The following is a 229,308-nucleotide window of genomic DNA, read 5'->3' on the forward strand; positions in this document are numbered from 1 at the left end:
AGACGATGGGCCACGCGGGGGCGATCGTGTCCGGCTCGTCCGGGACCGCGCAGGCGAAGAAGGAGGCCCTGGAGGCGGCCGGGGTCAAGGTCGGCAAGACCCCGTCGGAGACCGCCGAACTCGCGCGCCAGCTGGTGGCCGCCAAGGCAGGTTGAGAACGGCCAGCGAGTCAACGCGTTGTGGGGCCGGGCGCTGGTGTAGCGTCCGGCCCCACAACGGTCTGTGGCTCGGGGGGAACCATCCGGGACCCGCGGTCGTCGGAGGGTCGCGTGGAGCTGGCTCTGTCGCCGGCTCGACCGTGTCCACATCTATCGCGTCGAGTGAGTCGAGGAGAGCAACGCGATGACGTTCCCAGGCGGTCAGCCGGGTGGTTACCCGGGTCAGGGCCCGCAGCAGCCGCTACAAGGTCCCGGCGGCTACGGCCCCCCGCCGGGGCCCGGGATGAAGCTCGGCCTCCCGCAGATCGCGCACCTGATCGTCGCCGGCCTGGGCGTGCTGATCCTCTTCCTCGCGTTCGCGAGCGTCGGGGACGGGCTGGACGCGTCCTTCTACGAGTACCGGATCGGCTGGGTGCCGGCGCTGCTCCTGGTCGGCGGCCTGCTCAGTCTGAAGGTCATCCTTCCCGGTGAGGACAAGAAGCCGGGCCTGATCCCGCCGGTCATCGTCTTCTCGACGGTCTGGGCGTACCTGTTCACGGTCTTCACCGCCGACGGCGACCTCGGCACCGGCGGCATCATGGTGATGATCTTCGGCATCCTGCAGATGCTCGCCGCGATCGCCGCGCTCCTGCTCGACCTCGGCATCATCAAGCCGCCCGCGCCGAACCCGTACGGCCAGCAGCCCGGCATGTACCCGCCGTCCGGCGCGTTCCCGCAGCAGCAGCAGCCCGGCCAGCCGCAGCCCGGCCAGTACGGCCAGCAGCCGCCGGCGCCGCCCCCGCAGCCGGGGCAGCAGACGACGTTCGCCCCGCAGCAGGGCCAGTTCGGCCAGCAGCCGACGCAGCAGCAGCCCCCGGGCACGCCGCCCGGCGGCTACCCGCAGCAGTAGCGGACATCCGGCGGGGGTGGCATCGGATTTTCTCCGGTGCCACCCCCGCCGTCGTTATCACCTGATCGGGTGGGTGGCGGCGTGCCCCGCCCGGTCCGGCGCTGTCCACATGTGACAGTGGAGCGCATGCTCGACCTCGATGCCGTCGAACGTTCGCAGCGTGACGTCGACGAGTCGGCCGTGTCGCGGCTGACCAGGTTCCGGGTACTCGCCCTCGCCGCGACCGCCCCGCTGGTCACCGGCTACGCGGCGGTGGCCGCGGTGCTCGCGCTGGTGACCGCCGTCGCGCCGCTCACGCACTTCTCCACCGCCGGTGTGCTCGGCGCGGCGCTGCCGGGCTGGCTCGCCGCGCATCAGGTGCCGGTGGGCATCGGCGGGTTCGAGTTCGGCGCGCTGCCGCTGCTGCCGACCCTGCTCGTGCTGTTCCTCGCCGCGCGGGCCGCGGCAGGCGCCGCCGACCGGCTCGGGTACACGAGCCCGCGCGAAGCCGGCCACCTGATCGGCGCGATCGCGCTCACGCACGGCGTGTGCGCCCTGGTGGTCGCGCTGGTGTACACCGGCCGGAACGTGGACGTGGACCCGCTGGCGGCGTTCTACTACCCGGCACTGCTCGCCGTGATCGGCGCTACCGCGGGGGTGCCGTGGCGCTGCGGCCTGGTCGACGCGCTGGCCCGGCGGGCGGACGCGGTCGCCGTCCGCGGCCTGGCGGCCGGGGCGGTCGCGGTCGCGCTGCTGCTGGTCGCGGGGGCGGCGGTGTTCACGTTCGGGCTGCTGACCTCGACCGGGACCGCGCGTGACCTGTTCGCCACGGCCGCGCCAGGGGCCGGTAGCGGGCTCGGCATGCTGCTGCTGTGCCTCGGTTACCTGCCGAACGCGGTGATCGCCGGCACGTCGTTCGTCGCCGGTCCGGGGTTCGCCCTGGGTGAGGTGGCGTTCTCCCCGGTGGAACTCGAGGCGGGCCCGGTGCCCGCGCTGCCGCTGCTCGCCGCGCTGCCGGAGGAACAGGCGTCGTGGTGGCCCGCGCTGTGCCTGCTGCCCCTCGCCGTCGGCGTACTGGTCGGCCGGCGACTGCGGTACGTGGCTGACGACCCGGTGACCAGGATGCGCGCGGTCGCGGTGGCGGCCGGCGCGGTGGCACTCACGTTCGCCGTGCTGGCGGGCAGCGCGGGCGGCCGCCTCGGCGTGGGCCCGTTCGACCCGGTCACCATGCGCGCGGCGGCGGTGTCGGTCGCCCTGGTCCTGTGGATCGGCGTCCCGGCCGCCGCGGTCGCCTGGTTCACCGGCCCCCGCCCCCTCCACGACCCGATCCCCGGCCTCATCCCCGCCGACGAGGACGACGAGGGAGAGGAGGACGAGGAGAGCGAGGGAGAGACGCGCGCGGGGGAGCGCGCGGACGGAGGAGAGACGAGCGAGGACGCGAGCGCGGTCACGGGCACGGAAGAACGCGTGGACGGGGGTGACGGCGAGGGCATGGTCACGGGCGCGGGGGAGCGCGCGGACGTGGGCATGGGTGCGGGCGAGGGCAGGGCCGACGGCGTGGATGCGGGCGTGGCCGAGAGAGCCGGCGAGGGTACGGACGTGCGTGGTGGGGCCGGCACTGGCGAGGGCCAGGGCAGGGACGAGAACGCGGGCGAGGGCGTGGACGTGCGCAAGGACCCCGGTATGGGCGAGAAGCCGGCCCCGGACGAACCCGGCCCCACCCGGAACGAGGCCGCCGGCCCCGAGGGCGGTTGAGTGCGATGAAGGGCGCCTCCGTTGCGTCCAGTGCGACGAAGGTGCCCTTCATCGCATCGCATAGGGTGCGGGTATGGGTTGTTGGAGTTTGCGCTGAGTGTGGGGGGCTCGGTGCGGCCGGGCGTGCCCGCGCGGGTCGTCGTGTTGGTTTCCGGGTCGGGGACGCTGTTGCAGGCCGTTCTCGACGCTGGGGCGGAGCCTGGCTTTCCCGTGCGGGTGGTCGCGGTCGGTGCTGATCGGGGCGGGATCGAGGGGCTCGCGCGCGCGGAGCGGGCGGGGGTACCGCGGTTCACCGTGCGGCTCCGGGATCACGTCGATCGGGAGGCTTGGGACCTGGCGCTCGCGGACGCGGTGGCCGAGTACGAACCCGACCTCGTGGTCTCGGCCGGGTTCATGAAGATCCTGGGGCCCGCGTTCCTGGAACGGTTCGCCGGCCGGGTGCTCAACACCCATCCCGCGTTGCTGCCCGCCTTCCCCGGCGCGCACGCGGTCGACGACGCCATCGCGCACGGCGTTCAGGTCACCGGGTGCACCGTGCACCTGGTCGACGCGGGCGTCGACACCGGGCCGATCGTGGCCCAGGAAGCCGTGCGGGTGGAACCTGGCGACGACGCCGGCACGCTGCACGAGCGGATCAAGGTCGTGGAACGTCGCCTGCTGGTCGACGTGATCGCGCTGATGGCCCGGAAGGGCTACACGGTGCACGGACGAAAGGTGAGCATCGCAAGTGACTGACGAGCGGCGCCCGGTTCGCCGGGCCCTCATCGGTGTATCGGACAAGGCCGGTCTGCTCGAACTCGCCACCGGCCTGCACGCCAACGGCGTGGAGATCGTCTCCACCGGCGGCACCGCCCGCACGATCGCCGACGCGGGCGTGCCGGTCACGCCGGTCGAGCAGGTCACCGGCTTCCCCGAGTCCCTGGACGGCCGGGTCAAGACCCTCCACCCCCGCGTGCACGCCGGCCTACTGGCCGACCTGCGCAAACCCGAGCACGTCGCCCAGCTCGACTCGCTCGGCATCGCGCCGTTCGACCTGCTCGTGGTGAACCTGTACCCGTTCGAGCAGACCGTGGCCTCCGGCGCGGCCCCGGACGAGTGCGTCGAGCAGATCGACATCGGGGGCCCGGCGATGGTGCGCGCCGCCGCGAAGAACCACGCCTCCGTCGCCGTGGTCGTCGACCCGAGCCGGTACGACTGGGTGCTCGAACGGGTCCGCGACGGCGGGTTCGGCCTCGACGACCGGCGGCGGCTCGCGGTCGACGCGTACCGGCACACCGCCTCCTACGACATCGCGGTCGCCTCCTGGATGGGCAACGTGCTCGCGCCGGAGGAGGACGCCTTCCCGAGCTGGGTCGGCGCGAGCTGGCGGCGGCGCAGCGTCCTGCGGTACGGGGAGAACCCGCACCAGCACGCCGCCCTCTACGTCTCCGGCGCCGCCGGCCTCGCCACGGCCGAGCAACTGCACGGCAAGTCGATGTCGTACAACAACTACACCGACGCCGACGCCGCCTGGCGGGCCGCGTACGACCACACCGAACCCTGCGTGGCGATCATCAAGCACGCCAACCCGTGCGGTATCGCGGTGTCCCATGTAGACATCGCGGACGCGCATCGCAAGGCGCACGCCTGTGACCCGCTGTCGGCGTTCGGCGGGGTGATCGCGGCCAACCGCGAGGTCACCGTCGCCATGGCCGAGCAGGTCGCCGAGGTGTTCACCGAGGTCGTCGTCGCTCCCTCCTATGCGGACGGTGCGGTGGACGTGTTGGCACGCAAGAAGAACGTGCGCATCCTGGTCGCGCCCCCGCCCGCTCGCGGCGGCGCCGAGCTGCGGCCGGTGTCCGGCGGCCTGCTGATGCAGTCGGTCGACCTCGTCGACGCCGACGGCGACGACCCGGCCGCCTGGACGCTCGCCACCGGCAAGCCGGTCGACGACGCCACGCTCGCCGACCTGGCGTTCGCCTGGCGCACCTGCCGCGCGGTCAAGTCCAACGCGATCGTGCTCGCCGCGGGTGGCGCCACGGTCGGGGTCGGCATGGGCCAGGTCAACCGGGTCGACGCGGCGAAGCTGGCCATCGAACGCGCCGGTGACCGGGTCGCCGGCGCGGTGGCGGCCTCGGACGCGTTCTTCCCGTTCCCGGACGGCCCGCGGCTGCTGCTCGACGCCGGCGTGCGCGCCATCGTGCAGCCGGGCGGCTCGGTGCGGGACGCCGAGGTGATCGCCACCGCGGAGGCCGCGGGCGCGTCCCTGTACCTGACCGGGACACGCCACTTCGCCCACTGATGAAAACGGTTGCCAACTACTGTCGCGACGACGTACTGTCGCGCAGGTGACCACACCTGACCTCGGCGCCGTGTTCGACGCCGCCCACGCGGAGTTCGCCGTCCTGTCCCCGCTGCTGTGGGAGCCGATCGGCGCGGAGACGACCGCCCGATCGGCCCCGCGGCCGGGCGACCGCGTCCTCGACGTCTGCTGCGGTGCCGGCTCCTCGGCGTTCCCGGCCGCCCGCGCGGTCGGTCCCACCGGCCGGGTCGACGGCATCGACCTGGCCGACCGCCTGCTCGACCAGGGTCGCGCCCGCGCCGTCGCCGAGGGTCTGGACCAGCTGCGCTTCACCGCCGCCGACGCCACCACCTGGCCGGGCGTCGACGGCGGCTACGACGTGGTGCAGTGCGTGTTCGGCGTCTTCTTCTTCCCGGACATGAACATCGGCGGCGCGCACCTGGTGGGCCTGCTGCGTCCCGGCGGCCGGTTCACCGCGACCACCTGGGACCGCACCGCGATCGCCCCCGTCCCGGAGATCCTGATGGACGCCATCCGCGACGTCACCGGCGAGACGCCCCGGCGCGACGGGCCCGCGCCGACGGAGCGGATCAACACCCCCGAACTGCTCACCGAGTGGCTCACCTCCCTCGGCCTGCGCGACGTCGAGGTGACCACCTACCCGCACCGCATGCGGCTGGACGACGACGCCGCCTGGGCGCTGGTGATGGGTGCCGCCATGCGGGCCATGCTGATGAAGCTGGACGCCGAGACGGTCGAGCGGGTCCGCGCCCGGTTCACCGCACTGCTCGCCGACCGAGGGGTGGACGAGCTGAACGCCACCACCCTCATCGGCACCGGCCGCACGTGATTCTTGCGCATCGATGACAACTCCCCGGGTGGGAATTGTCAGCGTGGATCAATAATTCGAGCGTTGTCGTCTCGTTCTTGCCACCCTGAATGAGACGTAGCTAACCTACTCCGCGGTAATAAACGCCGGCGTTTGTTCGATGTGGCGTAATTTCTCCGCCATATCGCGTTGACGCCTGCGTTAACACCGTGGAGGTGCGGATTTTGGGCGTCGAGGTCGCCGTCGAAGGACTGGGCAAGTCCTTCGGGCGCCAGCGAATCTGGCAGGACGTCACGTTGACGCTGCCAGCCGGCGAGGTCAGCGTGCTGCTCGGCCCGTCCGGCACCGGGAAGTCGGTGTTCCTGAAATGTCTCATCGGGCTCCTGAAGCCCGATGCGGGACGAATCCTCATCAATGACACCGACCTCGTCCGCTGTTCGGAGCACACACTCTACGGCATTCGGAAGCTGTTCGGTGTGCTGTTCCAGGACGGCGCCCTGTTCGGCTCGATGAACCTCTACGACAACGTCGCGTTCCCGCTGCGTGAGCACACGCGCAAGTCCGAGACCGAGATCCGCTCGATCGTGTCCGAGAAGATGGGCATGGTCGGCCTGTCCGGCGCCGAGCGCAAGCTCCCCGGCGAGATCTCCGGCGGCATGCGCAAACGCGCCGGCCTGGCCCGCGCCCTGGTCCTCGACCCGCAGATCATCCTGGTCGACGAGCCGGACTCCGGCCTGGACCCGGTCCGCACCGCCTACATCTCCCAGCTCCTGCTGGACCTGAACGCACAGCTCGACGCCACCATCCTGATCGTCACGCACAACATCAACGTCGCCCGCACGGTCCCGGACAACATCGGCATGCTGTTCCGCCGCGAACTGGTCATGTTCGGCCCCCGCGAGGTGCTCCTGACCAGCGAGGAACCGGCCGTCAAGCAGTTCCTCAACGGCAGCCGGATCGGCCCGATCGGCATGTCCGAGGAGAAGGACGAGGCCACGATGGCCGCCGAGCTGGCCGCCGGCGCCACCATGGTCGACGAGATCCGCGGCGTCCCGCCCCAGCTCGAACCCACTCCCGGCCTACCGGACCGCCAGGCCGTGCACCGGCGCCGCGCCAGGGTCATGCGGATCCTGCACACCCTCCCGCCCGCCGCCCGGCACAGCATCCTGGCCAGCCTGGACAGCACGGACAGGTTCGCGCGATGACGGTCAAACAGGCGTTCCCCGGCCAGGCGGCACTGCGGCAGACCGGCCGGCTCTACGCGCTCGGGCTCGACGTCATCCGCTGCACGTTCAAGCGGCCGTTCCAGTTCCGCGAGTTCATCGGCCAGTTCTGGTTCATCGCCAGCGTCTCGCTGCTGCCCGCCGCCCTGGTCGCGATCCCGTTCGGCGCGGTGATCGCGCTGCACCTCGGATCGCTCACCGAGCAGATCGGCGCTCAGTCGTTCACCGGCGCGGCCAGCGTGCTGGCGATCATCCAGCAGGCCAGCCCGGTGGTGACCGCGCTGCTGATCGCCGGCGCCGGCGGCTCCGCGATGTGCGCGGACCTCGGCTCCCGCACCATCCGCGAGGAGATCGACGCGATGGAGGTGCTGGGGGTCAACCCGGTGCAGCGCCTGATCGTGCCGCGGGTGCTGGCCGCGATGGGCGTCGCCGCGTTCCTCAACGGGCTGGTGTCGGTGGTCGGCGTGCTCGGCGGGTACTTCTTCAACGTCGTCATGCAGAACGGCACGCCCGGCGCCTACCTGGCCAGCTTCTCCGCGCTCGCGCAGCTGCCGGACCTGTGGATCAGCGAGATCAAGGCGGTGATCTTCGGGTTCGTCGCGGGGGTCGTCGCCGCCTACCGCGGGCTCAACCCCGGCCGAGGACCGAAGGGCGTCGGCGACGCGGTGAACCAGTCGGTGGTGATCACCTTCCTGTTGCTTTTCCTGCTGAACCTGATCCTCACCACGCTGTACGTGCAAGTCGTGCCGCCGAAGGGGGCATGACATGGCCGTCATCGACAACAGAGCGGAGGAGAAGCCGAAGCTCCAGCGCCGCGTCGTCGAGTCCGTCGACCGCCGGTTCACGTTCCTGGACGTCCTCGGCGACCAGATCTTCTTCTTCGTCCGCGCCCTGCTCTGGGTGCCGCGCGCGATCGCCCGGTACGGCCGGGAGATCGTCCGCCTGCTCGCCGAGGTCAGCTTCGGTTCCGGCGCGCTCGCCGTCATCGGCGGCACGATCGGCGTGATGGTCGGCATGACCGCGTTCACCGGCACGGTCGTCGGCATCCAGGGCTACTCGGCGCTGAACCAGGTCGGCACGTCCGCGCTCGCCGGGTTCATCTCCGCGTACTTCAACACCCGCGAGATCGCGCCGCTGGTCGCCGGGATCGCGCTGTCGGCCACGGTCGGCTGCGGGTTCACCGCGCAGCTCGGCGCGATGCGGATCTCCGAGGAGATCGACGCGCTAGAGGTGATGGGCGTGCCGAGCATCCCGTACCTGGTGACCACCAGGATCATCGCCGGGTTCGTGGCGATCATCCCGCTGTACGCGATCGGCCTGCTCACCTCCTACATCGCGTCCAGACAGGTCACGGTCTGGTTCTTCGGCCAGTCCGCCGGCACCTACGACCACTACTTCCACCTGTTCCTACCGCCGATCGACGTCCTGTACTCGTTCGGCAAGGTGCTGGTGTTCAGCGTGGTCGTGGTGCTCGCGCACTGCTACTACGGCTACCGCGCCTCGGGCGGCCCGGCCGGGGTTGGCGTCGCGGTGGGCCGGTCGGTGCGCACCTCGATCGTCGCCATCAACGTCATCGACCTGTTCCTCAGCCTCGCGATCTGGGGCACCACGACGACGGTGCAGGTGGCGGGATGATCGGCAGCAAGCTGCTCCGGCGCGGCGCGGGCGTGGTGTTCCTGGTGGTGCTGGCACTGCTGGCGACGCTGGCGATCCAGGTGTACCGGCAGGCGTTCACCGACGCGGTGCTGGTGACCCTGCGCGCCGACCGGATCGGCAACCAGCTCACCGAGGCCAGCGAGGTCAAGGCACGCGGCGTGGTCGTCGGGGAGGTGCGCTCGATCGGCCGCACCCAGCGGGGCGCCGCGATCGAGCTGGCGCTGGAACCGGACAAGGTCGAGCGGATCCCCAAGGACGTCAGCGCGCTGCTGGTGCCCAAGACCCTGTTCGGCGAGCGGTACGTCCAACTGTCCATCCCGGACTCCACGGCGTTCGGCCCGATCGAGGCGGGCGACGTGATCCGGCAGGACCGCTCGGCCAACGCGATCGAGCTGGAGCGGGTGTTCGACGACCTGCTCCCGGTGCTCAAGGCCGTGCAGCCGCACAAGCTCTCCGCCACCCTCACCGCGATCGCGACCGCGCTGGACGACCGGGGCGAGCGGATCGGCGAGGCCATGGTCACCACGGCCGCGTACCTGGAGGAGCTGAACCCGAACCTGCCGACGCTCACCGCCGACCTGCGTGACCTGGCCGACGTCAGCGAGCTGTACGGGGACATCGCGCCGGACCTGCTGGACGCGCTGACCGAGTCCACCACGACCCTCAACACCGTCGTCGACCAGCGCACCGAGCTGACCGACCTGTACTCGACGGTCACCGACTCGGCCCGGGACGTGACCATCTTCCTGCGCAACAACAAGGAGAACCTCATCCGCCTCGCCGCCGCGAGCCGCGAGCCGCTGGAGGTCGCGGCCCGCTACTCGCCGAGCTTCCCCTGCACCCTCAAGGCGATGACCGACCTCAAGCCGGCGATGGACCGGGCGCTCGGCGCCGGCACCGACGAGCCGGGCCTGCACATCGAGGCGACCGTGACGAAGTCCCGAGGCAAGTACGTCCCCGGCGTGAACGACCCGGTGTACGACCAGGACACCGGCCCGCGCTGCTATCCGAGCGGGCTCACGCCCACCACCGGCACCGTCGCCGCACCGCTCGGCGACCCCGGCCACCCGCTGCTCCCGGGCGGTAACGGTGACCTCGGCCTGCCGAACTCCGCGCAGGAGCAGGAACTCATCGCCACCCTCCTCGGCCCGGGCACGCCCGACTGGGGCAGCGTGCTGGTCGGCCCGCTCTACCGGGGCACGGAGGTGACCCTCAGGTGAGCGAGAGCGTAGCCGCGTGCTTCGAGGACAGTTCGAGCCCTCGCCGACGAGGGCTTCACGAGCTGAGGCGGTTCGCAGCCGGCTCGTCTCGAACTGTCCTCGCCGACTGGACTGACGAGCAGCGCAGCCGTGAGGGACGAACGGCGAGCAGCGCAGGAGGGAAGACGGCGTGCTAGCGGCGGAGCGAAGCGAACGATCGGCAGGGCGGAAGCTCGCGGGTCCGCTGATCAAGGCGCTGGTGTTCGTCGTCGTCACCGGGGTGGCGACGGCCGTGCTGGCGATGTCGATCAGCAACACCGGGCTCGGCGACGCCGTCGGCTACGCGGCCCGCTTCACCGACGTCACCTCGCTCAACCCCGGGGACGACGTGCGGATCTCCGGCGTCCGGGTCGGCCAGGTCGACGAGCTGTCCATCGTGGACGGGAACCTGGCGCGGGTGACGTTCTCGGTGGACCGCTCGATGCCGCTGCCGTCCGACGTCCGGGCCGTCATCAAGTACCGCAACATGGTCGGCCAGCGCTACATCGCCCTCGAACGCGGCGACACCTCCACCGCCGAACGCCTGCCGGCCGGCGCCGAGATCCCGCTCGACCGCACCAGCCCGGCACTCGACCTCACCGACCTGTTCAACGGGTTCAAGCCGCTGTTCCAGGCACTGTCCCCGGACGAGGTGAACAAGCTCTCCGGCGAGATCGTCCAGGTGCTGCAGGGGGAGGGCGGCACGGTCGACAGCCTGCTCGCGCACACCGGCTCGCTCACCGCGACCCTCGCCGACCGGGACCGGGTGATCGGCCAGGTGATCGACAATCTCAATCACGTGCTCGACACCATCAACGGCCAGGGCGACGCACTGTCCACTCTGGTCGGCACGCTCCAACGGCTGGTGACCGGCCTCGCCGGCGACCGCACCGCGATCGGCGAGTCCATCGAGGGCATCGCCGCGCTCACCGACGCCACCGCCGGCCTGCTCACCCAGGCCCGCCAGCCGCTCAAGGACAGCATCGCCGGCCTGGGCCGGGTGTCGGCGAACCTGGCCACCGGGCAGGAGGACCTGAGCCGGTTCCTCACCGTGCTGCCGGACAAGTTCGAGGCGGTCGGCGCCACCGCGAGCTACGGCTCCTGGCTCAACTTCTACCTGTGCGAGGCAATCGTGCTGACCGACCCGCCACAGGGCATCGAGTCCGATGCCGCGAGGTGTGACCGATGAAGTCCTTCCGTGAACGCAACCCGGTGCCGATCGGTGTCATCGGCACGATCGTGCTCGCCCTGGTCACCGCGGGTGTGTACTTCTACCAGGACCTCCCGCTGATCGGCGGCGGCACCACCTACCAGGCCGAGTTCAGCGAGGCCGCCGGCATCCGCCCGGACGACGAGGTGCGGGTGGCCGGCATCAAGGTCGGCGAGGTCACCGACGTCGAGCTGGAACAGGACGGGGCGAGCGGCCGGGTCGTGGTCAGCTTCCGGGTCGAGGACGCCTGGGTCGGCGACGCCACCACCGCCGCGATCAAGCTGAAGACGTTGCTGGGCCGCAAGTTCCTCGCTCTGCACCCCACCGGCGGGTCCGACCTGGACCCGGACACGCCGATCCCGCTGGACCGCACGGTCACCCCCTACGACGTCACCGAGGCCTTCGAGGACCTCGCCAGCACCGCGGGCGCGATCGACACCGACCAGCTCGCGGCGAGCTTCCGCACGATCTCCGACACCTTCGCCGACTCGCCCCGGCACGTGCGCACCGCGCTCGACGGCCTCACCGACCTGTCCAGGACGATCCACTCCCGGGACGCCCAGCTCGCGAAGCTGCTCGCGAACACCAGGGACGTCACCAGCACGCTGTCCGGCTCCAACGACGAGTTCGACAAGCTCATCGAGGACGGCGACCTGCTGCTCACCGAGCTGGCGAACCGCCGCGACGCCATCCACGACCTGCTCGTCGGCACCAACGACCTCGCCGCGCAGCTCTCCGGCGTGGTCGCCGACAACCAGCGCCAGCTCGCCCCCGCACTGGCCAGGCTGGACACCGTGACCGACGTGCTCACCCGGCACGCGGACAACCTCGACCGGAGCCTGGAGCTGGCCGGCCCGTACTTCCGGCTGGTCAACAACGCCACCGGCAGCGGCCGCTGGATCGACAACTACCTGTGCGGCCTGATCAAGCCGGAACCCGACCCCGGCTACTGCCGGCCGCCGCCGGGAGGAAGCAAGTGAGACACCTCCTGTCGACCTCCAAAACCGTCACCTCAGGGGAACGTGACGCAACCCAGCCACAAGTACGTGACCAGGCCGAACATGCCTCCCCCAACGTGACCAACAGGCAAAAATCCGGGGAGGCGGAATGAGACGACTGGCCGCCGTCGGAGCGGTGCTCGCGCTGGTCACCGTGGGCGCGCTGTGGTGGATCTTCTCCGGGACCGGGGTCATCCGGGTCACCGCGTTCTTCGGCCGCACCGTCGGCGTCTACGCCGGCTCGGACGTCCAGGTGCTCGGGGTGCGGGTCGGCGCGGTCGAGTCGGTGACCCCGCGCGGCGAACGCGTCGAGGTGGTGTTCACCGTGGACACCGACGAGGTGCGGGTGGCCGAGGACACCGCGGCCGTGGTGATCGCGCCCAGCGTCGTCTCCGACCGGTACGTGCAGCTCACCGATCTCACCGGTGGCGAGAACGCGCTGCGCGACGGCGCGGTGATCCCTCGGGAGCGCACCGCCACCCCGATCGAGCTGGACGAGCTGTACGCGAGCCTGGACACGCTGGTCAGCGCGCTCGGCCCGGACGGCGCCAACTCCGACGGCGCGCTGTCCGAGCTGCTCGACACCGGAGCGGAGAACCTGCGCGGCAACGGGGAGGCGTTCAACGAGAGCGTGCGCAACTTCGCCGACGCGGCCAGGACGCTCTCCGGCTCCGCGGACGACCTGTTCGCCACCGTCGACGAGCTGGGCAGGTTCACCGCCATGCTGGCCGGCAACGACCGGCAGGTCGCCAGCGTGAACCGCCAGCTCGACCTGGTGTGGCGCACCCTCGCCGCCGACCGCGACGAGCTGTCCACCGCCCTGGACGCCCTGGGTGGCGCGCTCGCCGACGTGCAGGCGTTCGTCCGGGACAACCGGGCCGCCATCAAGTCCAACGTGGACAAACTGGCCCGCACCACGCAGCTGCTGGTGGACAACCGGGCGTCGCTCGCCGAGGCCCTCGACGTCGCCCCGCTCGCGGTCACCAACGTGGTCAACTCGTTCGACCCGGCGTCGGGATCCCTGCAGGGCCGCACGAATCTCCTCGAGTACGTGTCCGGCGGAACCGACGCCGAGGACGCGCCGCCGCTGCCGTTGCCGTTGGTCGGGGGTGCGGGGTGATCCGCCGGCTCGCGGCCGCCGCCGCGCTCGTGCTCGCCACCGGCTGCTCGACGGTCGGTGCGGACGGCATCTACGACCTGCCGCTGCCCGGCGGCGCCGACCTCGGCGACCACCCGTACCGGGTCACCGTGCACTTCGCCGACGTACTCGACCTGGTGCCGCAGGCCGCGGTGAAGGTCAACGACGTGGTGGTCGGGGAGGTCGACTCGATCGGCCTGGCCGGCCCGGACGACTGGACCGCCGAGGTCGTGCTGGCGATCAACGGCGACGTCCGGCTGCCCGCCGACGCGACCGCCAGCCTGCGCCAGTCGAGTCTGCTCGGCGAGAAGTTCGTCGAGCTGGCCGAGCCGTCCCGGCCGTCGGACGAGCCGGAGCCGACCGACCGGCTCGCCGACGGCGCGCTGATCACCGCCGACCGGACCAACCGGCACACCGAGGTCGAGGAGGTCTTCGGCGCCCTGTCGCTGCTGCTCAACGGCGGCGGCATCGGCCAGCTGCAGACGATCAACCGGGAGCTGTCGAACGTGCTCGGCGGCAACGAGACCGAGATCAAGGCGTTCCTGGCCAACGTCGACCAGCTGGTGACCAACCTGGACGACCACCGCGCCGACATCACCGCCGCGCTCGACGGGCTCAACCACCTGTCCACCACGCTCGCCGCCCGCGACGACCAGATCGAGGGCGCGCTCACCGACCTCACCCCCGGCCTGCGCGCGCTCAGCCAGCAACGCGGCTCCCTGGTCGCCATGCTCCAGTCGCTCGACCAGCTCTCCGACGTCGCGGTGGAGACCATCGACCGCAGCCGCGCGGACATGGTCGCCGACCTCACCGCGCTCGCGCCGATCCTCGACCGGCTCGCCGACGCCGGCCAGAACCTGCCGCGCGCGCTGGAGATCCTGCCGACGTTCCCGTTCACCGACGAGGTGCTGGCGGGCTCGCAGGGCGACTACCTCAACGTGTTCGTCACCCTCGACCCGCCGCCGGACTTCACCCAGCCACTGCCGCCGCTGCCGCTGGCCGAGAACGGAGGCAGCTGATGCTCACCCGTGCCGTGCGGATCCAGGTCGTCGCGTTCGTCGTGCTGGCGCTGGCGGCGGTCGCGTTCGTCGGCGCCAGGTACGCGGGCCTGGACCGGCTGTTCGGCACCGACTCCTACGTGGTGAGCCTGCGGCTCGAGGACGGCGGCGGCGTGTTCACCAACGGCGAGGTGACCTACCGGGGGGTCGCCGTCGGCCGGGTCGGCGAGTTGCGGCTGACCGACGACGGCATGGAGGCCGACCTGCACATCGACGACGGCGCGCCGCCGATCCCGGCCGACACGAAGGCCGTGGTGGCCAACCGGTCGGCGATCGGGGAGCAGTACGTCGACCTGCGGCCGCGCACCGACGCCGCCCCGTTCCTGGCCGAGGGCTCGGTGATCCAGCGCTCGGACACGAAGGTTCCGCCGCCGGTGACCGACCTGCTCGGCAACCTGTCCGACTTCAGCTCGTCGGTGCCGACCGAGTCGCTGCGCACGGTCGTCGACGAGCTGTACACCGCGATGCGCGGCACCGGCCCGCACCTGCAGGTGCTGATCGACTCGTCGATCTCGTTCACCGAGACCGCGGCCGAGCACCTGCCGCAGACGGTGTCGCTGATCGACGACGGCGCGGTGGTGCTGCGCACCCAGTTGGACTCGTCCGGCGCGTGGCGCTCGTTCTCCAGCAATGCCAAGGCGTTCGCCGCCGAGCTGGCCGACGCGGACGGCGACCTGCGGGAGCTGATCGGCACCGCGCCGAAGGCCGCGACCCAGCTCTCCGAACTGCTGAGCGACACCAACCCCGGCCTGTCCGTGCTGGTCGCGAACCTGCTGACCACGGCGGAGGTCTTCGAGGTGCGCACCGACGGGATGGCGCAGTTGTTCGTGATGATGCCCAAGGCCGTCGCGGCCACGGCGACCGCGATCACCCCGACGTCGAGCAACCTGTCGCTCGCGTTGACGTTCTTCGACCCGCCGCCGTGCGAGTACGAGTCCACCGTGCGCCGGGCGGGCGAGGACACCACCGAGCGCCCGTTCAACACGAAGGCCCGGTGCACGGCGCCGGCCGGGGATCCCCGCCTGGTGCGCGGGTCCCAGCACGCACCGAGCGGCGGGGTGCCCGACCCGGCGGTTCCGGGCGGCGGCACCCGGCTGCCCGGACCGCTCGGCGCACCCGACCTGCCCGGCACCGACGGCCTGGAGGAGCTGCTGTGGCTGACAAGGTGAGGTTCCGCGCGGCGCTCGCGCTGGCGGTGGCGGCGCTCGCGTTCGCGGTGTGGGGCGGCTGGACCTGGTGGCAGGCGAGCACCGACGAGTCCGTCGAGTTCGCGCGGACCCGCGACGAGGTGCTCGCCACCGGCCGCTCGCACGTGACCCTGCTGACCACCCTGGACTCGTCCGATGTGGACGCCGGGATCGACCGATGGTTGGACGTGTCCACCGGCGCGCTGCGCGACGAGCTGGAGTCCACCGACCGGAAGACGCGCGAGACGCTCGCCAAGGGCGGCACGGTCGCCACCGGCCGGGTGCTCGACGCGGCGGTCAGCGAGCTGAACACGCGGGCCGGTACCGCGCAGCTGCTGGTGTCGGTGGAGATCGCCACCAGCACGGCGGGCGGGCCGGAGACGACCAAGCGCAACCGGTTCGTCGCCGGGCTCACCCGCACCGACCACGGCTGGCTGCTGTCCGCCCTCGACCAGGTGCCGCTGGGCACCCGCTGAAGGAGCGTGCGATGACCGCCCAGATCGAGGATGTGGATCTCGACGAGGACGTGGATCTCGACGAGGTCGACGAGGATCCGCCGCCGGGCCGGCGCCGGTGGGGCTGGCTGGTGCTGCTCGTGGTGGCCGCGCTGCTCGCCGGGCTCGGCGGCTGGTTCCTGCTGCGCGCCGACGAGCTGCGGTCCTCGCCGGCCGCGGCCAACGCGGCGCTGGTGGACACCGGCCGCACCGCCGAGGTGAGCGCGGCGGTGAGCACCGCGCTGAACCGGATCTTCTCCTACTCCTACGACCGCACCGGGGAGACCGAGCGCGCCGCGGCCGAGGTGCTGCGCGGCGAGGCGCTGGACACCTACGACCGGCTGTTCGCCCAGGTCCGCGCGCACGCGCCGGAGCAGAAGCTGGTGCTCACCACCCGGGTGGTCAGCTCCGCGGTGCAGGAGCTGACCGACGACACCGCGCGGCTGCTGGTCTTCCTCGACCAGTCGGCCACCCGGGCCGACAAGGGCACCAGCAACGCGGCCGCCGCGCAGCTGTCGGTCACCGCACGGCTCGAGGGCGACCGCTGGGTCGTCACCGGACTGGAACCGCGATGAAAGGCTGTGCCGGAATGACAAATTCGGCAATCGCGACTGTATGCGGGAGCAGAATTATGAATAGGTGATTGTGAAAGGGGTTACTGGTAGGTAACGTCTATTTTGCGTCAGAAATTGATCGACATTTCCAAATCGGGGAAAGGAAAGATCGAAAATGCGCAGAAGTGTGATGGGAAGCCTGGTAGCCGGTCTCGCACTGGCCGCGTCGGCCACCCTGGCCGGCACCGCGTCGGCCCAGCAGGCCACCTGGACGATCACGCCGGGCGGCGACTTCGACGGCCTCGCCGGCGAGACGATCCTGACCATCCAGGAGACGGGGATCCAGCTGTTCTGCTCGTCGTCGACCGCGGGCGGCACCGCCAAGTCCGGCTCCGGGCAGACCAACCCGCTGGCCACGATCCCGGAGACCGGTGGCATCGACTTCATCGACTGCCAGGGCCCGTTCGGCCTGACCTTCGAGGTCGAGCAGGTCGGTGACTGGACGCTGAACGGCTCCGGCTACGACGCCGGCACCGGCGTCACCACCGGCACGATCGACGGCATCACCGCGAACATCGTCGGCCCGTCCTGCAACGCGACGGTCACCGGGTTCGTCGACGCCACCTACACCAACGGCAGCGCCGAGCTCGCGGTCACCCCGAACCCCACGCTGGACATCAGCTACGTGGACCCGAACAACACGTGCCTCGGGCTCATCAGTGAGGGCCAGCACGCCACGTTCGACGGCACCTACGAGATCGACCCGGCGCTGACCGTCACCTCGCCCTGACCCCTGTCGGCCCGCCCGGCCGGAGCGTCCGGCCGGGCGGGCCACCCGAACGAAAGGCGTCCGCGCGGATGGACGGGATCCGACCGGTCAGGCGGCTCGGTGCGGCCTGCGCCGCCGCCGTGCTGGCCTGCCTCGCCACCCCGGTGCCGGCGGGTGCCCAGGACGAGCCGGCCGGGGTCACGGCCGAACTCGCCTACACCTGCCTGTTCCCGTCCGGCGAGCAGCCGGTCGCGCTCGACGTCACCGCGTCGTACCCGGAGGGTGTCGTCGGCGAGCCGGTCCGGCCGGTGGACCCGGTGCTGCTGGTGACCCTGCCGCCCACCGCGCTCGCCGACCTCACCGCCGCCGGTGCCGCCGCGGTGACGGCCGTGGTCCGCCTGGACACCACCGTCACCCGGCCGGGTGGCGAGGTGCCGGGGGCCTGGGCCGGCGCGCACCTCACGCCCGCGCCGCTGCCGGCCGAGGGTGACCTGGTGCTCTCGGCGCCGGCCGAGGTGGAGCGGATCATGCCGGCGGCCGAGGGGGAGGTCACCTACACGGCGGGCGCGCTGTCGGTGGAGTTCACCGGCTACCGGGCCGACGGCACCGCGACCGAGCCCCCGGTGATCGGCGTGGACTGCACGGCCGACCCGTCGCAGGACACCGTGCTGGCGACCGTGCCGGTGTCCGCGGCCCCCTCGGACACCCCCGGTTCGTCGTCGGCGGCGCCACCGCCGGTGCCCGAACTTCCCGGCGGGATCCCGAGCCGGGAGCCCCGGGTGGCCCAGGAGGACGGCGACGTGCCGCCGGAGTGTCACCTGATCGAGGGCGTGGAGTCGACGTACAAGAACCCGTTCTGCGCCTACCTCACCGGCTTCACCACGGTCAAGAAGCTGAACGCGTCTGCGTTCCAGCCGGCCGGGATCCAGAACATCGCGGTCTCCGACTTCGTCGTTCCCTGCGACGCGGGCGAAGGCGGCCTCGTCATCTGCCAGTACGCGCGGACCCAGCCGGACTTCGGTGGCGAGCCGAAGCTGCCGCCCGCGCCGAACTGGTTCCTGAACTTCGGCTTCGTCCCGGTCCACGCCACCATGCAGCTGACCCAGGACGGCCTCGCCGAGGTGGACCAGTGGTCGACGTTCGTCCCCGGGTCCCCGCCACGCTACGACGGGCTCACCACCGTGGAGGTCGACCTGTGGGCGCGCATCTACGACGTCGAGGTCAACGGCGTCCCGCTCGACGTCGGGCCCAACTGCCGCACCGAGGCGGCGATCGACGCCACGCTGACCGCCACCTACGACAGCTACTCGATCAATGAGGGCGGTCTGCTGGAGGGCGAGGTGACCATTCCGGCGTTCGACGGCTGCGGGGTGACCGAGGATCTCGACCCGTTGTTCACCGGCGCCATTTCCGGTCCCAACAACTATGTGCGCATGACGCAGGGTGTGGTCTGCGCGTTCGCCACGAACAAGCGGGGCTGCCCGCCGCAGATTCCGGAACCGCTCTGACTTTTCTTTCTCGGTCCAATTGTCGAAACCGCCCGAGGAGACAAGCATGTCCATTTTCAGAAAGTCCGCGTTGCTCACCGCCGCGCTGGCCACCGCTCTGCTCGGCGTCACCGCACCCGTCGCCGCGGCGACCGACCCGCCGACGCTGGCCGGCGCGTGGGCCCCGCTGAACCGCTGCGCGGTCGACGACCCGGCGATGCTCGCCGCGGACGGCGTCGCGGTGGTCGCGGCCTGCCTGTCGTCCAGCTCGGCCGGCGGCTCGATCACCATCGGCGAGACCACGCTCACCACCGGCGCCAACGACCTGCAGGCCGGCGTGCTCAACCGCGGTGGCGACTACACCCTCGTCGCGCCGGACGGCGGCGCGGTGGTCGGCGATCCGGTCCAGGTCCCCGGTGGTCTGCTGGGCCTGATGTGCCCCAGCGACATCCCGTTCATCTCCGACATCTGCGAGCGGGTGGTCGGCAGTCCGCTCAACCGGGTGACCGCCACCATCGAGGCCGCCGGCACGCCGACGGACTTCAACCTCGGCGCCGGCCTCGGCGTCGGCGAGCCGATCGTGACGCTGCCGGTGAAGATCCGCCTGGACAACCCGTTCCTCGGCTCGAACTGCCACATCGGCTCCGACGACGACCCGATCCTGCTGCGTCCCGCGAACCTGACCCGCCCCACCGGCGGCATGGTCCGCTTCGACGCCGACGGCACTCCGAACCCCACCGGCGAGATGGGCTACATCTCCCTGTCCGGCGCCGACCAGGGCGACAGCACGTTCGCCGTCCCCGGCGCCGACGGCTGCGGATTCCTCGGCCTGCTCAACGGCGCCGTCAACCTCCAACAAGGGCTCCCGTCCCCCGCCGGCGAGAACAGCCTCACCCTCACCAACGCCACCACCAACCTCGGCGGCTTCCAGATCCCCCGCAACTTCGCCCCCACCCAGGGCGAACAACTCTCCACCCGCTGGCACGCCGCCATCACCAACTGACCCCGCGAGTCGTACCTTCCCGGAACGTACGACTCACCGCCCCGGAACGTACGACTCGCGACCTCCGCGAGTCGTACGTTCCCGTCGCGCGAGTCGTACGTTCCGGCGGGTCTTACCGGCGTTCCCTCGGCGTTGGCAGCACCACGTCGGCGGTCGGTGTGCGGGGCAGTGGGCGGCCGGGTGGGGCCGCCCGCAGCACCAGTTCGAGTTCGAACCGCTGGTCCGGGTCGTGCAGCAGGTCGCCGAACGACAGGTCCAGCTGTCGCATTCGGTACCGCACCGTCTGCGGGTGCACCCCGAGCTGCCCGGCCATGTCCTGCACGCTGCCCCGGGTGTCGAGCCACGCGCGCAGCGTCTCCAGCGTGCGTTCCCGCTGCTTGACCGTCAGCCCGCGCAGCGGCGCCATCAGCCGGTCCCGCAACGTTTCCAGCAGCCGGTCGTCGGAGTGCACCAGCACCGTCGACAGGTGCTGCTCGCACCGGACGACCTGCCGGTCGGCGATCACCCCGTGCTGCGCGAGCGACAGCGCCTTGCGTGCCCAGCGCAGCGCGTGCGCCACCGCGTCGAGCCGCACGCACGGGCCGACGGACAGCCGGCAGGCGGGCAGCGCGGCGCGGATGCGGGCGAGCCGGGCCTCGGTGACCACGCCGGGTACCAGCAGGCGCGGCTCGATCCCGTCCAGGTCGGCCAGCACGTCGCCGTCGAGGGTGGGTTTGCGCTGGTTGTGCCCGGTGCCGGGGAGGGTCTGCACCGCGATCGGGGAGGCGTGCTCCGGCACGGTCCACCCGATCAGCTGCGCCAGCTCCGCGATCGCGACGGTCGGGGCTGGCGGGGTCTGCAGGATCATCCCGAGCAGGCGGCGGCGCCAGGTCTCCAACGCGCCGGCCGAGGTGGCCTTGGCCTCCAGGTACCCGTCGAGGGCGACCGAGGCGAGCTTGTCCATGTACGCGAACACCGCGTCGGCCAGCTGCGACATGACGGACGAGGAAAGCCCGTTCCGCTTGCCGACTCGCATCATCCTGCGCCAGGAGACGCGGGCGCCGACCCGGTAGGCGGCCTGGAGGTCGTCGAGGGAACGGCCCTCGCGCATCTCGTTCTGGCCCAGCTTGTGGTGCACCTCGTAGCACTTCTGCGCGGAGGTGTCCGGGTTGGCGATCTGCTCGATGAACAGGTTGAGGGCGTGCTGCACGCCGGCGCGGATGGACTTGCCGTACGGGCCGTCCAGCGGGCGCGCGTAGGCGGGGATCTTGGCCCGGATCTCGTCGACGATCTCGGTGGCGAGGCTCGCCAGCTCCGGCCGGAGGACGTCGGCGAGCCTCCGGGGTAAGACGCCTCCATCGACCCGGTACTCGACCGTCATACGCAGTCTCCTCGCCGCCACCGCGCGTCGTTGAGGGGTGGCACCGTACGTATCGGTCCGATGACGCGATCTGTGACATCTGGATGGAACAAACCGACTGATTCTCAGTCTGGTGACAAAACCACGGCGGAAAACTGTGCGTCCATGACAACTGGCCGCAGTGTATATTCACGCCGGGAAATATTGCTGATTGGAGATGCGGGATGCTGGAGACGATGGAGTCGCTACCGGACGGCCGGGTCGCGCTGCGGTTCACGCGCCGGCTCGCCCACCCGCGCGAGCTGGTGTGGCGTGCGCTGACCGAGCGTGAACACCTGCGCGCCTGGTTCGTCGACATCCTCGACTACGAGCGCTCTCGGCTGGACTTCGCACCCGGTGCCGACCTGGCGTTCGTGGTCGGCGACCTGCCGACGGGTCGAGGCCGGGTCACCGCCCACGACCCGCCCGTGCTGCTCGAGTACACCTGGGACGCCGAGGTCCTGCGCTTCGAACTCGCCGAGGACGGCGACGGCTGCCTGCTCACGTTCACCAACATCGTCGACGGGCCCGAGACCGCGACCGCGGTGGCCACCGGCTGGGACACCGGTCTCGACCGACTGGTCACGTACCTGGGTGGACTGGATGCGGTCGGGTAGCCCGTCGGTGTTCGACCTGCTGGCGGAGCCGAACCGCAGGCGGATCCTCGACCTCCTGTGCGCCGGCGAGCGCAGTGCCGGCGAGTTCGTCGACCACCTGCCGCTCGCTCAGCCCACGGTGTCCAAGCACCTCAAGCTCCTGCGTGACGCCGGCCTGGTCGAGGTCCGGCAGGATGCCCAGCGCCGCGTCTACCGGCTGCGTCCGGCCCCGCTGGCCGAGGTCGACGCCTGGCTGGAGCCGTACCGCGCGCACTGGCGCGCTCGTATCGACGCCCTTGAGCGACACCTCGACACGGTGGTGGAAGCCGATCGGGGTCCGAGGTCGTGAATCCAGCGGGCCCGTGCTAGTATCGAACAGGCGTTCGAGTTGTGTGCTGCCTTCCCCGCGGCGCGTGCGGAGTCGTAGGGGAGGCAGGTATGCGGATGCCGGCGTTGGGTGCGTCGCTGGCCACTTCCGGTGCGGTCGGGGTGGCCAGCGACCTGACGACGGCGCCGTCCGGTCGGGTGCGGATGCTACCCGTGCATCCCGACCTGGCGGCTCTGTTCCCGTGGGGCGGTCTGCGCCGGGGGAGCACGGTGTCCGTGCGCGGCTCCACGTCGTTGCTGCTGGCTCTGCTGGCCGAGGCCACCGCGGGTGACTCCTGGGCCGCCGTGGTCGGCCTGCCCGACGTGGGCATGGTCGCCGCGGCGGAGCTGGGGGTGGCGGTCGACCGGGTGGCCCTGGTGCGTAATCCCGGCGCCGAACATCCCAGGGTGGTGGCGGCGCTCCTGGACGGCATGGACCTGGTGGTCACCGCCCGCGGCCGCCTGACGGATGCGCAGGCGCGTCGCCTGTCGGCCCGTGCCCGCCACAGAGGTGCCGTCCTCCTGACCACCGACCCCTGGCCCACCACCGACGTGGACCTGTACCGCACCACCACCCACTGGTCCGGCCTGGGCGAAGGTCACGGCCACCTCACCCACCGCGAGACCACGATCCGATCCCAGGGTCGAGGCGCCGCCACCCGCCCGGTCCACGTCGCTCTGCAACTTCCCGGCCGTGCCGGTGCCGTCGCTCCCGTCCCGGCGCCCCACCTCCACCGAGTCCGCGCCGCGAGTCCCCGCGTGATCCCCCGCACGGCGCCCGTTCCCAACCCGCGAGTCCCCCGCTCGCAACGCCGAACCCGCCGAACCGGAACATCGGAATCACCGGACGGCAGCGCGTCTCTCGTCGGACGGCAGTGTGGGGCTCGCGGAGTTCGCGAGCCCGTACACGTGCGAGTCCCACGTCGCGTCGCGCGAGTGTCCACGTCGTGCGTTCCCGGTGCGCGAGTTCGGCGTTCGTGGGTCGTGTCGGGGCGTGTGCGGGTGCTGTCGCAAGGGCTCCGCGCCTCTCCGGTGAAGGCGTTTGACACCCTCCCTGATCGAACGTAAGTTCGAAACATGAACAGCAACCGGGCACCGCATCGCATGCTCGTCGTGTGGTGTCCGGACTGGCCGGTGACCGCCGCGAGCGCGGCGGCCGCGGCACTCCCACAGCGGCCTGTCGCAGTGGTCACCGGCACCCTCGTCGTCGCGGCGAACGCGTTGGCCAGGTTCGAGGGCGTCCGCCGCGGGATGCGGCGGCGTGAGGCGCAGGGCCGTTGTCCCGAACTCACCGTCCTCCCCGACGACCCCGACCGCGACGCCCGGCTGTTCGAACCCGTCGCCGCCGCGGTGGAGGAACTCGCGGTCGGCGTCGAGATCGTCCGGCCCGGCATCGTCGCCGTGCCGGCGCGTGGTCCGGCCGGTTACTTCGGCGGTGAGGAGGTCGCCGCCGAGCGCATCATCGACCAGGTCGCCACCCGCACCGGCGCGGAGTGCCAGGTCGGCGTGGCCGACGGCCTGTTCGCCGCCGTCCTCGCCGCCCGGCGCGGCCTGGTCATCGCCCCCGGCGCGACCCCGGAGTTCCTCGCCCCGCTGAGCATCCGCGAGCTGCACCGCCCCGCCGAGGCCCAGGACCGCGCCGAACTGGTCGACCTGCTCCGCCGCCTCGGCCTGCGCACGCTGGGCGCGTTCGCCGAGATCCCCGAACGCGACATCTCCGCCCGCTTCGGCGCCGACGCCGTCCAGGCGCACCGACTGGCCGCCGGCCGCGAGGAACGCCCACCCGCCCGTCGCGCCCCACCGCCCGAGCTGACCGTCACCGAACCCCTCGACCCCCCGGTCGAACGGGTCGACGCCGCCGCGTTCGTCGCCCGCCACCTGGCCGAACGCCTGCACACCGTCCTCGCCCGGCACGGCCTGGCCTGCACCCGCCTCGCCATCCACGCCGCCACCCCCGCCGGCGAGGAACGCGAACGCGTCTGGCGCTGCGCCGAGCCCCTGACCCCGAACGGCATCGCCGACCGGGTGCGCTGGCAACTCGACGGCTGGCTCCGCGACACCAGGCTCTCCGCCGGCATCACCAAGCTGACCCTCACCCCCGTCGAGGTCATCGAGGGCACCACCCTCCAACTGGACCTGTGGCGCGGCGAAGGCCGAGCCGAGGCCGACGAACGCGCCGCCCGAGCGATGGTCCACGTCCAGGGCCTGCTGGGCCCCGAATCCGTGGTCACCCCCGTCCTCGGCGGCGGCCGCACCCCCGCCGAACGGGTCCACCACGTCCCCTGGGGCGACGAACGCGTCCCCGCCGCCACCCCGAACGCGCCCTGGCCAGGTCGCGTACCCCCGCCAACCCCCGCCACGGTTCCTCCGGTTCCGTTACCCGCCACCCTCACCGACCCAGGCGGGCGCCCCGTCTCCGTCACCGCTCGCGCCGAGCTGACCGCGCCCCCCGCGCACCTGTCCTGGAACGGCCGTCGACGCCCGGTGGTCGCCTGGTCCACCCCCTGGCCCGCGGACGAACGCTGGTGGACCGAGCCCATTCACCGCACGCGCCTCCAACTGGTGGTAGCCGAGTCCGAAAAGGACAGCCAAACCGCGCTCCTCCTCACCCTCACCGGCGAAAAGTGGACAGTAGAAGGGATGTACGACTGATGCCAAGGGACCCCCGATCCTGCCGCGAATGCCGAACCCTGGACGGAAGCTGCAGACAGTTCGTCATCGGCCACCCCGACCCGGTGTGCGTCGCCGGCTACCCCAGCCACCGGCGGCAACCGGTCAACCCCGACCTGTTCGGCCTCGACCTGCTGATCCCAGCCCCACGCCGTTCCCCGGAGAACGCCCGCACCCACTGAAGGCGCCCATGAACCATCCCCCCGCCGAGACGGTCCACAACGGACAAAGCGACGTACCGTTCCCGCACCTCCCCACACCGCGCTCCGCGCCACCCACACCGCGAGCAGCGCCACCGCCGCGAGCAGCGCCACCCACACCGCGAGCAGCGCCACCACCCGCACGCCCGCCCGCACCGCGATCCGCCTCATCACAACCCGCGCGCCCGCCCGCGTTGCGACCCGTGCCACCACCGCCGCGACCCACGCGACCACTCACACCGCGACCCACATCGCGAGCTGAGCGGCCGTCCGTCCCGCCACCACCCGCTCCGCACCCACCCGCGCCACCGCCGCGAGCTGTGCCGCCGCTCGCGCCGTCCTCCGCGCACCATTCCGCATCGCGGTCCGTGCCGTCCCCTTCCGTGTCGGAAACGGCGCCATCGTCGCGACCTGTGCCGTCCTCCCCGTCCGCGCGCCCTTCCGCGTCCCGACCCGCAGCGCCGCGATCCGTGCCACCGTCCGCACCTTCTACCGCGCCTCCTTCCGCGTCGCTGCCCGTGCCGCCGTTCGCGCCCGCGCCCGTGCGTCCTCCCGCGTCGCGATCCGCGCCGCCGCCTGTGCCGTCCTCCGCGCCTCCGCTCCCGCCCGCGTCGCCTTCCGCGGTCCCAGCCAGGCCGGAACCAGCCCCGGGCTCCTGGCCCCGCTCCGCCATCACCACCCACCGGGCCATGATCCAGGCCGCCATCTGCGCCGCCATCCGCCCGCCGACCGGAACCCCCTGATGGGCTGGAACAACCCCCCGGTCACCTGGTCCGAACTGGAACGCATCCTCTCCGGCCGCCCACCCGACCCGCCCGGCGACGGCGGCGACAGCCCCGCATGGACCAGACGCCGCGAGCGCTACACCGCCCCCGCCGGCGGCGGCGCCCCCGAACCCACCGACCTCGCCGGCGCCGACACCCGCGTCCCCTACGCCGAACTCCACTGCCACTCCAACTTCAGCTTCCTCGACGGCGCCAGCCACCCCGAGGAACTCGTCGAGTCCGCCGCCCTGCTCGGTCTCGACGCGCTCGCCATCACCGACCACGACGGCATGTACGGCGTCGTCCGCTTCGCCGAGGCCGCCCGGGAGCTCGGCGTGCGCACGGTCTTCGGCACCGAACTCTCCCTCGGGCTCAGCCAACCCCAGAACGGCGTCGCCGACCCGGAAGGCGAGCACCTCCTCCTGCTCGCCACCGGCACCACCGGGTACGGCCGCCTCTGCCGCGCCATCACCTCCGGCCAGCTCGCCGACCACAGCGAGAAAGGCCGCCCGGTGTACGACCTCGCCGAGGTCGCCGAGGAGACCCGGGGCGAGTGCGTCGTCCTGACCGGGTGTCGCAAGGGCGCGGTCCGAACAGCACTGACCCAGGGACCACAGGCGGCCTTCGAGGAACTCAACAAGCTCGTCGACCTCTTCGGCCACGACCACGTCTTCGTCGAGCTGATCGACCACAACCTCCCGCTCGACACCGCGCACAACGACCTGCTCGCCGAGCTGGCCCTCGAACTCCACCTCCCGCTCGTCGCCTCCAACGCCGTGCACTACGCCCAGCCCAACCGGGGCGACCTGGCCGCCGCGGTGGCCGCCGTGCGTGCCCGCCGGTCGCTCGACGAGCTGGACGGGTGGCTCCCGCCCGCTCCCACCGCCTACCTGCGCTCCGGCGCCGAGATGGGCCGCCGCTTCGCCCGCTACCCGGGCGCGGTGCACCGGGCCGCCATGCTCGGCCTCGAACTGGCCTTCGACCTCAAGCTCGTCGCGCCCGAGCTACCGCTGTTCGAACGACCCGGCCACACCGAGATCAGCTACCTGCGCGAACAGACCTACGCCGGCGCCCGCCTGCGCTACGGCACCGAGGACCAGAACCCGAAGGCCTACGCCCAACTCGCGCACGAGCTGAAGGTCATCGAGGAGCTCAACTTCCCCGGCTACTTCCTGATCGTCGCCGACATCGTCGACTTCTGCCGCCGCAACGGGATCTACTGCCAGGGTCGCGGCTCGGCCGCCAACTCCGCGGTCTGTTACGCGCTGGGCATCACCAAGGTCGACGCGGTCCGCTGGGAGCTGCTGTTCGAACGCTTCCTCGCCCCCGCCCGCGACGGCCCGCCCGACATCGACATCGACATCGAGTCCGACCGCCGTGAGGAGGTCATCCAGTACGTCTACGACCGCTACGACCGCCGGCACGCCGCCCAGGTCGCCAACGTCATCACCTACCGTGCCAAGTCCGCGGTGCGCGACATGGCCCGCGCGCTCGGCTACTCGCCCGGCCAGCAGGACGCGTGGAGCAAGCAGATCGACCGCTGGGGCCCGCTGAAGTCCACAGTGGACGACAATGACCACGACGTGCCGGTGCAGGTGCTGGAACTCGCCGGGCAGCTGGAGCAGTTCCCCCGGCACCTCGGCATCCACTCCGGCGGCATGGTCATCTGCGACCGCCCGGTCAGCGAGGTCTGCCCGGTCGAACGGGCCAAGATGGACAACCGCACGGTCCTGCAGTGGGACAAGGACGACTGCGCCGCCGCCGGCCTGGTCAAGTTCGACCTGCTCGGCCTCGGCATGCTCTCCGCGCTGCGGTACATGGTCGAGCTCGTCGCCGCGCACCACCGCACCGACGTGCGCATCGACGATCTCGACCTCGGTGACCCGCGCGTCTACGAGATGCTCGCCCGCGCCGACGCGATCGGGGTGTTCCAGGTGGAGAGCCGGGCGCAGCTGGCCACCCTGCCCCGGATGAGGCCGAAGGAGTTCTACGACCTCGTGGTCGAGGTCGCGCTGATCCGCCCCGGCCCGATCCAGGGCGGCTCGGTGCACCCCTACATCCGCCGCCGCAACGGGCAGGAGCCGGTCACCTACGACCACCCGCTGCTGGAACGGGCGCTGGCCAAGACCCTCGGCGTGCCGCTGTTCCAGGAACAGCTGATGCAGATGGCCGTCGACGTCGCCGACTTCACCCCGGGCGAGGCCGACGAGCTGCGCCGCGCGATGGGCGCAAAACGGTCCACCTTCCGGATGGAGCGGCTGCGCGAGCGGTTCTACGACGGCGCGGCCGCGCACGGCATCGACGCCGAACTGGCCGAGCGGATCTACGAGAAGCTGATGGCGTTCGCCAACTTCGGCTTCCCGGAGAGCCACGCGCTGAGCTTCGCCTACCTGGTGTTCGCCAGCGCCTGGTTCAAGCTCTACTACCCGGCCGCCTTCTGCGCCGCACTGCTGCGCGCCCAGCCGATGGGCTTCTACTCGCCGCAGTCGCTGGTCGCCGACGCTCGCCGGCACGGGGTCACCGTGCTCGGCCCGGACATCAACGCGAGCCTGCCGCACGCCACCCTCGAGGGGTCGGGGCCAGCGGTGCGCCTCGGTCTCGGCTCGGTCCGCACCCTCGGCGACGACCTCGCCGAGCGCCTGGTCGCCGAACGCGACACGCACGGCCCGTACCGGGACATGGTCGACCTGACCCGGCGAATCACCCTGACCAGGCCGCAGGTGGAGGCCCTGTCGACGGCCGGCGCGTTCGACTGCTTCGGCATCGGGCGCCGCGCGGCGCTGTGGTCCGCCGGCGCGGTCGCCGCCGAACGCCCCGGCCGGCTGCCCGGCACGACGGTCGGCGCGAGCGCGCCCGCGCTGCCCGGCATGAGCCCGCTGGAGCTGGCGGTCGCCGACGTGTGGGCGACCGGCCTGTCGCCGAACACGTTCCCCACCGAGTTCGTCCGCGAGCGCCTGGACGAGCTCGGCGCCGTCCCGATCGTCAAGTTGTCCGAAGTGGACGGCGGCACCCGGGTCCTGGTCGGCGGCGCGGTGACCCACCGCCAGCGCCCGGCGACCGCCGGCGGCGTGACGTTCCTGAACCTGGAGGACGAGACCGGGATGGTGAACGTGGTCTGCTCGCGCGGCCTGTGGTCGCGCTACAGCCGGATCGCGCGGAACTCCTCGGCGCTGCTGGTCCGCGGCCTGCTGGAACGCGCGGAAGGGGTGACGAGCCTGCTCGCCGACCACCTTGAGCCGCTGAACCTGAGCATCGCCGCCAAGTCCCGCGACTTCCGCTGATCGACTTTCGTCGACGCGAAAGCCCGGTGAAAGCACGGCGGAGAACCTGGTGGAGTCGGTTCTGGGGACCGACGAAAAACCGAAAAACTCAAGAGGGTGGGTACGAAATGATCAAGAAGGCAGCGATCACGCTCGGCGCGTCGCTCGCGCTCGCCGCCGGCGGTGCCATGTTCACCGCACCGGTCGCGCACGCGGACAGCAGCGCCAGTACAACCGGCGCCAGGGCGACCTTCACCTCGTACGGTGAGGTCTTCCGGCTGTACGACACCAAGTGCGACGGCAACCCCGTGTACCTCGTCTACTCGGTCAACAACGGCACCGAGAACCGGCACAACTTCAGTGGCGGGTGCGGCGAGAGCGCGAAGTACAACAAGTCGTTCGCCGAGGGTGCCTACGTCGAGTACAAGGCATGCGTGGACATCCGGCCCGGCATCGACAAGTGCTCGGGCTGGTCGGACGACAACGCCTGACGCGGGTCGACCGAGGACGGCCTACCGGGAACCTTCCTGCTGGGCCGTCCTTCGGGCGTAAGATCCTGGAATGCCCGGTTTCGAGATCGGCAAGGACGGGCTTGCCGTCATCGTGGTCGGTGTCGACGGCGGCGAGCGCGCGCAGAACGCCGCCGCCTGGGCGACCGGGCTCGCTCGGCGGGAGCGCGCCCGGCTGGTGCTCGTCTACGTCGAGCCGCTGACCAGCCCCGCCTACTGGTCGCCGATCGGCATGGCCACGGCGGCCGAGGCCGCGTCGGAGTTCGTCCAGGAGCTGCGGGAGTCCGCCGAGCGCTACCTCGACGCGGTCGGCGTCCGCTGGGAGCTGGTGCACTACCGGGGGGATCCGGCGCACGGGCTGGAGGCCGTCGCCGAGGACCGGCGGGCCGACTGCATCGTGGTCGGCCGGGGTGGCGGCGTGCCGAAGACCCTCGTCACCGAGGCTCGCCGGCCCGTCGTGATCGTTCCCTGACGCCGTGCGGCCGGGGGCGGTCGGGTAGTCCTTGAGCACCTCCAGGCGCTCGCCGACCTCACCGCCGCCGGTGCCGCCGCGGTGGGGCACTGTGTCCCTGGTGGCGCCTAGGGTGCGACGCATGACCGAACGCGACGAGGACTACCGGGACGCCGTGCTGCCCGGCATGGTGTGGACCGACCGGCACTTCGAGCGGTGCACGTTCGTGGAGGCCGACCTGCGCGGGATGGTCACCAAGGGCTGCACGTTCACCGACTGCGACTTCACCCGCACCGACCTCGGCGAGTCGAAGCACAGCTCGACCGCGTTCCGCAACTGCACGTTCCGCCGCACCACGCTGACCGAGAGCGAGTTCGCGGCGTGCAGTCTGATCGGGTCCACGTTCGTGGAGTGCCGGTTCCGGCCGTGGAAGATCGCCGACACCGACCTGACGTTGGCCAGCCTCACCGAGGCCGCCCTGCGGAAGACCACGCTCGCCGGCCTGCGCCTGCGCGAGACCAACCTCATCGGCGCCGACCTGCGGGACGCCGACCTGCGCGGCACCGACCTGCGCGGTGCCCGCCTGCACGAGACCAAGCTCGACGGCGCCGACCTGCGTGGCGCCAAGCTCGACGCCACCGGCCTGACCCACGCCAAGCTCGCCGGCGCCCTGGTCGACCTGGACACCGCCGTCGCGTTCGCCGCCGCCCACGGGCTCCGCATAGAGCCGTGAGGGTGACCTTCGGGACTCGAAGGTCACCCTCACGGCATCAGGCCGGGCGCTCCCGGCCGGGGAGCTCGACGATGTGGCCGGCGGAGACGAGCTCGCCGATGGCTTCGGGGAGCAGGTAGGCGGTGCCGCCGCCGGGCTGGTCGAACCACGGGATCGCGGAGCCGGTCAGCACCTGCACCGGCTGACGGACCCGGTACGCGTGGTACGGCCGGTCGATCCACTCCGGCGGCAGCGAGCGCTCGGCGAACGGAGTGCTCAGCACGTAGACCAGGTTCCCGTCGTCGTCGCCGAAGCGGTCGAACTCCATGCCCGGTTCGAGCTCCACCAGACGCTTGCCGCGGAACAGGGTCAGCGGCGGCTCACCGGGCAGCGGGCCGATCGGCCACTCCTGGTTGCCGCCGGCGGACGCCGCGCCGCCGCCCGAACCCGAGCCCGAACCCGCTGCCGAAGCCGGCCGGGCGATCGTGGTCGCGGGCTCCGGCAGCCGCTCGCCCCGGGGCGGGGAGTCGGTGTGGAACTCCGGCCGGGACGGGACGAACGGCGAGTCCACCCGCGTGGCGTCGGCACCCACCGGCTCCCGGTCGACCCGGGTCGGCTCGGAGCGCATGGGGTCACGCTGGATCTGGGTGGCCTCGGCGTGCATGGGGTCACGCGGGGCGTCCTGGCGCATCGGGTCGCGGTGCGGTGCGCCGAACGGGGAGTCCGGCCGCGGGTCGAAGCCCAGGTCGGGGCGTTCCGAGCGCGGGTCGAGCCCCGGTTCCGGGCGTTCCGAGCGCGGGTCGAACCCCGATCCCGGACGTTCCATGCGCGGGTCGAACCCTGGAGCTGAACGGTCCATGTGGGGGTCGAGCCCTGGTCGTTCCGAGCGTTGGTCGGGTCCTGGTTCTGGACGGTCCATGCGTGGGTCGAATCCCGGGCGTTCTGACCGCGGGTCGAACCCTGGTTCGGGACGGTCCATGTGGGGGTCGAGCCCTGGGCGTTCCGACCGTGGGTCGAACCCTGGTTCGGGACGGTCCATGTGGGGGTCGAATCCTGGTCGTTCCGAGCGTTGGTCGGGTCCTGGTTCTGGACGGTCCATGCGTGGGTCGAACCCCGGGCGTTCCGAACGTGGATCAAGCCCTGGTTCCGGGCGTTCCATGCGGGGGTCGAGTCCCGCATCGGGGCGTTCCATGCGTGGATCGAGTCCCGGTTCGGGACGCTCCATGCGCGGGTCGAATCCCGGTTCCGGGCGTTCCATGCGCGGGTCGAAGCCCGGTTCGGGACGCTCCATGCGCGGGTCGAAACCAGGTTCGGAGCGGTCGCCGAACGGGTCGAAGCCCGGTTCCGGGCGGTCCGACCGGGTGGGGTCGTACGCGCCGTTCTGCCGGTCGGGGAGTGGGGGCTCGAAGCCGCCGTCCCGGTTCGGGCGGTCGAAGTCGTCCTGGTGGGGGTCGAACCGGCCGCCGCCGTCGAACGCGGGGTCGAACTGGTTGGCACCGGAGCCGAACGGCGAGTCCGGGCGCTCCATCATCGTCGGCGGGTCGAAACCGCGGTCGACCGGCGGGCTGAGCTGCGTCTCCGCCAGGTCCGGCGTCGGCTCGGGACGGTCGAAGCCGCGCGGAGAGTCGGGTCTGCGCGGTGGCTCGGGCGCCCGGCGGTCGGGCGGTGTGAACCCCGGCGCCATCCCGTTCGACAGGGCGAAGTCGCCCGGGTCGTCACTCGGCGGCGGCACCGGGCCGGGCATCGCGGGCGGCGGGGGCGGCGCGCCGGCGGACTGCCACCGGTCGGCGTCCAGCAGCAGCTTGCCCAGCAGGAACGCCGACGCGTCCGCGACGTCCTCGAACATCGCGGGCGCCACGAACTCGCGGTCGAACCAGCCGACCCGCCAGCCGTCCTCGGTCTGGTCCATCGTCCACGCCCGGCCGGTCGGCGGACCGATCCGGTACGCCGTCCCCGGGATCCCCAGCTCGTCCAGCCGCGTCCGCAACGCGTCCACGGTCCGCCCGGGCGGACCCTGCGACGGCAACGCCGCCGGCGGCGGTCCACCAGGCCCACCAGGCCCACCCGGTCCGCCAGGAACCGGCAGCGCCCGCGTCGGCGCGGGCGGCGGTGGCGGTGCCGGCGGCGGCTGCTGCACCCGTGGCCCGCCAGGTCCCGGCCCGGCCCCCAGGAACGCCGCGGCCGCCGAGCGCGTCGCGTCGTCCACCATCGGCACCTGGAAGTGCCCGCGCACGATGTGCTCCACCAGCTCCGGCTCCGGTGCCACGTCGTGCTCACGCAAGTAGTAGTTCACCGCCGCCGGCCAGATCCACGTGCCGTCGGTGTGGAACGCCACCGGCACGGCCGGCCGTCCGTCCGGGTCGAACCGGTCGATGTCGTACCCGCGCGCCGGCCCGACGACCGGCGCCGAGTCCAGGTACCGCAGCACGTCGCCCAGGTCGTCGTGGTCCACCGGCGGCCGGTTCACCGAGGGCCGCCCGTCCTCACCCGGCGGACCGTCGAAGATCCGCGCCACCCGGAACCTCGGCGCGGGCGCCGACGAGAGCCGCCGACGCAGCCACGCCGGCACGTTGTCCTCCGTACGGGGGAACAGCCGCATGTCGTCCGGGTAGGCCTGCGGCGGGGGCGGGTTGTCCCACGCCGGCTCCTCCCGGTCGTACTCCAGGTTGTAGCTGGACGGGTGGTCGAGCCGGTACCTGGCGTTGAACCAGGTCCCGCGCCCCTCGCGGTACATGCCCCCGCGCAGGCGGGCGAACAGGCCCTGCAGGTCGGCGGGCATCGTCCACGGCTCGGTGCCGCCGTCGGAGAAGACGACCTGCCCGGTCGCCTCCGAGTAGCGGCCGACCGCCCGGTAGTCGATGGTCAGCCGCTCCCAGTCGTCGGGGGCGACCCGCAGCATGGCCAGCCCGATCTGCTTGACCAGGGCGTCCTGCTCAGTGGGGGTTAGCTGGGTCGGTTGTGCCACGCTCACATCTTCCCTTGTCGCTCCGCCAGCGGCTCGGTACGCACCTGAGCCGCTGTCCACCTTCGCAGAACCGTGGGCGAGGATGTCGACACGTGATCTCCTCACCGCACCATCCGCCCGCACGTGCACGGGTCGCGGGCGCCGCCCTCGCCGCGCTCGGCGGGGTGGCACTCGCTGTTCAGGGCCGCGTCAACGGCCAACTCGGACAGCTCATGGACGACGGGGTCTTCGCCGCTCTCATCTCCTTCGGCGTCGGCGCCGTGCTGCTGGCGGTGGCCGTCTCCTTGACCCCGTCAGCCCGCGCCGGTCTGCTCCGGCTCCGAAACAGCGTACGTGGTGGACGGCTCCGTGTCTGGCAGTGCCTTGGCGGCGCCTGCGGTGCGTGGTTGGTCACCACCCAGGGCCTCACGGTCTCGATCCTGGGTGTGGCGGTGTTCACGGTGGCCGTCGTCGCGGGGCAGACGGTGGCGGGGCTGGTGGTGGACCGCCGGGGCGTCGGCCCGGGGGAGGCCCGGCCGATCACCCTCTCGAGAGCGGCCGGGGCCGGGATCGCGGTGGTCGCCGTGGTCGTCGCGGTGTCCGACCGGATCGCGCTCGGCGGTAGCGGCCTCTGGTGGGCGGTGCTGCCCGCGGTGGCCGGAGTGGGCCTGGCCTGGCAGCTCGCCGTGAACGGGCTGGTGCGGGTCGAGTCGGCGAACGTCGTGGTGCCGACCCTGGTCAACTTCGGCGTCGGCACCGTGGTGCTGGTCCTCGCCGCCGCCGTCGACCTGGCCGTTCGCGGCCTGCCGCGGCCTCCGCCGGATGACTGGTGGCTCTACATCGGCGGCGTGCTCGGCATCGTCACGGTGCTCACGGCGGTGGTGGCGGTGCGCTTCACCGGGGTGCTGCTGCTCGGCCTCGGCTCGGTCGCCGGGCAGCTCGCCGGGGCCGTGGTGCTCGACCTGGTGGCGCCCACGGCTGGTGGCCTGTCGACGACCAGCGTCGTCGGCGCCGCGCTCACCATGGTGGCGGTGGCCGTGGCCGCCGTCCGCCGGTGATTCAATGGCAGCGTGAGCGCGACGATCCTGGACGGCAAGGCCACCCGCGAGAAGATCTTCGACGACCTGCGGCTGCGCGTGCGCGCGCTGGCCGAGCGGGGCGTCGTCCCCGGCCTCGGCACGGTCCTCGTGGGTGACGACCCGGGTTCGCACTCCTACGTCCGGGGCAAGCACCGCGCGTGCGAGAAGGTCGGCATCACCTCGATCCGCCGCGACCTGCCCGCCGACACCACCCAGGCCCAGCTGCACGCCGTGATCGACGAGCTGAACGCCGACCCGGCCTGCACCGGCTACCTGATCCAGCTGCCGCTACCCGGTCACCTCGACGCAGGCGCCGCCCTGGAACGAGTCGACCCGGCCAAGGACTCCGACGGCCTGCACCCCACGAACCTCGGCAAGCTCGTCCTCGGCGAGACGGGTCCGCTCCCGTGCACGCCGAGGGGCATCGTCGAGCTGCTCACCCGCTACGACGTGCCGATCGCCGGCGCCCGCGCGACGGTCGTCGGCCGAGGCGTGACGGTGGGTCGCCCCCTGGGCCTCCTGCTCACGCGTCGTAGCGAGAACGCCACGGTGACCCTGTGCCACACCGGTACGAAGGACCTGGCCGCCGAGGTCGGCCGAGCCGACATCGTGGTAGCGGCGGCCGGCAACCCGGCGCTGATCACCCCCGAGATGGTCAAGCCCGGCGCCGCCGTGCTGGATGTGGGCATCACCCGAACGGACCAGGGCCTGGTCGGCGATGTTCACCCGGACGTGCGAAATGTGGCCGCGTACCTGGCCCCGATCCCCGGCGGAGTGGGCCCGATGACCGTGGCGATGCTGTTGGAGAACACGGTGAGCGCGGCGGAGCGGAGCCTGGCATGACGACCCCGCAGCGCAGGCGCCACCCGGTGCTGGCGCACCTGCCGTTCGGCCTGGTGATGGGGGTCGTCGCGCTCGGGTTGGTGCGGATCATCATGTACCACTGGCGCGAGGGCACCGTGTTGATGGGCGGCGCGCTGATCCTGGCGGCGGGCCTGCGGGTGCTGCTGTCGGACGAGCAGGCGGGACTGATCGCGATCCGCAGCCGAGCCGTGGACGTGCTGACCTACACCGGCTTCGGCGTCTGCATGATGGCCGTCGCCCTCACCATCGAGAACTGATCGACGACGAGCATCGGCCCATCGGGGTTCTTGGAGTCCCGCACCGCGAGCTTGCCTGGAAGATGGGCGAGTTCGACGCAGACTCGACGCGGTTTTCGTCCATTCCACCGCTGAAACTGCTCTTACGCCAGACCGGTGAGGTCATGCGGTCACTCCCAGGATTGCCGCCGGCAGCGAACGGCACCACCCGCAGCGTCACGTTGACGCGCTCGGCCACCTCAGCCAGGTACCGCAGCTGATCGCGGATGACCTCCCGCCCACCCACGTGATAGCGCAGAACCGGCTCGGCAACGATCGCGATGAGCTTCGGCCCACCGAACTTCCGAAGCACCCGCTGACGCTGGACCCCTGCCGACCCCCCGCTCGTCGATCGCCCTTCGGTCCGCCAGCATCCCGACCTCGGCGAAGAGAGCTTCCATGTACGGCACGGTCTGCAGCAGTCCCGGGATCAGCAGCGGCTGGTACTCGACGATCGCGGTCGCCCGAGATTCGAGGATCCGCACCGCGGCGATTCGGGACTCGTATGTCCCCTGGCGTTGCCACAGGCCGGGTTGGCCCGCCCTCCTCGCCAGCGCCAGCAACTCGTGGCGCTCCTCACCCCGCACCCCGTAGCGTGACCAGCGACGCCACGTCCTCCACGCCCTGCGCCCGCTTCCCCGTCCCCATCTTCGACAGGTGCCCCTGGCCCACCCCGACCCGGTCCGCCACCTGCGCCAGCGTCAGCCCACACGCCTCCCGCAACCGCCGCAGCTCCTCGCCCAGTACCTCTGATCCCGTCTCCCATGTCGCGCACATGATTCCGCGCGAAACCGCAGGATTTCGGCATCGGCGCCGGAGACCACCCGAAGGGCGGCGACCCTAGTCACCCGCGCAAGCACTTCGGGCCACCTGGTTGCTAGCCTCCGAAGCACCGCTGTTCCTTTTGGGAGGGATCTCCGTGGCAAGCAAGCCTGCCGTCAAGGTCACCGTCACCGGCGCCGCCGGTCAGATCGGGTACGCGCTGCTGTTCCGCATCGCCTCCGGGCAACTGCTCGGCCCGGACGTGCCGGTGCGCCTGTCGCTGCTGGAGATCCCGCCGGCCCTCAAGGCCGCCGAGGGCACCGCCATGGAACTCGACGACTGCGCCTTCCCGCTGCTCGCCGGCATCGACATCACCGACGACGCCAAGCGCGCCTTCGACGGCGTGAACGTCGCCATGCTCGTCGGCGCCCGCCCGCGCACCAAGGGCATGGAGCGCGGCGACCTGCTCGAGGCCAACGGCGGCATCTTCAAGCCCCAGGGCGAGGCCATCAACGCCGGCGCGGCCGACGACGTCCGGGTCCTCGTCGTGGGCAACCCGGCGAACACCAACGCCCTGATCGCCAAGGCCCACGCCCCCGACGTGCCCGGCGAGCGGTTCACCGCCATGACCAGGCTCGACCACAACCGCGCGCTGTCCCAGCTCGCCGCCAAGCTCGGCGTCGCGGTCACCGACATCGCCAAGATGACGATCTGGGGCAACCACTCCGCCACCCAGTACCCCGACCTCTTCCACGCCGAGGTCGGCGGCCAGAGCGCGGCCGCCGCCGTGAACGACGACGCCTGGCTGCGCGACACCTTCATCCCGACCGTCGCCAAGCGCGGCGCGGCGATCATCGAGGCCAGGGGCGCGTCCTCGGCCGCGTCGGCCGCCAACGCCGCCGTCGACCACGTCCACGACTGGGTGAACGGCACCGACTGGACCTCGATGGCGGTCGTGTCCGACGGCTCCTACGGCGTCCCGGAGGGCCTGATCTCGTCGTTCCCGGTGCGCTGCGCCGACGGGAAGTGGGAGATCGTCCAGGGACTGGAGATCGACGACTTCTCCCGGGAGAAGATCGACGCCTCGGTGGCCGAGCTGACCGAGGAGCGCGACGCCGTACGGGGTCTCGGGCTCATCTGATCCCGCGGGTCCGGCGTTACGGGTGTGGCGCCGGTGACACCGGATCGCGTGAACCTCGGTTCAGCTCACGTCACGAGGGAAATCCCTGGTCATCTCACTTCCGACCGAACCGCGAGGAGCGGATCGAAGGAGGAGGGCCAGGAAATGACTACCGATGCCATTCACGCCGAGTTCGTGGCGCTGTACGACGGCGCCACCCCGGTTCGTTCGCGCTGGTCCTACCGTGCCGACCAGCCGTTCACGGTGACCGCCGCGTTCCAGACCGAGCGCGACCGCTGGGTCGAGTGGGTGTTCTCCCGCGAGCTGCTCGTCGCGGGCCTCGCCGCCGCCGCCGGCATGGGCGACGTGCGGCTGCGGCCCGAGTCGGAGCGCGGGCTGAACATGCTGGTCGTGGAGATCGAGTCGCCGGAGGGCTACGCCAAGCTGGAACTCGACCACGAGAGCGTCTCGGGCTTCCTGGCCGCGACCGAGGAGGCCGTGCCGCTCGGCGAGGAGTCGGCGCACTTCGACGTCGACGCGCTGATCGACGAGCTGACCCGGGTCTGACCGGGTCAGCCTCTCTCGACGACCGCGTCCGGGCCGGGGAACACCAGGGTTTCCCGGCCGTCGGGGAAGCGGACCACGTAGGGCGGAGCGCCGTCCTGGCCTCTGACCTCGACGATCTCCGCGAGCTGGTCGGGGTTGCCGACGTTGCGACCGTGGACGTGGAGCCGGTCGCCGACCTGCGCGTGCATGAAAACCACCTCCGCTCGCTCAGCGTAGCGCCATAGGCTGGTCGGCGATGAGCGAAGAAAGTCCGGTCGTGCTCGACCGGGTGAACGGCGAGTGCGGTGAACTGGTGTTGCGCCGCGTCGGCGAGCACCACGAGATCATCGCGAACGGCGTGTTCCTGATGGACACCCGCAACGGCGAGTCCGAGCGCCTGATGGTCGACGCGGCCGCCGCGCGGATGCCCGTGGGCGGCACCCTGCTGGTCGGCGGGCTCGGTGTCGGCTTCTCCCTGCGCGCCGCACTGGACCACCCGCGCGTGGGCGAGGTCGTGGTGGTCGAGCGCGAGCGCGCGGTGATCGACTGGAACCGAGGGCCCCTGCGCGAGGTCCACGGTGACGCCCTCGCCGACCCGCGGGTGGCCTGCGCCGAGGCCGACCTGCTCACCTGGCTGCCCGGGCGCCGGTTCGCCGCGCTCTGCCTGGACGTCGACAACGGTCCGGATTGGACGGTCACCGAGGGGAACGCGGTGCTGTACCAGGAATCCGGGCTCGACCTGCTGGCCGCCGCGCTGGTGCCCGACGGGGTCCTCGCGGTCTGGAGCGCCGCCGCCAGCCCGGCGTTCGAGGCCCGGCTGGCCGAGCGGTTCGGCCCGGTCGAGACGCTGCCGGTGCCCGTACCACGCGGCGAGCCGGACGTGGTCTACATCACCCGAAACGGTGCTCTCTGATCGGGTGATCGGATCGATATCCCTTGGCGGTAACTCGTTTCCGGCGTGTCGCGACACCACTTCGGTAACGAACGTGATGACGGGGGTCGTCGAAGGGGAGGTGCGATCGATGTTGCGACACCGACCGCACCGGCGCGGGCGTGGGGTGGTGCTGCACCCGGCCGCGGGTTGGCTGGCGCTGTCCGTGCTGTACCTCGCCGCGGTCGTGCTCAACGTGCTGCTCGCGGCGAGCACCGAGGAGTTCTGGCCACTCGCCCTCGCCGTGGTCCTCGGCGCCGGCGCGCTCGCCTGCGCCGCCGTCGCCGGCCGCAACCTCCACCGCTGACGTGACATGCCACGAACGCGCTCCCCGCAGGGATGCTCCACCGGGTTCAGTCGTGGCAGTGCAGGTGGAGTTGGCCGTCCTTGCCGATGCACGGGGTGAACCCGCTGGTCCGCAGTTCGGCCCGGGCCGTGCTGCTGCGCAGGAAGTCCAGGTACGCGTCGAGCAGTGAGCCCTCGGTCGGGTCGCGCTTGGTGTACAGGTACTCGACAGTCCACAGTGGATACCCAGCCGAGATGCCGCTCACCCCGGGCTCGCGGTCGTCGAGCCGGAGCACGGTCACCGCGCGCCCGGCCTCCTCCGCCTCGCGCGCGGTCGGCAGGTCCGCGTAGCCGATCGCGCCCGGCGTGACCGCGATCTCGTCGAGCAGCTGCGCCTCCGTACTGCGCTCGCAACGGATCGTCGGCGCGTCCGGGATCCGGTCCGTCCGCTCGCACGAGTCCGACGTGAGCGCGCCCTCCGCCGCGCCGAGCACGGTCTGCTCGAACGTGCGCCGCGAGCCGGACTCCTGACCCCGCCCGACGATCCGGATCGGCAGTGACGGGCCGGGCCGCAGCTCGTTCCAGTCGCGGTACCGGCCCTGGTAGATGTCGCGGAGCTGCGCGCGGGTGAGGCCCTCGACGTTGACCGAGTCGTTGACCACCACGGTGTAGACGATCACCGCGACGGGGTGCCGTTCCAGCTCGCTGGTCGCCTCGCCGACCACGCCGTCGGACAGCGCGGCGACCGTCTCGCGCTCGGCCGGTTCGAGCGAGTTGAGCTGGCGCACCCCGCTGATGCTCCCGGTCGGGGTCACCGTGATCCTGGCCTCGTCACAGGCCGCGCGGTACTGGTCGGCGATGCCGCTCATGGTCGGCGTGAACGCGCTGGAGCCGACGATGGTGAGCTCGCCGGTCGCGCACTCGACGTTCGGGTCGGTCGCCACGGCGTTGTCCGGGATCAGCAGGTTGATCGCGACCAGCGCGCCGGCCAGCAGCACGCCGAAGCCCGCGGTGACCAGTGGCCACGCGGTGCGGCGCACGGTGCGTTCGTCCTTGATCCGGCGTCCGCTCGGTCCGTCGACGCCCTTGGTGAGCGCGCCCTTCATGTTGGTCACCGGCTCGCGCAGGACCACGACCAGCTTGAACTTCTCCTTCGGCGCCAGGGTCAGGTCGCGCTTGAGGCGGACGCCGTGCCACTCCGGCGGCGCGGACTGGGGTGGCGGCGGGGGCGCGTCGCTGACCGGCGTGGGGCGGAGGATCTCCAACATCCTCGGGAGCATGGCGCGGCGGACCTTGGGCAGCTCGGCGGGCGGGGCGGGCCGGTCCGACTCGGGTGCGGTGGAGAAGAACTCGAGGTGCTTGACCAGGTCCTCGCGGTGTGTGCGCTCGCTGGGGTCGGAGATGCGGGCGTTCCAGATCACCCGGTCCCGGAAGGTGAACTCGACCGGTTCGTCCAGATCGCGCAGGGCGACCTCGCCGCCGGTGTTGCGGATCCGGATGACCACGAAGCTCAGCCGGCCGACCAGTTCGGCGACGGCGATCAGCCGGCCGTCGGCGTGCTCCTCGCCGTCGTCGCCGTCGTGCAGGTCGACGTCCAGGCCGATCTTGGAGTCGCTCTGCACGCGGAAGTACACCCGCTTCCGGGTGGCCAGGTAGCGCTGGGCGAACGGGGACAGGATGCCGATGGCCGCCGCGATGCCCAGAACGAGAGAGCCTTCACCCGAAAGCAGCAATTCCGAGATGGTCTGCAGAAGCTGCCCGATGCCCACCTGATCAACGGTATGCCGGTCGGTTCGGTGACCGGCCGGAATGGCCAGCTGTTTACCACAGGTTCAGCAACTGGTTGACACTAGACCGTTCGGGTGACTTTGCCAGATCCGTCGAGTAGTGGCCACAAGCGCGCTACCAGCGCATGTGCAGATGCATGGGCATTCGAGGGTCCACCGACCCGCTAATGGGTGCGTTTACCAGCTCACTCGCCGTCGCTAGGCTTGGCCGGTCCCTCGGAAGCTCGACCGGTTGTGAGGTTCGCTATGTCCGATTCCGCGACGAAGTACGAGGCACCGAGCTCGGTGCCGGTCGGGGTCGACCCGAGCCGGGCGAGCATCGCCCGGGTGTACGACGCGGCGTTGGGCGGCAAGGACAACTACGAGATCGACCGCGAGGTCCTCGACCAGGTGCGGCGGGTCGCGCCGGAGGTGAACGACCTCGCGTGGTCCAACCGGAACTTCCTGACCAGGGCGGTGCGGTTCCTGTCCGACCAGGGCGGGATCCGGCAGTTCCTCGACTGCGGCTCCGGGTTGCCGACCGCGGAGAACACCCACCAGATCGCGCAGCGGATCGACCCGGAAACCCGGGTCGTGTACGTCGACAACGACCCGGTCGTGATCGCCCACGGGCAGGCACTGCTGACCGACAACGACTACACGCATTTCGTCTCCGCCGACATTTTCCGCCCGGACGAGGTGCTCAACTCCGAACTCGTGCGCAAGCACATCGACCTGACCCAGCCGGTCGGTTTACTGCACGTCGGAACGTTGCACCACTACACGAAGGACAACGGCCGCGACCTGATGAAGGAGTACGTCGACGCATTGCCGTCGGGCAGTTTCGTCGCCATCTCGCATTTCTTCGACCCGGAGACGCCGGAGCACAGCGCGCTCGCCAGGAAGATGGAGGACATCTTCGTGCACAGCCCGATGGGCTCCGGCATGTTCCGCACCCGCGCGCAGCTGATGGAGTTCATGCCCGGCCTCGAGCTGATCCCCCCGGGCCCCAACAAGCCCGCCGACTGGGAGCTGTCCGACATGTGGTGGCCGGACGGCCCGAAGCTGCGCCCCCTCAGCCAGGTCGAGCAGTGCAGCGCCGCCGCCGTGGGCCGAAAGCCCTGACCTGGGTGAGCCCGATACGGTCATCCGCATGACCGGACTCGTCGCACTTCTCCAGCAACGTCTCGGTGCCGCGTTCGCCGCGGTCGCCGGCGGCCACGCGGAGCCCGCGGTGCGGCGATCCCAGCGCGCCGACTTCCAGGCCGACGGTGCCCTCGCGCTCGCCCGCAAGCTCGGCCGCCCCCCGCGCGACGTCGCCGCCGACGTGCTGGCGCAGGACCCGCTCGACGACCTCTGCGCGACCACCGAGATCGCCGGGCCTGGCTTCGTCAACCTCACCCTGCGCGCCGACGTCCTGGGCGACCTGGTCACCACCATGGCCGCCGACCAGCGCCTCGGCGTCCCACCCGCCGACGCCCCGGACACCGTCGTCATCGACTACTCCGCGCCCAACGCGGCGAAGGAGATGCACGTCGGCCACCTGCGCTCGACGATCATCGGGGACGCCGCCGCCCGCGTGCTCGGCTGGCTCGGGCACCGGGTGATCCGGCAGAACCACGTCGGCGACTGGGGCACCCCGTTCGGCATGCTCGTGGAGCAACTGCTCGACCAGGACGACGCGGAACACTCGATCGGCGACCTCAACGCGTTCTACCGCCAGGCCCGCGAGAAGTTCGACACCGACGACGGCTTCCGCGAGCGCTCCCGCGCCCGGGTGGTCGCCCTCCAACGCGGCGACGAGCCGACCCTGCGGCTGTGGCGGACCATCGTCGACCTGTCCGCGCGCCACTACGCCGAGGTCTACACCCGCCTCGGCGTCCTGCTGACCGACGCCGACCTGGCCGGCGAGAGCCGCTACCAGCCGATGCTCGACGACGTCGCCAAGGAGCTGGACCGCCTCGGGCTCCTGCGCGAGAGCGACGGCGCCAGCTGTGTGTTCCCCGCCGGCTTCACCAACCGCGACGGCGACCCGCTGCCGCTGATCGTCCGCAAGGCCGACGGCGGCTACGGCTACGACACCACCGACCTCGCCGCCATCCGGTACCGCATCGCCGACCTGGGCGCGACCCGCCTGCTGTACGTCGTCGGCAGCCCGCAGCGCGAGCACTTCCAGCTGATCTTCCAGGCCGCCCGCGAGGCCGGCTGGCTCACCGAGGGCGTCCGCGCCGAGCACATCGCCTTCGGCTCGGTACTCGGCACCGACGGCCGCATGCTCCGCACCCGCGCCGGCCACACCATCCGCCTCACCGACCTGCTCGACGAGGCGGTGACCAGGGCCGCCGACAAGATCCGCGACCGCGACGTGGACACCGACACGGTCGCCCGCGCGGTCGGCATCGGCGCGGTGAAGTACGCGGACCTGTCCACCGACCGCACGAAGGACTACACGTTCGACTACGACCGGATGCTCGCCTTCGACGGCAACACCGGCCCGTACCTGCAGTACGCGCACGCCCGCGTCCAGTCGATCCTGCGCCGCGCCGACGAGCCCCCAGGGCAGGTCACCGTGGCCGAACCGGCCGAACGCGACCTGGCCATCGCCCTGCTCGGCTTCCCCGACACCATCGCCGACCTGGCCGAGACCCTCGAACCGCATCGGCTGTGCGCCTACCTGTACGCGCTCGCCACCACGTTCACCACGTTCTACGAGAGCTGCCCGGTCCTCCGCGCCGACCCCACGACGCGGGCGAGCCGCCTCGCCCTGTGCGCGCTGACCGCCCGCGTCCTCGCGCACGGCCTCGACCTGCTCGGCATCGAGGCACCGGACCGGATGTGATCAGTCGGCCTGGATGACCGACAGGACGTTGCCGGCGGGGTCGCGGAACCAGGCGATGGTCGGGCCGACCTCGCGGAAGATGCCCTTGTCGTCGGTGCCGTCGTAGTGTTCGAACTCGACGCCGGCCGCGGTCAGGGCGTCGACGGCGGCCTCGACGTCCTCGACGGCGAAGTTCAGGGTCGTGTACGCGGCCGGGGTGTGGTCGGGCTTCGGGTAGATCAGGGTGTCGCGGCCGCCCGGCAGGTGCAGGGTCAGCATGCCGTTCTCCTCGGACACCCGGACGCCGAGCGTCTCGCCGTAGAAGCGTTTCGCGGCGTCCGTGTCGTCGACGGAGAAGCCGCTGAACGCCGAGGTGAAGGTGAACATGGCCGCCATTCTGGCCGCGCTCAGTGTGCTCCCGCCATACGCGCCTGTGCCATCACGTGCCCCATCAGGGTGACCAGCACGGTCTTCGTCGATTCCCGGTCCCGCGCGTCGCACAGCAGCAGCGGCACGTGCGGGTCCAGGTCCAGCGCGCCACGCACCTCGTCGTCGGTGTAGTGGTAGGCGTCGTCGAAGCAGTTCACCGCCACCACGAACGGCAGGCCGCGGCGCTCGAAGAAGTCGACCGCCGGGAAACACGAGTCCAGGCGGCGGGTGTCGGCCAGCACCACCGCGCCCAGCGCGCCCCGGGCCAGCTCGTCCCACATGAACCAGAACCGGTTCTGGCCCGGCGTGCCGAACAGGTACAGGATCAGCTCGGGGTTGATCGTGATGCGGCCGAAGTCCAGCGCGACCGTCGTCGTGTGCTTGGCCTCCACGCCGGACAGGTCGTCCACGCCCGCCGACGCCTCGGTGATCAGCTCCTCGGTGCGCAACGGCGGCACCTCGCTGACCGAGCCGACCATCGTGGTCTTGCCGACGCCGAAACCGCCGGCGACCACGATCTTCACCGCCGAGGCGAGGCGTTCAGAGTTTCCGGATGCCATCGAGAACCGCCTGGAGTACGTGTTGGCTCGGTGCGTCGGTGACCTGCACGGCCGACCGGTGGATCATCAGGTTCTGCGTGATCAGGTCGCTGAGCAGCACCTTCACCACCTGCAGCGGCAGGTCCACCTGCGCGGCCGCCTCGACGACCGAGATCGGCTGCTGGCACACCCGCAGCAGCTGGAGCGACTCGGGCTCCAGGTGGTCGGCGTGCTCCCGCAGCGCGACGACCAGCGTGATCAGGTCGAGGCCGATCGTGTCCGACTTCGTGCGCCCGCCGGTCACCGCGTACGGCCGGACCAGCGGGCCGGCGGCCTCGTCGAACCACGCCTCGTGGTCCACGCTCATGGCACCGGACGGCCCATGGTCTCGCGTGGCTTCGCCGACAGCGCCGCCCCGACCCGCTTGACCATCAGGTTCATCTCGTACGCGACCATCCCGACGTCGGCCGACTCCTCGGCCAGCAGCGCCAGGCACGCGCCCTGGCCGGCGGCGGTCACGAACAGGAACGCGTGATCCATCTCGACCAGGGTCTGGCGCACCCGGCCGCCGCCGAAGTGCCGGCCGGTGCCGCGGGCCAGGCTCTGGAAGGCCGACGCCACCGCCGACAGGTGTTCGGCGTCGGCCTCGTCGAGGTTGTCCGACTTGCCGATGAGCAGCCCGTCGGCGGAGAGCACGACCGCTCTCTCCACCCCGGCCACCCGCTTGACCAGGTCGTTGAGCAACCAGTCCAGCTCATTCAGCGCGGTGTTGGCCATTGCGCACGCTCCCCACGGTGTTCTCGCCGTTCCCGTTACCCATGTCCGGCTCCTCCCGGCCCCGCCTCGTGCCCTGCACGAACGCCGACAGCCTGCTGCGCGCCGCGTCCGGGCTGTTCTCGACCTCCTCGGTGTCCGCCGGGGGCCACGCCGTCGCCGACGGGTCCTCCCGCAGCTGCGGAGCCAGGTTCTGCTGGCGCCTGCGCTGGGGCAGCGGCGGTCGGCCCGCCGGTCGCTCGGGTCCCGTCGGGGATGTCGGCCGCTCGGGGGCCGGCGTTTCCGCGAAGGTCTCCTCGAACGTCTCCTCGACCGGGAGCTGCGGGCGGAACAGGTCCTCGCCCGGCTTGGCCGCCACCACCGGGAACTCCGGCAGCGGCTGCAGGAACGACGCGGGCAGCGGCAACACGGTCGGCTGCTCGACCGGGGGCGTCTTCACCGTCGGCGTGACGTCCTCGGCCGACGGCACCTCGGTGAGCAGCTCCGCGCGCAGCAGCACGATCGCGCGGGTGCCGCCGTAGGCCGACTCGCGCAGCGTCACGGAGATCCCGTGCCGGGCGGCGAGCCTGGCCACCACGAACAGGCCGAGGCGGGGCTCGGTGGACAGCGCCATGATGCCGAAGTCCGGCGGCCGGTGGAGCATCCCGTTGAGCCGCTCCACCAGGTCGGCCTCGATGCCGAGGCCCTGGTCCTCGATCTCCAGCGCGACCCCGCGCCCGACGACGTTGCCCCGGACCTCCACCCGCGACTCCGGCGGCGAGAACGAGGTGGCGTTGTCGATCAGCTCGGCGAGCAGGTGCACCAGGTCGCCGACGACCGGCCCGTTCACCGCGACCGCAGGCAGCTTGGCGATCTTGACCCGGGCGAAGTCCTCGGTCTCGGCCGCGGCGCCGCGGGCCAGCTCGGTGAGGCTGACCGGGTTCCGCCAGCGCCGGCCCGGCTGGCCGCCGCCGAGGATGATCAGGTTCTCCGCGTTGCGCCTGGCCCGGGTGGACAGGTGGTCGAGCTGGAACAGCATCTCCAGCTGCTCGGGGTCCTCCTGCTTGCGCTCGGCCTCGTCGAGCACCTTGAGCTGGCGGTGCACGATGACCTGGCTGCGGTGGGCGATGTTGAGGAACACCGTCTTGGTGCCCTCCCTGGTCTTCGCCTCCTGCACGGCGGCGGCCACCGCGGTCCGCTGGGCCGAGTTGAACGCGTCCGCGACCTCGCCGATCTCGTCGGTGCCGTGCCCGGCTAGGCGCACGTCGTCGACGGTGACGTCCGCGCCGGTCCGGACGCTCTCCACCAGCGCCGGCAGCTTCTGCTCGGCCAGCTCCAGGGTCTCCGCGCGCAGCCGGGTGAGGCGTTCGATGAGCCGCCGGGACAGCCGGATGGCGAACACGAACACGGCGGCGGCGAGCAGCAGCACCACCACGCCGGCGACGATCGCCTGGGTGAGCGTGGTGTCGATCCGGTCCACCGCGTCCGCGATCGTCGCGCGGGCCTGGGTCTGCAGCAGGGCCACCAGTGCGATGGATACCTCCTGGGTGGCGCCGCGCCACAGGTCCTCGCTGAGCGGGATGTTCCGGCCGCCGTCGAGCAGGGCCTGCTCGACCGACAGCAGCCGCTCCCAGCCGGTGGTGTCCTTGAGCGCCTCGTACCGTTGCTGCACCTCGGGCACGGCTACTCGCATGCTCTGCTCGAGCTGCAGGTGGTACGCGCTGACCAGGCCCTGGTACAGCCGGAAGTCGGCCGGGTCGAGGCCGCCCGCGGTGTTGGCCGAGGCGAGCGCGTCCGCGCGGAGCATCTGGTCGACGGCGGTGAGCAGCGGGCCTACGCCGACCCCGAGCGCGTACACCGACTCGGCGTCCGGGCCGAACTGCGCGAGGCCCTGGGTGCCCTCGATGAACTGGTCGATGATCCGGTTGTAGAAGGTGAACGAGTCGTTGACGGTGACCTGGGCGCCGTCGACGCGGATGCGGGTCGACGGCAGCTCGCCCATCAGCGTGGTGAACTCGCCGACGTCGCGCTGGACCGACGCGGGGGCGACGTCGGCCAGCTCACCCAGCTTCGTGGTGACGTCGTCGACCAGGGCGTCGGTCTGCTCGCGCTGCCGGAGCAGGTCGGACTCGAAGGAGCCCAGGCTGGCCAGCCGGCGCAGGGTGAGGCGGCGTTCCTCCTGGAGCGCGACGATCAGCGGGAGCGCGGCACGCTGGGCGTCGCTGGCCAGGGAGAAGTAGTTCCGCGTCGAGGCGGCGTCGTAGATCAGGTACCCGGTGCCGCCCGCGCCGGCGAGCAGGAACACGATGCACGGCACGAGCGCGATCGCGAGCACCCGGGTACGGATGGACAACCTTCGGGTAGGCAGAGCCCGGTCACGCCGGATGGAGGTCTTCTTCACCGCGTTCCGCTTTCGTTCTGGCTGGGTTTTCCGCACCCGGACTCGTCGCCGAACGGTAAACACCGTCGGTCACCTAGTCAAACGCCAGTTTCGGTGAATTACTGGCCGAATATCGGCCGAGTTGGAAAACGCACCATCCATGCCCAGGAATTCGGTGAACCCTGGGTGTCCGCGCCCACGCCCAACGTAGCAGCTGCTCAGGCCTTCTTGGCCTTTGCCGCGGCCTTCATTTCCTTCTTGTAGGCGCGGACCTCGAGCAGCGACGCCTCGTCCACGATGTCGGCGACGGACAGGAACGAGCCCTTCTTCGCGTAGTCGCCGGCGGCCTTTCGCCAACCCGTCGCGGTGAGCCCGCGCTGTTTGCCGAGCAGCGCGAGAAAGATCTTGGCCTTCCCCTCGCCGAAACCGGGCAGGGCCTTGAGCCGCTTGAGCACCTCGGCGCCGTTCGGGTTCCCGGCGGTCCAGACCCCCTCGGCGCGGCCGTCGTAGGTGTCGACGAGCTCCTGGCACATCGCCTGGATGCGCTTGGCCATCGAGCCGGGGAAGCGGTGGATGGCCGGCGGCGTCGAGCACAGCTCGGCGAACCGCTGCGGGTCGTACTCGGCGATCACGCGAGCGTCCAGCGAGCCGACGCGCTCGAGGATCTTCTTCGGCCCGGCGAACGCGGTCTCGATGGTCACCTGCTGGTCCAGCAGCATGCCGGTGAGCAGCGCCAACGGCTCGCGGTCGAGCAGCTCGTTCGCCTCGGAGTCCGTGGTCAGCCAGGTCGCCATGAGCCTCATCATGGCACGGCGGCTACCACGGGGAGAGTAGCCGGGCCGCGGCCGGTACGCCGGTCGGCGCAGCGCGGTTGTCGCGCTCGGTTTGACGACTTCGTCAGCGCCCGTGCTCATCCTGAGGTGTATGAAACTGGTGCTGTCCCTGCTGCTCGGTTCGCTGTCGATCCGCGTCACCCGCAACGTCCTGCGCCGCAACCGCCGGCTGCGCCGCCTGCTCTACCTGCCGCGCTAGCGTGGTGGGGTGCTGCGACCCGAGTACCCGATCGAGACCGCCCGCCTGACCCTGCGCCCCTTCGCCGAGACCGACTTCGACGCCCTGCACGCGTACCAGAAGCTGCCCGAGGTGGCCCGCTACCTGTACGAAGGTCCCCGCGAGCCGGCGGAGACGGCCGAGGCGCTCGAGCGCCGGATCGCGAGGACGTCGCTGGAGAAGGCCGGGGACGTGCTGGTGCTGGCGGTCGTGCTGCGGGAGACCGGGGAGCTGCTCGGGGAGGTCAACCTGTGCTGGCTGTCCGAGTCGAACCGGCAGGGCGAGTTCGGGTTCGTGTTCAACCCCGCGTTCCACGGCAACGGCTATGCCGGCGAGGCCGCGGTGGAGATGCTGCGCCTCGGGTTCGACGGTCTCGGCCTGCACCGGATCATCGGCCGCTGCGAGGCCCGCAACACCGCGTCGGCCAGGCTGATGGCCCGGCTCGGCCTGCGCCGCGAGGCCCACTTCGTGCAGAACGAGTTCGTCAAGGGCGAGTGGAACGACGAGGTCGTGTTCGCCATGCTCGCCACCGAGTGGGCCGACGCCCGGCCCTGACGCTCACTCCGGCTCCCAGCGCAGCAGGTCGCCCGGCTGGCACTCCAGCGCCTCGCAGAGCGCGGCGAGCGTCGCGAACCGCACCGCCTTGGCGCGGCCGTTCTTGAGCACCGCCAGGTTGGCCGGCGTGATCCCGACCCGCTCGGCGAGCTCGCCGACGGACATCTTCCGCCTGGCCAGCATGACGTCGATGTCGACCACGATCGGCATCAGATGACCTCGTCCAGCTCGGCCCGCATCCGCGTGGCCTGGCCGAGCAGCATCCGCAGCACGAGCACGACGAGCGCGACCCCCAGGATCGCCACCACCACCCCGCAGATCAGCAGGACGATCCCCGGCGCGACCGCCTCGCCCGGCGCCAGGACGACCGCGAGCGCGAACGTCACCAGCGCGGCCGCCACGAACGCGCCGATCACGACGTCCACGTAGCGGAACGCGGCCGGGGAGAACACCGTGCCGCGGCCGACCATCGTCACCAGCCGCCACACGCAGACCAGGACGACCTGCATCGCCACGAAGCCCAGGATCACGATCACGACGATCGGGACGCGCCGGGACGTGAGGCCGAAGTCCTCCTCCAGGTCGACGGCCAGCAGCGGCACCATCACCGCCTGCACGAACAGCGAGCCCGCGAGCAACGCCACGAGCACGGCCCGCAGCGCGAGCAGCGTCAGCTTTCCCATGATCTCTCCCTCGATTGCCTAACGATAGAAAGCTATCGAAAGTCGATAGGTAGAGCAAGTGTCCGGGGTGACCCGGAACGCATCGTTAGCAGTACGCGTGTACCGTTTGGCGCGAGACCACGCGCGCGACGGAGACGTGAGAGGAGCATCCCGGCACATGGCCAAGATCAAGGTCCAGGGGACGGTCGTCGAGCTTGACGGCGACGAGATGACCCGCATCATCTGGCAGTTCATCAAGGACAAGCTGATCCACCCGTACCTGGACGTCAACCTGGACTACTACGACCTGGGTATCGAGCACCGGGACGCCACCGACGACCAGGTCACCGTCGACGCGGCGAACGCGATCGCCAAGCACGGGGTCGGCGTCAAGTGCGCCACCATCACCCCGGACGAGGCGCGGGTCGAGGAGTTCGGCCTGAAGAAGATGTGGCGCAGCCCCAACGGCACCATCCGCAACATCCTCGGCGGCGTGATCTTCCGCGAGCCGATCGTCATCTCCAACATCCCGCGGCTGGTGCCCGGCTGGACCAAGCCGATCATCATCGGCCGTCACGCGCACGGCGACCAGTACAAGGCCACCGACTTCAAGGTCCCCGGCCCCGGCACCCTGACCGTCAGCTACACCCCGGCCGACGGCGGCGAGCCGATGGAGTTCGAGGTCGCGAACTTCCCGGAGGGCGGCGGCGTCGCGGTCGGGATGTACAACTACCGCAAGTCCATCGAGGACTTCGCGCGCGCGTCCTTCCGGTACGGACTCGAGCGCGGCTACCCGGTCTACATGTCGACCAAGAACACGATCCTCAAGGCCTACGACGGCATGTTCAAGGACGTGTTCGCGGAGATCTTCGAGGCCGAGTTCAAGTCCGACTTCGACGCCAAGGGCATCACCTACGAGCACCGGCTCATCGACGACATGGTCGCCGCGGCGCTCAAGTGGGAGGGCGGCTACGTCTGGGCCTGCAAGAACTACGACGGTGACGTGCAGTCCGACACCGTCGCGCAGGGCTTCGGCTCGCTGGGCCTGATGACCTCGGTGCTGATGACCCCGGACGGCAAGGTCGAGGCCGAGGCCGCGCACGGCACGGTGACCAGGCACTACCGCCAGCACCAGGCCGGCAAGCCGACGTCGACGAACCCGATCGCGTCGATCTTCGCCTGGACCCGCGGCCTGGACGCGCGCGGCAAGCAGGACTCGACGCCCGAGGTGTCCGGCTTCGCGCACACCCTGGAGCAGGTGATCATCGAGACCGTCGAGAGCGGCAGGATGACCAAGGACCTGGCGCTGCTGGTCGGCAAGGACCAGGAGTTCCAGACCACCGAGGAGTTCCTCGCCACCCTGGACGAGAACCTGCGCGAGAAGATGGCCTGATCGTCTCCTCGGACGGCGCCCGCCACCCGGTGGGCGCCGTCCGTGCGTCTGCACGTGCGGTGACGGAACGTGGTGTCCCGTTGGGACGTGCGAGTGGTTCCCGGCCCGGCTCGTTTCCAACTCGAGCCGGCTGGGTTATATCTGAGAGGCAGGCGCTGACGGCACCCCGTTGGGAGCGATTTCGATGAAGCTGCTGAACGTGAAGTGGAGCCTCAAGCGCACGGTGATCGCCCTGGGTGTCGCCGTCGGGATCTACGTCATCTACGTCCAGGGCTCCGCCCAGCGCGGGACCGAGAGCGGCGGCGACGCCGAGCCGGCGTCGAGCACCCCGCAGTGCCAGGTGGAGTCCACCGTGGACGGGCTGAACGTGCGCTCGGCGCCCGAGATCGACCCGGCCAACATCGTCGACCAACTGTCCCAGGGCGAACAGTCCGACGCGGACACCGAGGTGCGCAACGGCTTCCGCAAGCTCGCCGAGGGCCGCTGGGTCTCGACCGAGTACCTCCAGCCGAGCGAGGGCTGTTAGAGCTCGACCACGAGCCCTTCGTCGGCGACCAGGATCTCCCCGTCGAACGTCTCCCCGGCCTCTTCGCGGGAGACCGCCCGGTCCGCCCCCGGCCAGAAGTGGGTGAGCATCAGCCGCCGCGCGCGGGCTCTGGTAGCCCACCGGCCGGCCTCCCGCGCGCACAGCAGGTGCTCACTGGTCTGCTCGCCCTGGTGCGTGGCCTCGACCACGAACAGATCCGCCCGGTCCCCGAGCACCGCCAGGTTCTCGTGCGGCCCCGTGTCACCCGTGTAGGCGACGGTCAACCCCGGCGCGAGGAGCCGAACCCCGACGGCCGGCACGTGGTGCGGCAACGTCAACGCGTGGACCAGGAACGGCCCCACCCGGTACTCGCCGGGCAGGGCGCGGACGTCGAACAGGTCGGCCAGCCGCGGCTCCGGCTCCATCGAGTCGACGAGCCGCGCGACGTCGTCCGGGCAGAGCAGCGGAACGGGTTCGAACGCGGCGTCCCCGTAGTGCCTGACGCGGAGCAGCCCGTTGAGGTCGACGCAGTGGTCGCTGTGCGCGTGCGTGACCACGACGGCGTCCACGTCCCCGCTGGGGCGGAGTTCGAGCAGCCGGGGCAACGTCCCGAACCCGAGATCGAGCACGACCCGGAACCCGTCGTACTCCACCAGGAACCCGCTGCACGCCCGGCCGGGCTCCGGCCACGCCGCGCAGCTCCCGAGCACCGTCACCCGCCGCATGCCGGGCGAGGGTAATCACCTTGCTCCGGCGGTGGTGCCGCTGAGAGGGTCCGGGCGTGGACGACGTGCTGCTGACCGACAAGAACCCGCTGCCCGACGTGCTTCCCGAGCGGCTCGCCGCGCAGCTTCGGTTCGTGGTCGAGGTGGATCGGCTCAAGACGGTGGTGCGGCAGTCGCCGTTGGTGGCGGCGGAGCGGCGGGAGAACGACGCCGAGCACTCCTGGCACCTCGCGCTCATGGTGATCCTGCTCGCCGAGTACGCCGACGAGCCGATCGACGTGGGGCGGACCGTCCAGCTCGTCGTCGTGCACGATCTGATCGAGATCCATGCCGGGGACACGCCGCTCTACGACACCGTCGGCGCGGAGACCCAGGTCGAGCGGGAGCAGGCCGCCGCCGATCGGCTGTTCGGGCTGCTGCCCGCGGACCAGGCGAAACGGTTCCGCGACCTGTGGGACGAGTTCGAGGCCCGGCAGACCCCCGAAGCGCGCTTCGCCAAGGCCATGGACCGGCTCGAGCCGCTGCTGCTCAACTGGATGAGCCGCGGCGGCACCTGGCACACCCCGGGCGTCACGGCCGACGTCGTGCGGGCCAGGAAGTCGGTCATCGCGGACGCGTCGGCGGCGCTCGGCGAGGCGGCGCGGGCGGTCATCGACGAGGGGGAGCGGCGCGGGTGGCTCCGCCCGTCCCCCTGACCAGCGGTTGTGTCACAGCCGTCCGGCGATTGGATCAAACCTGCGCCCCCGGGTGATGGTCGGCACACGAAGGGGATACGCTCGCTCGCGCAGTACCGATCGGACTAACGGAGTCTTCACGGGCCACCACGGTCGGTAGGTATTTCGGTCCTACCGCCCCCTATCGGGGGTACCACGACGGTGATGAGCGCAGGAGGCGCACCAGTGCGCGACCGAGTTGCCCTGACGGCCGCCCGCACGGCGGCGGTGGCGAGCAGGCTGGTTGTGGTCATGGTTCTGGTTCCGGTCGCGTTGGCGGTCACGGCCCAGGGGGCGTCCGCCACGGCGCTCGCGGACGACGGAGTCGCGCAGCAGACGGTGTCCTTCGGCTTCTTCGGCCCGGTCGGCATCGCCGCCGTGGCCATCGGTGCCGGCGGCATGGTCGTCGGCCTGCTGCGGCACCGCCGCCGGGTGGTCACCACCGTGCCGGTCGCCGACACCCGGACGGATGTCACTCAGCCGGTGGAACCGGCCGCCGGCGAGCGCGTGGCCTGACGCCGCTGCCCAGCACGCCCTCTGGGAGAATTCCCGGCGTGTCGCCGCAACCAGAGACGCAAGAGCAGCGCCCCAGGGTCCTGTCCGGGATCCAGCCGACCGCGGACTCGTTCCACCTCGGCAACTACCTCGGCGCCATTCGCCAGTGGGTCGCCATGCAGGACACCCACGACACGTTCTACTGCGTCGTCGACCTGCACGCGATCACCGTCGAGCACGACCCCAAGCTGCTGCGCAGGCGCACCCGGGTGTCCGCGGCGCAGCTGCTCGCGCTGGGCATCGACCCGGAGCGCGCGACCCTGTTCGTGCAGAGCCACGTGCCCGAGCACGCGCAGCTCGGCTGGGTGATGCAGTGCCTCACCGGGTTCGGCGAGGCCAGCCGGATGACCCAGTTCAAGGACAAGTCGGCCAAGCAGCAGACCGACCGGGTCAGCCTCGGCCTGTTCGGCTACCCGGCACTGCAGGCCGCCGACATCCTGGCCTACCAGGCCGCCTACGTCCCGGTCGGCGAGGACCAGCGCCAGCACCTCGAGCTGACCCGCGACCTCGCGCAGCGGTTCAACTCCCGGTTCGGCCGCACGTTCCGCCTGCCCGAGCCGTACATCGTCAAGGACGCGGCCAAGATCTACGACCTGCAGGACCCGAGCGCGAAGATGAGCAAGTCCTCGTCCGCGCCCGGCGGGATCGTCGACCTGCTGGACGACCCGAAGGTGTCCGCGAAGAAGGTGCGCTCCGCGGTCACCGACACCGGCCGGGAGATCGTCTACGACCCGGAGGCCAAGCCGGGCGTGTCGAACCTGCTGGCGATCTACTCCGCGCTGGCCGGCCGGCCGCTGGCGGCGCTGGAGGCCGAGTTCGACGGCAAGGGCTACGGCGACCTCAAGAAGGCCGTCGCCGAGGTGCTGGTCGAGTTCGTGACGCCGATCCAGGAGCGGGTGCGGGGCTACCTGGACGACCCGGCGGAGCTGGACAAGGTTCTGGCCCGGGGCGCGGAACGGGCGCGCGAGGTGGCGTCCAGGACGCTGGCGCGGGCCTACGACCGGCTCGGATTCGTCGCGCCGGCGCTCGGTTGATCATGCGGGTGTAGATCATCCGGGCTAGCGTTTGGCTGTGGGAGACAACGAGTCGTTCCTGACCAGACAGCGGGCGAAGCGGCCGTGGCTCGACCACCTGGTGCGCGCGAAGGACGCGTTCACCGAGCGTTATGGCAACCACTACGCCGCGGCCATCACGTACTTCAGCGTGCTGTCGCTGTTTCCCCTGCTGATGATCGCGTTCGCGGTCGCCGGTTTCGTGCTGGCCGGCAACGCGGCCCTGCTCGACGAGATGAAGACCGGCATCACCGAGGCCGCGCCGTCCGGCCTCGGCTCGACGATCAACGAGGTCGTCGACACCTCCATCGAGGAACGCAACACGATCGGGGTACTGGGCCTGCTGGCGGCCCTGTACTCCGGGTTGGGCTGGATGAGCAACCTGCGCGACGCGCTGACCGCGCAGTGGGGGCAGGAGTACCAGCAGCGGCCGTTCCTGAAGAAGACGGTGTCGGACCTGCTGTCCCTGCTCGGCCTGGGGCTCGCGCTGGCGGTGTCGTTCGGCCTGACGGCCGCGGGGACCGGGCTCGGCGACCTGCTGCTCGGCTGGGTCGGCCTGAACGACGACGCCTGGGCGCAGTTCCTGCTGACGGTGGCGACGATCGTGCTGTCCCTGGTGGCGAACTGGGTGGTGTTCCTGTGGGTGATCTCCCGGCTGCCGAGGGAGCGGGTGAGCGTCCGCTCGGCCGTGCGCGGCGCGGCGGCCGCGGCGGTCGGGTTCGAGATCCTCAAGCAGGTGTTCACCATCTACCTGGGGTCGGTGATGGACTCGCCCGCGGGATCGGTGTTCGGCCCGATCATCGGTCTGCTGGTGTTCGCGAACCTGGTGTCGAGGTTCCTCCTGTTCATCACCGCCTGGACGGCGACGGCCAGGGAGAACGTGCGGCCCACGGTCCCGCCACCCCCACCGCCGGCGGTGATCCGCCCGGTGACCGTCGTACGCAAGGGCCCAAGCGCCCGCGACGCGGCAACCCTCGTCGGCGCCGGCACCGTCCTCGGCCTTCTCTGGCGCCGCTCCCGCCGCCCCGCACCGCCGCCCTGACCAGCCACGCCGGAACTGTCGGTGCCCACTGCTAGCGTGAAAACAGGGGTCCCCCAGGGCGATGGCGCATCCGCGCACCGGTGGGGATTTGCTATCGCACCCGCCGTGTCGAGGGGGCCGTGAGGTGCTAGGCCGAGGTGCGGTTCGCGCGGGCGATGCGGGCTCGGCGGCGGCGCAGCCACATGCCGACGGTCACCAGCACGGCCACGGCGGCCAGGGCGACCAGCGGCAGACCCACGTTCCCGAACGCCGAGCGTTCCGTGTCCGCCTGGGCGGTCGACGACGACGCCTCGTCCACCGGCTTGCGGACGCCCTCGACGTCGCCGGCGTCCTGCTTGGGCTGGGCCTCCGGCGCCTTGTCGACGAGCTGGCCCACCGGGCGGTAGTCGTCCGCCGCCAGTTCGAAGCCGTAGTCCAGCAGCTTCCTGCCCTGCTCGGACAGTGGGTCCGGGTTCCGCTCGCCCCGGAGCAGCACCACCGACAGCCGACGATCGTCCTGCTCGGCCGCCCCGACGTAGGTGTGTCGCGAGTCGTCGGTGAAGCCCGTCTTGCCGCCGAGGAAACCCTCGTAGTCCTCCAGCAGCCCGTTGTCGTTGTAGATCTGGAAGGTCCCGCTGCCGTCGTGCCCGGGGAACTCCATCGAGTCCCTGGCGGCCGCGTCGGCGAACTCCTCGTACCGCATGGCCGCGCGGAAGATCAGGCTCTGGTCGTACGCCGACGTCGTCATCCCCGGACCGTCCAGGCCGGACGGGGTCGCGGCCCGCGTGTCCAGCGCGCCGATCTCCTTCGCCAACGCGTTCATCTTGTCCAGCGCCACGTCCACGCCGCCGAGCGCGCGCGCCAGCGCCCACGCGGCGTCGTTCCCGGACTCCATCACCAGCGCGTGCAGCAGCTGGTCGACGGTGTACTCGCCGCCCGGCCCGATGCCGACCTTCGTGCCCTCCTGGTTGGCGTCCTCCTGCGTCCCGCGCACGACCTTGTCCGGGCTCAGTTCGCGGATCACCACGATGGCCAGCAGGTTCTTGATCAGCGACGCGGGGCGCTCGCGGGCGTGCGGGTCCTTCGCGGCCAGCACCTCGCCGGAGTCGAGGTCGGAGACGACCCACGTGGCCGCGTTGATGCCACCGGGCGGGGCCGGCGCGTCGTCCGGCTTCACGATGCCGCAGTCACCCATCCGTGGTCCCCCGACCGGGTCGTCGGGGATCGGCAGCGGCTCGGGGCTCGGGCTGCCGGGAGGGGGCTCCTCGGAGGTGTCGATGGGCGGAGGCGGAAGCTGTCGGGCCTGGCAGGCTCCCTGCTCCTCGGTCTCCGACTGGGCCTTGCGGGCCTGCTTCGGCCCGGCCGATGCCCCCGGAGCGGACACCAGCGCCGCGACGACCAGGGCCAGCAGCGACACGACGAAAGCGGGGACGAACCTGGCGGTTGCGTGACGCACGGAAGTCAGCCTAGAGCCAGACGTCACTCTTCTCGCGCCGACCCTCCACCCGGGTACCGATCCCGCCATCGCCCCCGGTCCCATGGCCGGAGGGGATAAATTGGACGGGATAACACACTTCACGGGAGACGGCATGAGTGCGCAGACAGCCGGTCAGCAGCAGGGAGCGCGCTCCCGCCAACAGTCCCGGCTGCTGGCGTTGCTCCGCGACGAGGGTCCGATGTCGCGGGTCGCGCTCGGTGAGCGGCTGGACCTGCCGCGCGCCAAGCTCGCGGGCGAGCTCACCCGACTGGTCGACACCGGATTGGTGGAGATCGGCGGCCCGGCCGCGAGCCGGGGCGGGCGCCGGTCGACCCTCGTGCACCTGGCCGACGACCTGCGGTTCGTCGCCGCCGACGTCGGGGCGACGTCGATCAACGTCGCGGTCACCGACGGGCGGTGCGAGGTGCTGGCGAGCCAGAGCGAGGAGTGCGAGGTGCGGCTCGGGCCCACCCCGGTGCTCGGGCTGGTGGTCGAGCTGGCCGCGCGCGTGTTGGACAAGGTGCCGGGCCGGCTCGTCGGCGCCGGGATCGGGCTGCCCGGCCCGGTCAGCTTCCGCGACGGCATGCCGGTGGCGCCGCCGATCATGCCGGGCTGGGACCGCTACCCGGTGCGCGACGAGCTCGCCGGGAAGTGGGGTTGCCCGGTCACCGTCGACAACGACGTGAACGTGATGGCGCTCGGCGAGCGGCACGCCGGCGTCGCCCGGTCGCTCGACGACCTGATCTTCGTCAAGGTCGGCACCGGCATCGGCTGCGGGATCGTGCTCGGCGGCAAGGTCTACCGGGGCGTCGCCGGCACCGCGGGCGACATCGGGCACATCCGGCTCGACGACTACGGCCCCGCCTGCGCGTGCGGGGAGGTCGGCTGCCTCGAGGCGTACTTCGGCGGCGGCGCGCTGGCCCGCGACGCGCTGACCCTCGCCCGCTCCGGGCGGTCGACGATGCTGGCCGAGGCGCTGGAGCAGCGCGGGCGGCTGACCGCGCAGGACGTCGGCGACGCGGCCGTGGCAGGCGACTTCGCCGCGGCGAACCTGGTCCGCGAGGGCGGCCGGCGGCTCGGGCACGTGGTGGCCTCGCTGGTGAGCTTCCTCAACCCCGGGATGGTCGTGATCGGCGGCGGGGTGTCGCGGCTGGGGCACCCGCTGCTGGCCGAGGTGCGCAGCTCGGTGTACCGGCGCTCGCTGCCGCTGGCCACCGGGAACCTGCCGATCGTGCTCTCCGAGCTGGGCGAGTTCGCCGGCGTGACCGGCGCCGCGTGGTCGGCGACCGACCGGGCCTTCGCCGGTAGCTGAGCCGGTAGCTGAGCAGGCGGTAGACCCTTCGGTGTCAGCGTGTGACGACGCTTTCACGCAGACGGTTCTAGGCCTTCACTTCGTCTCGAATCAGCAACACTTTTGACGGTTTGATTCAAAAGATCGATCCAGATGTTGCGCCGAACGGGGTATTGCGTCTCTTATGGGCCCTAGGAGACGCTCTCCTGTGAGTTGGAGCACCGACTTTCGATCGGGCCCTCAACGAAGTGGAGCACCGGTGGGCCATAGCCGCCCCGTCGATCAGGCGGGTCTGCGTCGAGGGAACCTCGCGCTGCTCGTGCACACCCTCCGGGAGCGCGGGGCGCTCTCGCGTGCCCAGCTCGCGGTGCGCTCCGGACTGTCCAAGGCCACCGTCTCCAGCCTGGTCACCGACCTCGAACTACGCGGCCTCGTGCACTCCGCCGGCGTCTCCGCTGGCGGGCAGGGCCGGCCGGGTCAGCTGGTCGACCTGCGGCCGACGAGCGTGTGCGGGATCGGGCTGGACATCCACGTCGGGCACGTCGGCGTCGTGGTCACCGACCTCGCCGGCGAGCTGATCCACACCCGCCGGGTGGCCTGCGACGTGCCGGGCATCGGGCCGGAGCGCGCCATCGACCAACTGGCCGAGCTCGCCGTCACCGCGCTCCGCGAGGTCGCGGGCACCGTCGGTCCGCCGGTCGGCGTCACCGTCTCCGTGCCGGGGCTCGTCGACACCGCCGCCGGCACCGTCACCCTCGCGCCCCGGCTGCGCTGGCGCGACGTCGCGATCGCCGACGGCCTGGCCGCCCGCACCGGCCTGCCGCTGGACCGGATCGCCGTCGACAACGACGCCAACCTCGGCGCGATGGCCGAGCTGGCCGCGATGAACACCGGCTCGGTACCCGTGTCCGACCTGGTCTACCTCACCGGCGACTTCGGCATCGGCGGCGGCGTGATCTCCGGCGGGCGACTGGTGCGCGGGTCGATCGGGTTCGCCGGCGAGATCGGGCACATGGCGATGGACCCGCTCGGGCCGTACTGCTCGTGCGGCCGGCGCGGCTGCTGGGAGACCCAGGTCGGGCTCGGCGCGCTGCTGCACGCCTGCGCCGACACCGACGACCCGGTCCGCGACCCCACCCTCGACCTGGACCAGCGGATGCGGATCGTGCGCGCCAGGGCGGCGCGGGACGACCAGCGGACCCTGGACGCGCTGCACCAGATCGGCTCTGCGCTCGGGGTGGGCGTGTCGATCCTGGTGAACCTGCTGAACCCGGCCGTCGTGGTGCTCGGCGGCTACTTCGCGGCACTGCCCGAGTGGCTCGTGGAGCCGATCCGCAACCAGGTCGTCGCCGGGGTCCTGGCCCCCGGCGCGGGCGGAGCGAAGGTCGTCGGCTCCCGCCTCGGCTTCACCGCGGCCACCACCGGCGGGGCGCTCGCAGCCCTCCGGCGCGTCCTCGACGACCCGACCGTCGTACCGCCGATGGCGCAGCAGGACGAGGAGGCACCGGCGTGAGCGGCAGCGGAGGAGCGTGCGCCGTCTGGACTGACGAGCAGCGCAGGAGGGAAGACGGCGTGCTAGCGAGGGAGCGAAGCGAACCATGAGCACTGAGACCGAACCTGGCGACGTGTTGTTGACCATGTCGGGGATCGTGAAGACGTTCCCCGGGGTGCGGGCGCTCGACGGCGTGGACCTGGAGGTGCGCGCCGGGGAGGTGCACTGCCTGCTCGGCCAGAACGGCGCGGGCAAGTCGACGCTGATCAAGGTGCTCGCCGGTGCGCACCAGCCGGACGGCGGGGAGATCGTCTGGCAGGGCAAGCCGACCACGCTCGGCTCGCCGGTCGCCGCGTTGCGGATCGGGGTCGCCACGATGTACCAGGAGCTCGACCTGGTCGACGGGCTCTCGGTCGCCGAGAACATCTTCCTCGGGCACGAGCCGAACGCGTTCGGGTTCACCCGCCGAGGGCACATGCGGGCCGAGGCGCGCAAGCTCATGCGGCGGCTCGGCCACCCGGAGATCCCGGTCGGCCGCGAGGTCGGGCTGCTGTCCGCCGCCGGCCAGCAGCTGGTCTCGATGGCCCGCGCGCTCGCCCACGACGCCCGCCTGATCGTCATGGACGAGCCCACCGCCGCGCTCGCCGCCGACGAGGTGGACAACCTGTTCCGCGTGGTCGCCGACCTCACCGCCGAGGGCGTCGCGATCGTCTACATCTCCCACCGGCTCGAGGAGATCCGCCGCATCGGCAACCGGGTGACGGTGATCAAGGACGGGCGCACGGTCGCGTCCAACCTGGACTCGCACACCCCCACCGCCGAGCTGGTCAACCTGATGTCCGGGCGCAACGTCGAGACCGTGTTCCCGCACCGCGAGGCGAACACGACCGACAGCTCGCACGAGGTGCTGGTCGTCGAGGGGTTGACCAGGGCAAGCGAGTTCGCCGACGTCAGCTTCACGGTCAACGCCGGCGAGATCGTCGGCATCGCCGGGCTGGTCGGCGCCGGGCGCAGTGAGGTGCTGGAGACCGTCTACGGCGCGCGCAAGGCCGACTCCGGCACGGTCGTCGTCGACGGCAAGCGCTTGCGGCCGGGCAACGTCCCCGCCGCGGTCGCCGCCGGGGTCGGGCTCGCGCCGGAGGAGCGCAAGAGCCAGGCGCTGCTGCTGGACCAGTCGGTGGCCAACAACGTGGTCCTGGCCAGCCTGCCCGAGTACAGCCGGGCCGGGTTCAGCGACATCCGCCGGGAGCTGCGGGACGCGCGGGCCACGCTGGAGCGGCTGGACCTGCGGCCGGCCGATCCGCGCCGGGAGGTGCGCACGCTGTCCGGCGGCAACCAGCAGAAGGCCGTGGTCGCCCGCTGGCTGGTCCGCGACTGCAAGGTGCTGCTGCTGGACGAGCCGACCCGCGGCGTCGACGTCGGCGCGCGGGCCGAGCTGTACCGGCTGATCCACGAGCTGGCCGCGAGCGGGGTTGCCGTGCTGCTGGTGTCCAGCGAGGTTCCGGAGGTGCTCGGTCTGTCCGACCGGGTGCTCGTGATGCGTGAGGGCCGCCTGCTCACCGAGGCGCCGGCGAGTGAACTCACCGAGGCGGCCGTGCTCGACATGGTCATGGAAGGTAGCGAGGTGATGGCGTGAGTGACTGGGTGCGGAGCGAACGGGAGGGAGGCACACGGTGAGTGACGTGGGCGAGAAGTCCTCTGTGGACAAGCCGGGCGCCGCGCCCGGCGGTCCGCTGGCGGGCGAGGAGCCGGTGCGCACCGGTCCGACCACCGGCGTGCGCACGCCGAGCGGACTGCGGCTGGACCTGCGGCTGACGATCCTGACCGGCGTGCTGGTCGCGCTCTGCGTGACCGGCTACGTGCTGCAGCCGGACAGCTTCCTCTCCGAGAGCAACGTCTCCACGATGCTCCGCCTCGCCGCGGCGATCGGCGTGGTCAGCGTCGGCATGACGTTCGTGATCATCTCCGGCGGCATCGACCTGTCCGTCGGGTCGATGGTCGCGCTGTCCAGCGTGTGGATGACCACGCTGGCGACCCAGTCCTACGGGCCGTGGGTGATGGTCCTGTGCGCGCTCGTGGTCGGCCTCGGTGCGGGGTTGATCAACGGTGTGCTGATCGCCTACGGGCGGCTGGTGCCGTTCATCGCGACGCTCGCCATGTACGCGTCGGCGCGCGGCCTGGCCGAGCGGCTGTCCGACGGCCGCACCCAGGTGGTCGAGCAGCAGGGCTACCTGGACTTCTTCCGTGGTGACCTGTTCGGCATCCCGACCCTGATCTGGATGCTCGCCGTGGTGTACGTCGTCGGCTGGGTCCTGCTCAACCGGACCACGTTCGGCCGCCGCACGTTCGCCATCGGCGGCAACGAGGAGGCGGCCCGGCTGGCGGGCATCAACGTCAAGCGGCACACCGCGATGGTGTACGGCATCGCGGGCCTGTGCTGCGGCATCGCCGCCCTCATGGTGGTCGCCCGCACGACATCGGGCTCGTCCACCAACGGCATGTACTACGAGCTGGACGCGATCGCCGCGGTCGTCATCGGCGGCACGCTGCTCTCCGGTGGCCGGGGCACGCTCATCGGCACCCTGATCGGCGGGCTGATCTTCACCGTGGTGAACAGCATCTTCACCCAGAACAACCTGGAGTCCGACATCCAGAACATCGCCAAGGGCGTGATCATCGTCGTGGCGGTGCTCCTGCAGTACGGAACCGCGCGCAACCGCAAGACATAGCACCGACTCTCAACCCACCCCGACCCATGTACAAGGGAGTACCCCAATGACCGACCCGTCCCTGGCCCGCCGCCGGTTCCTCTTCGGTGCCTCCGCCATCGGCGCGAGCGCCCTCGTCGTCGGCTGCACGTCCAACGAGCCGGCAGGCGGCAGCGAGAACAACGCCCAGCAGGTCGCCGCCGGCGGCGACAACGCCGAGCCCGGCAAGGAGGTCACGATCGGCTTCTCCGCGCCGGCCGCCGACCACGGCTGGATGGCCGCGATGACCAGCAACGCCCAGGCGCAGGCGGATGCGTTCGAGGACGTCACGCTGAACGCCACCGAGGGCACCAACGACGTCAGCCAGCAGATCGCGCAGGTCGAGACGCTGATCAACAGCGGCCCCGACGTGCTGGTGATCCTGCCGTTCGACGGCAAGGCGCTGACCTCGGCCGGGCAGAAGGCGATGGACGCCGGCATCCCGGTGATCAACGTGGACCGCATCTTCAACAGCCCGCTCGCGTACCGCACCTGGATCGGCGGCGACAACTACCGGATGGGCGTCAACGCCGGCAACTACATCGCCGAGCAGATGAAGGCGAAGAACATCGCCAACCCGATCATCGGTGAGGTCGCCGGGATCGACGCGCTCCCGCTGACCCAGGAGCGCAGCCAGGGCTTCAAGGACGCGCTGGCCCGCAACGGCTTCCAGGTCGGCCCGCGGGTCTCGGCCGAGTTCACCGTGGAGTCCGGCGAGGAGCAGACGGCGAACCTGCTGCAGGGCGCGGCCAAGCTGGACGCCCTGTGGAACCACGACGACGACCAGGGCATCGGCGTGATGGCCGCGATCGACGCGGCCGGCCGCGACGAGTTCATCATGGTCGGCGGCGCCGGCTCGCGGGACATGATGGACCGGATCAAGGCCGACAACACGGTCATCAAGGCGACCGTGCTCTACAGCCCGTCGATGGCGTCCAGCGCGATCGCGCTGGCCCGCCTGCTCGGCCAGGCCAAGGGCCTCGGGGACCTCGCCGAGCACGAGATCCCGGCCTCCATCACCACCTACTCGGCCGTGGTGACCAAGGAGAACGTCGACTCCTACATGGACATCGGCTTCGCTTCCTGATCCACGGGCAGCGGGGTTTCGGCGAGGGTAGCGCGATTGACAACGGAGGGTGTGCGATGACAGAGGGCAGCGGGGGAACCATCGGGGTCGGCATGGTCGGCCACTCGTTCATGGGTGCGGTGCACTCACACGCGTGGCGGTCGGCGCATCGATTCTTCGACCTGCCGATGGTTCCCCACCTTGCCGTCCTCGGCGGCCGTGACCTCGGCCGAACGAAGGCAGCAGCAGCCAAGTTCGGCTGGGCGAGCGTGCAGACCGACTGGCGTGAGCTGGTCAACTCCCCGGACGTGCAGGTGGTCGACATCTGCACGCCGGGGGACTCGCACTGCGAGATCGCCCTCGCCGCGCTGGCAGCCGGCAAGCACGTGCTGTGCGAGAAGCCGCTGGCCAACAACGTGGCCGAGGCCGAGCAGATGGCCGCGGCCGCGAAGGAGGCCGCCGGGCGCGGCGTGCGCTCGATGGTGGCGTTCAACTACCGCCGGGTGCCCGCGATCGCCTACGCCCGCAAGCTGATCGAGGACGGGCGGATCGGCACCGTCCGGCACGTCCGCGCGGTCTACCTGCAGGACTGGCTGTCCGACGAGCAGGCGCCGATGACCTGGCGGCTGCGCAAGGACAAGGCCGGCTCCGGTGCGCTCGGCGACCTCGGCGCGCACATCGTGGACGCCACCCAGTTCCTGGTCGGCGACCTGCTGACCGGGGTCACCGCGGTCACCAACACCTTCGTCAACCAGCGACCGGCCGAGGACGGCGGCGTCGACGACGTGACCGTCGACGACGCCGCGCTGTTCCTCGGCCGGTTCGCCAACGGCGCCGTGGCCAGCTACGAGGCCACCCGGTTCGCGCTCGGCCGCAAGAACGGCATGCGGGTGGAGATCAACGGCTCCCGCGGCAGCCTGGCGTTCGACTTCGAGTCGATGAACGAGCTGTCGTTCTTCGACGGCGCCGACGGCGACGCGAGCGGGTTCCGCCGCATCCTGGTCACCGAGCCGACCCACCCGTACGTGGGCGCCTGGTGGCCGCCGGGGCACCTGCTCGGCTACGAGCACACCTTCACCCACGAGGTGGTCGACTTCGTCCGCGCCATCGCCGACGGCGTCGACCCGGCACCGTCCTTCGCGGACGGTCTCCAGGTGCAGCGCGTGCTCGAGGCCGTGGAGCACAGCGCGACCGAGGGTTCCAAGTGGACGGATGTTCCGGGAGGCCAGGCATGACCGACTACACCCCGCGCAAGGAGCACAGGTTCAGCTTCGGGCTGTGGACCGTGGGCTGGCAGGGCGTCGACCCGTTCGGCGTGGCCACCCGCGAGCCGATGGACCCCGCGTACGCGGTGGAGAAGCTCGCCGAGCTGGGCGCGTACGGCGTCACGTTCCACGACGACGACCTGATCCCGTTCGGCGCCGACGACACCGAGCGGTCGAGCCGGATCGCGAGCTTCCGCAAGGCGCTGGACAACACCGGGCTCGTGGTGCCGATGGCGACCACGAACCTGTTCGCCCACCCGGTGTTCAAGGAAGGCGCGCTGACCTCCAACGACCGGGACATCCGCCGGTTCGCGCTGCGCAAGGTGCTGCGCAACATCGACCTCGCCGCCGAGCTGGGCGCGAGGACCTACGTGCTGTGGGGCGGCCGCGAGGGCGCGGAGTCCGGGGTGGCCAAGGACGTCCGGGCCGCGCTGGACCGGTACAAGGAGGCGCTGGACCTCCTCTGCGGCTACGTCCGCGAGCAGGGCTACGACCTCCGTTTCGCGTTGGAGCCCAAGCCGAACGAGCCGCGCGGCGACATCCTGCTGCCGACGATCGGGCACGCGATCGCGTTCATCGGCGAGCTGGACGAGCCGGACCGGGTGGGCCTGAACCCCGAGGTCGGGCACGAGCAGATGGCCGGCATGTCCGTGGTGCACGGGTACGCGCAGGCGCTGTGGCACGGCAAGCTGTTCCACATCGACCTGAACGGGCAGAACGGTCCGCGCTACGACCAGGACCTGCGGTTCGGCAACGGTGACGTGAAGAGCGCGTTCCTGCTCGTGGACCTGCTCGAACACGGCGGCTACGACGGCCCGAGGCACTTCGACTTCAAGCCGGCCCGCACCGAGGACGAGTCGGGCGTGTGGTCCTCGGCCCGGTCGTGCATGCGCAACTACCTGATCCTGGCCGAGAAGGCGCGGGCGTTCCGCGCCGACCCGGAGGTGGCCGAAGCGCTGGCGGCGGCCCGCGTCGACCAGATGTCGGTGCCGACGCTCGGGGACGGCGAGTCGCTCGCCGACCTGCGGGCCGAGGAGCTTGACCTGGCCGAGGCGACCGTGCGCGGCGCCAAGGTGGAGCACCTGGACCAGTTGGCGCTCGAACACCTCTACGGCACCCGCTGAACGTGCGGCGTCGCCCGACCGGCACGTCGGGCGACGCCGTAATCACGGAAAGGAGTTTTCTCCCTCTTCGCGGTCCCCATTTCGGTGAGAACAAGGAGAAAAGTACCAGTGCGAGGGAACAGTCCGAGTAAGAACGCGTTAAATCCACCAGGAATCAGGCGGGTGCTTTCCCGTATCGGTGTCGCCGGTGTGGCGCTGGCCACCGGCCTCAGCCTGGCCGCGACGCCGGCCGCCGCGCACGAGGACCCGACGGTCCTGGTGTTCTCGAAGACCGCCGGATTCCGGCACGACTCCATTCCCACTGGCATCGCCGCGATCCAGGATCTCGGCGCCGAACACGGTTTCGCCGTCGAGGCCACTGAGGACGCGGCCGCGTTCACCGAGGAGAACCTCTCCCACTACGCCGCCGTCGTGTGGCTGTCCACGACCGGGGACGTCCTCAACGACGCGCAGCAGGCCGCCTTCGAGGGCTACATCGAGAACGGCGGCGGCTACGCGGGCGTGCACGCCGCGGCCGACACCGAGTACGACTGGCCGTGGTACGGCGAGCTCGTCGGCGCGTACTTCAAGTCCCACCCGCACATCCAGGAAGCCGATGTGCACGTGGAGCACCACGACCACCCGTCGACCGCCGGCCTGCCGGACACCTGGACCCGCACCGACGAGTGGTACAACTACCGCACCAACCCGCGCGAAGCGGTGAAGGTGCTCGCCACCCTCGACGAGACCAGCTACGACCCCGGCGGCGACGCCATGGGCGACCACCCGATCATGTGGTGCAAGTCCCAGGGCGATGGCCGGTCCTGGTACACCGGCGGCGGCCACACCATCGAGTCCTACAGCGAGCCGGAGTTCCTCGACCACCTCGCGGGTGGCATCCGGTACGCCGCGGGCATCGAGGCGGCCGACTGCGCGCCGAACACGGACCCGAACCAGCCGCCGACCGACGAGGACTTCGACCAGATCACCCTGGCGAAGGGCGAGCCGCAGACCGGCGAGCCGATCGCGATGGCGGTGCTGCCCGACCGCAGCGTCATCCACACCTCGCGCGACGGCCGGGTGTTCCTCACCACCCCGGAGGCGACCACCACCCTCGCCGGGCAGATCCCCGTCTACAACCACGACGAGGACGGCCTGCAGGGCGTCGCGGTCGACCCGAACTTCACCGAGAACCGCTGGGTCTACCTGTACTACGCGCCGCCGCTGGACACCCCGGCCGGTGACGCGCCGGAGAACGGCACCGCGGCCGACTTCGAACCGTTCAAGGGCCACAACCAGCTCTCCCGGTTCAAGCTGGCCGAGGACGGCACCATCGACATGGCCAGCGAGCAGCAGATCCTGCAGGTCCCGGCCGACCGAGGCCTGTGCTGCCACGCCGGCGGCGAGATCGACTTCGACGCCGACGGCAACCTGCTGCTGTCCACCGGGGACGACACCAACCCGTTCGCCTCGGACGGCTACACGCCGATCGACGAGCGGGCCGACCGCAACCCGGCGTTCGACGCCCAGCGGTCCTCCGCCAACACCAACGACCTGCGCGGCAAGCTGCTGCGGATCGACGTGCAGGACGACGGCGGCTACACCATCCCCGAGGGCAACCTGTTCGCCGAGAGCACCGAGAAGACCCGCCCGGAGATCTACGCCATGGGCTTCCGGAACCCGTTCCGGTTCGCCGTGGACCCGGAGACCGGCTGGATCTACCTCGGTGACTACGGCCCGGACGCCGGTGCGCCCAACCCGGAGCGCGGCCCGGGCGGCACCGTCGAGTTCAACCTGATCAAGGAGCCGGGCAACTACGGCTGGCCGTACTGCGTCGGGGACAACGAGCCGTTCGTCGACTACGACTTCGCCAGCCAGACCTCCGGCGAGCCGTTCGACTGCGCGGCACCGAAGAACGAGAGCCCGCACAACACCGGCCTGGTCGACCTGCCGCCGGTGCAGCCGGCCTGGATCCCCTACAACGGGGACTCGGTGCCGGAGTTCGGCAACGGCCCGGAGTCGCCGATGGGCGGCCCGACCTACCACTTCGACCCGGAGCTGGACTCGCCGACGAAGTTCCCGGAGTTCTACGACGGCAAGAACTTCGCCTACGAGTGGGATCGGGGCTGGATCAAGACGATCGAGGTCGGCGCGAACGGTGAGCGCGGCGCGATCGAGCCGTTCTTCGACTCGATGACGCTGACCAGGCCGATGAACATCGAGTTCGGTCCCGACGGTTCGATGTACGTGCTCGACTACGGCAGCGGCTACTTCGGCGGCGCCGAGGACTCGGCCGTCTACCGGATCGACTACACCAAGGGGAACAACACCCCGCAGGTGCGACTGGCCGCGGACAGGACGTCCGGTCCGGCACCGCTGGACGTGGCGTTCGACCCGACCGGCACCGCCGACGAGGACGGCGGCGACCTGACCTACGCGTGGGACTTCGACGGGGACGGCACCACCGACTCCACCGAGGAGGGCCCGGTCTCCCACACCTACTCGGAGGTCGGCCAGTACACCGCGCACCTGTCGGTGACCGACGAGTCCGGCCTGACCGGCGCGGCCAGCGTGGTGATCACGGTGGGCAACACCGCGCCGGAGGTGAAGCTCGACCTCCCGGCCAACGGCGGGTTCTTCGGCTTCGGTGACACGGTGCCGTTCAAGGTCACGGTGACCGACCCGGAGGAAGGCACGATCGACTGCTCCAAGGTGACCGTGGAGTACATCCTCGGGCACGACAGCCACGGCCACCCGCTGTCCCGGGCGACCGGGTGCGAGGGCACGATCGAGACGCCGGCGGACGAGGGTCACGGCCTGGACGCCAACGTGTTCGGGGTGATCAACGCCAGCTTCACCGACTCCGGCGCGAACGGCGCCCCGGCGCTGACCGGCTCCGACGAGATCATCCTGCAGCCCAAGCTCAAGCAGGCCGAGTTCTTCTCGGAGAACAACGGCACCGAGGTGGTCAACCAGGGTGACGCCAGCGGCGGCAAGCGGGTCGGCTACATCGACGACGGCGACTGGATCAAGTTCGACCCGGTGAACCTGACCGGGGTGGACGCGATCGGCTACCGGGTGTCCTCCGGCGGCGCCGGCGGCACCATCACCGTCCGCAAGGACGCGGTCGACGGCCCGGTCGTGCAGACCGTGGACGTGGCCAACACCGGTGGCTGGGACAACTACGTCGACATCCCGGCCGCGCCGATCACCGACCCGGGCGGCAGTGGCCCGCTGTACCTGGTGTTCAACGGCACCGGCACCGGCGGCCTGTTCGACGTGGACGCCGTCAACGTCGAGGGCTCGGGTGTCGCCGACGGCGGCGGTCCGGCCGAGTGCCAGCCGTGGACGCCGGACGAGGGCTACCGCGCCCTGTTCGACGGCACCTCGGCGAGCCTGGACGGCTGGCGCCAGTCCGGTCCCGGGAGCTTCGAGCTGCAGCCGGACTGCACGATCAGGTCCGTCGGCGGCATGGGCCTGCTGTCGGTCGACGAGGAGTGGGGCGCCTACAGCCTCAAGCTGGACTGGAAGATGGCCGGGGACGACAACTCCGGCATCTTCGTGGGCTACCCCGACCCGGGCGACGACCCGTGGGTCGCGGTGAACCAGGGCTACGAGATCCAGATCGACGCGACGGACGCGCCGGACCGCACGACCGGCTCGATCTACACCTTCCAGGCGGCCGACATCCCCGCGCGGGACGAGGCGCTCAACCCGCCGGGGGAGTGGAACGCCTACGAGATCGTCGTGGTGGGGCAGACCATCCGGGTCTACCTCAACGGGGTGCTGATCAACGACTTCACCAGCACCGACCCGGCGCGGGACCTGACCCAGGGCTTCGTCGGGATCCAGAACCACGGCGACAGCGACGACGTCTCGTTCCGCAACATCCAGATCTCCGAGATCGTGGACGAGACGGCGCCGGTGACCGAGGCGACCTTCGAGCCGGCCGGCGCCGAGGGCTGGCACCCCGGCACGGTTCCGGTCGAGCTCACCGCCACCGACGCGGGCGGCCAGGGCGTGACCAGCATCGAGTACAAGCTCGACGACGGTCCGTGGACGACCTACACCGGCACCGTCGAGGTGACCGGTGACGGCGCTCACACCCTGCTCTACCGGGCGACGGACCGGGCCGGGAACGTGGAGGCGGAGAAGGCCGCCACGATCAAGATCGACGGCACCAAGCCGACGCTGATGGTGGCCGGGGTGGCCGACGGCCGGGTCTACGGCGACGCCACCGACGTGGTGCTGTCGTGGCACGCCGAGGACGCCACGTCCGGGGTGCGCACGGTGACCGGTGAGCTGGACGGCTCGCCGGTGGTCTCCGGTCGCACGCTCGCGCTGTACCAGCTGCCGCTCGGGCTGCACTCGTTCTCGGTGTCCGCTGTGGACACCGCAGGCAACACGCAGACCCAGGCGGTGGACTTCGCGACGACGACGTCCCTGCGGGACATGAGCCAGCTGATCGACCGGTTCCGGGCGACCAACCGGCTCACGGTGTCCGAGCACCAGCAGCTGGAGTCGCTGATGAAGAAGATCCGCCGGGCCGAGGCGAACGGCAAGGACGCCAAGGCCGTGCGGTTCCTGAACACGTTCGTCCAGCTTGTGACGGACGAGACCTTCATCCGCGACGCGGACATCCGTACCGTTCTCGAACGTGATGCCCGCGCGATGATCGATTCCATCGAAGGGGTGGCCGTGCTGCCCCGAGCGGTGAACTCACGATGATCGGTTGAACTCTCGGTGGGTCGGCGGCCCGTGCCGCCGGCCCACCGAGGTCACCCGATTCGTGGATGGAAAGGGGTCTGCACACATGTCAGCGAACGAACCGACCGGGCTGTGGCTGGTCGGCGCCCGTGGGTCGGTGGCCACCACGGCCGTGACCGGCCTGTTGGCCCTGCGCGCGGGGTTGACCGCGCCGACCGGCTGTGTGACCGAGCGTGAGCCGTTCACCCGCCTAGGTCTGCCCAGCTGGGAGAACCTGGTGGTCGGCGGGCACGACGTGGTGTGCACGCCGCTGGACAAACGAGCCGAGCAACTGGCCGAGTCGGGTCTGATCCCGCCCCGCGTCCTGGCCGCGACCACGACCGGCCTGCAAGCCGCCGACACCGAGATCCGCGACGGCTACCACCCGGCCACCCACACGGGTTCCCAGGCCGAGGCCGCCGAGCACCTGACGTCCGACATCACGTCGTTCCGCGAGCGCCACGGTCTCGCGCGCGTCGTGGTGGTGAACGTGTCCTCCACCGAACCCCCCGTACCGCACGTCCCCGAGCACGACTCCCTGTCCGCGCTCGAGACCGCGCTGGCTGACCCGACCCGCACGGTCCTCCCCCCGAGCAGCCTGAACGCCTACGCCGCGCTCCGAGCCGGCTGCCCGTTCGTGGACTTCACCCCGTCCCCCGGGATGCGCCTCCCCGCCCTGCACGAGCTGGCGGTGGCCGAGGGTCTCCCGTACGCCGGCTCCGACGGCAAGACCGGCGAAACCCTGCTGCGGACCGTGCTCGCCCCCATGTTCACCGCCAGAGCCCTGCGCGTTCGCTCCTGGGCCGGCACGAACCTCCTCGGCGGCGGCGACGGCGCGAACCTGGCGGATCCCACGCAGGCCAAGGGCAAACTGGACTCCAAGGCCAGGGGCCTCGCGGCGCTGCTCGGCGAGGGCGTGACCGCTCCGCTGCACATCGACAACGTGCCCGACCTGGGCGAGCAGAAGACCGCGTGGGACCACGTGTCGTTCGAGGGCTTCCTCGGCGCGCGGATGAGCCTCCAGCTGACCTGGAACGGCCTGGACTCCGCCCTGGCCGCCCCCCTGGTCCTGGACCTGGCCAGGCTGACCGCCGCCGCCCACGCGGCCGGCGAGTCGGGCCCCCTGGGTGCGCTGGCGTTCTTCTTCAAGGACCCCATCGGCTCCGACGAGCACCGCTTCGCCGAGCAGACCACCATGCTCACCGAGTGGGCCGAGTCCCTCGGGGAGCGGCGGGCGTGAAGGCCTACCTCCAGCTCGTCCGCGCGCCGGCCGCGTTGACCGTCCTCGGCGACACCGTCGCCGGGGCCGCGGCGGCCGGCCGGCCACTGCGCGGGCGACGCCTGCTCCTCCCGCTGTCCTCCGCCGCCTTCTACTGGTCCGGCATGGCCCTCAACGACTGGGCCGACCGCGACCTCGACGCCACCGAACGCCCCGAACGCCCCATCCCCTCCGGCCGCGTCACCCCCGAGGGCGCGCTCGCCGTGGCCGGCGGCCTCACCGCCACCGGCCTCGGCCTCGCCGCGGTCGCCGGCGGCCGGGACGCGGTCAAGGTCGCCGTGCCGCTCGCCGCCGCGGTCTGGGCCTACGACACCGTCCTCAAGTCGACCCCCGCCGGCCCCGTCGGCATGGCCGTCTGCCGGACCCTCGACGTCCTCCTCGGCGCCGGGGCCAGCAACGCCCGCACCGCCCTCCCGGCCGCCGCCGCGGTCGGCGGGCACACGCTCGGCGTCACCGCCCTGTCCCGCGGCGAGGTGCACGGCGCGTCACCCGCCACCGCCACCTCCGCGCTCGCCGGCACCGCCGTCGCCACCGCGGCGGCGGTCGGCGGGCGCGCCCGCTCGATCCGCCACCGGCTCGGCGCGGCCACCGCGGCCGCGCTGTACTCCACCACCGTCGGCAGAGCACAGCTCGACGCCAGGCAGGACCCCTCCGCCGCCACCGTCCGGCGGGCCACCATGGCCGGCATCCACGGCATGGTCCCGCTCCAGGCCGCGCTCGCCGCCCGCCGCGGGTCCCTGCTCGGCGCGCTCGCCGTCGCCGCCGCGCTGCCGGTCGCCCGCGCCCTGTCCCGGAAGGTGAGTCCGACATGACCTTCCACCTCGGGTACGGCACCAACGGGTTCGCCAACCACCGCCTCGACGACGCCCTGCGCGTGATCGCCGACCTCGGCTACACCTCCGTCGCGCTCACCCTCGACCACCACCACCTCGACCCGTACGGCGACGACGTCGTCTCCGCGACCGACCACGTCGCCGTGCTGCTCGGCCGGCTCGGGCTGCGGTGCGTCGTCGAGACCGGCGCCCGCTACCTGCTCGACCCCACCCACAAGCACCACCCCACGCTGGTCTGCGACGAGCCGGAGCGCCGGATCGACTTCCTGCACCGCGCCGTGCGCATCGCCGCCGAGCTCGACGCGGACTGCGTGTCGTTCTGGTCCGGCATCCGTCCCTCCTCAGTGGACCCGGGAACCGCGTGGCGGCGGATGCGCGACGGCACCGCCGCGGTCCTCGACGAGGCCGGGGCACTGGGCGTCCGGCTGGGACTCGAACCGGAGCCGGGCATGTTCGTCGAGCGCCTGGCCGACGCGCTGCGCCTTCGCGAGGAGCTCGGCGCGCCGGACCTGCTCGGCATCACGCTGGACGTCGGCCACTGCGTCGCGGTCGAGCCGGAGGACGCGGCGGCCTGCATCCGCCGTGCCGCCGGCCTGCTCGTCAACGTGCAGCTGGACGACATGCGCACCGGGGTGCACGAGCATCTCGAGTTCGGCGAGGGCGAACTCGATCTGCCGGCGACCCTGGCCGCGCTGACCGAGGTCGGCTACTCCGGCGTCGCGGCGGTCGAGCTGCCTCGGCACAGCCACGCGGCGCCGGACGTGGCCACCCGAGCGATCGCCGCGCTGCGGGCGGCGCTCGAACCGGGACCGCACGACGTGGAATGGGTGAGCGACGTGGACCATCCCTGGCTGGTGGACGCCGAGCAGCGGGTCCGCAGTGACCCGGCGGCGATCCGGACACTGTTCCCGGCGGTCGGGCGCAAGGTCGGGCGGGCGGCACTGCGCCCGGAGTCCGACCCGCAGGGCCTGGTGCACGGCACCGTCGACGACCTGGCCCGCACCCGCCTGCTGGCCGTGCTCGCCGAGGTGCTCGACGCACCTGCGCTGGCCGGCGAGGTCGCCGAGCTGTACCGCTACGGCGACGACGCCGAGCGCCGAGGCGTGCTGCGCGGGCTCACCACGCTGCCGCCCGACGCCGTGCCGGCCGGACTGGAGATCGTCCGGGACGCGTTGCGCGCCAACGACATCCGGCTCGTCGCCGCCGCGATGGGCGAGTTCGGTGCGCGGAACCTGGACGACCACGCCTGGCGGCACGGGGTGCTCAAGTGCCTGTTCGTCGGCGTGCCGCTGGCCGCCGTGGTGGAGCTGTCCCGCCGCACCGACGGCGAGCTGCTGCGGATGGTCGCCGACTACGCCGACGAGCGCCGCGCCGCGGGCCGTGACGTGCCCGCCGACGCCGAACGACTGCTGGAGGTAGGCGCATGAGGATCTTCGACCCGCACATCCACATGACGTCGCGGACCACCGACGACTACGAGGCCATGTTCGACGCCGGGGTGCGCGCGCTGGTCGAGCCGTCGTTCTGGCTCGGGCAGCCGCGCACCAGCGTCGCGTCGTTCACCGACTACTTCGACAGCCTCATCGGCTGGGAGCGGTTCCGGGCCGCGCAGTTCGGCATCCGCCACCACTGCACGATCGCGCTGAACCCCAAGGAGGCCAACGACCCGCGCTGTCGCGAGGTGCTCGACCTGCTGCCGCGCTACCTCGCCAAGGACGGCGTGGTCGCGGTCGGCGAGGTCGGCTACGACTCGATGACGCCGGAGGAGGACGAGGTCTTCGCCGGGCAGCTCCAGCTCGCGGTGGAGCACGAACTGCCCGCCCTGGTGCACACCCCGCACCGGGACAAGCTCGCCGGCACCCACCGCACCCTCGACGTGGTGCGCGAGTCCGGCCTGGAGCCGGGCCGGGTGCTGGTGGACCACCTCAACGAGCCGACGGTCGCGGTGGTCGCGGACTCCGGCTGCTGGATGGGCTTCTCCATCTACCCGGACACCAAGATGGACGAGCAGCGCATGGTCGCGATCCTGCGCGAGTACGGCACCGACCGGATGATCGTCAACTCGGCCGCCGACTGGGGCCGCTCGGACCCGCTGAAGACGTACAAGACCGGCCTGGCCATGCTCGGCGCCGGGTTTACCGAGTCCGATGTGGACAAGGTGCTGTGGCGGAACCCGGTGGAGTTCTACGGGCAGAGCGACCGGCTGGTGCTCGACGAGCTGCCCGGCTTCGCGCCGTCGACCGAGACGTTCGCCGGCAACTCGGTGCTGCGCGGGGGCGGTGCATGACGGTCACCCCGCTGTCGTACTGTACCAACGTCCATCCCGCCGAGGACCTCGACGGCGTGCTGGCCCAGCTCGACCGCTACGCCGAGCCGGTGCGCCGGCTGGTCGGCACCGACGTGCTCGGGCTCGGCCTGTGGCTGCCGGCCGCGCTCGCCGCCGGCCTCGCCGACGACCCGGCACTGCGCGCGAAGCTGCGCACCGAGCTCGACGCACGCGGCCTCGAGGTGCACACGCTCAACGCCTTCCCCTACGGCGGCTTCCACGACGAGGTCGTCAAGCACTCGGTGTATCGTCCACAGTGGACGGACCAGCGCCGGCTGGAGTACACCCTGGACTGCGCGACCGTGCTGGCCGACCTGCTGCCCGACGGCGCCCGCTACGGCAGCATCTCCACCCTGCCGCTGGCCTGGCGCACCCCGTGGGACGACGCCGACGACGCGGCCGCGATGCGCGCGCTGACCGAGCTCACCGCCGTCCTCGACGGCATGGCGAGCCGCGACGGCCGCCCGATCCGACTGGCCGTCGAGCCGGAGCCCGGCTGCGTGCTCGACTCTGTCGCCGACGCGGTCCGCTGGCTCGCGCCCCGGGTCGACCCGCGCTACGTCGGGTTGTGCCTGGACACCTGCCACCTCGCGGTGTCCTTCGCAGACCCGGCCGAGACCGTCGCCGAGATCCACCGGGCCGGCCTGTCCGTGGTCAAGGTGCAGGCGTCGGCGGCGCTACAGGTCGAGGAGCCGGCCAGCGAGGCCGCCCAGCAGGCACTCGCCGACTTCACCGAGCCGCGCTACCTGCACCAGGTGCGCGAGCGCACCGAGGACGGCGTCGTGCTCGGCGCCGACGACCTGCCCCAGGCGCGCACCGAGCTGCCCGCATTGCGCACCTGGCGGGTGCACTTCCACGTGCCGCTGCACGCCCGCCCGGCCGCCCCGCTGTCGGCCACCACCGACGTCCTGCGTGCCGCCGTGGCCGCGCTGGCGTCTACTGTGGACGAATTGCCGCACGTCGAGGTGGAGACCTACACCTGGAGCGTGCTGCCGGAGACCGCGGGCAACGGTGGCGACACCGCACTGATCCGCGGCATCGCCGCCGAGCTGCGCTGGGCCGCCGCCCAGCTGCTCGGCCAGGACGGAGGGGTGAGATGAGCACACCGGTCGTGCTGATCGACGTCGTGGGGCTGACGCCGAAACTGCTGCGGTACATGCCGAACCTGACCGCGCTGGCGCACCGGGGCTGGCAGGCCGAGCTGGGCACCGTGCTGCCCGCGGTGACCTGCAGCGCCCAGTCGACGTTCCTGACCGGCAGGATGCCGGCCGAGCACGGGATCGTCGGCAACGGCTGGTACTTCCGCGACCTCGGCGAGGTCTACCTGTGGCGCCAGCACAACCGGCTCGTCCAGGGCGAGAAGGTCTGGGAGGCCGCGCGCGCGGCGAACCCCGACTTCACCGCGGCGAACGTCTGCTGGTGGTACGCGATGGGCGCCACCACCGACATCACGGTCACGCCGCGTCCGATCTACCACGCCGACGGCCGCAAGTCCCCCGACGCCTACGTGCGCCCGCCCGCCCTGCACGACGAGCTGGTCGGCGCGCTCGGCGAGTTCCCGCTGTTCCAGTACTGGGGCCCGACCGCGGCGCTGACGTCGAGCGAGTGGATCATCGGCGCGTCCCGCAAGGTGCTCCGCGAGCACCACCCGGACCTGCTCCTGGTGTACGTCCCGCACCTGGACTACGACCTGCAACGCCACGGCCCCGACGGCCCCGAGGCGATGCGTGCCGCCCGCGAGGTGGACGCCGCGCTCGCCCCGCTGCTGGCGGACGCGCAGAACGCTGGCGCCACGGTGGTCGCGCTGTCCGAGTACGGCATCACGCCGGTGCGCCGCCCGGTCGACATCAACCGCCTGCTGCGTACCGAGGGGCTGCTCGAGGTTTACACCCAGGCCGGCATGGAGTACCTCGACCCGTGGACGTCACGCGCGTTCGCGGTCGCCGACCACCAGGTCGCGCACGTGTACGTCAACGACCCGGCCGACCTGCCCCGGGTCCGCGACCTGCTCGGTGAGCTGTCCGGCGTGGACGAGGTGCTGGACCGCGAGGCGCAGGCCCGCTACGGCATCGACCACGAACGCGCCGGGGAGCTGGTGGTCACCGCCGAGCCGGACGCCTGGTTCACCTACTACTACTGGCTCGACGACGACCGCGCCCCGGACTTCGCCCGCGGGGTGGAGATCCACCGCAAGCCCGGCTACGACCCGGCGGAGCTGTTCTTCGACCCCGCGGACAAGCTGGTCAAGGCGAAGGCCGGGCTGAACCTGGTGCGCAAGAAGGTCGGCCTGCGGTACGCGATGAGCACGGTGCCGCTGGACCCGTCGTACGTGCGCGGCTCGCACGGCCGGCTGCCCGACCGCCCGGAGGACGGTCCGGTGCTGCTGTGCTCGGTGCCCGACGCCGAGCCGGGCGACCGCGTCGCGGCGACCGAGGTCCACGATCTTCTGCTGAGGCTGCAAGGGATAGGCGAGGGCAGTTCGAAACGAGCCGGCTCCGCCAGATGACCACAGCTTCGGCCGATGCCGGCAAGGTTTTGAACTGTCCTCGATCCGTACCGGAAGGAGCTCGACGATGAGTCGACCAGTCACGCTGTTCACCGGCCAGTGGGCCGACCTCCCGTTCGAGGAGGTGTGCAAGCTCGCCGCGCAGTGGGGCTACGACGGCCTGGAGATCGCCTGCTCCGGCGACCACTTCGAGGTGGACCGGGCCCTGGCCGAGGACGACTACGTGTCGAACAAGCTCGCCCAGTTGGAGCGGCACGGCCTGAAGGTGTGGACGATCTCCAACCACCTGGTAGGCCAGGCGGTGTGCGACGACCCCATCGACGACCGGCACAAGAACATCGTGCCGGCTCGCATCTGGGGCGACGGCGACCCCGAGGGCGTGCGCCAGCGCGCCGCCGAGGAGCTGAAGGACACCGCGCGGGCCGCCGCGAAGCTCGGCGTGGACACGGTCGTCGGCTTCACCGGCTCGAAGATCTGGAAGTACGTCGCGATGTTCCCGCCGGTGTCGCAGGACGTCATCGACGACGGCTACGCCGACTTCGCGCGCCGGTGGAACCCGATCCTCGACGTGTTCGACGAGGTCGGCGTGCGGTTCGCGCACGAGGTGCACCCGTCGGAGATCGCCTACGACTACTGGACGACCAAGAAGACCCTGGAAGCGGTCGGCAACCGGCCGGCGTTCGGGCTCAACTGGGACCCGTCGCACTTCGTGTGGCAGGACCTCGACCCGGTCGGGTTCATCCTCGACTTCGCCGACCGGATCTACCACGTGGACTGCAAGGACACCAAGAAGCGGTTCGACGGCCGCAACGGACGGATGGGCAGCCACCTTGCCTGGGCGGACCCGCGCCGGGGCTGGGACTTCGTGTCCACCGGTCACGGCGACGTGCCGTGGGAGGAGTGCTTCCGCGCCCTGAACTCGATCGGCTACACCGGCCCGATCTCGGTGGAGTGGGAGGACGCCGGCATGGACCGCCTGCGCGGTGCCGAGGAGGCCGTGACGTTCATCCGCAACCTGATCTTCGACAAGCCGACCGCGGCGTTCGACGCGGCGTTCTCCACGAAGGACTGACTGGTTCCGATTCGCTTGCACGGAAGGGATTCGTCATGACGGTTTCGAGAAGGACGATGCTGCGCGGCGCCGCCGCCGGAGCGATCGTCGCCGGCGCCGCCGTCGCGGTGCCCGGCACCGCGAGCGCCACCGGCGGCGGGCGCTGGTGGCGGCGGCGGGTGCCGAAGGACAAGATCAGCATCCAGCTGTACACGCTGCGCTCGATCATGGAGAACGACGTCGAAGGCACGCTGTCCGCGCTGGCCGACATCGGCTACCGCAAGGTCGAGATGGCCGGCACGTACGGCCGCAGCGCGCGGGAGTTCCGCGGCATCCTCGACCGCCACCACCTCCGTGCGACGTCGACGCACATGGGTATCGACGGCGACATCAACCAGGCGATCGAGGACGCGAAGATCCTCGGCAACCGCAAGAGCGACGTGGCCTGGGCGAGCTTCCCGACGATCGCCGAGTGGCAGGACTTCGCCGAGCGCCTCGACGCGGCGGGCCGGGCCTACCGCCGAGCCGGGATCGAGTTCGGGTACCACAACCACGGCCACGAGTTCCAGCGGATCGACGGCGTGCGCCCGTACGACGTGATCACCCGGTGCACGAAGCGGCGGAACGTGAACCTGGAGATGGACCTGTTCTGGGTCATCGACGGCGGCGCCGACCCGGTGCGCGAGTTCTACCGGATCGCGGGTCGGGTCAACCAGTACCACGTCAAGGACCGCACCCCCGACGGCAACTTCGCCGACCTGGGCGAGGGCACGATCGATTTCGCCCACATCTTCCGCGCGACCTGGCCGCTGGAGGTGGACGAGTACATCGTGGAGAACGACGAGCCCGTCGACCCCCTGAAGTGCGCCGAGACCGGCTACAACTACCTGAGAAACCTCCGATTCTGACCCTCCGGCAACGGGTGGTCCGGGCAGCGATCGAAGGCCCCGGCGCCAGTCCGACCCGGTAGTCCCGCACCGTCGGGCCTCGCATCGGTTCGGTCCAGCGTCGGTTCGGTCCAGCGTCGGTTCGGTCGACTCGGCACGCCAGCCATCCGGATCAGGCCCGCTTTGCCGGTCCGGTCAGGCCGATCCGCTCGGTCGAACCGAGTTGATCCCTCGGTTCGCGGAGCCGGATCGGCCTGACCGGTCGGCGGTTGGGCTCGGGCCGGTTGCCCGGACAGACCGGTCAGCGCCCGCTGGGTCAGCCGGATTCCGGCTCGAGCGAGCCCTTCGGTTTGTTCGGTCTGGTCGCGCGGACCGGTCGCCGTTCGGAGTCGCTTCGACTGGTTCGGGTCGAGTTGGTCGAGCCGGTCATTCGGTGCTTGGGTGCCGCGCTCTGTTCGGGTGGTGCCGGAGCCGTCGCTTCCGGTGGGCGATGTCGTTGGTTCTGGTACTGGTGTTTTCGTTCCTCGCCGTTCGTTATCGGAGGTGGTGACCATGCCGCTGGTGGCCGGGGTCGACTCGTCGACCCAGTCCTGCAAGGTCGTGGTGCGGGACGCGGAGTCCGGGGCGCTCGTGCGCAGCGGCACCGCCTCGCACCCCGACGGGACCGAGGTGGACCCGGCGGCGTGGTGGACCGCGCTGCGGCAGGCGATCGAGCGGGCGGGCGGCGTCGACGACGTCGCCGCTGTCTCGGTCGCCGGGCAGCAGCACGGCATGGTGTGCCTGGCCGAGGACGGATCCGTCGTCCGGCCCGCCCTGCTGTGGAACGACACCCGCTCCGCGCCGGCCGCCGAGGCGCTGGTCGCCGAGCTGGGCGGCCCGGCGGCCTGGGCCGACGCGATCGGCGTCGTTCCGGTGGCGTCGGTGACCGTGACCAAGCTGCGCTGGCTCGCGGAGCACGAGCCGGACGCCGCGGCCCGCACGGCCGCGGTGTGCCTGCCGCACGACTACCTGACCTGGCGGCTGCGCGGGGATCCGGATCTCGCCACGCTCGTCACCGACCGCGGCGACGCGTCCGGGACCGGGTACTACGCGCCGGCCACCGGGACCTACCGGCCCGACCTGCTGGAGCTGGCCATGGGCCGGGTGCCGGAGCTGCCGACCGTGCTAGGTCCGTCCGACACCGCCGGACGGCTGCCCTCGGGCGCGATCCTCGGTGCCGGTACCGGTGACAACATGGCCGCCGCGCTGGGGGTCGGGGCCGAGCCCGGTGACGTGGTCGTGTCGATCGGCACCTCCGGCACCGTGTTCGCGGTCGCCGACAAGCCGAGCGCCGACCCGGCAGGCCTGGTCGCCGGGTTCGCCGACGCCACCGGCCGGTTCCTCCCGCTCGTGTGCACGCTCAACGCCGCCCGCGTCCTGGACGCCACCGCCCGCATGATGAGCGTCGACCACGACACGTTCGCCGACCTGGCCCTCGCCGCGCCCCCGGGCGCCGACGGCCTGGTGCTGGTCCCGTACCTGGAGGGCGAGCGCACCCCGAACCTGCCGACCGCGACCGGTGCCCTGCACGGCCTCCGCCTGGCCAACGCGACGCCCGCGCACCAGGCCCGGGCCGCCGTCGAGGGCATGCTGTGCGGCCTGGCCGACGCGCTGGACGCCCTGGTCGCCCAGGGTGTGCGGGTGGAGCGGGTCCTGCTCGTCGGCGGCGCGGCCCGCTCGGTCGCCGTCCAGCAGGTCGCGCCGACGGTGCTCGGGCGCCCGGTACTGGTTCCCGAACCCGGCGAGTACGTGGCCGACGGCGCGGCGCGTCAGGCGGCGTGGGCGCTGATCGGCACCGATCACCCGCCGGCCTGGCGCCTCGGTGGCCTGGAGCGGGTGGACGGCGAGCCGACGCCCGGTCTGCGCGAGCGCTACGCCGAGGCCCGCGGCCGGGTCCTCGACCGTCCGGCCTGAGCCGCTGGCCGGTCCCCGCGATCACCTCCCTTCGGACCTGCTAGAAACGGGTTCGTTCCCACGGGCTGACCCGGCCTGGCCGACCCAAGGAGACCTTTCGTGGAGTTCGTACGGCTGTTGCTGGTGTTCCTCCATCTGCTCGGTATGGCTGTGCTGGTGGGCTCGTTCCTGGTGCAGCGCCGGGCGACCGCGGGCGGGCCACCCAACGCGGGGTGGCTGCACGGCGCCGGGCTCCAGCTGGTCACCGGCGTGACCCTGCAACTGCTTGGGCCGGCGACCGACCAGGACTACGACCACATGAAGCTCGGGATCAAGCTCCTGGTGCTGGTGGCCATCGGCGGGCTCGCGCTCGCGTACACCCTGAAGAAGACGACGCCGACCTGGCTCAACCCGACGCTGGGTGGACTGGTCGTGCTGAACGTGGGCCTGGCTGTCTTCTGGACCTGAGGCGCGGGACCGGGCGCACCGGGCGACCCGGCCCCTCACTTCTCGGCGGGCCGCCGCTGCCCACCACCGCGCACGACGGCGAGCACCTCCGCCAGCTGCACCCCGATCGCGTCGACCTTGCTGTCGAGCCCGTCGATGCGCTTCTCGACGCCGCCGAGCCGGGCATCGATGACGTCGAACCGTTTGTCGTGCTCGCGGAGCGTCGCGTCGATGCTGTCCAGTCGGGTGTCGATGCCGTCCAGTCGGGTGTCGATGCTGTCCAGACGCGTATCGATGCCCTCGAGGCGGGTGTCGTGGGTACGGAGGGTGGCTTCGATGGTGTCGAGGCGGGTGGTGTGGGTGTGGAGGGTGGCTTCGATGGTGTCGAGCCGGGTGTCCTGGTGGTATTGGTGGGCTTCGACGCGGGTGGTGCTTTCCTGTAGTAGGTCCAGTAGCCCCAGGCGGTGGTCGTGGCGTTGTTGGATGACCGCGATCGTGGTCACGCGGTGGTCGATGGTCGCGACCGTCTTGTTGGTCTCGGTGAGGAGCGTGTAGACGCTCTCGATGTCGTTCTTGCTCTGGCTGACCTGGCGCTGGAGTTCGGACGGGGCCATGGCGGGGATCCTAACTTCGGGTTCGGCGGGGCGCGCCCGCTCGGAAATGGGTGGGTAGGGTCGTGCTACTGGCGAGTAGTGAAGGGGTTCTGGCATGTCGGTGGGCCGGGAGTTCGACATCATCCTGTTCGGGGGTACCGGGTTCACCGGGAGCCTGGCCGCGGAGTACCTGGCGGCCGAAGCGCCGACCGGTTGCCGGTGGGCGGTGGCCGGTCGGAACCCGGACAAGCTCGCCGCGCTGCGGGACCGGCTCGCTGACATCAACCCGGACTGCGCGGCGCTCGAGCTCCTTCCGGCCGACGTCACCGACGTCGACTCGTTGCGGGCGGTCGCCGCGCGGAGTCGGGTCGTGGTCAGTGCGGTCGGGCCCTACCTGACCCACGGCGAGCCGCTGGTCGCGGCCTGCGCGGAGGCGGGCACCGACTACCTCGACCTCGCCGGTGAGCCCGAGTTCGTCGACCGGATGTACCTCGGCTACCACGACACCGCGGTCGCCTCCGGCGCCCGGCTCGTGCACTGCTGCGGGTTCGACTCGATCCCGGCTGACCTCGGCACCTACTTCACCGTCCAGCAGCTGCCGGAGGACGTGCCGATCCGCGTCCGGGCCTACGTGTCCGCCTCGGCCGGCTGGTCGGCCGGTACCAAGAACTCGGCGGTCAACGCCGTCGCCCGGCTGCGGACCACGGCCTCGGTCGCCGCGCGCCGGCGGCGGGTCGAGGGGCGGCCCGCCGACCGGCGGGTGCGCGGGGACAAGGGCGTGCCCCACTACGAGAAGATCGTCGGCGCCTGGGCGCTGCCCGCGCCGATCATCGACCCCCAGATCGTGCTCCGGTCGGCCAGGGCGTTGCCGCGCTACGGCCCCGACTTCACCTACGGCCACCACCTCGCGGTCCGCACGTTCCCCATGGCGGCGGCGATCGTCGGCGGGGTCGGCGCCGCGGTGCTGGCGGCCCAGGTACCGCCGGCCAGGAAGTTCCTGCTCTCCCGGTCCCGACCCGGCGACGGGCCGAGCGCGGAGCGGCGTGCGAAGGCGTGGTTCCGGTTCCGGTTCGTCGCCGAGGGCGGGGGCCGGCGGGTGCTCACCGAGGTGTCCGGCGGCGACCCGGGATACGGGGAGACCGCCAGGATGCTCGGCCAGTCGGCGCTGTGCCTGGCCTTCGACGACCTCTCGGCCACCGCCGGGCAGGTGACGACCGCGGTCGCCATGGGGGACGCGCTGGTCGACCGGCTGCGGCGGGCGGGTCTGGTGTTCCGGGTGGTGGACGAGCGGGCGTCCGCGTGACGGGGTGACGTGGGACGGGCGAAGAAGCGTTGCGTGTTCATGCCTTGATCGTGCCGGGGGAACGGGGACGGCGGGCCGAGCGACCGCGAAGCTGTGGACAACTGGTCAGCCTGTGGACAACTCGGTCCGACCGACGTGTGGACGTGGTGTTTTGTCGGTGGCGCGTGGTACAAGGCGCGGAGAGAGGCCGGTCGATCACCCTCGGTACACCGTGAACGCACCGCGAAAAACGATTGGGTCACGCGCGTCTACGCGGCGGTAGCACGGGACGACCCGCGGAGTACGGTCTCGCGAATAAGTTTGCGTTCGGTGTGCGCCGAGCGTGGAAGCCCGGGAGGGAGAAAGCCTTGCGCTTCAAGCGGGGAGTCGCGGTCACCGCGATCGCTCTGACCAGCGTGCTGTCCGTGGTTGGGTGTGCGAAGGATTCCGCATCCTCGAACAACTCGTCAGGTGGCCAGAACGGCGCCGCGGGTTGTCAGACCGTGGACAAGCCGCCCGCCGCGTCGGGACAGGCCAGCACGTCGGAGGTGGCCACCGACGTCGACGCGAGCTCGCTCAAGGTCGGTCTGGCCTTCGACATCGGCGGCCGTGGTGACGCGTCCTTCAACGACTCGGCCGCGGCCGGGCTCGACGAGGCGATCGCCCAACTCGGGGTCAAGAAGGAGAACACCAAGGAGCTCACCGCCACCGACCAGGAGAGCGAGGACTCCAAGCAGACCCGGCTGCGCCAGCTGGCGCGGGAGGGCCACAACCCGGTGATCAGCGTCGGGTTCGCCTACTCCGAGGCCACCAAGGTCATCGCCGGTGAGTTCCCGAACACCCAGTTCGCGGTGGTCGACGGCTTCGTCGAGGGCGCCCCGGAGAACGTCACGTTCCTGGGCTTCGCCGAGCACGAGGGCTCGTTCCTGGTCGGCGTCATCGCCGCCCTGGAGAGCGAGAGCTGCACGATCGGCTTCGTCGGCGGCGTCAACGTGCCGCTGATCCAGAAGTTCCAGGCGGGCTTCGAGCAGGGCGTCAAGGCCGTCGCCCCGGACGCCACGGTCAACTCCCGGTACATCACCGAGGCGGGCGACCTGACCGGCTTCACCGACGCCCCCAAGGGCCAGGTGACCGCCAAGGGCCTGATCGACCAGGGTGCCGACGTCGTCTACCACGCCGCCGGCGCGTCCGGCAAGGGCGTGTTCGCCGCGGCCCACGAGGCCGGCATCAAGGCCATCGGCGTCGACTCCGACCAGTACAACCAGCCCACGGTCGCCGAGTACAAGGACGTGATCATCTCGTCCATGCTCAAGCGCGTCGACGTCGCGGTGTTCGACTACATCGCCGCGGTCGCCGCGGGCGACCTGGCCAACCTGCCCCAGGTTTTCGACCTCAAGGTGAACGGCATCGGCTACTCCACGTCCGGCGACATGCTCTCCGACGAGACGGTCGACTGGGTCGAGGCGTACAAGCAGCAGATCATCAACGGTGAGATCACGGTCTCGGACACCCCGACGACCAGCTGACGACCAGCGTCACGCCCGTGGGTGTGCGGCTCACCAGGCCGCGCGCCCACGGGCATTTGACGTGAGAAAGGGTGTCCCGTGACCGACACCGAGTCCGAGCCGGCTCAGCCGCCCGCCGTCGCGCTGACCGGCATCACCAAGCGCTTCCCCGGCGTGGTCGCCAACTCCGACGTGCACCTGACCGTGCGCGCGGGCGAGGTGCACGCGCTGTGCGGGGAGAACGGCGCGGGCAAGTCCACCCTGATGAAGATCCTCTACGGGATGCAGGCCCCCGACGAGGGCACCATCGAGGTGGGTGGCGAGCCGGTCCGCTTCCGGTCCCCGGCCGAGGCCATCAAGGCCGGCATCGGCATGGTGCACCAGCACTTCATGCTCGCCGACAACCTGACCGTGCTGGAGAACGTGGTCCTCGGCGCCGAGGGCCTGCACGGCATCGGCAGGCGCGCGAAGGCCAGGATCCGCGAGCTCGCCGGCGCGACCGGGCTGGACGTCGACCCGGACACGCTGGTCGAACGTCTCGGCGTGGCCGACCGGCAGCGGGTGGAGATCCTCAAGGTGCTCTACCGCGGCGCGCGCATCGTCATCCTCGACGAGCCGACCGCCGTGCTCGTCCCGCAGGAGGTCGACGAGCTGTTCGAGACGCTGCGCTCGATGCGCGCGGACGGCTACACCTTCCTGTTCATCTCCCACAAGCTCGACGAGGTGCGCACGATCGCGGACACCGTCACCGTGATCCGCCGCGGCACCACCGTCGGCACCGTCGACCCGCGCACGGTCAGCTCCCGCCAGCTCGCCGAGATGATGGTCGGCAGCGAGCTGCCCAGCCCCGAACACCGGCACACCCCGATCGGCGACGACGAGGTGCTGCGGGTCGAGGGCCTCACCCTGCGCACCCAGGACGACCGCACCCTGCTGGACTCGCTCGACCTGGTGATCCGCTCCGGCGAGGTGCTCGGCATCGCCGGGGTCGAGGGCAACGGGCAGACCGAGCTGGTCGAGACGATCATGGGCATGCGCCGCGCCGCCGAGGGCCGGGTGCTGCTCGCCGGCAAGGACCTGACCAAAGCCGGCACGCTGGCCCGCCGCGAGGCCGGCATCGGCTACATCCCCGAGGACCGCACCCGCCACGGTCTGCTGCTCACCCAGCCGCTGTGGGCGAACCGGATCCTCGGCCACCAGACCAGACGTCCCACGGCGCGCGGCGCGATGCTCGACATCGCCGGCGCCCGCCGGGACACCGAGCGCATCGTCGAGGAGTTCGACGTGCGCACGCCCGGCATCGAGGTGGCCGCGGCCTCGCTGTCCGGCGGCAACCAGCAGAAGCTCGTGGTCGGCCGGGAGCTCTCCGGCGACCCGGTGCTGCTGATCGCCTCGCACCCGACCCGCGGCGTCGACGTCGGCGCGCAGGCCGCCATCTGGGACCAGATCCGCTCCGCCCGCGCCCGCGGGCTCGCCGTGCTGCTGGTCTCCGCCGACCTGGACGAGCTGATCGGTCTGTCCGACTCGATCCTGGTCATGCTGCGCGGCCGGTTCGTCGCCGACGCCGACCCGACGACCGTGACCCCCGAGGACCTCGGCTCGGCGATGACCGGCGCCGGCTCCGACCGGGTGGACCACATTGAAGAAGGGGAGACGAGGTGACCGCCAAGCTGCGTTCGACGCTGCTGGCGCCGACGCTCGCGATCGCGTTCTCCGCGCTGCTCTGCGCGCTCGCCCTGCTGGCGTCCGGGGCCAACCCGGCAGACGCGCTCGGCGTGATGATCGGCCACGTGGGCAAGGGCCAGGTCGCGGTCGACATCGTCAACAGCACGGCCATCTACATGCTGGCCGCCCTGGCCGCCGCCATCGGGTTCCAGATGAACCTGCTGAACATCGGCATCGAGGGCCAGTACCGGATCGGCGCGCTGGTCGCGGCCATCGTCGGCAGCGCGCTGGTGCTGCCGCCGGTGCTGCACTGGCTGGTGATCCTGGTGGTCGCCTCGCTCGCCGGCGCGCTGTGGGCGCTGCTGCCGGCGATCCTCAAGGTGACCCGCGGGGTGCACGAGGTGCTCTCCACGATCATGATGAACGCGATCGCGTTCGGACTGGCCGCCTACCTGATCCGCCGCGACATGTTCGGCATCCTGGTCGGCAACAACGTCTCCACCGAGCCGATCCCGGACTCCGGCCGGGTGCCGGGCATCGACCTGGGCGACCGGGGCACCGTCTTCGGCCTGGTGTTCCTGGCCGTGGTCGTCGCCGCCGTGTACGGCATCGTGATGAAGCGGACCCGGTTCGGCTTCGAGCTCAAGGCGTCCGGCGAGTCGCCGACCGCGGCCGCGGCGGGTGGCGTCAACGCGAAGAAGATGGTCGTGGTCTCGCTGCTGGTCTCCGGCGCGGTCGCCGGCCTGGTCGGCATGCCGGAGATCCTCGGCCGCGACCACGCCTACACGCTGAACTTCGCCGCCGGCTACGGGTTCGCCGGCATCGGCATCGCGCTGCTCGGCCGCAACCACCCGGTCGGCATCGCGTTCGGCTCGCTGCTGTGGGCGTTCCTGGAGAAGTCGAAGGTGGCGCTGGACAACGTCGGGGTGCCACGGGAGATCGCCACGATCATGCAGGGCTCGATCGTGCTGTCGGTGGTCGTCGCCTACGAGATCGTCAAGCGGATGGACCTCGCGGCCGAACAACGCCGGGTCGGCCGCGCGCTGGGCACCGCGAAACCAGCCGAACAGGTCGGGGGTGACGGGAAATGAGCACGGCCGACACCGGGCCCGGATCGTCCGTGATGACGATGCCGGCCGCGCCCCGGCGCAGGACGCTGCCCGCCTGGGCGATCTTCCTGATCGGAGTGGTCGCGGTGGTCGGCGTGCTCGCCACCACCTCCTACCTCACCGGCAAGCCGGCGCTGACCTCGTCGCTGACCATGCAGAACACGGTGACCCTCGGGGTGCCGATCCTGCTCGCCGGACTCGGCGGCATCTGGGCCGAACGCTCCGGCATGATCAACATCGGGCTCGAGGGCATGATGGTCCTCGGTACCTGGGGGGCGGCCTGGGGCGGTCTGCACGGCGGCCCGTGGGTCGCGGTGCTGTCCGGCGCGCTGTTCGGCGCGCTCGGCGGCCTGCTGCACGCGATCGCCACGGTCACCTTCGGGGTCAACCACATCGTGTCCGGGGTGGCGATCAACCTGCTCGGCATGGGCGTCACCAAGTACCTGGCGGTGCTGATCTTCGAGCCGCTGTCGCAGAACCCGCGCGACTCGCCGCCGATCGAGCAGTTCGAGACGTTCTCCGCCCAGCCCCTCGGCGACTGGCTCACCGACCTGGAGAACGAGCAGCGCGTGGTGATCTCCGACGTCGCCGGCCTGCTCGGCGGCCTGGTGACCAGGGTGTCGCCGATGCTGATCATCACGATCCTGCTGGTCGTCGGTACCTACCTGGTGCTGTGGCGGTCCCGGTTCGGGCTGCGGCTGCGCTCCTGCGGGGAGAACCCGGTCGCGGCCGAGTCGCTCGGCGTGAACGTGTACTTCCACAAGTACGTCGCCGTGGTGATGTCCGGCGCGCTCGCCGGCATCGGTGGGGCGGCGCTGGTGCTCGGCTCCAGCCCGTCGATCTACTCCGAGGGGCAGACCGCCAACCGCGGGTTCATCGGCCTGGCCGCGATGATCTTCGGCAACTGGACGCCGGGCGGCACGCTCGCCGGCGCGACCCTGTTCGGCTACGCCGACGGGCTGCGGCTGTCGGCCGGCCCGGAGACCGTGCACGCGTTGCTGTACGCGGCGGTGATCTCGGCCGGGCTGCTGGTGATCTGGCAGCTGTGGCGGCGGAAGTGGCGGACGGCGATGCTGGCGGCGGTCGGTGCGGTCGTGGTGTACGCGCTGTACTACGCGAGCGACGAGCTGCCGACCCAGTTCCTGCCGTACACCCCGCACATCATCACGCTGGTCGTGCTGGCCCTCGCGGCGCAGCGCCTACGACCACCCGCGGCCAACGGCGTCCCGTACCGGCGAGGTGAAGGTGACTGACGTGGACTGGACGACGCTGCGGGAGGCCGCGACCACCGCGGCGGCCTCGGCCTACTGCCCGTACTCGGGACTCCAGGTCGGCGTGGCCGCGCTGGTCGACGACGGCCGAATGGTCACCGGGTGCAACGTGGAGAACGCCTCCTACGGGCTCGGGCTGTGCGCCGAATGCACGATGGTGGGGCAGCTGCGGCTGTCCGGCGGCGGGCGGCTGGTCGCGGTCGCCTGCCGCGGCGGGAACGGCGAGCTGCTGATGCCGTGCGGGCGGTGTCGCCAGGTGCTCTACGAGTTCGGCGGCCCGGAGTGCCTGCTGGACACCCCGGCCGGCGCCATGCCGATGAGCGAGGTGCTGCCGCACGCCTTCGGTCCGGACGACCTGCCATGAGTGGTCTCTCGGCCGTCGACGTCATCCGGGCCAAGCGGGACGGCGGGCGGCTGACCGACGAGCAGATCGACTGGGTCGTCGACGCCTACACCCGGGACGTGGTCGCCGACGAGCAGATGTCCGCGCTGGCCATGGCGATCTTCCTCAACGGGATGACCGCCGCCGAGACCGCGCGCTGGACCCGCGCGATGGTCGAGTCCGGCGAGCGGCTGAGCTGGCCGACCGGGCGCCCGACCGTCGACAAGCACTCCACCGGCGGCGTCGGCGACAAGATCACGCTGCCGCTGGCGCCGCTGGTTGCCGCGTGCGGTGCGGCGGTGCCGCAGCTGTCCGGGCGCGGGCTGGGGCACACCGGGGGCACCCTGGACAAGCTGGAGTCCATCCCCGGTTGGCGCGCGCGGCTGTCGACCGAGGAGATCGGCGCGCAGCTGACGTCGGTGGGGGCGGTGGTGTGCGCGCCGACCGAGGGGCTGGCGCCGGCCGACCGCAAGCTGTACGCGCTGCGGGACGTGACGGCGACCGTCGAGTGCGTGCCGCTGATCGCGTCGTCGATCATGTCGAAGAAGATCGCCGAGGGCGCGGGCGGGCTGGTGCTGGACGTGAAGGTCGGCTCCGGCGCGTTCATGCCGGACCTGGCCGCGGCCCGCGAGCTTGCCTCGGCGCTGGTGGAGATCGGTGTCGACCACGGGCTGCGGATCTCGGCGCTGCTGACGGACATGTCGACGCCGCTGGGGCGCGCGGTCGGCAACGCGGTCGAGGTCGCCGAGGCGGTCGAGGTGCTGCGCGGCGGCGGGCCGGCCGACGTGGTGGAGCTGACGCTGGCGCTGGCCAGGGAGATGCTCGCGCTGGCGGGGATCGACGCCGACCCGGCGGAGGTGCTCGCCTCCGGGCGGGCCTACGACACGTGGCGGGCGATGATCACCGCGCAGGGCGGCGACCCGGACGCCGAGCTGCCGTCGCCGGCGCACGTGGAGACGGTCACCGCGGACCGGGACGGCGTGGTGGCCGCGCTGGACGCCCGGGCGGTCGGCGTGGCCGCGTGGCGGCTCGGGGCCGGGCGGGCACGCAAGGAGGACCCCGTACAGGCCGCTGCCGGCGTCGTGTGCCGCGCGAAGCCGGGCGAGCGGGTGCGGGCCGGGGAGCCGGTGCTGGAGCTGCGTACGGACACCCCGGACGCCGTTCCGGCCGCGCTGGACGTGTTGGCCGACGCGATCGTGGTCGCCGACGAGGCTCCGCCGACGACCCCGCTGGTCATCGAGACGATCCGTCCCTGACCCCGGCGGCCACCCGCTCCAGCCCGGCGCGGTAGTCCGTCCACCAGGCCGCGTCGCCGGGCGGCAGGTTGTCGTTGCGGGCCACCAGCCCGGCGGCCCCGTCGACCAGTTCGCGGACGATGTCGGCGTGGCCGGCGTGCCGATGGGTCTCGGCGGTCATGTGCACCAGGGCGTGGTGCAGGGGGATCTCGGCCCGCTCCGCCGGCCAGTGCGGCACCCGCCCGACCGAGTCCAGCGCGAGCGCCTCGATCGTGGCGTCCGAGTGCGCGCAGGCCCGCCGGTACAGCCCGACGATGTCCTCGCGGGACTCCTCGGCGGTGGCCCACATGTCGACGTTCGGGGTCGTCTCGTCGTGGTACCAGGGCGGGAGGTCGGCGAACGGGCGGCCGAAGGTGAACCCGAAGTAGTCGATCTCGCAGCCGGCCAGGTGCTTGACGAGCCCGAGCAGGTTCGTGCCGGTCGGCGTCAGCGGGCGCCGGATGTCGTACTCCCCGAGCCCGTCGAGCTTCCACAGCATCACGTCGCGCCCGTCGCGCAGGTACCTGTGCAGCGTCTCCTTCATGCCCACATGATCGCACCGGGCACCGACGGAAACGCCCTGAAGGTGACCTTCTCCGACGCTGGCCGTCTCGAAGGTCGCCTTCAGGGCATCGCGGCTACTAGCTCGAGACCTCGGTGTCGTCGGTCTCCTCGGTGCGGTTGTTCTTCTGCGCCTTGCCGTTGCGGCGGCGGGCGGTCTGCCTCGGCAGGGTCGCCGGCGGGCGCGGGGGCTGCGCGCCGCCGCCCATCATCAGCTCCGCGAACGTCGCCATCGCCTCGTCCAGGTGGCCGCCGATGCGCCGCTCGGACTCCTCGTTGCTCTTCTTCACCATCGACGCGACCGACTCGGAGTCGGGCTGCTTGGTCAGCGTGCCCTCGACCTTGCTGAGACCCTCGGTGATCGTCGACCCCATGTCGGTGATCTTCTGGGTGAACCCGTCCTCGACCAGGTCGAGTCGGGTCGTCAGGTCGTCCAGGCGGCCGGTCACCTGCTCCAGCCGGGCCGCGAGGGACTCCAGCCGCTCGGTGCCGTCCACCGTCGACTTGGTGTCCTCGATGGCGTCCTGCACCGACTTGCGCGCCTCGGCGACCGCGCCGCGCACGCCGGTGGCCTTCTCGTCGATGTTGTTGTGCAGCGCGTCGGCCGTGTCGCCGAGCCTGCCCTGCACCTGGTCGACCCCGTCGGCCACCGACTGGCGCAGCGCCTCGCGGGCCGCCTCGACCTGGCCCCGCACCGCGCCGTCGACCTCGTCGAGCCGGCCGCGCAGGTTCTGCTCGGCCAGGTCGACGCGCTCGCGGACCGGGCCGTGCACCGCGGCCGGCAGGGCGTCGAGCTTGGTGTCCTGCTTGTCGAGGTGCTTGTCCAGGTGCGCGTCGAGTTCGTCGATGCGCCGGTGGATGTTCGCCAGCTTGTCCTCGAGCCCGTCCATCCGCCCCGCGACGCCCTCGAAGCGGCCGGCCACTCCGTCCAGCCGCCCGTCCAGCTGGGCGAAGGGCGTGGCGAGCTTGTCCACGATGCCCTCGACGGCCCGCCCGATCGCCGCGATGACACCGTCCTGGGCCTCCAGCCTGGCCAGCGCGTCATCGACCTTGGCCGACAGCGCGCCCAGCTCGGTACGGTCCGGCATCTCGGAGAGGCGCTTGCGCACCGAGCCGATGGACTCGAGCGGGGACAGCCTGGCGTGGATCTCGTCGAGCGTGTCGAAGATCTGCTGCTGTTCGCTCTCACGGATCTCGGCCGCGCGCACCAACATGTTGCGCATCCGGTCGAACGACACCGTCGAGTTGTTGTTCTCGTTCACGGAGGTGGCCTTCGTCGTGGGGAGGGGCAGGGCCGACGTGGGGGAGCCTAGCCACTCCCAGAACGCGTCCATACACCACCCGTTAGTTCGTTGCAGGCCCGATGACGATCTTTTGGGCCGATAGGAGGAATGTCGTAGCGCGAACGTCGCGCCGGAGGATGACCTTACGTGGCGCCCTGCTTACCCGATCGGATGACACCCCTCGTTGAGTACCGTTGCACCATGTCCATGCCGAACCCCGTTCCGGTGACCCCGGAGGCTGTCCGCGCCGCTCCCAAAGTTCTACTCCATGATCACCTGGACGGCGGTCTCCGCCCCGCCACCGTGATCGAGCTGGCGGACGCCGCCGGCTACCCCGACCTACCCACCGACGACACCGCGGCGCTCGGCGCGTGGTTCCGGGACGCCGCCGACTCGGGTTCGCTCGTCCGCTACCTGGAGACGTTCGCGCACACCTGCGGCGTCATGCAGACCAGGGACGCGCTCGTGCGGGTGGCCGCCGAGTGCGCGGAGGACCTGGCCGACGACGGCGTGGTCTACGCGGAGGTCCGCTACGCGCCCGAGCTGTTCAGCGAGCGCGGGCTGCACCTCGACGAGATCGTCGAGGCCGTGCAGGAGGGCTTCCGCCAGGGCGAGCGGCGCGCGCTCGAACGCGGCCGCCGCATCAGGATCGGCACGCTGCTGTGCGCGATGCGCCAGAACGCCCGGTCGCTGGAGATCGCCGAGCTCGCGGTGCGGCACCGGGACACCGGGGTGGTCGGCTTCGACATCGCCGGCCCGGAGGCGGGTTTCCCGCCCACCCGGAACCTGGACGCGTTCGAGTACCTGCGCCAGCAGAACCACCACTTCACCATCCACGCCGGCGAGGCGTTCGGGCTGCCGTCGATCTGGGAGGCCATCCAGCACTGCGGCGCCGAGCGGCTCGGCCACGGCGTGCGGATCGTCGACGACATCAAGGTCGACGAGGACGGCACCATCCACCTGGGGCGCCTGGCGAGCTACGTCCGCGACCGCCGCATCCCGCTGGAGATGTGCCCGTCGTCGAACGTGCAGACCGGCGCCGCGCCGTCGATCGCCGAGCACCCGATCGGGCTGCTGACCAAGCTGCGCTTCCGCGTCACGGTCAACACCGACAACCGCCTGATGTCGAACTGCCTGCCGTCGACCGAGATGTCGGCGCTGGTGGACGCGTTCGGCTACGGCTGGGCGGACCTGCGGTGGTTCACCATCAACGCGATGAAGTCGGCGTTCATCGGCTTCGACGAACGCCTGGCGATCATCAACGAGATCATCAAGCCGGGCTACGCGGCGCTGACCGGCTGAGCGAGCGGCGGGCAGGTCGGCGCCTGCCCGCCCTCACGGCTTGCTCACGACGGCAGCGACAGCCGGTTCTCGAACGACTCGACCAGGCGCTGCCAGGCGGTCTGCTCCTTGTCGAACGGCGCGCTGGGTCGCATCCGCGTCGGGTCGGGCCGCAGCACGAACGACACCAGCCAGCCCAGGCTCTCCGACTGCGCCAGCGCCTCGGTGACGCGCTTGTCGTCGGCCCAGTCCGCGGCGTCGGTGAGCAGTTCCACCGCCAGGTCCAGCTGGACCGGGTCGACGGCGTCCGGGCCCTCGCCGAGGTCGTCGGCCAACCCGTTGAGCACGTAGGTGTTGTCGGTCTCCACCTCGATGTCGAGGCTGCCGTCGGTGGCCTTGGTGGCGACCTCGTCCCACGTCGACACCTCGGCGAGGTCGTTGTCCCCGGCGGGCACCGTGGCGAGGTACTTCGCCAGCGCCCTGGCCGACTTGGTCACCGTGATCTTCCCGTCACTGCCCAGGAAGATCGGCTCGTCGTCGAGGTAGCAGCGCAGTGTGTAGTACTCCGCCTCGGCGGTGATGATCTTGATCGGGTCGATCCCCACCTCGGCCCAGAACCCGACCGGCTCCTCCTCTTCCTCCGCCGCGGTGTCCTCTTCGGACTCCTCGGTGTCGGAGGTCTCGGCGGTGTCGGAGTCGATGTCCTCCGCGTCCTCGGTGGCCAGGGCGTCCTCGGCCTCCTCGGACTCCGCCTGGTAGGCCGCGAGCTCGTCGGTGGTCTCGTCGAGGGTCGCCTTGTCGACCTCGGGCACGTACACCACCTCGTCGATGGCGTCGAGCACCTCGTCCCAGCGCTGGGAGATGGTCTCCGCGAGGTCGGTCCACAGCTTCTCGCCCTCGCGCCCGCTGAACGGGAACGTGCCCTGTTCGAGCACGGCGAACCCGGCCGCGGAGTTCAGCACCTCGTGCACCTCGTCGAGCTCGCACACGTCCGCGAGCGACCGCACGATCGAGATGATGTCGGCCAGCTCGCCGATCGTCCACGTGTCCGGCTCCTCGGCGGCCAGCTCCGGCACGCCGACGAGGTCGTAGCTGTGCTCGTCGTCGGGCAGCAGCTCGGGCACCGACAGCTCGGGCACCACGTCCCACGCCGGGTGGTCGGCGAGGTCGTGCTCGGCGGTCGTCCGGACGAACGCGGCGAGGTGCGCGGCGTCGGGGAAGGCGTAGAGGTCGTCCTCGTGGCCGAGGAAGGCCTCCCATTCCTCACCGTCTTCTCGCCAGCGCGGCGCCCACAGCGTGACGAGGTCGCCCTGGGGCAGGCCGAGCTCGATGGAGACGATGTCCTGAGACATTGCTGGACCTCCTGGTCACGCAATTCCAACGGCACACAGAACGCGTCGGCACTCTACGTGGTGCGGACATCGTGGTGGATCACCGGTCGGAGCGTAGCGACGATGGGTCGAAGGACGCGAGTTCGTTATCCGGGTCGTGACCCGTGTCCGAGGTGTCTTCACCGGCTGTTTCCCGCGCACCGCGGCGCAGCCGCTCGTCGCGGCGGGCCTGGAACTCCTCGGCGGTGATCCCGCCGTCACCGCCGGCGCGACGGGCGGGGGCGGCCCGGCCGGAGAGCTGTTCGAGGGCCTCGGTGAGGTTGTCGCCGAGCAGCAGCGCGACCTTGTTGTAGCCGGACTGGGTGGCGTCGTCCATCGCGACCCGGGCGACGTTGACGATCAGCCGGCCCAGCCCGTCGGCGCCGTAGCGGGCGGCCTCCGGGGCGAGCCGCAGGCTCAGCAGCTTGCCCCGGCCGTCGACGGTGACCTCGACGGTGCCGTTCCGGTCGTGCGCGGTGCCGGTCACCGAACCGAGGATCGTGTCCACTTGGGACAACGCCTCCTGGCGGGCGCGGCCGTCGGCGATCATCTGCTTCGTGCTGCGGTCGAGCGGCTGACGGTCGATCACGGCCGGCGTCCTCTGCCATGGCCGCGCTCGGCGGTGTGCTTGAGCGGGTCTTCGAACGCGGCGTCCGGGTCGGCGTCGGCCTCCTCGTCGTCGACCGGGACGTAGCCGAGCGACTCGAGGTGCTGCTCACCGACGACGGGCGCGAGCGCCTTGTGCATGTTGCCGCCGGCGAGCCGGGTGGCCCGCTCGGCGACCGAGGTGATCCGCCGGGCCAGGGTCTCCATGTCGACCTGGAGCGCCGCGTCGCTCAACCGCAGGTCGGTGATCAGCCCGCCGGGCGCGACCTCGACGCTGATCGCCCCGTCCGGCGACGTTGCCCGCCCGCTGATCGGTCCGGTGCGCGCGACCTCGGCCGCCGCGTGCGCCCCGGCCTCCCGCACCCGCCGGTCCACCACCGCGAGTTCGTGGTCGATGTCGATGTCCGCCACGTTCCCCTCCCCGGTTCGTCACGCTCAGTGTGCCCGATTCGGGCGGCCTTCGCGCCCGAAACGTGGCCGGGGAGCGTCATCCGGTCGGGCGGTAGAAGCCGACGAACGGCATGCCGGCGTTGGTCGTTCGCAGGGGGCCGACCTGGACCGGGTCGCCGGCCTCGACGATCTGGCCGTTGCCGATGTACATGGCGACGTGGCCCTCCCAGCAGACCAGGTCGCCGGGCAGCAGCTGGTCGGCGGACGGGACCTCGGCGCCGATGTCCTGCTCGCGGGAGGTGCGCGGGATCTCCAGGCCGCCCTCGCCGTACGCGTACTGGGTGAGGCCGCTGCAGTCCAGGCCGACGCCAGGGGACGTGCCGCCCCACACGTACGGCACGCCGAGCTGGCCGAGCGCGGCGCGCACGGCCTTCGCGGCGGTCTCGTTCGGGGCCATCACGGTGCTGCCGTCGGGAAGGTTGACCGCGACGCCGGTGCCGGGCTGCGGCGGGATCGCGACCGGGAGGCGCTTCTTGGTGACCACGCCGCCACCGCCGCCGCTGTAGTCGCCGCCCCCACCGCCGCCCCCGCCACCGCCTCCGCCGCCGGTGTTGTAGGCGGCCGGCGGGTTGCCGCCGCCGGGTGCGCCGGACGGTGACGTGCTGCCGCCGTCGGCGTTGTCGAGGCGGGTGACGACCCCGGTGAGCTGGTTCATCACGGCTTCGAGGTTCGTGCTCGACTCGCCGGATACCTGGGCGCCGAGCCGGATCAGCTGGGAGATCTTGGCCTGGGCGCCGGCGTGGTCGCCGGCCTGGCGGAGCGCGGCCGCCGCGGACAGCAGCTGGGCGGCGCGGTCCATGAAGTCGTCGATGAGCTGCTGGTTGGCGGTCTGGCCGACCTTGAGGATGCCGGCCGCCTCGCGCACCGCGGTCTGCACCTCGGCGCTGTAGGTGCTGATGTCGCGCGCTGCGGCCGCCATCGATGCGGCGTCGCCGGCCTGCCGGTTGGCCGAGCCGCCGGTCCAGCCCTCCTGCAGCGCGCGGTTCCTGGCGCCGGCGTCGGTGTCGTAGGTGTGCAGGGCGGTCTGGACGTTGCCGTGCGCGGCGTCCACGCCGTCGATCGCCCCGTCGTCGGTGGCGAGCTGCCGCTGCGCGTCGGCCGCGGGGGACACCAGCGTCCGCACCACCGGCTCGGTCTGGAGGGTCATGCCTGCTCGCCCTCCGCTCTGCGGATGGCGCGGATGTGGTCGTCCTCGGTGGAGGCGTAGTTGGTCCAGGTGTTGGCCACGGCGTCGGCCATCGAGTCGGTGTTCGTGGCCAGGCCGTTCATGCGGTCGACCTGCCGCTGGGTGATGCCGCGGAGGGCGGCGGTGAGCCCGACCTCGTTGCCCACCCGGGAGAAGGCGTCGCCGTCCATGGTGGTGTGGCCGGCCAGGCCGTCGGTGCGCAGCTCGTCGGCCAGCGGCCGGTAGCCGGTGGTGAACGCCTGGAACGCGCTCTCGTCGGCGTCGTAACCGGGCGGCGGTGGCGGCACCGGGTCCTCGTGAGTCATCTGTTCCCCCCTTCACCGGCTCTGACGCGCGCCGGTGACCAGTGGCTCCCGTTGTTTTCCTCCAGGCTAGTACGGCACCGGCGGTACCGGGGAGCACGAACGGCGACCGCCCCGGTGCCGGGTCACCCGGACTCGAGCTCGTCGATCAGGGGACTGTGCTCGACCTCCGTGCGGATGCGGTGACCGAGCCGGCCGGCGGCGTCGGCGTAGGCGGGGGTGTCGAGGACCTTCCGCACCGCGCGGGCGATCGTCCCCGGCGACGCGGTGCGGCGCACGACCACGCCGGCACCCCGGGCGGCCACCCGCACGGCGTTGCCGGGCTGGTCGCGGCCGTGCGGGAGCACCACCATCGGGCGGCCGGCGACGAGTGCCTTCATCACCGTGCCGTGCCCGCCGTGGGTGATGACGAGGTCGGCGCGGTCGATCACCTCGCCGTGCGGCGCCGAGCGCACGATCTCGACGTGACCACCGCCCCGCAGCTCGTGTGGGTCGAGACCCGGCCCGGTGGTGACGAGTCCGCGCACCCGCAGGCGCGCCAGCGCGTCGACGACGTTCTGCACACAGCGCTGTTGCCCCTGGTAGGTCGACGAGAGGGCCACGAGGACCAGCGGCCCGTCGCCGTCGGGCACCCGCCACTCCGCGGCGCGCGCCCACACCGGGTCGTCGAGCACCGGGCCCACGTAGCGCACGGCGGACGGCGGGTGCGCCGGGAAGTCGAAGCTCGCGCTCGTGAGCAGGAGCTGCCGGCGGGCCCGGTGCACCTGGTCCCAGAGCACCCGGAGCGGAGGAGTTCCGAGTTCCGTCCGCACCTCGTTCAGGCGGGGAAGGGCGTAACGGCCGAGCATGCGGGTGCTCGCGTCACCGGCGACGCGGGCCCGCGCCCGCCCGAGTCCGGTGCGGGCCGGTTTCCAGCCCGTGCCCATCGGCGGCAGACCGGTGACCGGGATCGGGTAGATGTTGGGAACCAGCACGTGGAAGGGCAGGTCCGCCGCCTCCGCCGCCGCCATCGCGCCGAACGCGACGAAGGACGTGACGACGACGTCGGGGCGCTCCGGCCCGATCACGGCGAGGAGCCGCCGGGCGTGCCCCCGCGCCGGCCCCGCGATCATGTGGTCGGCCATTCCACGCGCCAGCTTCCACGGACTGCGCGTCTCCCAGTCACGGTAGGCCGCGTGGCCGGGCACGTCGCCGTGGGGCGCCGGCTCCGGCCGCCAGGGGACGAACTCCGCACCGACGGCTCGGACCGCCTTCTCCATCGACGTCTCGGCGAGCACGCGGACACGGTGCCCCCGGTCGGCGAGCCGCCGCACCACGCCGACCTCCGGCGGGACGGTGCCGCCGCCGTCCGTGAGCGCGAACAGGTAGTGGCGCGGTTCGGGCGGACGCCCCGGGCGAGCCGCCTCGCGACGGTCGGATCCGGCTGGCATCAGGTGCCCTTCGGGTGCCACACCGTCTTGGTCTCCAGGAACGCGCGGAGCCGGGAGATGTCCGGGGGCGCGGTCCAGTCCGGTTCGGTGGGGCGGGCGCGCAGTACGCGCTTGACCGTGCCGGCCGCGGAGCGTTCCAACTCGGCGCTCATCGACTCCGGGGCGCCGGTGAGGTCGAGGGCGTTCACGTCGGCGTGCGAGGCGAGCCACGGGGCCAGTTCGGCGGTGCGGCCGGTGAGGATGTTGACCACGCCGCCCGGTACGTCCGAGGTCGCCAGCACCTCGGACAGGGTGATCGCCGGCAGCGGGCGGTCCTGGCTCGCCACCACGACCACGGTGTTGCCGGTCGCGATCGCCGGCGCCAGCACGCTCACCAGGCCGAGCAGGGACGACGCCTGGGGCGCCAGCACGCCGACCACGCCCGTCGGCTCGGGTACGGAGAACGAGAAGTACGGGCCGGCGACCGGGTTCGCGGCACCGAGCACGGTGGCGATCTTGTCGGTCCAGCCCGCGTACCAGACCCAGCGGTCGATCGCGGCGTCCACGCCGGCCTGCGCGCGCTTGCCGTTCGCGCCCTCGCCGGCGGAGGTCTCGGCCACGAACTGCTCCCGGCGGCCCTCCAACAGCTCCGCGACCCGGTACAGCACCTGGCCCCGGTTGTAGGCGGTGGCGCCGGACCAGCCGCCGAACGCCTTGCGCGCGGCCACCACCGCTTCGCGCACGTCCTTGCGGGACGCCTGCGCGGCGTTGGCGAGGAAGCCGCCCTTCGCGTCGCGTACGGGGTAGGAGCGGCCGGACTCGGACCGGGGGAACTTGCCGCCGACGTACAGCTTGTAGGTCTTGGCGACGGTCAGACGCTCAGACATCGAGGTAGGCCTCCAGTCCAGCGCGGCCACCCTCCCGGCCGAAGCCGGACTCCTGGTAGCCGCCGAAGGGTGCGGTCGGGTCGAACCGGTTGAACGTGTTGGCCCACACCACGCCGGCGCGCAGCCGGTCGGCCATCCACAGGATCCGGGAGCCCTTGTCGGTCCAGATCCCGGCGGACAGGCCGTACGGGGTGTTGTTGGCCTTCGCGACGGCCTCGTCGGGGGTGCGGAACGTGAGCACCGACAGCACCGGGCCGAAGATCTCCTCGCGGGCGATCCGCATGGCCTGGCTGACCCCGGCGAACACCGTCGGTGCGAAGAAGAAGCCCTTCTCCGGCAAGGGGCACGGGCTCGTCCACCGCTGGGCGCCCTCGGCCTCGCCGGACTCGACCAACGACGTGATCTTGTCGAGCTGCTCGCGGGAGTTGATGGCGCCGACGTCGGTGTTCTTGTCCAGCGGATCGCCGACGCGCAGGGTGGACACCCGCGCGTGCAGCTTCGCCAGCAGCTCGTCGGCCACCGACTCCTGCACCAGCAGCCGCGAACCGGCGCAGCACACGTGGCCCTGGTTGAAGAAGATGCCGTTGACGATGCCCTCGACGGCCTGGTCGAGCGGGGCGTCGTCGAACACCACGTTGGCCGCCTTGCCGCCCAGTTCCAGGGTCAGCTTCTTGCCGGTGCCGGCGACCGTGCGCTGGATGATCTTGCCGACGTCGGTGGAGCCGGTGAACGCGACCTTGTCGACACCGGCGTGGCCGACCAGCTCGGCGCCGACGTCGCCCGCGCCGGGCAGGATGTTGACCACGCCGGGCGGCAGGTCGGCCTGCTGCACGATCTCGGCCAGCACCAGCGCGGTCAGCGGGGTGGTCTCGGCCGGCTTGAGCACCACGGTGTTGCCGCAGGCCAGCGCGGGCGCGATCTTCCACGCGGCCATCAGCAGCGGGAAGTTCCACGGGATGACCTGGCCGGCGACGCCGAGCGGCCGCGGGTCGGGGCCGAGGCCCGCGTAGCCGAGCTTGTCGGCCCAGCCGGCGTGGTAGAAGAAGTGCGCCGACGCGGTCGGGACGTCGACGTCGCGCGACTCCCTGATCGGCTTGCCGTTGTCCAGGCTCTCCAGCACGGCCAGCTCGCGGGCCCGCTCGGCGATCATCCGTGCGATCCGGAAGATGTACTTGGCCCGTTCGGCACCCGGCATCCTGCCCCAGACCCGCTCGTGGGCGCGGCGGGCCGCCTTCACCGCTTTGTCCACATCGGACGAATTGGCGGTGGAGACCTCGGCCAGCACCTCCTCGGTGGCCGGGTTGACCGTCTTGAGCGGCTCGCCGCCGCCCTCGACGAACTCGCCGTCGAGGAACATGCGGTAGCTGGGCCGCAGGTTGGCGATGTCCCGCGACTCGGGGGCGGGCGCGTATTCCCACATGGTCAGTCCACCGTTACGTAGTCGGGGCCGCTGTAGTGACCGTCGAGCTGGGCGCGGCGCTGCATCAGCAGGTCGTTGAGCAGGCTGGACGCGCCGAAGCGGAACTTCTCGGGGGTCAGCCACTCCTCGCCGGCGACCTCGTGCACGGCGACCAGGTACCGGATGGCGTCCTTGGTGGTGCGGATGCCGCCGGCCGGCTTGACGCCGACGCGGTCGCCGGTCGCGGTGTGCCAGTCGCGGACGGCCTGCAGCATCACGTGCGTGACCGGCAGGGTGGCGGCCGGGGAGATCTTGCCGGTCGAGGTCTTGATGAAGTCGGCGCCGGCCAGCATGGCGAGCCAGGACGCGCGGCGCACGTTGTCGTAGGTGGCCAGCTCGCCGGTCTCCAGGATCACCTTGAGGTGCGCGTCGCCGCAGGCGTGCTTGACGGTGACGATCTCGTCGAACACCCGGCCGTACCGCCCGGACAGGAACGCGCCGCGGTCGATCACCATGTCGACCTCGGTGGCGCCGGCGGCGACGGCCAGCTCGGTGTCGGCGATCTTGACCGGCACGCTGGAGCGCCCGCTGGGGAACGCGGTGGCGACGCTGGCGACGCCGATGCCGGTGCCGCGCAGGGCCTCGACCGCGGTGGCGACCATGTCCGGGTACACGCAGACGGCCGCCACGGGCGGGACCTCGGCCCGGTCGGGGTCGGGCCGGCGGGCCTTCGCGCACAGCGAGCGGACCTTGCCGTCGGTGTCGGCGCCCTCGAGCGTGGTGAGGTCGACCATGCCGATGGCGGTGTCGATGGCCCACAGCTTGGCGGCCTTCTTGATGCTGCGCGTGGCGAGCCCCGCGGCGCGCTGCTCGACGCCCACCTGGTCGACGCCGGGCAGGCCGTGCAGGAAGCGACGCAGGGAGGTCTCGTCGCGGGTCGCGTCGGAGAGTGCGGGGGGTAACCCGGTGCTCGCCGGTGGAGGTGATGCCATGCGCCCGAGTCTAGGACGCGGGGGTGCTCGTACCGGGCGCTGAACCGGAGTTATCCACAACAGACCGGGTTGTCCACAGCGCGAGTGGAACCTCTTGGGCGTCCGCTCAACCACGTTCGCCGAGGCGTCCTCGGCCGCGCTCCGGCTGTGGATCGATCCGATCGAACGTGCGCTGACCAGGCTGCTGGCCGACTCGCCGGTGGCCGAGGTGATCGACACGGCCGGTCTCGCCCGCGCGGTGAGTGCAGGGTTCGTCGGGCTCGAGTTGTACGAAGGTGTCGACCCGGAGGGCGCGGACGCGGCCCAGGACGCGCTGGACCGGCTGGCCGTGCTGGTCGAGGTGGTGGACGATCTCGGGCCGGTCGCGCGGCGGGCCCTGCGCGGGAAGCTGCGTCGGACCGCGCGCTGACCTACTCCTCGATCTCCTTGGCCCGGTCCTTCTTCCTCTTCTTGCGGCGCTTGATCTCGACCGCGCCCCAGAAGGCGAAGCCGGTGATCCGGACCAGCGGCGCGCCGGGGTGCGGCTGGCCCTGGTCCTGCACGCGGTTGTCGAACGCGCCCATGAAGCCGGTGCCGTTCACCTGGACGGTGATGTCGTCCGGGACGTAGATCTCGACCGCGCCCATGACCGCGAACGCCTGGATCGTGGTCTCGGCGTCCTCGAACCGGGCGTCGGTCAGGTCGATCTCGACCCCGCCCATCATCGCCACCGAGGTGAAGGTGGGCGGGATCGTCCACATCCCTTTGCGTTCGGTGCCGGACATGATCGCGATCGCGTTCGACGACGTGCCCCGGCCGCCTACCCGGTTCACCGGCGCGGGCGCGGCCTGGGGCATCTGCAACGCGGGCGCCTGACGGTTGACCGGCAGGTCGCGGGTCACCGGTTCGAGGTCGCCGAACGTCTTCGCGGCGTAGACCTTGTCGAGACGTTCCTCCAGCTCGGAGACGGTGAGGCGGCCCTCGGCCATCGCGTTGTGCAGGATCTGGGCCACGCGTTCGCGATCATTGTTGGACACCCGCATGTCCCGCGGGTCCGGCACGGCAGGCAGGTCACTCACGCTGTGAGATTAGCGTGACGGAAAAGGCCCAGGTGTCGGCCTCTCGGTTGACGCCGGCGGGAATTGTTAGAAGGTTTGTTAGACTCGGGGTGTGGATGCCGAGCTTCCCGGTGAGGGCCCGACGACGACGGTGTCCGTTTCCCTGCACAGCGGCACGATCGGCGCGGTGCGCGGACGGGCCGGCCGGCGCGGCGTCTCCGCATATGTCGAGGCGGCCGTGCGGCGGCAGATCGAGCGGGACAACCTCGACGAGCTGATCGCCGCGGCGGAGGCCGAGCACGGTCCGCTCACCGAGGCGGAGATCGAGGAGAAGCGGCGGCTCCTGGCGGCACGACGGCGAATGGACGTCGCGTGACCCTCGTGCTCGACTGCGAGGGCTTGGCGAAGGCCGTACTGCGCGACCGCGAGCTGACCGGCTGGCTGGCCGTCGCCCGCGCCGAGGACGAACGGGTGATCACCAGTGCGGCGACGCTTGTCGAGGTGGTCCATCCCAGGATCGACCGCCCGGGGTTCGACTGGGTGATGTCCCGGGTGACCGTGGAGGCCGTCACCCGGGACATCGCGAGGCACGCGGGAACGCTGCTGGAGCGGGCCGGCCTGCACGGTCACAGGCACGCGATCGACGCCATGCTCGCGGCCACGGCGATGTCGCTCCCAGGTCCGACCACGATCCTGACCGCCGACCCGGACGACCTGGCCGCGCTCTGCGGCGGCGCCGTGGCCGTCGTCAAGGTCTGACGGCTCGCACCTACTTGCCGCCATGCTCGATGAACCAAGCAGCTGCTCGCCCGCATCCAGGACGAGGCGATCGCCGCCGCGCGCCAGGATCTCGCGGAGCGGCGAGCCGAGGCGGCCGGTGAGTTGTCGAGGTGCTCGGTCCTGACGTGCCCGTGCGGCTGATCCGGTAGCGGCTCCGGCTACCGTGTCCGGTCATGGACGTGCGTACCGTCGATCATCCGCTGGCCAAGGCTCGGCTGACCGTCATGCGGGACGCCCGCACGGACAACGCCACCTTCCGGGCGGCGCTGCACGAGCTGACCGTCATGCTCGTGTACGAGGCCATGCGGGACGCCGAGGTCCGCACCGAGCGGATCCACACGCCGGTCGCCCGCACCGACGGGTACTGGCTGGCCAATCCGCCACTACTGGTCCCGGTCCTGCGGGCCGGGCTCGGCATGGCCGACCAGGCGCACCGGCTCATTCCGGACGCGCAGATGGGCTTCGTCGGGCTCGCGCGCAACGAGGAGACCCTCGAGCCGACCCCGTACATGGAGTCGCTGCCCGCCTCGCTCGCCGGGCGGCCGGTGTTCGTGCTCGATCCGATGCTCGCCACCGGCGGCTCGATGGAGTACACGATCCGGCTGCTCACCGACCGGGGCGCGACCGACGTGACCGCCGTGTGCGCGCTGGCGGCGCCGGAGGGGATCAAGCACCTGGCCGAAGCCGGACTCCCCGTCCGGCTCGTCACGGCGAGTGTCGACGAGCGGCTCAACGACTCCGGCTTCATCGTGCCCGGCTTGGGTGACGCTGGGGACCGGCAGTACGGCGCCGTCTGAGGCTCGTCCGGGTTGGTATCACGATGGTACCGTGGAGTGCATGGCGATGACTCTGCGGCTCTCGGACGAGGAGAATCTCCACCTCGACGAACTGGCCGCCGCGGAAGGCCGGTCCAAGCAGGAGATCATGCGGCTGGCACTGGCCGACCGCTGGGCCCGGTTGCAGAAGGAACAACAGTTGGCCGAGGTGCTCAGCCGCGTACTGCCGCGGTACCAGGGCTTACTCGAACGCATCGGAACCGCGTAAATCTGTCGGTGCGTAGTGGCATGATCGCCAAGTGATCATGTACCTGGACGCCAGCGACCTGCTCGTGCTGGCCGCTGCCGTCACCGGTGGCGACCTCGTGGTGCGCGACCTCGGCCTGCTCGACGCGGCCGCGCATCGCCCGCGGGCCACCGTGCTCGGCGTGCAGGCCTACGACACGCTGTGGCTCAAGGCCGCCGCGCTGCTCGACTCGATCGTCTGCACCCGCCCGCTCGCCGAGGGCAACTGGCGGCTCGGCTGGGTCGCGGCGGTCGCACTGTGCGACATGAACGGCTGGTGGGTCGACGCCGACGAGGACGAGGCGCTCGACCTGGTCCGCGAGGTCGGCCGGGGCACCGTCGGCGTGCCGGAGATGGCCGCGCGCCTGGAGGCGTGGGCCAAGCCGAAGGAGAGCGATCTCTGAGTCGACTTGACCTGGAGTGCGCTCCAGCTTCTACCGTCGAAACGTGACCTACGCGATCGCCGAGGCGGCCCACCGCAGCGGGCTGTCGATCGACACCCTCCGCTACTACGAACGCATCAAGCTGATCGACCCACCCGCCCGCGACTCCGGCGGCCGGCGCGCCTACTCCGACGAGGACCTCGCCTGGCTGGGGTTCCTGACCAAACTCCGCACCACCGGCATGCCGATCCGGATGATGCGCGAGTACGCCAAGCTGCGCCACCAGGGCATGGCCAGTGCCGGGCGCCGCAAGCAGATCCTCGTCGAGCAGCGTGCCGAGGTGCTCGACCGGATCGCCGAGCTGAACGCCTGCCTGGACGTGCTGAACCACAAGATCGCCAACTACGAGCAGTGCGAGCGCGACCTCAGCGCCAAGGTTCCCGACCTGCTGGCGGAGCGGACGGCGTGACGATGCCATGACGGCGGCCACCCGCATGCGCATCGGCCATGAGGAACCGGTGTGTGGTGGCCGCGGTGGTCGCGGCCGTGGTGCTGTCGTCCGCGTGCGGAACCGAGGTGACGGGCCGGGCGTCGTCTTCCCGGCCGGGTCGACGGCCAACGACACGCGGTCGGCGCTGGCGATGCACTACCAGCGCGTGCTCAGCCAGTTCGACGGCCGGAACCCACGGATCGACCTCGGCGACCAGACCGGCACGCCGGACACGATCATGCGCCAGGGCGCGCGGACCACCGCGGAGCCGGCGGGCCCGTGCCCCCCGGAGGTCACCGCCGTCTACCTCGTCGCGATCAAGTACCCCGGCGACAACGGGTGCTACATCCTCGAGGTCCGGGCGTCCCAGAACGTACCGAACGCCGTCCCGGAGGAGCACCTGGCGAAGATCATCGGTAGCTTCGGGTCAGCTGACCAGGCCGGCGGCGACCGTCGCGCCCAGCTCCCAGCAGGCCTGGAGGTCCTGTGTGGACGGCTCGCCGGTGGCGGTCACGTGCTCGGTCGCCTTCCGCCAGCCAAGGCCGGTGGTGATCGACTCGATGCCGCGGATCGCGCCGGTGGTGTCGTTGTTGCCGTGCACGTACAGGCCGAACGGCCGGCCGCGGGTGGCGTCCAGGCACGGGTAGTACGCCAGGTCGAAGAACACCTTGAGCGCGCCGGACATCATGCCGAGGTTCGCCGGCGTGCCGAGGACGTAGGCGTCGGCGGCGAGCGCGTCGGACACCGACGCCGACAGCGCGGGCCGCCGCACCACGTCGACGCCATCGATCTCGTCGGTCGTCGCCCCGGCCACCACGGCCTCGAACATCGCCTGCGTGTTCGGTGACGGGGTGTGGTGCACGATCAGCAGCGTCGGCATCACGCCTCCAGCAGCGCGGTGATCTCGGTGCGCAGGGCGGTCATGCGCTCGGTGGCCCTGGCGCGGGCCGTCGCGAGGTCGTCGGTCGGGGGCTCGACGATCTCCAGGTACGCCTTGACCTTCGGCTCGGTGCCGGAGGGGCGGACGATCACCCGCAGGCCGTCGCCGCGCAGGCGGAGGATGTCGGGGGCCGGGTCGTCCCGGTCCACCGCCGCGCCGCCCAGGGTGGCCGGCGGCGAGGCGCGGAGGGCGGCGACGACCGGGGCGGCCAGCGACGCGTCGGCGAAGCGCAGCGAGACCTGGTCGGTCAGGTGCACGCCGTGGGTGCGGGCGAGGTCGTCGAGGGCGTCCGGGAGTGTGCGGCCGGCGGCCTTCAGCGTCGCCGCCAGGTCGCAGGCGAGCACGGCGGCGGAGATGCCGTCCTTGTCCCGCACGAAGTCCGGGTCGACGCAGAGGCCGAGTGCCTCCTCGTAGGCGAACACCAGCCCGTCGCCGGCGCGGGCCAGCCACTTGAAGCCGGTCAGCGTCTCGGCGTGCCGGGCGCCGTGCGCTGCCGCGACCAGGCCGAGCATCGACGACGACACGATCGTGGTGGCCACCAACGGATCTGGATGCTCCACAGTATCCAGAGTGGACAGCACGTGCGCGCCGAGGAGCACACCGGTCTCGTCGCCACGCAGCATCCGCCAGCCGTCGGGGAAGCGGACGCCCAGCGCGCAGCGGTCGGCGTCCGGGTCGAGCGCGATCGCGAGGTCGGCGCCTGCCGACTCGGCGGCGGCCAGCAGCAGGTCGGACGCACCGGGTTCCTCGGGGTTCGGGAACGTGACGGTCGGGAAGTCCGGGTCCGGCTCGGCCTGTTCCGGCACCAGCGAGACGTCGGTGAACCCGGCCGCGCCCAGGGCGTCCAGCGCGGTCGCGCCACCGACGCCGTGCATCGGGGTGAGCACCACCCGGAGGTCACGCGCCGTGCCTCGGGGGAGAGTGGCCACCCGGTCGAGGTATCCCGACAGGTCGGTCACCGGCACGGCACCTGGCGCGGTGGGCACCATCCTGGCCGGCGGCGCGTCCCGGATGCCGGCCTCGATGAGCCGGTCGTCCGGAGGCGCGATCTGCGCGCCGTCGCCGGTGTAGACCTTGTACCCGTTGTCCGCCGGTGGATTGTGCGACGCGGTGACCTGGATCCCGGCGACCGCGCCGAGCGCGCGCACCAGGAACGCGGTCACCGGCGTCGGCAGCGGGTCCGGCAGCGTCCGTACGGTGAACCCGGCCGCGACCAGCACCTCGGCCGCGGCGGCGGCGAACCCGGCCGACCCGTGCCGCGCGTCCCGGCCGACGACGACCGTGCCGCCGGCGTGGCCCAGGTGCCGCAGCCACGCCGCCACTCCGGCGGTGGCCCGGACGACGACGGCCCGGTTCATCCCGTTCGACCCGGCCCGCACCGGTCCGCGGAGCCCGGCGGTACCGAACGTGAGCGTCCCGTTCATCCGATCGGTGACTTCGTCCACCGCACCGGGGACGCCGCCCATCGCCTGGGCCACCACCCGCTGCAGCTCGGCCTTCGTGTCCGGATCCGGGTCGTCCGCCATCCACCGGAACGCCCGGTCCCGCAGTTCGGCGGCGAGGCTCGCTGTGTTCACGGTTCGCTGCGCTCCTCCGCTACCCGCCGGTTTCCCTCCTGCGCTGCTCGTCAGTCCAGCCGGCGGACGCTCCGTCGCTCCGCTCATGCGCGCTCCACCAGCGCGTGCAGCAGCCGGCCCATGCGGTTGGCGGCGGCGCGGCCCGCCTCCAGGACCTCCTCGTGGTTCAGCGGTTCGCCGGTGACGCCGGCGGCGAGGTTGGTCACCAGCGACAGGCCGAAGACCTCCGCGCCCGCCGCGCGCGCCGCGATCGCCTCCAGCACCGTCGACATGCCGACCAGGTCCGCGCCCATCGTGCGCAGCATGCGGATCTCCGCCGGGGTCTCGAAGTGCGGGCCGGGCAGGCCCGCGTACACGCCCTCGACCAGCGACGGGTCGATCTCCCTGGCCAGGGCGCGCAGGCGGGGCGAGTACAGGTCGGTCAGGTCGACGAAACGGGCGCCGACCAGCGGTGACGTCGCCGTCAGGTTCAGGTGGTCGCTGATCAGCACCGGCGAGCCGACCGGGATGCCGTCGCGCAGACACCCGGCGGCGTTCGTCAGGACGACCGTCCGGCAGCCGGCCGCGGCCACCGTGCGCACGCCGTGCACCACCGACGCGACGCCTCGGCCCTCGTACCCGTGCGTGCGGCCGAGCAGGACCAGCACCCGCCGGCCCCCGATCCGCAGTGACCGGACCGTTCCGCCGTGGCCGGCGGCGGTCGGCGCGGCGAAGCCGGGCAGCTCGGCCATCGGCACCTCGACGTCCGCCGCGCCCAGTTCGTCGGCCGCCGGGCGCCACCCGGAGCCGAGGACGACGGCCACGTCGTGGGCCTCCTCGCCGGTGCGGGTCAGCAGCGTCCTCGCGGCCTCCTCCGCCAGTGCCTGCGGGTCCAGCTGATCGTTCACGGTCTCAGTCACGCCGCGAGCGTAGCCGCGCCGGGAACGTGGGACTCGCGGGTCAGCCGGTGACCTGGAAGGTGGGGATCAGGCGCTCGAACAGTTCGCGGCGTCCGGTGTCCTCCTGGTCGACGGGGACGGTCACGCTGACCACCCAGAGATCGTCGCGGAGCGGGTAGAGGTTCGCGAACGTGACGCGGTTGAGGTTGCCGGCGGACGGGACGTCCGGGGCGAGGTCCTCGGCGTCCACGCGGGTGCGGTACGTGAGCTGCTGCGCCTGCTCGGGGCCCTCGCCGATGTTCCGCGTCTCGATGCGGTTGACCGGCTCGTACGCGACGTTCTCCCGGTCGGCGAGGTCGTCCACGTACTCCTCGATGTCCTGGTCGGGGTAGAACCCGGCGAACCGCTCGATCGTCAGGGTCCTGGTGCCGTTCGGGGAGACCAGGTACACCCGCGTGCTGGTCAGCCCGTCGACGTCGCGTTCCTCGACGAACCGGGACCAGTCCGCCGGCGCGCGCACCACGTAGCTGCCGCCCTGCGCGCCGTTGACCGTGGCCGCGTCGCCCGTCCAGTCGACCAGCTCCGCCTCGGCCGATGGCTCCGGGGCCGGCACGGATGTCGACGCGCGGGTGCGGTCCGGCGGCAGCACCGGCTCACCGCCCACCACCCGCGCGAGTGCGAACCCGCCGCTCGCCGCGCCGGCGAACAGGAGCACCGCCACCAGCGCGAGCGCCGCCGACGCCAGCGCGCCCCGCCGCCCGGCCGTCCGGCGCGGACGCGGCGGAGTGAACGGCAGCGGGCCCGGCGCGGCCGCCAGCTCCGGGGCCGACGACTCCGAAGGTGCCGAAGGTGCCGGTTCCGGCACGGCCGTGCGCTCGGGAGCGAACGGTGGCGAGGACGCCGGGTCCGGCTCGGCCGCGAGTGGTGCCGACGGCTGCGACGCGTCGACCGGCTCGTTGACCCCGGTTGGGCTGTCGTCGCCGTCGGAGCCGTCCAGGCGGCGCAGGATCTCGGCCGACAGCAGCGGTGTCGACGGGGGCGGCAGCAGGGGGTGCAAACGATTGCGTACCTCGGTGAGCGTCAGCCGGTCCGCCGGCTCCTTGACCATCAGGCCCGTGATGACCTCGGCCAACGGCCCGTCCGACGGACGCGGTACCTCGCCGTGCACGACCTGGTTGATCGTCGCCAGCACCGCCCCGCTCGCGTCGTACGGCGGGTTGCCCTCGACCACCGCGAACAGCGTCGCGCCGAGGCCCCACAGGTCCGCCGCGGGTGTCACCTCCCGCCCGGCCGCCACCTCCGGCGCGATGTAGCACGGCGAGCCGAGCATGATCCCGGTCCGCGTGATCGTCTTCTCCGACACGTTCCGCGCGATGCCGAAGTCGGTCAGCTTCACCCGCCCGTCGCCGCCGACCAGCACGTTCCCCGGCTTCACGTCCCGGTGCGTGATGCCCTCCTGGTGCGCGGCGGCGAGCCCGGCGGCCACCGCGTCGCCGATCGCGGCCGCCATCGGCACCGGCAGCGGGCCGAGCGCGCGGGTCAGCTCCGCCACGCTGTACGCCGGCATGTACTCGGTGACCACGAACGGCTCGCCGCCCTCGCGCGCCACGTCGTGCAGGGTGATCACGTTCGAATGCGACAGGGCGGCGATCGCCCTGGCCTCGCGCAGGGTCCGCTCGCGCAGCTCGTCGGCCTCCGCGTCGGGAATGCCGGGCGGCAGCAGGACCTCCTTCACCGCCACCGGACGGCGCAGGAACTCGTCGTAGGCCTCCCAGACGATCCCCATCGAGCCCTGTCCGAGCCGCCGCCGCAACCGGTACCGGCCGGCGACCAGACGATCGGGAGTGGCTTGGGACACGGCGACCATTGTGCGGCATTCACCACAACCACAGGTGCGAACCCGGCGGGTACGTAGCATCCTCGGGTATGCGACTGGCCTCGGAGTTCCCGGAAGCGACCAGGGACCAGTGGCGCGCGCTGGTCGGCGGCGTGCTGCGCAAGTCCGGAGTGGACGCCGACAGCCTCGGACAGCCCGTGGAGGCCGCGCTCGCCGGCCCGACCTACGACGGCTTCGACCTCGCCCCGCTCTACACCGCCGACGACCCGGCGCCGCCCGCCGGCTACCCCGGGCTCCCGCCGCACGTGCGCGGCGGCACCCCCGACGGCCGGGTCCTCGACGGCTGGGACGTCCGCCAGCGCCACGCCCACCCGGATCCGGACGTCAGCCGCCGCGCGATCCTCGCCGACCTGGAGCACGGCGCCACCTCGCTCTGGCTGGCCGTCGGCGCCGCCGGGCTCCCGGTCGACGCCCTCGGCGACGTGCTCGCCGACGTCCACCTCGACCTCGCCCCGGTCACCCTCGACGCCGGCGCGGACCTCGCCCGGGCCGCGGCCGCGCTGCTCGACGTGCACACCGACCGCGGCGTGCTGGCCGGCGAGGTCCGCGGCAACCTCGGCGCCGACCCGATCGGCCTGCGCGCCCGCACCGGCACGGCCCCCGACCTCGACACGACCACCGCGCTCGCCGGGCGCGTGGCGGGCCGGTACCCGAAGCTCCGCGCGGTCGTCGTCGACGCCCTGCCGTACCACGAGGCCGGCTCGTCGGACGGCCAGGAGCTGGGCTGCGCGCTCGCCACCACCGTCGCCTACCTGCGCGCGCTGACCGACGCCGGCCTGGACGTCGACACCGCCGTCGCCCAGGTCGAACTCCGCCTGGCCGCCACCGCCGACCAGTTCGCCACGATCGCGAAGTTCCGCGCCGCGCGCCGGCTGGTGGCGCGGGTGACCGAGGTGTGCGGGGCGCGGGTGCGGGCCGTTCCGCAGCACGCGGTGACCTCATCGACGATGATGACCAGGCGCGACCCGTGGGTGAACATGCTGCGTACCACGGTCGCCTGTTTCGCCGCGGGCGCGGGCGGCGCGGACGCGGTGACCGTGCAGCCGTTCGACGCCGCCATCGGCCTGCCGGACGCCTTCGCCAGGCGGATCGCGCGCAACACCCAGTCGATCCTGATCGAGGAGTCCAAAGTGGCCGGCGTGATCGACCCGGCGGGCGGCTCCTGGTACGTCGAGCGGCACACCGACGAGCTGGCTCGCGCCGGCTGGGCCGTGTTCACCGAGATCGAGCGGGCAGGCGGCATCCTCGCCGCCCTGGACAACGGCCTGGTCGACGAACGGCTCGCGGCGACCCGCACGGCCCGTACCGCCCGGTTCGCCGCCGGCGAGGAGTCGATCACCGGCGTCACCGTGTTCCCGAACCCGGACGAGCAGCCCCTGGTCCGCCAGGAGGCCCCACCCGTGCCGAGCGGCGGCCTGCCGAGGGTCCGGTACGCCGAGCCGTTCGAGGCGAAGCTGGAGGCCGAGGCATGAGCATTCCGAACTTCTCGAACGTCGAGCTGGGCGAGCCGAGCGTTCCGGACGCCGCCGCGTGGCAGGCCGCCGTGCAGGAGGCCACCGGGAAGGGGCCCGACGCGTTGGCGTGGGAGACCCCGGAGGGCATCGGCGTCAAGCCGCTCTACACCGGCGAGGACCTGGCCGACCTGGACTTCCTGCGCACGTACCCGGGCATCGTGCCGTACCTGCGTGGGCCGTACCCGACGATGTACGTCAACCAGCCGTGGACCATCCGCCAGTACGCCGGGTTCTCCACCGCCCAGGAGTCGAACGCCTTCTACCGCCGCAACATCGCCGCCGGGCAGAAGGGCCTCTCGGTCGCGTTCGACCTCGCCACGCACCGCGGCTACGACTCCGACCACCCGCGCGTGGCCGGCGACGTCGGCATGGCCGGGGTGGCGATCGACTCCATCCTCGACATGCGCCAGCTGTTCGACGGCATCCCGCTGGACACCATGTCGGTGTCGATGACCATGAACGGCGCCGTGCTGCCGATCCTCGCGCTCTACGTGGTGGCGGCCGAGGAACAGGGCGTGCCGCAGCACAAGCTCGCCGGGACCATCCAGAACGACATCCTCAAGGAGTTCATGGTCCGCAACACCTACATCTACCCGCCGCAGCCCTCCATGCGGATCATCTCCGACATCTTCGCGCACACCTCCGAGCACATGCCGAAGTTCAACTCCATCTCGATCTCCGGCTACCACATGCAGGAGGCCGGCGCCACCGCCGACCTGGAACTGGCCTACACCCTCGCCGACGGCGTCGAGTACCTCCGCGCCGGCCTGGACGCCGGCCTGCCGGTCGACTCGTTCGCCCCGCGCCTGTCCTTCTTCTGGGCCATCGGGATGAACTTCTTCATGGAGGTCGCCAAGCTCCGCGCCGCGCGGCTGCTGTGGGCGAAGCTGGTGAAGCAGTTCGAGCCGACATCGGACAAGTCGCTGTCCCTGCGCACGCACTGCCAGACCTCCGGCTGGTCGCTGACCGCCCAGGACGTCTACAACAACGTCATCCGCACCTGTGTGGAGGCGATGGCCGCCACCCAGGGGCACACCCAGTCGCTGCACACCAACGCGCTCGACGAGGCGCTCGCGCTGCCCACCGACTTCTCCGCGCGGATCGCCCGCAACACCCAGCTGCTGCTCCAGCACGAGTCCAACACCACCCGGGTGATCGACCCGTGGGGCGGGTCCGCGTTCGTCGAGCGGCTCACCCACGACCTCGCCGAGCGGGCGTGGGGGCACATCAGCGAGGTCGAGTCGGCGGGCGGGATGGCCCGCGCGATCGACGCCGGCATCCCGAAGCTGCGCATCGAGGAGGCCGCCGCCCGCACCCAGGCCCGCATCGACTCCGGCCGCCAGCCGGTGATCGGGGTCAACAAGTACCGCCTCGCCGACGCCGACGAGGAGATCGACGTGCTCCGGGTGGACAACGCCGGGGTGCGCGCGCAGCAGCTCGAGAAGCTGCGGCGGCTCCGCGCCGAACGCGACCCGGCCGCGGTCGAGCGGGCGCTCGACGCGCTGTCGGCCGCCGCGAACGGGTCCGGGAACCTGCTCGCCCTCGCCATCGACGCCGCCCGTGCGAAGGCCACCGTCGGCGAGATCTCCGACGCCCTCGGCAAGGTCTGGGGGCGGCACGAGGCCCGGATCCGTACGATCTCCGGCGTGTACTCCGAGGAGGTCGGCAAGACGTCCGCGGTGGACGAGGCGCGGACCGTGGTGGACGCGTTCGCCGAGGCCGAGGGCCGCCGACCGCGCATCCTGGTCGCCAAGATGGGCCAGGACGGGCACGACCGGGGGCAGAAGGTGATCGCCACCGCGTTCGCCGACCTCGGCTTCGACGTCGACGTCGGCCCGCTGTTCCAGACCCCAGCCGAGGTCGCCCGCCAGGCGGTGGAGGCGGACGTGCACGTCGTCGGGGTCAACTCGCTCGCCGCCGGGCACCTCACGCTGGTGCCCGCGCTGCGCGACGAGCTGGCCGCGCTCGGCCGGGACGACATCGTGATCGTCGTCGGCGGAGTGATCCCGCCGCAGGACCACGACGCGCTCCGCGAGTCCGGCGCGACCGCGATCTTCGGCCCCGGCACGGTGATCGCCGAGGCCGCCACCGGCCTGCTGCGCACGCTCGCCGACCTGCACGGGCACTGAGCGGATGGACTGAGCGAATGGACGTCGAGCAGTACGTCTCGGGCGTGCTCGCCGGCGACCGGGCGATCCTGGCCAGGGCGATCACGCTCGTAGAGTCCCGCCGGGCCGACCACCGCGAGCTCGCCCAGCGGCTGCTCGTGCAGCTGCTGCCGCACGCGGGGAACGCGCACCGGGTCGGCGTCACCGGCGTGCCGGGGGTCGGCAAGTCGACGTTCATCGACGCGCTCGGCTCGACGCTGACCGAGGCCGGGCACCGGGTCGCGGTGCTCGCCGTGGACCCGTCGTCGACCCGTACCGGCGGCTCGATCCTGGGCGACAAGACGCGGATGGCGCGGCTCGCGGTCGACCCGGCGGCGTTCGTCCGGCCGTCACCGACCTCCGGCACGCTGGGCGGGGTCGCCCGCGCGACCCGCGAGACGATCGTGCTGATGGAGGCGGCCGGCCACGACGTGGTGCTGGTGGAGACCGTCGGCGTCGGCCAGTCGGAGATCGCGGTGGCCGGCATGGTCGACTGCTTCCTGCTGCTGACCCTCGCGCGCACCGGTGACCAGCTGCAGGGCATCAAGAAGGGCGTGCTGGAGCTGGCGGACGTGATCGCGGTGAACAAGGCCGACGGCGACCACGAGGTCCCGGCCCGCCGCGCCGCCCGCGAGCTGTCCGGCGCGCTGCGGCTGCTGCGCGGCGCGGAGACGAGCTGGAAGACCCCGGTGCTGACCTGTAGCGGGCAGACCGGCGCCGGCCTGGATACGCTGTGGGAGCAGGTCGAGCTGCACCACCGCACGATGACCGAGTCGGGCGAGCTGGCTGCCAGGCGCCGGCGTCAGCAGGTCGACTGGACCTGGGCGATGGTGCGGGACACGCTGCTCACCCGCCTGCACGAGCATCCCGAGGTCCGCGCGCTGACCCCCGAGCTGGAGCGCGCGGTCGCCGACGGCGAGCTGACCCCGACCCTCGCCGCGCGGCGGATACTCGAGGTGTTCACCAACTCACCGACCGCTGACTAACATGAGTGCCATGCGGAGTGCCTCCCGGCTCGTGATCGTCGCCCTGTCGGTGTTCGTCCTGGCACTTCCCGCGCTGCCGGCGGCGGCCAGCACGGTCGTGTTCGAGCAACAGCCGCCGTCGACCGCACCGGCGAACCCGGACGACACCGCGCCGGCCGGCCCATCGCTGGAGCCGGCCGACACCGAGGCGGAGCAGTCCGAACAGCAGCGCAAGATCGTGCTGGGCGTGGCGTCGGTGGTGCTGGTCGGGATCGTGGTCTGGGGCCGCAGCGTCCGGCGGAAGCGGGCGAAGGCCAAGTGACAACTGGCCGATTGTGATCTTTGGTCAGGCCGAAGACCGTTCGCCGTTCGGCGCATGGTGTATACCGAAAATCGGCCGCCCAGGCCTTCTCGTTCGATCCTCAACCCCCCATGGGGCAGGATTGGCCGGGTGACAGTGCTCGATTCACGGTCCGGCATGTCAGGGGACCGGGACGGTGTGATGGCTGACGGGGCCGGTGTGCTGATTACCGACGAGGGTGTCAGTATGCCGACGGTGGAGGACATGGGAGCAGGTCGAGGGCCGAACTGGCTCGACGAGTGGCTCGCGCGCAACGCCGTCGACGTACTCGCCTGGTACCGGCACATCCACGCGCACCCCGAGCTGTCGCGCAACGAGTACGCCACCACCGAACTCGTGGCCGGCCTGCTGTCCAGGGCCGGTCTGCGCCCGAAGATCTTCGACACCGGCACCGGCCTGACCTGCGAGGTCGGCTCCGGTGACCGCTGTGTCGCGCTCCGCGCCGACCTGGACGCGCTGCCGCTCACCGAGCTCACCGGTCTGCCCTACGCGTCCACCGTGCCCGGCGCGGCGCACGCCTGCGGCCACGACGCGCACACCGCGATGCTCGTCGCCGCCGGGCTCGCACTGGCGTCGGCACCCGAGCTGCCCGGCCGGGTCCGCCTGGTGTTCCAGCCGGCCGAGGAGGTCATGCCGGGCGGTGCCCTGGACGTGATCGGCGCCGGCGGCCTGGACGGCGTCGAGTCGATCTTCGGCCTGCACTGCGACCCGCGGCTCAAGGTCGGCAGCGTGGGCTCCCGGGTCGGCGCCATCACCTCGGCGACCGACCTGTTGGAGCTGCGCCTGACCTCGCCGGGCGGGCACACCTCGCGCCCGCACCTGACCGCCGACCTGGTGCACGCGCTCGGCACGGTGATCACCGGCCTGCCGGCGCTGCTGTCCCGCCGCATCGACCCCCGCTCGGGCACGGTGCTGGTGTGGGGTGCGGTGCACGCCGGCGAGGCACCGAACGCGGTCCCGCAGGACGGCGTGCTGCGCGGCACCCTGCGCACCGGTGACCACGAGGTGTGGGCCGACCTGGAACCGCTGGTGGCCGGGCTGATCGAGTCGCTGCTGGCCCCGACCGGCGTCGGCTTCGAGCTGGAACACCGCCGCGGCGTGCCGCCCGTGGTGAACGGCCGGGACACGACCGCCGTGCTGTGCGCCGGTGTGGAGGCGGCCCTGGGTGAGCAGGCGCTGACCACGACCAAGCAGTCCTCCGGCGGCGAGGACTTCGGCTGGTACCTCGAGCACGTCCCCGGCTCGTTCGCCCGCCTCGGCGTCTGGTCCGGCGAGGGGCAGATGCCCGACCTGCACCAGCCGACCTTCCACCTGGACGAGCGGGCGCTCCTGGTCGGCGTGCGCGTGCTGACCCACACCGCGCTCGCGGCCCTCGCCTAGCGCGGCCCGGAGTCCGCGTAGAGGATCTCGCGGGCCTGCTCGGCGGCGCGGGTGATGCTCTCGCCGACGAAGTCGACGAAGCGGGCGATGTTCTCCAGCCGGACGGCCGCCGGGGTGCCGGGGCCCAGTACCCCGGCGCCCTGTCGCGCGGTCTCGGCGAGCCGGGCGTGGGACCGGGCGCTGGCGATGATCGACTCGTACCACACGTCGTTGTCGGCGAGGTAGCGCTCGCGGCGGCGGTCGTCGCGTTCCCGGCGGACGAGGCCCTGACTCTCGAGGAACGCGATCGCCTTGGACACCGATGCCGGACTGACCTGAAGCCGCTGGACGAGCTCGGCCGCGGTGAGGCTGCCGGCGTCGGTGGTGAACAGGCAGGTCAGCACCCGGGCCGCCATCGTGGGCAGGCCCTGTCCCATGAGGAGCGTCGTGAACGTCTCCTCGTACGCGCGCACGGCCTCGTCGTCGCGCCCGTCGGCCCTCGGCGGCGCCTGCCGCCCGCGCGGCGCGGTACGCCGCCGCCGCTGGGCGCGGTGTTCGCTGGCACGATGGGCCAGGTCGGCGCGGTACGCGGTGGGGCCACCGTTCCGCGTCACCTCCCGGGTGACCGTCGAGGTTGGGCGGTCGAGACCCCGGGCGATCTCCGCGTAGGCGAGGCCCTCGGCCAGGCCCAGCGCGATCTGCTGGCGTTCCCGCTGGGTGAGCCTGCCTCCCGGCATCGCGACCTCCTCCGTGCTCCACCGACGCCGTGAGCATAGCGTTCGTTCGCATTCTGTTGCAACGAAGGACGGCAACTTCGTTGCATTAAAAGCAGACCCGTTGCAACGATTTGTCGCTATCTACCTGAGGTTTTGCCGACAAGACGCAACAAGAGTGTTGCCGTGTTCATGAACGCAACGTAGCGTTTCTCATGTTAGAAACAACGAGGGCGGGAGCTGAGCACGATGCAGACCTTCGACACCCCCACCCCGATCTCCGCCGTCCTCGACATCCCCGCGGGGCACGTCCGGCTCATCGCCGCCGACCGGGCCGACACCGCGGTCGAGGTCCGGCCGGCCGACGCCGCGAAGAACCGCGACGTGAAGGTCGCCGCGCGCACCACCGTCGAGTACGGCGACGGCGTCCTGCGGGTCGAGAACACGGCGAAGAACCAGATCCTCGGCGCCTCCGGATCCATCGAGGTCACCGTCCAGCTGCCCGCCGGCTCCCGCGTCGAGGCCAAGGCGGCCAGCGCCGAGCTGCGGGGCGTCGGCCGGCTCGGCGACGTCGCCTTCGACGGCGTACACGGCTCGATCAAGCTCGACGAGGCCGCGAGCGTCCGCCTCACCACCCAGGCCGGTGACGTCACCGTCGGCCGGCTGACCGGTCCGGCGGAGATCAGCACCGGCAAGGGCGACATCCGGATCGCCGAGGCCGCGCGCGGCGCGGTCGTGCTGCGCACGCAGGCCGGCGACGTGTCGGTCGGCGCCGCCGCCGGCGTGTCCGCCGCCCTCGACGCCGGCACCACCCTCGGCCGGATCACCAACACGCTCAGGAACACCGGTGACACCGACCTGACCATCCACGCGACCACCGCCATCGGCGACATCGCCGCCCACGGCAACTGAGCGGGAAAGGACGACGACATGACCACCACGCACGCCTACCAGGCCGCCGAACGACTCCTCCGCCGCTCCGCCAGCCCCGGCGACCTGGTCGTCGGCGACAAGGTCCGGCCGAGGTGGATCGGCGACGGCAGGTTCTGGTACACGGTCGGCACCGGCAGACGGTTCGTGCTGGTCGATCCGGCCGCGGGCACCCGCGAACCGGCCTTCGACCACGCCCGGCTCGCCGACGCCCTGGCCCGCGCGTCCGGGCACCCGGTCGACCCGGAAGCCCTGCCGTTCCCAACCATCCAACCCGCCGGCAACGTCGTCGAGTTCGACGCGTTCGGCGAGCACTGGCGCTGCCACCTGGACGGCCACACCTGCGAGCGGGCCGAGCCCGCGCCGCCCGGCAACCCGCTGGCAGTGCCGTCACCCGACGGAAACGTCGTGGTGTTCCGCCGCGGCCACGACCTGTGGGCTGGTTCGCCGGCCGACGGCCGCGAGTGGGCGCTGACCACCGACGGCGGACCCGACCACGCGTACGGACCCGGCCCGGCCAGCACGGGCAACGCCACCCTGCTGCGCAAGATCGGCCTGCCGCACCTGCCGCCAGCGGTGGCCTGGTCGCCCGACTCGACCAGGGTGCTGGCCCACCGGACCGACGAGCGCGACGTCCGGCTGACCCACCTGGTGGAGGCGAGGCGGGCCGACGGCGGTCCGCCCACCACGCACACCCAGCGCTACGCCTACCCCGGCGACGAGCACCTGCCGCTGGCCGAGCTGGTCGTGCTGGACGTCGCCGAGGGCACCGTGGTCCGGGCGAAGGCGGAGCCGCTGCGCATGCCGCACGTGTCGCCGATCGTGGCCGGCTGGGCGTGGTGGGCGCCGGACGGCTCGGCCGTGTACTACCTCGACCAGCCCCGCGATCCGCGCACCCTCACCCTGCACCGGCTGGACCCGGCCACCGGCGAGGTCACCACCGTGCTCAGCGAGACCGGGCCCACCCGTGTCGAGCCGAACCAGTGGCTGTACGAGCCGCCGATCGTGCGGGTGCTGGCCGGCGAGGTGCTGTGGTACTCGCAGCGGGACGGCTGGGGCCACCTGTACCGGTACGACCTGCGCACCGGCGAGCTGCTCGGGCGGGTCACCTCCGGGGAGTGGGCGGTGCGGCAGATCCTGCACGTCGACGAGGCCGAGCGGGTGGTGTACTTCACCGCGTCCGGGCTGGTCGGCGCGGACCCGTACCGGCGCACGGTGTGCCGGGTCGGGCTGGACGGCTCCGGCTTCGCCAGGGTCACCGACGACGACCTGGACCACGTCGTCACCACGCCTCCCGGCACGGCGTACTTCCTGGACTCCGCGTCGACCGTCGACACCCCGCCGGTGACCACGGTTCGCGACTGGTCCGGGCGCGTGCTGGTCGAGCTGGAACGGGCCGACATCGGCGGGCTCACCGCGACCGGGTGGTCGCCGCCGGAGCGGTTCCGGGTCACGGCCGCCGACGGGGTGACCGACCTCTACGGGGTGCTGTACCGGCCGCACGGGTTCGACCCCACCCGGCGTTACCCCGTGGTGGACACCCTCTACCCCGGCCCGCAGGTCAACCGGGTCGCCCCGACCTTCGACCCCGGCGGGATGGGCCTGGACGCGGAACCCCTGGCGGCGCTGGGCTTCGCGGTGATCGCGCTCGACGGGCGGGGCACGCCGGGCCGGAGCAAGGCCTTCCACGACGCCGGCCGCCTCGCCGACGCGGGCTGCCTGGCCGACCACGTCGCGGCGCTGCGGCAGCTGGCCGAGACCCGGCCGTGGCTCGACCTGGACCGGGTGGCCGCGTTCGGCCACTCCGGCGGCGGGTTCGCGGCGGCGCGGGCGGTGCTGGACCACCCCGACGCCTACCACGCCGCGGTCGCCCTCTCCGGCTCGCACGACGCCCGGTACTTCAACCCGGGCTTCGTGGAGACCTACGACGGCGCGGACGACCCCGAGGCGTGGGCGCGTGCGGCCACCGTGGACCTGGCGGACCGGCTCGTGGGCAAGCTGCTGCTCGTCCACGGCGAGTTGGACGACCAGGTGCACCCGCAGCACACGCTGCGACTGGCCGACCGGCTCGTCGCCGCGGGCAAGGACTTCGAGCTGCTGATCGTGCCCGGTGCCGAGCACACGTTCATCGACCACCTGGCCTACGTCCGCACGCGCTGCTGGGACTTCCTGGTGCGGGAACTGGGCGGCACCGCGCCACCCGCCTACCGGCCCGCGCCGATCCCCATCGGGCCGGAGCTGCTGGCCGAGATGTTCGCCTGAGCTAGTAGTGGTCACCCTGGTCGCGGCGACCGGCGACCGTGATCAGGGTGACCGTGAACAGCGTGTAGCAGCCGAGCGCGATGCCGGCGTCCACCAGCCGCTCCAGCCCGCCCGACTCGTCGAGGAACAGGCTGAGCGCGGCGAACCCGCCGATCACCACGACCAGCGCGAGGCACACCTTCACGAACCGCCCGTAGGAACACCAGCGGGTGCACGAGCCCGGGCTGAGGTGCTTGCACAGCGCGTCACCGTGTCCCGTGCGCGGGAGCTGTTTCACACCGTGCCGGCTCACGGCTACGGCCCGATGCCCTGACAGGGGCGGATCCGCAGGTCGGCGACGTAGTCCGCCGGTGCCCCGGCCGCCTCGGCGGCGTCGGAGACCACCCCGAGGTACCGGGCGGACGGCAGCCCGCCCTCGTAGGCGTCCAGCACGTACAGCCAGGACAGCAGCGAGCCCTCGAGCGTCTGCACCCGGAGCCGGATCTTCGAGTGCAGGCCCAGCTCCGAGCCCTCCCACCGGTCGAGCCGGGCCTCGTCCTCCGGCGTCACGTCGTAGAGCACGACGAAGACCTGCGAGCCGGGCTCCTCGACGATGGTGGCGAGCGCGCCCTCCCAGCCGATGTCCTCCCCGCCGAAGGTCAGCCGCCATCCCACGAGCCAGCCGGTCCCCGCCATCGGCGAGTGCGGCGCTCGCTCCATCATCTGGGCTGGATCCATGTTGGACCCGTACGCGGCGTAGAGCGGCACGCCGACAGCGTAGCGATACCTCGGACCAGGCGCGCCGTCACGGGCGTCAGCGTGTTCCGTTCATCCCGCCCGCGTACGGTTGGGGCATGACTCGCATCGTGATCATGGGCGGCGGTCCGGCGGGGTACGAGGCCGCGCTGGTCGCCGCGCAGCACGGCGCCGACGTCACGGTCGTCGAGCGGGACGGGCTGGGCGGCGCGTGTGTGCTCTACGACTGCGTTCCGTCCAAGACGTTCATCGCCTCCGCCGGGGCGAGGTCGAGCTTCCACAGTGCCGACGAGCTCGGCATCCGCACCGGCAGCCACGTGCCGCCGGTCGACCTGCCGGTCGTACACGGACGGGTGAAGGGGCTCGCGCTCGCCCAGTCCGCGGACGTGCGCAACCGGGTGCAGCGCGAGGGCGTCCGGGTGATCAACGGCACCGCGAAGTTCTGCGACGAGCGCACCGGCCTCGCCGCCCACCAGGTCGCCGCGATCGGACACGACGGCGAGGTGGAGAAGCTCGACGCGGACGTGGTGCTGATCGCCACCGGCGCGACCCCCCGGGTACTGCCCGGGGCGGAGCCGGACGGCGAGCGGATCCTCGACTGGCGGCAGCTCTACGACCTGCCGGAGCTGCCGGAGCACCTGGTCGTGGTGGGCTCCGGGGTCACCGGCGCGGAGTTCGTGTCCGCGTACACCGAGATGGGCGTGCGGGTCACGCTGATCTCCAGCCGCGACCGGGTGCTGCCGCACGAGGACGCCGACGCCGCGGCGGTGCTGGAGGACGTCTACGCCGCGCGCGGCACCGAGGTGGTCAAGCACGCGCGGGCCGAGCGGGTGGAGCGCACCGGCAAGGGCGTGGTCGTGCACCTGCGCGGCGGTCAGACCGTCGAGGCCAGCCACGCCCTGATGACCGTCGGCTCGGTGCCCAACACCGAGGGCATCGGCCTGGACAAGCTCGGCCTGCGGACCGCCCAGGGCGGCTTCGTCCAGGTCGACCGCGTGTCCCGCACCAGCGTGCCCGGCGTCTACGCGGCCGGCGACTGCACCGGCCTGCTGATGCTCGCCTCCGTCGCCGCCATGCAGGGCCGGATCGCGATGTGGCACGCCCTGGGCGAAGGCGTCGCGCCCATCAAGCTCAAAACCGTGGCCGCCAACGTCTTCACCCACCCGGAGATCGCCACCGTCGGCATCAGCCAGCAGGCCATCGACTCCGGCGAGGTCCCCGCCCGCACCATCGTCCTCCCCCTGGCCACCAACGCCCGCGCCAAGATGGAGGGCCTGCACCGCGGCTTCGTCAAGCTGTTCTGCCGCCCCGCCACAGGTGTCGTCATCGGCGGCGTGGTCGTGGCCCCGACGGCGAGCGAGCTGATCCTCCCCATCGCCCTCGCCGTCCAGAACCAGCTCACCGTCGAGCACCTGGCCACCACGTTCTCGGTCTACCCGTCCCTGTCCGGCTCCATCACCGAAGCCGGCCGCCGCCTCATGCGCCACGACGACCTGGACTAACCGCGAGTCGTACCTTCCCGTCGCGCGAGTCGTACCTTCCCGTCGCGCGAGTCGTACGTTCCCGGAACGTACGACTCGCTGGACGGGACGGTACGACTCGCGGGGTCACTCGGCCCAGTCGAAGGTGCGGGTGACGGCCTTCTTCCACTGGGCGAACGTCCTGTCGCGGTCCGCGTCGTCCATCGACGGGGTCCACTCCTTGTCCTTGGCCCAGTTGTTGCGGATGTCGTCCTCGCCGGCCCAGAAGCCGACCGCCAGACCGGCCGCGTAGGCGGCGCCGAGGGCCGTCGTCTCCGCGACCACCGGGCGGATCACCGGGACGCCCAGGATGTCGGCCTGGAACTGCATCAGCAGCTCGTTGCCGACCATCCCGCCGTCGACCTTCAGCGACTTCAGCGGCACACCCGAGTCCGCGTTCATCGCGTCGATCACCTCGCGGGACTGGAACGCGGTCGCCTCCAGCACCGCCCGCGCCAGGTGTCCCTTGTTCACGAACCGGGTCAGCCCGACGATCGCGCCGCGCGCGTCCGACCGCCAGTACGGCGCGAACAGCCCGGAGAACGCCGGCACGAAGTAGCAGCCACCGTTGTCCTCGACCTTGCGCGCGTGCTCCTCGATCTCCGGCGCCGACGCGATCATGCCCAGGTTGTCCCGGATCCACTGCACCAGCGACCCGGTGACCGCGATCGAGCCCTCCAGCGCGTACACCGTGTCCTGCGAGCCGATCTTGTAGCAGACCGTGGTGAGCAGCCCGTTCTCCGACGCCACCTGCTCGGTGCCGGTGTTGAGCAGCACGAAGTTGCCGGTGCCGTAGGTGTTCTTCGCCTCGCCGACCGACAGGCACGCCTGCCCGAACGTCGCCGCCTGCTGGTCACCGAGGATGCCGGCGATCGGCACCCCGGCGAACGCCCCGCGCTCCCGGACCTTGCCGTACTCCTCCGACGACGACCGGATCTCCGGCAGCATCGACAGCGGCACGCCCATGTCCGCCGCGATGTCGGCGTCCCAGGACAGGGTGGACAGGTCCATCAGCAGCGTGCGGGACGCGTTCGTCGGGTCGGTGACGTGTACGCCGCCGTTCGGCCCGCCGGTCATGTTCCACAGCAGCCAGGTGTCCATGTTGCCGAACAGCAGCTCGCCCGCCTCGGCCCGCTCCCGCGCGCCGTCCACGTTGTCCAGGATCCAGCGGATCTTGGGCCCGGAGAAGTAGGTGGCCAGCGGCAGCCCGGTCTTGGCCTTGTACCGCTCCTGCCCGCCGCCGAGCGCGGCCAGCTCGTCACAGATCTTGTCGGTCCTGGTGTCCTGCCAGACGATCGCGTTGTAGACCGGCTTGCCGGTCGCCTTCTCCCACACCACCGCGGTCTCCCGCTGGTTGGTGATGCCGATCGCGGCGATGTCCGACGCGTCCAGGTCCGCCTTCGCGAGCGCGCCCGCGGCGACCTTCCTGGTGTTGCCCCACACCTCCGCCGGGTCGTGCTCGACCCATCCGGCGCGCGGGAAGATCTGCTGGTGCTCCATCTGGTCGACCGCGACGACCTCGCCGGCGTGGCTGAAGATCATGCAGCGGGTGGACGTGGTGCCCTGGTCGATCGCGGCCACGTAGTTCGTCATGGGGTGCGCCTCTTCTCTGTTCAGGACGTGGCGGGCAGGAGCTGGAAGACGAGCCCGGCGACGGCACCGCCGGCGATCGGCCCGACCACCGGGACCCACGAGTATGCCCAGTCCGGGCTCCCCTTGCCCTTGATCGGCAGGATCGCGTAGGCGATGCGGGGGCCGAGGTCGCGGGCCGGGTTGATGGCGTACCCGGTCGGCCCGCCGAGCGAGGTGCCGATGACGATGACGACGAACGCCACCCCGGCGTAGCCGAGCGCGGAGTTGCCGAACGTCGGCAGGCCGTCCTCGCTCTGGGAGAAGACCGGGCTGAGCAGGATCCAGAACACCAGCACGAACGTGCCGATGAACTCGGTGACCAGGTTCCAGCCGTAGTTCCGCACGGTCGGGCCGGTGGAGAAGATGCCGAGCGTGTTCGCCGGGTCGTCGTGGGTGTCGAACTGCAGCTTGTACGCGGCCCACACCAGCACGGCGCCGAGGAACGCGCCGACCATCTCGCCCAGCAGGTAGGCCGGCACGTCGGCCCACTCCGTCTTGCCGGCGCTGACCAGGCCGAGGGTGACGGCGGGGTTGAGGTGCCCGCCGGTGGGGTTGGCGATGCTCGCGCCGACGAACACCGCGAAGCCCCAACCGATCGTGACCATCAGGAAACCGCTCGTGTTCCCGATGGTGCGCTTGAGGACGTTGTTCGCCACGACACCGCAACCCAGCAGCGTCAGCGCCGCGGTGCCCATCAGTTCCCAGAGGAAGATCTCGCCAAAAGACAGCTCCACGACCACTCCTTCGCACCGAAGTGGTAGGCGCCGCGACCTGGTGGCTGGGGGCCTGAAGGGTGGGGCGCCGGTGCCTACCCTGAGCGGTTCCGGACGCTACGGGACTCAAGGTCAACTTGTCCAGACGGCGTCCGGCGGTGTGAAACGGGCTAGTCGGACGTACGCCCGGTAGCGTGGATCTCGTCCCGGCGGCAGCTAGGCGAGGAGGGGCCGTGAACGACCGCGACGCGCACTCCACTTCGGACACCATCGGTGGCAGGCTCGGCACCGAGGAGCGCGAGCAGACCTGGCAGCGGCTGGGTTCGGAAATGTTCGACCTGGTGGTGATCGGTGGCGGCGTGGTCGGCGCCGGAACCGCGCTCGACGCGGCGACCAGAGGGCTGCGGGTGGCGCTGGTCGAGGCGCGCGACCTCGCGTCCGGCACGTCGAGCCGGTCCAGCAAGCTGTTCCACGGCGGACTGCGGTACCTGGAGCAGCTGGAGTTCGGCCTGGTACGCGAGGCCCTGCGGGAACGGGAGCTGATGCTCACCCGGATCGCGCCGCACCTGGTCAAGCCGGTGAGCTTCCTGTACCCGCTGACCCACCGCGTCTGGGAGCGCCCGTACACCGCGGCCGGCCTGTTCCTGTACGACACCATGGGCGGTGCCCGGTCGGTGCCCGGGCAGAAGCACCTCTCCCGCGCCGGCGCGCTGCGGATGGTGCCGGCGCTCAAGCGGTCGGCGTTGATCGGCGGCATCCGGTACTTCGACGCGCAGGCCGACGACGCCAGGCACACGATGACCCTGGCCCGCACCGCCGCCCACTACGGCGCGGTGATCCGCACCTCGACCCAGGTCGTCGGCTTCGTCCGCGAGGCGGACCGGGTGGCCGGGGTGCGCGTGCACGACGTGGAGAACGGGCGCGAGCAGGAGGTCCAGGCCAACGCGGTGATCAACTGCACCGGCGTGTGGACCGACGAGCTGCAGCGGCTGTCCGGGTCGCGCGGCCGGTTCCGGGTGCAGGCGTCGAAGGGCGTGCACATCGTCGTGCCGAGGGACCGGATCGTGTCGGAGTCGGGGCTGATCCTGCGTACCGAGAAGTCGGTGCTGTTCGTGATCCCGTGGCGCAACCACTGGATCGTCGGCACGACCGACACCGAGTGGAACCTGGACCTGGCGCACCCGGCGGCCACCCAGCACGACATCGACTACATCCTCGACCACGTCAACGAGGTACTGGCGACCCCGCTGACCCAGGACGACATCGAGGGCGTCTACGCCGGTCTGCGCCCGCTGCTGGCCGGGGAGAGCGAGGAGACCTCGAAGCTGTCCCGGGAGCACGCGGTGGCCAGGGTGGCGCCGGGCCTGGTCGCGATCGCCGGCGGCAAGTACACGACGTACCGGGTGATGGCGGCCGACGCGGTGGACGCGGCGGCGGCGGACCTGCCAGGGCGGTTGCAGTCGTCGATCACCGACAAGGTGCCGCTGCTCGGCGCGGACGGGTACCACGCGCTGGTGAACCAGGTGGACCAGCTGGGGGCGCGGCACGGCCTGCACCCGTACCGGGTGCGGCACCTGCTGGACCGGTACGGCTCGCTGGTGCACGAGGTGCTGGCGCTCGCGGAGGACCGCCCGGAGTGGCTGCGCCCGTTGGACGCGGCCCCCGACTACCTGGGCGTCGAGGTGGTGTACGCGGCCAGCCACGAGGGCGCCCTGCACGTGGAGGACACGTTGGCCCGCCGCACCCGCATCTCGATCGAGTACCCGCACCGCGGCGTCGACTGTGCCGAACAGGTGGCCGAGCTGATGGGCGAGGTCCTCGGCTGGGACGCCGAGACGGTACGGCGTGAGATCGAGGTCTACACCGCCCGCGTCACCGCCGAACGTGACTCCCAGACCGAGCCGGACGACCACGCCGCCGACGCCCGCCGCTCCGCCGCTCCCGAGGCCCGCCCCGCGCTCAAGGAACCCGAACCGGCCACCTGACCCCGCGCCGCGCCGCGACCCCTGCCCGCGACCCCTGCCCGCGACCCCTGCCCGCGACCCCTGCCCGCGACCCCTGCCCGCGACCCCCGCCCCCGCCCCCGCGAACGTACGACTCGCGGGACGGGAGGGTACGACTCGCGGGACGGGAGGGTACGACTCGCGGGGTCAGCGCTGCTCGTCGTGGAGGGTGGTGAGGTGTTGGAGCATGCGGCGGGGGTCGGCGGGGGAGATGGTGGTCCAGGGTTCGGAGTCGTCATCGGCGCGGCGTAGTTGGAGGTAGCGGCCGGCGGCGGTGTCGAAGAAGCTGACGACGCGCGGGGCCCGGACGCGGCGGCCCCAGCGGTCGCGGACCGCGCTGCCGAACTGGCCCTGGTTGACCACGTCGCCGATCATCTCGGCCAGGTCGCGGGCGTCGGTGGGGCGGATGCCCCTGGCGAGGAGGGCCGCCTCGAACCGCTCCCGCTCGTTCGCCGCCTCGGCCGCGGCCTCGAAGTCGGCGGTGGGCAGGGTCAGGGAGCGGCCGGGGCCGGCCGGCGCGCCGGGCAGCACCGACAGCGCGAACCGGGGCAGTCCGGTCGCGTCGGCGTACCGGAGGGTCATGGTCGACCCGGACAGCGTCGCCAGCACCGCCTCGTCACCGGTGGCGGCGGCGAACACGCGCAGCGGCGACCCGATCCACAGCCGCCCGTCGATCTCCCGGTCCGGGCGGCGCAGCAGCGACAGCAGGTGCTCGAGCCGCCGGTCCAGCTCGACCGGCCCGCCGAGGCCGCGCTCCTCCAGCGACGCCCACACCGAGCGCACCAGCTTGGCCCGCTCCTCCTCGGTCCGTCCGGGTGACGGCACCTTGAGCACCAGCGGCATCGCGTCCAGCGCGCAGTGTTCCCAGAGCACGTCGAACTCGAGGGCCGAGATGGTCAGCGGATCGTCGGTGGTCTCGGCGAACAGACCGGTCATGCTGGCTTCATCGCGGGGTGTGGCCGTCTCCGATCACGGTGGGCGGGAGCTGGTGCTCCTCGCCGAGAATAGACACCGCCTCGGTCACCCCGCCCGCTGGCTCGCGCAGGTCCCAGCGCCGGCGCGGGGACTCGCCCACCACCGGCTCCTCGTCGTCGCCGAACCACTGGCTCGACCCGATCGCCTCCACCCCGAACCGGCGCAGGGCCATCCGGTCCTGGTGGGCGACCGGAGCCGCGGTGGTCGGCGCCACCGGGGCGTTGGTGTGGTGCGCGGTCGCCGCGACCTGGCTCGCCGCGGCCGCGTTGAGGTCGGCGCCCAGCTTCGGCGCCGGGGCCGAGGGCGCTGGCGCCGAGCCGCCGGACACGACGGCGGTGGAGCGGTTCGGCTTGCGCCGGCGTTCCTCCGAGTCGGGGGCGACCGGCGCGAGCACCGCGCCGCTGAAGCCACCGGGGTTGGGGGCCGGGGCGGGCGGGGTCGGTGCCGGGGCAGGCGCGGGGGCGCGCGGCGCCGGCTGCTCGAGCACCGGCGCCGACGAGCTCGTGGTCGGCGCCTCCCAGCGGTCGCCGCCGACGAAGTGGTGCCACCACGGCCTGCGGTGCTCCTGGCGCCGTGGCCGGAGCCAGCCGAGCAGCCAGGACGGCCGGGAGACCTCGTGGTGGCCGACCCCGCCGCCGTGGTGCATCTCGCCGCGCTCGACCAGCTCGGGCGGGTCGGTGAAGACCGACAGCCCGGCGGTGTTGGTCTCGGAGTTCAGCTCGTAGGCGGCCATCACCTCGAACGCGCGCTCCTCGGCCGAGTTCGCCGAGGCCTCCGCGGTTTCCAGGTCGGTCTGGGTCCGGGCGACCTGCGCCGCGGGAGCCACGGTCGGATCCGGCGCGGTGGCCGGGACGTCCTCCGGGGGCGGCATGTCCGCGCGGGCCTTCGCGATGTGGTCGCCCTGGTCCTCGACCGCGGTGCGCATGTGGGCGGCGGCGGTGCTGGTCTCGGTCGCCCAGGCCGCGGTGACCGACAGCCGGTCGTACGCGCGCCCGGCGGCCCGGCCGGACCAGCCGGCGCCCGACTGCTCCAGCGCCTTGCGCAGGTCGAGCCCGATCTCGTCCAGCTCGGCCGCGATCTCCTGCCACCGCCGCGAGGGCTCGGCCGACGCCGCGGCGCCGGGGCCCTCGTGCAGCATCAGGTACAGCTCCTTGTGCGTGTGCCCGCGCCACCGGGGCGTCTCGCCGGCTGGCACTTCCGGAGTTGGTTCGGTCACTGCGCGCCCTTCGTGCCGACGTTCGCCTTGCCGTCGCCGTCGACCTCGCGGTACTGCTCCGCGGTCCGGTCGAGATTGGTCACGGCGGCGTAGAGCCGGTCGCGGTAGGCGCGCAGCGCGTCGACGGCCGACCGCCGGCTGTCCACGGACCGCTCGTTGAACGCGACGCTCGCTTCCCGGCTGACCGGGTCGCCCGCCCACGCGGTGACCCGCAGCTCCGCGTCCGCCAGCGTCAACTGCCGGTCGACCTTCGCCAGCGCGTCCGCGAACGCGTTGCGCAACATCGGCACGGCGTCCGGATCGACGTGGAGGATGTCGCTCCGGTCGTCCTGCCCGTGCTCGCCGTGCGCCACGCCGCCCTCCAACCAGATCCGCTCGTGTCCCGTCGAACTCTATCCGTTCGCAACGGTCGGATTCGACGGTTCATCGCGAGTTTGTGAGATCTTTTTCAGAGTGTGGCAATGGCCGGTGGCGGCGACAACCCACCGATCGGCCCGTATCAGTTGCCAGTAGGCACGCGGTCAGCGCAGCGTCATCGGCCGTGTGGGCCATGCCCGTGCCGCCACCGGGCGCCACTGACGAAGAAGAAGATGAACGGCAGCATGAAGACCAGCGGGAACACCTTGATCCAGGCGACCAGGCCGATCACCAGCGCGACCGCCGCCACCCCGGCGAGCACCTGGGCGACCCCCGGACCGGTCCGCACCGGGCGTGGCGCGGCGGCGCGGGTGACCGGGGGCGGACCGGGCCGGCCGAACGCCGGGCGCGGCTCTGGCAGGTCGTCGAACAGGTCGAGCAGCTCGCCGCGGGTCTTGGCGGCGGTGACCTTCGCCGTGCGTTCGCCGAACTCGTCGATGTCGAGCCGACCCTCGCTCAGGTGCTGGCCGAGCTTGCCGAGCGCGTCCTCCCGCTCGGTGTCGCTCACCCGGATGTTGGAGCGTTGGTAGTCGGCCACGCCTCGATCGTACGTCCGATCCCGCTGAGAAACTCTCAGCTTTCGGCGGCGCCCTCGGTGACGTCCTTGGTGAACGCGATCCCCAGCACCATCGCGAGCACCGCGACCCCGACCGCCACGAGGATCGTCCACCACAGCCCGGCCGCCACGGTCAGCACGATCGCGGTCGGCAGGCCGACGAGCAGCGCGAGCACCCCGACCGCGTCCAGCACCCGGGTGGCCCGGCTGCGCTCCCGCCCGCCCGGCCACTCCGGGTACGCCGGCACCGCCCGGCGCGGCGCCACCGAGGTGCTCAGGTCGGGGTGCGGCGCCGGCAGGTCGTCGAACAGGGCCTCGAGCTCTGGCCGGAGCACGGCGTCGGTGGCCCGCCGGCAGCGCAGCTCGTACTCGGACGGGGTCAGGCGACCGTTGGAGTGGTGTTCACCGAGCGCGGCGAGTGCGTCCGCGCGCTCGGCCGAGCTCACCCGGATCTCCGCCAAGCGCCCTCCCGGGCCGCCTCAGTCCTGGATCTCAGTCCTTGATCTCACAGAGCACGCTGCCCTGGGTGACGGTCTCGCCCGCGGCCACGGCGAGACCGGTGACCGTACCCGGCTTGTGCGCGGTCACCGGATTCTCCATCTTCATCGCCTCCAGCACCACGACCAGGTCGCCCGCCTCGACCCGCTGGCCGTCCTCGATGGCGATCTTGACGATCGTGCCCTGCATCGGCGCGGCGATCGCGTCGCCGGACACCGCGGCCGCCTTGGCGGCGGCCCGCTTGCGCGGCTTGGCCGCCGCCCTGGTCTGCCCGGCGGGCGCGCCGCCGGCGAGACCCTCGGGCAGCGAGACCTCCAGCCTGCGGCCACCGACCTCGACGACCACCGTCCGCCGCGCCTCCTCCTCGGCCGGCTCGGCGCCGCCGTTGAACGGCTCGATCGTGTTGTCGAACTCGGTCTCGATCCAGCGCGTGTGCACGGCGAACGTCTTGCCGTCGCCGACGAACGCCGGGTCGGACACGATCGCGCGGTGGAACGGCAGCACGGTCGCCATCCCCTCGACGACCATCTCCTCGAGCGCGCGCCGCGACCGGGCCAGGGCCTGCTCCCGGTCCTCGCCGGTGACGATCACCTTGGCCAGCAGCGAGTCGAACTGCCCGCCGATCTCGGTGCCGGACTCGACGCCGCTGTCCACCCGCACGCCGGGCCCGTCGGGCGCGACGAACCGGGTGACCACGCCGGGTGCCGGCAGGAAGTTGCGGCCGGCGTCCTCGCCGTTGATCCGGAACTCGATCGAGTGACCCCTGGGCGGGGGATCCTCGTCGAACCGGAGCTTCTCCCCGGCCGCGATCCGGAACTGCTCGCGGACCAGGTCGACCCCGGCGGTCTCCTCCGACACCGGGTGCTCCACCTGTAGCCGGGTGTTGACCTCCAGGAAGGAGATCGTGCCGTCCAGGCCGACCAGGTACTCCACCGTGCCGGCGCCGGAGTAGCCGGCGGCCAGACAGATGGCCTTCGCCGAGGCGTGGATCTGCTCGCGCTGCGCGTCGGTCAGGAACGGCGCCGGGGCCTCCTCGACCAGCTTCTGGTGCCGGCGCTGCAGCGAGCAGTCGCGGGTGCCGACGACCACGACGTTGCCGTGCTTGTCGGCCAGCACCTGCGCCTCGACGTGCCGCGGCTTGTCCAGGTACCGCTCAACGAAGCACTCGCCCCGGCCGAACGCGGCCACCGCCTCGCGCACCGCGGACTCGAACAGCTCCGGGATCTCCTCGGCGGTGCGGGCGACCTTCAGCCCGCGCCCGCCGCCGCCGAACGCGGCCTTGATCGCCACCGGCAGCCCGTGCTCCTCGGCGAACGCCAGCACCTCGTCCGGGCCGCCGACCGGATCCTTCGTGCCGGGTACCAGCGGCGCGCCCGCGCGGGTCGCGATGTGCCGGGCGGTGACCTTGTCGCCGAGGTCGCGGATGGCCTTCGGGTCCGGCCCGATCCAGGTCAGGCCCGCGTCGATGACGGCCTGGGCGAAGTCGGCGTTCTCGGACAGGAACCCGTAGCCGGGGTGCACCGCGTCCGCGCCGGACCGCGCCGCGACGTCGAGCAGCTTGCCGATGTCGAGGTAGCTCTCCGCGGCCGTGCTGCCGCCGAGCCCGAACGCCTCGTCGGCGAGCCGGGTGAACACCGCGTCCCGGTCCGGGTCCGCGTAGACCGCGACACTGGACAGCCCGGCGTCCCGGCACGCCCGGACCACCCGTACGGCGATCTCTCCGCGGTTGGCGATCAGGACCTTGCTGAGCTGGTCAGGCACGCCTTCTCCTCGTCGGTACGAGCCACGCTGCACACTGGGTACCCGGGGAGTCTACGGATCCCCGGCGGTTCCGGGACCGAGAGCGTGGTCACGTGACCAGGAGGGACGGGGGTGGTGGGAGTGGCGCGCAGGACGCCGTTCGCGGTGGTGCTGACCGCGGTGCTGACCGCGCTGGTGGCGGTCGGCGCGCTGGTCGGGGCCGCCGTGGTGCGTGAGCGGCAGGCGGCCGACGCGCCCGTCTCGTCGGCGCCGGCGCCCCCGTCGCCGTCACCGTCGGTCGGGGTGAGCGGGTGTCTCGTCGAGCCGTGCCAGGTGCTGGACCGGGTGCCGGTGGCCGGCACGACGGTCGAGCTGGTCGCCGACAGCGGCGCCCGGTCGGGGCGGCTGCGGATCGGCGGGCCGCAGTCGAGTGAGGTGATCGAGGTGACGGTCACCGACCTGGGGGTCACGCTGACGAAGTCCTCATTGCAGTGCGTGGCCAGAGCGATGTCGGCGTGCATGGTGCGCGGCGAGTACGAGGGCGGGCTCGCCGGCCAGGTCGTCGTCGGCCGGTCGGGCAAGTGGAGCTCGCTGACCAAGCCGTTCGTGTCCAGCGCCGGGTATCTGTCGCTGTCCGAGGTCACCAGCACGCAGAGCGGGCTCGAGCTGGTCGCCGCGCAGTACGACTGCACCGGGGCCGAGTGCGCCGGCGAGCCGGTGTTCGCCCAGGTGTTCGCGGTCGCCACCGGCGGGGAGCTGGGCTGCACCGACGACTACGACGCCGTCGAGTACCTGCCCGGCTACCCCGACGTCACGCTCTCGGGCGACGACCTGTCGGAGTGCTAGGCGCGGGCGGTCCACAGGTCGACCACGGACACCCCGACCTCGATCAGCAGCCGCCGGGTGAGCGGCAGGCTGATGCCGATCACGCTGGACGGGTCGCCGTCGATGCCGTCGACGAACCAGCCGCCGTACCCGTCGAGGGTGAACCCGCCCGCGACGTTCAGCGGCTCGCCGGTGGCCAGGTAGGCCTCGATCTCGGCCGGGCTCGGCGCGCCGAAGCGGATCGTGGTGGTCGCCGTGCCGGACGCGATCGCGCCGACCGCGCCGCCCCGCACGCGGAGCACGCAGTGCCCGGTGAGCAGCTCGCCGGTGCCGCCGCCCATGGCCACCCAGCGCTGCCGGGCCACCTCCGCGGTGCCCGGCTTGCCGACCAGCAGCCCGTCGTGCGCGAGCATCGAGTCACACCCGACGACGACCGAGTCCGGCAACTCGGCGGCGACCGCGGCGGCCACCGTCCGCGCCTTCGCCTCGGCGAGCGCCACCACCACCGACTCCGGGCCTGCCTCCTCGGGCAGCGAGGCCATCAGGGCGTCCTCGTCGACACCGGAGACGTACACGAGGGGCTCGACCCCGGCGGCACGGAGCACCTGGAGCCGGGCGGGGGACTGGGAGGCGAGGACCATCTGCACGGAAGGAGAGTAGTCGGGCGTTCGCCTGACACCCGCGGGCTCGTCGGCTCCCTAGCGTCGAGGCCATGAAGAAGAGATTCGCGGCCGCGATCGCGGGAGTGGTGCTGGCGTTGAGTCCGCTGGCCACCGGCACGGCGTCGGCCGCCGAGGGGGTAGGGGCGGCCGCGTCCTGCTACGGCGGAGCGGAGAGCTGGAGCGCGCGGGTCAGCTGGGCCACGGCCGGGGACCGGATCGGCATCGCCCCCCGGCGGACCACGAGCCGGTGCGACGACGTCAATCTCCGGATCACGACCTGGGGCCGGTCGTACGTCTACGCCAGGGTCTGCTTCTACCCGACCTCGGGCAACGACTACTGCAACTCGTGGAAGCGCTACGAGAAGACCTCCGCGTGGCTGACCCCGGCCACCGACGTGCTGGACGGGACCAGGGTCGAGGTCTTCCTGCGGCACGGGGTCGGCGGCGGGTACTTCGGCTACCGGGGCGAGTTCGCGATCTGATCACGGCGGCTGTGCCGGGGCAGGACGATGCCCGTCGCGGCGAGGGCGCCGAGCAGCAGGATCGCGATCGGCAGCATCAGGCTCGCCTTCGCCGCGTTGGTGAACCCGACGTGGAAGACGTCGACGACGATCCGCCGGACGATGTCGGCCACGTCGGGGTCCAGGTTCGACGGCACGGGCGGGGTGGCGCTGTCGAACTGGCTCGCGGTGTTCGCCGCGTCGCTGATCCGGCTGACGAACTCCTCCCGGTACCTCGGCGGCAGCCGTTCGGCGTAGGTGCGGGCCGCGTCCGGCACCGCGAACGCGACCCCGACCTGCAGCAGCATGCCGACGGCCGCGCTGCCGAGGACGCCGCCGACCTGCCGGGAGGTGTTGAACACCCCCGACGCCGCGCCGACCAGGTCACCCGGCAGCCGGGCGGTGGCGGCCGCGGTCAGCGGCGCGAACACACACCCGATCCCGACCCCCGCGACGACCAGCCACGGCACCAGCGACCACGGGTCGGTGTCCGGCGCCGCCAGCCAGGCGAGCACACCGGTTCCCAGCCCGAGCGTCAACAGCCCGCCGATGACCAGCGTCCTGGCACCCACCCGGGTCCAGGTGGTCCCCGCGACCATCGCCATGATCCCCGCGGCGCCCGCCATCGGCAGCGCGAGCACGCTCGAGGCCACCGGACTCAACCCCAGCACCGTCTGCAGGTAGAGCACGAGCGGCAGGAACATCCCGGTCGTGGCGAACCCGAGCGCCGCGTGCGTCAGGTTCGCCGCCCCGAACGTCCGGTCCCGGAACAACCTCACCGGCACCAGCGGCTCGAGACCGTCGGTCCGCCGCCGGAACCGCGCCTGCCGCCACCCGAACAACCCGAGCAGCACGACCCCCAGCCCGATCACGTGCGGCACACCGACCGGCCCGGCGATCGTGCCCCAGTGGTAGTGCTGCCCGTTCTGCACCCCGAACACGACCGCGAGCAGCCCGCCGGAGCACAGCAGCGCCCCCGGCACGTCGAACCGGTTCCACCGCCGGGGTCGCCAGTCCGGCAACGCCACCACCGCGACGACCAGGCTGACCACCCCGATCGGCAGGTTGACCAGGAAGATCCACTGCCACCCCACGTGCTCGACCAGCAGCCCGCCCAGCACCGGCCCGGTGATCGTCGCGACCCCCGCGACCGCCCCCCACACCGAGATCGGCAGCCCACGCTTCTCGGGCGGGAACAGCCGAGTGATGAACGACAGCGTCTGCGGCGTCATCGCCGCCGCGCCGAGCCCCTGCACCGCCCGCGCCGCGATGAGCGTGCCAGGAGAGTCGGCGAGCCCGCACCACAGCGAGGCGCCGGTGAACACGACCAGCCCGGCGACCAGCACCCGCTTGGGCCCGAACCGGTCGCCGAGCCGTCCGGTGAGCAGGAGCGGAACGGTGTTGGCGAGCAGGTAGACGCTGTTCACCCAGACGACCTCGTTGAGGTTCGCGTCAAGCCCCTCCAGCATCGCCGGAATGGCCACGGTGACGATCGTCGAGTCGAGCATGACCATGAAGAAGCACGCGCAGAGGCCCCACATGGCCGTCCAGGGGCTGCGCACGTCGGTCACACCGGGTCCTCTCCACTCGTCGCGGCAGGAAGTCTGCCCGGTGGGACCTTCCTGGCCGCGCGGTGGTTCCCGGCGCACCCCGTCGACGGAGGTACCTCGTCAGCGCCCCGAGGCCCGCCAGGCCCCTGGCCCACGCTCCAGCGGCCGGCGAACCAACGACGCCCGATCCGCCCACCGCGACCGACCCGGAGCACCCTCCCCCGACGGGGGCTCTCCGGCAACCGCCGACAACGCCACCACCAACGCCGCCACCTCGTCATCCGCGGGCCGCCCCCGCAGCACCCGCACCACGCCCTCACCCACGGCGCTCACCGCCCCTCCATCCCGCGAGTCGTACGTTCCCGTCGCGCGAGTCGTACGTTCCCGTCGGCCGAGTCGTACGTTCCCGTGGTCACAGGGGGATGTTCCCGTGCTTCTTCGGTGGCAGGGTCTCCCGCTTGTCCCGCAGCAGCCGCAGGGACCTGGCCACCTGGCCCCGGGTGTGCGACGGCGGGATGACCGCGTCCACGTACCCGCGCTCCGCCGCCACGTACGGGTTGCACAGCGTGTCCTCGTACTCCTGCTGCAGCCGCGCCCGCAGCGTGTCCACGTCCTCGCCGTCCTCGACCGCGCGCGCCAACGTCTTCCGGTGCACGATGTTCGCCGCCCCCTGTGCGCCCATCACCGCGATCTGCGCGGTCGGCCAGGCCAGGTTCAGGTCCGCGCCCAGGTGTTTGGAGCCCATCACGTCGTACGCGCCGCCGTACGCCTTCCGGGTGATCACCGTGACGAGTGGCACCGTGGCCTCGGCGTAGGCGTAGATCAGTTTCGCGCCCCGCCGGATGATGCCGTTCCACTCCTGGTCGGTGCCCGGCAGGAAGCCAGGCACGTCCACGAACGTCAGCACCGGCACGTTGAACGCGTCGCACGTCCGCACGAACCGCGCTGCCTTCTCCGACGCGTCGATGTCCAGGCACCCGGCGAACTGCGTCGGCTGGTTCGCCACGATCCCGACCGCGGCGCCCTCCACCCGGCCGAACCCGACCAGCACGTTCGGCGCGAACATGGCGTGCACCTCGAGGAACTCGCCCTCGTCGACGATGCGGGTGATCACTTCGTGCATGTCGTACGGCTGGTTGGGGGAATCCGGAATCAGCTCGTCGAGTTCCCGGTCGCTGTCGGTGATCGACTCGGCGACCGCGCCGGTCTCCTCGAAGCCCGGGAAGACCGGCGGGTCCGACAGGTTGTTCGACGGCAGGAACGACAACAGCTCCTTGACGTAGGAGATCGCGTCGTCCTCGTCGGCGCCCATGTAGTGCGCGTTGCCGGACTTCGTGTTGTGCGCCCGCGCGCCGCCGAGGTCCTCGAACCCCACGTCCTCGCCGGTCACCGTCTTGATCACGTCCGGCCCGGTGATGAACATGTGCGAGGTCTGGTCGACCATCACCACGAAGTCGGTCAGCGCGGGGGAGTACACGTGCCCGCCCGCGTTCGCCCCCATGATCAGCGAGATCTGCGGGATGACGCCGGACGCGCGGGTGTTCCGCACGAAGATCTCGCCGTACAGCCCGAGCGAGACCACGCCCTCCTGGATGCGCGCCCCGCCGCCCTCGTTGATCCCGATGATCGGCCGCCCGGTCTTCAGCGCGAGGTCCATCACCTTGACGATCTTCTCGCCGTACACCTCGCCGAGCGCCCCGCCGAACACGGTCACGTCCTGGCTGAACACGCACACCGGCCGCCCGTCGACCGTCCCGTACCCGGTGACCACGCCGTCCCCGTACGGCCGGTTCGCCTCCAGCCCGAAGTTCGTCGACCGGTGCCGCGCGAGCTCGTCGAGCTCCACGAACGACCCCGGGTCGAGCAGCATGTCGATCCGCTCACGGGCGGTCTTCTTCCCGCGCGCGTGCTGCTTGGCCACGGCCCGCTCGGACCCGGCGTGCACGGCCTCGTCACTGCGCCGGTACAGGTCGGCCAGCTTCCCGGCGGTCGTGTGGATGTCCGGCTCACCGGCCGGCGGCTCGCCGAGGGGCGCGGTCGCACTGCTCATGCCTGGCGAGCCTAGCCACCGAACGACGCTCCCGAGGCGTTGCTTACCTCACTGCCGTGGTCCCGCCGCGCGACCGAGGTGCTGGACAAGGGCGAGCCGACGGTTCCCTGGAACGAGGCGATCGGCGAGTTGGCGGCCGGGAACCACGCGTGACCGGCGTCGTGTGCCTGGGAGTCGTACCCGGGGCGCGCTCGGGGCGTGATCGACGCCCGGCCGAGGCCGCGCCCCACATCCCCGGAACGCCGGTAAGTTGGCCCCCGTGACCGGACATGGTGGCGACAAGCCGGACGAACTGGACGTGCTGATCCTTCGCGAGCGGCTGGTCGCTCCGAACGGTCCCTACGCCGCGCTCGACGTCGTGGCGAGTACCGGGTCGACGAACGCCGACCTGCTCGCCGCCGCCAAGGACGGCGCTCCGGACAGAACCGTCCTCGTCGCCGGGGCGCAGACCGCGGGCCGCGGGCGCCGCGACCGGTCCTGGGTCTCACCGCCCGGCGCGGGCGTGTACCTCAGCGTCCTGGTCCGCCCGTCCGCCATCCCGCCCGCCCGCCTCGGCACCATCGGCATGGTCGCCGGCCTCGCGCTGATGCACGCCGCCGGAACCGTCGCCGGCGTCCCGGCCACCCTCAAGTGGCCCAACGACCTCCTGGTCAACGGCACCAAGTGCGCCGGCGTCCTCTCCGAGGTCACCCAGGACGTCGCCGCGCAGGCCGCCGTCGTCGGGGTCGGCATCAACGTCACCCCGCTGGGCGAGGACGTCCCGGTCGGCCCTGGCTCGCTGCCCGCCGGCTCGCTCGCCGAACAGGGCGCCACCGTCACCGACCGGACCCAGCTCGCCCTCGGCTGGCTGCAGGCGTTCGTCGAGTTCGAGTCGGCGTGGCGGCTGCACGACGGCGACGTCGAGCGCAGCGGCGTGCTCAGCGGCTACCGCGACGCCTGCGGCACCATCGGGCAGCGCGTCCGCGCCGAGCTGCCGGACGGGTCGGCCCGCACCGGCACCGCGGTCGACGTGGACCCCGACGGAAAGCTGCTGATCAAGCTGGACGACGGGACGGCGTACCCGGTGTCGGCGGGCGACGTGGTGCACCTGAAGAACGACTCCTGAGAGCTTTCGCCGATCCGCGCGCCATCGGGGCCCCACCGCCGGTACGGTTACCCGAGTCAGCATCGGTGAGGCGCTTTCGGGAGGACGCCGTGCCCTATCCGGACGATCTGCTCAGCGACGGCGAGCGCGTCATCCTGCACAAGCACTCGCACTGGAAGATGCTGCTGCTGCCGTACGTCGTGCTCATCCTGACCCTCGCCGCCGGCATCTGGCTCGCGCTCCTCATCCAGGACGAGTCCTGGAACATGATCGGCTGGATCGCCATCGGCGTGATCGCGCTGGCCATCCTCGTCTGGCTGTTCTTCGTGCCGTTCATCCGCTGGCGCACGACCCACTTCATCGTGACCACCGATCGGGTGATGGCCCGCGAGGGCGTGATCAACCGCACCGGCATCGACATCCCGCTCGGCCGGATCAACAGCGTCCGGTTCGAGCACGGCCTGGTCGACCGGATCTTCGGCTGCGGCACGCTGATCATCGAGTCCGCGTCCCAGGAGCCGCTGGAGTTCGACGACATCCCCAAGGTGGAGAAGGTGCACACCCTGATCTACCGCGAGGTCAACGACAACCCGCACGACGACTACGGCGCCGGCCAGATGATGCCGGGCGGACCGGCCGGCACCCAGCCGCTGCCGCCGCGGGACCAGCAGCGCCGCTGGTGAGCGCGCGCGAACTCGGCCTGCCCGCCCGGGTGCCCGCCGACGGGCTGCCCGAGCGGGTCACGATCTGGGAGGTCGGCCCGCGCGACGGCCTGCAGAACGAGCAGGCGGTCGTGCCGGTCGAGGTGAAGCTGGAGTTTATCGACCGGCTCGCGGCCGCCGGTCTCGGCACGGTCGAGGCCACCAGCTTCGTGCACCCCAAGTGGGTGCCGCAGCTCGCCGACGCCGAGGCGCTGCTCGCCGACCTGCCCCGGCGCGACGGCGTGCGCTATCCGGTGCTCGTGCCCAACGAACGCGGCCTCGACCGCGCGCTCGCCGCCGGCGTGCGGCACATCGCGATCTTCGCCAGCGCCACCGAGACCTTCGCCAACCGCAACCTCAACCGCACCCTCGACGACCAGTTCGCCATGTTCGAGCCGGTCGTCGGCCGGGCGGTCGCCGAGGGCCTCGACGTGCGCGGCTACGTCTCGATGTGCTTCGGCGACCCGTGGGAGGGCCCGGTCGACCGGGCCGCGGTCGTCGGCGTCGGCCGGCGGCTGCTCGACCTCGGCTGCTCCCAGCTCTCCCTCGGCGACACCATCGGCGTGGCCACCGCGGGCCAGGTCAGCGCACTGCTCGACGACTTCGCCTCGGCCGGCACACCGATGTCCGCGCTGGCCGTGCACTTCCACGACACCTACGGCCAGGCGCTCGCCAACACCCTCGCCGCGCTGCGCCACGGCGTCACCACCGTCGACTCCTCCGCCGGTGGGCTCGGCGGCTGCCCCTACGCCGAGTCGGCCACCGGCAACCTCGCCACCGAGGACCTCGTCTGGCTGCTCGACGGCCTCGGCGTCACGACCGGCGTGGATCTCGACGCGCTCGCCGACACCAGCGCCTGGCTCGCCGGCCGGCTCGGCCGCCCGAGCCCGTCGCGCGTGGTGCGGGCCCTGCGCGGCTGACGTGCACCCCGAGTTGGCCCCCGGCCCGGTGCTGGTCTGGCGCCTGCCGTCCCCGCTGCTGACCATCTCCTCCGGGGCGCTCGGCGGCGGCATCGGCGAGCGGCGCTGGGTGATCAACGCGACCGTCCCGCACGGCTACGACCGCGACGACCCCGACGTGCACCTGGCCGAGCTCGCCGCCGCGCTCGACCTGACCGGCCCCGGCACCGGGTTCCTCACCGCCGTCGACGTGCGGGAGGTGGCGACCGCGGCGGACTCCGGCGTGCTGGCCCACGTCACCGCCGGCATCGGTGCCCACCCGACCTGGGCGGCCGCGCCGGACGCCGCCGTCGCCGCACCCTCGGTGGGCACGATCAACGCGGTCTGCTTCCTCCCGGTCCGCCTGTCCGACGCCGCCCTGGTCAACGCGGTCGCCACGGTCGCCGAGGCCAAGGCGCAGGCCCTCGCCGAGGCGGGCGTGCCGGGCACCGGCACCAGCACCGACGCGACCGCGCTGCTCTGCCCCGTCGACGGCGAGCCGGAGGCCTACGGCGGCCCGCGCTCCCGAGTCGGCAGCGCACTCGCCCGCGCCGCGCACACCGCGATCCACACCGCGTTACGCGCGTAGGCCCACACCCGATTCGCTTCGAGAACAAGTGGAACCGAACCCCCGTCGGTCACGTCCAACGCCTGACCGACGACCATGCCTTCACCTCCGGAGGTAGCCGTGCAGGCTGACCACCGCGCACAGGTCGACGAACTGCTGGCGGACTACCGCCGCAGCCGGGAGCAGCTCGGCGCGGTGCACCGCGCGCTCGCCGCCGTCAGCGCCTCGGTCACCAGCGAGGACCGGTTGGTGACGGTGACCGTCGGCGCGCAGGGGCAGCTGACCGGGCTGGTGATCGTCGAGTCCGCGTACCGGACGCTGCGCCCGCACGAGCTCGCCGCGCGGATCGTCGAGCTGACCGCGGCGGCCGCCGCGAAGGTCACCCGGGCGGCCGGCGAGGTGCTGGCCCCGGTGCTGCCGAGGGGCACCGACCCGGAGGCGTTGCTGCGCGGAACCGCGGATCTCACCCGGTCGGAGGTCAAGCCGGCGGCGCGGAATGCCGTTGACTCCGACGAGACGTTCGAGAACCTCAGCTGGATCCGCCCCGGGGGTGAGAGATGACCGACGTTCCCGCCGGCTTCGAGGCCGACCCGGAGCGGCTGGCGACCCAGGCCGGTCAGTTCGACGACCTGGCCGGCAGAGCAGAGACGATCCACCGCACCCTGGCGGAGGCCCTGTCCACGACCGGCGAGTGCTGGGGCACCGACGCCGTCGGCCAGAGCTTCCGCACCGCCCACGCGGGGCCTGCCGACGGCACCCTGGCCCGGTTGTCGTCCCTGACCTCGGACCTGGGTGGGGTGGGTGCGCGCTTCGCCGGCACCGCCGCCACGTACACCGCCACCGACGACGGCGCGGTCGAGCGTCTCCGCGCCGTCGACCCGGACGCGTAGTCGTGGGCATCGAGCTGCCGGCGGAGCTGGCCGACGTCGCCGCCCAGGCCGGCGTCCACTGGCCCGAGGCGGACGAGGACGCGATGGCCCGCTCCGCGCAGGCCTGGCGAGACGCCGCGACGAGCCTGACGACCCTCACGACCGACGCGGACAACGCGGTGCGCACCACGCTGACGTCGATCGAGGGCGAGACCGCGAGGGCCGCGACCGAGCACTGGACGACGTTCGTCGAACCGGACGCGGGCCACCTGACGTCGACGGTCCGCGGCATGACCGAGGCCGCCGACCGCTTGGACCACGCCGCCCAACAGGTAGGCGCCGCGAAGGTCGAGATCGTCCGCAACCTGGTCTCCCTGGCCCAGAACTCCGACGCGGCGCACACCGCCGCGGCCGCCGGCCATCCGACGGCGCTCGCGGGCCTGCAGACCGCCGTCGACGGCACCACCGCGAACGTGTCCAACATCGAGTCGAACCTGATCAGCGCCGTACAACCGGCATCGGGCGTGACGATGTCCGCCGTGGAGCCCCTGGTCGACGCCAACCCCGGCGCCCACGAACCGACGCCGTTGGTCGAGAACGTGACGGCGCAGGCCGAGCAGGCGACCGGGCACGCGACCGGCGTGGTCGAGGACGTGAGTGGCCGGGCGGCAGGTCTGGTCGAGGGGTCGGGTGCGCACGCGGCCGGTGTGGTCGAGGAGACAGGGGGTCGGGCGGCAGGTCTGGTCGAGGGGACGGGCCGTCAGGCCGACGCCGTCGCGCAGGGCGTGGCCGGTCTCGGCGACGGCCAGGGGCCGCACGGGTCCCTTGGGCACGGCCCGGGGGACCGGCTCCACCACGTCGCCGACGCCGCCATCGGCCAGGTTCCCGGTGCCTTCCCCGACGCCGGCAACCCCGAGGTCACCGGCCCGGTCACGATCGGCGGCCCGCCCGACTTCGCCGACGACCGCCCCACCCCACCCAGCGGGGTCACCGTGCAGGCCGGGTTCGACCCCGGCGCGGCGGTTCCGGCACAGCTGCCCGCGTCCGCCCCGCCCGTCTCCGGCGTACCCGCGCCGGGCCAGCCGGCCCCGGGCCCCACGCCCGGCGTCACCCCGGGCGTGCCCGGCGTCAACCCGGGTGTGACCGGCGGCGGACCCACCGGCGGCGCGGCTCCCGCCCCGGGCGCCGCGGTTCCCGGCCAGCGCCCGCCGGACCGCCCGATCCCCATGCGCCCCGCCGACCCGATCGCGCCGGGAGACAACCGCCCCAAGGCGGGACCGGCACCTAGTCAGCCCCCCGCCAAGCCCGTCCACCCACCGGTGTCCGGCCCTCCCGCCCGGCCGGGCTTCGTTCCGGTGCACGATCCGGGTCAGCCCGGTGCCGGGAAACCGGTCGCCGGTCCCGTCAAGCCGGGCACCGGACCGGGCGACCCGGGCCAGCCCAACGGCCCGGTCCACCCGGGCGCCCCCGAGAAGCCCAGGCCCGTCGTCCGCGAACGCGACGAAGCGCTCGCCCTCTTCTGGGTCCACATGTTCCCCATCGGCCACATGCCCGTCGCCGCTGATCGGCCGGGGCGGCAGGTGGCGGCGCCGCGCGAGGAGCTCGACTACGCGGCTGGCCTGCGGTTCGAGCCGGGGGACCACCCGCGCTCCGACCTCGTCGACGGCACCGACCGGCTGGCCGCCCTCCGTGCGGGAGCCGACCGGGTCGACCCGGTCGAACCCCTCACCCGCGACGACATCCCGGCCATCACCGAGGGCCACGACCCGCTCGGCGGCGAGCACGAACGCGACTGGGACCGGCGCTACCAGGTCCGCTTCGGCCGCGTCACCGCCGAGGGCATCCGACCCGACGGGCTCGAGTTCGCCTGGCCGCCCGGCGAGCTCTACCCCGAGGGCGGCTCCGCCGACGGCGAGGCCGAGATCCTCGACGAGGGCACCGAACTCGACCGCTTCGGGCCGGCGGAGGGCCGGGTCTTCGCCGAGGCCGGCACCCGGTTCGCGCAACGCTCGCTGCCGCCGGCGCACCTCGACCAGGGGTACCGCCGGTACCGGGTACTCCGGCCGCTCCCGGTGTGGCGCGCGGTCTCGGCCGCCTGGTTCGCCCAACCGGGTGGCGGCATCCGTTACCGAACCACCCAGTCGGCGATCGAGCTCGTTGCGCTCGGTTACCTGGCCGACGTCACCAGGGAGGAACCATGAACGCCGAGTCGATCGCCGAGTGGCTCGCCGCGGTCGGCGTCCCGGCCGAGATCCTCTCGATCGGCGCCGAGGCCGACAACTCCTGGTGCCTGGTCCGCGACGAGACCCCGGACGACGACGGCGTCCACGGCTGGGAGGTCTTCTGGCGGGAGCAGGGCAACCGCTACGACTGGGCCAGGTTCACCAACGAGCAGGTGGCCTGCCACTACCTGTTCGGCAGGCTCACCTGGGCCCAGGTCGTCCGCGGCGCCGTCGGGCAGCTGCCTACCCCCGCCTGAGCAGGTCCAGTGCGGCGTCGTGCACGAGCCCGTTGGTGGCGAGCGCCGACCCGTGGTCGAAGCCCGGCTTGCCGTCCAGGTCGCTGAACCGCCCCCCGGCCTCGGTGACGATCACCTGCACCGCGGCCAGGTCCCACGCGTTGGCGATCGGATCGGTGGCGATGTCGAGCACGCCCTCGGCGACCAGGCAGTACTGCCAGTAGTCGCCGAACGCCCGGCTCTCCCAGCACGCCTCGACGAGGTCGATGTATCGCTCACGTGAGTGATACGTCACCCAGGAGTTGAGATCCGTGGTCGACACATAGGCATCGCCCAGTGACCCGACCCCCGACACCCGCGCCCGCCGCGGCTCACTCCCGGACTTCGCCACCCAGGCCCCCGCACCGGCCGAGCCCCACCACCGCCGCCCGAACTCCGGCGCGCTGACCACCCCCACGATCGGCTGACCCTGCTCGACGAGCGCGATCAACGTCGCCCAAGCGGGCGCGCCACGCAGGAAGTTCTTGGTCCCGTCGATCGGGTCGACCACCCAGGTGCGCCCGTCGCCGAGCGTCCCGCCCCGCTCCTCACCGAGGATCGCGTCGTCCGGCCGCACCTCGGCGAGCACCGCACGCATGGCGTCCTCGACCGCGGTGTCCGCGTCGGTCACCGGCGACCGGTCCGGCTTCCGGTCGACCACCAGATCAGCCGCCCGGAACCGAGCGGTGGTGATCGCGTCCGCGGCCTCCGCGAGCCGCAACGCGACGGACAGGTCATCAGCAAGCCTCGACATGCCCAGGATCGTGCCACGCGCCAGGAGCTGACCCGATCGGGTATCGCACCTCTGATCGTTACTGCTACCAGGCCAGCGCGAGCTGCACTTCACGAAGCAGAAGCCGGACCGTCGTCGTCTGCTGGCCGGTGCGGTCGCCCGCCTGCCGGTCGAGGTCTGTGTGCACACCCGTTCCTGGCGACGTCACGACGAACCGGCCCGCCAGGAGTGTCTGGCGTACCTGGTTCACGACCTTCTCGTTCGGCAAGCGCATCGACCGGTGTTCGACACGCATAGAAAACGCAAAGCCCGCGAGACGACCGTCCGGACGCATCACGGGCTCACGTCCTCGGCCTACGGGGCCTCGGCGGCGCCAACTGTAGACCCTCCACACCGTCGCGGCTGTTCGTGGTGGGGTCGGCCTAGGCTGGCGGGGTGAGTGTGGTGCTGCTGGCCGAGGACGACGCCGCGATCGCCGATCCGCTGTCCCGTGCCCTCCATCGGGAGGGCTACGAGGTGCGCGTGGTGGTCGACGGCCACAGCGCGTTCGATTCGGCGAGCGGGGGCGGGGTGGACCTGCTCGTGCTCGACCTCGGCCTTCCCGGGATCGACGGGCTCGACGTGTGCCGCCGGTTGCGGGCCGCCGGTCGGGGGCTCCCCGTTCTCATGCTGACCGCCCGCGCCGACGAGGTCGACTTCGTCGTCGGGCTCGACGCCGGGGCGGACGACTACGTCGCCAAGCCGTTCCGGCTGGCCGAGCTGCTCGCCCGGATCCGGGCCCTGCTGCGTCGCCGCGCTCCCGACATCATCGAGGTCAACGGGGTGAAGATGGACCTCGCCGCCCGGCTGGTCATCGTCGACGGGGACGAGGTCACCCTCGCCAACAAGGAGTTCGAGTTGCTGCGGGTGCTGATCCAGCGCGCCGGCCAGGTCGTCACCCGCGAGGAGATCCTCGACGAGGTGTGGGGCGGGCCGGAACTGCGCACCAGCAAGACCCTGGACATGCACATGTCGTGGCTGCGCCGCAAGCTCGGCCACCGCGCCGGCCGGATCGCCACCGTTCGCGGCGTCGGCTTCCGGTTCAACTCCGAGTAGCCGTGCGCCGCCGCATCCTGCTGGCGATCCTGCTGGCCGTCACCGTCACCGCGTGCCTGCTCGGCATCCCCCTCGGGCTCACCGCCACGACCGTCGTGGAGTCGCTGACCAGGGAGGACCTCGGCACCCGGGTCCGGCAGATCGCGGCGACGCTCGACGACGAGGTGGCCAGCGGCCGAGCGCTGGAGAGCCTCGACCAGGTGCAGCTGGCCGTCCCGCCGGGCGGGCACCTCCTGGTCACGCTGCCGGACTCCGGCCAGGTGCTCACCCTCGGCCGGGAGCTGCGGGTCGACACGGTCAGCGAGGAGGTGCCGATCGTCCAGCACGGCACGGTCCGGCTGTCGATCGACGCCGGCCCGATGCGCACCACCCAGACCCAGGTCGCGCTGCTGGTCGCCCTGGTCGTCGTCGGAACGATCGGGATCGGGTTCCTGGTCGCCATCGCCACCGCGCGCCGGCTCGCCCGCCCGATGCGGCACGTCGCCGAGCGCGCGTCCCGGCTCGGCGCCGGCGACTTCCGGCTGGACCGCACGCGTTACCAGGTGCAGGAGCTGGACCGGGTGGCCGAGGCGCTGGACGCGTCGGCCACCGCCCTCGCCCAGCTCGTCCAGCGGGAACGGGAGCTGGTCGGCGACGTCTCGCACCAGCTGCGCAGCCGGCTGACGTCGCTGCAGCTGCGGATCGAGGAGCTGACGGTCGTCGAGGACGACGACGTCGCCCGGGAGGCCGGCGCCGCGCTGGAGCAGGCCGAGCGCCTGGCCGACGTGCTCGACGAGCTGATGACCGCCGCCCGCGAGGCCCGCGCGGTCGGCGCCGAACCGGTCGACCTCGGCGCGGAGCTGATCGGCATCGCCGACGAGTGGCGGGAGCCGCTGCGCAGCCGGGGACGGTCGCTGAAGCTGCGGGCGCAGGAGGGCCTGCTGGCGAAGGTGTCCCCGGCGCGGCTGCGCGAGGTGATCGGCGTGCTGCTGGACAACGCCCTGCGGCACGGCGCCGGCACGGTGACGCTGTCGGCCAGGGACGGCGCGAGCTCCAGCCGCGACTCGGTGCTGATCGAGGTGTCGGACACCGGCGCCGGCGTGCCGGACGAGCTGGCGGAGCACATCTTCGAGCGCGGAGTCTCCGGCGGCGGCTCGACCGGCCTCGGCCTGGCCCTGGCCCGCGCGCTGATCGACTCGGACGGGGGACGGCTGGAACTGTCGACCAAGCGTCCGGCGACGTTCACGGTGTTCCTGCCGGTGCCGCGTGCCGGCGACGTGCAGGGCGTGCGCTGGCCGGCGGAGCGCTCGCCCCGTTGACCCGGAAGCCGATCAGGAGTGGCCTAGTTCCTCCGCGGCCGGATCGTCCGGGATCGGCTTGCGGCGGCGGTTGCCCAGCTCGTCCGGGAAGACCCAGCGCTTGAACGCCCAGAAGCGGAAGAACATCGCCAGCAGGGTGCCGATGATCGACCCGGCGGTGAAGTCGGCGATCTCCTGGGTCAGCCGCGACACGTGCGGCTCCTCCAGGTCCAGCCAGTACCGCGACACGTACACCGGCAACGAGTACAGCAGCACACCGATCCCGCTGAACAGGAAGAACAACGCCGCCTCGTGCCGGCGCTCCCGGCCGCCCCTGGTGCGGAACGACCACTCGCGGTTCAGCACGTAGGACACGATCGTCGCGACGATGACCGCGATGGCCTTCGCGGTGGCCGGCTTGTCCACCAGGATCGTCAGCTTCAGCGCGTACCAGATCGCGTTGTCGATGATGAACGTCGTGGCGCCGACGACGGCGAACTTCAGCAGCTCCCGGTGCTTGAGCAGTACGGCGCGCAGCGGTGCGGGAACCCGGGCCAGCACGGAGTCGACGACGGTCACGGGCCGCAGTCTACGGAGACGCCCACTCAGCCCGGTCGCGCGCCGGTCGTGGTGTTCCGGTGCCTCAGCCTCGGCCGCCGCCCAGCAGCCATTCGAGCAGGCCACCGAGTCCGCCCCGGGCGGGCTCGGACGGCTCGTCCGGAGCGGGCGACGGAGCCGGTGACTCCGACGACGACGGCGCCGGCGATTCCGGCGACGAGGGAGCCGGTGACGAGGGTGCCGACGGCGCGCCGGTCGGCGGCCGGTCGTGCCCCGGCGGCCGGTGCGGTGGGTTGCCCGGCGGCGGCGTGACCGACGGCGGCTCCGGTGCGGGCGGTGACGGAGGTGCCGGCGGCGACGGGGACGGCGGCGGCGACGGTGGGTCGGGTGGCGGCGGAGGACCACACGGTGAATCGAATGGCCACGGCCACGCGCACAGGGAGACCTCGGCCGTGTCGGTGTCGGAGCCGAGCGTCGCCTCGACGAGGATGGACCGGTCGGGTTCGTCGCGGGACTTCGCCGGCCACGGGTCGAGGTCGAACTCGAGATCGAGGTGCTCACCCGGCGCCAGCTCCGCCGTCGTGGTGCATTCCGTGGCCATGCTGATCGTGCAGTTCATGTCCTGGTCGTAGTGGTCCAGCGTCCCGGGCCGGTCCACGGTCACGGTCACCCGTCGTGAGCTGGTTCCGGTGTTCCGCACCTCCACTTCGAGGTTCGGGTACAGCCAGATCCCCGGCAGGTGTCCGAAGCCCTCGAACCCGGCGGTCACCTCGACGGCATCGAACACGTCCGGTTCCGGCTCCGGTGGTCGGCTCACCTCGACCCGGACGCTCACCCGCACGTTCACCGACGCGCCCGCGGTCACCGAGCCGGTCACCTGGCCGCCCACGCTGTCCTCGGCGGCGACCAGGCGGAACAGCAGCGTCACCGACTCCCCGGGGTCCAGTCCGGCCGGGCTCGAGCAGGTCACCGTTCCCGCTCCGCCGGGGCAGTCGACGGTGCTGGCCGCGTTGGGCGCGGGCGCGTCGAGCCGGAGCAGCGGCGCCGCCGCGAACCCGTCGCCCGCCGGCCGCGCGGTGACGCCCGGTGGCAGGTTCAGCGTCGCGGTCACCGGCTCGGACCTCGTCCCGCCGGAGTTGGTCACGGTGACCGGCAGGTCGGCCGGACCGCCGCCGGCCACCAGGCCGATCGGCGTCGTCGGGGTGGTCGCGGTCAGGCCGGGCGGCTGTGCGGGCGGCGGCTCCTCGTCCGGCGGCTCCGGTGCCGGCGGCTCCTCGGCGGGCGGCTCCTCTGGTGGCGGGGCAGGCGGCGGGTTCTGCGCGGGCGGCGGTTCCTCTGCCGGGGGAGCGGGTTGTTCCGGCGCGGGTTGTTCCTGCGCCGGTGGCGGCGGCGCGGCGGCGGGGATCTCCTGGTCGCCGCCGCCGGCGGTGAGCCCGAGCACGATCACCGCGGCCATCGCGACGCTGGACGCGGCCACTCCGAGGAACTGCCGGGGCACCGACGTCGCCGCGCCCGCGGCCCCACCGGCGGAGGCCCCGGCCGCTCCGGCGGCGCCGGCCGCGGCCAGCACGCTGCCCTTCGACGCGGCGGCGCTCGCCAGGTAGCCGACCGTTCCGATGCCGAGCACGAGCGGGGCGACGAACCCGCGCATGGCGCCGTTCACGTCGGCCAGCTCGGCGGCCAGCGCGCGACACCGGGCGCACTCGTCGAGATGCGCCTCGACCTGCGCCTTCTCCCGCTTCGCCAGCCCGGCCCTGGTCCACGCGCCGAGCCGCTCGGCGGTCGCCCGGCAGCGGCTCTCGGTGGTCTCCGCCAGGTGGACCTGCAGGTACGCCTGGCGCAGTCCCTCCCGTGCCCGGTAGGCGAGCGCGGAGACGCCGTTGGGGGTCAGGCCGAGGATCGGGGCGACCGCGGCGGGGGACTGGCCCTCGACCTCGGTGTGCCACAGCACGGCCTGCCAGCGTTCCGGCAGCCGGGCGAACGCCTGCGCGGCGAGCGAGCGCTCGAGCCCGGCGACCGCGGGGTCGGTGAACGGCTCCGCGAGCGCGCCGCCGCCCGCGGTCTCCACGTCGTCGGACAGCTCGATTTTGCGGTCCCGCCGCGTCTTGTCATACGCGGTGTGGCGCAGTGCGGTCAGCAAATACGCCCGAAAGGCTGATTCTGGGCCGCGTCCAGCACGGAGAGTATCGAGAACCTTGGCGAAAGCCTCCGAAACGAGGTCGTCCGCCTCGGCCGGGGACCGGCTCAGCTGGCGCGCGAGGTTGTACGCGGAGGCGACGTGCCGCTCGTAGAGCGAGCCGTACGCCGACACCGTGCCCCCGCGCACCGCGTCGATCAACTCGGCATCGCTCGGGCCCTCGATGTCGGCGGGAACGGTGGCCACGGTCCTCCTTTACTCACACGTGTCGACGCCTCCCACCGGGCCGAACACGGTCCCGGTGCCGAACGGACACGCTCCCGCGCACAGTGTGACGGATTCCGGGGAAGTGGCATAACCGGATCACCGGAATGGCTGTATCGGTGGCGCGCGCAACTTATCGGCGGAACGCCGTCACGCCACCTGCGTGCCCGCGTTACTCACACGTACGCGATGGCCGACCGGACGGAGCGACAGTGACGGTACGTGAGGCGGGGTCGCGCGCACATCGTGGCGATGCTGAAGGTACTGCTCACGCGCTGCGGGTGCTGCGCGCCAGATGGCGCACGGCCAGCATCGCGGCCGGCTGGCGGTTTCCGAGCGACTGGGGCCTGCCCGAGGTCGACGACGTGTGCTCGTCGGCGGTGCGCGAGGCCGACCTGACCGCCGCCCTGGCCGGTCTGGGCCGCGCCAGGGCCGAGTCCGGTGCGGGCCTGGACGAGACGCTGACCGACCTGGCCGCCCTGCACGCGGTCCTCACCACCGAGGACAGCCGGGACGGCCTGATCGCCACCGACCCGAACGCCGCCCCGACCCAGCTGCTCCGCGCCGCCGCACTGGCCTGGGCGGACGCCTCCTGCGGCGAACTGCGCAACGCGGAGACCACGGAGAACCTGACCAGCCTGTCCACCCACGCCTACCTGCGCACCCGCCTCGGCGAGGTGTACCGGCAGGCCGCCAGGGCCGGGGTGCCGGTCTCCGACACGCACGCGCTGCTGGTGGTGACCCTGGACCTGTCCTCGGTCACCGGCTGGTCCCGGCTGATGGCCATGGTCCTGGTCGCCGACGTGCTCCGCGAGGTCTTCGACGGCGGCGAGAGCATCGCGATCCTCGGCCCGTCGGTGGCGGTCGTCCTCGCCGAACGCGACCCGTTCTTCGGCGACCGGGCGCTGCACGCGGGCTGGCTGGTCACCGAGCGCCTGACGGTCGACCCGCAGCTGGCGTCCGGGCAGCGCCCGTGGCTGCGCGTGGAACGCCTCCCGGACGCCCAGGAGGACGCCCGCGCCCTCCTGCACCGCGTCAGCAGGGCGTGACCGCTACGGGGTGTTCAGGACGGTGAGCATGCGGGCGAGCTTCCATGGGCGACGGCCCCAGGCGGTCAGCTTCCCGCCGAGCAGGGTTCTTTCGATTCCCTGTCGCTCCATGACGAGCAGGATGAGCGCCGTGGGATCGGCGCGGATGTGGGCGTCGACGTCACGTGCTGGCCCATGGTCGAGCGTCAACGAACCGCGGTCGAACACCATCACCGTGCGTCCACCGCCACGCAGGCGCACGTCGATTCGAGCGCGGAAGGATTCGCCCTTCTCCTGGTTCACGAAAGCGGCGGGCGGCAGCGCCGCGATGAGCGGAAGCACACCGCCCTCGAACGCGAGCAGGGCGTGCCGACCCGCGATGCGCCACGGGCGCCCGGTGGCTTCTGCGATGTCGTGACCGTGGACCAGGCATTCGTTCAGCAGGTGACACGCCACCGCCGACGGTGACAGGCGGGCACCCTGCAGCCAGTCGACCGTCGCCGACCGCGAACGCGACGCGACGTCGTCGAACTCGTCGGCAAGCGCGCCGATGCGATCGGCGAGTACGTCCGGGTCCCGTTCGCCGTCCTCGGCCAGCAGTTTCGCGGTGGTCTCGGCCATCCCCGCCTTCGTCACCACGGCTTCCGGCACCGGTGTCCCGGCGAGGGCGTCGATGTCGGCGCGGAAGGCATGGGACAGGTGCGCCGCGACCTCCCCGACGGTCCACGTACCCACCGAAGCGGCGTCGGGGTCGGAAATGTCGCGCACCAGTGCGACGAGGCCGGGGACGACGTCCCGCAACGCCGCACGAGCCTGGGCCATGGTGTCAACCATCCGTACTCCTCTCCCCGGGTCCGCTTGATACTTTCAAGTGAGCTTGTTTTTGTAAAGTAGCGGCATGAGTCGAAGCTACGGCCAGTTCTGCGGCCTCGCCCGGGCGCTCGATGTCGTTGGTGACCGGTGGAACCTGCTCATCGTTCGTCAGCTGTTGGTTGCTCCCGCCCGCTACCGGGAACTGCTCGACGGACTCCCCGGCGTGGCCACCAACCTGCTCGCCGATCGTCTCCGCGACCTCGAGACGGCCGGGGTGATCGAGCGACGGTTGACCGGCGAGGGCAACGCCGTCGGGTACGCGCTCACCCCCTGGGGCGCCGGGCTGCGCGAGCCGATCGAGAGCCTCATCCGCTGGTCCACGCCGCTCATGGTGCGCGGGCCGGGCGAGGACGACTTCCGCGCCGAATGGCTCGTCCTGCCGCTGCGGGCCCTGCTCGCCGGCAGGGTGACGGTGTCCCGGTCGTCGACGGTGGTGATCGCGGTCGACGACCGGCACTTCCAGGTGCGGGCGACGTCCTCGGGCATCGAGGTGGGGTCGCACGACGGCGGCGACAGTGACGCGGTCGTCCGTGCCGACGCCGCGACCGTGCTCGGCCTGGCAGCGGGTGTGCTCACCCTCGACGGCGTCGACGTCGAGGGCGATGAGGCGGCCGCACGGGCCGTCTTCGGCGCCTGACCCGGCCACGACGGGAGCCGGCGCCGGTGCGGGGCGCGCCGGCGCGGCGTGGTTTCCTTGCTGCCGTGAGTGAGGTCGTACGGGAGTCCCCCGCCGCGGGGCAGGACACCGGCGGCGCGCACTGGCTCGTCGAGTCGCTGCGGCGGCTGTTCGCGCGCCCGGCGCTCGCCGCCGCGTTGTTCGCGGTGCCGATCGGGCTGCTCGTCGCGGGCGTGGTCAGCTGGCTGATCGACTGGCGGCTCGGCGTCGACAGCGCCGTCTACCGCTCCGGGGCGATCGCCCTGCTCACCGGGGAACCCCTCTACGACAAGGACTTCCTCAGCTCCGAACCCGACTGGGCGCGGCTGCCGTTCACCTACCCGCCGACCGGTGCGCTGCTGTTCGTGCCGCTCGCGCTGTTCGCCACCCAGGTCTCCTGGGGCATCCTCGCGGCCGGCTCGGTGCTCGCGCTCGCGCTGGTCGTCCGGATCGCCGTGCAGGCGTTGCCCACCCGGCCGACCTGGATGACCCCGGCCACCACCACCGTCGCGGTCACCGTCCTCGCGCTGGCCGTCGAACCGGTGTGGCGGACGCTGTTCCTCGGCCAGATCAACCTGATCCTGATGGCCCTGGTCGTCGTCGACGTCCTGGTGCTCGGCCGGGTCCGGCACGTCGGCGGCGTGCTCGTCGGGGTCGCCGCCGCGGTCAAGCTGACACCGCTGATCTTCGTGCCGCACCTGTGGCTGATCGGCAGGCGCGCGGACGCCGTGCGCGCGGTGGTCACCTTCGTCGCGCTGCAGGGCCTGCTCCTGCTGATCATCCCGCACGACTTCACCCGCTTCTGGACCGTCGCGGTCACCGACCCGGAGCGCACCGGCCCGACGTTCTGGGCCGGCAACCAGTCGATCCACGCGCTCATCCTGCGGCTGTCCGACCTCGCACCGTGGTCGCTCGCCGCCGCGATCGGGGTCGGCGCGCTGCTGGCGATCCCCGCGGTCTGGCTGGTCCGCCGCTACCACCGGGCCGGCCGTCCGCTCACCGCGCTGCTGGTCACGGCGTTCTTCGGGCTGCTGCTCAGCCCGGTGTCGTGGTCGCACCACTACGTCTGGGTGGTGCCGCTGCTGGTGCTGCTGCTCAGCCGGCTGCCGGAGCCGCTGCCCAGGGGGATGGCCCGCGTCCGCGCACTCGCCGGCATCGGCGCGATCGTCGCGGTCTACGCGAGCGGTGTCCTGCTCATCATGCGCAGCTCCGACCCGAACCGGCCGGCCGGTGAGAAGCCGGAGCTGGAGTGGACGCCGCCCGAAGTCGTCCTCGGCAGCGCCTACCTGCTCGTCCCGCTCGTCGCCGGGGTACTGGTGCTCGTCCGTGCGCGGCGGGGCACGGGATAGGTTCCACCTGTGGACACACGCACCGGCTTGCCGATCGTCGGCATGGTTGGCGGCGGCCAGCTCGCCAGGATGACCCAGCAGGCGGCGATCGCGCTCGGCCAGTCGCTGCACGTACTGGCGACCTCGCACGACGAGTCCGCCGCGCTCGTCACCCCGAACGTCAAGCTCGGCTCGCACACCGACCTGGACGCCCTGGTCGACTTCGCGCGGGGCTGTGACGTGCTGACCTTCGACCACGAGCACGTACCGACCGAGCACCTGCGCGCGCTCGCCGAGCGGGGCGTCAAGGTGCGGCCGGACGCCGAGGCGCTGCTGCACGCCCAGGACAAGCTCGTGATGCGGAACCGCCTGCACGCGCTCGGCCTGCCGGTGCCGCCGTTCGCCCCCGTGCACGAGGTCGCCGACGTGGTCAAGTTCGGCGACGAGCACGGCTGGCCGTGCGTGCTCAAGGCCGCCCGAGGCGGCTACGACGGCCGGGGCGTGTGGATGCTCAACGGCGCCGAGTCCGCCGGTGACCTGGTGCCGCGCCTGCTCGAGTGGGGCACCCCGCTGCTGGTCGAGCAGCGGGTGGCGATGCGCCGCGAGCTGGCCGCGGTCGTCGCGCGGTCGCCGTTCGGCCAGGGCGGCTGCTGGCCGGTGGTGGAGACCGTGCAGTCCAACGGCATCTGCGTCGAGGTCCTCGCCCCCGCGCCCGACCTGGGCGAGCGCGCGTCGCAGCAGGCCCAGGAGCTGGCCCTGCGGATCGCCGCCGAGCTGGGCGTGGTCGGGGTGCTCGCGGTCGAGCTGTTCGACACCGACGCCGGCCTGGTCGTCAACGAGCTGGCGATGCGCCCGCACAACTCCGGCCACTGGACCATCGAGGGCGCGGAGACGTCCCAGTTCGAGCAGCACCTGCGGGCCGTGCTCGACTACCCGCTCGGCGCCACCGACGCCCGCGCGCCGGCGGTGGTGATGGCCAACGTGCTCGGCGCGCCCCAGGCACCCGCGATGGGTCCCGACGAGCGGCTGCACCACCTGCTCGCCCGGTACCGGGACGCGCACGTGCACTACTACGGCAAGCAGGAGCGGCCCGGTCGCAAGATCGGCCACGTCACCCTGCTCGGGCAGCGGATGACCGACGTGCGGGAGCGGGCCAGGCTCGCCGCGCACTGGCTGTCACACGCGGTCTGGCTCGACGGCTACGACATCCACGGGGGATCCGAATGACACCGATCGTCGGCGTGATCATGGGCAGCGACTCGGACTGGCCGGTGATGAGCGCCGCCGCCGAGGCGCTCACCGAGTTCGAGGTGCCGCACGAGGTGAGCGTGGTCTCCGCGCACCGCACCCCGCGCCGCATGCTCGACTACGCCGCGGAGGCGGCCGACCGCGGCCTGCGCGTGATCATCGCCGGCGCCGGCGGCGCCGCGCACCTCCCCGGCATGGTCGCGTCCGCGACGACGCTGCCCGTGATCGGCGTGCCAGTGCCCCTCAAGTACCTCGACGGCCTGGACTCCCTGCTGTCGATCGTGCAGATGCCAGCCGGCATCCCGGTCGCCACGGTGTCCGTCGGCGGTGCCCGCAACGCCGGTCTGCTGGCGGTCCGCATCCTGGCGGCGTCCGACGAGAAGCTCCGCACCCGCCTCGCCCAGTTCCACGAGGATCTAGAACAACTCGTGCTCGACAAGGACGACGCCCTCCGCGCGAACCTGGCCGCTGACGCCGACGTGAACGGGCGCTAACATCGGGGGTGTCGACGCGAGGAGGTGGCCGGTGGCGGGCCTGTACGAGCTGAGCGAGGAACACGAGGCGCTGCGGGAGGCGGTCCGCGCACTCGCCGAGAAGGAGATCGCGCCGCACGCCGCCGAGGTCGACGAGCAGGAGCGCTACCCGGCCGAGGCCCGCGACGCGCTGGCCAGGGCCGGGTTCAACGCTGTGCACGTGCCCGAGGAGTACGACGGCCAGGGCGCCGACGCGATCGCCGCGTGCATCGTGATCGAGGAGGTGGCGCGGGTCGACGCGTCCGCGTCCCTGATCCCCGCGGTGAACAAGCTCGGCACTCAACCGATCCTGCTGTCCGGGTCGGAGGAGGTGAAGAAGCTCGTCCTCCCGTCGATCGCCGCAGGCGAGGCGTCCGCGTCCTACGCGTTGTCCGAACGCGAGGCCGGCTCCGACACGGCGTCCATGCGCACCCGAGCCGTCCGCGAGGGCGACACCTGGGTCCTCAACGGCACCAAGGCGTGGATCACCAACGCCGGCGAGTCCACCTGGTACACGGTGATGGCCGTGACCGACCCGGAGGCGGAGAAGAAGGCCAACGGCATCTCCGCGTTCGCGGTGCACAAGGACGACCCCGGTTTCGTGGTCGGTTCGAAGGAACGCAAGCTGGGCATCAAGGGCTCACCCACCTGCGAGATCCACTTCGAGAACTGCGAGATCCCCGCCGACCGCATCATCGGCGAGCCCGGCACGGGTCTCAAGACGGCGCTGCGCACCCTCGACCACACCCGCCCCACCATCGGCGCCCAGGCGGTCGGGATCGCCCAAGGCGCCCTCGACGCGACGCTCGCGTACGTCAAGGACCGCAAACAGTTCGGCCAACGCATCGCCGACTTCCAGGGCGTCCAGTTCATGCTGGCCGACATGGGCATGAAGATCGAAGCGGCCCGGCACCTGGTCTACACCTCCGCCGCCGCCTCCGAACGCGCCGACAAGCGAGCCGGCTTCATCGCCTCCGCCGCGAAGACCTACGCCTCCGACATCGCCATGGAGGTCACCACCGACGCCGTCCAACTCTTCGGCGGCGCCGGCTACACCAAGGACTTCCCCGTCGAACGCATGATGCGCGACGCCAAGATCACCCAGATCTACGAGGGCACCAACCAGATCCAGCGCATGGTCATGGCTCGCGCCCTGCTCAAGGGCTAGATCGCGTCCTCAGAGGTGGAGGTCGTCGGCGATGGTGGATCGTGGGGTGGTGAGCACGCCGTCGAACGCGTCGAGGACCGGGGTGTGCAGGTAGGTGCTCTGCATCCGGATGCGGTCAGGGCTCGCGGTGCCGGGGACCTCGCGGCGTGCTCGGCGTAGGTCGGCGACGCTGAGCCCGAGGTCGGCTCCGGCGAAGGCGGCTTCGATGCTGCCGGACTCGGGTGGTCCCAGTGCGGTGTCGTCGACGGCGAACCCGAAGGTGGTCCGCTCGTCGCGGCGCATCTCGGCCGTGTGTCCGGTGCGGCTCGTCAGGGCGAGGGCGAAGTAGTCGTCGCCGAGGGCGTTGTGCAGGTGCTGTCCCATCGGGAACGCGGTGAGTTGACCGTTGAAGGCGATCGGCACCTTCTGGATGTGGGCGTTGTGGGCCACCAGCACGACGCGGGTCCCGGGTTCGAGCCGCTCCAGGTGCCACCGAACCGACCCGGCGAGGTAGACCTCCCGGCTCGACGTGTCGGCGGCCAGACCCCTTCCGGCGAACAGGTCGGCCATGGCACGGAAGGTGTAGTCGCCGTGGCAGGCGCCTTCCAGGCGGCGTACGGCGACGTCATAGCTGCGCTGGTCACTTCGGGAGACGTAGAGCGCCTCGACGGCGCGGAACCGGAGCAGCAGCCGCCCCAGATTCGCGCTGAGTGCGTCCTGTTCGGTGGTGGCCAGCCGGGCCCACGCGGGTGCGGCCGCCGCGGCGGAGTGGCCGGCGAACGACTCGGCGATCCGAGTCGCCGCCTCGATCATCGGCAGCGTCTCGGGATCGATCCGGCGCAGGTAGTCGGCGACCGGGGTGAGTGCTGGGATCAGGGACCCGCCGGCCATCGGGATGTCGATGCCCGCGAAGCGCACGGGTCGGGCGGCGGTGCGGTTGTGCCGGCGGATCCAGCGCAGCGGCCCGTCCAGTCCGATGGGAACCGAGCCGGCGAGGTGAGCCGACAGGTCGTCGTCCGTGCCCTCGCCCCGCACCCACGCGTCGAGGGGGAAGCCTTCGCTGAAGCCGTACTCGAACGCCAGCACGGTGAATCCGCGACGTTCGACCAGGTACCGCAGGATGCGTCGGCGCAGCGAGTCGAACTCGTCGACGAAGTGGGAGTGCTCGCCGATCGCGACGACGCGCGCGTCGCCGATGATCTCGCCCAGCGGTTCCAGGTCGTCGATCGGCGCGGCCGGGTCGAGGTGCGTGAGCGGGACGGCGTGGCCGCGCAGCCAGTCGGCGAACGGGCTGAGGCGGGACGGGGCAGGCATCGGCTATCGGACCGTGGGTGCGGCGCGCTCGAGGTCGCCGACGCTGCCGGACATGATCGTGCGCACGTGCTCGGTGATGTGCTGGAGCGGCCAGTCCCACCAGGCCAGGGCGAGCAGGCGGTCGATGTCCGCGTCCTGGTAGCGGCGGCGGATGAGTCGCGCGGGGTTGCCGCCGACGATGCCGTAGTCGGGGACGTCGTCGACCACGACCGAACCGGACGCGATGACCGCGCCGTGTCCGATCCGGACGCCGGGCATCACCATGGAGCGGTAGCCGAACCAGACGTCGTTGCCCACCACGGTGTCGCCTCGTCCGGGTAGGCCGGTGACGAGGTCGAAGTGCTGGCTCCAGGAACCGCCCATGATCGGGAACGGGAACGTGGACGGGCCGTCCATGCGGTGGTTGGCGCCGTTCATGACGAACCGCACACCCTCGCCCAGGGCGCAGAACTTCCCGATCACCAGCTTCTCCGGCCCGTAGTGGTAGAGCACGTTGCGGGTTTCGAAGGCGGTCGGGTCATCGGGGTCGTCGTAGTAGGAGAACTCTCCGACCTCGATCAACGACGACGTGACCAACGGTTTCAGCAGCACCACCCGTGGTTGCTCCGGCATCGGATGCACCACGGTCGGGTCGGCCGGCGCGCTCGACGTCATCCGTCACTCCCGTTATTGCGACAACTGTTACATTAGGATCCTGCCATGCCTTCCCCAGCACCACTCCGCCGCCCCGGCGGCCGGACCGCCCGCATCCGTCAACAGGTGCTCGACGCGGTCCTCGCCGAACTCGGCGAGCACGGTTTCGACGGGCTCACCATGGAGGCCGTCGCCGCCCGGGCCGGGGTACACCGCGCGACGGTCTACCGGCGCTGGGGCGATGTCGGCGGCCTGCTCGCCGACGTCCTGGTCGCGGCGGGCGACGACGACTGGCGGCCTCCGGACACCGGATCGCTGATCGGAGACCTGGCGGCGCTGAACCAGGAGATCTACGACGCACTGGTCGCGGAGCCGTCGGTCGTGGCGGCTCTCATCGCCGCCTCGTTCCGCTCGGCACAGGCCGAACTCGCCCAACGGCGGCTCTGGGAGGACCGATACGAACGCTGCGAGGTCGTCGTCAGCCGGGCCGTCGAGCGTGGCGAACTCCCGCCACACACCGACGCGCGGCGACTGCTCATCGCGGCCACCGCGCCCCTGTACCACCGGTTGGTGTTGCTCCACACGCCACCCGACCCGGACCTACCCGGCGACGCGGCCAGAACCGCCGTCCTCGCCGCGTCCGCCGGCGCCTTCGCCGTCGGTGGCACCTGACGGGCCCGCGGTCCGCTCACGGGTTGGCTTGTTCGTCGTCGGGCCGTTGGGCGCGCCTGGTCGCCAGGTCGATGACGGTGACCAGGATCGTCGCCACGGTCACGATCCCCAGGGCCACGGCAGCCACCCCGGTCGCCGTGTTCGTGACGAACGCGATGATGAAGAAGACGACGGTGGCGACGGCGACGATACGGGTGCCGAGCTTGACGTTGCGCATGGCCGCCGACGCTACGGCCGGTTGCCCCGCTCGTGCGCGCCGTTGACCGCAAGGTGCCGGTTCGAAAAATCCTTGGGCCGGTGTGTCGATCCGGTCGCTGGTCCTTCGACGTCCTGGTGAAGCAGCCAGAAACTCGCGGAAGGACCACAGTCATGACGACGACCCGGCCCAGCACCGACCAGACCATCACCTCGCCGGCCGTCTCGCCGGTCGCCGGGAAGCTGCCGGCCGCGACCCTCGGCCTGACCAGGGTGGTGGTGTCGTTCCTCTTCGTCTGCCACGGACTCGTCGGGCTGTTCGGGGTCTTCGGCGGCATCGACGGCCAGGGCGGCACCGTCGCGGCGCTCAGCTGGCCGGACTGGTGGGGCTCGGCGATCCACCTCGTCGGCGGGGCGCTGGTGCTGGTCGGCCTGTTCACCCGGCCCGCCGCGCTGCTCTGCTCTGGCGCGATGGCCTACGCCTACTTCACCGTGCACCAGCCGATCGCGCTGTTCCCCATCCCGAACGGCGGTGAGCCCGCCGCGCTGTTCTGCTGGATCTTCCTGCTGGTCGGCGTGCTCGGACCGGGCGCCTTCGCGCTCGACGCCCTGCGCCGCCGCTGACCCTCGCTTCGCGGGTCACAGGTCGACGGTGGTGCGTTCGGTCTCCCGGTGGCGGGTCAGCTTCTCCTGGTCCGGGTTGGTCACCTGGACCAGGGACGCGCCGGCGGCCAGGACGGTCAGCAGACCGGTCAGGACGCCGCCGGGGATCGTCCAGTCCTGAGTGGACAGGGCGCGGGACGTGCTGGTGAGGCCACGGGATTCCACCAGGGAGCGGGCTTCGGTCAATACGGAGTCCACTGTGGAACCGGCCAGGCACGGGGTGTCGGGCGGTACCGGGGTCAGCGCGAGGAAGTCGTCGCCGTGGAGGCGGGACTCGGCGATGTAGTCGACCGTTCCGGGCGGCACGGCGGTGCCAAGGTCGCGGCCCATCGGGTCCAGGGACACCGCGGCGGTGACGGTGGCGCCGACGGCATCCCCCGACGGGGGGACGAACGCGACGGTCGCGTCTTCGGGGGACGCCACGACGTCCGCGCCGCACCACCAGGCGCCGAGCAGCACGCCGGCGGTCTGCCAGTGTGCGGGCAGGAGCACGGCCACCCGGTCACCCGGCTCCACGTCGTGCTCCTCGACCAGCCAGTTCGCCGTCTTCGCCGCCCAGTTGGACAGGGTCGCCACCGACAGCTCCACCCGCGTTCCGGCCGCGTCGTCGTAGTGGGTGACCAGCGGGCGCGCCGGGTTCCGGCGCAGCGGTGCCAACAGGGTCTCGGTGAGGCTCAACGGTTTCCTCTCAGTACACGCACGGGACCTGCCGCTTCACCGCGGCCGGGGCGGACAGGTCCAGCATGCCCCCACGCGCGAACCCGGCCGGAGTCGACTCCGGTGTCGATTCCGGGGTCGACACCGCCGGGGGCGCGGGCGCCGGTGGAGTCCCGGTCACCAGGTCCGCCACGTACTCGCGCACCGCCGGCACGTCGACGGTGATGATGCTCTGCCCCCGGTCGTTGCGCGCGCCCACCCCGGTCACCGGGATCGTGTCGAACCGCACGTTGCCGGACGCGAGGGCCTGGGCCTGCTGGACCAGCTCCAGGAACCCCAGGCCCTCGTCCATCACCACGGTCTTCGCGACCGCCTCCTCCAGTTCGTCCAGCCGGCCCGGGTTGGTCAGCAGGTCCCCGGACAGCACCTTGTTCATCGCCGACGCCAGGAACGTCTGCTGCCGCACGATCCGGTCCAGGTCGCCGCGCGGCAGGTTCTTGCGCTGCCGCACGAACGCCACCGCGTCCCCGCCTCGCACGGTCTGCGGCCCGGCCGCGAACGACGCGCCGGAGTCCGGGTCGCTCGTCGACTGCCTCAGGCACACGTCCACGCCGTCGATGACCTCGGTGAGCAGGTAGAACCCGTACAGGCTGACCTCCGTGTAGTGGTCCACCCGCACCCCGGTCAGCCCCTGCACCGCCTGGATCAACGCCGCGCGCCCGGCGTCGTCGGACTCGCGCTCGATCAGCGCGTCGTCGGTCTCGCCCCCGTCCCGCAGCTCCTGCTCGGTGCGGGCCTTGACCAGGCCGAACGCGCCGTTGATCTTCTCCTCGCTGCCGAGCGCGTGCACCATCACCGACGTGTCGCGCGGGATCGACACCGCCGAGCTGCGGCCGCCGTCACGCGGGATGCGCAGCAGGATGAGGGTGTCGGTGTTGAGGGTCTCGGTCGCCTCGGTGCGCAGGATCCGCAGCAGCTCCGGCGACAACTCGTTGCCCTGCATGTCGGTCCGGCTGTCGCTGCCGATGACCAGGATGTCGTTCGCGCCGTCGTCCGGTGGCGGGGGCGGCGGCGCGGACGGGCCGATCTCCTGCGCGCGCGCCACCGCGTCCGTCGTGTTCGTGCTCTCCTCGAGCTGCACCACCTGCAACCACACCAACGTCATCGCGGTCAGCGCGGTCACCGACACCACACCGACGAGCACCCGGCAGACGACCAACAGGGCGGTGACGCCGCGCCGCCGGGTACGACGGTTCTCGAAGCCCTCCGCAGCGCCCTCCTGGGCGTCGTCAAGCACAACACACCTCCCCTACCCGCGTACCAGGCTAGCTAGTTCACGCAGTTCACGCCGCCGGCATTGATCTGCGGCTCGGGGGTGGTCGGGGGAGCCGTCGGCGACGTCGGCGACGTCGGCTGGTGCTGCGCCACGACGCTGCCGCCGCCGAAACCGTCGGTCACGCCCGGGTAGTCGGTGCCGAGCACGACGCGCACATGGCTCGGCGCCTGGCTCGCGTCCTCCTCGAGCAGGAAGTCGCCGGCCAGTTCGTCGGCCACGTACTGGGCCAGGCTCTCCTCGCCCGGCGCGTGCCGGATCACCGACGACGAGCGGACCATCGCGTCGCCGATCTCGCCAGGGTTGAAGCCCTTCGCGGCGAGGTCGTCGCGCACCGACGCGGCGAGACCGACCGTGTTCGAACCGTTGCGCACGTCCACCGTGACCAGGCCGAGCGACGGCCGTTCGCCGTCCCGCGCCTGGCCTTCCGGCGCCGGTTCGGACTCCTCGGTCGGGGACGCCCCGGTCGGCTCGTCGCCGCCGCCGTCCGTGGTGAGCGACCGCACGAACCGGGCCACCGCCGCCGGGTCGACCTCGAGCACGTCGGCGCCGCCGATGTTGGTGTTGCCGAGCGTGGGGATGGTGTAGAAGTCGATGCCGCCGCTGTTGAGCCCGGACATCTGCAGGGCGAACGTCCCGAGGTCCCAGCCGTTGGACAGCACCACCGACTTCTGCACCGCCGCCACCAGCTCCCGCACCTTCGACGGGCTGGTCAGCATGTCCGCGGAGAGAACCTTGTTCGCGAGCGCGCCGAGGAACGCCTGCTGGCGCACGATCCGGTCCAGGTCGTAGTTGGGCAGGCCGTAGCGCTGCCGGACGAAGGCGAGCGCCTTCTTGCCGGAGATCGTCTGCACGCCCTTCGTGAAGTTCGCACCGGACTTCGGGTCGCGGGTGGCCCGGTTCAGGCACACCTCGACGCCGCCGATGGCCTTGGTGACCTCGTAGAAGCTGCCCAGGTTGACCTCGGCGTAGCGGTCGATGGTGACCGCGTCGCCGATCAGGTTCTCGATCGTGGCGATGAGGTTCTTTCGCCCGGCGATCTTGGCCTGGTTCTCCAGCTCGTCCATGTTCGGCGCGGTGTCGCCGAGCTCGTCGAAGGTGTCGTTGTACGCGTAGGCGAACGCCGAGTTGAGCCGGTGGTTGCCGTACCCGCCGGCGAGCTCGACCCAGGAGTCGCGGGGAAAGGAGATGGCGACCGCACGCGTGCCGTCGACCGGGATGTGCACGAGGATCATGGTGTCGGTGTTGCGTTCGCCCTCGTTAACCCCGGCGTTCAGCATGTCCAGGACCTCGTCCGGCAACGGGTTGCCGTGCGCGTCCTCCCGGCTGTCGATGCCGACGAGCAGCATGTCGACCGCGCCGTCGAGCGGGATCGACTGGTCCTCGACCTCCTTGGCGATGACGTCGGTGGTGACGGTACCGTCGTTCACGTCACCGACCGCCCACCATCCGTAACCCATGGCGCCGACGACGGCCACCGAGGCCACGGCCGCGACCGAGCGACCGGTGTACGTGCTGGCCTTGCGCCAGCCCCGTAAGGGCCTTCTGCGGCCAGGTAACACCTGCGTACGTTCGTCCACGCACGCTCCTCCCCGTCCCCCGACGGAACTTGAGCACTACGATACCGACCCGTTGGCAAGGGCGTCGGTGCCTTGCGATTGTTAGGACGCAATACTGACCGCGTCCGGTTTACCTCCGAGTAAAGGAATTTGGTGGTCGTGCATGCTCGCGTTGCTGGTACCCGGCGGTAACGGCCAGCTCGGCCGTGAGCTGGCGGCGCGCGCGCCGGCCGGGTACGAGGTGCGGGCGCCCGGGTCGGCGGAGCTGGACATCACCAACGCCGGAGCCGTGATCGAGGCGGTCAAGAGCCTGGCGGAGGGCGCGGGCTCGCTGGTGCCGGTCGTGGTCAACACCGCCGCGTACACGGCTGTGGACGCCGCGGAAACGGACACCACCAGGGCGTTCGCCGTGAACGCCGACGGCCCGCGCCTGCTGGCCGCCGCGTGCTCCGCGCACGGCGTGCCGCTGGTGCACGTGTCGACCGACTACGTGTTCGCCGGCGACGCCGACCACCCGTACGCCGAGTCCGACCCACCCGCGCCGCGCGGTGCCTACGGCGCGACGAAGGCGGCCGGCGAGGAGGCCGTGCTCGGGTCGGGCGCGCGGGCATGGGTGGTTCGCACCGCGTGGGTGTACGGTGCCCACGGCCGCAACTTCGTGAAGACGATGGCGAGGTTGGCCGCGTCCCGCGACACCCTGACCGTGGTCGACGACCAGCGCGGCTCCCCGACCTGGACCGGCGACCTCGCGGACGGCCTGCTGGAACTCGCCGGCCGCGTGGCCGGCGACTCACCCCCCGAGTCGACGATCCTGCACGCCACCGGCGGCGGCGAGACGACGTGGTACGAGTTCGCCGGGGCGGTGTTCGAGGAACTGGGCCTTGACCCGGCGCGGGTCCGGCCGTGCAAGTCGGAGGAGTACCCGACCCCGGCGCCGCGCCCCGCCTACTCGGTGCTCTCGGACGCCGCGTGGCGCGCCGCCGGCCTGACCCCCCTCCGCCCGTGGCGCGAGGCCCTGGCCGCCGCCTTCGCCGTCGACGGCGCCGCCTTCCGCGACCCGGCCTGAGGCACCGCTCCCTGCTGTCGACTGTCCCGCCTGAACCGACAATCCGATTGCCAGCCGGTGCGACCGCGAGTGTGGACGACGGCACGGGGAGGGCTGGGTGGCGAAGCGGCGATACGTGGCGAGGGGCGTGCCCGGCGGGTACCGGATCTGGGACAACAAGGTGCGAAGGTGGTGGGGCGACCACTACGAACTGTGTCCCGACGACCTGCTCGTTGAACTGAATGGCGCCGCGGATCCCGCGCGGATCACCGCCCTGCTCAGGCGCTACGGGCGCTCCGGCGCTGAGCTTGTGGTGCCCAGGCCAGCCCTGAGGTGCTGGCTACGACATCGCGCGGCGGTACGCGGCGACGGTCAGTTCCGCCGTGTGGCGCCAGGTGAAGCCGGCCGCGTGGGTGCGACGGGCGGTCAGGGTCGCCGGGGACGGGGGGTCGGCGAGTGCGGTGGTCAGCGCATCCCGGAGGGCGTCGACGTCGCCGTGGGGGGCCAGGGTCGCGTGGCCGCCGGAGACCTCACGCAGCGCCGGCACGTCCGAGCAGACCACGGGCACGTCGCACGCCAACGCCTCCAGGACCGGCAGGCCGAAGCCCTCGTCCCGGGACGGCAGCACCAGCGCCGCCGCTCCGGCCACCACCGACCGGAGGTCCACATCGGACAGGTAGCCGATCGACCGGACCCGCTCGTCGTGCTGGTGGTGGCCGGGGCCGGCCAGTACCAGCGGCGGAAGCTCCGGCGTCACCTCGTGCGCCTTCAGCAGCCAGCCCAACGACTTCCTCGGCCCGGCCGCCCCGACGAACAACAGGTACCGCTTCGGCAACCCCACCCGCCTGCGCAGCGCCTCGCTCGGTGGCCTCGCGGTGAACCACGCCGGGTCCACGCCCAGCGGCGTCACGGCGATCTTCGACCTCGAGATCCCCAGGCGCTCCGCGGTCACGTCGGCCACCGCGGACGTCGGGGTCAGGACCACGGCCGCGCGCTCGGCCGACCGGGCCACCAGGCGCGGCAGGTTCTCGTCGCTCGGCGGCAACTCCTCGGGAGCGTCGAGGAACGCCAGGTCGTGGATGGTGAGCACGCCCGCCGCCCGCATCGCCGCGGGGAGTACGAAGTTGGTGCCGTGCACCACGTCGGTGAAACCGGCGAACAGCTCGACCGGCGGGAACGGGCCGCGCAGCCAGCACCGCCGCAGTAGGCGCGCGGACACCGGCATGCCGCGGGCGCGTGAACCGTGCGGCAGGACCTTGCGGAGCTTTCGCCAGCCCCGCAACGTGAACGCCACCGCGCGGGTGTCCACTTCGGACATCGAGGCCAGTTCCTCGGCCAGCGCGGCGGTGTAGCGGCCGACCCCGGTGCGGTTGCCGAGCAGCGGTGTGCCGTCCAGCAGCACCCGGATCGGGCCGTCCTCAGGCATCCTCGTCGCCCTTCCTGGCCCACCGCGCGGCCGCGAGCCGGCGCACCCGCCCGGCCGCCCGTCGCGTCAGCTCGCCCGGGCCGCCGGCGTCGAGGTACGACCGGACCAGGTCGATGTCGCGGCGGACGATCTCGCCGACCCGCAGCGGACGGTTCGCCACCAGCGGCTCCGCGCCGGGCAGCCGGTCCGCCGCGGGCGACGGGTTGCGGCAGAACGACACCAGCGGCGCCAGCACGGTCTCCCAGGTGAACCGCTCGCGCACCACGGCGATCCGCTCCCGCGCCGCGCGGGCGAACTCCTCGTCGTAGAGCACCCGCTCCAGCGCCTCGGCCAGCGCCGCCGGGTCCTCGGCCGGCACCACGACGCCGAGGCGCTCGGTGCGGACCAGGTCGGCGAACGCGTCCCCGTCGGTGGTGACGATCGGTAGGCCGGCCCACAGGTAGTCCAGCACCCTGGTGCGGAACGCGAACGTCGTCTCCACGTGCTCGTAGTGCGTCGTCACCCCGCAGTCCGCGTCCAGCAGCCAGTTCTGCCGCTCCGCGTACGGCACCCACGTCTCGTTGAAGAACACGTGCCGGTCGGTCAGCCCGAGTCGCCGGGACAGCAGTCGCGTCCTGGTGCCGATGTCCATGTCCGGCACCTCGGGGTTGGGGTGCCGCATCCCGAGGAACACCAGCCGCACGTCGTCGTGGCGTTTCGCCAGGTCCTCCACCGCGTGCACCAGCGTCAGCGGGTCGAACCAGCTGTAGACGCCACCCGCCCAGAGCACCACCTTGTCGGTCGGCGCGACCCCGGCCAGGCCGCCCTTGACCGGCGACGTCGTCTGCTGCGGCGGCTTGCCGGGCAGCCCGAACGGCGCCACCGCGAGCAGCGAGCGCACGGTCGGGTCGTTGTCGTAGAGCGACGGGGTCAGCCGGCCGAGCGCGGTCAGGTGCCCGAGCCAGAAGTGCCGCTGCCGCTCGGACGCGCACAGGAAGAAGTCGCCGCGTTCCAGCTGGCTGTTCAGCACCTTCGTCACGCCGGCCAGGTCCAGCGCGCGCTGCTCGTCGTTGGCCTCCTTGCCCTGTTCGAGCAGCTCCAGGTGCATCGGGTCGTACATGTCGCAGACCACGATCTTCCTGGAGTCGGTCTTCTTCAGGTCCGGCACCAGCTCCAGCGCGTGACCCTGCAGCACCACGACGTCCGCCCAGTCGACGTGCGGGCCGAGCTCGCGCTGCTTCGCCTGGTGCACGGCGAACGGCGCCTCCGGCGGCACGCACCTCGGGTTCACCGTGACCAGCCGCACCTCGTGCTCCTCGGCCAGCACGTCGGCCATGTTCCAGGCACGGATCGCCGGGCCGGCCATCTGGTCGGAGATCGCGTCGCCGGTGATCACCAGGACCCTCCGGCGCGCGCCGAACACCTCCTCCAGGCCGAACACCTCGACCAGCAGGTCGTGCGCGGCGAGGTAGCGCGGCAGCGGGTACGCGGGCTCCATCGCCTTGCGCATCAACGGAAGCAGGTCGGCGTCGGACCGCACCCTGGCCGCCTGCTCGACCTCCCGCGACGCCGCGAGCGAGCCGAGCAGCTCGACGAACTGGTCGATGGCGAACACCCCGGCCATCGTGGTCCGCGGAACCTCCATCGTGGACTCGCCGGAGTCCGGGAGCCGGAGGTCGAGCTGGGTCGGGTCGAGGTCGCCGCGGGCGGTGGCGCGGCGCACCGCCAGGGCCAGCGCGGCGGGCAGCGCCTTGGCCAGGGTCGCGTCGGAGACGTTCTTGTAGAGCGCGGCCAACGCGTTGCGCTCCAACAGGAACAGCTCGCGCGCGTTGTCCGTCGAGTCCACCTTGGACACCGAGGCGTGGTGGCGGTGGAAGGTCAGCGACGACGGTTCGTACCGCACCCGCCAGCCGCGCAGGTTCAGCCGCCAGCCGAGGTCGACGTCCTCGTAGAACATGAAGAACCGCTCGTCGAACCCGCCGAGCTCGCGGAACACCCCGGCCCGCACGAACATCGCCGAGCCGGTGGCGAACAGCACGTCCCGGGGCACGTCGTGGCTGCCGTCGTCCGGCTGGCCGGCGTGCCGCTTGTAGCCCATGCCGAACCAGGTCAGCCCGGCGTCCACGAAGTCGATCAGCTCGCCGTCCCAGTCCAGCACCTTGCTGGCCACCGCGCCGACGGTCGGCTGCTCGCGCAGCACGTCGACCGCCGCGTCCACCCACGCCGGGTGCGGGCGGGCGTCGTTGTTGAGGAACGCGAGCACGGAGCCGGTGGCGTGCCGCGCACCGAGGTTGCACCCGCCGGCGAAGCCGAGGTTGGCGCCGGCCTCGACCACCTCGACGCCCGGCTCCTGTCTGATCCGGTTCGCGCTCCCGTCACCGGAGTCGTTGTCCACGCAGATGATCTGCAGCGACTCGGCGGGGTAGGCCAGCTCCTCGCGCAACGCGCGCAGGCAGGTGATGGTGTCCTCGGCGCCGCGGTAGTTCACCACGATCACCGAGACGTCCGGGCGTCGCGCCGGTTCGGGCACTCGGGCTCCTCGCGTCAGGGGTGGTGTTGGCTAGCCTGCCCTATCACGGCCCGTGACGAGTGGTTAACCCGCGGAGTCGGCCGATCGGGGTTCCGGCCGGCACATCGACTTTCGGTAGAAAGTGCGCGTGATGCCGAACCAGCCGCCCCAGCACCAGGCCCCGCACGGGTACCCGGCGTACCCCGCGTACCCGGCGTATCCGCAGGCCCCGGCCCCGCCGCCGCGGCGCCGGCGCACCGGCGTCATCGTCGGGCTCGTGCTCAGCGTGGTGGTGTTCGTCGGCGCCGTCGCCGGCCTGGCGATCTTCTACACGTCGACGGCCGGGTCCGACGACGGGGACACGACCGGATCGGGGTCGCCGGGGACCTCGGCCGCCTGGACTCCCGCGATCACCCTGCCCGCCGGCTGCGAGTCGTGCCTGGTGCACGACAGCTACCTGTCCGACGGCACGTTCGTGGAGTCGGCGGTCGTCGTCGCCCGGCACGGCGGGCTGGCCGTCGAGGCCCGGTACCACCGCGGCAGCGCGCCCATCGGCCAGATCGACCAGGTCACCACCATGCTCGCGACGAACGTCATCGCGACCGTGCTGGCCGCCCAGTAGCCCACACCTCGGCCCGGGACCGGGTGGCGCGGCGGCCGATCTCCACCCGCCCGGTCACCAGTCCGGGCAGCCGGGTGACGACCTCGGCGAGCACCCGCAGCCGCAGGCCCACCCGGAAGTTCGCGGCCGCCGGAACCGTCCGGCCGAGCAGCCGGCGCACCGGCAGCGCCGCGGTGATCGCGGCGAACCGGGCCAGCTCCCGGACCGCCACCGCGGCCGGGGCGCAGCGCACCAGCATGGCCAGCCGGTTCCGCTCGTTCCACCGGTGGAACAGCACCGACCCCGGTCGGGTGCTGGCGCCGTGCAGGTGCCGCACCCGCGCCGCCGGCACCGAGCACACCGTCCAGCCGCCGAGCCGCAGCCGCCACGCGGTGTCGGTGTCCTCGTAGTAGCAGAAGAACTCCGCCGGAACGCCGCCCGCCTCGGTCAGCGCCGCCGTGCGCAGCAGCGCCGCGCCGCCGCAGAACCCGAACACCGGGCCGTCGACCGCGTCCGCGCCGTGCCCGTCGCCGGTGAGCACCACGCCGACCGACTGCGTCTCGCCGGCCGGGGTCTCCAGGCGCGGGCTCGCCGCCGCCGCGCGCGCGTCCTCGTCCAGGGCGGTCTCCAGCAGGGCCAGCCAGTCCGGCTCGGGCGCGGCGTCGTCGTTGAGCCACGCCACGAACTCCGTGCCGACCCTCGGCAGCGCGGCCGCGAGCGCACCGGCGTAGCCGACGTTCGCCGCCGTGCGGTGGACCTCGGGCCGGGACGGGTGCGCGGCCAGGATCGCGGCGCTGCCGTCGTCGGAGGCGTTGTCCACGACCAGCAGCCGGTGTGGGCGGGTCTGCGCGGCGAGCGCGTCGAGACACCCGATCAGGTGATCGCGGCCGCGCCAGGTCACCACGACGACGGTGGTCCGTGTCGTGTCGTTCCCGGTGGTCACGGCGCACGACCGTACTCTGTGCTGGTGCCCGAGCTCGTCGTGCTCACCGAGCAGCTGTTGGCGCCCGTCCCCGGCGGGACCGGGCGCTACACCCGCGAGCTGCTCACCGCGATGGCCGCGAGCGCCCCGCCCGACTGGACCGTGGCCGGGGTCACCGCGACCCACAAGGACCTGTCACCCGCCGTGGTGTCCGGCGTCGCCGGTCCGCGCGCGCTGCCGCTGTCCCGGCGCGGACTCACCGCGCTGTGGGAACGCGGCGTGCACCTGTGGCCAGGCGGCGACACCGTGCACGCGCCGACCCCGCTCGCCCCTCCTGCGCCCCGGCGCGGCCGGAGCCTGATCGTCACCGTGCACGACCTGGTGCCGTTCACCCATCCGGAGACCCTCACCCGGCGGGGTGTCAGCTGGCACCAGGCCGCGATCCGCCGCGCGGCCGGGCGGGCCAACGCGATCGTCGTGCCCACCGACGCGGTCGCCGAGGACCTGCACCGGTACGCGCCTGGCAAGGCCACCGTCGCCGTCGTCGGTCACGGTGTCGCCGACGCGCTGCTCGAACCGGTCGAGCCGGCGCAGCTGCACGCCACCGCGGTCGGCCTCGGGCTGCCGTCGGCGTACGTGCTGGCGGTCGGCACGGTCGAGCCGCGCAAGGGGCTGGACGTGCTCATCGAGGCGATGGCCCAGCCGTTCGCGCCGGACCTGCCGCTGGTCGTGGTCGGCCCGCGCGGCTGGGGCGAGGTCGACCTGACCGCGCTCGCCGACCGGCACGGCCTCGCGCCGGGCCGGCTGCACGTGCTCGGCCGGATCACCGACGCCGACCTGGCCGTGGTGCTGCGCCGGGCGACCGTGCTGGCCGCGCCGAGCCGCGCGGAGGGCTTCGGGCTGCCGGTGCTCGAGGCGATGGCGGTCGGCGTGCCGGTCGTGCACACCGACGTGCCCGCGCTGGTCGAGGTCGCCGGCGGGGCCGGGGTGTCGGTACGCCGGGGGGACGCGAAGGCGCTGGCCGCCGGACTGCGGGCGGTGCTGGACGACCCGGCGAGCACCGCGCGGCGGGTCGAGTCCGGGCGGTCCCGCGCACAGGCCTTCACCTGGGGGCACGCCGCGGCCGAGTTGTGGCGGCTGCACACGCGGTTCTTCGCGATGGCGAGCGTCCGGTAGCGGAAATCGTAGGTTTTTCACCCGGTCGGGCCAGGCGGCGGTGCGCGCGGTCGTAGTCTGCACGGGTGTCCGAACCGCGCGTGCTCATCGACGCGACCGCCGTGCCCGCGGATCGTGGGGGCGTCGGGCGCTACGTGGACTCGCTCGTCTTCGCGCTCGACTCCGACGGCGCGCCGATCACGGTGGTGTGCCAGCCGAGGGACGTCGAGCTCTACGGCCGCCTCGCGCCGGGATCCCGCGTCGTGCCGACCGCCGAGTCCAACGCGACCAGGACCGCGCGCCTGACCTGGGAACAGACCACGTTGCCCCGGCTGGTGCGCCGCCTCGGCGTCGACGTGCTGCACTCACCGCACTACACCACCGCGCTCGCCAACCCGGCCGCGTCCGTGGTCACCCTGCACGACGCCACGTTCTTCACCGACGCCGTGCTGCACCACTCGATCAAGGCCAGGTTCTTCCGCGCCTGGACCCGCACCGCGCTGGCCCGCGCCTCGCTGTGCGTGGTGCCCAGCGCCGCGACCGCCGCCGAACTCGGCCGCGTCGCCCGGGCCGACCCGCGCCGCCTGGAGATCATCCAGCACGGCGTGGACGCCGAACGGTTCCACGTGCCGACGCAGGAGGAGATCGCGGCCGCGCGTTCGCTGGTCGGGCTCGGGCCGGACGAGCGGTACGTCGCGTTCCTCGGTGCGCTGGAGCCGCGCAAGAACGTGCCCGCGCTGATCCGCGGGTTCGCGGCGGCCTGCCGGGGGCGTTCCGACCCGCCCGCCCTCGTGCTGGCCGGCCAGCCAGGGTGGGACCGCCAGGTCGAGCGCGCGCTGGACGACGTGCCGCACCGGCTGCGGGTGATCCGCGCCGGCTACCTGCCGTTCGGTGCGCTGGCCGGGTTCCTCGGCGGCTCGGAGCTGGTGGCGTACCCGTCGCTCGGCGAGGGCTTCGGCCTGCCGGTGCTGGAGGCGATGGCGTGCGGGGCGTGCGTGCTGACCACCCGTCGGCTGGCGCTGCCCGAGGTCGGCGGCGACGCGGTCGCGTACTGCGGCGTGGGTGCCGGCGACATCGCCGCCGCGGTGGCCGAACTGCTCGACGACCCCGGCCGGCGGGCGTTCCTGGCCGGGGCGGCGCAGCGGCGGGCGAAGGAGTTCTCCTGGCTGACGAGCGCCGAGGGGCACCGGGCCGCGTACGAGCGGGCACACCGGGTGCACCGGCGCGGGCGGTGACGGGCAGAATAGGGGGCCGTGCCCGCATCGAATCGTGCTGAGTATGGGTCCGGCCTGGCCGTCGTCGTCGTCACCTACTCGCCGGGGGAGACCCTGGACCGGTGTCTGGACACCCTCGGCAAGGCCACCACACGTCCGGTCCGGGTGATCCTCGCCGACAACGGCTCGACCGACGGCGCGCCCGAGCGGGCGGCGGCCGAGCGGGAGAACGTGGAGCTGCTGCGCACCGGCGGCAACCTGGGATACGGCACGGCCGCGAACCGGGGCGTGGCGGAGCTGGATGACTCGTTCGGGTGGGTGGTCGTCGCCAACCCGGACGTGGAGTGGTCGGACGGAGCGCTGGACGTACTGCTGGAGGCGGCCGAGCGCTGGCCGCGCGGGGGCGCGTTCGGGCCGCTGATCCGCGAGGTCAGCGGCGAGGTGTACCCGTCGGCGCGGCTGGTCCCGTCACTCGGTAGGGGGATCGGTCACGCGGTCGTGGGACGCGTGTGGCGGGGCAACCCGTGGACGACGGCGTACAAGCAGTCGGACACCGAGGTGGCGGAGCGGGTGGCCGGCTGGCTGTCCGGGTCGTGCCTGCTGATCCGCCGGGAGGCGTTCGACTCGGTGGAGGGGTTCGACCCGAGGTACTTCATGTACTTCGAGGACGTGGACCTGGGCGACCGGCTGGCGAAGGCGGGCTGGCAGAACGTGTACGTGCCGTCGGCGGAGGTCGTGCACATCCAGGGCCACTCCACGGCCCGCTCGTCCGACGCGATGCTGGCCGCGCACCACGACAGCGCGTACCGCTTCATCGCCGACCGGCACGAGGGTCTGCGCTGGGCCCCGGTCCGGCTGGCGGTGCGCGCCGGCCTGACCGCCCGGCTGAAGCTGGAGACCCGCAAGCCCTGACCGGGTCAGCCGTCCAGGCGGTCGGAGAGGCTGGTGCGCGGGGCGGGCGACGGCTTGGTCGTCGGGATGAGGCCGTCCAGTTCCTCCGGCTGGGTCGGCGGCTCCTGGCGGGCCTCGCGCTGCTGCCGAACGCGTTCGGCGTCCTCCAGGCGGCGCTGCCGCGAACGGATCCCCGGCGGCGCGCTCACCACCTCCGTCGTCGCCTCCTGGGCGATGGCGGGGATGTTCTCCGTCGACCGGGGGGACTGCTGCGGCAGCTCGGGGCGGCCACGGGCGACCGAACCGGGAACCACCATCGTGGCGTCCGGGTCGTTCTCCCGCTGGTCGTTCGCGTCCACGACCGTGCGGGGGATCTGCAGCGTGTTCGCGGCGTCCATCGGCGACACGGCGCTTTCGGGTGTCACCACGAAGGCGCCTCGCGCCCGAGCCCGCGCCAGGGCGGCGTCAGCCCGTTCACGGGGGTCCATGCGTCGACCACTCCCTGCAGCCGTGTCGATGTTCGTCCCCCAGCGTATTCCCATATTCGCCGCGCGTCAGCGAAGATCTGAAATCGATCACTCACCCGTGGACGGATGCGATGCTACATGTCCCGTCCGCGGTCACTTGACGTAATGACGAAAGCCGACAACGAGGACCCGGGAGGCCCGGTGGTTCGGTCCTGGTCAGCGGTGCCGAGATACCGCTGCCGGCTCCTGGTGGCGCGCCTGTCGATGGGCCGGCCGCCGACCATGCAGCTGGTCAACCTGGCCCTGGCGATCATCGGCGCCTGGTCGGTCCTCTACCAGCTGCTGAAGCTCCTGCTGCCCGGCGACGGCTCGTCCCTGGGACTCGTGCTCGCCGGCCTCGCCGCGCTCGGCGCCGCCGCGTCCTACCTGTGGGTCGGCGAGCGGCTCGCCGACGGTCTGCGCGCCGCCGACCTCGACCGGGTCGCCGAACTGGTGACCGAGTCGACGGCGCTGCTGCGTGCCTGCACCCCGACATCGTCGTCGACGCCGTCGAGGACCGGCTCAGGGAATTCGGCGCCCGGGCGGCCAAGCCGTGCGGTGCCGGCGGCCCCGGCGCGGTGTGGGCGACGCTCGTCGAACCGGACCGGCGGCGGGCCTACGTCGACGCGGTCACCGTGGCGGGCTGGTCGGTGCTGCCCGCGGCGCCGAGCGCGCTCGGCGTCCGGGTCACCTAGCCGGGGTCTCCAGGTCGGCGACGATCCGGGTGCTGGAGTCGGCCTTGTCGGTGCCGCCGATCCCGTAGAGCATCGCGATGTCGTTCCGGGCGCCGGCCGCGACCTCGTCCTCGGGCAGCGTGTTGATGTCCCGCCGGTCGCCGCCGTTGCAGAACTCGAGCTCGGTGTCCGGGTAGTCGGCCCGGATGATGTCGAAGGTGCCGTCGATGCCCGGCCCGTCCTCGACGGCGATGTACACCCGGTCGACGATCCGCAGCGCGCGGACGATCCTGGCCCGGATGTCCTCGGCCTGGATCACGCGGCCCTTCTTGATCAGCTGCTGGCGGTCGTTGTTGACCACGACGATCAGGTACCCGGACCGTGCCTGTGCCGCCTCGAACAGGTCGAGGTGCCCCTGGTGCAGCGGGTTGAAGTACCCGCTGACGATCGAGGCCTTCGCCGGTCGCTGCGGTTGGGTCATCGTCGAGGTCCTCCACTCGTGTCCTGGGGTACTCGCCAGCTTATCGAGGGCGGGCCGGCGGTAGGATCCGCAGGGTCATGCGGACGTTCACCCCAGGCTTCGCGCTCGAGCTGGCGACCGTGCTCGCGCCGCTGCGCCGGGGGCCCGGCGACCCGGCCTTCCGCCGCACCGACACCGGGGTGACCTGGCTCGCCGCGAACACCGCCGACGGCCCCGGCACGCTCGCCCTGCACCGCCGCGCCGGCGAGGTGGTCGGCGAGGCGTGGGGGCCGGGGGCGGGCGTGCTGCTCGACGGCATCCCCGCGCTGGTCGGCGCGGACGACGACGACTCCGACTTCCGCGCCCACCACCCGCTGGTCGCCGACCTCCGGAACCGGATGCCGGCGCTGCGGCTCGGGTCGACCGGGCGGGTGTGGGACCCGCTGGTGGCGTCGATCCTGGAGCAGAAGGTCACCGGCATCGAGGCGCACCGCTCGTGGCGCGAACTGTGCCGCCGCTTCGGCGAGCCGGCGCCCGGGCCGGCGCCGGACCGGATGCGGGTGCCGCCGACCCCGGCCGCGGTGCTGGCCATCCCGGACTGGGAGTGGCACCGCGCGGGTGTGGACCTGGCCCGCCGGCGCGCGATCGTGGCCGCGGCGCGGGTGGCGCCCCGGCTGGAGCGGGCGGCGTCGGTGCGCGGCCGGGCGGGCCGCGACCTGCTGCGCACCGTGCCGGGCGTCGGGTTCTGGACCGCGGCCGAGGTGGCCCAGCGCGCCTGGGGCGACGCGGACGCGGTCAGCGTCGGCGACTTCCACATCCCGAGCATCGTCGGCCACGCACTGCTCGGCCGGAAGCTCGACGACGCCGGGATGCTCGACGTGCTCCGCCCCTACGCCCCGCACCGGCACCGCGTGGTCCGCTACCTGGAGGCCGCCGGCAGCACCCGCCCCCGATTCGGCCCCCGCCTCTCCCCGCGCGACTACCGCGCCATCTGAGCCGGCAGGGCGGCGGCCACCATGCCGGCCAGGCCGCTGGCGCCGTCCGGGTCCGGGAGCGCGGTGAGCGGCCACCAGCGCAGGTCCAGGGACTCGTCGCTGCGCACGTGCTCCGCGCCCGCGGGTGCGCGCACCAGGAACCGCACGTCGAAGTGCCGGGTCGGCACGCCGAGCGAGCAGGTGATCGGGTGCACGTCGACGTGCACCGGCGTCGACTCGATCGTCAGGCCCTCGATGCCCGACTCCTCGGTGGCCTCCCGCAGCGCCGCCCCGGCGAGCGTCGAGTCCGACGCCTCGCAGTGCCCGCCCAGCTGGAGCCACGCGCCGACCCGGGGGTGCAGTGTCAGCAGCACCTGCTCACCGGCGGCGTCCAGGACCAGGGCCGACGCCGTGATGTGCCCCGGCTCGCACGAGCGGGCGCACGCGTCCGGCCGCGCGGCCAGGAACCCCAGGAACGCCTCGCGCAGCGACTCCTGCGCGGGGGACGCCGGGCGCCAGGCGGAGAGCGTCGCCGTCGCGTCCTGGTGCAGGGTCATCGCCGCAGGTACCTCTCGTCCGACTCGGCCACCGCGCGCGGGGTGAGCGGCCCGTCCAGCGGGTGCCCGACCGCGACCGCGCCCAGCGGCTCCCAGTCCGCCGGCAGCTCCAGGATCTCCCGCGCCGACGGGGCCACCGGCACCCAGCACGACCCCAGCCCCTCGGCCGCCAGCGCCACCAGCAGGGCCTGCACCCCCGCACCGCCCTCGGCCCGGTCACCGCCGCCCTGGAACGGCACCTCGCCACCGGTTCGGTCCGGCGCCCCGCCGCCGGTAACGACCGGCACCACGACCTCCGGCGCCCCGTACAGCACGTCGCCGCCGGTCTCGTCGAGCAGCCGTTTGCGCCGCGCCCGGTCGGCCACGTGCACGAACCGCACCGGCAGCCCATCGGGCACCGCCGCCACCGCGCGCCGCAGCACGTACTCCTCGACCGGCTCGTCCAGGAACGCCCGCGTCGGCCGGCACAGCGGAAGCGCCTCGCGCCTGCCCTGGGCCAGCGCCTCCTCGGTGCCCAGCCGGAACAGGTCCTCCTCGACCGGCCGCACCAGCTCCCGCGCGGTCGACGTCGCCGACGGCACCACCGACATCCCGCGCACCACCGCAACCGGCAGCGCGCCCAGCTTGCCCTTCACCAGGTCCGCGGCCGACGCCAGCTCGTCGGCCACCGCGATCTCGGTCACCGCCAGCTCGTTGCCCTGCCGGTCGACCTGCCCCCGGTAGCCGTGCAGCACCCGCAGCCCGGACGCGCCGATCGCCACGTCGGTCTGCCCGACTCGCCAGGCCCGGCCCATCGTGTCGGTCACCACCACCGCGACCTCGACGCCCAGCCGCTCGCGCAGCCCCTCGCGCAGCGCGAGCGCAGAGGCGTCCGGGTCGTACGGCAGCAGCGCCAGCTCGTCACCGGCCACATTGGACGCGTCCACACCGGACGCCGCCTGCACGATGCCCAGGCGGTTCTCAGTGATCAGCGTCCGTTCCTTGCGCGCGATCACGCGCACCGACTCCTCGAACACCAGCCGGCGGCGGATCCGGTCCCGCTCATCGGGGTCGGCCGGCACCCGCACCAGCCGGGACTCCACTTTGGACACGATCTTGCTGGTGACCACGACCACGTCCCCGGACCGCAGCCAGCGCGCGGCGTCGGCGATCGCGCCGGTCAGGTCGTCGCCGGGGCGGAACTCGGGCAGGCCCTCGACCGGCAGGATCTCGACGCGCCCGGGCGCCGCGTGGTCACCGTGGTCACTCACCGGACACCCCGCCCACCGCGAACGCCGCCCGCACCATGTCGGCCGTCGCGTCCACGTCCGACATCAGCAGCGGCACCGCGCGCACCTCGACGTCCGGCACCTCGGCCGGGTCGCCGGTGTGCACGAGCCACCCGTCGAGCAGCCCGTCGTTCCGCCGCGAGCCGTAGTGCCGGCCGACCGCCTCGGCGGTGGTGTCCACGCCGATCGCGGTCAGGCAGGCGTCGGCCATCCCGCGCACCGGGCGGTTCTCCACGATCGGCGACACGCCGACCACCGGGGCCTCGGTCTTCGCCAGCGCGTCGCGCACCCCCGGCACGGCCAGCACCGTGCCGACGCTCACCACCGGGTTCGACGGCGCGAACAGCACCACGTCCGCGCCGGCCACCGCGTCCAGCACCCCGGGTGCCGGCGCGGACTCCTCGGCCCCGACCGGCACGATCGAGTGCGCGGGCAGCGCGGCCCGGTGCCGGATCCACCACTCCTGGAAGTGGATCGCGGTGCGCTCACCGGAGTCCGGATCGTCCACGACGACGTGCGTCTCCACCCGGTCGTCGGACATCGGCAGCAGCGTCACCCCCGGCCGCCAGCGCGCGCACAGCGCCTCGGTGACCGCCGACAGCGGGTAGCCGGCCCGCAGCATCCTGGTGCGGACCAGGTGCGTGGCGATGTCCCGGTCGCCGAGGCCGAACCACTCCGAGCCGGCGTCGTAGGCGGCCAGCTCGTCCTTGACCGTCCAGGTCTCGCCGGTGCGGCCCCAGCCGCGCTCGGTGTCGATGCCGCCGCCGAGCGTGTACATGCAGGTGTCGAGGTCGGGGCAGATCCGCAACCCGTGCAGCCACACGTCGTCACCGGTGTTGACCAGCGCGGTCACCTCGTGGCCCGGCCCGAGCGCGTGCTTCACCCCCTGCAGGAACCGCGCGCCACCGACCCCACCGACCACCACAACGACCTTCACACCGGCGATCCTCTCAGCGCCAGAAGAAGAACGCGTAGTTGCCCACGTCGCTCAGGAACTCGTCGCCGCCGACCAGGCCGAACACCCCGTCGGCGAGCCCGAAGAAGGCCTGGCCGACGGCCGGGATCCCGATCAGCACGGCGAACAGGATCAGCGGCGCCCACGGCCGGGCCTTCGCGCCGAACCGCTGCGCCTCCCAGGACAGGTACGGCTCGATCGCGCCCCAGCCGTCCAGGCCGGGGATCGGCAGGATGTTGAGCACGAACGCGAGCACCTGCAGCAGCGCGAGGAACGACAGCGCGCCGCCGAGCGCCGTCGACGGCTGGAACACCCCGACCGCGACGATCAGCAGCAGGCCGATCGCCAGGTTCGAGAACGGCCCGGCGAGCGAGACCATCGAGTCGACGCGCTTCGAGCGCAGCGCGTGGTGGTTGATCCACACCGCGCCGCCGGGCAGCGGGATGCCGCCGATCGCGAGCAGCAGCAGCGGCAGCACCAGGCTGAACACCGGGTCGGTGTAGCGGCGCGGATCCAGGGTCAGGTAGCCCTTGAAGTACACCTCGCGGTCGCCGCCGCGGTAGGCCACGATCGCGTGACCGAACTCGTGCAGGCACAGGGACACCCCCCAGCCGCCGATCACCAGCAGGAACGTGCCCAGTTGGACGGCCCAGCCCGGGTCGCCGGCGAAGTAGTTCTCCGGCTGGCCGAAGGCGACGAGCAGGCCACCCGCGACGGCGACCGCGAGGATGGCGAGGAACACCGGCGACGGCCGGATCGCTGAGCGCTGCACACCCCGAGTGTGCCAGTGTGGCGGGACACACCCGTTCACCGGTTGCGCGCTGGTCCAGTGGATGGTTTTCCGTTCGCCCCAATAGGGCATCACCCGGCCGGGTGCTTCGCTTGACGCGCCGCGATGACACGGGTGTAATCACATCGATGTCATTCGCCGGTGAGAGGGCGAGTGGTGTCCGCCAACCCGGGGAGCGCGAAAGGCGAGGAGGCGGACGGGCCATGACTCTGGAGATCAGGGCGCAGGAAATCAGCGATGGGAGTCGCGTCGTGGAGTGTGGGGAGCACTCGCACGAGGAGCTGGGTGTTCTGGCCGAGCTGTTCGACGAGGCCGAAGAGCAGGAGTGGCAGGAGCGTGCCCTGTGCGCGCAGACCGACCCGGAGGCGTTCTTCCCCGAGAAGGGTGGATCGACCAGGGAGGCCAAGCGCATCTGTCAGGGGTGTGAGGTGCGCGCCGAGTGCCTGGAGTACGCGCTCGCGCACGACGAGCGGTTCGGCATCTGGGGCGGGTTGTCCGAACGGGAGCGGCGCAAGCTGAAGAAACGCGTGATCTAGCCGAGATTAACGCGAGGGCCGTTCATGGCATCTTGTGCGAATGCCTCGTCACGGCCCGCGGAGTAGTGCGCCGGTACTGCGCACCGCTCCGGTGCTCGCGGTACTGGTGTGCCACGACGGCGAGGACTGGCTGCCGGCCGCGCTCGCGGCCCTGCGTGCGTCCACCCCGCGGCCCCGGCACGTGCTGGCCGTCGACACCGGTTCGCTGGACGCCACCCCCCGACTGCTCGACGACGCGGCGGGCGGCGCGGAACCCGTGCTGCACGGCGTGCTCACCCTCGACCGCGGCACCGGTTTCGCCGCGGCCGTGCACGCGGCCGTCGCGGTCGCCGTCGAACGCTGGGGCGACCAGCACGACGGCTGGATCTGGGTGCTGCACGACGACAGCGCCCCGGAACCCGACTGCCTGGCCACCCTGCTGAGCGTCGCCGACGCCTCACCGGCGGCCGGCGTGCTCGGCCCGCTCGCGCTGGACTGGCACGACCCGAGGCTCGTGGTCGAGGCCGGGCTGTCCACCGACGCGTCCGGGCACCGGCAGACCGGCATCGGACCGTCCGAACTGGACTGGGACCGGCTCGGCCGCGGGCACCGGTACGGGCAGAGCACCGAGGTACTCGCGGTCCCGTCGGCCGGTTTGCTGGTGCGGCGCGAGCTGTGGAGCGCGCTCGGCGGCTTCGACCCCGCGATCCCGCTGCTGCGCGAGGACATCGACTTCGGCTGGCGGGCGAACTGGGCCGGCTCGGTCGTGCTGTGCGTGCCGTCCGCGCGGCTGCGGCACGTCCGCGCGGTGCCCACCGGGGTACGCGGCGCCGGGGCCGCGCGCGCCGGGGGGTCGGTGCGGGCGGTGGACCGCGCGCAGGGGCTGCGGACGTTCCTGGTCAACTGCTCGACGTTCTCGTTCCTGGTCGGCCTGCCTCGACTGGCCGTGCTGTGCGTGGTGCGCGCGCTCGGGTTCGCGATGCAGCGCCGGCTCGACGACTGCCGGGCGGAACTGCGCGCGCTCGGGTACGTACTCGGCGGGCGCGCGGGGCTGCGGGCGGCGCGGGCGAGCCGGCGGGGCGCGCTCGAGGTGCGCTCGGTGCGCGGGCTGTTCACCAGCCGCCTCACCCGCCTGCGCAACACGGTCGGCGCGGCCGTCGCCCACCTGGTGCGCCGCCGGGTGGAGGCCGACGCCGCGCTCGGCCGGCTGCCCGACACCACCGACGGCGACGCGGTGCTGTTGCCCGCCGAGCCGGCCGTGCCCCTGGTCGGACCGCAGGCCCTGCCCGCCGGCGCGGGTGGTCGGCCCAGGCGCACGGCCGGGCTGCGGCGGCCGACCACGTCGGTCGGCGTGCCGGTCGAGCTGCCGAACCCCGCGCTGCCGGACGGGTTCCGCCCGTCGCCGGGCCGCCGGCCGTCGCCGGTGCCGCGCGACGGATCGCGGCCGGCGCCGCCCGACCTGGTGCTCGTGCGGGTCGACCGGGCACGGCTGGCCAGGCAGGTGCTGCTCGCGCCGCCGGTGCTGCTGGTGACGGCGTTGCTGGCGTTCGGCCTGGTGGCCAACGCCGACCGGCTCGGCCTCGACCTGGCCGGCGGGCGGTTGCTGCCGGTACCCGACCTCGCCGCCACCTGGGCGGCGTACCTGGACACCTGGCACCCGGTCGCCGGCGGCACCGCCGCGCCCGCGCCGGCCGCGCTCGCGGTGCTCGGCGTGCTCGGGGCGGTGTTCGCGCCGCTCGGCGGGCCGGCGGCCGCGGTGGCGGTGCTGTTCCTCGGCAGCCTGCCGCTGGCCGGGCTCGGTGCGTACGTGGCGACCCGGCGGCTGCCGGTGCACCGCTGGGTGCGGGCGCTGGTCGCGGCCGCGTACGCGCTGCTGCCCCCGGGAACCGAGGCCGTCGCGCATGGCCGCTTGGACGTGGTGGTCGCACACGTGCTGCTGCCGCCGGTGACCGCGGGGATCGTGGCGCTGCTGGGGCGGGCGCGCACGGACTCGGCACGCTGGCTGTCCACCGCGGCGACGTCGGCGATCGGGCTCGCGGTGCTGGGCGCGTTCACGCCGCTGGTGCACCTGCTGCTGGTCGCGTACGCGCTGGCCGGGTTCGTCCTGGTGCCCGGCAGGCGGGGCGACGGCCGTCGACGGGTGACGGCCCTGTTCGTGCTGGTACTGATGCCGCTGGCGCTCCTGCTGCCGTGGCCGGCGGTACTCATCCAGCACCCGGGCGTGGTCCTGCACGGCGTCGGAGCGGTGGGCGTGCTCGGCGGTCCGCTGCCGTGGACCGGCCTGGTCGTGGTGGTGGCGGTACTCGCCGGCCTCGTGATCCGCCCCGGCCGCGCGGTCCTCCCCGGCCTCGCGCTCGCGCTGCTCGGTGCCCTCGCGGTCACGCTGGTCCTGGGCGTACCCGCCGCCCCCGTGACCGGCGGCCCCGCCGAGACCGGCTGGCCCGGCGCCCCCCTCCTGGTCGCCGGCTGGGGCCTGCTGCACGCCCTCCTGGCCACCTGCCGAGCGCGCCCACCCGCCTCCCGCGCCACGGACGTACTCCCACAACCCGCGAGTCGTACGTTCCCGTCCGGCGAGTCCGACGTTCCGGGAACGTACGACTCGCGCGCCGGGACCGTACGACTCGCGCGCCGGGACCGGACGACTCGCGGGGGGGGGGGGGGGGTGGGGCGGGGGGGGGGCGGGGTGCTGGCGGTGGGGGCGTTCGTGGGGCGGGTGGGGCCGCTGGACGACGCGGGCGGGTTGGGGCTGGCGACCACGCTGGACCGGGAGCTGGCGGAGACCGGGCGCGGGGTGCTGGTGCTGCCGAGGGACGGGGAGCCGGCGCGGATGACGGCCGGGCGGCTGCCGATGTTCGGGGACGACGCGCTGCCGCCGGTCGACGCGGGGGTGAGCCTGGCGCGGCTGGTCGCCGGGTTCGGTGACGCGGAGCAGGTGCCGGTGGCGGTGGCGGACGCGGCCGCGGCGGGCGTGCTGTTCGTCGTCGCGCCGGACGCGGGGGCGGGGGAGGTGATCGCGGACGCGGCGGGGGACCTGGTCGCGGGCGCCCCGGCCACCGAGGACGGGCGGCCGGTGCTGCGGCTCCAGCCGGCCGCCGGGCAGGTCACGCTGCTGTCCCCGGAACAGGCCAGGCGCGCGATCACCGGGAGCCCGCCGCCGACCGAGCTGGGCGCCCCGGGGATCGTGCCGGTCGACGCGTGGCCGCCGTCGGTGGCGGTACGGGTGTCGGACGGGCCGGGCGGACGGCTGCTGGTCGTCGCGGCGGAGGAGGAGCCGGGGTGGCGGGCCACCGTCGACGGGCGCGAGGTGCCGGTGGTGCGGGCCTGGGGTCACCTGGTCGGCGTGCCGCTGGGTACCAGCGCCGCCGAGGTGCGGGTCGAACAGCCGACCGCGCTGCGCGGCGTGCTCCTGCTGATCCAGGCGGCGATGGCCCTGTTCGTCCTGCTCACCGCGATCCCCGGCCGCCGGCAGGTCAGCCGTCGCCCTCGATGACGCCGGGGTCGAGGTTGAGGTAGTTGGCGACCTGCTCCACCAGGACGTGGTGCACCAGGTCGGCCAGGTCGGCGCCGTCGCGGGCGCGGGCCTCCAGCGGACGGCGGAACACCACGATCCGCGCCTTCGTCGGCTGTCCGCGCCGGTCGACGCCCGCCGGCACCAGCCGGGCCAGCGGCACCCCGCCGTCGGCGAGCAGGCCGTCCTGCGGGCGTTCCGTCTCCCGCACGTCCGGCACGTCGTCCACGGCGATGTCCAGGTCGGTCAGCTCGGTGCGCCAGCGTGCCTCGATCGGGTCCAACGCGGCCAGCACCAGCGCGTCGAACCGCTCGGCGCGGGTGGACGCGGCGGGCAGCGTCGGCGGGTACAGCGACCCGCGCAATCCGCGCCCGTGCCGGTCCCGGTTGCGGCGGGGGGTGGACACCACGCGAGGGTACTCGGGCCGGTAACCCGCCAGACCCGCCCGGTGTGGCTACCTGCCGGAAGGCTCGCGAAGCGCTATCGTCCTGGATCGTGCGGAGCGTGCGGAAGTGTTCCCGGACCGGGTGCGGCAACCCGGCGGTGGCGACGCTGACCTACGCCTACGCCGACTCGACCGCGGTCGTCGGCCCGCTCGCCACCTACTCCGAGCCGCACAGCTACGACCTCTGCGAGGAGCACGCGCTGCGGCTGACCGTGCCCCGCGGCTGGGAGGTCGTCCGGCACGACGGCGAGTTCGCCGCCCCGGAGCCAAGCGTCGACGACCTGACCGCGCTCGCCGAGGCCGTCCGCGAGGCGGGCCGCCCGGACCGCCCGGTCGAGGCCCCGGAGCCGGCCACCGGCGGCGGCCGGCGCGGCCACCTGCGCGTCCTGCCCGATCCGGTGACCGAGTAGGTGACCGAGTAGAAGGCCGGTAATACCCCGACCTGCCCCGACCGCACCCGCGCGCCGGTAGGCTTTCGGGCAAATCCGCTGACCATGGGAGCACTGGTGCGTGACCTGTCCGGCGTCTTCAAGGCCTACGACATCCGCGGGATCGTCGGTGAGCAGCTCGACGCCGACGTCGTGCGTGACATCGGCGCGGCGTTCGCCCGCCGGGTGCACGAGGCGGGCGCGATCGTCATCGGCCACGACATGCGCGCGTCCTCGCCCGAACTGGCCAGCGCCTTCGCCGACGGCGCGCTCCAGGAGGGCGTCGACGTCGTCATGATCGGGCTCGCCAGCACCGACATGCTCTACTACGCCTCCGGGCACCTCGACCTGCCCGGCGCCATGTTCACCGCGAGCCACAACCCGGCCAAGTACAACGGGATCAAGCTCTGCCGCGCCGGCGCCGCCCCGGTCGGCCAGGACAGCGGCCTCACCGACATCCAGCGCGAGGTCGAGGCCGGCACGCCGCCGACCCAGGGCCGCAGGCCGGGCACGCTGGAGACCCGCGACATGCTCGCCGGCTACGTCGCCTACCTGCGCGAACTCGTCGACCTGTCCGGCAGCCGCCCGCTGAAGGTCGTGGTCGACGCCGGCAACGGCATGGGCGGGCACACCGTGCCGGCCGTGTTCGACGGCCTGCCGATCGAGGTCGTGCCGATGTACTTCGAGCTCGACGGCACCTTCCCCAACCACGAGGCCAACCCGCTCGACCCGAAGAACATCGTCGACGTGCAGGCCAAGGTCCGCGAGGTAGGCGCCGACGCCGGCCTGGCGTTCGACGGCGACGCCGACCGCTGCTTCGTGGTCGACGAGCGCGGCGAGCCCGTCCCGCCGTCGGCGATCACCGCGCTGGTCGCCGTGCGCGAGCTGGCCAAGGACCCGGGCGGCGCGATCATCCACAACCTGATCACCTCCAAGGCCGTGCCGGAGATCGTCGCCGAGCACGGCGGCAAGCCGGTCCGCACCCGCGTCGGGCACTCGTTCATCAAGGAGGAGATGGCGCGCTCGGCGGCCATCTTCGGCGGCGAGCACTCCGCGCACTACTACTTCCGCGACTTCTGGCGCGCCGACACCGGCATGCTCGCCGCGATGCACGTGCTCGCCGCGCTCGGCGAGCAGGACGGCACCCTCTCCGCCCTGACCTCGGCCTACAGCCGCTACGCCGCGTCCGGCGAGATCAACTCGACGGTCGACGACCAGACCGCCCGGATGGCCGCGGTCAAGGAGGCGTTCGGCGCGCGCGACGGGGTACGCACCGACGAACTCGACGGGCTGACGGTGGAGCTGCCCGGCGGCGGATGGTTCAATCTGCGGCCGTCCAACACCGAGCCCCTGCTTCGGCTGAACGTCGAGGCGGCCGACGAGGACGCCGTGGCCGCGCTGCGCGACGAGGTGCTGGCCATCGTCCGCGCCTGACCCAGGGAGGAGCCACTCATGGCCGTTCAACTGGACCCGAGGCTGCTGGAGATCCTGGCCTGCCCCTCGGACGACCACGCCCCGCTCACCACCGGCAGCCCCACCGATCCGGACGCGGACGTGCTCACCTGCACCTCCTGCGGGCGCCAGTTCCGCGTCGAGGACGGCATCCCCGTGCTGCTGCTCGACGAGGCGGTCCATGGGCCGACCGAACCGGATGCCGACAAGTGAGTGCCGCGGTTGACGACTCGCTCCTCGACGACCTGGACCGGATCGCCGAGGTCGACGTCGATGGCCTGCTGCACGCCGCCGCGCTGGCCGGCGCGCAGGTCCGGGCCACCGTCGAGGGAGCGCGGGAGGCCGGCCTCGAGCGCTACGCCGAGTCGACGCCGCGCGCGCTCGTCCTGATCACCCGGCCCGGCCTGAGCCCGTGCGTGTCGAAGCTGCTGTGGGCGCTGCTCGGCAAGGCCTGCCCGGTGCCGGTGGTGCTCACCGACACCGCGCCGCCGTGGCTCGGCCCGCTGGACCTGGTGCTCGCGCACACCGACGACCCCGGCGACCACGAACTGGCCGAGTCGGTCGACCGGGCCAGCCGCTACGGCGCCGGCGTGGTGCTGACCGCGCCCGAGGACGGCCCGGTCGCCGCCGCGGCCGCCGGGCGGGCGGTGCTGATCCCCCCGCGCGTGCCGGTGCCGCCCGGGTTCGGCTTCACCCGCGCGCTCGCCGGCGGCCTGGTCGCCGCGAGCACGCTCAACCTGCTGCGCACCGACCTCTACCAGCTGGCCGACGAGCTGGACCGCGAGGCGGAGCGCGACCACATGCAGCACGAGACGTTCGTCAACCCGGCCAAGTCGCTCGCGCTGCGCCTGGCCGAGCGCACCCCGCTGCTGTGGGGCCTCGACGACGTGGCGACCGGCGTGGCGTGGTTCGCCGCCCAGGTGATCGGCACCCACACCGACCTGGTCTGCGACGTCGCCGCCTACCCGCAGGCCGCGAGCCGCACCGCCCTGCACCGCGCCGCCACGCACGCGTCGGCCAACACCGACATCTTCGCCGACCCGGACGACCTCGACCCGGCCCAGGTCTCTCCGCTGCGGGTGTTCCTGCTCGCCGTGTCCGCCGCCGCCGTCGACCCGGTGCGCCGGCTCGCGGTCGACACCTTCCCCGCCGCCGACCTGCTCGCCCCCGCCGAGGAGCTCACCGCCGACGAGCCGGCGTGCGCCGCGGTGCTCGCCCTGCGTTTCCAGCTGGCCGCCCTGTACCTGGGGCTCGCGTCCGGCACCACCGGCGGCAGCACGTCCTACTACGCACCGGCCCGGCCCAGGGAGCATCCGTGAGCGAGCACCGAGCCTGCGAGGGGCTGTCACCGTGCAACGGCTGAAGAACCGGGTGCGCCCGTATGCCTGGGGTTCGCGCACCACGATCGCCGCGCTGCTCGGCCGCGAGGTCCCGGCCCCGCACCCGGAGGCGGAGCTGTGGTTCGGCGCGCACCCCGGCGACCCGTCCTCGATCGTGTACGACGACGGCACCGAGCAGTCGCTGCTCGACGTGCTCGCCGGTGACCCGGTCGGCCAGCTCGGGTCGGCCGTCGCCGAGCGGTGGGGCGAGCGGCTGCCGTTCCTGCTGAAGGTGCTGGCCGCCGAGGAGCCGCTGTCGCTGCAGGCACACCCGTCCGCCGACCAGGCCGCCGAGGGCTGGGCGCGCGAGGAGAAGGCCGGCATCCCGCGCGAGGCCGGCAACCGCAACTACCCGGACCCGACCGCGAAGCCAGAGCTGCTGTGCGCGCTCACCGAGTTCCACGCGCTGGCCGGGTTCCGCGACCCGGCCCGCACGGTCGAGCTGCTGCGCGCGATCGAGACCCCGGCGCTCGCCCCGTACGTCGAGCTGCTCGCCGGCGAACCGGACGGCGAGGGCCTGCGGGCGCTGTTCACCACCTGGATCACCCTGCCCCAGCCGGCGATCGACGCGCTGGTGCCGGACCTGCTCGATGCCTGCGTCACCCACGTCAAGGAGCACGGCGAGTTCGAGCTGGAGTGCCGCACGGTGCTGGAGCTGGGCGAGCGCTACCCCGGCGACTCGGGCGTGCTGGCCGCGCTGCTGCTCAACCGGCTGGTGTTGGAGCCGGGCGAGGCGATCTTCCTGCCGGCCGGGAACCTGCACACCTACCTGCACGGCACCGGGGTCGAGGTGCTGGCGAACTCGGACAACGTGCTGCGCGGCGGGCTCACCCCCAAGCACGTCGACGTGCCGGAGCTGTTGCGGGTACTGGATTTCGGCTTCGCCGACATGCACGTGTGCACCGGGGAGCCGGCCGGGCCGAGGCGGGTGTACCGGACCGAGGCGCCGGAGTTCGAGCTGTCCCGCATCGAGTGGGCCGACGGCGAACCCCGCGGCGAGGTGAAGCTCGAGGGCGGCGCGCCGCGGATCGTGGTGTGTGTCGACGGCGGCGTGCGGGTGGAGTCGGTGGACGGGCGCGCCCTGGACCTGACGCGCGGCGGGTCGATGTGGCTGCCCGCCGCGGACCCGGACGTGGTGCTGACGCCGACCGACGACGGTCACGTCCGCGTGTTCGCGGCCACGGTCGGTTCGGCCCGGTAGGCTTCCGCCCGGACTTTGACCGAACCGGGCAGGGGGTAGGGCCGTGGCAGCAGGAGGCGGGACGAAGGCGATTCTCGCCGCGCTCTTCGCGAACGCGGGGATCGCGGTGGCGAAGTTCGTCGGCTTCCTGATCACGGGTTCGTCGTCGATGCTGGCCGAGTCGGTGCACTCGGTGGCCGACACGTCCAACCAGGGTCTGCTGCTGCTCGGCCAGAAGACGTCCCGCCGCAAGGCGACGCGCGAGCACCCGTTCGGCTTCGGCCGGGACCGGTACTTCTACTCGTTCATCGTCGCGCTGATGCTGTTCAGCCTGGGCTCGGCGTTCGCGATCTACGAGGCCGTCCACAAGCTGCAGCACCCCGAGGACCTGAACTCGCCGATGGTCGCGGTGGTGATCCTGGTGGTCGCGATCGCCCTGGAGACCTACAGCTTCCGCACCGCGATCGTCGAGTCCCGCAAGGTCAAGGGCGACGCGTCGTGGTGGCAGTTCATCCGCCAGTCCAGGACGCCGGAGCTGCCGGTGGTGCTGCTGGAGGACGCCGGCGCGTTGTTCGGCCTGGTCTTCGCCCTGTTCGGCGTGGGCCTGGCGGTCATCACCGGCGACCCGATGTGGGACGGCGTCGGCACCCTGATGATCGGCATCCTGCTCGGGATCATCGCGATCACCCTGATCATCGAGATGAAGAGCCTGCTGATCGGCGAGGGCGCCACCCCCCGCGAGTCGGAGCTGATCGACAAGGCCGTCGTCGGCGGCCGCGTCCAGCGCCTGATCCACATCCGCACCCAGTACATCGGCCCGGACGAGCTGCTGGTCGCCGCGAAGATCGCCCTCGAGCCCGGCCTGCCCCTGGCCGACGTCGCCCAGGAGATCGACGCCGCCGAGGGCCGGGTCCGCGACGCCGTCCCGGCCGCCCGGCTGATCTACCTGGAACCGGACCTGGACCGCACCACCACCCGTGCTTGACGGGTAATGCGGAGGCTTCGTGCGTACAACCATCGACATCGATGACGCACTGATGGCGGAGGCCATGGCGGCGTCGGGAACGACGACCAAGAAGGTGACCAAGAAGGCGTTGCGGGGCACGGTCGACTGGGTGGGCGACCTCGACGAGGTGCGATGAGGCTGTGACGTTCCTCTGTCTGGACGTCGGGTCCACTTGGACGAAGGGGGCGCTGGTCGCCGCCGACGGGACGCTGCTCGGCACCGCGCAGCATCGGACGACGCCGCCGGAGGTGTTGGACGGGGTCGGTGCGGTGCGGGAGGCGCTCGACCCGGAGGCGAGTGTGCTCGCGTGTTCGTCGGCCGGTGGCGGGTTGCGGCTGGCCGTGGTCGGGCAGGAGCGGTTGGTCAGTGTGGAGGCCGGGTACCGGGTGGCGCTGTCGGCGGGCGCGAAGGTCGTGCACGTGTTCGCCGGGTCGCTCACGCCGGCCGACGTGCGGAGCGTGCGCGCGGCGGCACCGGACGTGCTCCTGCTGGTCGGCGGGACCGACGGCGGCGACGACACCGTCCTGCTGCACAACGCCGCCCGGCTCGCGGCCGCCCGGATCGCGGTGCCGGTCGTGTTGGCCGGCAACGTCGACGCCCGGGCGGCGGCCCTCGCGGCGCTGGCCGGGCGGCGCGTCGTGCCGGCCGCGAACGTCCTGCCCGACGTCGGCGAGCTCGCGCCAGGGCCGGCCCGCGCGGCGATCCGTGACGTCTTCCTGCGGCACGTCATCGGCGGCAAGGGCCTGTCCCGCGGCCCCCGCTTCCGCCGCCTCGTGCGCACGGTCACCCCGGACGCCGTGCTCTCCGCGGTCTCCCGCCTCGCCGCGTCGGGTGACGACGAGCGGGGCGCCGTGCTCGTGGTCGACGTCGGCGGGGCCACCACCGACGTCTACTCGGCGGTGTCCTCGGCGGAGTCCGGGGTGCACGCGGTGGCGCTGCCCGCCGACCGGCGTACCGTCGAGGGCGACCTGGGCATGCGGGTCAGCGCGCCGACCGTGGTCGCCGAGGCCGTCGCGGAACGCCTGCTCCGGCCCGGCGAGCTGGCCGAACCGGCCCGGGCCAGGCACGACGACGTCGACCTCGTACCGTCCACACCGGACGAGTCCGAAGTGGATATGCGGATCGCCTGTCTCGCGGTGACTCTGGCGGTGCGCCGCCACCTCCGGATGGTCGACGGCAACCTCGGCCCGCACGGTGCCGGGCGGCTCGTCCTGTCCGGCGGGGTGTTCCGGCACACCGCGGACCTGCCCGCCGTCGAGGCCGCCCTGCGCGACACGCTCGGCGCGGTCCTGCGCAACGCCACCGTGACCGTCGACCGGCGGGGCGTCCTCGGCCCGGCCGGCCTGCTCGCCCAAGCCGGCCACGAACGCGCCGCGGACGGGCTGCTCGCGACGCTCTAACGCGTCAGCAGCGACTCGAACCCGGCCACCGACGGCTCCGCCGGATCCAGCCCGGCGGCCATCGCCACCGCGCGGTCCCACTCGGGGTCGGCCGAGTAGTTCGCGTGCCCCTGCACCCCGGGCGTCCAGCGCCGGCCAGGCACCGGTCCGGGCGCCGGATCCGGCAGCCAGTGGTCGAGGCCGAGCACCAGCGCGCCGTGCGGGGCCCGGACCGCCTCCGGCAGCGGTCCGCTCGTGCCGTCCGGCCGGAAGCCGATGCCCAGCAGGCGGTCGTCGTACACCTGTTGCCCCCACGTGGTCACCGCGCCGCCGAGCGGATCGGTGCCCCGGCACAGCGCCCGCCACCGGGTGCCGAGCTCGCCGGCCAGCCCGCCGAGCGCCGAGTGCGGCAGCACCGCCGGGAACGCCCGCGCGTACGCCCACCGCAGCTGGGACCCGACCGTGACCAACCCGATCCGGCGACGCTCCGGCTCGTTCACCGAGTTCAGCAGCCGCGCCGCCGCCACCGCGACCAGCAGGCTCCCGTGGCTGTCACCGGCGAGCACCACCCGCGCACCCGGCTCGCGCAGGTGCTCGACGGTCCGCGCGGCCAGCTCCGGCGCCACCTTCATCGCGTAGCAGGGCGGCACGATCGGATGCGCCTCCCTCGGCCAGAACGACGCCAGGTCGGCCAGCACCCCCAGCCGCCGCGCCGCCTCCGGTGCCCTGGCCGCGTTGTGCACCGCCCGCAGCAGCGCGCCGGCCAGCACCCCGAGCGTCAGCACGCCCAGCGCCGACAGCGGCCCCGTCCACGCCGGCAGCACGACCCCGGCCAGCCGGTTGACGATCGCCACCGCCGCGCCGGCGCAGAGCACGCCCGCCCCGGCCAGCACCACGTGGTGCAGGTGCCCGCGCCACCACGAGGCGCTCCGCCACGCCCGCACCGCGGCCGTCAGATCGTCCGAGTCCGCGTGCAGCAACCGCACCAGCGCCTCGTCGTCGGTGAACCGCCCGGCCCGCAGCCTGCTCACCGTGTAGGCCGCGGCACAGCCACCGACCAGGGCCACCACGAGCCCGAGAACCGCGGCCGCGCCCCACAACAGCGTGACCGAGTCGTAACCATCCGGAACCTCGAACCCGACGAACCGCTGCACCGCGATCGCCAACCCGGCCCCGAACCCGCCGCCGAGCAGCGCCGCCGTCGCCACCACGGGCGCGGCCATCCACCCACCGGCCCACGGCCGCAGCGACCGGGGCAGCCCACGCCACTCCACCCGGGCGATCAACGCGGCCGGCACCAGCAGCACGCCGAGCAGCACCACCAGCACCACCAGCCCCGCGGCCACCGCCTCGACCGTCGCGTCGGTCCCCGGCAACGCCGTCGGCAGCGGGTGCCGCGCGGCCGCCGCACCCACCACCACCGCCACACCCAGCCCCAGCAACACCCGCCGCGGCCACACCCCGAACGCCGCCCGCAGCCACCGCCCGGCCCGCCGCGGGTCGGCCCCGGTCGGGTCGTCGAGCAGCAGCACCCCCAGCAGCGCCACGACCAGCAGCACCAGCGCGACCACCCACGGCACCACCGGCAGCCAGCCGCCGGCCCCGTCGAGCGGCCCACCCCCGGCGCCACCGTCCGAGCCGACACCCGCCGCACTCGTCGGTACCGAGAACGGCCCGCCCAGCGGCAGCAACGCGACCGTCGCGAGTGCCGCCAGCAGGTGCAGCGCGCGCAGCACCGGCGTGTCCGGATCGGCGACCAGGTTCGTGCCGGGCAGCTGCACCCGCGCGTTCGGCGGCGTCGGCGGTGGGTTCGGGGACGCCCCGCTCTCCCACGCCACGCACGAGATCCGGTGCAGCACCCAGACCAGCGCCAGCACCGGCAGCAGTCCCACCAGCGCCCGCACCAGGTACGTCTCCCGCACCCAGTCGGGCACCGCGCCGGCCAGGCACGGCGACCCCGGCGCGAGGCACTGCGCCGCGACCAGGTCCAGGCTCACCACCGCCGCCTGCGCCACCAGCAGCATCGTCAGCAGCACGCCGGCCAGCCGCAGCAGCGACCGGTTCACCAGGCCCAGCCGTCCGGCGAGCCGGTGCCCGCTCGGTACCGGCGGCAGCATCCAGTGCGCCACGTTCGCCAGGGAGAACGGGAACAGCAGCGCCCACGCCGCCTTCGCCGCGCCGCCGGAGGTCATCCCGCCCCAGACGTAGCCCTCGACCACCCGAGGGATCGACTGCCCCTCCGCGCGCAGCATCGGCCCCGGCGCCGGGCGCAGCAGCCGGTCGGCGGGCCGGACGAAACGTCCGACCCCGTCCCCGGCGACATCCACAGCGGCGACGGCGGAGACGAGTGAGGAGGGGGTCGTGCCCATGGCGCCGTGCACGCGCAGTTCCACCACGCGGGTGTCCGGTCCCGGGGTCAGCACGGCCGACTCCTCCAATGCCCCATGGCCACTCGAGTGGATCAATTTCGGGTAACGGTACTGTTCGATGAAGGCTTTTGAGTTTGGAGGATGCACGGGATGACCGCAGTCAACAGCCAGGACGCGACCACCACGGCACGGTACGCCAGGAAGGTCGGCGAGCTGGACTTCGCGGTGGCCGACCTGTCGCTGGCCGAGTTCGGCCGCAAGGAGATCCGCCTCGCCGAGCACGAGATGCCCGGCCTGATGGCGTTCCGCCGGGAGTACGCCGAGGTCTACCCGCTGCGCGGGGCGCGCGTCTCGGGCTCGCTGCACATGACCGTGCAGACGGCGGTGCTGATCGAGACGCTGGTGGCGCTGGGCGCCGAGGTGCGCTGGGCGTCGTGCAACATCTTCTCCACCCAGGACCACGCGGCCGCGGCCGTCGTCGTCGGCCCGCACGGCACGCCGGAGGAGCCGAAGGGCGTCCCGGTGTTCGCCTGGAAGGGCGAGACGCTGGAGGAGTACTGGTGGTGCACCGAGCAGATGCTGACCTGGCCCGGCGATGCCGCGCCGAACATGCTGCTCGACGACGGCGGAGACGCCACCCTGCTGGTGCACAAGGGCACGCAGTACGAGGCGGCCGGCGTGGTGCCGCAGCCGGAGGCGGACGACCCCGAGGAGTGGAAGGTCATCCTCGAGGTGCTGCGCAACTCCCTCGCGGCGGACTCGAAGAAGTGGACCCGCACGGGCACCGAGATCAAGGGCGTCACCGAGGAGACCACGACCGGCGTCCTGCGCCTGTACCAGCTGGCCGCCGCGGGTGAGCTCCTGTTCCCGGCGATCAACGTGAACGACTCGGTCACCAAGTCGAAGTTCGACAACCGGTACGGCATCCGGCACTCGCTGGTCGACGGCCTCAACCGAGGCACCGACGTGCTGATCGGCGGCAAGGTCGCGGTCGTCTGCGGCTACGGCGACGTCGGCAAGGGCTCGGCGGAGTCGCTGCGCGGCCAGGGCGCGCGGGTGATCATCACCGAGATCGACCCGATCTGCGCGCTGCAGGCCGCGATGGACGGCTACGACGTGCAGCGCCTCGAGGACGTGCTGGACCGGGCCGACATCGTGATCACCACCACGGGCAACAAGGACGTGGTGATGGTCGATCACATGGCCCGGATGAAGCACCAGGCGATCGTCGCCAACGTCGGCCACTTCGACAACGAGATCGACATGGCCGGCCTGCAGCGCTACCCGGGTGTTCAGCGGATCAACATCAAGCCGCAGGTCGACGAGTGGGTGTTCCCGGACGGGCACTCGATCCTCGTGCTGAGCGAGGGCCGCCTGATGAACCTGGGCAACGCGACCGGCCACCCGTCGTTCGTGATGTCGAACTCGTTCTCCAACCAGGTGATCGCGCAGATCGAGCTGTACACGAAGAACGAGGAGTACGACAAGGAGGTCTACCGCCTCCCGAAGAAGCTGGACGAGAAGGTCGCCCGGATCCACCTCGAGGCACTCGGCGGCAAGCTCACCAAGCTGACCAAGGACCAGGCGGAGTACATCGACGTCGACGTCGAGGGCCCGTACAAGTCGGACCACTACCGCTACTGACGAGCCTTCGCGAAGCCCGGTGCCCCCACGGGGGTGCCGGGCTTCGCCGTCAGTGGATCGTCTCGCCGCGCTCCAGCATCGCGACGAACTTCTCGATCCGGCGGGCGCGGGTCTCGGGGCGCTTGGCCTCCTCCACCCTGAACAGGATCGCGTAGCGGTTCTGGCTGGTCAGCGTCGTGAAGAACGCGGCGGCGGCCGGGTTCGCGTCCAGCGCGGCCCGCAGGTCGTCCGGCACGGTCGCCGACGCCGGTCCCGCGTACGCCGCCTCCCAGCGGCCGTCCGCCTTGGCCGCCTCCACCTCGCGCAGCCCGCGCGGGGCCATCTCACCGGCCTCGATCATCCGCTCCACCGCGTCCCGGTTGATCTTCGACCAGCGGCTGCGCTTCGTCCTCGGGGTGAACCGCTGCACGAAGTAGTCGTCGTCCACCCGCCTGGCCTGGCCGTCGATCCACCCGTGCCGCAGCGCGACCGCCAGCGCCTGGTCGTGGTCGACCGACACGATCCCGGTGCCCTTCTTCGCGATCCTGATCCACAGCCCCCGCGTCTCGGCGTTCTCCGCCAGCCACGCGGCGAACTCCGCCTGGGTCGCGAACGACAGCTCCGGCAACCCGTCCCGCTCACTCGGCACGCAACCGCAACCCCTTGCCCGACGGATGCTCCAACGTCAACACCTCGGCGGACACCGCGTACGTCACAGTTCCATCGAGCACGGCGACCACGGCCTCCTCCACCCGCATGATGTCAGGCGCGCACGCCTTGCGCGTCAACACCAGCGCGTCGACCTCGATCGTGTCGCCGGACACCGTGTACGCAGCCGACCCGCCGTTGCAGCCGGTGAACACCGTCAGCCTGCCCTCGCCGAACTCCACCGTCGCCGCCGCGGCCCCGGTCGGCGTGCTGCTCGCCGTCTGCCCGTCGACCAGCGTGTCGACCGTCCACACCGGACCGACGAGCGGCCGGTCCGGCTCGGCGACCTCGCGATCGGTGAACACCAGCTCGGTGTCCCCGCCGCGCAGCACCAGCCGCGACCCGTCCAGCTCCCACGACGGGCCGCCACCAAGGAACTCGGTCAGCCACCGGTCCTGCGCGTGCCGCGGCTCGTCGCAGCCCATCTCGGTCATCTCGCCGCCCTCGGTGGACAACGTGCCATCGTCGAGCGACACCCGCCAGCGAAGGTGGTTGCAGCCGGCGTTGGCCCGCAGCTCCCCGTCGTCGGTGAAGTCCAGCGACACCGTCGTGCCCGCCACCAGCGCGTGCGGCCGCCCGCCGACCGTCGCCTCGCTCAGCACGTACTCGGCACCCGCCGGCGACACCGTCCCGATCCCCGGGGCCGTCGAGGCCGGCGGTTGCCCGCACCCCGCCACGACCAGTACCAGCACCAGCATCCAGCCACGTCTCATGCCGCCAGGACGGACCGAACCACGCACGCCGTTGCACCGCCGGCACGTACACTCCGCGCGTGGCGGTCTGTGATCATGTCGAAGGGCTGGTGGCCGTCCCGTCCGGCCCGTTCTACGGCCCGCTCGCGCACGGTTTCGCCTGCGGCGCGCACCTCCCGGTACACGTCTCCCGCCCCTGGAACACGCTCGACGACCCGGTCCGCGACCACCAGTCCGCCCGCGCCTCCCTCGCCGACGGCTGGGGCGTCACCACCGCGGCGGCCTGGCAGCGACAGGTCGACCTGCTCCTCACCGCCGCCGAGGTCCCCGACGGCCCGAACGCCGTGCTCGACGCCCGCCGCCGGCTGCTGCGCGAGCACGGCACCCGCGACCCGACCGCGTGGCGCCGGGCCGTCCCCACCGAACTGGTGCCGCTGGTCGGCGTGATCACCCGGTACGAGGCCAGGTTCCGCGCCGACGGCGTCCTCCCGCCGGACGGCGTCGTGGACTCGGTGCTCGGCTACGACTTCGGCCAAGCGGTCAACCTGGCCCGCTGGGGCCACGGCGCCCGGTTCTGCGACCGGCGCACCGCCGAGGCCGCCGTGCTGCGCGCCGGCGAGCTGTGCCGGCGGCACTACCGCTCGTGGGCCGACTTCTCCGCCGGTTACGCCCTCGGCCGGGTGCTCCGGTTCGACCAGGAGCAGTACGGCCACATGTACCTGTCGGTCCGCGGCCCGCACCGCCTGCTGATGACCGAGCCCTCCAGCCCGTGGTGCCACCTGCCCTTCTAGGCTCCACTGACGTGGGACGACTCATCGTGATCGAGGGCCTCGACGGCGCCGGCAAGCGCACCCTGGCCGAGAAGCTGACCGCGTCGGTCGACGGCCGCGTGGCCCGGTTCGCCTTCCCGCGCTACGGCGAGGACGTCCACGCCGACCTGGTGCGCGAGGGCCTGCACGGCCGGCTCGGCGGCTTCGGCGACGAGGTCTACGGCATGGCCATGCTGTACGCGCTCGACCGTCGGGGCGCCGCCGAGGACATTCGGAACGCGTTGCGCGGCAACGACGTCGTCCTGCTCGACCGGTACGTCGCCTCCAACGCCGCGTTCGGCGCCGCCCGTCTGCACCAGGACGCGCGCGGCGAGTTCGTCGACTGGGTCCGGGCGGTGGAGATCGAGCGGTTCGGGCTCCCGGTGCCGGACGCCCAGCTGCTGCTGCGCGTCCCGGTCGACGTGGCCGCCGAGCGCTCCGCCCACCGCGAGCACACCGGCGACCGCGACCGCGACACCTGGGAGTCGGACCAGCCCCTGCAGACCAGGGTCGCCGCCGTCTACGACGGCCTCGCCGAGGACGCCTGGCTGTCCCCCTGGCACGTCCTCGACGGCACCGCCACCCCGGGCGTCCTCCCCGCCATCGGCTAGGGCGCTCCGACCAGGTCCGCCCCCCAGCGCTCGATCTCCGCGTCGATGTCCAGCCGGCCGATCGTGGGGGACTCGCTCATCTCCGCGGTGACCCGGTCCCTCGGCACGAACCAGGAGACCTCGAACTCGATGCCGTCCGGGTCCTTGCCGTACAGCGACTTCGACACCGCGTGGTCCGACGAGCCGATCAGCGCGCCCGCCGCCGTCAGCTTCTTCGCGAACTCCGCCAGCTCCGGCAACGTGTTCACCGACCAGGCGAGGTGGTACAGCCCCGCCACCGTCCCGCCGGAGTGCTGCGCGTTCCCGCGCACCGCGAACAGGCCGAGGTCGTGGTCGTTGTCCGAGTCGGCAGCGCGCAGGAACGCCGCCGTCGCCCGCTCGTGCACCACCCGGAACCCCAACACGTCCCGGTAGAACCCCACGCTCCGCGCCACGTCCCGCACGTAGAGCACAGCGTGGTTGAGCCTGCGGATGCCCATCTTCCCGACCTCCAAGGCCCCCCGTGGTCCCTCAACGTTGATGAATCAACAGGTAAACCGCTCGGATAACGGCGGGCGTTACACTCCGCCCACCCCGCCCTGGCGGGTCCCACACGAACGACACTCACGAAGTGCGACGATGTAACCATGAAGGCACGTGTGCTGGTAGTGGACGACGACCCGGCTCTGGCCGAGATGCTGACCATCGTGCTGCGGGGCGAGGGATTCGACACCGCGGTGGTCGCCGAAGGCAACCGGGCGTTGCCCGCCTTGCGGGAGTTGCGCCCCGACCTGGTGCTGCTCGACCTGATGCTGCCGGGCATCAACGGGATCGACGTGTGCAAGGCGATCCGCGCCGAGTCGGGCGTGCCCATCGTGATGCTCACGGCCAAGAGCGACACCGTCGACATCGTGCTCGGCCTCGAGTCCGGCGCGGACGACTACGTGGTCAAGCCGTTCAAGCCGAAGGAACTGGTCGCCAGGGTCCGCGCCCGGCTGCGTCGCACCGACTCCGAGCCCGCCGAGATGCTCACCATCGGCGACCTGGCCATCGACGTGCCGGGGCACGAGGTGACCAGGGACGGCGTCGCGATCCAGCTGACGCCGCTCGAGTTCGACCTGCTGGTGGCGCTCGCGCGCAAGCCGCGTCAGGTGTTCACCCGCGAGGTGCTGCTCGAGCAGGTCTGGGGCTACCGGCACGCGGCGGACACCCGCCTGGTGAACGTGCACGTCCAGCGCCTGCGGTCCAAGGTGGAGACCGACCCCGAGCACCCCGAGGTCGTCCTGACCGTCCGCGGCGTCGGCTACAAGGCGGGACCACCGTGACGTGAGACGGTACTTCCGGGCGGTGGCCGACGCCGGCGCGCGGGCCGTCGAGTTCTGCCGCCAGCGGGTGGCCTACTTCGGCGAGCTGTGGCGGCGGTCCCTGCAGGTACGGGTCGTGGTCAGCACGCTCGCGCTGTCCTCCGCGGTGGTCTTCGTGCTGGGTACGTTGCTGCAGAACCAGATCACCGACCGCCTCCTGGAGACCAAGGAGGAGGCCGCGATCGCGGCCACCCGCGACTCGGTGCAGGTCGCCGAGGCCGAGCTGGCCGGGGTCAACCCCAACGCCGACGCCGTGCGCGCCCGGCTGACCAGCGCGCTGAACCAGCTGACCAGCTCCTCGCCCAACGGCGACACCGCGAACTCCGCGGCGGGCGCGTTCGAACCGGTGCTGGCCAGCGACTCGCAGGCGCTGGCCGAGACCGGCAACACGATCCACGTCGGCCAGTACGAGGACGTCCCGGACAGCCTGCGCCACTTCGTGCAGAACCACCAGGTCGCGGTGCAGATCCACACCGTCGACCGGGCGTCCGGGCGCACCACGTTCCTGATCGTCGGCGCCCCGTTCGGCACCGCGAACCGGCCGATGCAGCTGTACATGCTGTTCCCGCTCACCGCCGAGCAGCGCACGGTCAGCGTCGTCCAGTCCACCCTGCTCGTCGGCGGGCTGGTGCTGCTGCTCCTCCTCGCCGGCATCGCGAACCTGGTGACCCGCCAGGTGGTCCGCCCGGTGCGCGCCGCCGCCCAGGCCGCCGAACGCTTCGCCGGCGGGGAGCTGGACGAACGGATGGCGGTGATCGGCGAGGACGACGTGGCCAAGCTCGCCGAGTCCTACAACGAGATGGCCGAGAGCATCGAGCGGCAGATCCGCCAGCTCGAGGAGTTCGGCACCCTGCAGCGCCGCTTCACCTCCGACGTCTCGCACGAGCTGCGTACCCCGCTGACCACCGTCCGGATGGCCGCCGACGTGCTGCACGCCTCCCGCGAGCAGTTCCCGCCCGGCCTCTCCCGCTCCACCGAGCTGCTGGTCGACGAGCTGGACCGGTTCGAGGCGCTGCTCGCCGACCTGCTGGAGATCAGCCGGCTGGACGCGGGCGTGGAGGAACTGGTCGCCGAGCAGGTCGACCTGCGGCCGATCGCGGTGCGCGCGGCCAGGGCCGTCGGCACCATCGCCCGCACCGCCGGCAGCGAGATCGTGCTCGACCTGCCGGACGAGGAGGCCACCGCCGAGGTCGACGCCCGCCGCGTCGAGCGCGTGCTGCGCAACCTGCTGGCCAACGCCGTCGACCACGGTGAGGGCCGCCCGGTCCGGCTGCGGATGGCGTTCGACGACGAGGCGCTCGCGGTGACCGTCCGGGACTACGGCATCGGCCTGCGCCAGGGCGAGGCGGAGCTGGTGTTCAACCGGTTCTGGCGGGCCGACCCGTCCCGCAACCGGCACACCGGCGGCACCGGGCTCGGCCTCGCGATCAGCGCCGAGGACGCCCGGCTGCACGGCGGCCGGCTCGACGCGTGGGGCGAGCCCCGCAAGGGTGCCTGCTTCCGGCTCACGCTGCCGCGCCGCCAGGACGTCCCGACCGAGCGCACCCCGCTCGGCCTGCCGCCGCCGGACGCCGACCTGGACCCGGATGACCTGGTCGGCACCGCCCCGTCGGTCGGCGACGCCATCCGCGTGTCGGTGCCGAGCGAGCCGGAGGAGCCGGCTCAGATCCCGCCGCCCGCGCCGGCCTGGGAGGAGGTTCGATGACCAGATCGCGTGCGTTGCTGATGGTGTTGTCGGTGCTGCTGGTGGCCGGCTGCTCGTACATTCCCGATTCGTCCAGCCCGCACGCGGTGCGCGACGACGGGCAACAGCCGCAGCCCACGATCGCCGAGCCGGACCCCGGCCTGGACGCCTACGACCTGGTGCGCGAGTTCATCCACAAGTCCGGCAACCCCGAGGCCGCGGCGATGTACCTCACCGAGGACGCCAAGCGGACCTGGGACGCCGACGCCGCCCCGAAGATCATCTCGGACACGTTCGCGACGGTGCCGAACCGCAAGCCATCGGTCGGCGACACCGGCACGCCGGAGGACGGCGTCAAGACGGTCACGCTGCAGGTGACGCTGATCGGCCGGCTCGGCTCGGACCACGCGTTCGTGCCGGAGATCGAGGACGAGCGGTACAACGTGCTGGTCGAGCAGCAGCCGAACGGGACCTGGCGGATCTCGCACCCGCCGAAGACGCGGTTCGTGCCGCTCAGCGACTTCGAGACCAGCTACCGGAGCGTCACGGTCTACTACTTCGATCCCGACCTGCGGGTCACCGTGCCCGACATCCGGTACGTCGCCGCCGAGCCGGTCCGCGGGCTGCCCTCCCGGGTGATCAACGTGCTGCTGTCCGGCCCGTCGGACACCATGCGCCGGTCGGTGGTCTCCCCGCTGGAGGGGGTCAAGCCCAGAACGAACGTGGTGCCCGACGACAGCGGCATCCTGCCCGTCGACCTGACCTCGGTCGGCGACAAGTCACTCGAGCAGCGGAAACAGATGGCCGCGCAGATCGTGCTGTCCCTGCAGGCGGTGACGTCGAACCGGCTGCGGATCATGGTCGACGGCGCCGACCTGGTCCCGGGCCACCGCGACTGGCGGCTGCGCGACCTGCCGGCCTACGACGCGCCGACCAAGCCGGACTCGGACCTGTCCGGCCTGGTGGTGGCGGACGGCGTGGTGCGGTCCCTGCGGAACGGCAGCCCGATCGAGGGCCCGGCGGGCAACGGGTCCTACCTGGTGCTCAGCGCGGCCCAGTCCGTCGACGGTGAGCACCTGGCCGCGGTGGTGAGCACGGCCGCGGGCCCGCTGCTGCGGGTGGGCGAGTTCGGCGGCTTCCTGGAGGAGGTCACCGGTCTGGAGGCCGCCACGATGACCAGGCCCACCTGGCTGGTCAGTACCTCCAAGGAGGTGGATCCGACCGAGGTGTGGACGGTCGCCGACGGCGAGGTCGTGCGCGTGGTGCGGACGAGCGAGGAGGGCTGGAAGGCGATCCAGGTCAGCTCGTCGGAGCTCGTCACCTTCGGCGCGATCACCGACCTGCGGCTGTCCAGGGACGGCACCCGCGCGGCGATCGTGGCCGGCGGGCGGGTGGTGGTCGCGTCGGTCGTGCGGGACGACAAGGGCTCGGCGAGCCTCCGGTACCCGAGGCAGCTCCAGCCGACGTACGTGCAGACCGCGGTGGGGGTGGACTGGGTCAACCAGGAGACGCTGGTGGTGGGGACGCAGGACCGGGCGCTGCCGGTGCTCGGCATGTCGGTGGACGGGATGAAGGTGGAGATCTTCGACCGCAACAACCTGCAGCCGCCGATCAGCGCCATCGCCGCGGCCCCCGACCGGGACGTACTGGTGACCGACAGCGGCGCGATGTCCAGCGCGCCGGGAGCGGACCAGCTGTGGCGCCAGCACCCGCACGGCCAGGGCCCGGACTCGATCCCCTTCTACCCAGGCTGACCTGCGCGAACCTCGTCTGTCGGTGCGTGGTGCCATGATTCGCTCATGCGTTCGTTCCGTGCACTGACCGACCTGATCGTCCCGTCCCGCTGCGCCGGGTGCGCCGCTCCCGGCGGCCCCTGGTGCCCCGACTGCGCCCGCACGCTGGCGGGTCCGATCCCGGTGGTCCGCCCCGCCCTGCCCTCCGCGCACGCCCTCGGCCTGTACCGGGGCGCGCCCGCCGCGCGATCCTCGCCTACAAGGAACGCGGCCGCCGCGAGCTGTCCCGCCCCCTGGGCCGGGCGCTGGCCGCCTGCGTACCCGACCTCCTACCTCGCCCGCCGACAGTGCCGCCGAGGCTGACCCTCGTTCCCGCCCCGTCCCGGCCGGCGGCGGCCAGAAGGCGGGGTGGCCAGCACATGCTCGCCATAGCCGACCACTGCGCCCGCGCCCTGCGCGCGTCTGGAGTGGACGCCCAGGTCGCGCCCGCCCTCCGCCTGCACGCCCTGGCACGCGACTCGGTGGGCCTCACCGCCGAGGACCGCACCGCGAACCTCGCCGGCCGCCTACGCCCGGTGCCCCGCCGGGCGCCGCCGCAGGACATCCCCGTCCTGCTCCTGGACGACGTGATCACCACCGGCGCGACCGCGGTGGCCTGCACCGAGGCCCTGGCGTCGATCGACGTCCGGGTGACCGCCGTCCTGACCCTGACGACGGTCGCCTGACCCTGAGGACCGTCGCCTGACCCTGAGGACCGTCGCCTGACCCTGAGGACCGTCGCCTGACCCTGAGGACCGTCGCCTGACCCGGTGTCGCCGCCAAGCCCTACCGCCGGGTAGCCCCCGCGAGGGGGCGTGACCATACCCCCTCGCTCCCGAATTTCCCTGCCAAGCAGGCAAAAACCGCCGATCACGTTCGTGGTCGATCGGTCCTTGTGACACCACGGCACGTTCCCGTCGACAACCTGTTTCACCACGTGGATACCCCCGTCCGAGTGAATTCGACACGGGAACTTCAGCTCGAAGTTGATCGTTGTCCATGTATGGAACACCGGCACACCTACGCTCCGGAGCCACTGCTCCCGGCCGCGAAGATCACGCGGTGTGCCTGGTACGGCTGGCGGAACGCGATTTCCCCCAGCTGGGCAAACGATCACCGGCAGCCAGCCGCACCGACCCGCGGCGATGTTGCTCTGCGTAAGCGACACCGGGCGGCGAAGTTCCCTCTCCGAGGGGGCTTTTGCGGACGCACAAGCCAAGCTAACGTGCCCGCTATCAGCTTTCCCGGTTCGCAGGGAGGAGGCGAGAAGCCCATGATCCTGGCGCCGGAGGAGCCAACGAGGACACCAGTCCTCCAGCCCTTTCGCGATCTGGCCGTCCACCAAACCTGGACCCCAGATTCCGGCGCCGAAGTTCGCTCACACTAGCTCGCATCCACGCGAGGGAGGTCGTGTATGGACATCGTCGTTAAAGGCCGCAACGTCGAGGTGCCCGATCACTACCGGGCGCACGTCGAGGAGAAGCTGGCTCGCCTCGAGCGGTACGACCGCAAGGTCATCCGCTACGACGTCGAGTTGTTCCACGAGCCCAACCGCCGGCAGGCCAAGAACTGCCAGCGCGTGGAGATCACCGGCATGGGAAGAGGCCCCGCCGTTCGGGCGGAGGCGTGCGCCGGCGACTTCTACGCCGCACTCGACGCGGCGGTGACCAAGCTCGAGAACCGGCTCCGCCGGCTGCACGACCGCCGACGCGTGCACTACGGGCGCCGCAGCCCGTCGTCCGTCGCCGAGGCCACCGCGACGCCGCTCGCCGACGGCAACGGGGTCAGCGGGACCAACGGCCGGCGCGCGCAGACCGCCGTCCTCCCCGCGCCGGCCGAGGAGTACCTCGGCACCGGCTCCGTGCCAGAACCGCGCTGGGACGGCGCCGACGACGACAACCTCCCGGGTCGCGTGGTGCGCGAGAAGGAGCACTCCGCCCACCCGATGACCGTCGACCAGGCCCTGTACCAGATGGAGCTCGTCGGCCATGACTTCTACCTGTTCAACGACGCGGCCTCCGGCCAGCCCAGCGTGGTGTACCGCCGCAGAGGATTCGACTACGGCGTGATCCGCCTGGTCTGACGACCGCGGCCCGCTGAGCATCGGGGAGGCCCCCGGGTGACGGAACCCGGGGGCACACCCGTGTGCGCCGACCCGACCAGCAACCCCGCATAGCATGAGCCCCGACACCACCACGTCGACACCGCCTACGATGGCAGGTGACGAGGCGCCCCCGCCGGGCGCGTGACGACCAGGCTAGTGAGGTTGACCTGATGGTGCTGTCCCGGATACTCCGCGCAGGCGAGGGTAGGACGCTCAAGCACGTGAGCAAGGTCGCGGACAAGGTCAACGAGCTCGGTCCGTCGATCGCCGACCTGACCGACGCTCAGCTGCGCGCGAAGACGGACGAGTTCCGCGAGCGCTACGCCAAGATGCGCGAGGTCGACGACGAGGACGACGGTGCCACCGACTTCGACGCGCTCGAGGAGCTGATGCCCGAGGCGTTCGCTGTCGCCCGCGAGGCGGCCACCCGGGTGCTCCAGCAGCGGCACTTCGACGTGCAGCTCAAGGGCGGCGCCGCGCTGTTCCTGGGCAACGTCTCGGAGATGAAGACCGGTGAGGGCAAGACGCTCACCGCGGTCCTGCCGTCCTACCTCAACGCCATCTCCGGCAACGGCGTGCACGTCGTCACCGTCAACGACTACCTGGCCAAGCGCGACGCCGAGTGGATGGGCCGCATCCACCGCTTCCTCGGCCTCGAGGTCGGCGTGATCCTCTCCCAGATGAGCACCGAGGAGCGGCGCCGCGCCTACAAGGCCGACATCACCTACGGCACGAACAACGAGTTCGGCTTCGACTACCTGCGCGACAACATGGCCAGCGGCATCGACCAGATGGTGCAGCGCGGGCACAACTTCGCCATCGTCGACGAGGTCGACTCGATCCTCATCGACGAGGCGCGCACCCCGCTGATCATCTCCGGCCCGGCCGACCAGTCCTCCCGCTGGTACATCGAGTTCGCCCGGATCGTCGAGCGGATGGACGGGATCGACGTCACCGGCATGGCGCCGCGGGAGAAGGACGCCCGGGCCAAGGAGATCGCCGACAAGCACTACGAGGTCGACCGGAAGCGGCGCACGATCGGCGTCAGCGAGAAGGGCGTGGCCTTCGTCGAGGACCAGCTCGGCATCGACAACCTCTACGACGCCGGGAACACCCCGCTGGTCGGCTACCTGAACAACGCCATCAAGGCCAAGGAGCTGTACCTGCGCGACAAGGACTACCTCGTGCGCGACGGCGAGGTGCTCATCGTCGACGAGTTCACCGGCCGCGTGCTGGCCGGCCGGCGGTACAGCGAGGGCATGCACCAGGCGATCGAGGCCAAGGAGCAGCGCACCGACAAGTCGGTGGAGATCAAGGCGGAGAACCAGACGCTCGCCACGATCACCCTGCAGAACTACTTCCGGCTCTACGACCGGCTCTCCGGTATGACCGGTACCGCCGAGACCGAGGCCGCGGAGTTCTGGAACACCTACAAGCTGCACGTGGTGCCGATCCCGACGAACCGGCCGATGGTCCGGGTCGACCGCACCGACCTGATCTACAAGACCGAGCCGGCGAAGTTCGAGGCGCTCGCCGACGACATCGCCGAGCGGCACGAGAAGGGCCAGCCGGTGCTGGTCGGCACCACCAGCGTCGAGCGGTCGGAGTACCTGTCGAAGCTGCTGGTCAAGCGGAAGATCCCGCACAACGTGCTGAACGCCAAGCACCACGAGAAGGAGTCGGCGATCATCGCCGAGGCCGGGCACGCCGGCGCGGTCACCGTCGCCACCAACATGGCCGGTCGAGGCACCGACATCGTGCTCGGCGGCAACCCCGACCACCTCGCGGAGAAGGCGCTGCGCGACAAGGGCCTCGACCCGATCGAGACGCCCGAGGAGTGGTACGCGGCGCTGCCCGACGCGCTGGAGCGGGCGCGTGAGGAGGTGCGCGCGGAGGCCGAGCAGGTGCGCGAGGCGGGTGGTCTGTACGTGCTCGGCACCGAGCGGCACGAGTCGCGGCGAATCGACAACCAGCTGCGCGGCCGGTCCGGCCGGCAGGGCGACCCGGGCGAGTCGAGGTTCTACCTGTCGCTCGGCGACGAGCTGATGCGCCGGTTCAACGCCCAGTTCGTCGAGCGCGTGATGACCACGATGCGCGTGCCCGACGACCAGCCGATCGAGGCGAAGATGGTCTCGAAGGCGATCAAGAGTGCGCAGACCCAGGTGGAGCAGCAGAACTTCGAGGCGCGCAAGAACCTCCTCAAGTACGACGAGGTGATGAACCAGCAGCGCAAGGAGATCTACGCCAACCGCATGCGGGTGCTGGAGGGCGAGGACCTGCGCGATCACGTCGACAACATGATGGAGGAGGTCGTCGGCGACTACATCCAGAAGGCGACCGCCGACGGCTATGCGGAGGACTGGGACCACGAGAAGCTGTGGTCGGCCCTCAAGGAGCTGTACCCGATCTCGCTGACCTGGGACCAGCTGACCGACGAGATGGAGGACCGAGGCGACGACCTCACCGCCGAGAACCTCCGCGAGGCGATCCTCACCGACATCCGCCGTGCGTACCGCGAGCGCGAGGCCGACATCAACAGCAAGGTGCCCACCGACGCCGAGGGCCAGGAAGGCATGCGGCGCCTGGAGCGCATCGTGATGCTGGACGTGCTCGACCGCAAGTGGCGCGAGCACCTGTACGAGATGGACTACCTCAAGGACGGCATCGGCCTGCGAGCGATGGCGCAGCGCGACCCGCTGATCGAGTACCAGCGGGAGGGCTACGACATGTTCAACACCATGCTCGACGGCCTCAAGGAGGAGTGCATCACCCTCCTGTTCCGCGCCCAGGTGGCCGAGCCCCAGCAAGCCGGCCAGCCGCAGCAGCAGCCAGCCGCGGCCCCCGCCGCCCGCGCCCAACAAGCCGCCGCCCGAGCCACCACCCAGCCCAAATCCACCCCCCCGCCGCCCGCGCGCCAGGAGGACAAGATCCCACCCGCCCTGCGCGGCGGCCTCCGCCCGTCCGAGCAGCAGTACACCTACTCGGGCCCGGCCGAGGGCGGCGGCGTCCAGTCCCGAGGCGGCCAGTCCAACGGCGGCAACGGCCAGAAGCCCGGCCAGTCCGGCGCCACCCGCCGTGAACGCCGAGCCGCCGCCCGCGACGCCGCCAAGAAGGGCAAGAAGGGCACCCGCCGCTGACCCACGCACCTCGCCCCCCGCGGACCCCGGCCCGACACAACGACCCTTCGGTCCGGGATCCGCGGAGTAGCCAGTAGGGCCCCCGCGACTCCCACCCTCCCGGAACGTACGACTCACCGCCCCGGAACGTACGACTCGCAAGCTCCGCGAGTCGTACGTTCCCGTTGCGCGAGTCGTACGTTCCCGTCGCGCGAGTCGTACGTTCCCGTCGCGCGAGTCCCACGTTCCGGCTGCGCGAGTCCACGCTTCCGGAACGTACGACTCGCCGTCCCGGAAGGTACGACTCGCGACCTTCGCGAGTCGTACCTTCCCGTGCTCGAGTAACACCAGAGGCCCAGCCGGCGCCCGGCCTCCTGGGGGGGCTCCGCTGGGGCTTGATCCGCTCGCGCGGAACTGTCGGTGGTGGGAGGTACGCTGGAAACCGGGGGCCGGAGGCCGACTCCTGATTCCCAGTGAGCCCAGCGAACCCAGCCGGTCCGGTGGTCGTGTCGTCGAGGCGCCTGGTCTGGCCTCGCCACGTCCGGACGTGCCCGCCGCCGAGGCCTTCTCGGGCGGCGGGCGTCGGCACGGGGGTCACAGGATGCGCAGTACCGCGCAGTGCCAGCGGTCGTCCACCCGGTCGAACCGGATCGCGGCCGCGCGGATCCTGGGTCGCTCCTTCGACCGGTCGGACACCTCGATCACCGCGCTCAGCTCGACCGCGGTCGACGTCGGGTAGCAGGTGTGCAGGCTGCGCAACCGGTGCCGGCGGCCGGGCGTGGTCATGCGCAGCCTGGTCAGCAACGCCTCGTACGCCGGGTCGGACAGGATCGTGCGGAGCTGGGTGACGCTTCGGCGGCCGTCCAGGACCTCCAGGACGTGGCACACCAGGCGTCCGAGTACCTCCGGCGTCGGGGCGACCGGTTCCGCCGGCGGTCCGACCAGCGTGAGCTGCGGCCCGCGCACCGGGCGCAGGCTCGACCACCGTCCGAGTGGGCCGGGGTCGTCCGTCTCGTGGGTCGGCTCGTAGTGGGTCAGCGCGTGGAGCACGACGCCGCCGGGCGAAGGCTCCGCGAAAGCGGGAAGTGACATGCCCTAACAGGGCGCCGTCACCGTCCACTCCGGACAAACACCATCCCATCGGGGACGGGTGGTCACCGAACTAGAGCAGTTCGAGCAGGAACGGTAGCTCCTCCGAGGCATACCAGGCCAGCTCGTGATCCTCGGCGTCACCGAGTGTGAACTCCGCGTCCGGGTCGCCCAGGTCCGCCTCGTCGATCACCTCGGCGGCGGCGCGGACGGCGGGCTCGGCCTCCTCGGTGTCCAGGTGCACGGCGGCGACCTGGCTCAGCGTCACCGGGCCGGCCAGGCGCACGACGCCGTAGTCCAGGTCCGGCCGCAGCTCGGCGCCCTCCACGTCGGCGGAGATCACCGCGCGGCGGGGGAGCGTGCTCTCCGGATCGTCGGCCAGCTCGCCGGCCAGCAGCCGCAACGACGCCCGCGCGGCCTCCGACATCGCGGCGTACTCGAGTTCCTCCGCGCTCCCGGTGGCGTACGACTCCCGCAGCGCGGGGGTCAGCGCGAACGCGGTGTCGCTCACGGCGGCGACCTCGCTCTTGGCGTTCAGCGCACGCAACATGGTCACGGTCGCCGGAATGTAGACCCGCACCTGGCGATCCTGCCACACCCCGCCGCCGGCGACATGCGATGCTCACGCCGTGGACGCTCCAGCGCCGAAGGAATCGCCGAAGGACCGGTTCGTGACCGTGTTCGGTCGCAAGCCGGTGCTCGAGGCACTCGGCGACGACACCCTGCGCGTCGACAAGGTCGTGCTGGCCGACACCGCCCGCGGCGCCGCCGCCAGCGAGATCGTCGACGCCGCCGCCGCGCGGTCGGTGCGGATCGAGCGGGCCAGCGCGCACCGGGTGAAGGTGCTGGCCGGCAACGGCAAGCAGGACCAGGGCGTGCTCGCCGACGTGGTCGCCCCGCGCATGCGCCGGCTGTCCGCCGCCCTCGCGGACGCGCCCCCGGCGACCGTCCTGCTGCTGGACGGCATCACCACCCCGGCGAACGTCGGGATGATCCTGCGCACGGCGACGGCCGCGGGCATCGGTGGGATCGTGGTGCCCCGGCGTGGAGTGGCGAGCATCGACCCGCTGGTGGTGAAGGCCTCGGCCGGTGTGGCGTTCCACGCGCCGGTGCTGCGCTGCTACACGGCGGCCGAGGCGGCGCGGGAGCTGCGGGCCGCCGGGTACCCGCTGTTCGCGCTGGACGGCACCGCGCGCCGGACCGTGTTCGACGCCGAGTTGCCGAAGCGCGCCGCGTTCGTGCTCGGCGGGGAGACCGCCGGGGTCGGCGACGAGGTGCGGGCGCACGTCACCCGCGGCCTGTCGATCCCGATGAGCGGCGGCGTGGAGTCGCTCAACGTGGCCAGCGCGGCGGCCGTGCTCTGCTTCGAACTGGTCCGCCGCCGGCTCTGACGAGCGTCAGGAGGGGGCTCACGCCTCGAGGACGATCTTGCCGGTCGCGGAGCCGTCGACCAGGTGCCCCAGGGCCAGGGCGGCCTTCTCCAGCGGGTACCTTGCCTCGATCGTCGGCTCCAGCTCACCGCGTTCCACCAGATCGAACACCTGCCGCAGCGCCTCCGCGAACGACGCCCCGCCCTTCACGTAGTAGAACGTCGCCCGCCGCCCACGGCCGCGGCCCACCAGCCGCCGCACCCGCCAGCCGGCGAAGGTGGCGATCGTCCCCAGGTAGGGGCGCAGCCAGTGGCCCTCGTCGCGCAGGGTGCTGGCGGAGCCGTAGCTCACCAGCACGCCGCCGTCGGCCAGCAGGTCGTACGAGTCGACCAGGCTCCGGCCGCCCACGTGGTCGAACACCGCGTCCACCCCACCCGGCGCCAGTTCGCGCACCCGCGCCGGCACGTCACCCGCGCGGTAGTCGATCGGCTCCGCCCCGAGCGCGCGCACCGCGTCGTGCTTCGACGCCGACGCCGTACCGAGCACCCGCGCCCCGGCCCGCACCGCCAGCCGCACGAGCAGCGAGCCGACACCGCCGGACGCGCCGTGCACCAGCACCGTCTGCCCCGAACGCACCCGCGCCACCTGGTGCGTCATCTGCCACGCGGTCACCCCGTTCATCACCACCGCCGCAGCCGTTCCCGACTCGATCGCGGCCGGGACGGGCACCACGTCCGCCGCGCGGACCACCACGTGCGAGCGCCACGCCCCGGTTCTGGTCATCGCCGCCACCCGGTCGCCGACCCGCACCCCGCGCACCTCGGCCCCCACCTCGGTGACCGTCCCCACCAGGTCGTACCCGGGCACGAACGGGAACTTCGGCTGCATCGGGTACCGCCCCCGCAGCATCTGCACCTCGGCGAAGCTCACGCCGCTCGCCTCGACCCGCACGCGCACCTCGCCGCGCCCGGGCGGCACCGCGTCGTCGTCGCGCACGGCCAGCATCTCCGGGCCGCCCTTGCCGGTCAGCACGATCTCCATGTTACGACTCCTTACGTTCGTTATAGCGTCTAACAACGATTAGAGCCTGTTATGCTCGCGCTGTCAAGGAGAGGAGCACATGGACCGCAGGCAGCAGTACCGCGAACAGACCCGCCAGGAGGCCAAGCGCATCGCGCTCGACCAGCTCGCCGAGCACGGCACCGCCGGCATCTCGGTCAACGCCATCGGCAAGCGGATGGGCGTCACCGGCCCCGCGCTCTACCGCTACTTCGCCAACCGTGACGCCCTGCTCACCGAGCTGATCTCCGACGGCTACCTCGACCTCGCCGACACCGCCGAGACCGCCGTCGCCGCCGGCACCACCCCGGCCGAACGGCTCCGCAACGCCGCGCACGCCATACGGGCCTGGGCGCTCGACGCCCCGCACCGCTACCTGCTCCTGTTCGGCACCCCGGTCCCGGGCTACGAGGCACCCGCACACACCCTCGACGCCGCCAACCGGGTGATGGCCGCCCTGCTCACGGCGGCGGGTGAGGACACGAGCGCGGGCGCCGAAGAACCTCTGGACCGGCAGCTCGCCGGGTGGGGCGAGCGGATGGGCAACCACGGCCACACCCCTCGCCAGCTGCACTGGGCCCTCACCGTCTGGACCCGTCTGCACGGCCTGCTCAGCCTCGAGGTGGCCGACCAGTTCAGGCACTCCGGCCTCGACCCCGACCTGCTGTTCCACGCCGAGGTGGAGGCGCTGGTCGCCTGTTGGGAGAGTCGGTGACAGGATGGCCGGAACAGGGCCGGCAGCGGCCACAAGCCGTCCGGCGACCCCGACACCCAGGGAGGCGAGCCACCTCATGGACGCCGTTACGTCCGTGCCAGAGCCGGTCAACGAGCCGGTCCGGTCCTACGCGCCGGGCAGTCCCGAGCGCGAGTCGCTGCGGCGCAGGATCGCCGAGCTGGAAGGCGACCGCCACGAGCTGACCATGACCATCGGCGGCGAGCAGCGGATGGCCGGCGGCGAGGCGATCGACGTCGTCCAGCCGCACGACCACCGACACGTGCTCGGCCGGGCCGCGCAGGCCACCGCCAAGGACGTCGCCGACGCCGTCGCCTCGGCCAAGCAGGCCGCCCCCGCCTGGCGCGACCTGCCGTTCGACGAGCGCGCCGCGGTCCTGCTGCGCGCGGCCGACCTGCTCGCCGGCCCGTGGCGGGACACCGTGAACGCGGCGACGATCCTCGGCCAGTCCAAGTCGGTGCAGCAGGCCGAGATCGACAGTGCCTGCGAGCTGATCGACTTCTGGCGGTTCAACGTCCGCTACGCGCGCCGGCTCATCGAGGAGCAGCCCTACTCCTCGCCCGGCGGCTGGAACCGGTTCGACCACCGGCCGCTCGACGGGTTCGTCACCGCGATCACCCCGTTCAACTTCACCGCGATCGCCGGCAACCTGCCGACCGCGCCCGCGCTGATGGGCAACACCGTGGTGTGGAAGCCCTCGCCGACCCAGCAGCTCGCCGCGCACTACACGATGCGGGTGCTGGAGGCCGCCGGCCTGCCGCCCGGCGTGATCAACCTGGTCACCGGCGACGGCGCGGCGGTCAGCGAGGTCGCCATGGCCGACCCGGAGTTCGCCGGCCTGCACTTCACCGGCTCGACCGCGACGTTCAAGCACCTGTGGCGCACGATCGCCGAGCGGCTGGACACCTACCGCGGCTACCCGAGGATCGTCGGCGAGACCGGCGGCAAGGACTTCGTCGTCGCCCACCGCTCGGCCGACCCGGCCGCGGTGGTCACCGGGCTCGTGCGCGGCGCGTTCGAGTACCAGGGCCAGAAGTGCTCCGCCGCCTCCCGCGCCTACGTCTCCCGCTCGCTGTGGGAGTCCGGGGTGCGTGAGCAGCTGATCGACACCACCAGGTCGCTGTCCTTCGGTGACGTCACCGACTTCTCGCACTTCGGCGGGGCCGTGATCGACGCGCGGGCCTTCGCCAAGCACAAGGGCGTGCTGGAGCGGGCCGCGTCCACGTCCACGCTGGAGGTACTGACCGGCGGCGGCTGCGACGACGAGGTCGGCTACTTCGTGCAGCCGACGGTCGTGCTCGGCACGGACCCGACCCAGGAGATCTTCACCACCGAGTGGTTCGGCCCGATCCTGGCCGTGCACGTCTTCGACGACGCCGACTACGGCAAGGTCCTCGAACTGGTCGACAGCTCGACCCCCTACGCGCTGACCGGCGCCGTGTTCGCCACCGACCGCTCCGCGATCGAGGAGGCGCACCGGTCGCTGCGGTTCGCGGCCGGCAACTTCTACGTCAACGACAAGCCGACCGGTGCCGTGGTCAGCCAGCAGCCCTTCGGCGGCAGCCGGGGCTCTGGCACCAACGACAAGGCCGGTTCCATCTACAACCTGCAGCGCTGGGTGAGCCCGCGGTCGATCAAGGAGACCTTCGTCCCGCCGACCACGCACGACTACCCGCACATGGGGTGACCACCCTGGCGCCGGGCCACGCCGGCCCGGCGCCGGTTCTGGTCAGTCCACGCAGCCCACACCCTTCGCGGGCGGTGGCGCGCCACCGGAGTCCCCACGGACGGCGTCGCCGAACACCGACTCGACGAACACCCGCACCCGCTCCGGGTCGGCGACCAGCATCGCGTCGTAGCCGGGCTCGAGCGGGATCGTGCCGAACCGAACCCGGTCCGGCCGCACGCGCGCCAGCTGGTCCGCTGCGTCGAGCAGGTTCCAGCCCGGGTCAAGGGTCGCCTCGTCGGCCACCGTGCGCAGCAGCGCCGCGAGGTCGACCTCGCCGGCGGCCAGCCGTTCGACCAGGCCGGACAGGAACGCCTGGTGCCGCACGACCCGGTCCAGGTCGCCCTGGTCCAGGTTCATCCGCTGCCGCAGGAACGCCAGCGCGTCCGCGCCGGCCACGGTCTGGTCGCCGGCCGGGAACGACGCCCCCGTCGTCGGGTCCGACGTCGCCTGCCGGAGGCACACCGGGACGCCGCCGGCGGCCTCGCTGATCGGGCCGAAGCCGTCCATCGGCAGGATCAGGTAGTGGTCGGCGGTCACGCCGGTCAGCCCGGCGACCGCGTCGACCAGGCCCTCGGGACCGGCCGTCGCGGCCACCGCGCTCAACCGGAGCGTCCCGTGCCCGTCGACCCGCACCTCGACGTCCCTCGGCAGCGACACCACCGACGCGTGGCCGTCGACGTCCAGGTGGGCGAGCATGATCGCGTCCGCGCGCCCGGTGCCGTCGTCGCCGACGAGCAGCACGTCCTGCTCGGTCGGTGCCGCGGGTGGGGCCTGGTCGGCGGGCGGGGTGGCCGAATCCTGGAGCGCTCTCGGCACGACCACCGCCGCCACCGCGATCGCCACCGCCGCGGCGGCCGTGACCACCACGGCCATGGTGGGCAGGCGGCGCCGGCGGCCGCCGGCGAGCGCGGCCAGCACCGGCTGGGGGTCGGGCGCGCGGTCGGCCTCGGCGGCGAGGGCGTCGCGGACCAGGTTCTCCGTGTGGTCGTTCCTGTAGTCGTTCACCGTACGTTCTCCGTGACCTGGTGGACCGCGCGCAGGGTCGCCAGCGCGCGGGAGATGTGGCTGCGGACGGTCCCGGCCGAGCAGCCGAGGACCTCGGCGATCTGCGCGTCGGGGTAGTCCTCGTAGTAGCGCAGCAGGATCGCCGCGCGCTGCTTGCGTGGCAGGGCCGCGATCCTGGCCCGCATCGCGTCGCGCTCGGCGTAGGGACCGGCCGGGTCGGCGGTCGGGGTGGCGAGCGCGTCGAGCGTCGCGTGGGTGGAGGCGATGGTGCGCGAGGCGCGGCGGCGGCGCCACGACAGGTACTCGTTGGTGATCATCTTGCGGACGTAGGCGTCCGGCGACGCCATCGACTCGATCCGCGACCACCGCTGCTGCGCCCGCAGGAGCACGTCCTGCACGATGTCCTGGGCGAGCTGGGGATCGCAGGTCAGAGCGGTGGCGTAGCGCAGCAGGCGGTCGAGCCGTTCGGTCACGAACGCCGCGAAGCGGTCCCGCACCCTCGCTCCCTTCTGGTCGGGGACGGTTTCACGGACTTGAACGCCACGACGCCTCGGAAATGTTGAGTCGATCGTCGGGACAACCTGCCACGCCGCCGCGGTGTATTACCCACCGGATCCAGCGGCGGCCGGTGAGGAGCTGCCGCGCGAGTACTGGGAGAGTGGATGATCCACGCACGAGCCCGCGCACGGTACGCGGGCTTGCTCGCCGGCGTGATCGCCGCCGCGACCGCGAGCACGGCGGTGCTCACCGGCGGTCCGGCCGGCGCCGCGCCGGCACCGGGGGAGTCGGGGGCACCTCGAGGAACGGCGACGACGGTCACCCTCGTGACCGGGGACGTGGTGACGCTGGGCGGCCCGCGCGGAGTCGACGTCACCGCCGCACCGGGACGCGAGCGGGTCGGGTTCCGCACGCACACCGACGTCGACGGCGACGTGCACGTCGTGCCGGAGGACGCGCTGCCGCTGCTGTCCACCGGCCGCCTCGACCCCCGGCTGTTCGACGTCAGCGGGCTCGTCCGCGCCGGCTACGGCGACGACGCCCGCGACGACCTGCCGCTGATCGTCGACTACCCGGGCGCCACGCCGAGGGCCGCGGGTGCCCGCGCGGTCCGGCCGCTGCCCGCGATCGGCGCGGTCGCCGTGCGGGCCGACAAGGACACCGACTTCTGGGCGGACGCCCGCACCTCGGCCGACCGGATCTGGCTGGACGGCCGGGTCGAGGCCACCCTGGAGCACAGCGTGCCGCGGATCGGCGCGCCGGCGGCGTGGGCGGCCGGGCACACCGGCGAGGGCACCACCGTCGCCGTGCTCGACTCGGGCGTCGACACCACCCACCCCGACCTGGCCGACGCGGTCACCGGTGAGCAGGACTTCACCGGCAGCGCCAGCGGCCCGGACGACCGGTTCGGCCACGGCACGCACGTCGCGTCGATCATCACCGGTGCGGACGAGACCAACACCGGCGTCGCCCCGGACACCACGCTGCTCAACGGCAAGGTGCTCGACGACACCGGCAGCGGCCAGGAGTCCTGGATCATCGCCGGCATGGAGTGGGCCGCCACCAGCGGCGCCGACGTGGTCAACCTGAGCCTGGGCAGCCAGTTCCCCACCGACGGCACCGACCCGCTCGCGCGGGCGGTGAACCGGCTGACCGCCGAGACCGGCGTCCTGTTCGTCGCCGCGGCCGGCAACACCGGTGGCACGGAGTCGATCGGCAGCCCCGGCTCCGCCGACGCCGCGCTCACCGTCGGCGCCGTCGACCGGGACGACCAGCTCGCCGACTTCTCCAGCCGCGGCCCTCGCCTGGGCGACGGCGCGATCAAGCCCGACATCACCGCGCCCGGCGTGGGCATCGTGGCCGCCGGCGCCACCCACGGCCAGATCGGCGACCCGGCCGGCGAGGGCCACGTCTCGCTCTCCGGCACCTCGATGGCCGCCCCGCACGTCGCCGGCGCCGCCGCGATCCTCGCCGGGCAGCACCCGGACTGGACCGCCGACCGGCTCAAGTCGGCCCTGATGGGCAGTGCCGAGGCGCACCCCGACCTGTCGGTCTTCGAGCAGGGCGCGGGCCGCGTCGATGTCGCCGCCGCGGTCGAGTCCGCCGTCGCCGCGTCGCCGGCGAGCCTGTCGCTGGGCACCGTCCAGTGGCCGCACGACGACGACCGGCCGATCACGAGGACCCTGACCTACACCAACGCCGGCACCGAGCCGGTGACCCTGGACCTGGCCGCCGACCTGGCCGGCCCGGACGGCGCCACCGCACCGGCCGGCATGTTCACCTTCTCCGCCGACCGGGTCACCGTGCCGGCGGGCGGTTCCACCGAGGTCACCCTGACCACCGACACCCGGGTCGAGGCCGCCGACGGCGTCTGGTCCGGCGCGGTGGCCGCCACCGCGGACGGGACCGTCGTGCGCACCCCCGTGGCGGTCACCCGCGAGGTGGAGAGCTACGACGTGGAGCTGACCTTCCTCGACCACGACGGGCAGCCCACCGAGTACTTCGGCGCCCGGTTCGTCGACGTGCACCACCCGAGGGCGTTCCGGCCAGCCGATGGCTCCGGCACGGTCACCGCCCGGGTGCCCAGGGGCGAGTACTACTTCGAGGCGTACGTGCAGACCGAGGCGGAGACCCGGATCTGGCCGCTGACCGACTTCGTCGAGCCGGGCCTCGTGGTGGACGGCCCGGCCGCGTACACCCTCGACGCCCGCGACGGGGTGGCGTTCGGCACGGTCGTCGACCAGCCGAACGCGGCGCCGGGTGTGGCGATCCTCGACTACAGCATGGTCACCGACTGGGGCGACGTCGGCAGCGTCCAGTTCCGCGCCGACTTCCACAACGTGTGGTCGCGCCCGTCGAGCACGACCGCGCCCGACCGGTTCAGCCTCACCGTGGACACCCAGCTCGCCGAGCTGGACGGCACCGGTGAACTGCCCGGCTTCCACGCCAGCCCGTACCTCTACACCGTGCGGCACACCTACGACGGCGCCGTGCCGGCCGACCTGGTCCAGCGGTTCGCCGACGACGACCTGGCGAAGGTCGAGTCGACCTACGCGGTGGCCACGCCCGACAACCTCGGCATCCGGGACGGGTTCCTCACGATGCCGCTGCCGTACCGGCTGACCGAGTTCTACTCGCCGGGCGTGGAGTGGTCGCGCACCTTCGAGGAGGCGGAGAGCTGGCTCCAGTTCCCGCGCGGCGGCTTCGTCAGCAGCGAGGCGTCGCCGCGGTCCTTCGAGTTGGGCCGGACCACGAAGGAACGGTGGAACGTCGGCGTGTTCGGGCCGGGATTCGCGTACAACGACGCCTATCCCGGCTACGACATCGCCAGGCTCGGCGACGAGTTCGTGTTCGGCGTCGGCCTGTTCGCCGACCAGAACCCGCGCCGCTACGGCGGTTCCGGCCCGGCGACGGGTTCCTCGGTGCTGCTGCGGGACGGCGAGGTCGTGCACGAACACCCGAGCCCGACCAACCTGTTCACCGTGCTGCCGCCGGAGGAGGCCACCTACACGGTGCGTGCCACCGCCACCCAGCCCGGCCCGCTGTCCACCCGGGTCGAGGGTGAGTGGACGTTCACCAGCGGCCACGTGCCCGGCGAGGCCCCCAAGCCGGTCCCGGCACTCGCGGTGCGGTTCGCGCCGAACCTGGACGACCACAACACCGCGCCGGCCGGCGAGCGGTTCCGCTTCCCGGTGTACGTGCAGCGCAATGGCGCCGAGACCCCCGGCCGGGTGACCAGGCCCGACGTCGAGGTCTCCTACGATGACGGGCAGACCTGGCGGACCGTGCGCCTCACCCGCCACCACGGCGCCTGGCTGGCCTCGGTGCACCACCCGCGCGACGCGGAGTTCGTGTCCCTGCGCTGGTCGGTGTCCGACGCCGACGGCGGCAACCCGGCCAGGGCGACGATCCTGCGCGCCTACGCCCTGCGGTAGAAGCCCTGAAGGTGACCTTCGAGACGCTCAGCGTCCCGAAGGTCACCTTCAGGGCATTCCGGCTCAGCGGGCCGGCAGCTCCGCGACCTGGCCGGCGGGCGGCGCGGTGATCTCCACCGGCTCGCCCCAGTCGGTGTAGTCCAGCTGGATGCTGGCCTTCGCGGCCTTGCCGGAGGCCGGGTCGGCCAGCGGCATGTCGACCTTCATCCGGACCGGCAGGTCCTCCTCGTCGACCCACAGCTCGATCGGGAAGTCCTTGAGGCCGGCCTGCCGCAGGGCCTTGCGCACCATCGGGTCCTGCTGCTGTTCGGCGACCTTCTGGACGTCGACGATGATCCGGTAGTGGGTGGTCCGCTCGCCGTTGACCTCGACGCCCTCCTCCTGCGCGGTGATCGTGCCGGCGTCCTGGAACTGCTCGAGCGTGCGCCGCGGATCCGCGTTCTGGCGCATCTGCTCGGTCATGGTGGCGAGTGCCTTCGACAGCGGGTCGTCGCCCTCCTGGTCGATCCTGAGCCACGACTTGCCCGGCTCGACCTCCTGCGGCGTGCGCACGTACAGCACGCCGTCGGTGAACACGACCGACATCTCACCCGACGGCGTCGACATCGTCATGTCCATCGACGCCTGGTCCGCGCCCACCTCGAGATCGCCCTCGCCGGTCAGCTTCATCCCGGCCGCGTCGGCGGTCATCTCCAGGTGCGCGGTGTTGGTCTGCTCCGTGCTGTCACCGATCGACTGCGCCAGCGCGGCGAGGTTGGTCGCCGCCTGTTCGTTGCCGCCGGAGTTGTTCGATGCCGCTTCGTCGCCGCCGCCCTGCTCGCCGCACGCGCCCAGCGTGACGGCCAGCGCGAACGCGGACAGCGCCGCTCCCAGCTTGCGCATCCCCGACCATCCCTCTCGAATTGGTGACGTTCTCGTCGCGAGAGGAGTAGCCCCGGATCAGCCGGCGTAATCGTCTGGGCGCGCGGTCACCCACAGCTCGATCGGGAAGTCCTTGATACCGGCCAACTCCGCGACGGCGGTCCAGGCAGACGAACCGAAATGACCCCGAACCGGGATATCCGGGAAGCTCAGTCGGCGTACTCGTCCAGTCGGCCGCGGGAGGCGAGCAGCCGGCGCAGCGACAGCAGCCGGCCGGGGGAGGCCTCGCCCTCCGCGACGACCACGTCCAGCACGCAGTCCGGGTCCTCCGGCGGCCCGAGGTGCCCGCAGTTCGACGGGCACTCCTCGGCCGGCTCCACGAACTCGTCGAACGCCGACACGATGTCGTCCGGGCCGATGTGCGCGAGCCCGAACGAGCGGATGCCGGGGGTGTCCACCACCCAGCCGCCGCCGGGCAGCGGCAACGCGACCGCCGCGGTGGACGTGTGCCGGCCCTTGCCGACCGCGCTCACCGCCGACACCGCGCGGTCCGCGTCCGGCACCAACGTGTTCACCAGCGTCGACTTGCCGACCCCGGAGTGCCCGACCAGCGCGGAGACCTGGTCGGCGAGGCGCTCGCGCACCGCGTCCGGCTCGCGGTCGCTGCGGGTCACCAGCACCGGCAGGTCCAGCTCGGCGTAGGCGGCGGTGATCTCGTCCGGCGGCGCCAGGTCCGCCTTCGTCAGGCACAGCACGGGTTTCAGCCCGCCCGCGTACGCGGCGACCAGGCAGCGGTCGATGAACCCGGTGCGCGGCGGGGGATCCGCGAGCGCGCACACGATCAGCAGCTGCTGCGCGTTGGCCACCACCACCCGCTCGTACGGGTCGTTGTCGTCGGCGGTGCGGCGCAGCACGCTGGACCGGTCGGCGACCCGCACCACCCGCGCGAGCGTGTCCGGCCGACCGGACGTGTCCCCGACCAGATCCACCAGGTCACCGACGACGATCGGGGTGCGCCCCAGCTCGCGCGCCCGCATCGCCACGACCTCCTGGTCCGGGTCACCGTCCAGCGCACAGGTCCACCGACCACGGTCGACGCCGACGACCATCGCCGCGCGCGCGTCCGCGTGCTCGGGCCTGCGCTTGCTGCGGGGACGGGTGCCCTTGCCCGGCCGCACCCGGACGTCCGACTCGTCCAGCCGCTCCCACGCCCGCCGCCCGCGCCGGCTCATCGCGAACCGCCGGCCTCGTTTCTGAGCATTGCTGTCCACATCGCCGGGAAGTCCGGGAGGGTCTTGGCCGTGGTCGCGATGTCGTCGACCTCGACGCCCGGCACGAGCAGGCCGACGATCGCGCCCGCGGTCGCCATCCGGTGGTCGGCGTAGGCGTGCCAGGTGCCGCCGTGCAGCGGGGCCGGGCGGATCTGCAGGCCGTCCTCGGTCTCGTTCGCGTCGCCGCCGAGGCCGGTGATCTCGGCGACCAGCGCGGCGAGCCGGTCGGTCTCGTGCCCGCGCAGGTGCGCGATACCGCGCAGCACCGACGGGCCGCCGGCGAGCGCGGCCATCGCGGCCACCGTCGGGGTCAGCTCGCCGACGTCGTGCAGGTCCACGTCGATGCCGGTCAGCTGCTCGGGGCCGGTGACGGTGAGCCCGCCGGCGTCCCGGGTGACCTCGCAGCCCATCCGCGCGGCGATGTCGCCGATCACGTCACCTGGCTGGGTGGTGTTCGCCGGCCAGTCCGGCACGGTCACGCTGCCGCCGGTGACCGCGGCGGCGGCCAGGAACGGGGTCGCGTTGGACAGGTCCGGCTCGACCGTCCAGTCGCGGGTGCCGACCGGACCCGGCGCGACCCGCCAGGTGTTCGGTTCGGCGTCGTCGACCTCGACGCCCGCCTCGCGGAGCATCGCCACGGTCATGTCGATGTGCGGCAGCGACGGCACCGGCTTGCCGTCGTGGTGCACGGTCAGGCCCTGGTCGTAGCGGGCGCCGGCGAGCAGCAGCCCGGAGACGAACTGGGAGGACGCCGACGCGTCGATGGTGACCGTCCCGCCCGGCAGGTTTCCCTTGCCGCGCAGGGTGAACGGCAGCGTGTCGCCCTCGACGACCGCGCCGAGCGCGCGCAGGGCGTCCAGCACCGTGCCCATCGGCCGCTCCCTGGCCCTCGGGTCCCCGTCGAACGCCACGTCGCCGTCGGCGACCGCCGCGACCGGCGGCACGAACCGCATCACGGTTCCGGCGAGCCCGCAGTCCACGTCCGCCGGCCCGGACAGGCCCTGGTGCGGACCGACCCGGACACCCGTGCCGTCCACCTCCACCGGCACGCCGAGCGCCCGCAGCGCGCCGACCATCAGGTCGCTGTCCCGGCTGCGCAGCGCGCCGGTCAGGGTGCCGCCGCCGTCGCTGAGCGCGGACAGCACGAGCGCGCGGTTGGTGATCGACTTGGAGCCGGGCACCGCGACGGTGGCGTGCACGGGCTCGGACGCGGTGGGCGCGGACCAGGGCTGGGTCATGCCCCGATCCTCCCGCATCCGGGCATCCCCGGTGCGGACTGTCGGTGCGACGTGCCACGATCGTCGTGACCGGCCGGTGGAGGTGGACGAGACATGTGTGGCAGGTACGCGGCGGCGAAGGACCCGGCGACGCTGGCCGCCGAGTTCGACGCGGAGGACGCCACCGACGACCACGCGCCACCCGCCGACCACAACGTCGCGCCCACCAAGGACATCGTCGCCGTGGTGCAGCGCCACCCGCGCGACGAGCACGGCGAGCCCGACCCGAGCACCACCGTGCGCAGTCTGCGGGTGATGCGCTGGGGCCTGATCCCGCCGTGGGCGAAGGACCGCTCGATGGGCGCCAGGATGATCAACGCTCGCTCGGAGACGGCCGCCACCAGCCGCGCGTTCAAGTCCTCGCTGGCCAGGCGCCGCTGTCTGCTGCCGGCCGACGGCTGGTTCGAGTGGCGCCGCGAGGGCGGCCGCAAGCAGCCGTTCTTCATGACCCGCCCGGACGGCGAGAGCCTCGCCATGGCCGGCCTGTGGACCACCTGGCGCGACCCGGCCGAGCAGGACGCCCCGCCGCTGGTCACCGCGGCCGTGCTCACCACCGACGCGGTCGGCCCGCTCGCCGACGTGCACGACCGGATGCCGCTGCTGATGAGCCGCGACCACTGGGCCGCCTGGCTCGACCCGGACGCCGAGGACCCCGGCGACCTGCTCACCTCGCCGCCCCTGGAGCTGATCGGGTCGCTGGAGCTGTGCCCGGTCTCCACCAGGGTCAACAACGTCCGCAACAACGGTCCCGAGCTGGTCGCCCGCGACGAGCCGGTCACCGACCTCGACGAGCCGACCCTGTTCGACACATGACCACGATCACCGTCGACACCCCGCACGGTCCGGCCAGGGCCGAGCTGCACACCGCCGAGGAGGGCCGCGCCGCCCTGCTCCTCGGCCACGGCGCCGGCGGCGGGGTCGGCGCTCCCGACCTGGTGGCCGCCACCCGGGGCGCCCGGGCCGCCGGCGTGCACGTCGCGCTGGTCGAGCAGCCGTACCGGGTCGCCGGCCGCCGCGCCCCCGCACCCGCCCACCAGCTGGACACGGCATGGCTCGCGGTCGCCGAGGCGCTGTGCGACGCGTGGTTCGACGACCTGCCGCTGGTGTTCGGCGGCCGGTCCTCCGGCGGCCGGGTGGCCTGCCGCACGTCCGCCGACGGGCAGGCGGTGGCGGTGCTCTGCCTGGCGTTCCCGGTGCACCCGCCGGGCAGGCCGGACAAGACCCGGATGCCCGAGCTGGACGCGGTGACCGTGCCGGTGCTGGTCGTACAGGGCGAGAACGACCCGTTCGGCATGCCGGGCGCGGGCGCGCACCGGGAGATCGCCGTCTTCCCCGGCGACCACTCGCTGCGCCGCGACGCCACCGGCATCGCCACGGCGGTGGAGGAGTGGCTGAACCGGATCCTGCGGCCCCTGGGTTGACCCTCGGCCGGGAATGTGCATGGGCCCGGGCTTGTTGATCCGGGCGTGCCTTCCGACGTGCTGAACAGGACCCGCCGCGTATCCTCGACGGTGTCCCATGCGTATCCGACCATGGGACGGTTCCAACTGGAAGGGAGCACGGTGCCACGCACCGATACCCACCCCCCGGAGGTCGACGCGGTCGAAACCGAGGCGCAGCGGATCGAGCGGTTCGAGCGGGACGCGATGCCCCTGCTCGACCAGCTCTACGCGGCTGCCCTGCGGATGACGCGCAACCCGGCCGACGCGGAGGACCTGGTCCAGGAGACCTACCTGAAGGCCTACGCCGCGTTCGCGTCCTTCTCCAAGGGCACGAACCTCAAGGCGTGGTTGTACCGGATCCTCACCAACACCTACATCAACGGCTACCGCAAGCGGCAACGCCAGCCGCTGCAGTCGCCGACCGAGGAGATCACCGACTGGCAGCTCGCGCAGGCCGAGAGCCACACCTCGACCGGGCTGCGCTCGGCCGAGCTGGAGGCCATGGACCGGCTGCCGGACAACGACGTCAAGGACGCCCTGCAGCAGCTGCCGGAGGACTTCCGGCTGGCCGTGTACCTCGCCGACGTCGAGGGTTTCGCGTACAAGGAGATCGCGGAGATAATGCACACGCCGATCGGCACGGTGATGTCCAGGCTGCACCGTGGCCGTCGGCAGCTTCGTGATTTGCTGGCCGGGGTCGCGCGGGACCGAGGGTTCCTGCGCTCGACCGAGCAAGAGGTGACCGGATCGTGAGCTGCGGCAAACCACATGAGACGGACTGTGACGAAGTGCTCGAGGAGGTCTGGCTGTTCCTCGACCACGAGTGCGACCAGGGCCGCCGGGAGCTGCTGGAGAAGCACCTGGACGAGTGCAGCCCGTGCCTGGAGCAGTTCGGCATCGAGGAGCACCTCAAGGTCCTGCTGAAGAGCAAGTGCGGCGGCGACCACGCGCCCGAGACGCTCAAGCAGCGGCTGCGGGACAAGATCAGGGAGACCGTGACCGAACATCGCGAGCAGGCGTGACCGGCTCGCGCAGGGCCTGAGCCTTGTCGACCCTCTCCGACCTGCTCGCCGAGCACACCAAGCTCTCCGGCGGCGAGGTCGACCACCTGCAGATGGTGGTCGCCGAGTGGCAGCTGCTGTCCGACCTGTCGTTCGCCGACCTGCTGATGTGGGTTCCGGTCGGCGAACCGCCGACGCCGGCCCAGCCGGACGTCGAGTACCTGTGCGTCGCGCAGGCCCGCGCGACCACGGCGCCCACCGCGCACCCCGAGGACGTCGTCGGCAGCACGCTCGCCGTCGCCGACCACCCGCAGCTGCGCCGCGCGACCGAGGAGCGGCGGATCTGCCGCGAGGAGGACCCGCGCTGGTACCACGGCGTCCCGGTCCGCCGCGAGGCCGTGCCGGTGACCTTCGACGACAAGGTCATCGCCGTGCTGTCCAGGGAGACCGACCTGGCGGTGCCCCGGGTGCCCAGCTCGCTGGAGATCGCCTACCTCGGTATCGCCGCCGACCTGTGCCAGATGGTCGCCGACGGCACGTTCCCGACCTCCGAGCCCGCCGCGGACGTGCACACCAGCCCTCGGGTCGGCGACGGCCTGATCCGCCTGGACCCGACCGGCGCGGTGGTGTTCGCGAGCCCCAACGCCCAGTCCGCGTACCACCGGATGGGTCACCCGGCCGAGCTGGTCGGCGTGCGGCTGGCGCCGCTCACCCGGGGCCTGATCGCCGACCCGTTCGACGCCACCGAGATCGCGCAGCGGATCCTGGCCGCGCTGGACGGCCAGCCGAGCATGCGCGCGGAGGCGGAGTCGCACCGGGGCGCCGGCGTGCTGTTCCGGGCGCTGCCGCTGCGGCCGGGCGGCAAGGCGGCCGGCGCGCTGGTCCTGGTCCGGGACGTGACCGAGGTGCGCAGGCGTGACCGGGCGCTGATGTCGAAGGACGCGACGATCCGGGAGATCCACCACCGGGTCAAGAACAACCTGCAGACCGTCGCCGCGCTGCTGCGCCTGCAGTCCCGCCGCACCGCGAGCACGGAGGCGCGGGCGGCGCTGGCCGAGTCGGTCCGCCGGGTGGCCGCGATCGCGATGGTGCACGAGGCGCTGTCCACGTCGGTGGACGAGAAGGTGGACCTGAACAAGCTGCTGGACAAGGTGATCCCGGTAGTCGGCGACGTCGCGGTGGCGGAGAACCACGTGCGCGTCCGGCGGACCGGCCAGTTCGGCGTGGTGGCCGCGGAGGTGGCGACGCCGCTGGTG

The 229,308-nt window shown here is 72.3% G+C and carries 221 protein-coding genes and 3 pseudogenes (1 of these 224 only partly in view); 141 read left to right on the forward strand and 83 right to left on the reverse strand.

The genetic code is table 11. The annotated features are described in order from the left end of the window. The 20 genes and pseudogenes from JT362_RS23540 to JT362_RS23635 all read left to right on the forward strand — a co-directional run. Positions 1–155 (forward strand): annotated as a pseudogene (locus tag JT362_RS23540) (succinate--CoA ligase subunit alpha); the annotation flags it as partial. A gap of 187 nt (positions 156–342) precedes the next feature. After that, positions 343–1,047, forward strand: coding sequence for a DUF5336 domain-containing protein (locus JT362_RS23545; RefSeq protein WP_260193848.1), 705 nt, complete (start codon positions 343–345; stop codon positions 1,045–1,047). 126 nt (positions 1,048–1,173) lie between these two features. Then, positions 1,174–2,781, forward strand: coding sequence for a cell division protein PerM (locus JT362_RS23550; RefSeq protein WP_260193849.1), 1,608 nt, complete (start codon positions 1,174–1,176; stop codon positions 2,779–2,781). 123 nt (positions 2,782–2,904) lie between these two features. Next, positions 2,905–3,516, forward strand: a complete 612-nt coding sequence (gene purN, locus JT362_RS23555; RefSeq protein ID WP_260193850.1) for a phosphoribosylglycinamide formyltransferase — start codon at positions 2,905–2,907, stop codon at positions 3,514–3,516. Next, complete coding sequence (gene purH / locus JT362_RS23560) at positions 3,509–5,062, forward strand: bifunctional phosphoribosylaminoimidazolecarboxamide formyltransferase/IMP cyclohydrolase (protein ID WP_260193851.1); 1,554 nt, start codon at positions 3,509–3,511, stop codon at positions 5,060–5,062. The genes purN and purH overlap by 8 nt, the downstream gene beginning before the upstream one ends. 46 nt (positions 5,063–5,108) lie before the next feature. Beyond that, a complete protein-coding gene (locus JT362_RS23565; RefSeq protein WP_260193852.1) occupies positions 5,109–5,912 on the forward strand; it encodes a class I SAM-dependent methyltransferase in 804 nt (267 codons plus the stop codon). 203 nt (positions 5,913–6,115) lie between these two features. After that, entirely contained in the window at positions 6,116–7,096 is a 981-nt protein-coding gene (locus JT362_RS23570; protein WP_311202752.1) for an ABC transporter ATP-binding protein, read from the forward strand. After that, the gene (locus JT362_RS23575; RefSeq protein WP_260193853.1) at positions 7,093–7,878 is read left to right on the forward strand and encodes an MlaE family ABC transporter permease; all 786 of its coding nucleotides are present in this window, start codon (positions 7,093–7,095) and stop codon (positions 7,876–7,878) included. Before JT362_RS23570 ends, JT362_RS23575 begins: the two co-directional genes overlap by 4 nt. Before the next feature lies 1 nt (position 7,879). Further along, positions 7,880–8,749 (forward strand): MlaE family ABC transporter permease, encoded by an 870-nt coding sequence (locus tag JT362_RS23580; RefSeq protein WP_260193854.1) that lies wholly within the window; start codon positions 7,880–7,882, stop codon positions 8,747–8,749. Beyond that, a complete protein-coding gene (locus tag JT362_RS23585) occupies positions 8,746–9,990 on the forward strand; it encodes an MCE family protein (protein ID WP_260193855.1) in 1,245 nt (414 codons plus the stop codon). The genes JT362_RS23580 and JT362_RS23585 overlap by 4 nt, the downstream gene beginning before the upstream one ends. 169 nt (positions 9,991–10,159) lie before the next feature. Then, positions 10,160–11,197 carry an MCE family protein gene (locus JT362_RS23590; protein ID WP_260193856.1) on the forward strand — a complete coding sequence of 346 codons (1,038 nt, stop codon included), beginning with the start codon at positions 10,160–10,162 and terminating at the stop codon, positions 11,195–11,197. Next, positions 11,194–12,198 (forward strand): MCE family protein, encoded by a 1,005-nt coding sequence (locus JT362_RS23595; protein WP_260193857.1) that lies wholly within the window; start codon positions 11,194–11,196, stop codon positions 12,196–12,198. Before JT362_RS23590 ends, JT362_RS23595 begins: the two co-directional genes overlap by 4 nt. A gap of 127 nt (positions 12,199–12,325) precedes the next feature. After that, complete coding sequence (locus tag JT362_RS23600) at positions 12,326–13,336, forward strand: MCE family protein (RefSeq protein ID WP_260193858.1); 1,011 nt, start codon at positions 12,326–12,328, stop codon at positions 13,334–13,336. After that, positions 13,333–14,373, forward strand: a complete 1,041-nt coding sequence (locus tag JT362_RS23605) for an MCE family protein (protein ID WP_375546550.1) — start codon at positions 13,333–13,335, stop codon at positions 14,371–14,373. The genes JT362_RS23600 and JT362_RS23605 overlap by 4 nt, the downstream gene beginning before the upstream one ends. After that, positions 14,373–15,581: an MCE family protein gene (locus JT362_RS23610; protein WP_260193859.1), complete on the forward strand. Its 1,209-nt coding sequence runs from the start codon at positions 14,373–14,375 to the stop codon at positions 15,579–15,581. Before JT362_RS23605 ends, JT362_RS23610 begins: the two co-directional genes overlap by 1 nt. After that, positions 15,566–16,075, forward strand: coding sequence for an Rv1363c family protein (locus tag JT362_RS23615; RefSeq protein ID WP_260193860.1), 510 nt, complete (start codon positions 15,566–15,568; stop codon positions 16,073–16,075). The genes JT362_RS23610 and JT362_RS23615 overlap by 16 nt, the downstream gene beginning before the upstream one ends. An 11-nt stretch (positions 16,076–16,086) precedes the next feature. Next, a complete protein-coding gene (locus tag JT362_RS23620; protein WP_260193861.1) occupies positions 16,087–16,668 on the forward strand; it encodes a hypothetical protein in 582 nt (193 codons plus the stop codon). Between the two features lie 154 nt (positions 16,669–16,822). Next, a complete protein-coding gene (locus tag JT362_RS23625) occupies positions 16,823–17,437 on the forward strand; it encodes a hypothetical protein (RefSeq protein WP_260193862.1) in 615 nt (204 codons plus the stop codon). A 68-nt stretch (positions 17,438–17,505) separates the two neighbouring features. After that, positions 17,506–18,924, forward strand: coding sequence for a DUF6801 domain-containing protein (locus JT362_RS23630; protein WP_260193863.1), 1,419 nt, complete (start codon positions 17,506–17,508; stop codon positions 18,922–18,924). Between the two features lie 46 nt (positions 18,925–18,970). Continuing rightward, entirely contained in the window at positions 18,971–19,906 is a 936-nt protein-coding gene (locus JT362_RS23635) for a hypothetical protein (protein WP_260193864.1), read from the forward strand. A gap of 112 nt (positions 19,907–20,018) precedes the next feature. On the opposite strand, the gene JT362_RS23640 is transcribed toward JT362_RS23635, so the two are convergent. After that, a complete protein-coding gene (locus tag JT362_RS23640; RefSeq protein WP_260193865.1) occupies positions 20,019–21,266 on the reverse strand; it encodes a PucR family transcriptional regulator in 1,248 nt (415 codons plus the stop codon). Between the two features lie 203 nt (positions 21,267–21,469). Between JT362_RS23640 and JT362_RS23645 the strand changes: the two genes are divergently transcribed. From JT362_RS23645 to JT362_RS23680, 8 genes are all read left to right on the forward strand, one after another. Beyond that, entirely contained in the window at positions 21,470–21,901 is a 432-nt protein-coding gene (locus JT362_RS23645; protein WP_260193866.1) for an SRPBCC domain-containing protein, read from the forward strand. Further along, positions 21,888–22,229: an ArsR/SmtB family transcription factor gene (locus tag JT362_RS23650; protein ID WP_260193867.1), complete on the forward strand. Its 342-nt coding sequence runs from the start codon at positions 21,888–21,890 to the stop codon at positions 22,227–22,229. The genes JT362_RS23645 and JT362_RS23650 overlap by 14 nt, the downstream gene beginning before the upstream one ends. An 89-nt stretch (positions 22,230–22,318) precedes the next feature. After that, positions 22,319–23,314: a DnaE2-dependent mutagenesis accessory factor ImuA' gene (imuA', locus tag JT362_RS35455; protein WP_311202744.1), complete on the forward strand. Its 996-nt coding sequence runs from the start codon at positions 22,319–22,321 to the stop codon at positions 23,312–23,314. Between the two features lie 9 nt (positions 23,315–23,323). Further along, the gene (locus JT362_RS23660; protein WP_260193868.1) at positions 23,324–24,898 is read left to right on the forward strand and encodes a DNA polymerase Y family protein; all 1,575 of its coding nucleotides are present in this window, start codon (positions 23,324–23,326) and stop codon (positions 24,896–24,898) included. A 960-nt stretch (positions 24,899–25,858) separates the two neighbouring features. Continuing rightward, positions 25,859–29,161, forward strand: a complete 3,303-nt coding sequence (locus tag JT362_RS23665; RefSeq protein WP_260193869.1) for an error-prone DNA polymerase — start codon at positions 25,859–25,861, stop codon at positions 29,159–29,161. A 107-nt stretch (positions 29,162–29,268) separates the two neighbouring features. Next, on the forward strand, positions 29,269–29,631 hold the full coding sequence (locus JT362_RS23670; RefSeq protein ID WP_260193871.1) for a hypothetical protein: 363 nt from the start codon (positions 29,269–29,271) through the stop codon (positions 29,629–29,631). Between the two features lie 70 nt (positions 29,632–29,701). After that, entirely contained in the window at positions 29,702–30,121 is a 420-nt protein-coding gene (locus tag JT362_RS23675; protein ID WP_260193873.1) for a universal stress protein, read from the forward strand. Between the two features lie 121 nt (positions 30,122–30,242). After that, on the forward strand, positions 30,243–30,833 hold the full coding sequence (locus JT362_RS23680) for a pentapeptide repeat-containing protein (RefSeq protein WP_260193874.1): 591 nt from the start codon (positions 30,243–30,245) through the stop codon (positions 30,831–30,833). Positions 30,834–30,870: 37 nt separating this feature from the next. On the opposite strand, the gene JT362_RS23685 is transcribed toward JT362_RS23680, so the two are convergent. Continuing rightward, positions 30,871–33,777, reverse strand: coding sequence for a glycohydrolase toxin TNT-related protein (locus tag JT362_RS23685; RefSeq protein WP_260193875.1), 2,907 nt, complete (start codon positions 33,775–33,777; stop codon positions 30,871–30,873). Positions 33,778–33,869: 92 nt separating this feature from the next. Between JT362_RS23685 and JT362_RS23690 the strand changes: the two genes are divergently transcribed. The 3 genes from JT362_RS23690 to JT362_RS23700 are packed head-to-tail and all read left to right on the forward strand — an operon-like array spanning position 33,870 to position 35,956. Then, entirely contained in the window at positions 33,870–34,814 is a 945-nt protein-coding gene (locus JT362_RS23690; protein WP_260193876.1) for a DMT family transporter, read from the forward strand. A gap of 12 nt (positions 34,815–34,826) precedes the next feature. Beyond that, on the forward strand, positions 34,827–35,678 hold the full coding sequence (locus JT362_RS23695) for a bifunctional methylenetetrahydrofolate dehydrogenase/methenyltetrahydrofolate cyclohydrolase (protein ID WP_260193877.1): 852 nt from the start codon (positions 34,827–34,829) through the stop codon (positions 35,676–35,678). Then, positions 35,675–35,956: a DUF3017 domain-containing protein gene (locus JT362_RS23700; RefSeq protein WP_260193878.1), complete on the forward strand. Its 282-nt coding sequence runs from the start codon at positions 35,675–35,677 to the stop codon at positions 35,954–35,956. Before JT362_RS23695 ends, JT362_RS23700 begins: the two co-directional genes overlap by 4 nt. Positions 35,957–36,116: 160 nt before the next feature. Here JT362_RS23700 and JT362_RS23705 read toward each other — a convergent pair. The 3 genes and pseudogenes from JT362_RS23705 to JT362_RS23710 all read right to left on the reverse strand — a co-directional run. Beyond that, a pseudogene (locus tag JT362_RS23705) lies at positions 36,117–36,290 on the reverse strand (Scr1 family TA system antitoxin-like transcriptional regulator); the annotation flags it as partial. A 70-nt stretch (positions 36,291–36,360) separates the two neighbouring features. After that, a pseudogene (locus tag JT362_RS35660) lies at positions 36,361–36,561 on the reverse strand (Scr1 family TA system antitoxin-like transcriptional regulator); the annotation flags it as partial. Continuing rightward, a complete protein-coding gene (locus tag JT362_RS23710; RefSeq protein WP_260193879.1) occupies positions 36,551–36,751 on the reverse strand; it encodes a helix-turn-helix domain-containing protein in 201 nt (66 codons plus the stop codon). The pseudogene JT362_RS35660 and the gene JT362_RS23710, both read right to left, overlap by 11 nt. 142 nt (positions 36,752–36,893) lie before the next feature. On the opposite strand from JT362_RS23710, the gene JT362_RS23715 reads away from it, so the two are divergent. Beyond that, positions 36,894–37,877, forward strand: a complete 984-nt coding sequence (locus JT362_RS23715) for a malate dehydrogenase (protein WP_260193880.1) — start codon at positions 36,894–36,896, stop codon at positions 37,875–37,877. Between the two features lie 144 nt (positions 37,878–38,021). Continuing rightward, positions 38,022–38,423 carry an SsgA family sporulation/cell division regulator gene (locus JT362_RS23720; RefSeq protein ID WP_260193881.1) on the forward strand — a complete coding sequence of 134 codons (402 nt, stop codon included), beginning with the start codon at positions 38,022–38,024 and terminating at the stop codon, positions 38,421–38,423. 5 nt (positions 38,424–38,428) lie between these two features. Here JT362_RS23720 and JT362_RS23725 read toward each other — a convergent pair whose 3' ends face one another. Beyond that, positions 38,429–38,611, reverse strand: coding sequence for a DUF1918 domain-containing protein (locus JT362_RS23725; protein WP_260193882.1), 183 nt, complete (start codon positions 38,609–38,611; stop codon positions 38,429–38,431). A gap of 47 nt (positions 38,612–38,658) precedes the next feature. On the opposite strand from JT362_RS23725, the gene JT362_RS23730 reads away from it, so the two are divergent. After that, complete coding sequence (locus tag JT362_RS23730) at positions 38,659–39,315, forward strand: spermine/spermidine synthase domain-containing protein (protein ID WP_260193883.1); 657 nt, start codon at positions 38,659–38,661, stop codon at positions 39,313–39,315. Between the two features lie 109 nt (positions 39,316–39,424). Beyond that, positions 39,425–39,640 (forward strand): hypothetical protein, encoded by a 216-nt coding sequence (locus tag JT362_RS23735; RefSeq protein WP_260193884.1) that lies wholly within the window; start codon positions 39,425–39,427, stop codon positions 39,638–39,640. Between the two features lie 46 nt (positions 39,641–39,686). Here JT362_RS23735 and JT362_RS23740 read toward each other — a convergent pair whose 3' ends face one another. Next, positions 39,687–41,387, reverse strand: coding sequence for a PstS family phosphate ABC transporter substrate-binding protein (locus JT362_RS23740; protein WP_260193885.1), 1,701 nt, complete (start codon positions 41,385–41,387; stop codon positions 39,687–39,689). 264 nt (positions 41,388–41,651) lie between these two features. On the opposite strand from JT362_RS23740, the gene JT362_RS23745 reads away from it, so the two are divergent. Together JT362_RS23745 and argS are read left to right on the forward strand one after the other, a co-directional pair. Further along, positions 41,652–42,509 (forward strand): SAM-dependent methyltransferase, encoded by an 858-nt coding sequence (locus JT362_RS23745; protein ID WP_260193886.1) that lies wholly within the window; start codon positions 41,652–41,654, stop codon positions 42,507–42,509. A 28-nt stretch (positions 42,510–42,537) separates the two neighbouring features. Then, positions 42,538–44,223: an arginine--tRNA ligase gene (gene argS / locus JT362_RS23750; protein WP_260193887.1), complete on the forward strand. Its 1,686-nt coding sequence runs from the start codon at positions 42,538–42,540 to the stop codon at positions 44,221–44,223. On the opposite strand, the gene JT362_RS23755 is transcribed toward argS, so the two are convergent. From JT362_RS23755 to JT362_RS23780, 6 genes are all read right to left on the reverse strand, one after another. Beyond that, positions 44,224–44,589 carry a VOC family protein gene (locus JT362_RS23755; RefSeq protein WP_260193888.1) on the reverse strand — a complete coding sequence of 122 codons (366 nt, stop codon included), beginning with the start codon at positions 44,587–44,589 and terminating at the stop codon, positions 44,224–44,226. A gap of 20 nt (positions 44,590–44,609) precedes the next feature. Next, positions 44,610–45,191 (reverse strand): GTP-binding protein, encoded by a 582-nt coding sequence (locus JT362_RS23760; RefSeq protein ID WP_260193889.1) that lies wholly within the window; start codon positions 45,189–45,191, stop codon positions 44,610–44,612. Next, the gene (locus JT362_RS23765; RefSeq protein ID WP_260193891.1) at positions 45,172–45,537 is read right to left on the reverse strand and encodes a DUF742 domain-containing protein; all 366 of its coding nucleotides are present in this window, start codon (positions 45,535–45,537) and stop codon (positions 45,172–45,174) included. Before JT362_RS23765 ends, JT362_RS23760 begins: the two co-directional genes overlap by 20 nt. Beyond that, on the reverse strand, positions 45,534–45,947 hold the full coding sequence (locus JT362_RS23770; RefSeq protein WP_260193893.1) for a roadblock/LC7 domain-containing protein: 414 nt from the start codon (positions 45,945–45,947) through the stop codon (positions 45,534–45,536). Before JT362_RS23770 ends, JT362_RS23765 begins: the two co-directional genes overlap by 4 nt. Beyond that, entirely contained in the window at positions 45,925–48,276 is a 2,352-nt protein-coding gene (locus tag JT362_RS23775; protein ID WP_260193894.1) for a sensor histidine kinase, read from the reverse strand. The genes JT362_RS23770 and JT362_RS23775 overlap by 23 nt, the downstream gene beginning before the upstream one ends. A 245-nt stretch (positions 48,277–48,521) precedes the next feature. Continuing rightward, entirely contained in the window at positions 48,522–49,097 is a 576-nt protein-coding gene (locus JT362_RS23780) for an HhH-GPD-type base excision DNA repair protein (RefSeq protein WP_260193895.1), read from the reverse strand. A 247-nt stretch (positions 49,098–49,344) separates the two neighbouring features. Here JT362_RS23780 and JT362_RS23785 point away from each other — a divergent pair, with 247 nt between their 5' ends. Continuing rightward, positions 49,345–49,908, forward strand: coding sequence for a GNAT family N-acetyltransferase (locus JT362_RS23785; RefSeq protein ID WP_260193896.1), 564 nt, complete (start codon positions 49,345–49,347; stop codon positions 49,906–49,908). 3 nt (positions 49,909–49,911) lie between these two features. Here JT362_RS23785 and JT362_RS23790 read toward each other — a convergent pair whose 3' ends face one another. Continuing rightward, positions 49,912–50,118, reverse strand: coding sequence for a helix-turn-helix domain-containing protein (locus tag JT362_RS23790; RefSeq protein WP_260193897.1), 207 nt, complete (start codon positions 50,116–50,118; stop codon positions 49,912–49,914). After that, entirely contained in the window at positions 50,118–50,591 is a 474-nt protein-coding gene (locus JT362_RS23795; RefSeq protein ID WP_260193899.1) for a DUF2975 domain-containing protein, read from the reverse strand. Before JT362_RS23795 ends, JT362_RS23790 begins: the two co-directional genes overlap by 1 nt. A 157-nt stretch (positions 50,592–50,748) precedes the next feature. On the opposite strand from JT362_RS23795, the gene JT362_RS23800 reads away from it, so the two are divergent. Both JT362_RS23800 and JT362_RS23805 read left to right on the forward strand, forming a co-directional pair. Next, positions 50,749–51,963 carry an NADP-dependent isocitrate dehydrogenase gene (locus tag JT362_RS23800; RefSeq protein ID WP_260193900.1) on the forward strand — a complete coding sequence of 405 codons (1,215 nt, stop codon included), beginning with the start codon at positions 50,749–50,751 and terminating at the stop codon, positions 51,961–51,963. A gap of 184 nt (positions 51,964–52,147) precedes the next feature. Then, positions 52,148–52,489, forward strand: a complete 342-nt coding sequence (locus tag JT362_RS23805) for an SH3 domain-containing protein (RefSeq protein WP_260193901.1) — start codon at positions 52,148–52,150, stop codon at positions 52,487–52,489. Here the strand turns inward: JT362_RS23805 and JT362_RS23810 are convergent. After that, positions 52,486–53,214, reverse strand: a complete 729-nt coding sequence (locus JT362_RS23810) for an MBL fold metallo-hydrolase (protein ID WP_260193902.1) — start codon at positions 53,212–53,214, stop codon at positions 52,486–52,488. The genes JT362_RS23805 and JT362_RS23810 overlap by 4 nt on opposite strands. A gap of 56 nt (positions 53,215–53,270) precedes the next feature. Here JT362_RS23810 and JT362_RS23815 point away from each other — a divergent pair, with 56 nt between their 5' ends. The 4 genes from JT362_RS23815 to yhjD all read left to right on the forward strand — a co-directional run bounded on the left by JT362_RS23815 (position 53,271) and on the right by yhjD (position 56,576). Beyond that, complete coding sequence (locus JT362_RS23815) at positions 53,271–53,909, forward strand: HD domain-containing protein (protein WP_260193903.1); 639 nt, start codon at positions 53,271–53,273, stop codon at positions 53,907–53,909. Positions 53,910–54,113: 204 nt separating this feature from the next. Continuing rightward, a complete protein-coding gene (locus JT362_RS23820) occupies positions 54,114–54,443 on the forward strand; it encodes a hypothetical protein (protein ID WP_260193904.1) in 330 nt (109 codons plus the stop codon). A gap of 38 nt (positions 54,444–54,481) precedes the next feature. Further along, a complete protein-coding gene (gene trpS, locus JT362_RS23825; protein WP_260193905.1) occupies positions 54,482–55,516 on the forward strand; it encodes a tryptophan--tRNA ligase in 1,035 nt (344 codons plus the stop codon). A 31-nt stretch (positions 55,517–55,547) separates the two neighbouring features. Then, positions 55,548–56,576: an inner membrane protein YhjD gene (gene yhjD / locus JT362_RS23830; RefSeq protein WP_375546551.1), complete on the forward strand. Its 1,029-nt coding sequence runs from the start codon at positions 55,548–55,550 to the stop codon at positions 56,574–56,576. A 127-nt stretch (positions 56,577–56,703) separates the two neighbouring features. Here the strand turns inward: yhjD and JT362_RS23835 are convergent, their stop codons facing one another. Then, the gene (locus JT362_RS23835; protein ID WP_260193907.1) at positions 56,704–58,011 is read right to left on the reverse strand and encodes a D-alanyl-D-alanine carboxypeptidase family protein; all 1,308 of its coding nucleotides are present in this window, start codon (positions 58,009–58,011) and stop codon (positions 56,704–56,706) included. A gap of 133 nt (positions 58,012–58,144) precedes the next feature. On the opposite strand from JT362_RS23835, the gene JT362_RS23840 reads away from it, so the two are divergent. The 18 genes from JT362_RS23840 (at position 58,145) to JT362_RS23925 (ending at position 83,024) form a co-directional block, all read left to right on the forward strand. Next, positions 58,145–59,344, forward strand: a complete 1,200-nt coding sequence (locus tag JT362_RS23840) for an ROK family transcriptional regulator (protein WP_260193908.1) — start codon at positions 58,145–58,147, stop codon at positions 59,342–59,344. Positions 59,345–59,582: 238 nt separating this feature from the next. Beyond that, positions 59,583–60,836, forward strand: a complete 1,254-nt coding sequence (locus JT362_RS23845; protein WP_260193909.1) for an ROK family transcriptional regulator — start codon at positions 59,583–59,585, stop codon at positions 60,834–60,836. A gap of 85 nt (positions 60,837–60,921) precedes the next feature. After that, the gene (locus JT362_RS23850; RefSeq protein WP_260193910.1) at positions 60,922–62,451 is read left to right on the forward strand and encodes a sugar ABC transporter ATP-binding protein; all 1,530 of its coding nucleotides are present in this window, start codon (positions 60,922–60,924) and stop codon (positions 62,449–62,451) included. 115 nt (positions 62,452–62,566) lie between these two features. Beyond that, positions 62,567–63,544 (forward strand): ABC transporter permease, encoded by a 978-nt coding sequence (locus JT362_RS23855; protein WP_260194137.1) that lies wholly within the window; start codon positions 62,567–62,569, stop codon positions 63,542–63,544. Positions 63,545–63,590: 46 nt separating this feature from the next. Continuing rightward, positions 63,591–64,649: a substrate-binding domain-containing protein gene (locus JT362_RS23860; RefSeq protein WP_260193911.1), complete on the forward strand. Its 1,059-nt coding sequence runs from the start codon at positions 63,591–63,593 to the stop codon at positions 64,647–64,649. A gap of 56 nt (positions 64,650–64,705) precedes the next feature. Then, positions 64,706–65,863 carry a Gfo/Idh/MocA family protein gene (locus tag JT362_RS23865; protein ID WP_260193912.1) on the forward strand — a complete coding sequence of 386 codons (1,158 nt, stop codon included), beginning with the start codon at positions 64,706–64,708 and terminating at the stop codon, positions 65,861–65,863. Then, positions 65,860–67,017 carry a xylose isomerase gene (gene xylA / locus JT362_RS23870; RefSeq protein ID WP_260193913.1) on the forward strand — a complete coding sequence of 386 codons (1,158 nt, stop codon included), beginning with the start codon at positions 65,860–65,862 and terminating at the stop codon, positions 67,015–67,017. The genes JT362_RS23865 and xylA overlap by 4 nt, the downstream gene beginning before the upstream one ends. Before the next feature lie 189 nt (positions 67,018–67,206). Further along, complete coding sequence (locus JT362_RS23875) at positions 67,207–71,724, forward strand: ThuA domain-containing protein (RefSeq protein WP_260194138.1); 4,518 nt, start codon at positions 67,207–67,209, stop codon at positions 71,722–71,724. An 85-nt stretch (positions 71,725–71,809) separates the two neighbouring features. Then, the gene (locus tag JT362_RS23880; RefSeq protein ID WP_260193914.1) at positions 71,810–72,982 is read left to right on the forward strand and encodes an inositol-3-phosphate synthase; all 1,173 of its coding nucleotides are present in this window, start codon (positions 71,810–71,812) and stop codon (positions 72,980–72,982) included. Next, complete coding sequence (locus JT362_RS23885) at positions 72,979–73,833, forward strand: SCO3242 family prenyltransferase (RefSeq protein ID WP_260193915.1); 855 nt, start codon at positions 72,979–72,981, stop codon at positions 73,831–73,833. The genes JT362_RS23880 and JT362_RS23885 overlap by 4 nt, the downstream gene beginning before the upstream one ends. After that, complete coding sequence (locus JT362_RS23890) at positions 73,830–75,281, forward strand: EboA domain-containing protein (RefSeq protein WP_260193916.1); 1,452 nt, start codon at positions 73,830–73,832, stop codon at positions 75,279–75,281. The genes JT362_RS23885 and JT362_RS23890 overlap by 4 nt, the downstream gene beginning before the upstream one ends. Beyond that, positions 75,278–76,141 carry a TatD family hydrolase gene (locus JT362_RS23895; protein ID WP_260193917.1) on the forward strand — a complete coding sequence of 288 codons (864 nt, stop codon included), beginning with the start codon at positions 75,278–75,280 and terminating at the stop codon, positions 76,139–76,141. Before JT362_RS23890 ends, JT362_RS23895 begins: the two co-directional genes overlap by 4 nt. Further along, positions 76,138–77,280, forward strand: coding sequence for a metabolite traffic protein EboE (gene eboE / locus JT362_RS23900; protein ID WP_260193919.1), 1,143 nt, complete (start codon positions 76,138–76,140; stop codon positions 77,278–77,280). The genes JT362_RS23895 and eboE overlap by 4 nt, the downstream gene beginning before the upstream one ends. Then, positions 77,277–78,686, forward strand: a complete 1,410-nt coding sequence (locus JT362_RS23905) for an alkaline phosphatase family protein (RefSeq protein WP_260193921.1) — start codon at positions 77,277–77,279, stop codon at positions 78,684–78,686. The genes eboE and JT362_RS23905 overlap by 4 nt, the downstream gene beginning before the upstream one ends. A gap of 67 nt (positions 78,687–78,753) precedes the next feature. Next, entirely contained in the window at positions 78,754–79,758 is a 1,005-nt protein-coding gene (locus tag JT362_RS23910) for a sugar phosphate isomerase/epimerase family protein (RefSeq protein ID WP_260193922.1), read from the forward strand. Between the two features lie 35 nt (positions 79,759–79,793). Beyond that, positions 79,794–80,645 (forward strand): sugar phosphate isomerase/epimerase family protein, encoded by an 852-nt coding sequence (locus tag JT362_RS23915; protein ID WP_260193924.1) that lies wholly within the window; start codon positions 79,794–79,796, stop codon positions 80,643–80,645. A 531-nt stretch (positions 80,646–81,176) separates the two neighbouring features. Continuing rightward, the gene (gene xylB, locus JT362_RS23920) at positions 81,177–82,577 is read left to right on the forward strand and encodes a xylulokinase (RefSeq protein ID WP_260193926.1); all 1,401 of its coding nucleotides are present in this window, start codon (positions 81,177–81,179) and stop codon (positions 82,575–82,577) included. Between the two features lie 99 nt (positions 82,578–82,676). Next, the gene (locus tag JT362_RS23925) at positions 82,677–83,024 is read left to right on the forward strand and encodes a hypothetical protein (protein WP_260193927.1); all 348 of its coding nucleotides are present in this window, start codon (positions 82,677–82,679) and stop codon (positions 83,022–83,024) included. A gap of 35 nt (positions 83,025–83,059) precedes the next feature. On the opposite strand, the gene JT362_RS23930 is transcribed toward JT362_RS23925, so the two are convergent. Then, positions 83,060–83,740 (reverse strand): hypothetical protein, encoded by a 681-nt coding sequence (locus JT362_RS23930; protein WP_260193928.1) that lies wholly within the window; start codon positions 83,738–83,740, stop codon positions 83,060–83,062. Here JT362_RS23930 and JT362_RS23935 point away from each other — a divergent pair. The 7 genes from JT362_RS23935 to JT362_RS23965 all read left to right on the forward strand — a co-directional run bounded on the left by JT362_RS23935 (position 83,712) and on the right by JT362_RS23965 (position 92,066). Then, complete coding sequence (locus tag JT362_RS23935) at positions 83,712–84,899, forward strand: saccharopine dehydrogenase family protein (RefSeq protein ID WP_260193929.1); 1,188 nt, start codon at positions 83,712–83,714, stop codon at positions 84,897–84,899. The genes JT362_RS23930 and JT362_RS23935 overlap by 29 nt on opposite strands. 347 nt (positions 84,900–85,246) lie before the next feature. Continuing rightward, positions 85,247–86,404, forward strand: coding sequence for a BMP family lipoprotein (locus tag JT362_RS23940; protein ID WP_260193930.1), 1,158 nt, complete (start codon positions 85,247–85,249; stop codon positions 86,402–86,404). A 78-nt stretch (positions 86,405–86,482) separates the two neighbouring features. Continuing rightward, positions 86,483–88,045, forward strand: a complete 1,563-nt coding sequence (locus tag JT362_RS23945; protein ID WP_260193931.1) for an ABC transporter ATP-binding protein — start codon at positions 86,483–86,485, stop codon at positions 88,043–88,045. Further along, positions 88,042–89,139 carry an ABC transporter permease gene (locus JT362_RS23950; RefSeq protein WP_260193932.1) on the forward strand — a complete coding sequence of 366 codons (1,098 nt, stop codon included), beginning with the start codon at positions 88,042–88,044 and terminating at the stop codon, positions 89,137–89,139. Before JT362_RS23945 ends, JT362_RS23950 begins: the two co-directional genes overlap by 4 nt. Further along, entirely contained in the window at positions 89,136–90,410 is a 1,275-nt protein-coding gene (locus tag JT362_RS23955) for an ABC transporter permease (RefSeq protein WP_260193933.1), read from the forward strand. Before JT362_RS23950 ends, JT362_RS23955 begins: the two co-directional genes overlap by 4 nt. Then, a complete protein-coding gene (locus JT362_RS23960; protein ID WP_260193935.1) occupies positions 90,403–90,792 on the forward strand; it encodes a cytidine deaminase in 390 nt (129 codons plus the stop codon). The genes JT362_RS23955 and JT362_RS23960 overlap by 8 nt, the downstream gene beginning before the upstream one ends. Further along, positions 90,789–92,066, forward strand: a complete 1,278-nt coding sequence (locus tag JT362_RS23965) for a thymidine phosphorylase (protein ID WP_260193936.1) — start codon at positions 90,789–90,791, stop codon at positions 92,064–92,066. Before JT362_RS23960 ends, JT362_RS23965 begins: the two co-directional genes overlap by 4 nt. On the opposite strand, the gene JT362_RS23970 is transcribed toward JT362_RS23965, so the two are convergent. Both JT362_RS23970 and JT362_RS23975 read right to left on the reverse strand, forming a co-directional pair. Further along, the gene (locus JT362_RS23970) at positions 92,044–92,628 is read right to left on the reverse strand and encodes a DinB family protein (RefSeq protein WP_260193937.1); all 585 of its coding nucleotides are present in this window, start codon (positions 92,626–92,628) and stop codon (positions 92,044–92,046) included. The two genes, JT362_RS23965 and JT362_RS23970, sit on opposite strands and share 23 nt — an antisense overlap. A gap of 97 nt (positions 92,629–92,725) precedes the next feature. Further along, positions 92,726–93,868 carry an apolipoprotein A1/A4/E family protein gene (locus tag JT362_RS23975; RefSeq protein ID WP_260194139.1) on the reverse strand — a complete coding sequence of 381 codons (1,143 nt, stop codon included), beginning with the start codon at positions 93,866–93,868 and terminating at the stop codon, positions 92,726–92,728. A gap of 267 nt (positions 93,869–94,135) precedes the next feature. On the opposite strand from JT362_RS23975, the gene JT362_RS23980 reads away from it, so the two are divergent. Beyond that, positions 94,136–95,230 carry an adenosine deaminase gene (locus JT362_RS23980; protein ID WP_260194140.1) on the forward strand — a complete coding sequence of 365 codons (1,095 nt, stop codon included), beginning with the start codon at positions 94,136–94,138 and terminating at the stop codon, positions 95,228–95,230. A gap of 44 nt (positions 95,231–95,274) precedes the next feature. On the opposite strand, the gene JT362_RS23985 is transcribed toward JT362_RS23980, so the two are convergent. From JT362_RS23985 to deoC, 9 genes are all read right to left on the reverse strand, one after another. Next, a complete protein-coding gene (locus JT362_RS23985) occupies positions 95,275–96,561 on the reverse strand; it encodes a SatS C-terminal domain-containing protein (protein ID WP_260193938.1) in 1,287 nt (428 codons plus the stop codon). 79 nt (positions 96,562–96,640) lie between these two features. Next, on the reverse strand, positions 96,641–97,168 hold the full coding sequence (locus tag JT362_RS23990; protein WP_260193939.1) for a YbaB/EbfC family nucleoid-associated protein: 528 nt from the start codon (positions 97,166–97,168) through the stop codon (positions 96,641–96,643). Then, the gene (locus tag JT362_RS23995; RefSeq protein WP_260193940.1) at positions 97,165–97,596 is read right to left on the reverse strand and encodes a YbaB/EbfC family nucleoid-associated protein; all 432 of its coding nucleotides are present in this window, start codon (positions 97,594–97,596) and stop codon (positions 97,165–97,167) included. The genes JT362_RS23990 and JT362_RS23995 overlap by 4 nt, the downstream gene beginning before the upstream one ends. A gap of 76 nt (positions 97,597–97,672) precedes the next feature. Next, positions 97,673–98,782, reverse strand: a complete 1,110-nt coding sequence (locus JT362_RS35460; RefSeq protein WP_311202745.1) for a C40 family peptidase — start codon at positions 98,780–98,782, stop codon at positions 97,673–97,675. Next, complete coding sequence (locus tag JT362_RS24005) at positions 98,779–99,126, reverse strand: hypothetical protein (protein ID WP_260193942.1); 348 nt, start codon at positions 99,124–99,126, stop codon at positions 98,779–98,781. The genes JT362_RS35460 and JT362_RS24005 overlap by 4 nt, the downstream gene beginning before the upstream one ends. Before the next feature lie 122 nt (positions 99,127–99,248). Next, positions 99,249–100,553, reverse strand: a complete 1,305-nt coding sequence (locus tag JT362_RS24010; protein ID WP_260193943.1) for a nucleotide disphospho-sugar-binding domain-containing protein — start codon at positions 100,551–100,553, stop codon at positions 99,249–99,251. Continuing rightward, complete coding sequence (locus JT362_RS24015; RefSeq protein ID WP_260193944.1) at positions 100,553–101,419, reverse strand: aldehyde dehydrogenase family protein; 867 nt, start codon at positions 101,417–101,419, stop codon at positions 100,553–100,555. The genes JT362_RS24010 and JT362_RS24015 overlap by 1 nt, the downstream gene beginning before the upstream one ends. Next, the gene (locus tag JT362_RS24020; RefSeq protein WP_260194142.1) at positions 101,412–102,845 is read right to left on the reverse strand and encodes an aldehyde dehydrogenase family protein; all 1,434 of its coding nucleotides are present in this window, start codon (positions 102,843–102,845) and stop codon (positions 101,412–101,414) included. The genes JT362_RS24015 and JT362_RS24020 overlap by 8 nt, the downstream gene beginning before the upstream one ends. Then, positions 102,842–103,810: a deoxyribose-phosphate aldolase gene (gene deoC, locus JT362_RS24025; RefSeq protein ID WP_260193945.1), complete on the reverse strand. Its 969-nt coding sequence runs from the start codon at positions 103,808–103,810 to the stop codon at positions 102,842–102,844. Before deoC ends, JT362_RS24020 begins: the two co-directional genes overlap by 4 nt. Positions 103,811–103,904: 94 nt before the next feature. Here deoC and JT362_RS24030 point away from each other — a divergent pair, with 94 nt between their 5' ends. Then, complete coding sequence (locus JT362_RS24030) at positions 103,905–104,219, forward strand: hypothetical protein (protein ID WP_260193946.1); 315 nt, start codon at positions 103,905–103,907, stop codon at positions 104,217–104,219. 1 nt (position 104,220) lies between these two features. Here the strand turns inward: JT362_RS24030 and JT362_RS24035 are convergent, their stop codons facing one another. Beyond that, positions 104,221–104,868 (reverse strand): DUF1707 SHOCT-like domain-containing protein, encoded by a 648-nt coding sequence (locus JT362_RS24035; protein WP_260193947.1) that lies wholly within the window; start codon positions 104,866–104,868, stop codon positions 104,221–104,223. Positions 104,869–104,959: 91 nt separating this feature from the next. On the opposite strand from JT362_RS24035, the gene JT362_RS24040 reads away from it, so the two are divergent. The 6 genes from JT362_RS24040 to JT362_RS24065 all read left to right on the forward strand — a co-directional run bounded on the left by JT362_RS24040 (position 104,960) and on the right by JT362_RS24065 (position 107,540). Beyond that, complete coding sequence (locus JT362_RS24040; protein WP_260193948.1) at positions 104,960–105,223, forward strand: hypothetical protein; 264 nt, start codon at positions 104,960–104,962, stop codon at positions 105,221–105,223. Further along, positions 105,220–105,606 carry a PIN domain-containing protein gene (locus tag JT362_RS24045; protein WP_260193949.1) on the forward strand — a complete coding sequence of 129 codons (387 nt, stop codon included), beginning with the start codon at positions 105,220–105,222 and terminating at the stop codon, positions 105,604–105,606. Before JT362_RS24040 ends, JT362_RS24045 begins: the two co-directional genes overlap by 4 nt. 194 nt (positions 105,607–105,800) lie before the next feature. Then, the gene (gene upp, locus JT362_RS24050) at positions 105,801–106,424 is read left to right on the forward strand and encodes a uracil phosphoribosyltransferase (protein ID WP_260193950.1); all 624 of its coding nucleotides are present in this window, start codon (positions 105,801–105,803) and stop codon (positions 106,422–106,424) included. Between the two features lie 40 nt (positions 106,425–106,464). After that, positions 106,465–106,671 carry a ribbon-helix-helix protein, CopG family gene (locus JT362_RS24055; protein WP_260193951.1) on the forward strand — a complete coding sequence of 69 codons (207 nt, stop codon included), beginning with the start codon at positions 106,465–106,467 and terminating at the stop codon, positions 106,669–106,671. 31 nt (positions 106,672–106,702) lie between these two features. Beyond that, entirely contained in the window at positions 106,703–107,092 is a 390-nt protein-coding gene (locus JT362_RS24060; protein ID WP_260193952.1) for a type II toxin-antitoxin system death-on-curing family toxin, read from the forward strand. Between the two features lie 43 nt (positions 107,093–107,135). Further along, the gene (locus tag JT362_RS24065; protein WP_260193953.1) at positions 107,136–107,540 is read left to right on the forward strand and encodes a MerR family transcriptional regulator; all 405 of its coding nucleotides are present in this window, start codon (positions 107,136–107,138) and stop codon (positions 107,538–107,540) included. Between the two features lie 177 nt (positions 107,541–107,717). Here JT362_RS24065 and JT362_RS24070 read toward each other — a convergent pair whose 3' ends face one another. The 5 genes from JT362_RS24070 to JT362_RS24090 all read right to left on the reverse strand — a co-directional run bounded on the left by JT362_RS24070 (position 107,718) and on the right by JT362_RS24090 (position 112,823). Continuing rightward, on the reverse strand, positions 107,718–107,858 hold the full coding sequence (locus tag JT362_RS24070) for a hypothetical protein (protein ID WP_260193954.1): 141 nt from the start codon (positions 107,856–107,858) through the stop codon (positions 107,718–107,720). Between the two features lie 130 nt (positions 107,859–107,988). Next, positions 107,989–108,441 (reverse strand): flavodoxin family protein, encoded by a 453-nt coding sequence (locus tag JT362_RS24075; protein WP_260193956.1) that lies wholly within the window; start codon positions 108,439–108,441, stop codon positions 107,989–107,991. After that, the gene (locus JT362_RS24080; protein ID WP_260194143.1) at positions 108,441–110,027 is read right to left on the reverse strand and encodes a phospho-sugar mutase; all 1,587 of its coding nucleotides are present in this window, start codon (positions 110,025–110,027) and stop codon (positions 108,441–108,443) included. The genes JT362_RS24075 and JT362_RS24080 overlap by 1 nt, the downstream gene beginning before the upstream one ends. A 134-nt stretch (positions 110,028–110,161) precedes the next feature. Then, a complete protein-coding gene (locus JT362_RS24085; RefSeq protein ID WP_260194144.1) occupies positions 110,162–110,938 on the reverse strand; it encodes a purine-nucleoside phosphorylase in 777 nt (258 codons plus the stop codon). Positions 110,939–111,017: 79 nt separating this feature from the next. Next, positions 111,018–112,823, reverse strand: a complete 1,806-nt coding sequence (locus JT362_RS24090; RefSeq protein WP_260193957.1) for a serine/threonine protein kinase — start codon at positions 112,821–112,823, stop codon at positions 111,018–111,020. A gap of 59 nt (positions 112,824–112,882) precedes the next feature. On the opposite strand from JT362_RS24090, the gene JT362_RS24095 reads away from it, so the two are divergent. The 5 genes from JT362_RS24095 to JT362_RS24115 all read left to right on the forward strand — a co-directional run bounded on the left by JT362_RS24095 (position 112,883) and on the right by JT362_RS24115 (position 119,220). Continuing rightward, positions 112,883–114,325: a methylmalonyl-CoA mutase subunit beta gene (locus tag JT362_RS24095; protein ID WP_311202746.1), complete on the forward strand. Its 1,443-nt coding sequence runs from the start codon at positions 112,883–112,885 to the stop codon at positions 114,323–114,325. Next, entirely contained in the window at positions 114,322–116,496 is a 2,175-nt protein-coding gene (gene scpA, locus JT362_RS24100; protein ID WP_260193958.1) for a methylmalonyl-CoA mutase, read from the forward strand. The genes JT362_RS24095 and scpA overlap by 4 nt, the downstream gene beginning before the upstream one ends. A gap of 17 nt (positions 116,497–116,513) precedes the next feature. Continuing rightward, positions 116,514–117,500 (forward strand): methylmalonyl Co-A mutase-associated GTPase MeaB, encoded by a 987-nt coding sequence (gene meaB, locus JT362_RS24105; RefSeq protein WP_260193959.1) that lies wholly within the window; start codon positions 116,514–116,516, stop codon positions 117,498–117,500. Positions 117,501–117,510: 10 nt separating this feature from the next. Beyond that, positions 117,511–117,801, forward strand: coding sequence for a hypothetical protein (locus tag JT362_RS24110; RefSeq protein WP_260193960.1), 291 nt, complete (start codon positions 117,511–117,513; stop codon positions 117,799–117,801). Between the two features lie 129 nt (positions 117,802–117,930). Then, a complete protein-coding gene (locus JT362_RS24115; protein ID WP_260193961.1) occupies positions 117,931–119,220 on the forward strand; it encodes an amidohydrolase in 1,290 nt (429 codons plus the stop codon). On the opposite strand, the gene JT362_RS24120 is transcribed toward JT362_RS24115, so the two are convergent. Next, the gene (locus tag JT362_RS24120; protein WP_260193963.1) at positions 119,217–119,936 is read right to left on the reverse strand and encodes a helix-turn-helix domain-containing protein; all 720 of its coding nucleotides are present in this window, start codon (positions 119,934–119,936) and stop codon (positions 119,217–119,219) included. The two genes, JT362_RS24115 and JT362_RS24120, sit on opposite strands and share 4 nt — an antisense overlap. Positions 119,937–120,161: 225 nt before the next feature. Here JT362_RS24120 and JT362_RS24125 point away from each other — a divergent pair, with 225 nt between their 5' ends. Both JT362_RS24125 and JT362_RS24130 read left to right on the forward strand, forming a co-directional pair. Beyond that, complete coding sequence (locus JT362_RS24125) at positions 120,162–120,824, forward strand: DUF4097 family beta strand repeat-containing protein (RefSeq protein WP_260193965.1); 663 nt, start codon at positions 120,162–120,164, stop codon at positions 120,822–120,824. 18 nt (positions 120,825–120,842) lie between these two features. After that, positions 120,843–123,104 (forward strand): S9 family peptidase, encoded by a 2,262-nt coding sequence (locus tag JT362_RS24130; protein ID WP_260193966.1) that lies wholly within the window; start codon positions 120,843–120,845, stop codon positions 123,102–123,104. 1 nt (position 123,105) lies between these two features. Here the strand turns inward: JT362_RS24130 and JT362_RS24135 are convergent, their stop codons facing one another. After that, entirely contained in the window at positions 123,106–123,381 is a 276-nt protein-coding gene (locus JT362_RS24135) for a hypothetical protein (protein ID WP_260193967.1), read from the reverse strand. Between the two features lie 17 nt (positions 123,382–123,398). Further along, positions 123,399–123,851 (reverse strand): gamma-glutamylcyclotransferase, encoded by a 453-nt coding sequence (locus JT362_RS24140; protein ID WP_260193969.1) that lies wholly within the window; start codon positions 123,849–123,851, stop codon positions 123,399–123,401. A gap of 86 nt (positions 123,852–123,937) precedes the next feature. Here JT362_RS24140 and JT362_RS24145 point away from each other — a divergent pair, with 86 nt between their 5' ends. Then, on the forward strand, positions 123,938–125,341 hold the full coding sequence (locus JT362_RS24145) for an NAD(P)H-quinone dehydrogenase (RefSeq protein ID WP_260193970.1): 1,404 nt from the start codon (positions 123,938–123,940) through the stop codon (positions 125,339–125,341). 105 nt (positions 125,342–125,446) lie between these two features. On the opposite strand, the gene glpK is transcribed toward JT362_RS24145, so the two are convergent. Both glpK and JT362_RS24155 read right to left on the reverse strand, forming a co-directional pair. Further along, the gene (gene glpK, locus JT362_RS24150) at positions 125,447–126,952 is read right to left on the reverse strand and encodes a glycerol kinase GlpK (protein ID WP_260193971.1); all 1,506 of its coding nucleotides are present in this window, start codon (positions 126,950–126,952) and stop codon (positions 125,447–125,449) included. Positions 126,953–126,972: 20 nt separating this feature from the next. Further along, on the reverse strand, positions 126,973–127,719 hold the full coding sequence (locus tag JT362_RS24155) for an MIP/aquaporin family protein (RefSeq protein ID WP_260194145.1): 747 nt from the start codon (positions 127,717–127,719) through the stop codon (positions 126,973–126,975). 314 nt (positions 127,720–128,033) lie between these two features. Here JT362_RS24155 and JT362_RS24160 point away from each other — a divergent pair, with 314 nt between their 5' ends. Continuing rightward, on the forward strand, positions 128,034–129,689 hold the full coding sequence (locus JT362_RS24160) for a glycerol-3-phosphate dehydrogenase/oxidase (RefSeq protein ID WP_260194146.1): 1,656 nt from the start codon (positions 128,034–128,036) through the stop codon (positions 129,687–129,689). A gap of 165 nt (positions 129,690–129,854) precedes the next feature. Here JT362_RS24160 and JT362_RS24165 read toward each other — a convergent pair whose 3' ends face one another. From JT362_RS24165 to JT362_RS24190, 6 genes are all read right to left on the reverse strand, one after another. After that, positions 129,855–130,643 carry an ESX secretion-associated protein EspG gene (locus JT362_RS24165; RefSeq protein WP_260193972.1) on the reverse strand — a complete coding sequence of 263 codons (789 nt, stop codon included), beginning with the start codon at positions 130,641–130,643 and terminating at the stop codon, positions 129,855–129,857. 7 nt (positions 130,644–130,650) lie between these two features. Then, on the reverse strand, positions 130,651–131,898 hold the full coding sequence (locus JT362_RS24170) for a PPE domain-containing protein (RefSeq protein ID WP_260193973.1): 1,248 nt from the start codon (positions 131,896–131,898) through the stop codon (positions 130,651–130,653). After that, positions 131,895–132,251, reverse strand: a complete 357-nt coding sequence (locus JT362_RS24175; RefSeq protein ID WP_260193974.1) for a transcriptional regulator — start codon at positions 132,249–132,251, stop codon at positions 131,895–131,897. The genes JT362_RS24170 and JT362_RS24175 overlap by 4 nt, the downstream gene beginning before the upstream one ends. A 179-nt stretch (positions 132,252–132,430) precedes the next feature. Then, a complete protein-coding gene (locus JT362_RS24180) occupies positions 132,431–132,853 on the reverse strand; it encodes a DUF1707 SHOCT-like domain-containing protein (protein ID WP_260193975.1) in 423 nt (140 codons plus the stop codon). Between the two features lie 35 nt (positions 132,854–132,888). Continuing rightward, positions 132,889–133,332: a DUF1707 SHOCT-like domain-containing protein gene (locus JT362_RS24185; protein WP_260193976.1), complete on the reverse strand. Its 444-nt coding sequence runs from the start codon at positions 133,330–133,332 to the stop codon at positions 132,889–132,891. A 31-nt stretch (positions 133,333–133,363) separates the two neighbouring features. Beyond that, a complete protein-coding gene (locus JT362_RS24190; protein ID WP_260193977.1) occupies positions 133,364–135,130 on the reverse strand; it encodes an acetyl/propionyl/methylcrotonyl-CoA carboxylase subunit alpha in 1,767 nt (588 codons plus the stop codon). Positions 135,131–135,250: 120 nt separating this feature from the next. Between JT362_RS24190 and JT362_RS24195 the strand changes: the two genes are divergently transcribed. Further along, positions 135,251–135,955: a hypothetical protein gene (locus JT362_RS24195; protein ID WP_260193978.1), complete on the forward strand. Its 705-nt coding sequence runs from the start codon at positions 135,251–135,253 to the stop codon at positions 135,953–135,955. Here the strand turns inward: JT362_RS24195 and JT362_RS24200 are convergent. Next, a complete protein-coding gene (locus JT362_RS24200; protein WP_260193979.1) occupies positions 135,952–136,581 on the reverse strand; it encodes a Maf family protein in 630 nt (209 codons plus the stop codon). The genes JT362_RS24195 and JT362_RS24200 overlap by 4 nt on opposite strands. A gap of 65 nt (positions 136,582–136,646) precedes the next feature. Between JT362_RS24200 and JT362_RS24205 the strand changes: the two genes are divergently transcribed. After that, positions 136,647–137,078, forward strand: coding sequence for a hypothetical protein (locus JT362_RS24205; RefSeq protein ID WP_260193980.1), 432 nt, complete (start codon positions 136,647–136,649; stop codon positions 137,076–137,078). Here the strand turns inward: JT362_RS24205 and JT362_RS24210 are convergent. From JT362_RS24210 to JT362_RS24220, 3 genes are all read right to left on the reverse strand, one after another. Continuing rightward, positions 137,054–138,667, reverse strand: coding sequence for an MFS transporter (locus JT362_RS24210; protein WP_260193981.1), 1,614 nt, complete (start codon positions 138,665–138,667; stop codon positions 137,054–137,056). The two genes, JT362_RS24205 and JT362_RS24210, sit on opposite strands and share 25 nt — an antisense overlap. A gap of 99 nt (positions 138,668–138,766) precedes the next feature. Next, positions 138,767–138,979, reverse strand: a complete 213-nt coding sequence (locus tag JT362_RS24215) for an acyl-CoA carboxylase subunit epsilon (RefSeq protein WP_311202747.1) — start codon at positions 138,977–138,979, stop codon at positions 138,767–138,769. A gap of 79 nt (positions 138,980–139,058) precedes the next feature. Beyond that, positions 139,059–140,696 (reverse strand): acyl-CoA carboxylase subunit beta, encoded by a 1,638-nt coding sequence (locus JT362_RS24220; RefSeq protein WP_260193982.1) that lies wholly within the window; start codon positions 140,694–140,696, stop codon positions 139,059–139,061. Between the two features lie 259 nt (positions 140,697–140,955). Here JT362_RS24220 and JT362_RS24225 point away from each other — a divergent pair, with 259 nt between their 5' ends. From JT362_RS24225 to JT362_RS24260, 8 genes are all read left to right on the forward strand, one after another. Further along, positions 140,956–141,801 (forward strand): biotin--[acetyl-CoA-carboxylase] ligase, encoded by an 846-nt coding sequence (locus JT362_RS24225; protein ID WP_260193983.1) that lies wholly within the window; start codon positions 140,956–140,958, stop codon positions 141,799–141,801. A gap of 89 nt (positions 141,802–141,890) precedes the next feature. Continuing rightward, positions 141,891–142,463 carry a PH domain-containing protein gene (locus JT362_RS24230; protein ID WP_260193984.1) on the forward strand — a complete coding sequence of 191 codons (573 nt, stop codon included), beginning with the start codon at positions 141,891–141,893 and terminating at the stop codon, positions 142,461–142,463. Continuing rightward, positions 142,460–143,401, forward strand: a complete 942-nt coding sequence (locus JT362_RS24235; RefSeq protein ID WP_260193985.1) for a hydroxymethylglutaryl-CoA lyase — start codon at positions 142,460–142,462, stop codon at positions 143,399–143,401. The genes JT362_RS24230 and JT362_RS24235 overlap by 4 nt, the downstream gene beginning before the upstream one ends. A gap of 1 nt (position 143,402) precedes the next feature. Beyond that, positions 143,403–144,008 (forward strand): adenosylcobinamide amidohydrolase, encoded by a 606-nt coding sequence (locus JT362_RS24240; protein ID WP_260193986.1) that lies wholly within the window; start codon positions 143,403–143,405, stop codon positions 144,006–144,008. Between the two features lie 99 nt (positions 144,009–144,107). After that, positions 144,108–144,548, forward strand: coding sequence for a YbaB/EbfC family nucleoid-associated protein (locus tag JT362_RS24245; protein WP_260193987.1), 441 nt, complete (start codon positions 144,108–144,110; stop codon positions 144,546–144,548). Beyond that, on the forward strand, positions 144,545–144,877 hold the full coding sequence (locus tag JT362_RS24250; protein WP_260193988.1) for a hypothetical protein: 333 nt from the start codon (positions 144,545–144,547) through the stop codon (positions 144,875–144,877). Before JT362_RS24245 ends, JT362_RS24250 begins: the two co-directional genes overlap by 4 nt. 2 nt (positions 144,878–144,879) lie before the next feature. Continuing rightward, positions 144,880–147,057, forward strand: coding sequence for a TNT domain-containing protein (locus JT362_RS24255; protein WP_260193989.1), 2,178 nt, complete (start codon positions 144,880–144,882; stop codon positions 147,055–147,057). Further along, on the forward strand, positions 147,054–147,335 hold the full coding sequence (locus JT362_RS24260; RefSeq protein ID WP_260193990.1) for a hypothetical protein: 282 nt from the start codon (positions 147,054–147,056) through the stop codon (positions 147,333–147,335). Before JT362_RS24255 ends, JT362_RS24260 begins: the two co-directional genes overlap by 4 nt. Here JT362_RS24260 and hisN read toward each other — a convergent pair. After that, the gene (gene hisN / locus JT362_RS24265; protein WP_260193991.1) at positions 147,322–148,107 is read right to left on the reverse strand and encodes a histidinol-phosphatase; all 786 of its coding nucleotides are present in this window, start codon (positions 148,105–148,107) and stop codon (positions 147,322–147,324) included. The two genes, JT362_RS24260 and hisN, sit on opposite strands and share 14 nt — an antisense overlap. A gap of 64 nt (positions 148,108–148,171) precedes the next feature. Beyond that, complete coding sequence (locus JT362_RS24270; protein ID WP_260193992.1) at positions 148,172–148,423, reverse strand: hypothetical protein; 252 nt, start codon at positions 148,421–148,423, stop codon at positions 148,172–148,174. A gap of 104 nt (positions 148,424–148,527) precedes the next feature. Here JT362_RS24270 and JT362_RS24275 point away from each other — a divergent pair, with 104 nt between their 5' ends. Together JT362_RS24275 and JT362_RS24280 are read left to right on the forward strand one after the other, a co-directional pair. Further along, positions 148,528–149,181, forward strand: a complete 654-nt coding sequence (locus JT362_RS24275; protein ID WP_260194149.1) for a response regulator transcription factor — start codon at positions 148,528–148,530, stop codon at positions 149,179–149,181. A 2-nt stretch (positions 149,182–149,183) separates the two neighbouring features. Continuing rightward, complete coding sequence (locus tag JT362_RS24280) at positions 149,184–150,479, forward strand: sensor histidine kinase (RefSeq protein WP_260193993.1); 1,296 nt, start codon at positions 149,184–149,186, stop codon at positions 150,477–150,479. Positions 150,480–150,491: 12 nt separating this feature from the next. Here the strand turns inward: JT362_RS24280 and JT362_RS24285 are convergent, their stop codons facing one another. Continuing rightward, the gene (locus JT362_RS24285; protein WP_260193994.1) at positions 150,492–151,037 is read right to left on the reverse strand and encodes a GtrA family protein; all 546 of its coding nucleotides are present in this window, start codon (positions 151,035–151,037) and stop codon (positions 150,492–150,494) included. Positions 151,038–151,101: 64 nt separating this feature from the next. Then, positions 151,102–153,399, reverse strand: coding sequence for a sigma-70 family RNA polymerase sigma factor (locus JT362_RS24290; protein ID WP_260193995.1), 2,298 nt, complete (start codon positions 153,397–153,399; stop codon positions 151,102–151,104). A gap of 299 nt (positions 153,400–153,698) precedes the next feature. Between JT362_RS24290 and JT362_RS24295 the strand changes: the two genes are divergently transcribed. After that, on the forward strand, positions 153,699–154,466 hold the full coding sequence (locus tag JT362_RS24295; RefSeq protein WP_260193996.1) for a GGDEF domain-containing protein: 768 nt from the start codon (positions 153,699–153,701) through the stop codon (positions 154,464–154,466). Positions 154,467–154,469: 3 nt separating this feature from the next. Here JT362_RS24295 and JT362_RS24300 read toward each other — a convergent pair whose 3' ends face one another. Continuing rightward, positions 154,470–155,279 carry a maleylpyruvate isomerase N-terminal domain-containing protein gene (locus JT362_RS24300; protein WP_260193997.1) on the reverse strand — a complete coding sequence of 270 codons (810 nt, stop codon included), beginning with the start codon at positions 155,277–155,279 and terminating at the stop codon, positions 154,470–154,472. Between the two features lie 64 nt (positions 155,280–155,343). Between JT362_RS24300 and JT362_RS24305 the strand changes: the two genes are divergently transcribed. The 5 genes from JT362_RS24305 (at position 155,344) to JT362_RS24325 (ending at position 160,229) form a co-directional block, all read left to right on the forward strand. Then, the gene (locus tag JT362_RS24305; RefSeq protein WP_260193999.1) at positions 155,344–155,955 is read left to right on the forward strand and encodes a winged helix-turn-helix transcriptional regulator; all 612 of its coding nucleotides are present in this window, start codon (positions 155,344–155,346) and stop codon (positions 155,953–155,955) included. Positions 155,956–156,020: 65 nt separating this feature from the next. Beyond that, positions 156,021–157,322: a glycosyltransferase 87 family protein gene (locus JT362_RS24310; RefSeq protein WP_260194001.1), complete on the forward strand. Its 1,302-nt coding sequence runs from the start codon at positions 156,021–156,023 to the stop codon at positions 157,320–157,322. Between the two features lie 9 nt (positions 157,323–157,331). After that, positions 157,332–158,528 (forward strand): 5-(carboxyamino)imidazole ribonucleotide synthase, encoded by a 1,197-nt coding sequence (locus tag JT362_RS24315; RefSeq protein WP_260194002.1) that lies wholly within the window; start codon positions 157,332–157,334, stop codon positions 158,526–158,528. Next, entirely contained in the window at positions 158,525–159,043 is a 519-nt protein-coding gene (gene purE, locus JT362_RS24320; protein WP_260194003.1) for a 5-(carboxyamino)imidazole ribonucleotide mutase, read from the forward strand. Before JT362_RS24315 ends, purE begins: the two co-directional genes overlap by 4 nt. Before the next feature lie 40 nt (positions 159,044–159,083). Beyond that, positions 159,084–160,229: an acyl-CoA dehydrogenase family protein gene (locus JT362_RS24325; RefSeq protein WP_260194150.1), complete on the forward strand. Its 1,146-nt coding sequence runs from the start codon at positions 159,084–159,086 to the stop codon at positions 160,227–160,229. Positions 160,230–160,238: 9 nt separating this feature from the next. Here JT362_RS24325 and JT362_RS24330 read toward each other — a convergent pair whose 3' ends face one another. Together JT362_RS24330 and JT362_RS24335 are read right to left on the reverse strand one after the other, a co-directional pair. Next, positions 160,239–161,522, reverse strand: a complete 1,284-nt coding sequence (locus JT362_RS24330) for an erythromycin esterase family protein (protein ID WP_260194004.1) — start codon at positions 161,520–161,522, stop codon at positions 160,239–160,241. 3 nt (positions 161,523–161,525) lie between these two features. Further along, the gene (locus tag JT362_RS24335; RefSeq protein ID WP_260194005.1) at positions 161,526–162,176 is read right to left on the reverse strand and encodes a CatB-related O-acetyltransferase; all 651 of its coding nucleotides are present in this window, start codon (positions 162,174–162,176) and stop codon (positions 161,526–161,528) included. Positions 162,177–162,221: 45 nt separating this feature from the next. On the opposite strand from JT362_RS24335, the gene JT362_RS24340 reads away from it, so the two are divergent. Beyond that, complete coding sequence (locus tag JT362_RS24340; RefSeq protein ID WP_260194006.1) at positions 162,222–162,827, forward strand: TetR/AcrR family transcriptional regulator; 606 nt, start codon at positions 162,222–162,224, stop codon at positions 162,825–162,827. Positions 162,828–162,843: 16 nt separating this feature from the next. Here JT362_RS24340 and JT362_RS24345 read toward each other — a convergent pair whose 3' ends face one another. Beyond that, a complete protein-coding gene (locus tag JT362_RS24345; RefSeq protein ID WP_260194007.1) occupies positions 162,844–163,044 on the reverse strand; it encodes a hypothetical protein in 201 nt (66 codons plus the stop codon). A gap of 152 nt (positions 163,045–163,196) precedes the next feature. Between JT362_RS24345 and JT362_RS24350 the strand changes: the two genes are divergently transcribed. Next, on the forward strand, positions 163,197–163,646 hold the full coding sequence (locus tag JT362_RS24350) for a DoxX family protein (protein WP_260194008.1): 450 nt from the start codon (positions 163,197–163,199) through the stop codon (positions 163,644–163,646). 15 nt (positions 163,647–163,661) lie between these two features. On the opposite strand, the gene JT362_RS24355 is transcribed toward JT362_RS24350, so the two are convergent. From JT362_RS24355 to JT362_RS24365, 3 genes are read right to left on the reverse strand one after another with little or no spacing between them, the layout of a single operon-like run. Then, positions 163,662–164,363, reverse strand: coding sequence for a TIGR03089 family protein (locus JT362_RS24355; RefSeq protein WP_260194009.1), 702 nt, complete (start codon positions 164,361–164,363; stop codon positions 163,662–163,664). A gap of 10 nt (positions 164,364–164,373) precedes the next feature. Continuing rightward, entirely contained in the window at positions 164,374–165,639 is a 1,266-nt protein-coding gene (locus tag JT362_RS24360) for an LCP family protein (RefSeq protein ID WP_260194010.1), read from the reverse strand. A gap of 32 nt (positions 165,640–165,671) precedes the next feature. After that, entirely contained in the window at positions 165,672–167,255 is a 1,584-nt protein-coding gene (locus JT362_RS24365; RefSeq protein ID WP_260194011.1) for an LCP family protein, read from the reverse strand. 142 nt (positions 167,256–167,397) lie between these two features. Between JT362_RS24365 and rfbD the strand changes: the two genes are divergently transcribed. Continuing rightward, positions 167,398–168,300 carry a dTDP-4-dehydrorhamnose reductase gene (rfbD, locus tag JT362_RS24370; RefSeq protein WP_260194012.1) on the forward strand — a complete coding sequence of 301 codons (903 nt, stop codon included), beginning with the start codon at positions 167,398–167,400 and terminating at the stop codon, positions 168,298–168,300. A gap of 319 nt (positions 168,301–168,619) precedes the next feature. Here the strand turns inward: rfbD and JT362_RS24375 are convergent, their stop codons facing one another. Then, the gene (locus tag JT362_RS24375) at positions 168,620–169,705 is read right to left on the reverse strand and encodes a glycosyltransferase family 4 protein (RefSeq protein WP_260194013.1); all 1,086 of its coding nucleotides are present in this window, start codon (positions 169,703–169,705) and stop codon (positions 168,620–168,622) included. After that, the gene (locus tag JT362_RS24380; protein WP_260194014.1) at positions 169,698–172,214 is read right to left on the reverse strand and encodes a glycosyltransferase; all 2,517 of its coding nucleotides are present in this window, start codon (positions 172,212–172,214) and stop codon (positions 169,698–169,700) included. The genes JT362_RS24375 and JT362_RS24380 overlap by 8 nt, the downstream gene beginning before the upstream one ends. Before the next feature lie 127 nt (positions 172,215–172,341). Here JT362_RS24380 and JT362_RS24385 point away from each other — a divergent pair, with 127 nt between their 5' ends. Continuing rightward, complete coding sequence (locus JT362_RS24385; RefSeq protein WP_260194015.1) at positions 172,342–172,815, forward strand: hypothetical protein; 474 nt, start codon at positions 172,342–172,344, stop codon at positions 172,813–172,815. Here the strand turns inward: JT362_RS24385 and JT362_RS24390 are convergent. Beyond that, positions 172,787–173,737 (reverse strand): glycosyltransferase, encoded by a 951-nt coding sequence (locus JT362_RS24390; RefSeq protein WP_260194016.1) that lies wholly within the window; start codon positions 173,735–173,737, stop codon positions 172,787–172,789. The two genes, JT362_RS24385 and JT362_RS24390, sit on opposite strands and share 29 nt — an antisense overlap. A gap of 24 nt (positions 173,738–173,761) precedes the next feature. Between JT362_RS24390 and JT362_RS24395 the strand changes: the two genes are divergently transcribed. From JT362_RS24395 to JT362_RS24405, 3 genes are all read left to right on the forward strand, one after another. Next, positions 173,762–174,892 carry a glycosyltransferase family 4 protein gene (locus tag JT362_RS24395; RefSeq protein ID WP_260194017.1) on the forward strand — a complete coding sequence of 377 codons (1,131 nt, stop codon included), beginning with the start codon at positions 173,762–173,764 and terminating at the stop codon, positions 174,890–174,892. An 80-nt stretch (positions 174,893–174,972) separates the two neighbouring features. Further along, positions 174,973–176,106 (forward strand): glycosyltransferase family 4 protein, encoded by a 1,134-nt coding sequence (locus tag JT362_RS24400; protein ID WP_260194152.1) that lies wholly within the window; start codon positions 174,973–174,975, stop codon positions 176,104–176,106. Between the two features lie 18 nt (positions 176,107–176,124). After that, on the forward strand, positions 176,125–176,997 hold the full coding sequence (locus tag JT362_RS24405) for a glycosyltransferase family 2 protein (RefSeq protein WP_260194018.1): 873 nt from the start codon (positions 176,125–176,127) through the stop codon (positions 176,995–176,997). A gap of 5 nt (positions 176,998–177,002) precedes the next feature. On the opposite strand, the gene JT362_RS24410 is transcribed toward JT362_RS24405, so the two are convergent. After that, positions 177,003–177,404 (reverse strand): hypothetical protein, encoded by a 402-nt coding sequence (locus tag JT362_RS24410; RefSeq protein WP_260194019.1) that lies wholly within the window; start codon positions 177,402–177,404, stop codon positions 177,003–177,005. A gap of 765 nt (positions 177,405–178,169) precedes the next feature. Continuing rightward, positions 178,170–178,637, reverse strand: coding sequence for an adenylyltransferase/cytidyltransferase family protein (locus tag JT362_RS24415; protein ID WP_260194020.1), 468 nt, complete (start codon positions 178,635–178,637; stop codon positions 178,170–178,172). 77 nt (positions 178,638–178,714) lie between these two features. On the opposite strand from JT362_RS24415, the gene JT362_RS24420 reads away from it, so the two are divergent. After that, the gene (locus tag JT362_RS24420) at positions 178,715–179,611 is read left to right on the forward strand and encodes a DNA-3-methyladenine glycosylase family protein (RefSeq protein ID WP_260194021.1); all 897 of its coding nucleotides are present in this window, start codon (positions 178,715–178,717) and stop codon (positions 179,609–179,611) included. On the opposite strand, the gene JT362_RS24425 is transcribed toward JT362_RS24420, so the two are convergent. The 4 genes from JT362_RS24425 to JT362_RS24440 are packed head-to-tail and all read right to left on the reverse strand — an operon-like array spanning position 179,596 to position 183,142. Next, entirely contained in the window at positions 179,596–180,147 is a 552-nt protein-coding gene (locus JT362_RS24425) for an NUDIX hydrolase (protein WP_260194022.1), read from the reverse strand. The two genes, JT362_RS24420 and JT362_RS24425, sit on opposite strands and share 16 nt — an antisense overlap. Further along, positions 180,144–181,397 (reverse strand): coenzyme F420-0:L-glutamate ligase, encoded by a 1,254-nt coding sequence (locus JT362_RS24430; RefSeq protein ID WP_260194023.1) that lies wholly within the window; start codon positions 181,395–181,397, stop codon positions 180,144–180,146. The genes JT362_RS24425 and JT362_RS24430 overlap by 4 nt, the downstream gene beginning before the upstream one ends. Further along, positions 181,390–182,352, reverse strand: a complete 963-nt coding sequence (gene cofD, locus JT362_RS24435; RefSeq protein ID WP_260194024.1) for a 2-phospho-L-lactate transferase — start codon at positions 182,350–182,352, stop codon at positions 181,390–181,392. Before cofD ends, JT362_RS24430 begins: the two co-directional genes overlap by 8 nt. Before the next feature lie 13 nt (positions 182,353–182,365). Further along, positions 182,366–183,142: a site-2 protease family protein gene (locus JT362_RS24440; RefSeq protein ID WP_260194025.1), complete on the reverse strand. Its 777-nt coding sequence runs from the start codon at positions 183,140–183,142 to the stop codon at positions 182,366–182,368. Positions 183,143–183,363: 221 nt separating this feature from the next. On the opposite strand from JT362_RS24440, the gene JT362_RS24445 reads away from it, so the two are divergent. Together JT362_RS24445 and JT362_RS24450 are read left to right on the forward strand one after the other, a co-directional pair. Beyond that, complete coding sequence (locus JT362_RS24445) at positions 183,364–183,696, forward strand: WhiB family transcriptional regulator (protein WP_260194026.1); 333 nt, start codon at positions 183,364–183,366, stop codon at positions 183,694–183,696. A 40-nt stretch (positions 183,697–183,736) separates the two neighbouring features. Continuing rightward, positions 183,737–187,165: a glycosyltransferase gene (locus JT362_RS24450; protein WP_260194027.1), complete on the forward strand. Its 3,429-nt coding sequence runs from the start codon at positions 183,737–183,739 to the stop codon at positions 187,163–187,165. On the opposite strand, the gene JT362_RS24455 is transcribed toward JT362_RS24450, so the two are convergent. Beyond that, the gene (locus JT362_RS24455) at positions 187,146–187,589 is read right to left on the reverse strand and encodes a metallopeptidase family protein (protein ID WP_260194028.1); all 444 of its coding nucleotides are present in this window, start codon (positions 187,587–187,589) and stop codon (positions 187,146–187,148) included. The genes JT362_RS24450 and JT362_RS24455 overlap by 20 nt on opposite strands. Positions 187,590–187,678: 89 nt before the next feature. Between JT362_RS24455 and JT362_RS24460 the strand changes: the two genes are divergently transcribed. From JT362_RS24460 to JT362_RS24495, 8 genes are all read left to right on the forward strand, one after another. Then, a complete protein-coding gene (locus JT362_RS24460; RefSeq protein WP_260194029.1) occupies positions 187,679–188,038 on the forward strand; it encodes a DUF3499 domain-containing protein in 360 nt (119 codons plus the stop codon). A gap of 96 nt (positions 188,039–188,134) precedes the next feature. After that, positions 188,135–189,490 (forward strand): phosphomannomutase/phosphoglucomutase, encoded by a 1,356-nt coding sequence (locus tag JT362_RS24465; protein WP_260194030.1) that lies wholly within the window; start codon positions 188,135–188,137, stop codon positions 189,488–189,490. An 18-nt stretch (positions 189,491–189,508) separates the two neighbouring features. Then, positions 189,509–189,721 (forward strand): Trm112 family protein, encoded by a 213-nt coding sequence (locus JT362_RS24470; protein ID WP_260194031.1) that lies wholly within the window; start codon positions 189,509–189,511, stop codon positions 189,719–189,721. Continuing rightward, positions 189,718–190,827 (forward strand): hypothetical protein, encoded by a 1,110-nt coding sequence (locus JT362_RS24475; RefSeq protein ID WP_260194032.1) that lies wholly within the window; start codon positions 189,718–189,720, stop codon positions 190,825–190,827. The genes JT362_RS24470 and JT362_RS24475 overlap by 4 nt, the downstream gene beginning before the upstream one ends. Positions 190,828–190,858: 31 nt before the next feature. Beyond that, the gene (gene manA, locus JT362_RS24480; protein WP_260194033.1) at positions 190,859–192,088 is read left to right on the forward strand and encodes a mannose-6-phosphate isomerase, class I; all 1,230 of its coding nucleotides are present in this window, start codon (positions 190,859–190,861) and stop codon (positions 192,086–192,088) included. Positions 192,089–192,131: 43 nt separating this feature from the next. Further along, a complete protein-coding gene (locus tag JT362_RS24485; RefSeq protein WP_260194034.1) occupies positions 192,132–193,052 on the forward strand; it encodes a cation diffusion facilitator family transporter in 921 nt (306 codons plus the stop codon). Between the two features lie 19 nt (positions 193,053–193,071). Beyond that, positions 193,072–193,209: a type II toxin-antitoxin system VapB family antitoxin gene (locus tag JT362_RS24490; RefSeq protein ID WP_260194035.1), complete on the forward strand. Its 138-nt coding sequence runs from the start codon at positions 193,072–193,074 to the stop codon at positions 193,207–193,209. Between the two features lie 4 nt (positions 193,210–193,213). Then, positions 193,214–194,473, forward strand: a complete 1,260-nt coding sequence (locus JT362_RS24495) for a glutamate mutase L (protein WP_260194036.1) — start codon at positions 193,214–193,216, stop codon at positions 194,471–194,473. Here JT362_RS24495 and JT362_RS24500 read toward each other — a convergent pair. Continuing rightward, complete coding sequence (locus JT362_RS24500; protein ID WP_260194037.1) at positions 194,470–196,875, reverse strand: hypothetical protein; 2,406 nt, start codon at positions 196,873–196,875, stop codon at positions 194,470–194,472. The two genes, JT362_RS24495 and JT362_RS24500, sit on opposite strands and share 4 nt — an antisense overlap. Positions 196,876–196,971: 96 nt before the next feature. Between JT362_RS24500 and ahcY the strand changes: the two genes are divergently transcribed. Then, entirely contained in the window at positions 196,972–198,465 is a 1,494-nt protein-coding gene (ahcY, locus tag JT362_RS24505) for an adenosylhomocysteinase (RefSeq protein WP_260194038.1), read from the forward strand. A gap of 49 nt (positions 198,466–198,514) precedes the next feature. On the opposite strand, the gene JT362_RS35465 is transcribed toward ahcY, so the two are convergent. Together JT362_RS35465 and JT362_RS24515 are read right to left on the reverse strand one after the other, a co-directional pair. After that, complete coding sequence (locus JT362_RS35465; RefSeq protein ID WP_311202748.1) at positions 198,515–199,093, reverse strand: YdeI/OmpD-associated family protein; 579 nt, start codon at positions 199,091–199,093, stop codon at positions 198,515–198,517. Continuing rightward, a complete protein-coding gene (locus JT362_RS24515; protein ID WP_260194039.1) occupies positions 199,083–199,865 on the reverse strand; it encodes an META domain-containing protein in 783 nt (260 codons plus the stop codon). Before JT362_RS24515 ends, JT362_RS35465 begins: the two co-directional genes overlap by 11 nt. Before the next feature lie 59 nt (positions 199,866–199,924). Here JT362_RS24515 and JT362_RS24520 point away from each other — a divergent pair, with 59 nt between their 5' ends. Beyond that, positions 199,925–200,635, forward strand: coding sequence for a DUF1266 domain-containing protein (locus JT362_RS24520; protein WP_260194040.1), 711 nt, complete (start codon positions 199,925–199,927; stop codon positions 200,633–200,635). Between the two features lie 11 nt (positions 200,636–200,646). Then, positions 200,647–201,264 carry a dTMP kinase gene (locus tag JT362_RS24525; protein ID WP_260194041.1) on the forward strand — a complete coding sequence of 206 codons (618 nt, stop codon included), beginning with the start codon at positions 200,647–200,649 and terminating at the stop codon, positions 201,262–201,264. Here JT362_RS24525 and JT362_RS24530 read toward each other — a convergent pair. Further along, positions 201,261–201,743, reverse strand: a complete 483-nt coding sequence (locus JT362_RS24530; protein WP_260194042.1) for a VOC family protein — start codon at positions 201,741–201,743, stop codon at positions 201,261–201,263. The two genes, JT362_RS24525 and JT362_RS24530, sit on opposite strands and share 4 nt — an antisense overlap. Before the next feature lie 147 nt (positions 201,744–201,890). On the opposite strand from JT362_RS24530, the gene mtrA reads away from it, so the two are divergent. From mtrA to secA, 7 genes are all read left to right on the forward strand, one after another. Then, on the forward strand, positions 201,891–202,568 hold the full coding sequence (gene mtrA, locus JT362_RS24535; RefSeq protein WP_260194043.1) for an MtrAB system response regulator MtrA: 678 nt from the start codon (positions 201,891–201,893) through the stop codon (positions 202,566–202,568). A gap of 1 nt (position 202,569) precedes the next feature. Next, entirely contained in the window at positions 202,570–204,312 is a 1,743-nt protein-coding gene (gene mtrB, locus JT362_RS24540; RefSeq protein WP_375546552.1) for an MtrAB system histidine kinase MtrB, read from the forward strand. Further along, a complete protein-coding gene (locus JT362_RS24545) occupies positions 204,309–206,045 on the forward strand; it encodes an LpqB family beta-propeller domain-containing protein (RefSeq protein WP_260194044.1) in 1,737 nt (578 codons plus the stop codon). Before mtrB ends, JT362_RS24545 begins: the two co-directional genes overlap by 4 nt. A gap of 45 nt (positions 206,046–206,090) precedes the next feature. Then, complete coding sequence (locus JT362_RS24550; protein WP_260194045.1) at positions 206,091–206,387, forward strand: hypothetical protein; 297 nt, start codon at positions 206,091–206,093, stop codon at positions 206,385–206,387. A 56-nt stretch (positions 206,388–206,443) separates the two neighbouring features. Beyond that, a complete protein-coding gene (locus JT362_RS24555; protein WP_260194046.1) occupies positions 206,444–206,749 on the forward strand; it encodes a ComF family protein in 306 nt (101 codons plus the stop codon). Between the two features lie 728 nt (positions 206,750–207,477). After that, positions 207,478–208,146, forward strand: coding sequence for a ribosome hibernation-promoting factor, HPF/YfiA family (hpf, locus tag JT362_RS24560; RefSeq protein ID WP_260194047.1), 669 nt, complete (start codon positions 207,478–207,480; stop codon positions 208,144–208,146). A gap of 191 nt (positions 208,147–208,337) precedes the next feature. Next, complete coding sequence (secA, locus tag JT362_RS24565; RefSeq protein WP_260194049.1) at positions 208,338–211,304, forward strand: preprotein translocase subunit SecA; 2,967 nt, start codon at positions 208,338–208,340, stop codon at positions 211,302–211,304. A 573-nt stretch (positions 211,305–211,877) separates the two neighbouring features. On the opposite strand, the gene JT362_RS24570 is transcribed toward secA, so the two are convergent. Together JT362_RS24570 and JT362_RS24575 are read right to left on the reverse strand one after the other, a co-directional pair. Next, positions 211,878–212,375 carry an Rv3235 family protein gene (locus tag JT362_RS24570; protein WP_260194050.1) on the reverse strand — a complete coding sequence of 166 codons (498 nt, stop codon included), beginning with the start codon at positions 212,373–212,375 and terminating at the stop codon, positions 211,878–211,880. A gap of 70 nt (positions 212,376–212,445) precedes the next feature. Beyond that, a complete protein-coding gene (locus JT362_RS24575; protein WP_260194051.1) occupies positions 212,446–212,952 on the reverse strand; it encodes a DUF6912 family protein in 507 nt (168 codons plus the stop codon). Positions 212,953–213,043: 91 nt separating this feature from the next. Here JT362_RS24575 and JT362_RS24580 point away from each other — a divergent pair, with 91 nt between their 5' ends. Continuing rightward, a complete protein-coding gene (locus tag JT362_RS24580) occupies positions 213,044–213,763 on the forward strand; it encodes a TrmH family RNA methyltransferase (protein ID WP_260194052.1) in 720 nt (239 codons plus the stop codon). A gap of 18 nt (positions 213,764–213,781) precedes the next feature. Here the strand turns inward: JT362_RS24580 and JT362_RS24585 are convergent, their stop codons facing one another. Then, a complete protein-coding gene (locus tag JT362_RS24585; protein WP_260194053.1) occupies positions 213,782–214,783 on the reverse strand; it encodes a medium chain dehydrogenase/reductase family protein in 1,002 nt (333 codons plus the stop codon). A 79-nt stretch (positions 214,784–214,862) separates the two neighbouring features. Here JT362_RS24585 and JT362_RS24590 point away from each other — a divergent pair, with 79 nt between their 5' ends. Both JT362_RS24590 and pruA read left to right on the forward strand, forming a co-directional pair. Next, complete coding sequence (locus JT362_RS24590) at positions 214,863–215,516, forward strand: TetR/AcrR family transcriptional regulator (RefSeq protein WP_260194054.1); 654 nt, start codon at positions 214,863–214,865, stop codon at positions 215,514–215,516. Between the two features lie 76 nt (positions 215,517–215,592). After that, positions 215,593–217,221, forward strand: a complete 1,629-nt coding sequence (pruA, locus tag JT362_RS24595; protein ID WP_260194055.1) for an L-glutamate gamma-semialdehyde dehydrogenase — start codon at positions 215,593–215,595, stop codon at positions 217,219–217,221. A 42-nt stretch (positions 217,222–217,263) separates the two neighbouring features. Here the strand turns inward: pruA and JT362_RS24600 are convergent, their stop codons facing one another. Next, positions 217,264–218,268 carry an LCP family protein gene (locus JT362_RS24600; protein ID WP_260194056.1) on the reverse strand — a complete coding sequence of 335 codons (1,005 nt, stop codon included), beginning with the start codon at positions 218,266–218,268 and terminating at the stop codon, positions 217,264–217,266. Further along, positions 218,265–218,765 (reverse strand): SigE family RNA polymerase sigma factor, encoded by a 501-nt coding sequence (locus JT362_RS24605; RefSeq protein ID WP_260194057.1) that lies wholly within the window; start codon positions 218,763–218,765, stop codon positions 218,265–218,267. Before JT362_RS24605 ends, JT362_RS24600 begins: the two co-directional genes overlap by 4 nt. Before the next feature lie 165 nt (positions 218,766–218,930). On the opposite strand from JT362_RS24605, the gene JT362_RS24610 reads away from it, so the two are divergent. After that, a complete protein-coding gene (locus tag JT362_RS24610; RefSeq protein ID WP_260194058.1) occupies positions 218,931–222,200 on the forward strand; it encodes a S8 family serine peptidase in 3,270 nt (1,089 codons plus the stop codon). A 63-nt stretch (positions 222,201–222,263) separates the two neighbouring features. Here JT362_RS24610 and JT362_RS24615 read toward each other — a convergent pair whose 3' ends face one another. From JT362_RS24615 to aroA, 3 genes are all read right to left on the reverse strand, one after another. Next, positions 222,264–223,082 (reverse strand): SCO4651 family lipoprotein, encoded by an 819-nt coding sequence (locus JT362_RS24615; protein ID WP_260194059.1) that lies wholly within the window; start codon positions 223,080–223,082, stop codon positions 222,264–222,266. Between the two features lie 188 nt (positions 223,083–223,270). Beyond that, complete coding sequence (gene rsgA / locus JT362_RS24620) at positions 223,271–224,293, reverse strand: ribosome small subunit-dependent GTPase A (RefSeq protein WP_260194060.1); 1,023 nt, start codon at positions 224,291–224,293, stop codon at positions 223,271–223,273. Further along, positions 224,290–225,570 carry a 3-phosphoshikimate 1-carboxyvinyltransferase gene (gene aroA / locus JT362_RS24625; protein ID WP_260194061.1) on the reverse strand — a complete coding sequence of 427 codons (1,281 nt, stop codon included), beginning with the start codon at positions 225,568–225,570 and terminating at the stop codon, positions 224,290–224,292. Before aroA ends, rsgA begins: the two co-directional genes overlap by 4 nt. Before the next feature lie 93 nt (positions 225,571–225,663). Between aroA and JT362_RS24630 the strand changes: the two genes are divergently transcribed. From JT362_RS24630 to JT362_RS24650, 5 genes are all read left to right on the forward strand, one after another. Then, complete coding sequence (locus JT362_RS24630; RefSeq protein ID WP_260194063.1) at positions 225,664–226,422, forward strand: SOS response-associated peptidase; 759 nt, start codon at positions 225,664–225,666, stop codon at positions 226,420–226,422. Then, entirely contained in the window at positions 226,419–227,030 is a 612-nt protein-coding gene (locus tag JT362_RS24635) for an alpha/beta hydrolase family protein (RefSeq protein ID WP_260194064.1), read from the forward strand. Before JT362_RS24630 ends, JT362_RS24635 begins: the two co-directional genes overlap by 4 nt. Before the next feature lie 111 nt (positions 227,031–227,141). Next, positions 227,142–227,804 carry a sigma-70 family RNA polymerase sigma factor gene (locus JT362_RS24640; protein ID WP_260194065.1) on the forward strand — a complete coding sequence of 221 codons (663 nt, stop codon included), beginning with the start codon at positions 227,142–227,144 and terminating at the stop codon, positions 227,802–227,804. Between the two features lie 35 nt (positions 227,805–227,839). Then, a complete protein-coding gene (gene rsrA / locus JT362_RS24645) occupies positions 227,840–228,073 on the forward strand; it encodes a mycothiol system anti-sigma-R factor (RefSeq protein ID WP_311202749.1) in 234 nt (77 codons plus the stop codon). 23 nt (positions 228,074–228,096) lie between these two features. Continuing rightward, positions 228,097–229,308: the 5' portion of a sensor histidine kinase gene (locus tag JT362_RS24650; RefSeq protein ID WP_260194068.1), read on the forward strand. The gene runs 294 nt beyond the window's last position; the window shows 1,212 of its 1,506 coding nt (coding positions 1–1,212); its start codon is at positions 228,097–228,099; the stop codon falls past the right edge of the window.

The organism is Actinophytocola gossypii, assembly GCF_025165815.1.
In the GTDB taxonomy this organism is placed as follows: domain Bacteria; phylum Actinomycetota; class Actinomycetes; order Mycobacteriales; family Pseudonocardiaceae; genus Actinophytocola; species Actinophytocola gossypii.

Bases quoted from the DNA above. Each gene is read 5' to 3' on its own strand.
- JT362_RS24530 (WP_260194042.1), bottom strand. From the start codon at position 201,743: ATGGGCATCCGCAGGCTCAACCACGCTGTGCTCTACGTGCGGGACGTG.
- JT362_RS23915 (WP_260193924.1), top strand. From the start codon at position 79,794: ATGACGGTTTCGAGAAGGACGATGCTGCGCGGCGCCGCCGCCGGAGCG.
- JT362_RS24640 (WP_260194065.1), top strand. From the start codon at position 227,142: ATGGGACGGTTCCAACTGGAAGGGAGCACGGTGCCACGCACCGATACC.
- JT362_RS23890 (WP_260193916.1), top strand. From the start codon at position 73,830: ATGACCTTCCACCTCGGGTACGGCACCAACGGGTTCGCCAACCACCGC.
- JT362_RS23625 (WP_260193862.1), top strand. From the start codon at position 16,823: ATGCGCAGAAGTGTGATGGGAAGCCTGGTAGCCGGTCTCGCACTGGCC.
- JT362_RS23675 (WP_260193873.1), top strand. From the start codon at position 29,702: ATGCCCGGTTTCGAGATCGGCAAGGACGGGCTTGCCGTCATCGTGGTC.
- meaB (WP_260193959.1), top strand. From the start codon at position 116,514: ATGGACGTCGAGCAGTACGTCTCGGGCGTGCTCGCCGGCGACCGGGCG.
- purE (WP_260194003.1), top strand. From the start codon at position 158,525: ATGACACCGATCGTCGGCGTGATCATGGGCAGCGACTCGGACTGGCCG.
- JT362_RS23725 (WP_260193882.1), bottom strand. From the start codon at position 38,611: ATGCACGCGCAGGTCGGCGACCGGCTCCACGTCCACGGTCGCAACGTC.
- JT362_RS23660 (WP_260193868.1), top strand. From the start codon at position 23,324: ATGAACAGCAACCGGGCACCGCATCGCATGCTCGTCGTGTGGTGTCCG.
- JT362_RS23955 (WP_260193933.1), top strand. From the start codon at position 89,136: ATGAGCACGGCCGACACCGGGCCCGGATCGTCCGTGATGACGATGCCG.
- JT362_RS24080 (WP_260194143.1), bottom strand. From the start codon at position 110,027: ATGGCGGACGACCCGGATCCGGACACGAAGGCCGAGCTGCAGCGGGTG.
- JT362_RS24630 (WP_260194063.1), top strand. From the start codon at position 225,664: ATGTGTGGCAGGTACGCGGCGGCGAAGGACCCGGCGACGCTGGCCGCC.
- JT362_RS23595 (WP_260193857.1), top strand. From the start codon at position 11,194: ATGAAGTCCTTCCGTGAACGCAACCCGGTGCCGATCGGTGTCATCGGC.
- JT362_RS24585 (WP_260194053.1), bottom strand. From the start codon at position 214,783: ATGGAGATCGTGCTGACCGGCAAGGGCGGCCCGGAGATGCTGGCCGTG.
- JT362_RS24425 (WP_260194022.1), bottom strand. From the start codon at position 180,147: ATGACCCTGCACCAGGACGCGACGGCGACGCTCTCCGCCTGGCGCCCG.
- JT362_RS24220 (WP_260193982.1), bottom strand. From the start codon at position 140,696: ATGAGCAGTGCGACCGCGCCCCTCGGCGAGCCGCCGGCCGGTGAGCCG.
- JT362_RS23640 (WP_260193865.1), bottom strand. From the start codon at position 21,266: ATGACGGTCGAGTACCGGGTCGATGGAGGCGTCTTACCCCGGAGGCTC.
- JT362_RS24610 (WP_260194058.1), top strand. From the start codon at position 218,931: ATGATCCACGCACGAGCCCGCGCACGGTACGCGGGCTTGCTCGCCGGC.
- JT362_RS24120 (WP_260193963.1), bottom strand. From the start codon at position 119,936: ATGCCGGGAGGCAGGCTCACCCAGCGGGAACGCCAGCAGATCGCGCTG.
- JT362_RS24260 (WP_260193990.1), top strand. From the start codon at position 147,054: ATGAACGCCGAGTCGATCGCCGAGTGGCTCGCCGCGGTCGGCGTCCCG.
- JT362_RS24055 (WP_260193951.1), top strand. From the start codon at position 106,465: ATGGCGATGACTCTGCGGCTCTCGGACGAGGAGAATCTCCACCTCGAC.
- JT362_RS23575 (WP_260193853.1), top strand. From the start codon at position 7,093: ATGACGGTCAAACAGGCGTTCCCCGGCCAGGCGGCACTGCGGCAGACC.
- JT362_RS23635 (WP_260193864.1), top strand. From the start codon at position 18,971: ATGTCCATTTTCAGAAAGTCCGCGTTGCTCACCGCCGCGCTGGCCACC.
- JT362_RS24545 (WP_260194044.1), top strand. From the start codon at position 204,309: ATGACCAGATCGCGTGCGTTGCTGATGGTGTTGTCGGTGCTGCTGGTG.
- JT362_RS23680 (WP_260193874.1), top strand. From the start codon at position 30,243: ATGACCGAACGCGACGAGGACTACCGGGACGCCGTGCTGCCCGGCATG.
- JT362_RS23550 (WP_260193849.1), top strand. From the start codon at position 1,174: ATGCTCGACCTCGATGCCGTCGAACGTTCGCAGCGTGACGTCGACGAG.
- JT362_RS24415 (WP_260194020.1), bottom strand. From the start codon at position 178,637: ATGACCCAACCGCAGCGACCGGCGAAGGCCTCGATCGTCAGCGGGTAC.
- eboE (WP_260193919.1), top strand. From the start codon at position 76,138: ATGACGGTCACCCCGCTGTCGTACTGTACCAACGTCCATCCCGCCGAG.
- JT362_RS24110 (WP_260193960.1), top strand. From the start codon at position 117,511: ATGCGGAGTGCCTCCCGGCTCGTGATCGTCGCCCTGTCGGTGTTCGTC.
- JT362_RS23770 (WP_260193893.1), bottom strand. From the start codon at position 45,947: ATGGCCAACACCGCGCTGAATGAGCTGGACTGGTTGCTCAACGACCTG.
- JT362_RS23850 (WP_260193910.1), top strand. From the start codon at position 60,922: ATGAGCACTGAGACCGAACCTGGCGACGTGTTGTTGACCATGTCGGGG.
- JT362_RS24075 (WP_260193956.1), bottom strand. From the start codon at position 108,441: ATGCCGACGCTGCTGATCGTGCACCACACCCCGTCACCGAACACGCAG.
- JT362_RS24450 (WP_260194027.1), top strand. From the start codon at position 183,737: ATGCCTCGTCACGGCCCGCGGAGTAGTGCGCCGGTACTGCGCACCGCT.
- JT362_RS23665 (WP_260193869.1), top strand. From the start codon at position 25,859: ATGGGCTGGAACAACCCCCCGGTCACCTGGTCCGAACTGGAACGCATC.
- JT362_RS24570 (WP_260194050.1), bottom strand. From the start codon at position 212,375: ATGTCACTTCCCGCTTTCGCGGAGCCTTCGCCCGGCGGCGTCGTGCTC.
- JT362_RS23630 (WP_260193863.1), top strand. From the start codon at position 17,506: ATGGACGGGATCCGACCGGTCAGGCGGCTCGGTGCGGCCTGCGCCGCC.
- JT362_RS24130 (WP_260193966.1), top strand. From the start codon at position 120,843: ATGACCACCACGCACGCCTACCAGGCCGCCGAACGACTCCTCCGCCGC.
- JT362_RS23910 (WP_260193922.1), top strand. From the start codon at position 78,754: ATGAGTCGACCAGTCACGCTGTTCACCGGCCAGTGGGCCGACCTCCCG.
- JT362_RS23700 (WP_260193878.1), top strand. From the start codon at position 35,675: ATGACGACCCCGCAGCGCAGGCGCCACCCGGTGCTGGCGCACCTGCCG.
- JT362_RS23755 (WP_260193888.1), bottom strand. From the start codon at position 44,589: ATGTTCACCTTCACCTCGGCGTTCAGCGGCTTCTCCGTCGACGACACG.
- JT362_RS24010 (WP_260193943.1), bottom strand. From the start codon at position 100,553: ATGCCAGCCGGATCCGACCGTCGCGAGGCGGCTCGCCCGGGGCGTCCG.
- rsgA (WP_260194060.1), bottom strand. From the start codon at position 224,293: ATGAGCCGGCGCGGGCGGCGGGCGTGGGAGCGGCTGGACGAGTCGGAC.
- JT362_RS23760 (WP_260193889.1), bottom strand. From the start codon at position 45,191: ATGGCATCCGGAAACTCTGAACGCCTCGCCTCGGCGGTGAAGATCGTG.
- JT362_RS23720 (WP_260193881.1), top strand. From the start codon at position 38,022: ATGACTACCGATGCCATTCACGCCGAGTTCGTGGCGCTGTACGACGGC.
- JT362_RS24350 (WP_260194008.1), top strand. From the start codon at position 163,197: ATGACGACGACCCGGCCCAGCACCGACCAGACCATCACCTCGCCGGCC.
- JT362_RS24515 (WP_260194039.1), bottom strand. From the start codon at position 199,865: ATGAGACGTGGCTGGATGCTGGTGCTGGTACTGGTCGTGGCGGGGTGC.
- JT362_RS23745 (WP_260193886.1), top strand. From the start codon at position 41,652: ATGTCCGATTCCGCGACGAAGTACGAGGCACCGAGCTCGGTGCCGGTC.
- JT362_RS23645 (WP_260193866.1), top strand. From the start codon at position 21,470: ATGCTGGAGACGATGGAGTCGCTACCGGACGGCCGGGTCGCGCTGCGG.
- JT362_RS24250 (WP_260193988.1), top strand. From the start codon at position 144,545: ATGACCGACGTTCCCGCCGGCTTCGAGGCCGACCCGGAGCGGCTGGCG.
- JT362_RS24160 (WP_260194146.1), top strand. From the start codon at position 128,034: ATGTTCGACCTGGTGGTGATCGGTGGCGGCGTGGTCGGCGCCGGAACC.
- JT362_RS24420 (WP_260194021.1), top strand. From the start codon at position 178,715: ATGCGGACGTTCACCCCAGGCTTCGCGCTCGAGCTGGCGACCGTGCTC.
- JT362_RS24615 (WP_260194059.1), bottom strand. From the start codon at position 223,082: ATGCGCAAGCTGGGAGCGGCGCTGTCCGCGTTCGCGCTGGCCGTCACG.
- JT362_RS24125 (WP_260193965.1), top strand. From the start codon at position 120,162: ATGCAGACCTTCGACACCCCCACCCCGATCTCCGCCGTCCTCGACATC.
- JT362_RS23710 (WP_260193879.1), bottom strand. From the start codon at position 36,751: ATGTGCGCGACATGGGAGACGGGATCAGAGGTACTGGGCGAGGAGCTG.
- JT362_RS23735 (WP_260193884.1), top strand. From the start codon at position 39,425: ATGTTGCGACACCGACCGCACCGGCGCGGGCGTGGGGTGGTGCTGCAC.
- JT362_RS23930 (WP_260193928.1), bottom strand. From the start codon at position 83,740: ATGATGTCGAACTCCCGGCCCACCGACATGCCAGAACCCCTTCACTAC.
- JT362_RS24005 (WP_260193942.1), bottom strand. From the start codon at position 99,126: ATGACTCACGAGGACCCGGTGCCGCCACCGCCGCCCGGTTACGACGCC.
- secA (WP_260194049.1), top strand. From the start codon at position 208,338: ATGGTGCTGTCCCGGATACTCCGCGCAGGCGAGGGTAGGACGCTCAAG.
- JT362_RS23880 (WP_260193914.1), top strand. From the start codon at position 71,810: ATGTCAGCGAACGAACCGACCGGGCTGTGGCTGGTCGGCGCCCGTGGG.
- JT362_RS24330 (WP_260194004.1), bottom strand. From the start codon at position 161,522: ATGCCTGCCCCGTCCCGCCTCAGCCCGTTCGCCGACTGGCTGCGCGGC.
- imuA' (WP_311202744.1), top strand. From the start codon at position 22,319: ATGCGGATGCCGGCGTTGGGTGCGTCGCTGGCCACTTCCGGTGCGGTC.
- JT362_RS23610 (WP_260193859.1), top strand. From the start codon at position 14,373: ATGCTCACCCGTGCCGTGCGGATCCAGGTCGTCGCGTTCGTCGTGCTG.
- JT362_RS23975 (WP_260194139.1), bottom strand. From the start codon at position 93,868: ATGCGCAACATGTTGGTGCGCGCGGCCGAGATCCGTGAGAGCGAACAG.
- JT362_RS23620 (WP_260193861.1), top strand. From the start codon at position 16,087: ATGACCGCCCAGATCGAGGATGTGGATCTCGACGAGGACGTGGATCTC.
- JT362_RS24015 (WP_260193944.1), bottom strand. From the start codon at position 101,419: ATGTCTGAGCGTCTGACCGTCGCCAAGACCTACAAGCTGTACGTCGGC.
- hpf (WP_260194047.1), top strand. From the start codon at position 207,478: ATGGACATCGTCGTTAAAGGCCGCAACGTCGAGGTGCCCGATCACTAC.
- hisN (WP_260193991.1), bottom strand. From the start codon at position 148,107: ATGTCGAGGCTTGCTGATGACCTGTCCGTCGCGTTGCGGCTCGCGGAG.
- JT362_RS23670 (WP_260193871.1), top strand. From the start codon at position 29,269: ATGATCAAGAAGGCAGCGATCACGCTCGGCGCGTCGCTCGCGCTCGCC.
- JT362_RS24090 (WP_260193957.1), bottom strand. From the start codon at position 112,823: ATGGTCGCCGTGTCCCAAGCCACTCCCGATCGTCTGGTCGCCGGCCGG.
- JT362_RS23980 (WP_260194140.1), top strand. From the start codon at position 94,136: ATGCCGAACCCCGTTCCGGTGACCCCGGAGGCTGTCCGCGCCGCTCCC.
- JT362_RS24205 (WP_260193980.1), top strand. From the start codon at position 136,647: ATGAAGAAGAGATTCGCGGCCGCGATCGCGGGAGTGGTGCTGGCGTTG.
- JT362_RS23800 (WP_260193900.1), top strand. From the start codon at position 50,749: ATGGCCAAGATCAAGGTCCAGGGGACGGTCGTCGAGCTTGACGGCGAC.
- JT362_RS24335 (WP_260194005.1), bottom strand. From the start codon at position 162,176: ATGACGTCGAGCGCGCCGGCCGACCCGACCGTGGTGCATCCGATGCCG.
- JT362_RS24305 (WP_260193999.1), top strand. From the start codon at position 155,344: ATGAGTCGAAGCTACGGCCAGTTCTGCGGCCTCGCCCGGGCGCTCGAT.
- JT362_RS23600 (WP_260193858.1), top strand. From the start codon at position 12,326: ATGAGACGACTGGCCGCCGTCGGAGCGGTGCTCGCGCTGGTCACCGTG.
- JT362_RS23650 (WP_260193867.1), top strand. From the start codon at position 21,888: ATGCGGTCGGGTAGCCCGTCGGTGTTCGACCTGCTGGCGGAGCCGAAC.
- JT362_RS23985 (WP_260193938.1), bottom strand. From the start codon at position 96,561: ATGTCTCAGGACATCGTCTCCATCGAGCTCGGCCTGCCCCAGGGCGAC.
- scpA (WP_260193958.1), top strand. From the start codon at position 114,322: ATGAGCATTCCGAACTTCTCGAACGTCGAGCTGGGCGAGCCGAGCGTT.
- JT362_RS24145 (WP_260193970.1), top strand. From the start codon at position 123,938: ATGACTCGCATCGTGATCATGGGCGGCGGTCCGGCGGGGTACGAGGCC.
- JT362_RS23970 (WP_260193937.1), bottom strand. From the start codon at position 92,628: ATGAAGGAGACGCTGCACAGGTACCTGCGCGACGGGCGCGACGTGATG.
- xylB (WP_260193926.1), top strand. From the start codon at position 81,177: ATGCCGCTGGTGGCCGGGGTCGACTCGTCGACCCAGTCCTGCAAGGTC.
- pruA (WP_260194055.1), top strand. From the start codon at position 215,593: ATGGACGCCGTTACGTCCGTGCCAGAGCCGGTCAACGAGCCGGTCCGG.
- ahcY (WP_260194038.1), top strand. From the start codon at position 196,972: ATGACCGCAGTCAACAGCCAGGACGCGACCACCACGGCACGGTACGCC.
- JT362_RS24550 (WP_260194045.1), top strand. From the start codon at position 206,091: ATGCGTTCGTTCCGTGCACTGACCGACCTGATCGTCCCGTCCCGCTGC.
- JT362_RS24555 (WP_260194046.1), top strand. From the start codon at position 206,444: ATGCTCGCCATAGCCGACCACTGCGCCCGCGCCCTGCGCGCGTCTGGA.
- JT362_RS23905 (WP_260193921.1), top strand. From the start codon at position 77,277: ATGAGCACACCGGTCGTGCTGATCGACGTCGTGGGGCTGACGCCGAAA.
- JT362_RS24635 (WP_260194064.1), top strand. From the start codon at position 226,419: ATGACCACGATCACCGTCGACACCCCGCACGGTCCGGCCAGGGCCGAG.
- argS (WP_260193887.1), top strand. From the start codon at position 42,538: ATGACCGGACTCGTCGCACTTCTCCAGCAACGTCTCGGTGCCGCGTTC.
- JT362_RS24375 (WP_260194013.1), bottom strand. From the start codon at position 169,705: ATGCCTGAGGACGGCCCGATCCGGGTGCTGCTGGACGGCACACCGCTG.
- JT362_RS23730 (WP_260193883.1), top strand. From the start codon at position 38,659: ATGAGCGAAGAAAGTCCGGTCGTGCTCGACCGGGTGAACGGCGAGTGC.
- JT362_RS23935 (WP_260193929.1), top strand. From the start codon at position 83,712: ATGTCGGTGGGCCGGGAGTTCGACATCATCCTGTTCGGGGGTACCGGG.
- JT362_RS23580 (WP_260193854.1), top strand. From the start codon at position 7,880: ATGGCCGTCATCGACAACAGAGCGGAGGAGAAGCCGAAGCTCCAGCGC.
- JT362_RS23585 (WP_260193855.1), top strand. From the start codon at position 8,746: ATGATCGGCAGCAAGCTGCTCCGGCGCGGCGCGGGCGTGGTGTTCCTG.
- JT362_RS24345 (WP_260194007.1), bottom strand. From the start codon at position 163,044: ATGCGCAACGTCAAGCTCGGCACCCGTATCGTCGCCGTCGCCACCGTC.
- JT362_RS23840 (WP_260193908.1), top strand. From the start codon at position 58,145: ATGAGTGCGCAGACAGCCGGTCAGCAGCAGGGAGCGCGCTCCCGCCAA.
- JT362_RS23790 (WP_260193897.1), bottom strand. From the start codon at position 50,118: ATGCCGATCGTGGTCGACATCGACGTCATGCTGGCCAGGCGGAAGATG.
- xylA (WP_260193913.1), top strand. From the start codon at position 65,860: ATGACCGACTACACCCCGCGCAAGGAGCACAGGTTCAGCTTCGGGCTG.
- JT362_RS23865 (WP_260193912.1), top strand. From the start codon at position 64,706: ATGACAGAGGGCAGCGGGGGAACCATCGGGGTCGGCATGGTCGGCCAC.
- JT362_RS24095 (WP_311202746.1), top strand. From the start codon at position 112,883: ATGCGACTGGCCTCGGAGTTCCCGGAAGCGACCAGGGACCAGTGGCGC.
- JT362_RS35460 (WP_311202745.1), bottom strand. From the start codon at position 98,782: ATGACCCTCCAGACCGAGCCGGTGGTGCGGACGCTGGTGTCCCCCGCG.
- JT362_RS24470 (WP_260194031.1), top strand. From the start codon at position 189,509: ATGGCCGTTCAACTGGACCCGAGGCTGCTGGAGATCCTGGCCTGCCCC.
- JT362_RS23545 (WP_260193848.1), top strand. From the start codon at position 343: ATGACGTTCCCAGGCGGTCAGCCGGGTGGTTACCCGGGTCAGGGCCCG.
- aroA (WP_260194061.1), bottom strand. From the start codon at position 225,570: ATGACCCAGCCCTGGTCCGCGCCCACCGCGTCCGAGCCCGTGCACGCC.
- JT362_RS23810 (WP_260193902.1), bottom strand. From the start codon at position 53,214: ATGCGGCGGGTGACGGTGCTCGGGAGCTGCGCGGCGTGGCCGGAGCCC.
- JT362_RS23795 (WP_260193899.1), bottom strand. From the start codon at position 50,591: ATGGGAAAGCTGACGCTGCTCGCGCTGCGGGCCGTGCTCGTGGCGTTG.
- rfbD (WP_260194012.1), top strand. From the start codon at position 167,398: ATGCTCGCGTTGCTGGTACCCGGCGGTAACGGCCAGCTCGGCCGTGAG.
- mtrA (WP_260194043.1), top strand. From the start codon at position 201,891: ATGAAGGCACGTGTGCTGGTAGTGGACGACGACCCGGCTCTGGCCGAG.
- JT362_RS23895 (WP_260193917.1), top strand. From the start codon at position 75,278: ATGAGGATCTTCGACCCGCACATCCACATGACGTCGCGGACCACCGAC.
- JT362_RS23805 (WP_260193901.1), top strand. From the start codon at position 52,148: ATGAAGCTGCTGAACGTGAAGTGGAGCCTCAAGCGCACGGTGATCGCC.
- JT362_RS24340 (WP_260194006.1), top strand. From the start codon at position 162,222: ATGCCTTCCCCAGCACCACTCCGCCGCCCCGGCGGCCGGACCGCCCGC.
- JT362_RS24165 (WP_260193972.1), bottom strand. From the start codon at position 130,643: ATGACCGGTCTGTTCGCCGAGACCACCGACGATCCGCTGACCATCTCG.
- JT362_RS24445 (WP_260194026.1), top strand. From the start codon at position 183,364: ATGACTCTGGAGATCAGGGCGCAGGAAATCAGCGATGGGAGTCGCGTC.
- deoC (WP_260193945.1), bottom strand. From the start codon at position 103,810: ATGGCATCACCTCCACCGGCGAGCACCGGGTTACCCCCCGCACTCTCC.
- JT362_RS24300 (WP_260193997.1), bottom strand. From the start codon at position 155,279: ATGGTTGACACCATGGCCCAGGCTCGTGCGGCGTTGCGGGACGTCGTC.
- JT362_RS24590 (WP_260194054.1), top strand. From the start codon at position 214,863: ATGGACCGCAGGCAGCAGTACCGCGAACAGACCCGCCAGGAGGCCAAG.
- JT362_RS23780 (WP_260193895.1), bottom strand. From the start codon at position 49,097: ATGGCGACCTGGCTGACCACGGACTCCGAGGCGAACGAGCTGCTCGAC.
- JT362_RS23765 (WP_260193891.1), bottom strand. From the start codon at position 45,537: ATGAGCGTGGACCACGAGGCGTGGTTCGACGAGGCCGCCGGCCCGCTG.
- glpK (WP_260193971.1), bottom strand. From the start codon at position 126,952: ATGACGAACTACGTGGCCGCGATCGACCAGGGCACCACGTCCACCCGC.
- JT362_RS23860 (WP_260193911.1), top strand. From the start codon at position 63,591: ATGACCGACCCGTCCCTGGCCCGCCGCCGGTTCCTCTTCGGTGCCTCC.
- upp (WP_260193950.1), top strand. From the start codon at position 105,801: ATGGACGTGCGTACCGTCGATCATCCGCTGGCCAAGGCTCGGCTGACC.
- JT362_RS23965 (WP_260193936.1), top strand. From the start codon at position 90,789: ATGAGTGGTCTCTCGGCCGTCGACGTCATCCGGGCCAAGCGGGACGGC.